At 64.0% G+C, this 225,956-nt stretch carries 211 protein-coding genes, 2 tRNA genes, 3 pseudogenes and 1 riboswitch (2 of these 217 only partly in view); of the genes and pseudogenes, 82 read left to right on the top strand and 134 right to left on the bottom strand.

Annotation, left to right across the window (positions count from 1 at the left end; translation table 11 throughout):
- The 4 genes in view from ACTXGA_RS00560 to ACTXGA_RS00575 are tightly spaced (at most 42 nt apart) and all read right to left on the bottom strand, a layout consistent with a single transcriptional unit that may run on beyond the window.
- Positions 1-528, bottom strand: the 5' end (the start) of a protein-coding gene (locus ACTXGA_RS00560) for a ferredoxin-like domain-containing protein (RefSeq protein WP_443391143.1). The gene continues 621 nt to the left of window position 1, outside the view; the window shows 528 of its 1,149 coding nt (coding positions 1-528); the start codon lies at positions 526-528; the stop codon falls past the left edge of the window.
- Positions 525-3,866: a cobaltochelatase subunit CobN gene (gene cobN, locus ACTXGA_RS00565; RefSeq protein WP_443391144.1), complete on the bottom strand. Its 3,342-nt coding sequence runs from the start codon at positions 3,864-3,866 to the stop codon at positions 525-527. The genes ACTXGA_RS00560 and cobN overlap by 4 nt, the downstream gene beginning before the upstream one ends.
- A 42-nt stretch (positions 3,867-3,908) precedes the next feature.
- Positions 3,909-4,964 (bottom strand): cobalamin biosynthesis protein CobW, encoded by a 1,056-nt coding sequence (cobW, locus tag ACTXGA_RS00570; RefSeq protein WP_443391145.1) that lies wholly within the window; start codon positions 4,962-4,964, stop codon positions 3,909-3,911.
- Positions 4,961-5,353 carry a DUF1636 family protein gene (locus tag ACTXGA_RS00575; protein ID WP_443391146.1) on the bottom strand — a complete coding sequence of 131 codons (393 nt, stop codon included), beginning with the start codon at positions 5,351-5,353 and terminating at the stop codon, positions 4,961-4,963. Before ACTXGA_RS00575 ends, cobW begins: the two co-directional genes overlap by 4 nt.
- Positions 5,354-5,421: 68 nt before the next feature.
- Positions 5,422-5,614, bottom strand: a riboswitch (cobalamin riboswitch).
- 119 nt (positions 5,615-5,733) lie between these two features.
- Here ACTXGA_RS00575 and cobO point away from each other — a divergent pair.
- Genes cobO through ACTXGA_RS00600 form a run of 5 tightly spaced genes read left to right on the top strand, consistent with a single transcriptional unit; the run spans position 5,734 to position 10,080 of the window.
- Positions 5,734-6,342, top strand: coding sequence for a cob(I)yrinic acid a,c-diamide adenosyltransferase (gene cobO / locus ACTXGA_RS00580; RefSeq protein ID WP_443391147.1), 609 nt, complete (start codon positions 5,734-5,736; stop codon positions 6,340-6,342).
- 48 nt (positions 6,343-6,390) lie between these two features.
- On the top strand, positions 6,391-7,149 hold the full coding sequence (locus ACTXGA_RS00585; protein ID WP_443391148.1) for a metallophosphoesterase: 759 nt from the start codon (positions 6,391-6,393) through the stop codon (positions 7,147-7,149).
- Positions 7,146-8,033 (top strand): DUF1289 domain-containing protein, encoded by an 888-nt coding sequence (locus ACTXGA_RS00590; RefSeq protein ID WP_443391149.1) that lies wholly within the window; start codon positions 7,146-7,148, stop codon positions 8,031-8,033. The genes ACTXGA_RS00585 and ACTXGA_RS00590 overlap by 4 nt, the downstream gene beginning before the upstream one ends.
- Positions 8,030-8,638 (top strand): HAD family hydrolase, encoded by a 609-nt coding sequence (locus ACTXGA_RS00595; protein WP_443391150.1) that lies wholly within the window; start codon positions 8,030-8,032, stop codon positions 8,636-8,638. The genes ACTXGA_RS00590 and ACTXGA_RS00595 overlap by 4 nt, the downstream gene beginning before the upstream one ends.
- Positions 8,635-10,080 (top strand): cobyric acid synthase, encoded by a 1,446-nt coding sequence (locus tag ACTXGA_RS00600; RefSeq protein ID WP_443391151.1) that lies wholly within the window; start codon positions 8,635-8,637, stop codon positions 10,078-10,080. The genes ACTXGA_RS00595 and ACTXGA_RS00600 overlap by 4 nt, the downstream gene beginning before the upstream one ends.
- A gap of 6 nt (positions 10,081-10,086) precedes the next feature.
- On the opposite strand, the gene cobD is transcribed toward ACTXGA_RS00600, so the two are convergent.
- From cobD to ACTXGA_RS00620, 4 genes are read right to left on the bottom strand one after another with little or no spacing between them, the layout of a single operon-like run.
- Positions 10,087-11,067, bottom strand: coding sequence for a threonine-phosphate decarboxylase CobD (cobD, locus tag ACTXGA_RS00605; protein ID WP_443391152.1), 981 nt, complete (start codon positions 11,065-11,067; stop codon positions 10,087-10,089).
- An 8-nt stretch (positions 11,068-11,075) separates the two neighbouring features.
- Entirely contained in the window at positions 11,076-12,011 is a 936-nt protein-coding gene (gene cbiB / locus ACTXGA_RS00610; RefSeq protein WP_443391153.1) for an adenosylcobinamide-phosphate synthase CbiB, read from the bottom strand.
- Complete coding sequence (locus tag ACTXGA_RS00615; protein WP_443391154.1) at positions 12,008-12,796, bottom strand: propanediol utilization protein; 789 nt, start codon at positions 12,794-12,796, stop codon at positions 12,008-12,010. Before ACTXGA_RS00615 ends, cbiB begins: the two co-directional genes overlap by 4 nt.
- A gap of 4 nt (positions 12,797-12,800) precedes the next feature.
- Entirely contained in the window at positions 12,801-13,385 is a 585-nt protein-coding gene (locus ACTXGA_RS00620) for a histidine phosphatase family protein (RefSeq protein ID WP_443391155.1), read from the bottom strand.
- A gap of 45 nt (positions 13,386-13,430) precedes the next feature.
- Here ACTXGA_RS00620 and cobU point away from each other — a divergent pair, with 45 nt between their 5' ends.
- Genes cobU through ACTXGA_RS00635 form a run of 3 tightly spaced genes read left to right on the top strand, consistent with a single transcriptional unit; the run spans position 13,431 to position 15,690 of the window.
- A complete protein-coding gene (gene cobU / locus ACTXGA_RS00625) occupies positions 13,431-13,943 on the top strand; it encodes a bifunctional adenosylcobinamide kinase/adenosylcobinamide-phosphate guanylyltransferase (protein WP_443391575.1) in 513 nt (170 codons plus the stop codon).
- Complete coding sequence (gene cobT, locus ACTXGA_RS00630; RefSeq protein ID WP_443391156.1) at positions 13,940-14,947, top strand: nicotinate-nucleotide--dimethylbenzimidazole phosphoribosyltransferase; 1,008 nt, start codon at positions 13,940-13,942, stop codon at positions 14,945-14,947. The genes cobU and cobT overlap by 4 nt, the downstream gene beginning before the upstream one ends.
- Positions 14,944-15,690, top strand: a complete 747-nt coding sequence (locus ACTXGA_RS00635) for an adenosylcobinamide-GDP ribazoletransferase (RefSeq protein ID WP_443391157.1) — start codon at positions 14,944-14,946, stop codon at positions 15,688-15,690. Before cobT ends, ACTXGA_RS00635 begins: the two co-directional genes overlap by 4 nt.
- 2 nt (positions 15,691-15,692) lie before the next feature.
- Here ACTXGA_RS00635 and ACTXGA_RS00640 read toward each other — a convergent pair whose 3' ends face one another.
- Positions 15,693-16,757 (bottom strand): tetratricopeptide repeat protein, encoded by a 1,065-nt coding sequence (locus tag ACTXGA_RS00640; RefSeq protein WP_443391158.1) that lies wholly within the window; start codon positions 16,755-16,757, stop codon positions 15,693-15,695.
- Positions 16,758-17,063: 306 nt separating this feature from the next.
- Between ACTXGA_RS00640 and ACTXGA_RS00645 the strand changes: the two genes are divergently transcribed.
- On the top strand, positions 17,064-18,593 hold the full coding sequence (locus ACTXGA_RS00645; protein ID WP_443391159.1) for a hypothetical protein: 1,530 nt from the start codon (positions 17,064-17,066) through the stop codon (positions 18,591-18,593).
- Here the strand turns inward: ACTXGA_RS00645 and ACTXGA_RS00650 are convergent.
- Positions 18,538-19,674, bottom strand: a complete 1,137-nt coding sequence (locus ACTXGA_RS00650) for an SUMF1/EgtB/PvdO family nonheme iron enzyme (RefSeq protein WP_443391160.1) — start codon at positions 19,672-19,674, stop codon at positions 18,538-18,540. The two genes, ACTXGA_RS00645 and ACTXGA_RS00650, sit on opposite strands and share 56 nt — an antisense overlap.
- Before the next feature lie 11 nt (positions 19,675-19,685).
- Positions 19,686-21,413 carry a hypothetical protein gene (locus tag ACTXGA_RS00655; protein ID WP_443391161.1) on the bottom strand — a complete coding sequence of 576 codons (1,728 nt, stop codon included), beginning with the start codon at positions 21,411-21,413 and terminating at the stop codon, positions 19,686-19,688.
- A gap of 494 nt (positions 21,414-21,907) precedes the next feature.
- Between ACTXGA_RS00655 and ACTXGA_RS00660 the strand changes: the two genes are divergently transcribed.
- From ACTXGA_RS00660 to lhpI, 6 genes are read left to right on the top strand one after another with little or no spacing between them, the layout of a single operon-like run.
- Entirely contained in the window at positions 21,908-22,885 is a 978-nt protein-coding gene (locus tag ACTXGA_RS00660; RefSeq protein ID WP_443391162.1) for a TRAP transporter substrate-binding protein, read from the top strand.
- A 17-nt stretch (positions 22,886-22,902) separates the two neighbouring features.
- Entirely contained in the window at positions 22,903-23,262 is a 360-nt protein-coding gene (locus tag ACTXGA_RS00665) for a cupin domain-containing protein (protein ID WP_443391163.1), read from the top strand.
- The gene (locus ACTXGA_RS00670; RefSeq protein WP_443391164.1) at positions 23,255-23,728 is read left to right on the top strand and encodes a TRAP transporter small permease; all 474 of its coding nucleotides are present in this window, start codon (positions 23,255-23,257) and stop codon (positions 23,726-23,728) included. Before ACTXGA_RS00665 ends, ACTXGA_RS00670 begins: the two co-directional genes overlap by 8 nt.
- The gene (locus ACTXGA_RS00675) at positions 23,725-25,008 is read left to right on the top strand and encodes a TRAP transporter large permease (RefSeq protein WP_443391165.1); all 1,284 of its coding nucleotides are present in this window, start codon (positions 23,725-23,727) and stop codon (positions 25,006-25,008) included. The genes ACTXGA_RS00670 and ACTXGA_RS00675 overlap by 4 nt, the downstream gene beginning before the upstream one ends.
- A gap of 29 nt (positions 25,009-25,037) precedes the next feature.
- Positions 25,038-26,285 carry a Zn-dependent hydrolase gene (locus tag ACTXGA_RS00680; RefSeq protein WP_443391166.1) on the top strand — a complete coding sequence of 416 codons (1,248 nt, stop codon included), beginning with the start codon at positions 25,038-25,040 and terminating at the stop codon, positions 26,283-26,285.
- Positions 26,278-27,246, top strand: a complete 969-nt coding sequence (gene lhpI, locus ACTXGA_RS00685; protein ID WP_443391167.1) for a bifunctional Delta(1)-pyrroline-2-carboxylate/Delta(1)-piperideine-2-carboxylate reductase — start codon at positions 26,278-26,280, stop codon at positions 27,244-27,246. Before ACTXGA_RS00680 ends, lhpI begins: the two co-directional genes overlap by 8 nt.
- Here lhpI and ACTXGA_RS00690 read toward each other — a convergent pair.
- A complete protein-coding gene (locus ACTXGA_RS00690; RefSeq protein ID WP_443391168.1) occupies positions 27,152-28,129 on the bottom strand; it encodes a LysR family transcriptional regulator in 978 nt (325 codons plus the stop codon). The genes lhpI and ACTXGA_RS00690 overlap by 95 nt on opposite strands.
- A gap of 163 nt (positions 28,130-28,292) precedes the next feature.
- Between ACTXGA_RS00690 and ACTXGA_RS00695 the strand changes: the two genes are divergently transcribed.
- From ACTXGA_RS00695 to ACTXGA_RS00720, 6 genes and pseudogenes are all read left to right on the top strand, one after another.
- On the top strand, positions 28,293-28,637 hold the full coding sequence (locus ACTXGA_RS00695) for a RidA family protein (protein WP_443391169.1): 345 nt from the start codon (positions 28,293-28,295) through the stop codon (positions 28,635-28,637).
- A gap of 134 nt (positions 28,638-28,771) precedes the next feature.
- Positions 28,772-30,295: an ABC transporter substrate-binding protein gene (locus ACTXGA_RS00700; protein WP_443391170.1), complete on the top strand. Its 1,524-nt coding sequence runs from the start codon at positions 28,772-28,774 to the stop codon at positions 30,293-30,295.
- A gap of 89 nt (positions 30,296-30,384) precedes the next feature.
- The gene (locus ACTXGA_RS00705; protein ID WP_443391171.1) at positions 30,385-31,308 is read left to right on the top strand and encodes an ABC transporter permease; all 924 of its coding nucleotides are present in this window, start codon (positions 30,385-30,387) and stop codon (positions 31,306-31,308) included.
- Positions 31,305-32,177, top strand: a pseudogene (locus tag ACTXGA_RS00710) (ABC transporter permease). Before ACTXGA_RS00705 ends, ACTXGA_RS00710 begins: the two are co-directional and overlap by 4 nt.
- Positions 32,174-33,196 carry an ABC transporter ATP-binding protein gene (locus ACTXGA_RS00715; RefSeq protein WP_443391172.1) on the top strand — a complete coding sequence of 341 codons (1,023 nt, stop codon included), beginning with the start codon at positions 32,174-32,176 and terminating at the stop codon, positions 33,194-33,196. Before ACTXGA_RS00710 ends, ACTXGA_RS00715 begins: the two are co-directional and overlap by 4 nt.
- On the top strand, positions 33,193-34,170 hold the full coding sequence (locus ACTXGA_RS00720) for an oligopeptide/dipeptide ABC transporter ATP-binding protein (RefSeq protein WP_443391173.1): 978 nt from the start codon (positions 33,193-33,195) through the stop codon (positions 34,168-34,170). The genes ACTXGA_RS00715 and ACTXGA_RS00720 overlap by 4 nt, the downstream gene beginning before the upstream one ends.
- An 81-nt stretch (positions 34,171-34,251) precedes the next feature.
- Here the strand turns inward: ACTXGA_RS00720 and ACTXGA_RS00725 are convergent, their stop codons facing one another.
- The 5 genes from ACTXGA_RS00725 to ACTXGA_RS00745 form a co-directional block, all read right to left on the bottom strand.
- Positions 34,252-34,851: a protein-methionine-sulfoxide reductase heme-binding subunit MsrQ gene (locus ACTXGA_RS00725; protein ID WP_443391174.1), complete on the bottom strand. Its 600-nt coding sequence runs from the start codon at positions 34,849-34,851 to the stop codon at positions 34,252-34,254.
- 224 nt (positions 34,852-35,075) lie between these two features.
- On the bottom strand, positions 35,076-35,915 hold the full coding sequence (locus ACTXGA_RS00730; RefSeq protein ID WP_443391175.1) for an SDR family oxidoreductase: 840 nt from the start codon (positions 35,913-35,915) through the stop codon (positions 35,076-35,078).
- 70 nt (positions 35,916-35,985) lie between these two features.
- Complete coding sequence (locus ACTXGA_RS00735; RefSeq protein WP_443391176.1) at positions 35,986-36,477, bottom strand: nuclear transport factor 2 family protein; 492 nt, start codon at positions 36,475-36,477, stop codon at positions 35,986-35,988.
- A 53-nt stretch (positions 36,478-36,530) separates the two neighbouring features.
- Positions 36,531-37,001, bottom strand: a complete 471-nt coding sequence (locus tag ACTXGA_RS00740) for an ester cyclase (RefSeq protein ID WP_443391177.1) — start codon at positions 36,999-37,001, stop codon at positions 36,531-36,533.
- A gap of 70 nt (positions 37,002-37,071) precedes the next feature.
- A complete protein-coding gene (locus tag ACTXGA_RS00745; RefSeq protein WP_443391178.1) occupies positions 37,072-37,353 on the bottom strand; it encodes a DUF2218 domain-containing protein in 282 nt (93 codons plus the stop codon).
- 96 nt (positions 37,354-37,449) lie between these two features.
- Between ACTXGA_RS00745 and ACTXGA_RS00750 the strand changes: the two genes are divergently transcribed.
- Entirely contained in the window at positions 37,450-38,349 is a 900-nt protein-coding gene (locus ACTXGA_RS00750) for a LysR family transcriptional regulator (protein WP_443391179.1), read from the top strand.
- A gap of 102 nt (positions 38,350-38,451) precedes the next feature.
- Here ACTXGA_RS00750 and ACTXGA_RS00755 read toward each other — a convergent pair whose 3' ends face one another.
- The 5 genes from ACTXGA_RS00755 to ACTXGA_RS00775 form a co-directional block, all read right to left on the bottom strand.
- Positions 38,452-38,703 carry a hypothetical protein gene (locus ACTXGA_RS00755; protein ID WP_443391180.1) on the bottom strand — a complete coding sequence of 84 codons (252 nt, stop codon included), beginning with the start codon at positions 38,701-38,703 and terminating at the stop codon, positions 38,452-38,454.
- A gap of 503 nt (positions 38,704-39,206) precedes the next feature.
- Positions 39,207-39,902 carry a GntR family transcriptional regulator gene (locus ACTXGA_RS00760; protein WP_443391181.1) on the bottom strand — a complete coding sequence of 232 codons (696 nt, stop codon included), beginning with the start codon at positions 39,900-39,902 and terminating at the stop codon, positions 39,207-39,209.
- 70 nt (positions 39,903-39,972) lie between these two features.
- Positions 39,973-41,100 carry a mandelate racemase/muconate lactonizing enzyme family protein gene (locus tag ACTXGA_RS00765; protein ID WP_443391182.1) on the bottom strand — a complete coding sequence of 376 codons (1,128 nt, stop codon included), beginning with the start codon at positions 41,098-41,100 and terminating at the stop codon, positions 39,973-39,975.
- Positions 41,101-41,172: 72 nt separating this feature from the next.
- Positions 41,173-42,720 carry a BCCT family transporter gene (locus ACTXGA_RS00770; protein ID WP_443391183.1) on the bottom strand — a complete coding sequence of 516 codons (1,548 nt, stop codon included), beginning with the start codon at positions 42,718-42,720 and terminating at the stop codon, positions 41,173-41,175.
- A 25-nt stretch (positions 42,721-42,745) separates the two neighbouring features.
- The gene (locus ACTXGA_RS00775; RefSeq protein WP_443391184.1) at positions 42,746-44,080 is read right to left on the bottom strand and encodes an FAD-dependent oxidoreductase; all 1,335 of its coding nucleotides are present in this window, start codon (positions 44,078-44,080) and stop codon (positions 42,746-42,748) included.
- A gap of 293 nt (positions 44,081-44,373) precedes the next feature.
- Between ACTXGA_RS00775 and ACTXGA_RS00780 the strand changes: the two genes are divergently transcribed.
- From ACTXGA_RS00780 to ACTXGA_RS00790, 3 genes are all read left to right on the top strand, one after another.
- Complete coding sequence (locus ACTXGA_RS00780; RefSeq protein ID WP_443391185.1) at positions 44,374-45,261, top strand: LysR family transcriptional regulator; 888 nt, start codon at positions 44,374-44,376, stop codon at positions 45,259-45,261.
- A 108-nt stretch (positions 45,262-45,369) separates the two neighbouring features.
- A complete protein-coding gene (gene wrbA / locus ACTXGA_RS00785; RefSeq protein ID WP_443391186.1) occupies positions 45,370-45,993 on the top strand; it encodes an NAD(P)H:quinone oxidoreductase in 624 nt (207 codons plus the stop codon).
- 249 nt (positions 45,994-46,242) lie between these two features.
- A complete protein-coding gene (locus tag ACTXGA_RS00790) occupies positions 46,243-47,211 on the top strand; it encodes an EamA family transporter (protein WP_443391187.1) in 969 nt (322 codons plus the stop codon).
- On the opposite strand, the gene ACTXGA_RS00795 is transcribed toward ACTXGA_RS00790, so the two are convergent.
- Positions 47,130-48,905 carry an SLC13 family permease gene (locus ACTXGA_RS00795; protein ID WP_443391188.1) on the bottom strand — a complete coding sequence of 592 codons (1,776 nt, stop codon included), beginning with the start codon at positions 48,903-48,905 and terminating at the stop codon, positions 47,130-47,132. The genes ACTXGA_RS00790 and ACTXGA_RS00795 overlap by 82 nt on opposite strands.
- A 369-nt stretch (positions 48,906-49,274) precedes the next feature.
- Here ACTXGA_RS00795 and ACTXGA_RS00800 point away from each other — a divergent pair, with 369 nt between their 5' ends.
- Positions 49,275-54,752, top strand: a complete 5,478-nt coding sequence (locus ACTXGA_RS00800) for a Hint domain-containing protein (RefSeq protein ID WP_443391190.1) — start codon at positions 49,275-49,277, stop codon at positions 54,750-54,752.
- Between the two features lie 629 nt (positions 54,753-55,381).
- Here the strand turns inward: ACTXGA_RS00800 and ACTXGA_RS00805 are convergent.
- Both ACTXGA_RS00805 and soxR read right to left on the bottom strand, forming a co-directional pair.
- A tRNA-Val gene (locus ACTXGA_RS00805) sits at positions 55,382-55,457 on the bottom strand.
- Between the two features lie 28 nt (positions 55,458-55,485).
- Positions 55,486-55,992, bottom strand: coding sequence for a redox-sensitive transcriptional activator SoxR (soxR, locus tag ACTXGA_RS00810; protein WP_443391191.1), 507 nt, complete (start codon positions 55,990-55,992; stop codon positions 55,486-55,488).
- 70 nt (positions 55,993-56,062) lie between these two features.
- On the opposite strand from soxR, the gene ACTXGA_RS00815 reads away from it, so the two are divergent.
- On the top strand, positions 56,063-56,275 hold the full coding sequence (locus ACTXGA_RS00815; RefSeq protein WP_443391192.1) for a hypothetical protein: 213 nt from the start codon (positions 56,063-56,065) through the stop codon (positions 56,273-56,275).
- On the top strand, positions 56,272-56,427 hold the full coding sequence (locus tag ACTXGA_RS00820; RefSeq protein ID WP_443391193.1) for a hypothetical protein: 156 nt from the start codon (positions 56,272-56,274) through the stop codon (positions 56,425-56,427). The genes ACTXGA_RS00815 and ACTXGA_RS00820 overlap by 4 nt, the downstream gene beginning before the upstream one ends.
- A gap of 43 nt (positions 56,428-56,470) precedes the next feature.
- Here the strand turns inward: ACTXGA_RS00820 and ACTXGA_RS00825 are convergent.
- A tRNA-Val gene (locus tag ACTXGA_RS00825) sits at positions 56,471-56,545 on the bottom strand.
- Positions 56,546-56,771: 226 nt separating this feature from the next.
- Here ACTXGA_RS00825 and ACTXGA_RS00830 point away from each other — a divergent pair.
- Positions 56,772-56,963, top strand: a complete 192-nt coding sequence (locus ACTXGA_RS00830; protein WP_443391194.1) for a ferrochelatase — start codon at positions 56,772-56,774, stop codon at positions 56,961-56,963.
- A 209-nt stretch (positions 56,964-57,172) separates the two neighbouring features.
- On the opposite strand, the gene lon is transcribed toward ACTXGA_RS00830, so the two are convergent.
- Together lon and ACTXGA_RS00840 are read right to left on the bottom strand one after the other, a co-directional pair.
- On the bottom strand, positions 57,173-59,581 hold the full coding sequence (gene lon, locus ACTXGA_RS00835; RefSeq protein WP_443391195.1) for an endopeptidase La: 2,409 nt from the start codon (positions 59,579-59,581) through the stop codon (positions 57,173-57,175).
- Between the two features lie 272 nt (positions 59,582-59,853).
- Entirely contained in the window at positions 59,854-60,945 is a 1,092-nt protein-coding gene (locus tag ACTXGA_RS00840; protein WP_443391196.1) for an alkene reductase, read from the bottom strand.
- Positions 60,946-61,282: 337 nt separating this feature from the next.
- On the opposite strand from ACTXGA_RS00840, the gene ACTXGA_RS00845 reads away from it, so the two are divergent.
- The 3 genes from ACTXGA_RS00845 to ACTXGA_RS00855 are packed head-to-tail and all read left to right on the top strand — an operon-like array spanning position 61,283 to position 64,109.
- On the top strand, positions 61,283-62,500 hold the full coding sequence (locus ACTXGA_RS00845) for an NAD-dependent epimerase/dehydratase family protein (RefSeq protein ID WP_443391197.1): 1,218 nt from the start codon (positions 61,283-61,285) through the stop codon (positions 62,498-62,500).
- Positions 62,497-63,291: a glycosyltransferase gene (locus tag ACTXGA_RS00850; protein ID WP_443391198.1), complete on the top strand. Its 795-nt coding sequence runs from the start codon at positions 62,497-62,499 to the stop codon at positions 63,289-63,291. Before ACTXGA_RS00845 ends, ACTXGA_RS00850 begins: the two co-directional genes overlap by 4 nt.
- Complete coding sequence (locus tag ACTXGA_RS00855) at positions 63,288-64,109, top strand: NAD-dependent epimerase/dehydratase family protein (RefSeq protein WP_443391199.1); 822 nt, start codon at positions 63,288-63,290, stop codon at positions 64,107-64,109. Before ACTXGA_RS00850 ends, ACTXGA_RS00855 begins: the two co-directional genes overlap by 4 nt.
- A 349-nt stretch (positions 64,110-64,458) precedes the next feature.
- Here ACTXGA_RS00855 and ACTXGA_RS00860 read toward each other — a convergent pair whose 3' ends face one another.
- Both ACTXGA_RS00860 and tgt read right to left on the bottom strand, forming a co-directional pair.
- Complete coding sequence (locus ACTXGA_RS00860) at positions 64,459-65,217, bottom strand: SdiA-regulated/phytase-like domain-containing protein (RefSeq protein ID WP_443391200.1); 759 nt, start codon at positions 65,215-65,217, stop codon at positions 64,459-64,461.
- 108 nt (positions 65,218-65,325) lie between these two features.
- Positions 65,326-66,453: a tRNA guanosine(34) transglycosylase Tgt gene (gene tgt / locus ACTXGA_RS00865; RefSeq protein WP_443391201.1), complete on the bottom strand. Its 1,128-nt coding sequence runs from the start codon at positions 66,451-66,453 to the stop codon at positions 65,326-65,328.
- Between the two features lie 232 nt (positions 66,454-66,685).
- On the opposite strand from tgt, the gene ACTXGA_RS00870 reads away from it, so the two are divergent.
- The 3 genes from ACTXGA_RS00870 to ACTXGA_RS00880 all read left to right on the top strand — a co-directional run bounded on the left by ACTXGA_RS00870 (position 66,686) and on the right by ACTXGA_RS00880 (position 70,976).
- Positions 66,686-68,419 carry a glycosyltransferase family 2 protein gene (locus ACTXGA_RS00870; RefSeq protein WP_443391202.1) on the top strand — a complete coding sequence of 578 codons (1,734 nt, stop codon included), beginning with the start codon at positions 66,686-66,688 and terminating at the stop codon, positions 68,417-68,419.
- Complete coding sequence (locus tag ACTXGA_RS00875; RefSeq protein ID WP_443391203.1) at positions 68,416-69,366, top strand: glycosyltransferase family 2 protein; 951 nt, start codon at positions 68,416-68,418, stop codon at positions 69,364-69,366. Before ACTXGA_RS00870 ends, ACTXGA_RS00875 begins: the two co-directional genes overlap by 4 nt.
- A gap of 197 nt (positions 69,367-69,563) precedes the next feature.
- The gene (locus ACTXGA_RS00880; RefSeq protein ID WP_443391204.1) at positions 69,564-70,976 is read left to right on the top strand and encodes a DEAD/DEAH box helicase; all 1,413 of its coding nucleotides are present in this window, start codon (positions 69,564-69,566) and stop codon (positions 70,974-70,976) included.
- 76 nt (positions 70,977-71,052) lie between these two features.
- Here ACTXGA_RS00880 and ACTXGA_RS00885 read toward each other — a convergent pair whose 3' ends face one another.
- The 45 genes from ACTXGA_RS00885 to ACTXGA_RS01105 all read right to left on the bottom strand — a co-directional run bounded on the left by ACTXGA_RS00885 (position 71,053) and on the right by ACTXGA_RS01105 (position 108,266).
- A complete protein-coding gene (locus ACTXGA_RS00885) occupies positions 71,053-72,720 on the bottom strand; it encodes a ribonuclease J (RefSeq protein WP_443391205.1) in 1,668 nt (555 codons plus the stop codon).
- A complete protein-coding gene (locus tag ACTXGA_RS00890) occupies positions 72,717-73,499 on the bottom strand; it encodes a type III pantothenate kinase (RefSeq protein WP_443391206.1) in 783 nt (260 codons plus the stop codon). The genes ACTXGA_RS00885 and ACTXGA_RS00890 overlap by 4 nt, the downstream gene beginning before the upstream one ends.
- A 7-nt stretch (positions 73,500-73,506) precedes the next feature.
- Positions 73,507-74,253 carry a biotin--[acetyl-CoA-carboxylase] ligase gene (locus ACTXGA_RS00895; protein WP_443391207.1) on the bottom strand — a complete coding sequence of 249 codons (747 nt, stop codon included), beginning with the start codon at positions 74,251-74,253 and terminating at the stop codon, positions 73,507-73,509.
- Between the two features lie 112 nt (positions 74,254-74,365).
- Positions 74,366-75,808, bottom strand: coding sequence for an NADH-quinone oxidoreductase subunit NuoN (nuoN, locus tag ACTXGA_RS00900; RefSeq protein WP_443391208.1), 1,443 nt, complete (start codon positions 75,806-75,808; stop codon positions 74,366-74,368).
- Positions 75,809-75,819: 11 nt separating this feature from the next.
- Entirely contained in the window at positions 75,820-77,391 is a 1,572-nt protein-coding gene (locus tag ACTXGA_RS00905; RefSeq protein WP_443391209.1) for an NADH-quinone oxidoreductase subunit M, read from the bottom strand.
- Positions 77,391-79,559: an NADH-quinone oxidoreductase subunit L gene (gene nuoL / locus ACTXGA_RS00910; protein ID WP_443391210.1), complete on the bottom strand. Its 2,169-nt coding sequence runs from the start codon at positions 79,557-79,559 to the stop codon at positions 77,391-77,393. Before nuoL ends, ACTXGA_RS00905 begins: the two co-directional genes overlap by 1 nt.
- 5 nt (positions 79,560-79,564) lie before the next feature.
- Positions 79,565-79,870 (bottom strand): NADH-quinone oxidoreductase subunit NuoK, encoded by a 306-nt coding sequence (gene nuoK, locus ACTXGA_RS00915; RefSeq protein ID WP_023849383.1) that lies wholly within the window; start codon positions 79,868-79,870, stop codon positions 79,565-79,567.
- Positions 79,871-80,014: 144 nt separating this feature from the next.
- Positions 80,015-80,206: a hypothetical protein gene (locus tag ACTXGA_RS00920; RefSeq protein ID WP_443391211.1), complete on the bottom strand. Its 192-nt coding sequence runs from the start codon at positions 80,204-80,206 to the stop codon at positions 80,015-80,017.
- Positions 80,206-80,808, bottom strand: a complete 603-nt coding sequence (locus ACTXGA_RS00925; RefSeq protein ID WP_443391212.1) for an NADH-quinone oxidoreductase subunit J — start codon at positions 80,806-80,808, stop codon at positions 80,206-80,208. Before ACTXGA_RS00925 ends, ACTXGA_RS00920 begins: the two co-directional genes overlap by 1 nt.
- Positions 80,805-81,212 (bottom strand): carboxymuconolactone decarboxylase family protein, encoded by a 408-nt coding sequence (locus tag ACTXGA_RS00930; RefSeq protein ID WP_443391213.1) that lies wholly within the window; start codon positions 81,210-81,212, stop codon positions 80,805-80,807. The genes ACTXGA_RS00925 and ACTXGA_RS00930 overlap by 4 nt, the downstream gene beginning before the upstream one ends.
- Positions 81,209-81,376, bottom strand: coding sequence for a hypothetical protein (locus ACTXGA_RS00935; protein WP_443391214.1), 168 nt, complete (start codon positions 81,374-81,376; stop codon positions 81,209-81,211). Before ACTXGA_RS00935 ends, ACTXGA_RS00930 begins: the two co-directional genes overlap by 4 nt.
- Positions 81,373-81,870: a hypothetical protein gene (locus tag ACTXGA_RS00940; protein WP_443391215.1), complete on the bottom strand. Its 498-nt coding sequence runs from the start codon at positions 81,868-81,870 to the stop codon at positions 81,373-81,375. The genes ACTXGA_RS00935 and ACTXGA_RS00940 overlap by 4 nt, the downstream gene beginning before the upstream one ends.
- A gap of 7 nt (positions 81,871-81,877) precedes the next feature.
- Positions 81,878-82,372: an NADH-quinone oxidoreductase subunit NuoI gene (nuoI, locus tag ACTXGA_RS00945; protein WP_443391216.1), complete on the bottom strand. Its 495-nt coding sequence runs from the start codon at positions 82,370-82,372 to the stop codon at positions 81,878-81,880.
- A gap of 1 nt (position 82,373) precedes the next feature.
- Complete coding sequence (locus ACTXGA_RS00950; protein ID WP_443391217.1) at positions 82,374-82,700, bottom strand: hypothetical protein; 327 nt, start codon at positions 82,698-82,700, stop codon at positions 82,374-82,376.
- A gap of 129 nt (positions 82,701-82,829) precedes the next feature.
- A complete protein-coding gene (gene nuoH / locus ACTXGA_RS00955; RefSeq protein WP_443391218.1) occupies positions 82,830-83,867 on the bottom strand; it encodes an NADH-quinone oxidoreductase subunit NuoH in 1,038 nt (345 codons plus the stop codon).
- 7 nt (positions 83,868-83,874) lie between these two features.
- Positions 83,875-84,246 carry a YNQ4 family lipoprotein gene (locus ACTXGA_RS00960; RefSeq protein ID WP_443391219.1) on the bottom strand — a complete coding sequence of 124 codons (372 nt, stop codon included), beginning with the start codon at positions 84,244-84,246 and terminating at the stop codon, positions 83,875-83,877.
- Positions 84,247-84,273: 27 nt separating this feature from the next.
- Positions 84,274-86,292, bottom strand: a complete 2,019-nt coding sequence (nuoG, locus tag ACTXGA_RS00965; protein WP_443391220.1) for an NADH-quinone oxidoreductase subunit NuoG — start codon at positions 86,290-86,292, stop codon at positions 84,274-84,276.
- A gap of 213 nt (positions 86,293-86,505) precedes the next feature.
- Positions 86,506-86,898: a DUF5333 domain-containing protein gene (locus ACTXGA_RS00970; protein WP_443391221.1), complete on the bottom strand. Its 393-nt coding sequence runs from the start codon at positions 86,896-86,898 to the stop codon at positions 86,506-86,508.
- Between the two features lie 143 nt (positions 86,899-87,041).
- On the bottom strand, positions 87,042-87,383 hold the full coding sequence (locus ACTXGA_RS00975) for a hypothetical protein (protein ID WP_443391222.1): 342 nt from the start codon (positions 87,381-87,383) through the stop codon (positions 87,042-87,044).
- Between the two features lie 204 nt (positions 87,384-87,587).
- Complete coding sequence (locus ACTXGA_RS00980; RefSeq protein WP_443391223.1) at positions 87,588-88,070, bottom strand: DUF3291 domain-containing protein; 483 nt, start codon at positions 88,068-88,070, stop codon at positions 87,588-87,590.
- Between the two features lie 37 nt (positions 88,071-88,107).
- Complete coding sequence (locus ACTXGA_RS00985; protein ID WP_443391224.1) at positions 88,108-88,524, bottom strand: MAPEG family protein; 417 nt, start codon at positions 88,522-88,524, stop codon at positions 88,108-88,110.
- Positions 88,525-88,726: 202 nt separating this feature from the next.
- A complete protein-coding gene (locus ACTXGA_RS00990; RefSeq protein WP_443391225.1) occupies positions 88,727-88,957 on the bottom strand; it encodes a hypothetical protein in 231 nt (76 codons plus the stop codon).
- A gap of 4 nt (positions 88,958-88,961) precedes the next feature.
- The gene (gene nuoF, locus ACTXGA_RS00995; RefSeq protein WP_443391226.1) at positions 88,962-90,260 is read right to left on the bottom strand and encodes an NADH-quinone oxidoreductase subunit NuoF; all 1,299 of its coding nucleotides are present in this window, start codon (positions 90,258-90,260) and stop codon (positions 88,962-88,964) included.
- A 3-nt stretch (positions 90,261-90,263) separates the two neighbouring features.
- On the bottom strand, positions 90,264-90,482 hold the full coding sequence (locus tag ACTXGA_RS01000; protein ID WP_443391227.1) for a DUF5337 domain-containing protein: 219 nt from the start codon (positions 90,480-90,482) through the stop codon (positions 90,264-90,266).
- An 11-nt stretch (positions 90,483-90,493) separates the two neighbouring features.
- Positions 90,494-91,540, bottom strand: a complete 1,047-nt coding sequence (locus tag ACTXGA_RS01005; protein WP_443391228.1) for a helix-hairpin-helix domain-containing protein — start codon at positions 91,538-91,540, stop codon at positions 90,494-90,496.
- A 54-nt stretch (positions 91,541-91,594) separates the two neighbouring features.
- Entirely contained in the window at positions 91,595-92,581 is a 987-nt protein-coding gene (locus tag ACTXGA_RS01010) for a helix-hairpin-helix domain-containing protein (RefSeq protein ID WP_443391229.1), read from the bottom strand.
- 107 nt (positions 92,582-92,688) lie between these two features.
- Entirely contained in the window at positions 92,689-93,933 is a 1,245-nt protein-coding gene (locus tag ACTXGA_RS01015) for an NADH-quinone oxidoreductase subunit E (protein WP_443391230.1), read from the bottom strand.
- 95 nt (positions 93,934-94,028) lie between these two features.
- On the bottom strand, positions 94,029-94,343 hold the full coding sequence (locus ACTXGA_RS01020; RefSeq protein WP_443391231.1) for a hypothetical protein: 315 nt from the start codon (positions 94,341-94,343) through the stop codon (positions 94,029-94,031).
- Positions 94,344-94,389: 46 nt separating this feature from the next.
- Positions 94,390-94,953 carry a hypothetical protein gene (locus tag ACTXGA_RS01025; RefSeq protein WP_443391232.1) on the bottom strand — a complete coding sequence of 188 codons (564 nt, stop codon included), beginning with the start codon at positions 94,951-94,953 and terminating at the stop codon, positions 94,390-94,392.
- Entirely contained in the window at positions 94,950-96,170 is a 1,221-nt protein-coding gene (locus ACTXGA_RS01030) for an NADH-quinone oxidoreductase subunit D (protein WP_443391233.1), read from the bottom strand. The genes ACTXGA_RS01025 and ACTXGA_RS01030 overlap by 4 nt, the downstream gene beginning before the upstream one ends.
- A complete protein-coding gene (locus ACTXGA_RS01035; protein WP_443391234.1) occupies positions 96,170-96,778 on the bottom strand; it encodes an NADH-quinone oxidoreductase subunit C in 609 nt (202 codons plus the stop codon). The genes ACTXGA_RS01030 and ACTXGA_RS01035 overlap by 1 nt, the downstream gene beginning before the upstream one ends.
- 10 nt (positions 96,779-96,788) lie before the next feature.
- The gene (locus ACTXGA_RS01040; RefSeq protein ID WP_094035600.1) at positions 96,789-97,322 is read right to left on the bottom strand and encodes a NuoB/complex I 20 kDa subunit family protein; all 534 of its coding nucleotides are present in this window, start codon (positions 97,320-97,322) and stop codon (positions 96,789-96,791) included.
- Complete coding sequence (locus ACTXGA_RS01045; protein ID WP_443391235.1) at positions 97,313-97,678, bottom strand: NADH-quinone oxidoreductase subunit A; 366 nt, start codon at positions 97,676-97,678, stop codon at positions 97,313-97,315. The genes ACTXGA_RS01040 and ACTXGA_RS01045 overlap by 10 nt, the downstream gene beginning before the upstream one ends.
- Before the next feature lie 355 nt (positions 97,679-98,033).
- Positions 98,034-98,273 carry a hypothetical protein gene (locus ACTXGA_RS01050; protein ID WP_443391237.1) on the bottom strand — a complete coding sequence of 80 codons (240 nt, stop codon included), beginning with the start codon at positions 98,271-98,273 and terminating at the stop codon, positions 98,034-98,036.
- Positions 98,274-98,496: 223 nt separating this feature from the next.
- The gene (locus ACTXGA_RS01055) at positions 98,497-98,877 is read right to left on the bottom strand and encodes a hypothetical protein (protein WP_443391238.1); all 381 of its coding nucleotides are present in this window, start codon (positions 98,875-98,877) and stop codon (positions 98,497-98,499) included.
- 12 nt (positions 98,878-98,889) lie between these two features.
- Complete coding sequence (locus tag ACTXGA_RS01060; protein WP_443391239.1) at positions 98,890-99,570, bottom strand: glutathione S-transferase family protein; 681 nt, start codon at positions 99,568-99,570, stop codon at positions 98,890-98,892.
- Entirely contained in the window at positions 99,567-101,510 is a 1,944-nt protein-coding gene (locus tag ACTXGA_RS01065) for an acetyl/propionyl/methylcrotonyl-CoA carboxylase subunit alpha (protein ID WP_443391240.1), read from the bottom strand. The genes ACTXGA_RS01060 and ACTXGA_RS01065 overlap by 4 nt, the downstream gene beginning before the upstream one ends.
- Before the next feature lie 24 nt (positions 101,511-101,534).
- Complete coding sequence (locus ACTXGA_RS01070; protein WP_443391241.1) at positions 101,535-101,954, bottom strand: ASCH domain-containing protein; 420 nt, start codon at positions 101,952-101,954, stop codon at positions 101,535-101,537.
- Between the two features lie 28 nt (positions 101,955-101,982).
- The gene (locus tag ACTXGA_RS01075; RefSeq protein ID WP_443391242.1) at positions 101,983-103,587 is read right to left on the bottom strand and encodes a carboxyl transferase domain-containing protein; all 1,605 of its coding nucleotides are present in this window, start codon (positions 103,585-103,587) and stop codon (positions 101,983-101,985) included.
- A gap of 43 nt (positions 103,588-103,630) precedes the next feature.
- Positions 103,631-104,221 (bottom strand): hypothetical protein, encoded by a 591-nt coding sequence (locus ACTXGA_RS01080; RefSeq protein ID WP_443391243.1) that lies wholly within the window; start codon positions 104,219-104,221, stop codon positions 103,631-103,633.
- Complete coding sequence (locus ACTXGA_RS01085; RefSeq protein ID WP_443391576.1) at positions 104,214-105,770, bottom strand: AMP-binding protein; 1,557 nt, start codon at positions 105,768-105,770, stop codon at positions 104,214-104,216. Before ACTXGA_RS01085 ends, ACTXGA_RS01080 begins: the two co-directional genes overlap by 8 nt.
- The gene (locus ACTXGA_RS01090; RefSeq protein WP_443391244.1) at positions 105,770-106,255 is read right to left on the bottom strand and encodes a lysozyme inhibitor LprI family protein; all 486 of its coding nucleotides are present in this window, start codon (positions 106,253-106,255) and stop codon (positions 105,770-105,772) included. The genes ACTXGA_RS01085 and ACTXGA_RS01090 overlap by 1 nt, the downstream gene beginning before the upstream one ends.
- An 11-nt stretch (positions 106,256-106,266) precedes the next feature.
- Positions 106,267-106,629: a hypothetical protein gene (locus tag ACTXGA_RS01095; protein WP_443391245.1), complete on the bottom strand. Its 363-nt coding sequence runs from the start codon at positions 106,627-106,629 to the stop codon at positions 106,267-106,269.
- Between the two features lie 28 nt (positions 106,630-106,657).
- Positions 106,658-107,053 (bottom strand): DUF1622 domain-containing protein, encoded by a 396-nt coding sequence (locus ACTXGA_RS01100; protein WP_443391246.1) that lies wholly within the window; start codon positions 107,051-107,053, stop codon positions 106,658-106,660.
- Between the two features lie 49 nt (positions 107,054-107,102).
- A complete protein-coding gene (locus tag ACTXGA_RS01105; protein WP_443391247.1) occupies positions 107,103-108,266 on the bottom strand; it encodes an isovaleryl-CoA dehydrogenase in 1,164 nt (387 codons plus the stop codon).
- Positions 108,267-108,498: 232 nt separating this feature from the next.
- On the opposite strand from ACTXGA_RS01105, the gene ACTXGA_RS01110 reads away from it, so the two are divergent.
- Positions 108,499-109,887 (top strand): sensor histidine kinase, encoded by a 1,389-nt coding sequence (locus ACTXGA_RS01110; RefSeq protein ID WP_443391248.1) that lies wholly within the window; start codon positions 108,499-108,501, stop codon positions 109,885-109,887.
- Here the strand turns inward: ACTXGA_RS01110 and ACTXGA_RS01115 are convergent.
- A complete protein-coding gene (locus ACTXGA_RS01115; protein WP_443391249.1) occupies positions 109,875-110,780 on the bottom strand; it encodes an aminotransferase class IV in 906 nt (301 codons plus the stop codon). The two genes, ACTXGA_RS01110 and ACTXGA_RS01115, sit on opposite strands and share 13 nt — an antisense overlap.
- Positions 110,777-111,976 carry a DegT/DnrJ/EryC1/StrS family aminotransferase gene (locus ACTXGA_RS01120; protein ID WP_443391250.1) on the bottom strand — a complete coding sequence of 400 codons (1,200 nt, stop codon included), beginning with the start codon at positions 111,974-111,976 and terminating at the stop codon, positions 110,777-110,779. Before ACTXGA_RS01120 ends, ACTXGA_RS01115 begins: the two co-directional genes overlap by 4 nt.
- Before the next feature lie 114 nt (positions 111,977-112,090).
- Between ACTXGA_RS01120 and ACTXGA_RS01125 the strand changes: the two genes are divergently transcribed.
- Positions 112,091-113,392 carry an MmgE/PrpD family protein gene (locus ACTXGA_RS01125; protein ID WP_443391251.1) on the top strand — a complete coding sequence of 434 codons (1,302 nt, stop codon included), beginning with the start codon at positions 112,091-112,093 and terminating at the stop codon, positions 113,390-113,392.
- Between the two features lie 86 nt (positions 113,393-113,478).
- Here ACTXGA_RS01125 and ACTXGA_RS01130 read toward each other — a convergent pair whose 3' ends face one another.
- The gene (locus ACTXGA_RS01130) at positions 113,479-114,144 is read right to left on the bottom strand and encodes an HAD hydrolase-like protein (RefSeq protein WP_443391252.1); all 666 of its coding nucleotides are present in this window, start codon (positions 114,142-114,144) and stop codon (positions 113,479-113,481) included.
- 111 nt (positions 114,145-114,255) lie between these two features.
- On the opposite strand from ACTXGA_RS01130, the gene glmU reads away from it, so the two are divergent.
- From glmU to ACTXGA_RS01150, 4 genes are read left to right on the top strand one after another with little or no spacing between them, the layout of a single operon-like run.
- Complete coding sequence (glmU, locus tag ACTXGA_RS01135; protein ID WP_443391253.1) at positions 114,256-115,608, top strand: bifunctional UDP-N-acetylglucosamine diphosphorylase/glucosamine-1-phosphate N-acetyltransferase GlmU; 1,353 nt, start codon at positions 114,256-114,258, stop codon at positions 115,606-115,608.
- 36 nt (positions 115,609-115,644) lie between these two features.
- A complete protein-coding gene (glmS, locus tag ACTXGA_RS01140) occupies positions 115,645-117,462 on the top strand; it encodes a glutamine--fructose-6-phosphate transaminase (isomerizing) (RefSeq protein ID WP_443391254.1) in 1,818 nt (605 codons plus the stop codon).
- A 1-nt stretch (position 117,463) separates the two neighbouring features.
- On the top strand, positions 117,464-118,018 hold the full coding sequence (locus ACTXGA_RS01145) for a pyridoxamine 5'-phosphate oxidase family protein (protein WP_443391255.1): 555 nt from the start codon (positions 117,464-117,466) through the stop codon (positions 118,016-118,018).
- The gene (locus ACTXGA_RS01150; protein WP_443391256.1) at positions 118,015-118,692 is read left to right on the top strand and encodes a DNA alkylation repair protein; all 678 of its coding nucleotides are present in this window, start codon (positions 118,015-118,017) and stop codon (positions 118,690-118,692) included. Before ACTXGA_RS01145 ends, ACTXGA_RS01150 begins: the two co-directional genes overlap by 4 nt.
- Here the strand turns inward: ACTXGA_RS01150 and ACTXGA_RS01155 are convergent.
- Positions 118,689-119,189 (bottom strand): hypothetical protein, encoded by a 501-nt coding sequence (locus ACTXGA_RS01155; protein ID WP_443391257.1) that lies wholly within the window; start codon positions 119,187-119,189, stop codon positions 118,689-118,691. The genes ACTXGA_RS01150 and ACTXGA_RS01155 overlap by 4 nt on opposite strands.
- Before the next feature lie 80 nt (positions 119,190-119,269).
- On the opposite strand from ACTXGA_RS01155, the gene moaA reads away from it, so the two are divergent.
- On the top strand, positions 119,270-120,277 hold the full coding sequence (gene moaA / locus ACTXGA_RS01160) for a GTP 3',8-cyclase MoaA (protein WP_443391258.1): 1,008 nt from the start codon (positions 119,270-119,272) through the stop codon (positions 120,275-120,277).
- On the opposite strand, the pseudogene ACTXGA_RS01165 reads toward moaA, so the two are convergent.
- A pseudogene (locus ACTXGA_RS01165) lies at positions 120,267-121,355 on the bottom strand (anhydro-N-acetylmuramic acid kinase); the annotation flags it as partial. The gene moaA and the pseudogene ACTXGA_RS01165 sit on opposite strands and share 11 nt — an antisense overlap.
- A 62-nt stretch (positions 121,356-121,417) precedes the next feature.
- On the opposite strand from ACTXGA_RS01165, the gene tyrS reads away from it, so the two are divergent.
- The gene (tyrS, locus tag ACTXGA_RS01170; RefSeq protein ID WP_443391259.1) at positions 121,418-122,680 is read left to right on the top strand and encodes a tyrosine--tRNA ligase; all 1,263 of its coding nucleotides are present in this window, start codon (positions 121,418-121,420) and stop codon (positions 122,678-122,680) included.
- Between the two features lie 273 nt (positions 122,681-122,953).
- Here tyrS and ACTXGA_RS01175 read toward each other — a convergent pair whose 3' ends face one another.
- Positions 122,954-123,100: a hypothetical protein gene (locus ACTXGA_RS01175; RefSeq protein WP_443391260.1), complete on the bottom strand. Its 147-nt coding sequence runs from the start codon at positions 123,098-123,100 to the stop codon at positions 122,954-122,956.
- A gap of 47 nt (positions 123,101-123,147) precedes the next feature.
- On the opposite strand from ACTXGA_RS01175, the gene ACTXGA_RS01180 reads away from it, so the two are divergent.
- From ACTXGA_RS01180 to ACTXGA_RS01190, 3 genes are all read left to right on the top strand, one after another.
- The gene (locus tag ACTXGA_RS01180) at positions 123,148-124,041 is read left to right on the top strand and encodes a GNAT family N-acetyltransferase (RefSeq protein ID WP_443391261.1); all 894 of its coding nucleotides are present in this window, start codon (positions 123,148-123,150) and stop codon (positions 124,039-124,041) included.
- 137 nt (positions 124,042-124,178) lie between these two features.
- Complete coding sequence (eno, locus tag ACTXGA_RS01185) at positions 124,179-125,453, top strand: phosphopyruvate hydratase (RefSeq protein ID WP_443391262.1); 1,275 nt, start codon at positions 124,179-124,181, stop codon at positions 125,451-125,453.
- A gap of 191 nt (positions 125,454-125,644) precedes the next feature.
- Positions 125,645-127,000, top strand: coding sequence for an ATP-binding protein (locus tag ACTXGA_RS01190; protein ID WP_443391263.1), 1,356 nt, complete (start codon positions 125,645-125,647; stop codon positions 126,998-127,000).
- Here ACTXGA_RS01190 and ccmE read toward each other — a convergent pair.
- Both ccmE and argC read right to left on the bottom strand, forming a co-directional pair.
- Complete coding sequence (gene ccmE, locus ACTXGA_RS01195; RefSeq protein WP_443391264.1) at positions 126,982-127,431, bottom strand: cytochrome c maturation protein CcmE; 450 nt, start codon at positions 127,429-127,431, stop codon at positions 126,982-126,984. The genes ACTXGA_RS01190 and ccmE overlap by 19 nt on opposite strands.
- 206 nt (positions 127,432-127,637) lie before the next feature.
- Complete coding sequence (gene argC, locus ACTXGA_RS01200; protein ID WP_443391265.1) at positions 127,638-128,666, bottom strand: N-acetyl-gamma-glutamyl-phosphate reductase; 1,029 nt, start codon at positions 128,664-128,666, stop codon at positions 127,638-127,640.
- A gap of 238 nt (positions 128,667-128,904) precedes the next feature.
- On the opposite strand from argC, the gene ACTXGA_RS01205 reads away from it, so the two are divergent.
- The gene (locus ACTXGA_RS01205) at positions 128,905-129,648 is read left to right on the top strand and encodes a hypothetical protein (protein ID WP_443391267.1); all 744 of its coding nucleotides are present in this window, start codon (positions 128,905-128,907) and stop codon (positions 129,646-129,648) included.
- 5 nt (positions 129,649-129,653) lie between these two features.
- Positions 129,654-130,295, top strand: a complete 642-nt coding sequence (locus ACTXGA_RS01210) for a hypothetical protein (protein WP_443391268.1) — start codon at positions 129,654-129,656, stop codon at positions 130,293-130,295.
- Positions 130,296-130,422: 127 nt separating this feature from the next.
- Here ACTXGA_RS01210 and murI read toward each other — a convergent pair whose 3' ends face one another.
- The 3 genes from murI to ACTXGA_RS01225 all read right to left on the bottom strand — a co-directional run bounded on the left by murI (position 130,423) and on the right by ACTXGA_RS01225 (position 135,693).
- The gene (gene murI, locus ACTXGA_RS01215) at positions 130,423-131,235 is read right to left on the bottom strand and encodes a glutamate racemase (RefSeq protein WP_443391269.1); all 813 of its coding nucleotides are present in this window, start codon (positions 131,233-131,235) and stop codon (positions 130,423-130,425) included.
- A gap of 37 nt (positions 131,236-131,272) precedes the next feature.
- The gene (locus ACTXGA_RS01220) at positions 131,273-132,169 is read right to left on the bottom strand and encodes a lysophospholipid acyltransferase family protein (RefSeq protein WP_443391270.1); all 897 of its coding nucleotides are present in this window, start codon (positions 132,167-132,169) and stop codon (positions 131,273-131,275) included.
- A 107-nt stretch (positions 132,170-132,276) separates the two neighbouring features.
- Entirely contained in the window at positions 132,277-135,693 is a 3,417-nt protein-coding gene (locus ACTXGA_RS01225) for an indolepyruvate ferredoxin oxidoreductase family protein (protein ID WP_443391271.1), read from the bottom strand.
- 174 nt (positions 135,694-135,867) lie between these two features.
- On the opposite strand from ACTXGA_RS01225, the gene ACTXGA_RS01230 reads away from it, so the two are divergent.
- The 3 genes from ACTXGA_RS01230 (at position 135,868) to ACTXGA_RS01240 (ending at position 140,484) form a co-directional block, all read left to right on the top strand.
- A complete protein-coding gene (locus ACTXGA_RS01230; RefSeq protein ID WP_443391272.1) occupies positions 135,868-136,773 on the top strand; it encodes a LysR family transcriptional regulator in 906 nt (301 codons plus the stop codon).
- 607 nt (positions 136,774-137,380) lie between these two features.
- On the top strand, positions 137,381-139,540 hold the full coding sequence (purL, locus tag ACTXGA_RS01235; protein ID WP_443391273.1) for a phosphoribosylformylglycinamidine synthase subunit PurL: 2,160 nt from the start codon (positions 137,381-137,383) through the stop codon (positions 139,538-139,540).
- A gap of 257 nt (positions 139,541-139,797) precedes the next feature.
- Positions 139,798-140,484 (top strand): M48 family metalloprotease, encoded by a 687-nt coding sequence (locus ACTXGA_RS01240; RefSeq protein WP_443391274.1) that lies wholly within the window; start codon positions 139,798-139,800, stop codon positions 140,482-140,484.
- Between the two features lie 131 nt (positions 140,485-140,615).
- Here ACTXGA_RS01240 and ACTXGA_RS01245 read toward each other — a convergent pair whose 3' ends face one another.
- From ACTXGA_RS01245 to ACTXGA_RS01260, 4 genes are all read right to left on the bottom strand, one after another.
- The gene (locus tag ACTXGA_RS01245) at positions 140,616-141,578 is read right to left on the bottom strand and encodes a DUF3179 domain-containing protein (RefSeq protein WP_443391276.1); all 963 of its coding nucleotides are present in this window, start codon (positions 141,576-141,578) and stop codon (positions 140,616-140,618) included.
- 78 nt (positions 141,579-141,656) lie between these two features.
- Entirely contained in the window at positions 141,657-142,310 is a 654-nt protein-coding gene (locus ACTXGA_RS01250) for a VPLPA-CTERM sorting domain-containing protein (RefSeq protein WP_443391277.1), read from the bottom strand.
- Between the two features lie 162 nt (positions 142,311-142,472).
- Positions 142,473-143,174 (bottom strand): peptidylprolyl isomerase, encoded by a 702-nt coding sequence (locus tag ACTXGA_RS01255; protein ID WP_443391278.1) that lies wholly within the window; start codon positions 143,172-143,174, stop codon positions 142,473-142,475.
- Positions 143,161-143,673: a peptidylprolyl isomerase gene (locus ACTXGA_RS01260; protein WP_443391279.1), complete on the bottom strand. Its 513-nt coding sequence runs from the start codon at positions 143,671-143,673 to the stop codon at positions 143,161-143,163. Before ACTXGA_RS01260 ends, ACTXGA_RS01255 begins: the two co-directional genes overlap by 14 nt.
- Before the next feature lie 125 nt (positions 143,674-143,798).
- Between ACTXGA_RS01260 and ACTXGA_RS01265 the strand changes: the two genes are divergently transcribed.
- Positions 143,799-145,016: a phosphoglycerate kinase gene (locus ACTXGA_RS01265; RefSeq protein ID WP_443391280.1), complete on the top strand. Its 1,218-nt coding sequence runs from the start codon at positions 143,799-143,801 to the stop codon at positions 145,014-145,016.
- A gap of 79 nt (positions 145,017-145,095) precedes the next feature.
- On the opposite strand, the gene ACTXGA_RS01270 is transcribed toward ACTXGA_RS01265, so the two are convergent.
- Positions 145,096-145,473: a MerR family transcriptional regulator gene (locus ACTXGA_RS01270; RefSeq protein ID WP_443391281.1), complete on the bottom strand. Its 378-nt coding sequence runs from the start codon at positions 145,471-145,473 to the stop codon at positions 145,096-145,098.
- Positions 145,474-145,584: 111 nt separating this feature from the next.
- Here ACTXGA_RS01270 and ACTXGA_RS01275 point away from each other — a divergent pair, with 111 nt between their 5' ends.
- Positions 145,585-146,664 (top strand): NAD(P)/FAD-dependent oxidoreductase, encoded by a 1,080-nt coding sequence (locus ACTXGA_RS01275; protein WP_443391282.1) that lies wholly within the window; start codon positions 145,585-145,587, stop codon positions 146,662-146,664.
- A 144-nt stretch (positions 146,665-146,808) separates the two neighbouring features.
- On the opposite strand, the gene ACTXGA_RS01280 is transcribed toward ACTXGA_RS01275, so the two are convergent.
- Together ACTXGA_RS01280 and ACTXGA_RS01285 are read right to left on the bottom strand one after the other, a co-directional pair.
- Positions 146,809-147,840, bottom strand: coding sequence for an alpha/beta hydrolase (locus ACTXGA_RS01280; protein ID WP_443391283.1), 1,032 nt, complete (start codon positions 147,838-147,840; stop codon positions 146,809-146,811).
- A 106-nt stretch (positions 147,841-147,946) separates the two neighbouring features.
- Positions 147,947-148,960, bottom strand: a complete 1,014-nt coding sequence (locus ACTXGA_RS01285) for an alpha/beta hydrolase (protein WP_443391284.1) — start codon at positions 148,958-148,960, stop codon at positions 147,947-147,949.
- A gap of 273 nt (positions 148,961-149,233) precedes the next feature.
- On the opposite strand from ACTXGA_RS01285, the gene ACTXGA_RS01290 reads away from it, so the two are divergent.
- The 6 genes from ACTXGA_RS01290 (at position 149,234) to ACTXGA_RS01315 (ending at position 154,009) form a co-directional block, all read left to right on the top strand.
- Positions 149,234-149,536: an FtsB family cell division protein gene (locus ACTXGA_RS01290; protein WP_443391285.1), complete on the top strand. Its 303-nt coding sequence runs from the start codon at positions 149,234-149,236 to the stop codon at positions 149,534-149,536.
- Between the two features lie 91 nt (positions 149,537-149,627).
- Entirely contained in the window at positions 149,628-150,620 is a 993-nt protein-coding gene (gene pdhA / locus ACTXGA_RS01295; RefSeq protein ID WP_443391286.1) for a pyruvate dehydrogenase (acetyl-transferring) E1 component subunit alpha, read from the top strand.
- A gap of 4 nt (positions 150,621-150,624) precedes the next feature.
- Positions 150,625-151,011, top strand: a complete 387-nt coding sequence (locus ACTXGA_RS01300) for a VOC family protein (RefSeq protein ID WP_443391287.1) — start codon at positions 150,625-150,627, stop codon at positions 151,009-151,011.
- 3 nt (positions 151,012-151,014) lie between these two features.
- The gene (locus ACTXGA_RS01305) at positions 151,015-152,388 is read left to right on the top strand and encodes a pyruvate dehydrogenase complex E1 component subunit beta (RefSeq protein WP_443391288.1); all 1,374 of its coding nucleotides are present in this window, start codon (positions 151,015-151,017) and stop codon (positions 152,386-152,388) included.
- Positions 152,385-152,642 carry a hypothetical protein gene (locus ACTXGA_RS01310; protein WP_443391289.1) on the top strand — a complete coding sequence of 86 codons (258 nt, stop codon included), beginning with the start codon at positions 152,385-152,387 and terminating at the stop codon, positions 152,640-152,642. The genes ACTXGA_RS01305 and ACTXGA_RS01310 overlap by 4 nt, the downstream gene beginning before the upstream one ends.
- 68 nt (positions 152,643-152,710) lie before the next feature.
- Positions 152,711-154,009 (top strand): pyruvate dehydrogenase complex dihydrolipoamide acetyltransferase, encoded by a 1,299-nt coding sequence (locus tag ACTXGA_RS01315; RefSeq protein WP_443391290.1) that lies wholly within the window; start codon positions 152,711-152,713, stop codon positions 154,007-154,009.
- A gap of 124 nt (positions 154,010-154,133) precedes the next feature.
- Here ACTXGA_RS01315 and cysE read toward each other — a convergent pair whose 3' ends face one another.
- On the bottom strand, positions 154,134-154,940 hold the full coding sequence (gene cysE / locus ACTXGA_RS01320) for a serine O-acetyltransferase (protein ID WP_443391291.1): 807 nt from the start codon (positions 154,938-154,940) through the stop codon (positions 154,134-154,136).
- An 83-nt stretch (positions 154,941-155,023) separates the two neighbouring features.
- Between cysE and ACTXGA_RS01325 the strand changes: the two genes are divergently transcribed.
- On the top strand, positions 155,024-155,362 hold the full coding sequence (locus tag ACTXGA_RS01325) for a TraR/DksA family transcriptional regulator (RefSeq protein ID WP_443391292.1): 339 nt from the start codon (positions 155,024-155,026) through the stop codon (positions 155,360-155,362).
- On the opposite strand, the gene ACTXGA_RS01330 is transcribed toward ACTXGA_RS01325, so the two are convergent.
- The 5 genes and pseudogenes from ACTXGA_RS01330 to ACTXGA_RS01350 form a co-directional block, all read right to left on the bottom strand.
- Positions 155,272-155,634: a DUF7742 family protein gene (locus ACTXGA_RS01330; RefSeq protein WP_443391293.1), complete on the bottom strand. Its 363-nt coding sequence runs from the start codon at positions 155,632-155,634 to the stop codon at positions 155,272-155,274. The two genes, ACTXGA_RS01325 and ACTXGA_RS01330, sit on opposite strands and share 91 nt — an antisense overlap.
- Positions 155,631-159,558 (bottom strand): annotated as a pseudogene (locus ACTXGA_RS01335) (baseplate multidomain protein megatron). The gene ACTXGA_RS01330 and the pseudogene ACTXGA_RS01335 overlap by 4 nt, the downstream one beginning before the upstream one ends.
- Positions 159,558-159,992, bottom strand: a complete 435-nt coding sequence (locus tag ACTXGA_RS01340) for an NlpC/P60 family protein (protein WP_443391294.1) — start codon at positions 159,990-159,992, stop codon at positions 159,558-159,560. Before ACTXGA_RS01340 ends, ACTXGA_RS01335 begins: the two are co-directional and overlap by 1 nt.
- Positions 159,989-160,873: a phage/gene transfer agent baseplate hub protein gene (locus tag ACTXGA_RS01345; RefSeq protein WP_443391295.1), complete on the bottom strand. Its 885-nt coding sequence runs from the start codon at positions 160,871-160,873 to the stop codon at positions 159,989-159,991. The genes ACTXGA_RS01340 and ACTXGA_RS01345 overlap by 4 nt, the downstream gene beginning before the upstream one ends.
- The gene (locus ACTXGA_RS01350) at positions 160,873-161,442 is read right to left on the bottom strand and encodes a phage distal tail protein, Rcc01695 family (RefSeq protein WP_443391296.1); all 570 of its coding nucleotides are present in this window, start codon (positions 161,440-161,442) and stop codon (positions 160,873-160,875) included. Before ACTXGA_RS01350 ends, ACTXGA_RS01345 begins: the two co-directional genes overlap by 1 nt.
- 267 nt (positions 161,443-161,709) lie before the next feature.
- Between ACTXGA_RS01350 and ACTXGA_RS01355 the strand changes: the two genes are divergently transcribed.
- The 3 genes from ACTXGA_RS01355 to ACTXGA_RS01365 are packed head-to-tail and all read left to right on the top strand — an operon-like array spanning position 161,710 to position 164,037.
- A complete protein-coding gene (locus tag ACTXGA_RS01355) occupies positions 161,710-162,900 on the top strand; it encodes a pyridoxal phosphate-dependent aminotransferase (RefSeq protein ID WP_443391297.1) in 1,191 nt (396 codons plus the stop codon).
- Complete coding sequence (locus ACTXGA_RS01360; RefSeq protein WP_443391298.1) at positions 162,893-163,693, top strand: isocitrate lyase/PEP mutase family protein; 801 nt, start codon at positions 162,893-162,895, stop codon at positions 163,691-163,693. Before ACTXGA_RS01355 ends, ACTXGA_RS01360 begins: the two co-directional genes overlap by 8 nt.
- Entirely contained in the window at positions 163,690-164,037 is a 348-nt protein-coding gene (locus tag ACTXGA_RS01365) for a TfoX/Sxy family protein (protein ID WP_443391299.1), read from the top strand. The genes ACTXGA_RS01360 and ACTXGA_RS01365 overlap by 4 nt, the downstream gene beginning before the upstream one ends.
- Positions 164,038-164,158: 121 nt before the next feature.
- Here the strand turns inward: ACTXGA_RS01365 and ACTXGA_RS01370 are convergent, their stop codons facing one another.
- Positions 164,159-164,359 carry a hypothetical protein gene (locus ACTXGA_RS01370; protein ID WP_443391300.1) on the bottom strand — a complete coding sequence of 67 codons (201 nt, stop codon included), beginning with the start codon at positions 164,357-164,359 and terminating at the stop codon, positions 164,159-164,161.
- Between the two features lie 95 nt (positions 164,360-164,454).
- A complete protein-coding gene (gene ndk, locus ACTXGA_RS01375; RefSeq protein WP_443391301.1) occupies positions 164,455-164,877 on the bottom strand; it encodes a nucleoside-diphosphate kinase in 423 nt (140 codons plus the stop codon).
- 175 nt (positions 164,878-165,052) lie between these two features.
- On the opposite strand from ndk, the gene ACTXGA_RS01380 reads away from it, so the two are divergent.
- Positions 165,053-166,906, top strand: a complete 1,854-nt coding sequence (locus ACTXGA_RS01380) for an ABC-F family ATP-binding cassette domain-containing protein (RefSeq protein ID WP_443391302.1) — start codon at positions 165,053-165,055, stop codon at positions 166,904-166,906.
- Positions 166,907-166,911: 5 nt separating this feature from the next.
- Here the strand turns inward: ACTXGA_RS01380 and ACTXGA_RS01385 are convergent, their stop codons facing one another.
- Positions 166,912-168,480 carry an oleate hydratase gene (locus ACTXGA_RS01385; RefSeq protein WP_443391303.1) on the bottom strand — a complete coding sequence of 523 codons (1,569 nt, stop codon included), beginning with the start codon at positions 168,478-168,480 and terminating at the stop codon, positions 166,912-166,914.
- A 113-nt stretch (positions 168,481-168,593) separates the two neighbouring features.
- Here ACTXGA_RS01385 and ACTXGA_RS01390 point away from each other — a divergent pair, with 113 nt between their 5' ends.
- Positions 168,594-169,214 (top strand): MarC family protein, encoded by a 621-nt coding sequence (locus ACTXGA_RS01390; RefSeq protein WP_443391304.1) that lies wholly within the window; start codon positions 168,594-168,596, stop codon positions 169,212-169,214.
- Positions 169,215-169,285: 71 nt separating this feature from the next.
- Positions 169,286-169,867, top strand: coding sequence for a retropepsin-like aspartic protease family protein (locus ACTXGA_RS01395; protein WP_443391305.1), 582 nt, complete (start codon positions 169,286-169,288; stop codon positions 169,865-169,867).
- A 48-nt stretch (positions 169,868-169,915) separates the two neighbouring features.
- Here ACTXGA_RS01395 and ACTXGA_RS01400 read toward each other — a convergent pair whose 3' ends face one another.
- Both ACTXGA_RS01400 and ACTXGA_RS01405 read right to left on the bottom strand, forming a co-directional pair.
- Entirely contained in the window at positions 169,916-170,371 is a 456-nt protein-coding gene (locus ACTXGA_RS01400) for a DNA polymerase III subunit chi (protein WP_443391306.1), read from the bottom strand.
- Positions 170,372-170,478: 107 nt separating this feature from the next.
- Positions 170,479-171,945, bottom strand: coding sequence for a leucyl aminopeptidase (locus ACTXGA_RS01405; RefSeq protein WP_443391307.1), 1,467 nt, complete (start codon positions 171,943-171,945; stop codon positions 170,479-170,481).
- Positions 171,946-172,078: 133 nt separating this feature from the next.
- On the opposite strand from ACTXGA_RS01405, the gene lptF reads away from it, so the two are divergent.
- The 6 genes from lptF to rsmA all read left to right on the top strand — a co-directional run bounded on the left by lptF (position 172,079) and on the right by rsmA (position 179,572).
- The gene (lptF, locus tag ACTXGA_RS01410; RefSeq protein WP_443391308.1) at positions 172,079-173,218 is read left to right on the top strand and encodes an LPS export ABC transporter permease LptF; all 1,140 of its coding nucleotides are present in this window, start codon (positions 172,079-172,081) and stop codon (positions 173,216-173,218) included.
- Positions 173,215-174,309, top strand: a complete 1,095-nt coding sequence (gene lptG / locus ACTXGA_RS01415; RefSeq protein WP_443391309.1) for an LPS export ABC transporter permease LptG — start codon at positions 173,215-173,217, stop codon at positions 174,307-174,309. The genes lptF and lptG overlap by 4 nt, the downstream gene beginning before the upstream one ends.
- Positions 174,306-176,474, top strand: a complete 2,169-nt coding sequence (locus ACTXGA_RS01420) for an LPS-assembly protein LptD (RefSeq protein WP_443391310.1) — start codon at positions 174,306-174,308, stop codon at positions 176,472-176,474. The genes lptG and ACTXGA_RS01420 overlap by 4 nt, the downstream gene beginning before the upstream one ends.
- Entirely contained in the window at positions 176,462-177,685 is a 1,224-nt protein-coding gene (locus ACTXGA_RS01425) for a peptidylprolyl isomerase (protein ID WP_443391311.1), read from the top strand. The genes ACTXGA_RS01420 and ACTXGA_RS01425 overlap by 13 nt, the downstream gene beginning before the upstream one ends.
- A complete protein-coding gene (pdxA, locus tag ACTXGA_RS01430; RefSeq protein ID WP_443391312.1) occupies positions 177,682-178,644 on the top strand; it encodes a 4-hydroxythreonine-4-phosphate dehydrogenase PdxA in 963 nt (320 codons plus the stop codon). Before ACTXGA_RS01425 ends, pdxA begins: the two co-directional genes overlap by 4 nt.
- Positions 178,645-178,723: 79 nt before the next feature.
- On the top strand, positions 178,724-179,572 hold the full coding sequence (gene rsmA, locus ACTXGA_RS01435; protein ID WP_443391313.1) for a 16S rRNA (adenine(1518)-N(6)/adenine(1519)-N(6))-dimethyltransferase RsmA: 849 nt from the start codon (positions 178,724-178,726) through the stop codon (positions 179,570-179,572).
- A gap of 83 nt (positions 179,573-179,655) precedes the next feature.
- On the opposite strand, the gene ACTXGA_RS01440 is transcribed toward rsmA, so the two are convergent.
- The 8 genes from ACTXGA_RS01440 to ACTXGA_RS01475 form a co-directional block, all read right to left on the bottom strand.
- The gene (locus ACTXGA_RS01440; protein ID WP_443391314.1) at positions 179,656-180,405 is read right to left on the bottom strand and encodes a DUF4167 domain-containing protein; all 750 of its coding nucleotides are present in this window, start codon (positions 180,403-180,405) and stop codon (positions 179,656-179,658) included.
- Positions 180,406-180,619: 214 nt separating this feature from the next.
- A complete protein-coding gene (gene prmC, locus ACTXGA_RS01445; protein WP_443391315.1) occupies positions 180,620-181,471 on the bottom strand; it encodes a peptide chain release factor N(5)-glutamine methyltransferase in 852 nt (283 codons plus the stop codon).
- Positions 181,468-182,517 (bottom strand): peptide chain release factor 1, encoded by a 1,050-nt coding sequence (gene prfA, locus ACTXGA_RS01450; RefSeq protein ID WP_443391316.1) that lies wholly within the window; start codon positions 182,515-182,517, stop codon positions 181,468-181,470. Before prfA ends, prmC begins: the two co-directional genes overlap by 4 nt.
- A gap of 138 nt (positions 182,518-182,655) precedes the next feature.
- Positions 182,656-183,177: a hypothetical protein gene (locus ACTXGA_RS01455; protein WP_443391317.1), complete on the bottom strand. Its 522-nt coding sequence runs from the start codon at positions 183,175-183,177 to the stop codon at positions 182,656-182,658.
- Between the two features lie 280 nt (positions 183,178-183,457).
- Positions 183,458-184,360 carry a fructose bisphosphate aldolase gene (locus ACTXGA_RS01460; protein WP_443391318.1) on the bottom strand — a complete coding sequence of 301 codons (903 nt, stop codon included), beginning with the start codon at positions 184,358-184,360 and terminating at the stop codon, positions 183,458-183,460.
- Positions 184,361-184,478: 118 nt separating this feature from the next.
- On the bottom strand, positions 184,479-185,828 hold the full coding sequence (locus tag ACTXGA_RS01465) for a cytochrome P450 (RefSeq protein WP_443391319.1): 1,350 nt from the start codon (positions 185,826-185,828) through the stop codon (positions 184,479-184,481).
- Positions 185,825-187,069, bottom strand: coding sequence for a hypothetical protein (locus ACTXGA_RS01470; protein ID WP_443391320.1), 1,245 nt, complete (start codon positions 187,067-187,069; stop codon positions 185,825-185,827). Before ACTXGA_RS01470 ends, ACTXGA_RS01465 begins: the two co-directional genes overlap by 4 nt.
- Before the next feature lie 147 nt (positions 187,070-187,216).
- Entirely contained in the window at positions 187,217-187,960 is a 744-nt protein-coding gene (locus tag ACTXGA_RS01475) for a cytochrome c biogenesis CcdA family protein (protein WP_443391321.1), read from the bottom strand.
- A gap of 111 nt (positions 187,961-188,071) precedes the next feature.
- Between ACTXGA_RS01475 and ACTXGA_RS01480 the strand changes: the two genes are divergently transcribed.
- Positions 188,072-188,293 carry a sulfurtransferase TusA family protein gene (locus tag ACTXGA_RS01480; RefSeq protein WP_443391322.1) on the top strand — a complete coding sequence of 74 codons (222 nt, stop codon included), beginning with the start codon at positions 188,072-188,074 and terminating at the stop codon, positions 188,291-188,293.
- Positions 188,294-188,579: 286 nt separating this feature from the next.
- Here the strand turns inward: ACTXGA_RS01480 and ACTXGA_RS01485 are convergent, their stop codons facing one another.
- The 3 genes from ACTXGA_RS01485 to ACTXGA_RS01495 all read right to left on the bottom strand — a co-directional run bounded on the left by ACTXGA_RS01485 (position 188,580) and on the right by ACTXGA_RS01495 (position 193,973).
- Positions 188,580-188,975: a cupin domain-containing protein gene (locus ACTXGA_RS01485; RefSeq protein WP_443391323.1), complete on the bottom strand. Its 396-nt coding sequence runs from the start codon at positions 188,973-188,975 to the stop codon at positions 188,580-188,582.
- Between the two features lie 379 nt (positions 188,976-189,354).
- Entirely contained in the window at positions 189,355-192,609 is a 3,255-nt protein-coding gene (locus ACTXGA_RS01490; RefSeq protein ID WP_443391324.1) for an Rne/Rng family ribonuclease, read from the bottom strand.
- A 491-nt stretch (positions 192,610-193,100) separates the two neighbouring features.
- Positions 193,101-193,973: an NAD(P)-dependent oxidoreductase gene (locus ACTXGA_RS01495; RefSeq protein WP_443391325.1), complete on the bottom strand. Its 873-nt coding sequence runs from the start codon at positions 193,971-193,973 to the stop codon at positions 193,101-193,103.
- 102 nt (positions 193,974-194,075) lie between these two features.
- Between ACTXGA_RS01495 and ACTXGA_RS01500 the strand changes: the two genes are divergently transcribed.
- Both ACTXGA_RS01500 and ACTXGA_RS01505 read left to right on the top strand, forming a co-directional pair.
- Complete coding sequence (locus ACTXGA_RS01500) at positions 194,076-196,541, top strand: penicillin acylase family protein (protein ID WP_443391326.1); 2,466 nt, start codon at positions 194,076-194,078, stop codon at positions 196,539-196,541.
- Positions 196,538-197,422, top strand: coding sequence for an aminoglycoside phosphotransferase family protein (locus ACTXGA_RS01505; protein WP_443391327.1), 885 nt, complete (start codon positions 196,538-196,540; stop codon positions 197,420-197,422). Before ACTXGA_RS01500 ends, ACTXGA_RS01505 begins: the two co-directional genes overlap by 4 nt.
- Before the next feature lie 3 nt (positions 197,423-197,425).
- Here ACTXGA_RS01505 and hflX read toward each other — a convergent pair whose 3' ends face one another.
- The 10 genes from hflX to dusB form a co-directional block, all read right to left on the bottom strand.
- The gene (gene hflX / locus ACTXGA_RS01510) at positions 197,426-198,682 is read right to left on the bottom strand and encodes a GTPase HflX (RefSeq protein WP_443391577.1); all 1,257 of its coding nucleotides are present in this window, start codon (positions 198,680-198,682) and stop codon (positions 197,426-197,428) included.
- Between the two features lie 17 nt (positions 198,683-198,699).
- Positions 198,700-198,939 carry an RNA chaperone Hfq gene (hfq, locus tag ACTXGA_RS01515; RefSeq protein ID WP_023849333.1) on the bottom strand — a complete coding sequence of 80 codons (240 nt, stop codon included), beginning with the start codon at positions 198,937-198,939 and terminating at the stop codon, positions 198,700-198,702.
- Positions 198,940-199,074: 135 nt separating this feature from the next.
- Entirely contained in the window at positions 199,075-200,583 is a 1,509-nt protein-coding gene (locus ACTXGA_RS01520) for a TrkH family potassium uptake protein (protein ID WP_443391328.1), read from the bottom strand.
- Between the two features lie 69 nt (positions 200,584-200,652).
- Positions 200,653-202,029, bottom strand: coding sequence for a Trk system potassium transporter TrkA (trkA, locus tag ACTXGA_RS01525; RefSeq protein ID WP_443391329.1), 1,377 nt, complete (start codon positions 202,027-202,029; stop codon positions 200,653-200,655).
- 372 nt (positions 202,030-202,401) lie between these two features.
- The gene (locus ACTXGA_RS01530; RefSeq protein ID WP_443391330.1) at positions 202,402-203,001 is read right to left on the bottom strand and encodes a hypothetical protein; all 600 of its coding nucleotides are present in this window, start codon (positions 202,999-203,001) and stop codon (positions 202,402-202,404) included.
- 20 nt (positions 203,002-203,021) lie between these two features.
- Positions 203,022-204,437: a nitrogen assimilation response regulator NtrX gene (gene ntrX, locus ACTXGA_RS01535; protein ID WP_443391331.1), complete on the bottom strand. Its 1,416-nt coding sequence runs from the start codon at positions 204,435-204,437 to the stop codon at positions 203,022-203,024.
- A gap of 33 nt (positions 204,438-204,470) precedes the next feature.
- Positions 204,471-206,753, bottom strand: a complete 2,283-nt coding sequence (locus ACTXGA_RS01540) for a sensor histidine kinase NtrY-like (RefSeq protein WP_443391332.1) — start codon at positions 206,751-206,753, stop codon at positions 204,471-204,473.
- Positions 206,754-206,863: 110 nt separating this feature from the next.
- Positions 206,864-208,234, bottom strand: coding sequence for a response regulator (locus ACTXGA_RS01545; protein ID WP_443391333.1), 1,371 nt, complete (start codon positions 208,232-208,234; stop codon positions 206,864-206,866).
- Entirely contained in the window at positions 208,235-209,302 is a 1,068-nt protein-coding gene (locus ACTXGA_RS01550) for a two-component system sensor histidine kinase NtrB (protein WP_443391334.1), read from the bottom strand.
- Between the two features lie 14 nt (positions 209,303-209,316).
- Positions 209,317-210,297, bottom strand: a complete 981-nt coding sequence (dusB, locus tag ACTXGA_RS01555; protein ID WP_443391335.1) for a tRNA dihydrouridine synthase DusB — start codon at positions 210,295-210,297, stop codon at positions 209,317-209,319.
- A gap of 197 nt (positions 210,298-210,494) precedes the next feature.
- Here dusB and ACTXGA_RS01560 point away from each other — a divergent pair, with 197 nt between their 5' ends.
- The 4 genes from ACTXGA_RS01560 to ACTXGA_RS01575 all read left to right on the top strand — a co-directional run bounded on the left by ACTXGA_RS01560 (position 210,495) and on the right by ACTXGA_RS01575 (position 213,990).
- On the top strand, positions 210,495-211,625 hold the full coding sequence (locus ACTXGA_RS01560) for a bifunctional 2-C-methyl-D-erythritol 4-phosphate cytidylyltransferase/2-C-methyl-D-erythritol 2,4-cyclodiphosphate synthase (protein WP_443391578.1): 1,131 nt from the start codon (positions 210,495-210,497) through the stop codon (positions 211,623-211,625).
- A complete protein-coding gene (locus ACTXGA_RS01565) occupies positions 211,622-212,107 on the top strand; it encodes a phosphatidylglycerophosphatase A family protein (RefSeq protein WP_443391336.1) in 486 nt (161 codons plus the stop codon). Before ACTXGA_RS01560 ends, ACTXGA_RS01565 begins: the two co-directional genes overlap by 4 nt.
- Positions 212,104-212,571 carry a CinA family protein gene (locus ACTXGA_RS01570; RefSeq protein WP_443391337.1) on the top strand — a complete coding sequence of 156 codons (468 nt, stop codon included), beginning with the start codon at positions 212,104-212,106 and terminating at the stop codon, positions 212,569-212,571. Before ACTXGA_RS01565 ends, ACTXGA_RS01570 begins: the two co-directional genes overlap by 4 nt.
- Before the next feature lie 240 nt (positions 212,572-212,811).
- The gene (locus tag ACTXGA_RS01575; protein ID WP_443391338.1) at positions 212,812-213,990 is read left to right on the top strand and encodes an ammonium transporter; all 1,179 of its coding nucleotides are present in this window, start codon (positions 212,812-212,814) and stop codon (positions 213,988-213,990) included.
- A gap of 150 nt (positions 213,991-214,140) precedes the next feature.
- Here ACTXGA_RS01575 and ACTXGA_RS01580 read toward each other — a convergent pair whose 3' ends face one another.
- The 3 genes from ACTXGA_RS01580 to ACTXGA_RS01590 form a co-directional block, all read right to left on the bottom strand.
- A complete protein-coding gene (locus tag ACTXGA_RS01580) occupies positions 214,141-215,418 on the bottom strand; it encodes an MmgE/PrpD family protein (protein ID WP_443391339.1) in 1,278 nt (425 codons plus the stop codon).
- A 53-nt stretch (positions 215,419-215,471) separates the two neighbouring features.
- On the bottom strand, positions 215,472-215,966 hold the full coding sequence (locus tag ACTXGA_RS01585; RefSeq protein ID WP_443391340.1) for a hypothetical protein: 495 nt from the start codon (positions 215,964-215,966) through the stop codon (positions 215,472-215,474).
- Positions 215,967-216,111: 145 nt separating this feature from the next.
- Positions 216,112-216,555: a type II toxin-antitoxin system RatA family toxin gene (locus tag ACTXGA_RS01590; RefSeq protein ID WP_443391341.1), complete on the bottom strand. Its 444-nt coding sequence runs from the start codon at positions 216,553-216,555 to the stop codon at positions 216,112-216,114.
- 70 nt (positions 216,556-216,625) lie between these two features.
- On the opposite strand from ACTXGA_RS01590, the gene hpt reads away from it, so the two are divergent.
- Positions 216,626-217,165 (top strand): hypoxanthine phosphoribosyltransferase, encoded by a 540-nt coding sequence (hpt, locus tag ACTXGA_RS01595; RefSeq protein WP_443391342.1) that lies wholly within the window; start codon positions 216,626-216,628, stop codon positions 217,163-217,165.
- 42 nt (positions 217,166-217,207) lie between these two features.
- On the opposite strand, the gene lpdA is transcribed toward hpt, so the two are convergent.
- A complete protein-coding gene (gene lpdA, locus ACTXGA_RS01600) occupies positions 217,208-218,602 on the bottom strand; it encodes a dihydrolipoyl dehydrogenase (RefSeq protein ID WP_443391343.1) in 1,395 nt (464 codons plus the stop codon).
- A 63-nt stretch (positions 218,603-218,665) separates the two neighbouring features.
- The gene (locus tag ACTXGA_RS01605) at positions 218,666-218,914 is read right to left on the bottom strand and encodes a nickel-binding protein (RefSeq protein WP_443391344.1); all 249 of its coding nucleotides are present in this window, start codon (positions 218,912-218,914) and stop codon (positions 218,666-218,668) included.
- On the opposite strand from ACTXGA_RS01605, the gene ACTXGA_RS01610 reads away from it, so the two are divergent.
- Entirely contained in the window at positions 218,915-219,211 is a 297-nt protein-coding gene (locus ACTXGA_RS01610) for a type 2 periplasmic-binding domain-containing protein (protein ID WP_443391345.1), read from the top strand. It begins immediately after the preceding gene.
- Positions 219,212-219,232: 21 nt separating this feature from the next.
- On the opposite strand, the gene ACTXGA_RS01615 is transcribed toward ACTXGA_RS01610, so the two are convergent.
- The 4 genes from ACTXGA_RS01615 to ACTXGA_RS01630 all read right to left on the bottom strand — a co-directional run bounded on the left by ACTXGA_RS01615 (position 219,233) and on the right by ACTXGA_RS01630 (position 225,817).
- Positions 219,233-219,814, bottom strand: coding sequence for a DUF924 family protein (locus tag ACTXGA_RS01615; RefSeq protein ID WP_443391346.1), 582 nt, complete (start codon positions 219,812-219,814; stop codon positions 219,233-219,235).
- A gap of 101 nt (positions 219,815-219,915) precedes the next feature.
- Entirely contained in the window at positions 219,916-221,181 is a 1,266-nt protein-coding gene (locus ACTXGA_RS01620) for an MFS transporter (protein ID WP_443391347.1), read from the bottom strand.
- Positions 221,182-221,428: 247 nt separating this feature from the next.
- Positions 221,429-222,484: a tRNA preQ1(34) S-adenosylmethionine ribosyltransferase-isomerase QueA gene (gene queA, locus ACTXGA_RS01625; RefSeq protein ID WP_443391348.1), complete on the bottom strand. Its 1,056-nt coding sequence runs from the start codon at positions 222,482-222,484 to the stop codon at positions 221,429-221,431.
- Positions 222,485-222,502: 18 nt separating this feature from the next.
- A complete protein-coding gene (locus tag ACTXGA_RS01630; protein WP_443391349.1) occupies positions 222,503-225,817 on the bottom strand; it encodes a hypothetical protein in 3,315 nt (1,104 codons plus the stop codon).
- Between the two features lie 77 nt (positions 225,818-225,894).
- Between ACTXGA_RS01630 and ACTXGA_RS01635 the strand changes: the two genes are divergently transcribed.
- Positions 225,895-225,956 carry the start of a peroxiredoxin gene (locus ACTXGA_RS01635; protein WP_443391350.1) on the top strand. 394 nt of this gene lie beyond the right edge of the window, so the window shows 62 of its 456 coding nt (coding positions 1-62); the start codon lies at positions 225,895-225,897; the stop codon falls past the right edge of the window.

Consider the following 225,956-nt stretch of genomic DNA (forward strand, 5'->3'; position numbering starts at 1 on the left):
CTCTTCCGGGGTCAAGACCCCGATCCCGGTGGCGCAGCCGTCCGCGCGCACCAGCATACCGTGGCGCGTCGCTTCGATCCGAACGTCGCCGCTTACGCCGGCCAGATGCCTCTGCGGTCCCGGGTCGATGACAAAACCGAACTTGCCCGGCAAGTTCGCGAATTCATCTGTTTCGAGGGCTGAGGCCAATCCTTTGGCAATATCTTCCGCAAATTCATCCTGCCGAAACGGGTCCAAGACGAGGTTGCGCCGCGCCTCGCTGTCCGCCGCGCCCAGCAGGCCAATCGCATGCAGGCCCTGCATCAGCGCCGGATAGGCGGCCTCCGACACGCCACGCAGTTGCAGATTGGCGCGCGCCGTCGCCTCGATCACGCCGCTGCCATGCTGCTCAGCCAGATCGGCCAAACCGCGCAGTTGCACCGCGTCGACCGCGCCTAAGTGAGGACGGACCCGCACCACCAGACCGTCGCCCGATGTCATCGGGCGAAAGGCGCCGGGGCACCAGCCCTTGACCTCTGGCGCCGTCACTGCGCCGCCTCCAGAACCGCGCGAATGGAATTGCGCCGTGTCTTCCACAGGCCCGCCTCGTGCAGCGCGGCGAAGCGCGCGCGCATCGCCTCCAGCGCCTGCGGATTGGCCTCGGCCAGGAACGCTGTCACCGCCTCGTCGCCCAGGGTCGCGTCGAAATAGAGGTCGAACAGGTGCCCGGGCACCACGTCCGCCAATTGCGCAAAGGCCGCCATGTTTTCCAGCGTCGCTGCGATCTCTGCCGCCCCACGGAACCCGTGCCGCTGCATTCCGGCGATCCATGCCGGGTTGGCGGCGCGGGCCTGAACCACGCGGGCGATTTCCTCTGTCAGACCACGGGCGCGGGGCCGCGCCGGATCAGTGTTGTCGAGGTGATAAAGCGCGGAGCTGCCTCCCGTGACCGCTTGCGCGGCGGCAAAGCCGGCCTCGTGGCTGGCGTAGTCCTCGGCCAGCAGCAGATCGGTTTCTGGCAGGTCCTGCAGGTGAACAAAGCTGTCCGCCGCCCGCACCCGCGCCCGCAGACCGGCATCGTCGCGCTGCCCCTCACCCCCGTCATAGGCCCAGTTCGACGCGGCCAGCCAGGCCTCGCCTGCCTTGTGCCGCGCCTCGTCCGAGTAATCGCCGATCTGCGACCCGATGCCGAGGCCAAAGCTGCCCGGTGCAGGACCGAACACCCGCGCCCCCGCCTGCCCGACAAAGGGGTTCCAATCTACCGCCTCGTCGCGCGCAGCCAGTGCCCTGACCGCCTGTCCGAAAAGAACCGGCAAGGTCGGGAAGACGTCGCGGAACAGGCCTGACACGCGCAGCGTGACATCGATCCGGGGACGATCCAGTTCCGCGATAGGCAGCACCTCGATTCCGCTGACCCGCTCCGATCCCTTGTCCCAGACAGGGCGCACCCCCATCAGGTGCAACGCCATGGCAAACTCTTCGCCCGCCGTCCGCATGGTGGCAGACCCCCAGAGATCCACGATCAGGCCACGCGGCCAGTCGCCTTCGTCCTGCAGGTGCCGCCGCACCAGTTCCTCGGCCAGTTTCACCCCCTGCCCATAGGCGCTGCGCGAGGGGACCGCGCGCGGATCGGTGGTGAATAGGTTGCGCCCCGTGGGCAAAACATCCTTGCGGCCGCGATAGGGTGACCCCGAAGGCCCGGCCTCGATCCGACGCCCGTTCAGGGCATCGATCAGGGCGAGCCGTTCAGGCGCGGCGTCATAGCCGCCCGAGCCCCGGCCCCAGACGTGCAGACCATCCCCGAACTGGCTTTCCTTTACGTCGCAGACAAAACGGTCGATCCGAGTTATGGCCTCTGCGGTACAGGTCGCCTCACCGATGCCCAGATCGCCTTCAACCCCCGCCGCGCGCGCCTCTTCGCGGATATCCTGCATCAACCGGTCCCGGCGCCTCGGATCCAGACCGTCGGCGTTGGAAAATTCGTCCAACAGGCTTTCCAGACGCAACAGACGGTCCGGCGTTTCCGACCTCTGCATAGGCGGCGGCACATGGCCCAGGGTCATGGCCCCGATCCGCCGCTTGGCCTGCGCGGCCTCCCCCGGATCATTGACGATGAAGGGGTAGATCACAGGCATGTCGCGGATCAGCGCCTCTGGCCAGCAGGCATCTGACAGGGCAACCGCCTTGCCCGGCAGCCACTCCAACGTACCATGCGCCCCCACATGGATCAGCGCATCCGCCTGCGCCTGTAGCCAGAGGTAAAAGGCGATATACCCGTGCCGGGGCACGCGCGACAGGTCATGATAATCATCCTCGCGTTTTTCCGAGTTGCCGCGTTCCGGCTGCAAGGCGATCAGCGCTGTTCCCCGGCGCAGCCCCTGGAACCGCATCTGGCCATCGACGCAGGCCGGATCGTCCTCGGCCGCGCCCCAGGCGGCGTGAACATCGTCCTGCAAAGGTTGCGGCAGGCGCGCCAAGGCCGCCTTGTACGCCGCAACCGGCCACGACATTGACGCGGCTTGCATGTCTTCGCCGGATAAACCTGTCTCGACGGCATGGCCCGCCTCGGCGAGATCCTCCAATATGGCCTCTGCGGATGCCAGCGCGTCCAATCCCACTGCATGCGCGATGTTCCAGTCGCGCCCCGGATAAGTCGACAGGACCAGCGCCACGCGCCGTTCAGCCGGTGGCAGACTGGCAAGGCGATGCCAGCGCGCCACCCGGTCCGCCACGGCAGTAACGCGCCCAGGGTCCGCCACATGCGCCACGCGGGCAAATTGCAGATCCGGATCGCGCGCGCCCGGCTCCTTGAAAGACACTGCCCCGCCAAACAACCGCCCGTCGACCTCGGGCAGCACGACATGCATGGCCAGATCCGCAGGCGACAGCCCGCGCTCCGCCTCGGCCCAGGCCTCGCGGGTCGAGGTTGCCAGCGCGACCTGAAAGACCGGCACATCCGCTGCATCCAGAGGAGAGGTACCGTGATCCCCGCGACCGGAAAAAGAGGTGGCATTGACAATGGATACAGGCGCCAAATGCCGCACCTGCCGTTGCAGCCAGTCCGCAGCGCCGGGCGCCTTGAGCGACGGCGCAAACAGGCCCATCACCTGAAACCCCCGCGCGCGCAGCGCCTCACAAAGCGCCTCGACCGGCCCCAGATCCGCCGCCACCAGATAAGACCGGTAGAAAACCACAAGCACCAGCGCCCCCGGCTTCTTTGGGCTGGAAATACCTTCAGGGGGGGTCGCGGAACGCGAGCGGGGGACAGAAAGTCCCCCTCCGCTCTCGCCGCCGCGCAGAACCTCAAGGACCGGGCAACACACCCCGTGCTCCGGCAGCCAGCCACCAACCTGTGGCAAGACCTTTGCCCCACGTACCGGCCCCGCATACAAACCCGCCGCCAAGGCCAGCTGCGCCAGCGCCGCCTGCGCAGCCACAGCGCCCCCCGTATCGCAAAGATGCTGTAATCGGCGCAGCGTCGATACCGGCAAGGTCGATACCTCGTCCAGCCGGGTATCCGCGCGCCCGTCGCCCGGAAGGACGGCAAGGGCGATGCCCCGGGCCTGCGCCAGGGCCGCGATCTGCTGCAACCCGTAGGGCCAGTAGGGCACCCCGCCGATCAGCCGGATCAAAATGCCCTTGGCCCCTGCCAGCGTCTGTTCGACATAGGTGTCCACCGACAGCGGATGTTTCAGCGCCGCGATATTGGCCAGCCGCAGAGAGGGCATCCGCCCCTCACGCCCGCCCCCGCGCTCCCATCCGGCAGCGAAAGCGCCAAGATCGGAATCGGACAGAGACAGGACCACCAGTTCCGCCGGGCTCTGCGCCAGGTCGGTTGGGGTTTCGGTCTCTTCGAGGCCGTGGCTTTCGCGAAAGATGACGTGCATGGCGGTTGCGGTGTGTGGTGGGTCGATGACCCACCCTACCCCTTACTCTGCGGGCACCGGTTCCGCGCCGAGGATGGCGCGGATGGCGTCGGGTTTCACATCGTCATGTTCGGCAATGACCACCACGCGGCTGGCCCGCGCCTCCTCCGGTTTCCACGGACGGTCGAACTGGTGCCGCACGCGAGCGCCGACCGCCTGCACCAGCAGGCGCATCGGCTTGCCCTGAACAGCGGCATAGCCCTTGACCCGCAGGATGTTCATCTCTTTGGCCAGACGTTCGATCGCGGCGACCAGCGTCGCGGGGTCGTCAATCTCGGGCAGGTCCACCACGATGGATTCGAAATCATCGTGTTCGTGATCATCGTGGCCATCGTGATGCGACGGACGCGCTTCCATGTCATCCTCTGCAGCCGCCTCCAGACCCAGGATCACGCGCGGGTCAATCGCGCCCTCGGCGACCTCGATCACCGGCAGCGGGCGCGGTGCTTCGGCGGCGATGAGCGCCTTGGCCTTGGCCACACCTTCGGGACCGGCCAGATCAGGTTTGGTCAGCAGGATGATGTCAGCGCAGGAAATCTGGTCCTCGAACACCTCGGACAACGGTGTTTCGTGATCCAGCGAGTCATCCGCCAGACGCTGCGCATCGACCCTTGCCACGTCCGGCGCAAAGCGGCCCGCCGCGACCGCCTCGGCGTCTGCCAGCGCGATCACACCGTCGACGGTGATCTTGGACCGGATATCCGGCCAGTCAAAGGCCTTGAGCAGCGGTTTGGGCAGGGCCAGACCGCTGGTTTCGATCAGGATGTGTTCGGGGCGCGGGTCCAGCGCCATCAGCGCCTCGATCGTCGGGATGAAATCATCGGCCACGGTGCAGCAGATGCAGCCATTGGCGAGTTCCATGATGTTTTCCGCCGGGCAGTCGGGGATGGCGCAGCCCTTGAGGATCTCTCCGTCCACGCCAACATCGCCGAACTCATTGACCACCACGGCCAGCCGCTTGCCGCCCGGGTTCTGGATGAGATGTGAAATCAGCGTGGTTTTGCCCGAGCCCAGAAAGCCGGTGATCACGGTGACGGGAAGCTTGGCGAGATCGGTCATGTCTTGTCCTCTTCGGGCGTATCGGTCTGCTCGGGCGGGATGCGCGCGACGCAGTTGCGTTTGAAGTGTTCGGGCCGCGCGCGCCACGGGATCAGCCCGTCGCTGGTGGCATGATAAAGCGCCGCACCCTCGGCCAGCAGGTCCGGATGCGACGCCTCGTGGAGATTTCCGTAAACGTAGGTCCATCTTTGCGGCCCGCCCCGCAGGGCGACGGAACACCCCTGATCGCAGTTCTGCAGGCATTCCACGGCGCGCAGGCTCACGCCCTCGGGCACACCGCGCGCGGCGATTGCGTCGTGCAGACGCTGACCGGGGCGGATGCCGCCCTCTGGCGCCTCTTCCCCGCGCAGGCATTTGACACAGACAAGCAGTTCGACCGGCGCGCTCATGTGGCGTGCCCCTGAACCGAGTTGCTTTTCATTTCCAGACCTCCTTCCGGGGCACCCCGCCCGGCGTCTTTGTTACACAGGCGATGGCAGGTCTCCTGGCTCGCGGGTCGGTGCGTCCTCGCGCCTTCCCGGCCGGTCTGGCCAGTGGCACGCAGCAAGGACACTCGCCGCTTACAGTTGCGGGGGCAGCCGCGGGTTTGAACCGCGTTCCCTGTTGTCATCCCCGGCGAACCCGGGAAAACCATCGTGACCGGTGTCGTGCGCCAGAGGCGCGCCCTTGTCAATCCGTCAGGTCGTTCCATCACGTCGCGCCACCAGCCGCATTGACGCGGCCTTCGGCCAATGCCATCCATCCCGAGCCCGAGCGACAGGGGGACGCCATGGACGACGCAACGACCCGCCACACCGAAAAGATGCGCCGCATCAAGGCCGCGCGCGACGAAATGATGAAGACCAAGACCGAAGAAAAAGGTCTGATCATGGTCCATACCGGCAAAGGCAAGGGCAAGAGCTCGGCCGGATTCGGGATGATCATGCGCTGCATCGCGCATCAGATGCCCTGCGCCGTGGTGCAGTTTATCAAGGGCAACTGGGACACAGGCGAAAAGACCTTTTTGCGCGAACGTTTCGCGGATGAATGCCGGTTCTTCGTATCCGGCGAAGGATTTACCTGGGAAACGCAGGATCGCGATCGTGACATTGCCGCCGCGCAGAACGGTTGGACAATCGCCAAGGAACAGATCCTCGACCCGAAGATACAGTTCGTCTTGCTGGATGAGATCAACATCGCGCTGCGTTACGATTATCTCGATATCGACGAGGTCGTGGATTTCCTGCTGACGCAGAAACCGCGCATGACCCATGTCTGCCTGACAGGCCGCAACGCCAAGCCCGAACTGATCGAGGCGGCGGACCTCGTGACCGAGATGACGTTGCTGAAGCATCCCTTCCGCGACGGCGTAAAGGCACAGAAAGGTGTGGAGTTCTGAATCCGGATGGGACGCGATGCGAAAGTCCGGACTTACAGGGTGACCGCCTTGCGCGACGTCCCTGTGCCGCGTCTGAGGATCGCGGTCTTTGCGGATCTGCACGCATCGGCGCCCTACATGGGACCGGCGCGCATCAAGGCCTTTGTGGATCAGACAAATGCGCTGAACGCTGATGTGATCCTGTTGCTGGGTGACTATGTCGGTCACCTATTGGGGGGGCGCGACCTTGCGCCGGACACCGTCGCCGCGCATCTGTCCGCCCTCAGGGCCCCGCTTGGCGTGTTTGCCGTGTTCGGCAACCATGACTGGCGTGACGATCCCCAGGCGCAGACCAACGGGACACCGACAAAATGGCACCGGGCGTTTGAGGAAGCAGGGCTTTCGGTTCTCAGCAATGACGCCGTGGTCCTGAGCAAGGATGGGGCGGAACTGACGGTTGCGGGTCTGGAATCCCAGCGCGCCCTTCAAACGGCATGGAAGCGCACGCCGGAAGGGAATGACGATCTGGAGGCCGTCTTGCCGAAACTCGATCCGGGCCGGTTCACGCTTTTGATGGCGCATGAACCTGATATCTTTGAGAATCTGCCCGATACCATCGACCTGACCCTGTCGGGACATACCCATGGCGGTCAGATTGCCCCGTTCGGGTTTCCGCTGGTCGTACCGTCCAGACATGGCCGCCGCTTCGCCTATGGGCATCATCGCGCCGGGTCACGCCAATTGGTGGTCTCCGGCGGGCTGGGATGCTCTGGCCTTCCGATCCGCATCGGCCGCCCGCCGGAACTGGTCATGGTGGACCTGTCATGAGCCGCATCGACCGCCAGCCCCCGGCCAGCCCCTGCGTCGCCCGTTGCGTGATCGACGAGGCCTCGCAACTGTGCACCGGCTGTGCGCGCAAACTGGATGAAATTGCCGTCTGGGGCAGCGCGTCAGAGGATTTTCGGGCGCAGGTCTGGGCCGAATTGCCCGCGCGGGCGGCGGCCCTCGGGCTGGCCACCCGCCGCCTGTCCCTGCGCGGCGAGGCCCTGCTGGCCGATGTAGCGCACAGGCTGACCTCCGGCACCTGTAAGCTGACCGCTGGCGTCTGGGGGGCCTCTGCCGAGTTTACCTGCCCTTCCGGCGATGACCGCCACGCAGTGATTGCGGAGGATCGCCTGACCTTGACCACGGATCACGGCGCGCTGCGGCTGGATGCGCCCAGCTACCTGACCGCCTTCGAGATCGAGCGCCCGGACGACACACCGCTATTGGCGCTCGCCGTACCTCAGGGCCGCGCGTTCCGCGATATGCCGCGCGCGCTGACCCCGCTGGGGTCTGATCCCGATCCACTGTTGCCGCGTGACGCCAAAGGCGCGCGATTTGACCTTGGGCTGGGTCGCCGGGCCGCGCGCTTTATGGTGCGCTGCGACAAAGATCTGGCGCGCGACCTGCACAGTTGCACCGGGGTGCAATGGCCCGATCACCTTCAGCATCTGGGACAACCCTTGGCCATGGCCAGTCCGGTGCGCATCGTGGAAACCCCCTGTCTGAAGGTCGAGATCGACGCGCCGATCCCGGATCCCGACGGAACGTCGCCCGTCGGCCCCCACACCCACCTGCTGCCGGATCACGTCGCTCAGGGGCTGGATTTGCCGCCAACCGTGCCCCTGCCTGCCGGCTATGTGGCGGTTGCCCTGATCTTGTCGTCATGACCGCGGACCTGATCGTCTGGGATTTCGACGGCGTGTTGAATGCCGAACCGCCTGAAGGCCCGTTTGCCTGGGTTGCCACGCTGGACCGTGACCTTGGCCTGTCTCCCTCAGCGTTCCGCGCCTTCCTGAACCAGCCCGATCAGGCGTCGCGAGTGCTGCGCGGTGCCCTGTCACTGGATGTCGCGTTGGCCGACTGGCTGGCCATCCAACCCACCAAGGTGACGGCGGAAACGCTTTTGACCTATTGGCTTCGGGCCGAAGACAGGCCGGATGATGAGGTTCTGCGCTGGCTGCGAAATGCGCCGCAACGTGCCGTGATAGGCACCAACAATCCGAAACCTCGCGCTGATTATATCATGAAAGACATGGGGTTCTCCGCCCACGTTGAAGCAATCTTTGCCTCCGGCGCACTGGGGGTCGCCAAACCGGATCCGGGCTTTTTCGCGCACATCGAACGCTGGGCACGGCTGACGCCGCCGCAGATACTGCTGATCGACGACAACCGGGCCAATATCGCCTCTGCGGCAAAGCGAGGCTGGCAAACCTTCCTGTTCGATGATCACAGCCGGGACCACCTGCCAAGCCGGTTGGGGATCGACGCATGAGCCGCGCAGTGATGATACAGGGCACCGGATCGAACGTGGGCAAGTCCATGCTGGTCGCCGGCCTGTGCCGGGCGGCTCGGCGGCGTGGCCTGTCGGTCGCCCCGTTCAAACCGCAGAACATGTCGAACAACGCGGCCGTGACCTCGGACGGAGGAGAGATCGGACGCGCGCAGGCGTTGCAGGCCCTGGCCTGCGGTTTGCCGCTGCATACCGACATGAACCCGGTTCTGTTGAAACCGGAAACGGATGTGGGCGCTCAGGTCGTCGTTCAGGGCAAGCGACTGACCACGGCCAAGGCCCGAGAATACGCGAAGTTAAAGCCACAACTTCTTGTTTCTGTTCTGGAAAGCTTTGAGCGACTTAAGGCGACCCATGACCTTGTGATCGTCGAAGGCGCGGGCAGCCCTGCAGAGGTCAATCTGCGTAACGGCGACATCGCCAACATGGGTTTTGCGCGCGCTGCAAATGTCCCGGTGATCCTTGCCGGGGATATCGACCGTGGCGGTGTGATTGCCCAGATCGTCGGAACGCAGGCGATCCTTGATCCAGAAGATGCCGAACTGATTTCCGGTTTTCTAATCAACAAGTTTCGCGGCGACCCTCGACTGTTCGACGACGGATATGCGCTGATCGAAGAACGCACGGGATGGCAGGGGTTTGGCGTCGCGCCTTGGTTCCCGGACGCGTGGAAACTGCCCGCCGAGGACGCGCTGGACATTCGCACACAGGCGCATCGTGACGGGCTGCATATCGTCTGCCTGTGCTTGTCCCGGATGGCCAATTTCGACGATCTGGACCCCTTTGCGCAGGAACCCGGCGTGCGGCTGACCATGCTGCGCCGGGGCGAAGCGATCCCCGGCGACGCCGATCTTGTCATTCTCCCCGGCAGCAAATCGACGCGGGGCGACCTTGCGTTTCTGCGCGATCAGGGCTGGGACACAGACCTGGTGGCCCACCACCGGCGCGGGGGACGCATTCTGGGGATATGTGGTGGTTATCAGATGCTTGGCACCGCTATTGACGATCCAGAGGGCATCGAAGGCCCGGCAGGCCGCGATGCCGGATTGGGATTTCTGAAGGTCGAAACCATAATGACGCCAGACAAATCCCTGACGGAAACCCGCGCAATCCATGCTGCGACCGGGGCGCCCTTTCACGGGTATGAAATCCACATCGGACGCAGCGACGGGCCCGATCGCGCGCGTCCCTTTGCCTTTGTCGACGGGCAGCCAGAGGGCGCCGATTCCGCTGATGGTCGCGTGACGGGCAGTTACCTTCACGGCATGTTCCGAGATGACGGGTTTCGGGCGGCTTGGCTGGCGGGGTTTGGTGTTACGGCGACCGGATCCTATAATGCCGGTGTCGAGGCTGCGCTTGACGCATTGGCCGACCATATGGAAACGCATCTGGATGTGGACGGCCTGCTGGCCGCCGCGCGCTGAACCGCCTCAGCTCCCGGCGAGGGTTGCTTCCAACCGTTGCCAGCCTGCTTGGTCCCCCGGCAGGCCGAAGCGCAGCCACCCGGTGGAATAGGGGAATTTCCGAACCCAGATTTGCGCCTTGGCCAGACGCTCCTGCACCGCAGCCGCATCGCCCACATCATAGGTGCGGAACAGGACAGTCCCGCCGACAGACTGCCAGCCTGCACGTTCCGCAATCGCATCAAGCCGTACTGCGTCCCGTGACAGGCGCGCGATCGTCTCTGCCTGCCACGCATCGTCGGCCAGTGCGACGCGGCCACAAGCAATCGCCGGGCCGCTGACCGCCCAGGGGCCTGACAATGCACGCATTTTCTCGATAAGCGCGGGCTTCCCAAGGGCAAATCCCAGCCGCACCCCGGCAAGCCCGTAGAACTTGCCAAAGGACCGGAGGACAAGGATGTTCACCCCCTCCGGCAGTTGATCCATGTAGGGCACCAGCGAGTATTCCGGCACGGGATCCGCAAAGCTTTCGTCGACGACCAACAGGCCGACCCCATGCGCCAGATCGATCAGGCTTTCCGGTGTCCAAAGACGTCCGTCCGGGTTGTTCGGGTTGACCACAACGCCCAGTTCCGCGCCGCGCAGACCGTCGATATCCGGCACCTGCTGGACCGTCCAACCCTGCGACTCCAGCGCGCCGGCGTGTTCGTTATAGGTGGGCGTGACCACGCGCGCCTGTCCCGATGTGGTCAGTCGCGGTACCAGTTGAATGGCCCCCTGCGCCCCTGCCAAGGCCACAGAGTGAACACCATCGCCCGCGCGATAAGAGCGTCTCGCAATATCCTGCAATTCAACGACTTCCTCCCGCGTCGGCAGGGCATTCCACAGGTGTTTCGGGATATCCGGCAACGGATAGGCACAGGGGTTGATGCCAGTCGAAAGGTCGAGCCAGTCAGAGCCGCCAAATAGCGCCTTGGCTCGGTCCAGATCGCCACCGTGATCACGCATGAGAGTTCCTAGAGCAAAGCCAGCACGACAAGGGCCGCGCCGCAGACAAACATCGCCCGCCGATAAAGAGCAAGCCCCCGATCCAATGTCTGGACCTGTGGATCAGGCGCGCCTGCGTTGACCCATGGTTCATCCGCGACGCGGTCGCCGTAGACGCGTGGACCGGACAGACGGACATGCAATGCACCTGCCAGCGCGGCCTCTGGCCAGCCCGCGTTGGGTGATCGGTGGTGGCGGGCATCCCGGAGAAAAACGCGAAGACTGCCCAGCAACCTTTTGGACGATATGGCAAAAAACAGCCCGGTAAGCCGTGCCGGTATCAGGTTGACCAGATCGTCCAATCGAGCAGCCAGCTTGCCAAAGTGTTCATACCGCGCATCGCGATGGCCGATCATGGAATCCATCGTGTTGATGGCCTTGTAGGCCGCAATCCCCGGCAAACCCGCGACAACTCCCCAGAACAGCGGCGCGACAATCCCGTCAGAGGTGTTTTCAGCCAGGCTTTCCAGCGCGGCCCGTGCAACGCCCGCCTCATCCAACTGGCGCGTGTCACGGCCGACAATCATCGACAATGCCTGCCGGGCCCCATCCAGATCGCCGGCCCGTAAAGGATCACGGATTGCAGCCACGTGATCGTACATCGATCGCAACGCAACCAGCGGCCACGCCAGCACCCCCAGGATCAGGAGCGCGCCCCAACCGTCCGGCAAAAAGCTCTGAACCAAAAAAGTCGGCACGAGGACCGCCAACAGGACCACGCCGACCGTGAGCGCCCCCGCCCACAAGCGCCCGGTTTCGCTTCCTTTATTCCAGTGCTTTTCGCACCATGAAATCAGCGCGCCGATCCAGACGACCGGATGCGACAGCCGCTGAAACAGCGCCTTCGGCCAGCCAAACGCGGCATCGAGGGCAAAGGCCACAACCATGATCACGGCACCGGTCATGCCTGTCCTCCGGTCGAAAACCGAAACACCTCGGTCAGTCCGGCCTTGGCAAACTGGGCTTCCGCGCCGACGGGAATGCCCCCCGGCGGAAAGATCAGGACCCGCGCCGGACCGGTATGCGCCCGCGCATGCCCAAGAGCCCCAAGGGTTATTGCCAGCCGGGGCATGGGGTCATCCGATGGTCCGCGTAGTTCCGTGCATCGCTCGGCCGACAGGCTCGCCAGTCGCGCCCGTTCGGCCAGATCCGCACCACACCACGCAGAGACGAGATCGGACACATCGGGAAACGCCGTGTCCTGTGGATCCGTGCGCTGTGGCGGTCCCCAGAATCCGCCAAGCAGATCACAGGGGGGCACGGGGTCAAGCGGGCGGATCACCTCGGCCCGGCGCGGCGCCCAGAGCAGACGGTCGGGATGCGGGTGCATCAGCGGGTCACTTGCCCCTTCAGCAGACAGACAGGCCCGCGCGATCCCGTCTTCATCCGCGCCCGCCAGACGCGCGAGGGCAACAAGGGCGGCCGTGGACATGCCCGCGCCGCCGCCGGGCGGCAGACTGGGGAACAGGTCGAACCGTCCGACCGGCGGCAAGCCCAGCGTTTCCAGACAAATCGCTGCCTGCGCTTGGTTCAGCACCAGGGTAGCGCCGTCAATCCGCAACGGCCCATCATCCAGCCGCCCGCCCGTTACCCCATGCGCGGGACACATCAGCGTCACAAGCGCTAGTGGACCGTCCGGCCCCAGCCGCCCCTGCAGCCATTCCCCAAAGTGCCCGGCCACAAAAACCATGCGCTTACAGCGGACGCCAGTTTGTGGCGATCACGGACAGGCCCGTCTCATGCGCCCGGAACCGCGTCACCGACCATGGTGCAATCTCAAATGCCAGCGCCTCCGGCACCGACCCAAGTGCAAGCGCCAGCGTTGACCGTACCGTTCCCGCATGGGCGACGACGGCAACGGGGCCGTCTTTCCGCGCCTGCCGTGCTAGCGCGTCAAGCGGCTGGCGATGGCGCGCGACCATATCGGCAAAGCTTTCACCCCTCGGCGGGCGGTGATCGGCCAATTCCTGTGCCGTCAGCTGGCCGATGTCCGGGACCTGCGAATAGGGCAGTCCTTCGTGCGCGCCAAAATCCTGCTCCCACAGGCGGTCATCCAAAACCGGTGTTCCATCTGGCCACAGGGCAAACGCGGTCTGGACGCAACGCAGCGCCGGACTGCAGACGTGATGTGTGACGCCCGACACCAGCTCTTTTAACGGGGACCAGACCGCCGGATCGCCAAGGATCGCAGGCACGTCCCGACGCCCGCAAAGCCGCCCGCCGTGGTCGGCGGGGGCGTGTCGAATCAAGAGTAGTTCAGAGGCGTCAGGCGGCGTCATTTCGGGGCTTTTCAAGCAGATCGGAACATGCTTTGTCACGACCGCATGGGAAAGTCGATCCTCATCACCGGCGGGGCGCGCTCTGGCAAAAGCACACTGGCCGAGCGCATGACGCTCGAGCTGGGGCAGCCCGCGATCTACATCGCCACGGCCGAGGCGCATGACGCCGAGATGGAAGCGCGGATCGCCCGGCATCAGGCCCGCCGCGGCCCGGAATGGCAGACCATACACGCGCCGACCGATTTGCTGGGCGCGCTGGAACGCACTGATCGCGGTGCGCCCCGTCTAGTGGATTGCCTCACGCTATGGCTGACCAACCTGATGCTGTCCGGCGCGGACTGGCAAGAGCCGGTAGAACGCCTAGCAAAGGCCCTGCCCGCCCAGACGGCACCGGTGGTTTTTGTGACCAATGAGGTCGGCGCCGGCATCGTACCGGAGAATGCCCTTGCCCGCGCCTTTCGGGACGCGGCGGGACTGACCAACCAACAGATCGCGACCGCGTGCGACGAACTCTGGTTCTGCGTCGCGGGCCATCCACTGAAAGTGAAACCTGCATGACCACCTTGCCGCTCGCGTCATTGGACGCAGTGATCTCTCTGGACCTTCCCGCCTTTGACTTGGCCGCCGCCCAGGCCGCACGAGCCCGTCAGGCACAACTGACCAAGCCGCCGGGATCGCTTGGCCGGATGGAGGAGCTTGCGGAGTTCATGGCAGGCTGGCGCGGCACCGAGCGGCCGCAGATCGACAAGGCGCAGGCGCTGGTCTTTGCGGGCAACCACGGTGTCTGTGCGCAGGGCGTGAACCCCTTTCCGCAGGAAGTCACCGTCCAGATGGTGGCGAATTTCACCGCCGGCGGGGCCGCGATCAACCAGTTGTGCAAGGCCGCGGGGGCCGAGTTGGACGTGATTGCATTGGACCTCGACCGTCCGACCCGGGATATCACAGAGGATGCGGCGATGGATGCGGCGGAGTGTCTAGACGCGATGCAGCGCGGCGCGGCTGCCGTCGACCGGGACGCCGACATCCTGTTGTTGGGTGAGATGGGGATCGGCAATTCCACCGTGGCGGCAGCGCTTGCGCTGGCGGCCTATGGCGGGTCGGCGCAGGACTGGGTCGGCCCCGGCACCGGATCCAACCCCGAAGGCGTCGCGTTGAAGGCGCGGGTGATCGAAACCGCCGTTGCCCGCCACCGCGCGCTGTCGCCCATGATGCGGCTGGCCGCCCTGGGCGGGCGTGAGCAGGCGGCGCTGTGTGGTGCCGTGCTGGCAGCGCGCATGGCGCGGATCCCGGTCCTGCTGGACGGGTTCATCTGCACCGCCGCCGTCACCCCCCTGCATGCCGCCCTGCCGGACCTGCTGTCGCATTGCCTGATCGCCCACCAAAGCCGGGAGCCGGGCCACCGCCGCCTGGCTGAGGCGATGGACAAGGCTCCGCTGCTGGACATGGGCATGGCGCTTGGCGAAGGCTCTGGCGCGGCCCTGGCATTGCCGCTGATCAAGGGCGCGCTGGCCTGTCACAACGGCATGGCGACCTTTGCCGAAGCAGGCGTGTCGGGCGCATGACCCTGCGCCGCCGTATGAACGAGATGCGGCTGGCAATGATGATGATGACGCGCCTGCCCATGGGGCAGCTGCGCGTTCCGGTGCCGACATTGGCAGAGGCGCGGTGGGCCTTTCCGCTGTGCGGTCTGCCTGTCGGGCTCCTGGGCTGGGCCGCATTTGCCCTTGCGCAGAGTATAGGGCTGGCACCACTGGTGGCAGCACTGGCTGGCTTAGCGGCGATGGCCACCGCCACCGGCGGTTTGCATCAGGACGGTCTGGCGGATTTTGTCGACGGCATGGGCGGGCGCGACCGGGCGCACCGGCTGGAGATCATGCGCGACAGCCGGATCGGCAGTTACGGGGTGATCGCGCTGATCTTTGTGACCGCATTGTCGGCGGGGGCCTTTGCCACAATGCCGGTCTCGGCATGGGCGGGTGTTCTGCTGATCGCGGTGAGCAGCCGGTTGGTCATGCTGGTGGTGCTGGACAGCCTGCCTGCGGCCCGCCCGGATGGATTGGGTAAGACGGCGGCAAATGCAGGCGCTTCATGGAGGGCATGGCTGCCCGGACTGCTTGTTGTTTTCGTACTGGGGGCAGTACTGGGCGTGGCCGCCCTGACCCCGATCCTGGCAATCATGACGGCCGCGCTTTTCGTGGCTTGGCGCGCAAAACGACTTCTGGGAGGTCAGACTGGTGATGTCCTTGGCGCGGTGCAATTGACCACTGAATGCGCCGGATGGCTGGCGCTATCCGCGGTACTATAGGCTCACTGCTGCACCAACCGGCTTGCGGCGCGCAGCGTGCCACCGCCGACCACACCATCCAGACCGCCCTCATACAAGCCGCGATCCTGCAGAATGCGCTGGAATTCGACAGCGGTCGGCCTGTCCCAACCGACAACGCGACCGTCAACCCGACCCCGGATCTCGTTGACCGAAATCTTGCCGCTCTCGATGGCCTGCACGTATAGCGAGGCCGCCTGAACGGGGTCGTAGTCGACGCCTTCGCCACGCTCATAGAGAAAGCCAAGTGCATTGATCGCCTCGGGGTCGCCGCTCTGGGCAGACCGACGGATCAACGCCGCGCGCTGCACCGGATCCTTGACCGGCCCGTTTTCGGAATACAGCTGTTTCAGCGCCCGCGACGCGTCCTCATTGCCCTGTGCAGAGGCCAGTTCCAGCATCTCCGCCGCCTTCACCACGTCCGGCAGGCCCAATTCGCTGGCAAGGCTGCGCGGGATGTTGTTGGGCTGCATATAGATCGCGGCCAGCCGCAACTGGGAAAAATGGTAGCCCTCGTTGGCGGACTTTTCCAACAGGTCGATCATCTGGCGGAAATTCCGTGACGTGCCCCGCCCGACACCGGCCATCATCGCCAGAGTGGCCATCGCGGGCAGATCGCCCGCATCCGCCGCCGCGCGATATTCGGCCACGGCCTTCTTGTGATCCTCGGTCACGTCTCCGGTGCCGAAGTTGTAATAATCCCCCAGCTTGGTGCGCGCCGCGACCACCCCGGCCTCTGCGGCAAGGCCAAAGACCTCGAAGGCCAGCGCGTGATCGCCATCGGCCTGCATCAATACCGCGACCTGAAACAGGGCTTCCGGATCCGGGTCCGGCCCGATCACCGCGCGTTCACAGGCCGCCCGCGCGCTGCGCACCGCCCGGAAATAGGTGCTGACCGCGTCCTTGCTGACCGGAACTTCGGCGGTGGCGGGGCCTGCCAGTTCACGGCAGAGCGCGGCGGCATCGGACTGCCCTTCGGCCTGCGCTGCCAACGGCGCAAGCGCGCCAACCAGAATCAATTTCAGAAGATTTCCTTTAGAACGGTACATTCGCGCGTTCCCTTCAACTTTTCGACGTTTTTTCGCCTATGGCTGCTCAGGATGTTGCCCAAGGGCCAGTCTACGCGAAAAACCGCCAATGATTGCCTTGGCAAATTGACTTAAATCAGGACTTACCTTTTCATTCCAATCGGATGAGATCAAACCCTATCGACTGAAGATCTGGTGCATGACCCCTTGTGCGGCCACGCAGCCACAGACGGCTTGCGGCTCGGGCCGGCAGCTTCTCGCGCATGCAGCGTGGGTGCGCGCTTTACGTCATTGTTCCATTAAACCTTCGCGAATAGGAGGCAGGGCATGACGCAGGCACATCACTCCGAGAGCAACATCCCCGCGGATCGCAAGGGCTGGATCTCCACACTTGACCGCATGACCCGCAATCCGCGGATTTTGTCCGTGGCGCTGGGCTTTGCCGCGCTGAATGCCGCGGCAGCCGTTGGCGTTCTTGTCATGGCTCCTCAACCGCAGGCCCCGGCAAACGCTGCCGCGCCACAGGTCACGATGGCACGGCTGGCCCCGGCGCAGCCCCGGCATCGCGTGATCGTCGGTAACGTGGTCCGCCGTCTGCCCCGTGCACAGACATGGTATCCGCCGCACATGCTGCCTTCGGGCGGCAACATGGCCACCGCACCGGATCAGCCGCGCATCGCGCCCGTGGCGCTGATGTCGCCTGGCGCTGACAGCGTCCCCCGGTTCGACAAAGCGCCCGCAACCCCGCTGCCGGAGGCGCTGACCGCCTCCCTGCCGCGCGTGGTCTCACCGCAGCCGGACCCGCAGGTCAAACTGGCGTCTCTGACACCGGAAGAGGCGCTGACATCCACGCCGATCCGTCCGCGTGCCCGCCCCGAACTGGCCGATATCGCCCAGCAGGCGGACCTGAACGAGATCAATCAGCTTGCGGTTTCGCTGCGCCCGCAGGTTCGTCCGGAGGGACTTTTGGTGGCCAAAGCGCCCAGCGAGCCGCGTCAGGCTGATGCAACCGAATTCACCACCCTCGCCGCCCTGCCCCGCGGGATCGACCGTCCGGTCAGCGGCGCGACCTGCAACACCCGCCTGACCCGCGCCATCCCCAAGCGCAAGGGCAGCGCAAAAGGCGGCAAGGCGGTCATGGCGGGCCTCATGGGCTCAGGCGGGACGACACGCGACAGCGCCGTTGTGCGCGAGGTTCTGGCCGGCAACACGCCGTCCTTCCTGCGGGATCTTGTCCCGGTCGAAGTCAATGGACGCGCCCGCGACGGATCGCGGACCAGCATCGTCTTCTGCGTCATGCCCGACTATCTTGCCGTTGGCAGCGATCGTGATTTTATCCGCGTTCCCATGGGGATGCCCGCCGCCTCGCAAATTGCAGCAAGCTTTGACATGCTGCTGCCCACCCGGCAGATGGTCGACCAGATCTATCGTGCCGCCGATGTCCGCGTCGCGCCCAAGCCGATGACACCCGGTCCGCAGATGTCGTCGACCGATTACCTGGTACGCCACAACAAGACCGTCGAGGGCCAGATCCGCGGCGCTTCGGTACAGGGTCAACTGGCCTCCGGCCACAAGAAGGACCTTGTGCTGACCAACCGTCTGAACAGCAACCGGGGCCGCGTGGCGATCTACGGCTGGCACCGTACCAACGGCAAGGCGATCCAGCCGTTGAGCACCGTGCATGGCAAGAACTACGCCGATTACAGCCACGGCGTCCGCCTGATCAGCCAGACCGCCTATCTGAACGGTCGTCCGGTCCGGCTTGCCGATCTTTTTGCGGATCCGACCTATGCGGAACTGATCAGCGATGAAGGTCCGATCCGCGCCGCGCAACTGCAACTGGCCAGCGCGCGCTGATCATTCGCCACTTCTCCACGTCGTGGAAAAGGCCCCCCCCCGGGCCGCCGGCCCCGGTTTCGGCCTCAGGCGCGCGCCAAAACGGCGAGTCCTGGCGGGGGGGGGGTTCGGGGCTGCCGAGGTGATAGTTGTGGTGGCTGTTCTTGGCCAACACCCGCGAGCCATGCCAATACGGGGCGCGCCAACGGCTCCAGTGGGTATGGGCACGCACCTTGTCCCAGATGAACCAGCTGCCCTTCATCTCTGTCACGCCCAGCTTCTTGCTGCCACGGCTTGCCATCTGGTCCGCCGCCAGCGGCAGGTTCATGTGCTCTGCCGCATTGCCGTCGAGGTCATAGACCCCCAAGGGGCTTTTGCAGTTCGGAAAGCTGCCGACCGGATAGGTGTTCGACCCGCAACCATTGAAACTGCCGCCGTTGCAGCTGCCGTTCTTGAAGCTGCCGGTGGCGCAGACGCCGGCTTTCCAAGTCGGGCCGATGCTGTAGCGCGCGCTTGACTGGTACTTGGCGTTATGCGCGGCGCGTGCAGCCTGCACGCTCATGCCAAAGAAGTAGTCCGGCGGCGTCAGCGCCCCGTGAGAGGCCCCTTCCCACTCATGCGCGTCGCCGATGCGCTTGTCCTCGGCCCAGCACAGTTCTGCCGCCTCATTCGCGCGCACCCATGTCACCGGATAGGCCAGCGGCACGTTCGGGTATTCGAATATGTCGGCGCAGACCTTGGCATCCTCCGGCTTTTGGGTCGCCGGATCATAGAGGGGTGCCATGTATTTCTCGCCGCAGATCTTTTCGAACTGCGCGTTGCGGTAGAATTCCAGCGCCGGTGCAGGCAGTCGCGCCTGCGCCTGTTGCGGTGTCAGAGGGTGCTGGGTGATCGCCGGGTTGCCCTGCCCCATCCAAGGCGCGGCGGCAAAGATCCCGCGGATGCGCTGCAGTTCGGCATCCGTGACGCCGCGCGCATCCTGCATCTGGCGGAACATCGCCTCGTTGTTCTGTTTCATCGTCTGGGCCACGGCCCCGGTCGCCGTCATCCCGGCGGCAAGCACCGCCGCCAGGGCTGCGCCACGCATCAAAAGTCGTCTCATCAAATGACCTCTCACTTTCTCAGCAGGTAGATGAAATCACGATTGTCCGGAAAGCCGACGAAACGCGGGATCGGCGTGCCGTCGCGGCGCTTGCTGTCGATATCGGCCATGCCACGTACAATGTGATGCGGGATCACATCGCCGTTTTCCTGCGTGTAGACCGCCATGTAGGTGTGCTCTTGGGAGTTCATGTCCAACAGCATTGCGTAGTCGCAGCCATAGGACTGAAAGGTGCGCGCCATGCCAGAGGGCGTGACGGAAGAGAAATAGGCGTAGATCAGGAAATTGCGATCCGCCGCCCGCTTGAAGCAGGCCCCGCCGCGCAATGTGCGTAGGTCTGCGTCTGCCGAACCGGACCAGTTTCCGCCCAGCCAGCTGCGCACCTGCGCGCCCGGCACACCGTTTTCGATCAGCGGCACACCGTTCTGGCGGGCATATCGGATGCGCGGCAGCAGCTTGGCGTCGGCTTCTGTCCAGGTGCGCATGTGAATTGACCCGTCATCCAGGACAAAGATCGTCGACAGATCCGGCAGCAGCTTGGAAAAGACGACGCCTTCGGAAACGAACCCGTAGTGGTGGCCGCCGTTGGTCGACGCCATGTTGGTCGCGCGAAACGCCCCGTGGCTGCGCTTGAACCCGGATGCAAAGGTCGCCGCCACGCGTTCCGTCTTGGACGGACTCAGCATTCCGGTTCGAACCAGCGGATTGGAATTGTCAAAGCCGTCCGGCCCCGGAATGCGGTAGTTGATGCCCCCGGCCGCCGCCGGGCGCTGCGACCAGTCAAGGCGCGGGTGATCGGTGCCGGGTTCGAACCCAAGGTCGAACTGCTCCAGATCGAAGGCCACGAGATAGACATCGGCACGGCGTTCGACCCCGTCCAGCCCGTGGGTTTCTCCCGGGCGGCCAAGGATGTCGTTCGAGATCATGCCGGGCTGCATCGCGCTGGCGTAGACGCCGGGCACGTCGCGCACGGCGTACCAGCTGCCCGCCTCCACGCGTCCGCCTTCAGCCCCTTCGAGGTCGAAGTTGAAGTAGGTCTGGAAAACCGGCGCGCCTGACAATTGCGCGCGGCCAAGGGCCTTGACCGTTTCACCGGCATCCGCGCCCTCGATCACCGGGCCGGAATTCATGAAGGCGTCTTCGTAGAAGGTGCCCTTGATCAGACCGACGATGCTTTCCCCGAAAACCACGTGGTCGCGCAGGAATTCGGCTACCGCCTCGCGGTTGGTCGAGTTGCCCTTGACCTGGTTGCGCAAGAATACTCGCTCTTCGCAGAGCGGCGCATAGGGCAGCCCGCGATACTGCGCTTCGTCCAGTTCGGGACTGCGCCCGGACCACGGCGCGCAGCGGTACTCCCCCGCCTCTCCCTGCACCACCAGTTCCGGCTCCGGCCCCGACGACAGGCTGAGCGTGGTGTTTTCGGGATCGGCAAGTTCAAGGTGGAACTGGCGCGTCGAGCCCCAGAACCCTTCGGAACTGACGGTCAGCAGGTACCAGGAATTCACGCCCGGATTCAAAGAGATCAGCTCGAACGCGGTGCCATCGGCGCTTTGGGCGGATTGGGTATAACGGAACGGCTGCACCTCAAGGATGCTCTTGCGCCGGACCTCGTTGTACTGCTCCATCTGCAAGGCAAGCGTGACGGCATCCGGTTTACCACCGGCTTCGGCCAGAACGGGTGTGGTTTGAGTTGAAACAGCCAGCAATGCAGCGGCGGATAACGTCCTGAAATTGGTCATGGGTCGCACGATTGTCCTCTCGCGTTGTCCCGGGAAAGCGGTCCCCCGCCCCCAAAGGAAAAGTCATATATCGAAAGTCCGCAAGGTCAGGTATTCCGCCACACGCGGCAGACAGCGGTTGCTAATGAGACAATTGACAACCCGACAGACGTGATGGCAACCCCTCTGTGCCAGCTTGGCTAACGTCAGTGCAGAGAGGTCACAGCAACTCCTGCGGGGCGCTTCAAATCCCGGCGAGACGCCCGGATTGTCGCCAAGGGGCCACCGCCGCCTGTCAACTTGCGCCGCATGCGCGTCGTGGTGAAGGACGATGCGAGAGGGGCCTGACCGACGCCCCCAAAAAGATCACGTTTTTGTCGGCCTCACACGGCGGCAAATGCACGGGATTTCAAACGGTTAAACGCCGCCTCTGCTAACCATAGCCTCCGGCTATTTGCGCTGCTCCACTGTCCGGGCTTTTGTGCGGCAATCGCATCAGCCTGGAGAAACGCGCTATGTCCCCGATCCTCAGAACCACCGGTCTTGCCACGATCTTTGCGGCCACCCTTGGCGCCGCCGCATGGGCAGAGGTGGAAATCCGCCTTGGCCACGTCCTGCCCGAAGGCCACAGCTGGCACATCGCCGCGACAGGCTTTGCCTCCGATGTCGCAGAAGCGACCGAAGGCCGCGTCACCGTCAACGTCTTCCCCTCGGGCCAGCTGGGCTCGGAAAAGGACGTGATCGAAGGGCTGCAGTTCGGATCGGTTCAGGCCGGGATCATCGGCAGCGGTTCGTTCCAGAACATCGAGCCCAAGCTGGGCATCATCGAAATGCCCTATGCCTGGACCTCGCGTGAGCAGGCCTTTACCGCGCTGGACGCCGATCTGGGCGACGCGCTGGAAGACCTGCTGGAAGCGAAGGGAATCGTTGTTCTGTCGTGGTGGGAAACCGGATTCCGCAACATCACCAACAACAGCCGCCCGATCGAGAAACCCGCCGATCTGGCCGGTCTGAAGATCCGCGTGACCCCGGACAAGGTGCGCCTTGCCGCGTTCGAAGGTCTGGGCGCCGAACCCGCGCCGCTGGCCTTTGGTGAGCTGTACTCGGCCCTGCAGCAAGGTCTGTTCGACGCACAGGAAAACCCGCTGTCGATCATCGACGCCGCCTCGTTCTTCGAAGTGCAGAAATACGTCTCGAAAAGCGAACATATCTTTGGCGCGGCCAGCCTTGCGGTTTCCGCCGCGACTTGGGGCAAGATCTCTGACGAGGATCAGGTGATCGTGCAGGATCTGGCGCAGGAATGGGCCGAAAAGCAGCGCATCATGGCCGCTGACGCGGAGTCCGAGCTGGTCGCGGTGCTGGAAGGCAAAGGCATGTCGTTCAACGAGGTCGACAAGGCGGCCTTTGTCGCGGCGGTTGCCCCGGTCTGGGAAACGCAGGCAGAGGTCTTTGGCGAAGAGCTGATGTCCATCCTGAACGCGTATCAGCAATGACGGCAAAGCGTCCGGAAGTGAAGCAAGTTGCATCGGTCGAGCCGGTGCAACTTTACGACTTTAGCCAGAAGGTGCTGTTTTCGCCCGCTGAACGCGGCGAAGGCTTTCTCAAACTCACCGTCACGACGGGCAAGAAAGGCGCACGGTCGCAACCGCACAGCCACCCGCGCGACGAGGTCACGCTGACACTGCGGGGCGAGGCCGTGCTGCGCGCCAGTGGTGAGGAATTCCACATGACCGCGGGAACGGCCCTGCGGCTGCCGCCCGGGCTGGACCATGAGGTCGAGGTGCTTTCCGACGAATGGGAAGTGGTCGCCGTCTATTGCGACGAATGCATGTTGTGCCGCGGCCCGAACGGGAGTTTCGGCCATGACTGAAACAGGAGCCGCCGCGCGCATCGGCGCGGCGATCGACAGGGGCGCGCGCTGGATCGGGGCCGCGATGTTGCTGACCTTTGCGGTCATCGTCGTCTACGTGGTCTTCTCGCGCTATGCGCTCAGCCACACGCCCCGCTGGGCCGAGGAACTGCCGCGGCTCCTGCTTGTCTGGCTGACTTTTGTCGGTGCGATTTCCGGCTTCTGGCGCGGTACGCATTTCCGCGCCGGCCTTGCGGACCTGATCTTTGCCGCGCCAGCGGTCCGCCGCATCGTCACCCTGCTGGCCGCTGCCGCCAGCGCCGCCTTCCTTGCCGTTCTGGGCATCAACGGCTGGCGTCTGGCACAGATCACATGGTCGCACAGCACGACGGCGCTGGACCTGCCCGTTGGCCTGTTCCACATCGCCCTGCCCGTCACCTGCGCGCTGTCGCTGGTCGTTCTCATGCTGGGAGGGTGGCGCAAATGAGCTTGGCTCTTGTCCTTCTCTTGGTCGTTTTCGCGGTTCTGGTGCTGATCGACGCGCCGATTGCAGTCGCGCTTGGCCTGTCGTCGGTCCTGTACCTGCTGATCGCCGATACCGCCCTGATGATCGTCGTCGCCCAACGCGCCGTCGCCGGGATCGACAGCTTTACCCTGCTGGCCATCCCGCTGTTCCTTCTGGCCGGGCTGTTGATGGCCCATGGCGGTCTTGCGCCGCGGATCATCGCGCTCTGCGCCGCCATTGTCGGGCAGCGCACCGGCGGAATGGCGATCGTGATGATCGTGGCCTGCATGTTGTTCGGATCCCTCTCCGGGTCCGGCGTGGCGGACGTTGTCGCCATCGGAACCATGATGATGCCCGCCATGCGCGAGCGGGGTTATGATCCCGGCTTTAGCGCGGCGGCCTTGGGGTGTGCAGGATCGCTGGGCACCGTCATTCCGCCATCTATCGTGCTGATCGTCTATGGCACCGCCACCAATTCTTCGGTCGGGCAATTGTTCATGGGGGGCATTGTGCCCGGCATCCTGCTGGGTTTCGGGCTTATGTTTGTCGCGTGGTTCCAGTCCCGCCGCAACGGCTGGAGCGGGGGCGAGCCCTATGATCCCGCCCGCCTGCGCGCCGCTGCCAAGGATGCGGGCCTGGCCTTGCTGGCCCCCATCATCATCGTAGGTGGCATCCGCACCGGAATCTTTACCCCGACAGAGGCGGCAGGCATCGGTGTTGCCTATGCGCTGTTCATTGGCCTGTTTGTCTATCGCAGTCTGACCCTTGGCAGAATCGCGCGCCTGTTACGCGAAACTGCCGAAGGCACCGGCGCAATCCTCTTGGTGATCGCCGCCGCGTCGGTCTTTGGTTGGATCCTCGCCGCCGAGCAGGTGCCTCAGATGGCCGTCGATGCGATTTCCGGCGCGACCGAAAGCCGGATCGTGGCGTTGCTGTTGATGATGCTGGTGCTGATCGTGCTGGGAACCTTCATGGAAAGCATCGCGATCATTCTGATCCTTGCTCCTGTGTTCCTGCCGATCCTCAGCAAATACGGCATCGACCCGGTCTATTTCGGGATCCTGCTGACTGTGAACCTCGCTATTGGTGCCAACACACCGCCGCTGGGGATCGATCTGATGGCGGCCTGCCGTGTCGCTGAAATTCCGCTCTCGCGCGCGCTTCGGCAATTGATGCCGTTCCTTGCCGTGATGCTTGGCGTGCTGATCCTGCTGATCCTCGTGCCGCAACTCGTGACGGGTCTCTCTGCGCTCCTTTCCTGAGCTTCGGGACCAATTTGAAAGGAAAACTGATGTCCATAACCGCTGATACACGCGCCGATCTGGCGCGGTTCTGGTCCACGATCGAAGCCTCGGCTGAGATCGGCAAGGGACGTCCCGGTGGCCTGTCGCGGCTGACCCTGTCGGACAGCGACAAAGAGATGCGGGACCTGTTCGTGTCGTGGTGCAAGGAAGCGGGGTTAAGCGTCGAGGTCGACGAGTGCGGGTCGATCTTCGGCCGCCGCGAGGGATCGGAGCCCGACCTGCCGCCGATCCTGATCGGCAGCCATCTGGACACGCAGATCAACGGCGGCCGCTTTGACGGGATCGCGGGCGTTCTGGCAGGGTTGGAACTGGTCCGTTGCCTGAACGACGCGGACCATGTCACGCGCCGCCCCATCGTGATCGTGAACTGGACCAACGAGGAAGGCGCGCGGTTCTCCCCGCCGATGGTGGCCTCTGGCTGTTTTGTCGGCAAATACACGGTGGATTGGGTGCATGACCTGATCGGCGACGACGGCGCGCGGTTCGGCGATGAGCTGGAGAGGATCGGCTATAAGGGTGAGAAGCCCTGCAAGGCGGGTGAGATCGACGCCTACTTCGAGCTACACATCGAACAGGGACCGATCCTTGATTCCGAAGGGCGTGAGGTCGGGATCGTCACCGGCGGTTACCCGGTGCGCGGGGCGCGCGCGTCCTTCACCGGCAAGACCGCCCATACCGGGCCGACCCCGATGGACCTGCGCCACAACGCGCTGGTCGCCGGCGCGCGCTGGCTGACGGCGGTGGACGATATCGGCTGGGACTACGCAGTGCATGACGGCAAGGCGACAGCGGCGCGTTTGACAGCATGGCCGAACAAGCCCGGCATCCTGTCCGACACGGCCGAAGCGGTCTGCGACGTGCGCCACCCCGACCCGATCACCACCCGCGTCATGGCCGAAAAGATGCGCCGCGCACTGGGCGAAAGCGCCGCGCGGGCGGGCTGCGAGGCGAAGATCGAGGATGAATGGGAATGGGGCGGCGACATCTTTGACGCCGAATTGGTCGACAGCCTGCGCCGTCAGGCGATCCGGCTGGGCACCAACTGGCGCGACATCGAAAGTCAAGCCGGGCACGACGCCTATTTCATGGCAACGCACTGCCCGACCGCGATGATCTTTGCCCCCTGCCTCAACGGGATCACCCACAACAACGAAGAGTCGTGTGAGCCGAAGGATTTCGAGCCCGCGCTGAACATCCTCCTGCATGCGGTGGTGGAGCGCGCGGACCGTGACTGAACTTCTGGATGCCAAAAGGATCGAGGCGGCGCTGGACTGGGACCGTTTGATCGCGGAACTGCGGCACTGGTACGTCGAAGGCGCGGTACAGGCACCCGAACGGCAGGTGCTGAAGATGCTGCAGCCCGACGGCAGCGAGGCCTCTCTGCTGATCATGCCAGCCTGGGTGCCGGGCAGCGCCATCGGGGTGAAGGTGGTGACCTTCTTGCCCGAAAACGCGCAGGCGGGACGCCCGACAATCAACGCAGGCTACCTGCTGTTCGACGGCGAAACCGGCCAGATGAAGGCGGCGATGGAGGCCGACGCCCTGACCGAACGGCGTACCGCCGCGGCCTCGGCGCTGGCGGCGGGCTATCTGGCGCGAAAAGACGCAAGGCGGTTGGTGATCGCGGGCACCGGGCAATTGTCCCGCGCCATGGCGCGCGCCCATGCCACCGTGCGCAACTACGACTCGATCTGGATCTGGGGCCGCAATGCCGACAGCGCCGAACACGTCGCGCGCGACCTGCGCGCCGATGGTTTGCCTGTCAGCGCTGTCACCGACCTGCAGGCGGCCTGCGAGACGGCGGATGTGATCTCGACCGTGACCGCCTCGACCAAGCCCCTGATCCGCGGCGACTGGCTGCGGCCCGGCACCCATCTGGACCTTGTGGGCGCCTTTCGGGAGGACATGCGGGAAAGCGACGACGCGGCGATTTCTCAGGCGCGGGTTTTTGTCGATACCCGCGAAGGCGCAATGCGCGCTGGCGACCTGTCGCAGCCGTCAGAGGTGGGCCTGTTCGACCCGACCCACATCGAGGCGGATCTGACCGAATTGTGCCGCGCGGAGCATCCGGGGCGTGAAAACGCCGACGACCGCACGGTGTTCAAGTCGGTCGGACAGGCGTTGACGGACCTGGCCGCGGCGCAGCTGGCGACGGCTCCGATGCCTCAAGGTACAGCGGCAAAATCTCCTGCGTGAGATCGATGAAGCGACGGTCGGCGGGGGTCAGGGCCTCCTCCGGCGCATGCACAAGGTAGACATCGGCCCCGATCGGGTGATCGGTCAGCTTTAGCGGCCAGAGGTTGCCCGCCGCGATGTCGGTCTGCACGGCATCGGGTGGCAACAATCCAATTCCCAATCCGGCCACGATCATCCGGCGCACTTCCCGCAGGTTGGAACTGGTGCCAGTGATCCGCCGCCCCAGATCGGCGCTGGCGCGCAGCACGGACATCGGCTCCAGCCCCATGCCCTCGGTCGCGCAGGTGAAAGAGATGAAGGGCTCCTGCTGCAATTCCAGCAGAGACACTTCTTTGCGGCCGAACAGCCTGTGCTCACAGCCGCAAAACAGAGAGAACTCCTCTCGGAACAGGCGGATCGAGGACAGGTTCAGCACCGGCTTGTTCAGCAAACAGATACCAAGGCCAACGTTCCCCTTGAGGATGTTGCGCACAATCTCATGGCTGTTGTGCACCTCCATGTGGAACCGCACGTTGGGATGGCGTTGGTGGTACAGGCGGATCATCTCGTCGATCATCGGCGACACGAGGTTGGAAATGATCTGTAGCCTGACCTCCCCCCGTTCATCATCCAGCGTATCCTCGACCAGCCGCCGGATGCGGCCCGCCCCCACGAACATCTCACGGCATTCGGCATAGACCTTGTCGCCAGCAAGCGTCAGCTCAAAGTTGCGGCTGTCGCGAAAGATAAGCTGGCAGCCAAGCTGCGTTTCCAGCTTTTGCAGGGCCGCGCTGACGGAGGGCTGCGAGATGCCCAGTTTCTTTGACGCCGCCGTGATGCTGCGTTCGCGCGCAATAACGTAAAAAGTACGCAGCAAGTTCCAGTTCAGGTCTTCGTCACTCAAGGGTCCTTGCCTCCGGCGGTTTTGCGGCTCAATACAGGCGTTCACTGGAGACGTCATACAGGATCATAGCCTGACCCTATGAAAGTCGTCAGATTGCCTATCTGGCAGGCAGTGAGGTTCAAGGATAGGCAATTCCTGCACAAATCGCAAAAGGAGCATCACAATGACCATCAAACGCATCGGGGTCGGCCCCCGCATGAGCCAGGCCGTGATTCACGGCGACACCGTCTATTTCGCCGGTCAGGTCGGCACCCCCGGCGCCGATGTCGCCACCCAGACGGCCGACTGCCTCAAGGCGCTCGAAGCCCTTATGGAACAGGCAGGAACCAGCAAGGACAAACTGTTGCAAGTCACTGTCTGGCTTGCCGATATGGCGGATTTCTCTGCCATGAACGAAGTCTACGACGCATGGATCGATCCGGCCAATCCGCCGACCCGGGCCTGCGGCGAATCCAAGCTGGCGACGCCCGAATACCTTGTCGAGGTGATCGCGGTCGCGGCGCTCTGAAAACAGGCATTCTGCCTTGCCCGCCGGGCTGTCTATTGCATGCATAGCCCGGCGCTATTTGACCCAAAGCCGCTTCCGCCGTCTGTATCCCCGCATCGAAACGTCCCGAACCGGACGGACAACAGGAGATGGGAATGCGGACCACATACCTCAAATCGATGGCCAGCGGCCTTGCGCTGCTCGCCGCTATCGGCCTTGCCGATCAGGCCCACGCCGGCAAGGCCGACAACACTCTGAACGTCGCCTTCGCGGCAGAGCCAGAGCCGCTGGACACCTACAAGATCGCCGGTCGTCAGGGGCTGATCCTTGCCCGCCACATCTATGACGGGCTGCTCTACAAGGATCTGGATACGGGCGAGATCAAGCCCGCGCTGGCCGAAAGCTGGGAGTATGTCGACGATCTGACGATGGAATTCACCCTGCGGCAGGGCGTGACATTCCACAACGGCGCGGCCTTCACCGCCGACGACGTGGCGCAGACGCTGAACACCGTCATCAAGCCGGAATATGGCTCCCGCTATTCGATCTCGGTCGACTGGATCGACAACGTCGAAAAGCTGGATGACTACAAAGTCCGCATCAACATGTCCAAGCCCTTTGCCGGCGCGGTCGAGATGCTGACTGACGCGCTGCCGATCTACCCGCATGAATATTTCGCCGAAAACGGCTCCGAGGGCATGGCCCGCGCGCCCGTTGGCACCGGCCCCTATCGCCTGACGGCGCAAGAACCGGGCGTTCGTTATGAATTCGAACGCTTCGAGGATCACTACGAAGGCAGCCCGAAATCTGGCGCCGCCATCGACAAGATCGTCGTGCGCACCATCCCCGAGATGAACACGCAATACGCAGAGCTGATGTCTGGCGGCCTTGACTGGATCTGGCGCATTCCCCCCGATCAGGCGGCCAAGCTGGAAAGCCGGGTGCAGATCATTTCCGCCCCGATCATGCGCATCGCCTATGTCGGTCTTGCCCCGACCGCGAAGGAGGGCGACACCCCCGTCGCCAACCGCGATGTGCGTCAGGCGCTGATCCATGCCGTCAACCGCGAGGCCATCGTAGATGCCTTTGCCGGTGGCGGCTCCAAGGTGCTGAACACGCCCTGCAACCCGGCCCAGTTCGGCTGCGCGCAGGATGTGGCAGCCTATGCCTATGACCCGGAAAAAGCCAAGGCCTTGTTGACCGATGCAGGTTATGCCGACGGCTTTGAGCTGGATATGGTGTTTTCCGCCATGCCGCGCCCTGTGGCCGAGGCGGTCGCCGCCGATCTGGCCAAGGTTGGCGTGACGCTGAAGCTGAACGAACAGCAGTATTCCGCAGGCGTTGGCCAGTGGCGGCAAGGCGAACTGCCGGCCTTCTTCTCGAACTGGGGAAGCTATGGCATCGGTGACGTCGCCTTTATCCTGTCGAACTTCTTCGGCGGCGGTGGCGACGATCTGGTGCAGGACGCTGAACTGGCCGAATGGTTGACCACCGCCGACACCTCGACCGACCGCATGGTGCGCGAAGAGAACTACACCAAGGCCGTGCAGAAGATCGCGGATCAGGCCTATTGGATGCCGATGTACAATTTCAACGTGAACTACGGCCTGTCCCCGGACCTGTCCTTCACGCCGCATCCGGATGAGTTCGCGCGTTGGTGGCAGGCAAGCTGGAAGTAACACTCCCCTTTCTTTCAGCCTGTCACCCGGCCGGGGGCCTGCCTTGCGCGGCCCCCGGCACATTTCGACCCCGCCCCGGGAGGTCCCCCATGTCTGCCTTTCTCCTGCGTCGCCTGATTGTCGCGCTCAGCGTCGCGATCGCGGTTTCCGCGCTCAGTTTCGCGCTGATGTTCCTGACCGGCGATCCCGCCATCGCCATCGCCGGGTCCGGCGGCCGGGCGGAGGACGCCGAAGCGATCCGCATCGCCTACGGTTTTGACCGGCCCTTTCTGGTGCAGTACCTGGACTGGATGTTTAGCGCGCTGACCGGGGATTTCGGCCAGTCGATCTATTTCAACATCCCGGTGTCCGAGATCATCGGCAATCGCCTGCCCGTGACCCTGACACTGGGTCTCATGTCCTTTGCCCTGGCGCTGGCGATTGCCGTGCCGCTGGGCGTTCTAGCGGCCTTGCGGCCCAACGGGGTGCTTGACCGCTTTGCCCTGCTGCTGGCCGTCACCGGGCAGGCGATCCCCAGCTTTTGGCTGGGCCTGATGGCCATCGTCATCTTTGGCGTCACGCTGGGCTGGGTGCCGATTTCTGGCGTGACCACATGGCAGGGCTATCTGCTGCCGATCATCGTTCTTGCCTATTCGGTCATCCCCGCGCTGATGCGCATCACACGGTCGGGCATGATTGACGTGCTGGGCACCGATTATGTGCGCACCGCCTATGCCCGCGGCCTGCCCGTGCGCACGGTTTTACTGCGCCATGCGCTGAAAAATGCGATCCTGCCGCTGATCTCGCTGGCGGCGGTGCAACTGGGCGTATTGTTGTCCGGCTCCATCGTGATCGAAAGCGTCTTCGCCATCAACGGCCTTGGCCGTCTGGCATGGGAGTCGCTCTTGCGCAGCGACCTGCCGGTCGTACAGGCGATCATCCTGATCCTGTCGCTGATCTATGTGCTGCTGACCACCTGCGCCGACATCCTCAATGCCATGCTCGACCCGCGCCTGAGAGGAGCCGCCAAATGAGCCTTGCCGACACAACTCCGCGCCCCACGCCCCTGTGGCGCAAGGCCACCCGCAACTCCGGTATCGCCATCGGTGGCAGCGTGTTGCTGCTGATGCTGCTCATCGCGGTGTTTGCGCCGCTGATCGCGCCGCATGATCCTTACCTGCAGGACCTGTCCAACCGCCTGCTGCCGCCCTTCTGGCATGATCGGTCGGAGCCCGAGCATCTGCTGGGCACCGACCACCTGGGCCGCGATTACCTGTCCCGCCTGATCTATGGCACGCGGGTGTCGTTGGGCGCGGGTGCAGGCGTTGTGTTGGTCTCTGGCATCATCGGCGTCACGCTGGGCCTGCTGGCAGGCTACTTCGGCGGCTGGGTCGATGTGGTCATCAGCTTTGTCATCACCACGCGCCTGTCCCTGCCTATCGTGTTGGTCGCACTTGCGGCGGTTGTTGTCGGGGGCGCGTCGCTGACCACCCTGATCGTGGTGCTGGGACTGCTGCTCTGGGACCGTTTTGCCGTTGTGACCCGTGCGGCCACGCAGAGCCTGCGCAATCAGGAGTTCATTCACGGGCTGCACGCCATTGGTGCCGGATGACCGCGCATCCTGTTTCTCGAAATCCTGCCCAACATGCGCAGCGCCATCCTTGTCGTCACCACGCTGGAGGTCGCCAACGTGATCCTGTTGGAGGCGGCGCTATCCTTTCTTGGCCTTGGTGTGCGCCCGCCAACCCCGTCCTGGGGTCTGATGATCTCCGAAGGGCGCGAAAATATCCTGTTCGACCCGTGGCTGATCAGCCTGCCGGGCAGCGCCCTGTGCCTGCTGGTGCTGGCGGTGAACCTGTTCGGGGACGGGCTGCGTGACCTGACCGGGACGGTCCGGAAATGAAGGACACCGAGATGACATCCGATACGATCCTCGACATCCGCAATCTGCGCGTTTCGATCCCCACCGACCGGAGCCTGCTGAACGCCGTTCGCGGCGTGGACCTGAGCCTGAAAAAGGGTGAGACGCTGTGCGTGGTGGGCGAATCCGGCTGCGGCAAGTCTCTGACCGCCACGGCGATCATGGGGTTGCTGCCCCGCCACGCGCGCCAGACCGCTGACCGGTTTGCGTTGATGGGACAGGACTATGCCGGGAAACCGCCGCGCGCGTGGTCCGGGCTGCGCGGGCGCGAGCTGGGCATGATCTTTCAGGATCCCATGAACTCGCTGAACCCCACGCTGACCATCGGGCGGCAGTTGACCGAGGGCGTAATGAACGCCGAAAGGATCGACCGGAAAACCGCCAACCGCCGCGCGGTCGAACTGTTGGACCGGGTCGGCATTGCCAACGCAGAGGCGCGCCTGTCGCAGTACCCGCACCAGTTTTCCGGCGGTCAGCGTCAGCGGATCATGATCGCCGCCGCGCTGATGGGGCGGCCCAGGCTGCTGATCGCTGATGAACCGACAACCGCACTGGACGTGACCATTCAGGCGCAGATCCTCGAACTGATCCGGGAGTTGCAGGCGGACCTCGACCTCGGGCTGCTGTTGATCACCCATGACCTTGGCGTTGTGGCCGCCGTCGCGACAGAGGTGGCGGTGATGTACGCGGGCCAGATTGTGGAACGCGCCCCGGCGCGCGATCTCTATGGCAATCCCCAGCACCCCTATACGCAGGGCCTTTTGGCAGCGATCCCGGTGCCGGGACGTACGGCGCGCGGCAGCCATCTGGCGGCGATCCCGGGCCGGGTGCCGGGGCTGATCGGCACGCTGGACGGCTGCGCCTTTCGTGACCGTTGTGACCGGGCACTACCCGCCTGTGCCGCAGGGCCAGTGCCGCGTGTCGCGCTGACGCCGGCACATCACACCGCCTGCCATGCCGCCGCGGCGGCGGGCACCCTGACAATAGAGGCCGCGCAATGACCACCCCCGCCATCGACCTGATCGCCCTGCGCAAGACCTTTCGCACGCGCGACGGCATGTTCGGCCCCGCGCGGGATCTGGTTGCCGTCGACGACCTGTCCCTGACAGTCGCCAAGGGCGAAACCCTTGGCCTTGTCGGCGAATCCGGCTGCGGCAAGAGCACAGCGGTCAGCATGATGCTGGGTCTGTCCAAACCGGACGACGGGCGCGTTGTGATCGCCGGCCGCGAAATCGCGCAGATCCGGGCCGCAGACCGCGCCCGGCTGATTCAGCCGGTGTTCCAGAACCCCAACGCGGCGCTGAATCCGGTGCGTCGGATCGGCGATCTGATCGGCCAGCCGCTGCGTCTATTGGGCGGCGGCGATGTCGGCCGTGCGGTGCCTCAGATGATGGACCTTGTCGGCCTGCCCGACCGTCTCGCCGAGGCCTACCCCGGTGAGTTGTCAGGCGGGCAACGCCAGCGCGCCGCCATCGCGCGCGCCCTGATCCTGCGCCCCGAGGTGCTGATCTGTGATGAGCCGACCTCGGCTCTGGACGTCTCGGTTCAGGCGCAGGTGATCAACCTGCTGATCGATCTGAAGGCGGACATGGACCTGACCATGGTCTTTGTCAGCCACAACCTTGCGGTGGTCGAACACCTCGCCGACCGGGTGGCGGTCATGTACCTTGGCCGCAAGGTCGAAGAGGCGCCGGTCGAGGCGCTGTTTGCCCGGCCCCAACATCCCTACAGCCGGGCGTTGCTGGCCTCGACACTGGCACCCGACCCGACGATTGGCCTGCAACCGCCGCAACTGGGCGCGACGCCAGCCGATCCCTTTGCGCAAAACGCGGGCTGCGCATTTGCCCCCCGGTGTCCCAACGCGCAACAGACCTGTCGCGACAAGACGCCCGTGCCCGGACATTCCGGCCGCGCGATGTGGTCCTGCCATTTCCCCGGCGTCCCTGCCCCCGCAGCCGTCCCGCAGGCCGTCTGAAACCCGGGATCGCGACAAAGCCGCAGGATTTGCGTGCTTGGACGGTCACGGACGGCCCGGGGGCCGTCCGATGGTTTCCGGTCACGCGGCCCGCAGCGGGCGCGGACGCAGATACCAGTACCAGACCCGGTATGCCTCCAGCAGTCCAAGGGGCACAAAGTGCACCAGCGCGCCGGGCACCCCACCCCAATCATGCAAGGCGGCCCAATGCAGCAGCGTCAGGACCGCCGCGGCATAGGTCGTGCGCTGCAAGGTCTTCCAGTTGCGCCCCATCTTGCGGACAAAGAAATCCGAAGAAGTCACGGCCAGCGGCACGAAGATCACAAAGGCGATCCAACCGGCCCAGATGTAGAACTTTGGCAGGTCGGCCATGACCTTCTGCACTGTGCCCAGATCGATCAGGTACAGCACCGTGTGCGCCAGCGCATAGACAAAGGCTGCGAGGCCAAGATAGCGGCGGTTCTTCTGCAGCCAGCGCGGTCCGCGCCAGCCCTTGAAGACCAGCGCCAGCGGCGAGGCCATCATGCCGATGATCATGAAACGCGCGGCGAATTCGCCGGTGGGATGCAGCGCTTCGTGGATGGCTTTGGCGTCGGTTGCGTTGATCAGGCTGTTGAGCACAGCCAAACCGGGCAAGGCCAGCAGTACCCAGAACCAGTAGGGAGAGAGTCGGGAAAACATGTCTGTGGTCTTTCTTCAAAAGAGGCGGTGTCATTGGCCCATGCCCGCTTCAGAACCGATCGGGTGCCGAACGCATCCGGGCATGGGGAGACACGTAGAAGACGGTCCCGCGGGCGCAGCACGATCAGCCGCGCCAGCCGGACATTGCTTCCGGTCAGGACGGCGAGGTGTGTCGCTGTCGCTGCGTCGGGTGTCGCTTGATCGAAACCGCCGATGGGCGGAGGTCAGCTTTTCAGGGTTGCGAAATAGGCGTCCCAACCGATGTGCGGACGGCCTGCGGCCTGCTCAAAATGGCTGGGGTTGTCGACGGAGCCGTTGCGGATGCCTTCGTAGATGCCCGCGATCACCGTCCCGATGAAATCCCCCAGCTCAGCCACACGGTCGGCGCGATAGTCATCGACACTCATGGGGCGGAACACCAAGTCGGTGCCAAAGGCGTTGTTCATGAGGTCGGCCAGTTCCGCCTGCGTGATCGGCGTGCCGTGCAGGTTGTAAGTCTGGCCGACGTGCTGAGGCTCGGTCAACATATGGGCATAGGCCGCCGCCAGTTCCCCGCGCGTGGTGTAGCCGCAGCGCCCCTCGCCCGCGCAATTGGCGATCTCGCCTGCCTTGCGATAGCTGTCGATGTATTCGATGTCGGGCTCGATATAGATGCCGTTACGCCCGATGACCCAGTCCATGCCGCTGCTGCGAATGTCGGCCTCGGTCTGGCGGTTGCTGTCGACCACCGGCGAAAAGGCGGTGCCGCTGTCAGGCCCCTGCACGCTGGTATAGACGATCCGTTCGACGCCTGCCGCCTTTGCCGCGGCAATCACGTTGCGGTGCTGATCGACGCGCGCAGCCGGGTCGCCATTGCCCGACACCAGCAACAGGCGGTCCACCCCTTTCAGCGAGGCTTCAAGCTGCGCGCGGTCGGCGTAGTCGCCGGGGCGCACCTCGATATTGAGGCCGGTGACGTTGTCCGGGGAACGCGCCAACCCGATGACGGTTTCGCCCAGTGCGGTCAGCGCACCTGCGATTTTTGCGCCCAGATGGCCGGAAACGGCGGTAACTGCGATGATCATGTCTTGTGCCTCTTGATACCGGCAGGCCGCAGGCGGCCCGCCGTGGGGAATTCTCAGCTATCGGGACAGATCAGCCGTGATAGGCTTGACTGACGGCAAAGCTGTCTTCGAACCAGTGCCACAGGACCACCTGGCCGTCTTTGACCTTGGCCCGCAGGGCAAAGGTGAATTCGCCGATTTCCTTGCCGGAATGGGTGGTGATGCCGTTCATCTTGCCAAAGACCGCAACCGTGTCGCCCGAGGCGAAGGCATCGGTGTTTTCCCATGCGGTGGTCTGGAAATTCTCGGAAAACTTGCCGAGGAAGGCGAAGATGCTTTCCTTGCCTTCCGCGCCGCCGATCCACGGCAGGGTGGTGTCGCCTTCGTTGTGCCAGACCATGTCGTCGGCCATCAGCTTGCCCATGGTCTCCATGTCGCCCGATCCCATCGCGCCCATGAAGGCCATGACAGTGTCAAAGCTTGCCTGTGTCGTGTGGTCCACGTCCTGTGCTCCTGCCTGTTGTCCCAGAATGATCGCCAGCGATGCGCCGAGCGAGGTTTTGAGTAGGGCTCTGCGGTTCATCGGTTCTGTCCTTTGGTGGGGCCGGTGCCGATCAGGCACCGGCCTGTCCGCACTTACTTGCCCGACAGCTGTTGCAGCGCGCCGGCCCAGTCTTCGACGTGCCAGGAACGGGCAATCTTGCCGTCTTCCAGCTGGTGGATGTCGATGGTCATGATGTCAAAGCTGCGGCCCTGACCGTCGACACCAAAGAAGGAGGCAACAGGCGTGCCGGTGGCGCGGCTGCGCACGGTGACGAAATCGCCGTCCTGGTGGATATCCTGCACCGCCCAGTTCAGGTCGGGGATCAGCTGGCCAAAGCCGCCCACCTGCCCGATGAAAGCGTCACGGGTCTTGGAGTTGCCGGAATAGTCGCCGACGCTGACCCAGTTTTCGCTGGTGGCGTCGACAAAGGCCGCAACGTGGTCCTTGGATCCCGGGTTGCTGAGCAGGTCGTAGAAGGCGGTGACAGTTGTCGTGTCATCCGCGAATGCGCCGGTGGCAAAGGCTGCGACGGCCGCGGAGGAAAGGATGGTCTTAAAGGTCATGGGTCGTCTCCAATTGTTGGGATTGGGGGGCGCCGACATCCGGGAACCGGAGGTGTGCGCGGGTCGTGGGTTATTGCTTGGACCACTCCAGCTGCGGGTTCTCGCGAAAGGCAAAACGGTCGAGGTGGTTGGTGATCACCTGGATCAGACGATCCAGCGCGGGGCGGTCTTCGGCGGTGACGGACAGGTCCAGACCATCTGCATCTGCCGCAAGGGTGCAGCGGCCCATGGGCAGGTCGATCCGTCCCTGCGTCTTGTCGAAATCGACCGGCACCTTGTGCCCGAAGTGCTTGCACAGCGTGCCCAGATACCGTTCGGCGTGCTGGGTGGTGAATCTGGTGGTGGCGTTCATGGTGTCGCTCCGTCGTGATGTGACAAACATCTAGCGACGGGCGATTGTTCAGGGTATTCGCTTAATTCAGAAGATATCGTTCCGCAGGGCCGAACAATGATAGAGCATCTCAGGCATATGGCCGTCTTTGCCCGTGTGGTGGATGAAGGATCGTTCCGCGCAGCGGCCAAGGCCATCGGACTGGCCCCGTCACGGGTCAGCGAAACGGTTTCGGAGCTGGAGAATTTCCTTGGCGTGACGCTGCTTTACAGGACCACACGCAAGATTGCCCTGACCAATGAAGGCCGCCTGTTCTATGCCCGCGTGGCAGAGATGTTGCGCAGCGCGGAAAGCGGGCTGAACGAGTTGAACGCCTTGTCACTGGACCCCGTGGGCGCGCTGCGGGTGTCGATGCCCGCCTTCCTGTCGTCTTCGGCGCTGGTGACCTCCATCGCCGAATTTGTGCGCCTGCATCCACAGGTCGCCCTGTCGATGACGTTTACCGATCAGCGGATGGACCTGCTGAACGACGGTTTCGACGTGAACATCCGCGCCGGATGGCTGGATGACAGTTCGATGATGTCGCGCAAGCTGGGTGAAAGTGAGCGGGCGCTGGTCGCGGGGGCCGAGTATGCCGCCACCCGCCCGGCCCCTTCACATCCGTCAGAGATGGAGGACTGGGACTGGATCCGTTACCGCAATCGGTCCGAATACACCAAGATGACTGGCCCAGACGGGGCGGAGGTGAAGATCCTCGGGCAGACCCGGCTGGAGGTCGACAGCATCGACGCGCTCTATCACTTCACCTGCCGGAACCTGGGCGCCACGGTGCTGCCCGAACACCTTGCCGCCCGTGGCGAGGCCACGGGCGAGTTGATCCGTCTCTTCCCGGACTGGCGCCTTGCCCCGATCGGCTATTTCGCCGTCTGGCCGGATACGTCGCGCCGGGAAAACCTGACGCTACTGTTCGTCAGGTTTCTGGCGGACGCAGGCCTTCGAAATCCGGAAGAGGGCTGACATCGAAATCAGAGTGCTCTGCCCTCGGCTATCAGCTTCTTGTTCAGGATCTGGGGCACATTGATCCCTGCCCCGTCCGCGCCCAGCGTGACCTTAAGGAAATCAAGGCCGCGCGTGGAGTGCGTCACGATCCTGCGCCCGCTTGATCGGCTCGTCTCCGGGCGGGCCCATCCCGGCGCAGAACAGCGGCGACAGGGGCGCAGGGTCGAATTTCTGCTCATAGCAGACCGTCTCACCCACCATGTAGGTGTCGGGCGCGGTGATCGAGTCATCCTGTTTGAAGGTGTTCTTGTACAGAACACCCAACGCGCCAACGGTTTGACCGTCACCTCGTTTCGATGCGCTGCGACCCACCACATGGTCCGGGGGATTTTCCTCCAGCATGCCGTTGGGAATACGCTGGCCGTTCGGGTGCTTGGCGTCGTCTTTCGTGGCTTGCCCTCCTCATTCAGAAGGGCCACGAAGCCATTCGCTCTCCTCGGGCTTCATCTTGTAGCTGTGACCGGCGTCCGGAAATCGGCCCCTGCGCAAATCCGCTGCGTAATCGGCAAAGAGATACGTGGCGATCTGGGCCATGTAGGCGTACCGCTTGGCAAACGTCGGCTTGAAGGTGTCAAAGGCCACCCGCAGGCCAAACCCGGTGGAGCGTATTGAAAGTGGATTGCTGTCCTATGGTGGCGACACCGACGATCACACAAACCCGTTCGAGGTCCGCCTTGGCAAAAACGTGCATAAGAACCTCGATGACCAAGTGGTAGGTATCAAGGCGCTGCGGTCGAGGTCCTGCGCGGCGGCGATCGCGACAGCGGCACGGTCTGCGAGCCCCAGTTTTTTTGGGCGGGACCACTCGGTCCCGCTTAAACCAGCGCCTCCATCTGGCGCTTGGTGAAGTCGCGCAGATAGGTCATCAACTCTTCGGACTTGCGGACCGGCACGTCCTCGTCATCGGCCAGCAGGCCCCGCAGCATCGCGCAGTAAAGCTCGGTGCAGAATTTCTGGTCCTCGTCGCTGGCGAAATAGCGCCAGAAGCGACGTGACAGGCCCTGCGTCGTCTTCATGGTCGAGAGGATGAATTCGTTCTTGGAAGCCTCGGCAAGCGCGGAATGGGTTTGCCTCAACAGCTCCATGAATCCCGCCCTGTCCCCGCTTGGCAGCGGTTCCAGCCGGGCGAGGATCTGCGCAAAGCGGTCCGTGTCGGCGCTGTTGTGACGCTGAACGGCCTTCTGGATGCACAGCCGCTCAATCGGTTCTCGCAGTTCCAGCAGCTTCAGCATGGTCATGGCGTTGAGTTCGGGAATGACGATGCCCGCGCGCCCCAGACGCAACAGGTTCTCGCTCGACAGACGCACCAGCGCTTCGCGCACCGGGGTCCGGCCAAGGCCCAGCATCTCCATCAGATCGGCCTCGGCCACCACCGCGCCGGGTTGCAGGTCACAATTGACGATGGCCGCCTCCAGCCGTTCCGCCGCCGTTTCCGCCTTGGTCTTTTTCGCCGAACTGCCCTGCACCTCTGGCCTCACTTCTGCGCTGCTGTCACCGATCCGTTTTGCCACCATCCGCCACCGGGGCGCGAACTGCAATCCGAAGGCCGGGCCGCCTGTATCGAAAGACGGCCCGAAGAGGTCAAACTGGGCGGAAGGATTTGCGCGCATAGACAAACAGGTCGATCGCGTCCCAGTCCATCTCGACGCCCAGTCCCGGCAGGTCGCTGGGTTGCACAAATCCGTCGTCGTCCGGGCGGATCACCTGTTTGGCACCGAATTCGTATTTTTCGAACGGCGCGGCCTGTTCGAAGAAATCGCAATTCTCATTGGCCAGCATCAGGTGAAGGTTGGCGGCCTGCGTCAGGGTGTAGCCCCAGCTCTGCACCTCTGATTTCATGCCATGGGCACGGGTCAGGGCCATCGCCTCGTTGCCGCCGGTAAAGCCGCCGATCCCGGTCACGTCGAACCGGCTGCGGTCCCATGACCGCATTTGCAGGGCCAGTTGGATCAGACGCAGGTCCGGCACAGAGTTGCCGCCGCAGATCACATCGGTGTCCAGCGCATGCGACAGGGCCTGATAGCCAGACAGATCACTGTCGGGGATCGGCGCCTCGAACAACTCCCAGCCCGACTGATCCAGCACACGCCCCATGCGCAGCGCCTGGTTCAGCGTGTAGTTGGCGTCTGCGTCGAGGATCCAGCCGATGCCCTGGCCGTGAAACTCCTCACGCAGGCGCTGCACCAGCCGCAGATCGTCGCGGAAGTGGCAATAGGGGTGGATCTTGATCGCGCGATAGCCCCGGTCGATCATGCGCTGGCAATAGGCGACATAGGCATCGTCATTCGGCAGCAGCGGGCTGGAGGCATAGGCCATGATTTTGTGCCGCACCGCGCCCAGCATCTTGTAGATCGGCAGGCCCAGCGTCTTGCCCTTGCCGTCGTGCAGCGCAATGTCGAACAACGAGGTCGCCAGATGGTTCAGCGGCACATAGCGGCTGCGCATCATGCTGTAGACCATCGGGATGTCGAGGATGTTGCGGCCCAGCACGAAGGGCGCCATCAGCGAAGCCGCTGAAAAGACCGTCATGTCGAACTCGTGTTCGGTGTAGACGGTCATCCCCGAGATCGCCTCGACGCCGTTCGACAGGCGCAGGCGGGCGACGATCATCGCCTCGTACATTTCGCCCAGATGCGAGGACCAGGTGACCCTTTCACCGTCGGGACCGACGGCCAGGAGTTCGATTTCTTCGACCACAGCTGCTGACATGATGCTTCCAAATAGCCGGGGGTTGAGGGGGGCAGCGGCGCCCCCTTGGCGCCGCCGACAGGTATCAGGGGATCAGAGATGATCCTCTTTCAGGAACCGGACGGTGGTGACCATCATGAACACCAGGATCACGATGATCGGAAGCCCGACAAGCACCACCGCCGTCTGCATGGTCTTCAGCCCGCCAAGGAACAGCAGGGACACCGGCAGAACCGCAATCGCCCCGCACCAGAACAGGCGGTTGCCGCGCGACGGTTCCTGCCCTTCGTCCAGTTCCTTTGTCGAAGCGCAGGCCATGACATAGGCGGCGGAGTCAAAGGTTGTGGCCAGCATCACGATGCCGGACAGCGCCACCGCCACAAGGACGATCGAAGAGGCCGGCAGGGTCTTGAACATCTCGATGATGGCGGGGGCCACACCGTTGTCGTTCACAAGGTCCGCCATCGGCAAAAGGCCCTTGATCTGCTGGTCGATGCCATAACCGCCCAGGACGACGTAGAACAACACACAGCCTGCGGTGCCAAAGGTCAGCAGGCCGATGATGACTTCGCTGATCTTGCGCCCCATCGAGATGCGGGTCACGAACAGCCCCATGAACGGTGCATAGGCGACCCACCACGCCCAGTAGAACACGGTCCAGGCCTGCGGAAAGCCGGAGTGGCCGACCGCGTCGGTCCAGAGGCTCATGGTGATGTAGTTGGTCACGGTATAGGCGATGGAGTCCATGCCAAGGGCCACGATGAAGCCGGTCGGCCCGGCGAAGAGTACATAGACGATGATCGCCAGTGTCAGCAGCGAGCCGAAGTAGGACAGCCGCTTGATCCCCTCATCCAGACCCAGCCCGCTGGAGATCGAAAAGACCGCAGTGCAGCACAGGATGATGACCACATCCATCCAGACATTGGGCTCGACGCTCAGCACATTCGCCAGCGCGCCGCCGATCATCGGTGTGCCAAGGCCCAGAGAGGTCGCCGCAGCCCCAAGGATGCCGAAGATGAACAGGTAGTCGATCACCCGGCCAACAGGCCCGTCGACGATCGATCCAAGTGCGCCGCGGCAGGCCTCGCTGACCTTGTAGATATGGGTTTTTCGCACGTAGTAGATATAGGACATCGCCACGGCGGGAATGCAGTACAGCGCCCAGGCGGTCGGCCCCCAGTGAAAGATGCCATAGGCCTGTCCGACGGTGAACATCTGCGGCGTCTTCGCCTCAAGCTCGAACGGGGTCCAGGCGTAGTGATAGGCCCATTCGGTCCCCGCCCAGAGCATCAGGCCAGAGGCGATCCCGGCAAGGAACACCATCGCACCCCAGGCCGTCCATGTGAATTCAGGGGCGGTATCCACGTCACCCAGCTTGACCGCGCCAAACCGCGACGCGGCCAGCCAGAGAACAAACACCAACGCGCAGAAACCGACGCCGAGAAAGGCGAAATCGAAACTGGTGGTCATCCACTTGAACAGGCCGTCCAGCGTGGTCTTGCCCTGTTCGGGGAACAGGGTCAGCAGAACCGCCGATCCAAAGATCAGAGCAAGGCTGATGATCTGCATCCGGCGATCCGTGACCGGACGACCGGCCACGGGTTTTGCGGCGCTGTTCAGCGCCTCTTCTACGATAGCCACGTTTTTCTCCTCCACGTGTGCCGGGTCAACCGGCGGCTTGCATGAGTTGGGAAATCTCGACCCCGTCGATGGACTGGAAATCGACCCCGTCCCGGATCGAAAGGTCGGTCGCCAGGGCGGCGGCCCGACCGTATTCAAAGCACTGCGCGGTGACCCGGCAGCTTGCCAGCGCCTCGTGTTCGGCGCTCAGGCAGCGCCCGGCAACGATCACGCCCCGGCCCTGTTTCGGCACGAGGGTGGCAAAGGGCACGTCGTAATAATCATCCACCAGCCATTCTGTTTTCGGCTTGGCGCCATAGTGCAGTTCGATCGGCCAGCTTGACCGGGCGATGGAGTCGTTCGTCTTGCGGGTGTTGACCACGTCATCGTTCATCAGGCGCTTCATGCCCTCGATGGAACGCGTCTGGCGCACGCCGACTTCCTGCGCGTAATCGATGAAATAGGCGTCCTCACAGCCGGGGATTTCCTCCTTGAGGAAGTCGAAGAAGGCCCGCGCCTGGTAGATCGAAAACTGCTCGGCCTCGGAGTGATCGACCGGGTCGGTCACGTCCAGCGCGCGCCCGTCAAAGCCGGTGATCTTGGTGCCGTTGACAAGGATTTCGCCGGGATTGACCGTCGGGAACAGCCAGACCTTCTTGCGCAGCAGCTCGTCACGCTTTTCCAGCTTATCGACAACCTTGGGCGGCGATATCGTGTTCTCACCCCAGTACGCCATGTACTTGTCACGATCCACGTTGCCGATCTTGAACATCATCGACGGGTTCTGGATCACGCCGTTGTTGCCCTTGGTGGTCGACAGACCCATGCGGAACACCGCGTCGCCGTCGCCGCTGGCGTCGATCACCCGCTTGGCCATCGCCTTGGTAAAGCCGGAACGTGTGTGCAGCACCAGCCCGGTCAGCGTGTCGTCCTCGGCAATCACGTCGACCATTTCGGTGTGATAGAGGATCTGCACCCCTGCCCCGCGCAGCACATCGGTCGAGACCTTCTTGTACTGGGCGCAATCATGCGTTGTGACCCAAGTCTTGCCGTAGATCTGCGGCGCGGTCAGCCCGCCTTCGGCGTCCAACGCGGCGCGGAACCGCTCGGCAAAGCCAAAGATGATCTGCTGGGGTTGCGCGACATGCGGATCGGCGACGGTCAAGTAAAGACCGCAGATCGTGCCGGACATGCCCGACACCGCAGCCCCGCCGCAAAACCCCAGCCGTTCGATCAACAGCGTCGAATGACCGGCCTCTGCGGTTGTGGTAGCCGCCGCGATTCCGGCAGGCCCCCCGCCCAGCACGATCACGTCGAACGTGCCAAACTCCGGGATATCCCTGTACCTGTCCGATCCCTGACTGGGTTGGTAGTTCGGCATGTCGCACCTCCAATATTCTGTAAATATATTTAGAATATCCACTACGCATTTCGAGAATAAAAACGACAATCCGCCACCCAAACGCGACATCCGCAACCCTTTGGTCGCGGCTAACGGTTACCCTCAAACTCTCGTCGGGACGTCTCGATGGTCGAAACAGTTGCCCGCTCACCTCCCATGCCACCGCCTGCCGGGCAAATTCGTGTCCCGAAACGCCCAGGTTGAAATCGCAGCCTGCTGCGTTCCGTGGTATCCAACCGGTATCCGAAAAAACCAATCAGGCGCACACCGACATGGACAAGCTATCCGTCATGCAGGCGTTCCTGCGGATCGTCGAACGCCGCAGTTTTGCGCGCGCCGCAGAGGATCTCGGCGTTTCACCGGCCTTGCTCAGCCGGGAGATCAAGCTGCTTGAGGAAAGCCTTGGCAGCACACTGTTGACGCGCACGACCCGGTCCATGTCCCTCACCGATGCCGGGCGGCTGTACTATGACGAGGCGTCGGGAATCCTTGGGGCCGTGACCGGGCTGGAGGATCGCATCCGCGCTGGAACTGGTACTGTAACGGGCTACCTGCGTGTGAATGCGTCCAATTCCTTTGGGCAAATGGTGATTGCGCCGTTCCTGCCGGACTTTATCGACGCCTATCCGGATCTGCGGCTCACTCTGTCGATGGACGACAGGGTTGTGGACATGATCGAAGGCGGGTTCGACGTTTCGATCCGCATCCGCCCCGCGATGCCGGATTCCGCGCTTGTCGCCCGCAGGATCGGTACCATCCGGCAACGGATCTTTGCCGCGCCCGCCTATCTGGATCGCGCCGGGGTCCCGCAACAGCCGCAGGACATTGCGCATCACAGAGTGATCGGGTTTCTGCTGGCCGAGCACCTGAGCACATGGACGCTGCACGGCCCCGAAGGCACGGTCACGCTCGACATTGATCCCCCGATCCGCGTCGGCAACAGCCTTGTCCTGCGTGACCTGCTGATCTCTGGTCAGGGCATCGGCACGCTGCCGGATTTCGTGTCGAAAGACGCCGAAGCCCGCGGCGACATCGTGAACATTCTGCCCGACTGGGAACTGCCCGCACCGGATATCTTTGCGGTGACGGCCTCGCGGCTGGGCATGGATGCCAAGGTGACGGTATTTCTGGACCATCTCCGGGCCGCCCTGCGCCGCTGACATTCTTCAACCCATGTAAAGAATGAAATGACAGCGGACCGGTTAATCCGCCCCGCCCTTTCCACGATCTTCTCAGGCATCGAAACCCACACCGCCTGAGAGGTTCCCATGACCCGTGTACTCGTCCTCTATTACTCCAGCTATGGCCACGTGCGCGCGCTCGCGCAGGCAGAGGCCGAAGGCGCCCGCCGCGTGCCCGGCACCCATGTCGATCTGCGCCGCGTTCCCGAAACCGTCCCCGAGGAGATCCGCCAAAAGGCCGGGTTCGTTCCTGATGACACGCCTACGGCAACCCCGGCCGAGCTGGAATCCTATGACGCCATCATCATTGGCACACCGACACTGTTCGGCATGATGGCGGGCCAGATGAAATCCTTTCTCGATCAGGCGGGCGGGCTTTGGGCGCGCAATGCGTTGGTGGGCAAGGTCGCCGCCGTCTTTGCCTCCACCGGTTCCCAGCATGGCGGGCATGAGGCGACATTGCTGACGACCCAGATCCCGCTTCAGCATTTTGGCATGCTGATCGCGGGCATGCCCTACACGTTTGCCGGTCAGACCACGGCAGATGGGATCGTCGGCGGTGCGCCCTACGGCGCAGGCACCATCGCGGGCGCAGACGGCAGCCGCACCCCGACCGAAACCGACCTTGCCGGAGCGCGGTTTCAGGGCGCCCATGTGGCCCGGATCGCCGCGCGGCTGGCCGGGGCCAACCTGCAAGAGGAGGCCGCGTGATGCCCGGCCTGACCACCGACTTTTTTCACGGCGTTGTCTGCTGCTGGTGTTTCAACATCGCGGCGCGAATGCGCCGCCTTGCCGCCTGAAAGGAAGCGTCATGATATTCCGCATCTTACGCCATTTGCGCCCGCGTTGCCGGGCCTGTGACCTGCCCTCTCACATGCGACGCGACATCGGGCTGGAGGCCCATGCGCTCTGCCCGCAGGCGCGCTTCGATCCGTTCCAACTCCACACAGGAGGCCGCCCTTGACCCGCACCTCTGACATTATTTTGACGGCGCTTGCCCCGGCGGTCTGGGGCAGCACCTATCTGGTCACGACCGAGGCCCTGCCCGAGGGGTATCCGATCACGCTTGCCGCCCTGCGCGCCCTGCCCGCTGGCCTGCTGCTGCTGGCCGTTACACGGTGCCTGCCGCCCCGGGCGTGGCTTGGCCGGGCTTTCCTGCTGGGCAGTTTCAACTTTGCGCTGTTCTGGGTGTTGTTGTTCGTCGCCGCCTACCGGCTGCCCGGCGGGGTCGCGGCAACGCTGGGCGCGCTTCAGGCGATAATCGTGATCGTCATGGCGCGCGGCTGGCTAGGCACGCCGATCAGGGCCGGTGCCGTCGTCGCGGCGGCGGCCGGGGTTCTGGGCGTGGCGCTGTTGCTGATTGGCCCCGAGGCCGGTCTGGATCCCATCGGCATCGCGGCGGGCCTTGGCGGGGCGGCCTCCATGGCAGCGGGAACAGTGCTCAGCCGGAAATGGCAGCCCCCCGTGAGCGCGCTCAGCTTTAGCGCATGGCAGTTGACGGCGGGCGGGCTGATCCTGTTGCCGCTTGCGCTGTTCACAGAGCCGCCGCTGCCCCCGCTCACGACGACAAACCTTGCCGGTCTGACCTGGCTTGGCCTGATCGGTGCCGCCGCGACCTATGCGATCTGGTTTCGGGGCGTTGCACGTCTTGAACCCGGGGCGGTGTCCATGCTGGGCATGATGAGCCCGGTGACGGCGGTGATCCTTGGCTGGGTCTGGTTGGGCCAATCCCTGTCGCCGCTGCAGGGCATGGGGGCGGTGATCGTCCTAGGCGCGGTCTGGGCAGGTCAACGGGCGAACCGGCCGACGGCCCCATCACACAAGGAGAGCCCGCCATTGGGCCTGTTTCAGATCGGCCAGAAGACCAGCAAGGCCGGGATCGAAACCGCGATCACCAGCAGTTCCAGCGGCAGCCCCATCCGCCAGTAATCCGCGAAACGATAACCACCCGGGCCAAGAATGATCGTGTTGTTCTTGTGCCCGATGGGCGTGAGAAAGGCGCAGGAGGCGGCCACCGCGACCGCCATCAGAAAGGTGTCGGGATTGGCGTCCAGCGATTGCGCGATCGACAGCCCGATGGGCGCCGCGATCAGCGTTGTCGCCACGTTGTTGAGGAAATCCGACATCGTCATGGTGACCACCATCAGCACCGCAAGGCTGACCCACGGGGCGCTGCCTTCGGTCAGGACAAGGATCTGACGGGCCAGCAGTTCTGCACCGCCGGTCCGTTCAAATGCTTCGGCCAGCGGGATCAGGCTCGCCAGCAGCACGATCACCTTCCATTCGATCGAGTTGTAGACCTCGCGCCCGCTGACCAGCCCCAGAACCACAAAGGCGATCACCGCCGCCGCAAGGGCGATCGACAGCGACATCAGCCCGGCCACCGCCAGCCCGACCGCGCCGACAAAGACCCCGATGGACAACCCGGCCTTGCCGCGCTGGACCACTTCGGTATGCCGCCCTTCGATGGGCAGCACCCCCAGCCACTCGATGCTGCTTTCGACGTTGCGCGGCGTTCCCAACAGCAACAGCACATCTCCCGGTCGGATCGGCAACAGGCGCACACGGTCACGAAACGGCCTGCCCTCGCGCGAGATGCCCAGCAGGGTGACGGAATGCCGGTGCAGCAGGTTCAGACTGCGTGCGGTGCGTCCGGCGATCCGCGCATCATCCGGCACTATGGCTTCCTTCAGGGTCAGACCCGGCGCCATCACGCCCCCTTCGTGTTGCTCGGACCCGGCAAATTTCAGCGACGCCTTGCCCATGAAGCTTTCGATTGCCTTGGGCTCACCCTCGACCACAAGATAATCGCCCGGCAGCAATTGCTCGCGGCTGCCCAGACCCGGCCGCCGCTTGCCATGCCGGATCAGGCCAAGAATATGCACATCGGCCTCTTCGGCGGCTGGATACAGCGATCGGACCATCCGTTCCTGCGCCTCCTCCGTGTCGCCGACCTTCAGCTCGGCCACGTAGCGGCCTTTGCGGAATTCAGGTGTCTGTTCCGCAACCGCGGTGCGCGCCGGCAGCAACCGCCACCCCACGGTCGAGACAAAGGCGATCCCGGCCAGTGCAACCGCCAGCCCGACCGGCGTGAAGTCGAACATGCCAAAGGACTCGCCCAGAACGCCCTGACGATACTCGGAAATCACGATGTTGGGCGGAGTGCCGATCAGCGTGACCATCCCGCCGAGGATGGTTGCAAAGGACAGCGGCATCAGGCTTTGCCCCGCCGCGCGCCCCGCCTTTTTGGCCGCCTCCACATCCAGCGGCATCAACAGCGCCAGCGCGGCCACGTTGTTGATGACCGCCGACAGCACCGCCCCCACGGTGCCTATGATGGCAACATGCAGCGGCAGCGGGCGATCCGCGTCGATCATGCGTGCCGCGATTAACTCTACCGCGCCTGATGCGGACAGTGCCCGGCTCACGATCAGGACCAGCGCGATGATGGCCACCGCCGAATGCCCAAAGCCCGAGAACACCTCTTCCGTGGGCACAAGCCCCAGAACCGCCGCAAGGGTCAGCGCGCCAAACGCCACCAGATCATAGCGAATGCGCCCCCAGACCAGCAAAACGAAGATCACAAGGAAAAGGCCGATGATAAGTGTCTGGTCGTCGGGCATCTGGGTTTGCTCTTGCGCGGTTGCAGGGGTTTGACGGACGCGATCCGACCGACGGATACGCCCCCTGCGCCCAAATTCTCGGGCGCCGGGGCCACAGGTTTTGCAGCCCCACCAAATCAGGTCGGATGCCCGCTGTCATGGCGAAAATTGGCAGGCACGGACCGGAGTTTCGAAGACTGCCACAACCACCACCTCGCCCCCGCAGCGGGCCGAGCGAGCGCCGGCCCGCCCCCACGAAAGTCGGCTAACAGACCGTAGAATAAGACAATTGTAAGAAACTTTCCAAAGGTGGAAACCGGATCATAACCGCTCCCCCCTTAGATACCCCGATCCGAAGAACGACCGTAAACTTTGGCGGAGTGAACAATCATGGCCAGCGGCACCAATGGCGACGACAGCCTGGTGGGCACTTCTGGCGCCGACTCGCTCGACGGACTGGACGGCAACGATACCATTGACGGCGGCGGCGGGAATGACACCCTGCTTGGCGGCGGCGGAAACGATTTCTTCCTCGTGTACGGATCCGGCGACGGGCTTGACCAGATCGACGGCGGCGATGGTTACGACGTGGTCAAGGGGTCGTCCGGCAGCGACTACTTCTACGTCAACAGCGATCTGTCGAACCTGAACAACATCGAGGAAATCGATGGCGGCTCTGGCGGGACCGACCGGATCCTGGGCACCTCCGGCGACGATACGCTGGATTTTTCGGGCATCACCCTCACCAACATCGATGAGATCGACGGTGGCTATGGCAACGACTCCATCATCGGCACCGCAGGCGCGGACACCATCGAAGGCAACTCCGGCAATGATACCCTGCACGGCGGCGATGGCGACGACGTGTTCCGGATCTACGGCTGGGATGTCGGGCTGGACGAATTCCACGGCGGGGCCGGATACGATGTGGTGCAGGGCACCAGCAGCAGCGATTATTTCTACGTAACCAGTGGTCTGTCGAACCTGAACGGGATCGAGGAAATCGACGGCGGATCAGGTGGGTATGACCGGATCCTGGGCACCTCCGGCGACGATACACTGGATTTTTCGGGCATCACCCTCACCAACATTGATGAAATCGACGGTGGCTATGGCAACGACTCCATCATCGGCACCGCAGGCGCGGACACCATCGAAGGCAACTCCGGCAATGATACCCTGCACGGCGGCGATGGCGACGACGTGTTCCGGATCTACGGCTGGGATGTCGGGCTGGACGAATTCCACGGCGGGGCCGGATACGACGTGGTGCAGGGCACCAGCAGCAGCGATTATTTCTACGTAACCAGTGGTCTGTCGAACCTGAACGGGATCGAGGAAATCGACGGCGGATCAGGTGGGTATGACCGGATCACCGGAACCTCCGGCGACGATACGCTGGATTTCTCCACGATTACCCTCACCAACATCGATGAAATCGACGGTGGCCGCGGCAACGATTCCATCATCGGCACCGCAGGCGCGGACACCATCGAAGGCAATTCCGGCGACGATACCCTGCACGGCGGCGATGGCGACGATGTGTTCCTGATCTACGGCTGGGATGTGGGTCTGGACCAGTTTTACGGCGGCGCCGGACACGACGTGGTGCAGGGCACCAGCAGCAGCGACTACTTCTACGTCGGCAACGATCTGTCGAACCTGCACGATATCGAAGAGATCGATGGCGGCTCTGGCGGGTATGACCGGATCTTTGGCACCTCCGGCGACGATACGCTGGATTTCACCGGTTACACGCTGACCGCCATTGACGCCATCGAAGCAGGCATCGGCAACGACTCCATCATCGGCAGCCTGGGTGCCGACACCATCATGGGGGACACGGGCGCCGATACCCTTCAGGGCAACGCGGGCAATGACAGTCTTGCGGGTGAGGAAGGAAATGACCTTCTGAGCGGCGGTGCCGGGGATGACTCGCTTCGCGGTGGCGAAGGCAATGATATTCTCGAAGGCGGCGATGGCGTCGACGTGGCGGTGTTTTCCGGCCCGTTGCAGGAAGAGACGTTCAGCCTTCTCGCCGATGGCAGGTTGCAATTCTCCGACACCCGCGCGGGCGGTGAGGGAACCGACACCCTCGACGGGATCGAGCAGGTCCAGTTCGACGGTATCACCTACACGCTCGTCGTCGGAAGTGATGGCACCGACGGGGCCATGCAAATTGCCGACAATGGTGAAAACGCGCTGATCCTCGGCTTTGCGGGCGATGATACCGGCATCGGCCATGCCTCGGATGACGTGATGTTCGGCGGCACCGGGAACGACAGTTTCGACGGTGGCGGCGGACGCGATTACCTCGACGGCCAAACCGGAAACGACACCACGCGCGGCGGCGCGGGTGACGACACCCTGATCGCAGGCGACGGCGACGACCTGCTCGAAGGCGGCGATGACGCCGACAGTATCGTCGTCAGGGACGGGTTTGGTCACGACACGATTGTCGGTGGCGAAGGCGGCGTCGATTCCGATGAAATCGACATGCGCGACCTGAGCGACCCGGTCACCGTCAGCTATTCCGGTGACGCGGTCGGTACCGCCACCAACCTGAGCGGAACACTGACATTCTCCGAGGTCGAACGCCTCAAACTGACCCAGGGTGCGGACAGTGTCGATGCCACGGTCGACGCCCCCGGCGTCGAGGTCGTGGCAGAGAGCGGCGCGGATACCGTGCTCACCGGCAGCGGCGGCGATACGGTCGATGGCGGATCCGGAAATGACTCCATCGTGTCGGGTGCCGGGGCAGACTTTCTTGACGGCGGCGCCGGGGACGACACTGTTCTGGGCGGCGCCGACGAAGACACCATCGCCTATGGTCAGGGCGGCGGCACGGACGTTCTGGAGGGCGGCGAAACCGGCATCGACACCGACACCCTGCAACTGACATCCAACGGTAGCGGACAGGGCGCCACGCTGGTCTTCGGCGGAGAAGAATCCGGAACGGTCACTTTCGACCCCGCAACCGGAACCGCAAGTTTCACCGAATTCGAACGGATTGCAGGCTCCGATCTGGGAGATTCTCTGGACGCCTCGGTCACGACCGCCGGAACCACCCTTTTCGGCGAAGGCGGCGACGACACGCTGACCGGCGGCACCGGCGCGGACGCGCTCGACGGGGGCAGCGGCAACGACAGTTTCCTGGTTCAGGACGGCTATGGCAGCGACACGGTGAGCGGCGGCGATGGCGTGGACCTGCTCGATTCCAGCGCCCTGTCCAATGCCGTGACCGTCGCCTATTCCGGCAACGCCATGGGCACCTCTTCGGACGGGGTGTCCGGTCTGCAGTTCGACGGGATAGACCATCACCGTTTGTCCGAATTCGACGACAGCGCCGACGCCAGCGCAGACAGCCTTGGCACCCGGATCGATGCCCTAGGCGGCAGTGATTCCGTCGTGGGCGGATTCGGCCACGATACAATCGACGGCGGGGACGGCGCCGACACGCTGACAGGCGGTGATGGGGGCGACCTGATCCACCTGGGCGAAGAGGGCGACGTCGGCGACGCCGATCTGGCCGAAGGCGGCGCCGGAAACGACACCCTCTACAGTTACGAAACCGACGCCCTGTCGCAGGATACGGTCTCTGGCGGCGACGGCGATGACATCATCTACATGGTCGGCGGCACCAACCTGCTGTCGGGCGACGCCGGGCGCGACACGATCGTCGGCGGCGAGGGGCTGGACACCATCGACGGCGGTGCAGATGCCGACACCATCTACGGACGCGGCGGCGTCGACAGCATTGTCGGCGGGGACGGCAACGACGAGATTTGGGGCGGCACCGGCGACGACCACATGCAGGGCGGTGCGGATGCCGACACCTTCATGCTGGAGGATGCCTTTGGCAACGACACGATCGTTGGCGGTGAGGCGACGATTTCGGGCGTCGATTTCGACACCGTCGACCTGTCGGAGGTCGGCGTTCCCGTAACGGTCACCTTCACCGGCAACGGCTCCGGAACCATCACGGACGGCACGCACACCATCGTCTTTTCCGAGATCGAGCGGCTGATCCTGACCGAACAGACCGACATCGTCGATCTGACCGGCGATGCAACCGGGATGGAGGTGGTCACGGCCTCGGGCGACGATCATCTTGTCGGTGGCGACGGCGATGACACGCTGCACGGCAACGCGGGCGCCGACACCCTGATTGGCGGCGCGGGCTCTGACCTGATCTATGGCGGCGACGGCGATGACAGCCTTGTCACCGGAACCGGCAATGACACGCTGTACGGCGGCGCCGGCAACGACACGCTGACCAATTCCGCCGGCGATGACAGCCTTGTCGGCGGCAGCGGCGACGACAGCATCGTTGCCAGCCTCGGTAACGATACCCTCGAAGGCGAAGCAGGCGATGACACGCTGATCGGGGGCGAGGATAACGACAGCCTTGTCGGCGGCGACGGTGCGGACCTGCTGGATGCTGGCACCGGCGATGATTTCGCCGATGGCGGCGCGGATGCCGACACCTTTGTCATCCGCGACAACTTTGGCCAGGACACGATCGTCGGCGGTGAAACCACCACCACCGGCATCGACAGCGATACGCTGGACATGTCGGCCCTGACCGGACCCGTGACCGTCACCCTGACCGGCAATGGTCAGGGCACTGTCACCGATGGCACCAATACGATTTCCTTTTCCGGGATCGAGCGTCTGATCCTGACCGACTATGCCGATGTCGTCGATGCCAGCGCGGACGGGACCGGCCTCGAAATCATCGCGCTGGGCGGCGATGACACCGTCACCGGGGGCAGCGGCAACGACACGCTGGACGGCGGCGATGGCAACGACACCGTAACAGGTGCACTTGGCGACGACAGGCTGGACGGCGGGCAAGGCGATGATCTGCTCACCGGCGGTCAGGGCAATGACTATTTTGCCGTGAACGGCGGCAACGACACCATCACCGATTTCGGAACCGGCGAAAGCGGCCCAACCGGGGATGGCGACACCTCCAATAACGACTTCGTCGACCTATCCGGCCATTACGACAGCCTTGACGAATTGCGCGCGGATCAACGCGACGACGGCATCCTGAACCAGTCCAACACATTGGATGAAGAAGGCAAGACCGTCGACTATTCCGACAACACCCAGTTCGGAACCGGCTCGATGACGGTGACGGGCGCAACGGCTGAAAGCTACACCTACGACAATACAGGCGTCGTGTGTTTCACCACCGGCACCCGGATTGCCACGCCGCAGGGTGAAGTCCCCATAGACAGCCTTGGCGTCGGCGACCTTGTCCTCACCAAGGATAATGGCCCGCAGCCGATCATCTGGATCGGACGCCGGGACGTCGGCATGTCAGAGCTCGCACGGCATCCGGGTCTGCGCCCGGTGATGATCCGCAAGGGCGTTCTGGGCGCGCAGCGCGATCTGCTGGTCTCGCGCCAGCATGGCATCCTGATCGGCGATGAGGTCCTCGCACGCGCAGTCCACCTTGCCGATCTGGTCAAAGGGGTGCGGATCGCGCAGGGCAAAAGGCAGGTGACCTATGTTCACCTGCTCTTTGCCTCTCACCAGATCATCTTCGCCGAAGGCGTTCCAAGCGAAAGCCTCTACCCCGGGCCGATCTCGCTGCGGATGCTCACGCAGGAGGCCAGGAAAGAGGTTCTGGCGCTCCTGCCCCGGTCGGAAAATTCAGACGGCCACTGTCCGGCACAATCCGAATACGGCCCTCCAGTCCGCGCATACGCCAGTGGCAGTTCGCTCAGAAGCGGCCTCCCGCTCGTGCCGGAAAGGTTGGTCAAAAAGGCCGCTGCCCGCAAGTCAGGCAAGCCCCGGTACACCCGCCCCTCCGCGTCCGGGCGGAGCGAAGCGTCCTCACAACAGCTTTCAGGATGATCAAAGGAAACCGGCAATGAAAAAGCCCTGGCAATCGAATTCCAATCCGAAAAGACCCGCTTCGGCCTCTGCCGCGATCAAAATGAATCCCCTTCCAAAGAACCGGTATCAAAATCAGGTTCAACGGAAAGTCCCTCCCCCGCGTTTCGAGGCACAGAACCTTGCAGCGGCCCCCGCCAGTCCCCGTCCGAAGAGCGAGCATGGCATTGGCCGGGGATATTCCCCGCAGTCGCATGGAACCCATGCGCCCACGCCCACCGTCGGTCGTCCTGTGGAGGTTATGCCGCGCCAGACGGTCGGGCCGTCGCGAACCTATACGGTTACGCGCCGTGACAAACCCTTTTCGGTTACAGGGTTCCTGCGCGTTCTCAGAGAGTTGCGGCCTTTCTGAAAACCACTGTCAATCAGATCCCGGCAACGGCCAAGCTCACTGCCCGGGCCGGCCTCCTTGATGGGTATCTTTACAGTTACGCCTATATGGATTCCTGATTAAAAGGACCTAAGAACAGACCTTTTGGGGGCCTTTGCCTCAACGCAACGCTCTCGCCCTCGCCCTCGCGACACGAACTTGCCGAGAAGCGAAATAACCGCTTCAAAAGCCGCCAGAAAACTTCTTCGAGGGGATGGGATGGTGGGTGATGAGAGGCTCGAACTCCCGACATCTTCGGTGTAAACGAAGCGCTCTACCAACTGAGCTAATCACCCGACTGCGGGCGATTTAACGAAGGACGGCTCAGTGTGCAAGGGGGTCTGGCGGTGCTTCTCGCTCTGACGGTTCACCTGTCCAGCGTCGCGGGCCAGCGCCGTTCTGCCCCAACTGGTCCTGCGGGTTATAAAGCGGACAGTTTTCGAGGCTGAGGCACCCGCACCCCATGCAGTGATCCAACTGTCCGCGCAACCGCTGCAACAGTTCGATCCGCTGGTCGATCTCGTCCCGCCAGACCGTCGAGGCATCCTGCCAGTCGGCCTTGCGCACCGCGTCCCCGCCCGGCACCCGGTTCAGCACCTGACGGACCCGCGCCAGCGGAATCCCCAATGTCTGCGCAATGCGGATCACGGCGACGCGGCGCAATTCACGCCGGTCATAGCGGCGATGGTTGGCCTCCGTCCGCCAACTCGTGATCAGGCCTTCGGCTTCGTAGTAATGCAGGGTTGAAACGGCCACCCCCGCGCGTTTCGCCATCTCTCCCACCGTCAGATCGTTGCTGCGGATGCGCCGGGGCGGGATTTTCTTCGACATATCGCTTGACCTCAAGTTCACTTGAGGAAGCAGCCTAGGGAAACAAACCGAATCTGCAAGGAGAACCGACATGTCCGCAAAATCGCTGAGGGATCTCGATGACACCCGCCGCCGTAATCAGGGACGCAGCCGCCCTCACCCCACCCGTTTTCGCGACCGGCTCGCCCGCGTCTTTCGCCGCGGGGCCGACCGCCGGCAAGAGGCGCTGTTGCGCGCGAATCCGCATCTGGCCCGGGACGTCGGGCTGGAACTCGATGACCCGATATTGGGGAGACCACGATGACCCGCTTTCTGGAACGCCTCTTTGCCCCTGCCCCGGCCTGCGGACCGCTCTGCCGCGCCGTCGAAGAAGAACTGAGCATCATGCGCAACGCAGACACCCTGACCGCCAGTGCAAGGGCGCAGGTCCGGATCACGCACGATCGCAGGGCCTGAAACGAAGAAAGCGCGCCGGTTTGGGCGCGCTTTCAGCAAAACCTGGTGGGTGATGAGGGATTTGAACCCCCGACATCTTCGATGTGAACGAAGCGCTCTACCACTGAGCTAATCACCCGGTAGCGGGGCTAATACCCCCACCCGCCGCGCTGTGCAAGAGGCCTGCAGCGCAAAATTGGCTCGTGGACAATCCTGCTCTCAGACCGGAATTGGACATGGAATCGCGGCCCCGGCGGCACAGTGCAGAGTGGAAAGCAATAGCAAACTGCCCACTTGCTTGACTCCTGCCGAATCTCCAATGCACGCTTTTTGCATAATTTTTAACCTGGGTTGGAGACTCTAAAATGAAAAAGACTTTTGCTGCCGCAAGTCTTCTGGTTGCTGCCACTGCAACAACCGCAACCGCCGGAAATTACGAACCCTATGTCGATCCGCCGGTGATCGTCGCGGAAACTCAGCAGACCAGCAGCAGCGCCGGTCTTCTTCTGGCTCTCACGACCATCGTGATCTTCGCGGCTGCGGCCTCGGGCAACTGAACCACTGGATCCGGTCACTGGCCGGGTCCGAAGCTGTCGGATCACGGGACTTCAGATCCGGCAAACACGATAAGAGACGCGGGAACGCTTCTCTGACATCATCGGGCCTCACGGGACATCCGTGAGGCCTTTTTTTCATACCCGACAAGCCATAGAAAAACGCGCGGTGAATGCTCACCGCGCGTTCCATCTTTTTCAATCGGTCAGCCTCAGTGCGCCCGAGCGCCCGCCACTGTATCCTCGGCCTGCGCCTTGGCCGCCGCGGCGGCCTCTTCGGCCTCTTCGTCCCATTCCACCGGCTCCGGCTTGGAGATCAGCGCCAGTTCCAGCACCTCGGACACGTGCTTGACGGGGATGATCTTCAGCCCCTGCTTCACGTTGTCCGGCAGTTCAGCCAGATCCTTTTCGTTCTCCTCGGGGATCAGCACCGTGGTGATGCCCCCGCGCAGAGCGGCCAGCAGCTTTTCCTTCAAGCCGCCGATGGCGCTGGCGTTGCCGCGCAGCGTGACCTCGCCGGTCATGGCGATGTCCTTGCGCACCGGGATCCCGGTCAGGACCGAAACAATCGCTGTCACCATGGCCAGACCCGCACTCGGGCCGTCCTTGGGTGTCGCCCCGTCCGGCACGTGGACGTGAATGTCCAGCTTGTCGAACTTGGGCGGCTTGACCCCGATTTCCGGTGCGATCGAACGCACGTAGGAAGACGCCGCATCAATCGACTCCTTCATCACGTCGCCCAGCTTGCCGGTGGTCTTCATCCGGCCCTTGCCCGGCAGGCGCAGCGCTTCGATCTGCAGCAGGTCACCCCCGACCGAGGTATAGGCCAGCCCGGTGACGACACCGACCTGGTTTTCATCCTCGGCCAGACCGTAACGGAACTTCCGCACACCCAGGAAATCGTCGAGGTTTTCCGAGGTGACAGTCACCTGCTCCTCTTCCTTCTTGACGATCTTGGTCACGGCCTTCCGCGCCAGCTTGGCAATCTCACGCTCAAGGTTCCGCACACCGGCCTCGCGGGTGTAGTACCGCACGATATCGGTCAGCGCGCCGTCCTCGACCGCGAACTCGGACTTCTTCAGCCCGTGGTTCTTGACCTGCTTGTCCAGCAGGTGCCGCTTGGCGATCTCGATCTTCTCGTCCTCGGTGTAGCCAGAGAGCGAAATGATCTCCATCCGGTCCAGGAGCGGCCCCGGCATGTTGTAGCTGTTGGCCGTGGTCACGAACATCACGTTCGACAGGTCGTATTCCACCTCAAGATAGTGGTCCACGAATGTCCCGTTCTGTTCGGGGTCCAGCACCTCCAGCATCGCGCTGGCCGGATCGCCACGGAAGTCCTGCCCCATCTTGTCGATCTCGTCGAGCAGGATGAGCGGGTTCGTGGTCTTGGCCTTTTTCAGCGCCTGGATGATCTTGCCCGGCATCGACCCGATATAGGTCCGGCGGTGGCCGCGGATCTCGGATTCGTCACGCACGCCGCCCAGCGAAATGCGGATGAATTCGCGGCCCGTGGCCTTGGCCACCGATTTGCCAAGCGAGGTCTTGCCGACACCCGGAGGGCCGACGAGGCAGAGGATCGGGCCTTTCAGCTTCTTGCTGCGCGCCTGCACCGCCAGATACTCGACGATCCGTTCCTTGACCTTGTCGAGGCTGTAGTGATCCGCATCGAGGATCTCCTGCGCCTTGTACAGGTCTTTCTTGACGCGGGACTTGGTGCCCCACGGGATCGACAGCATCCAGTCAAGGTAGTTGCGGACAACCGTGGCCTCGGCGGACATGGGCGACATGTTCTTGAGCTTCTTCAGCTCGGCGTCGGCCTTTTCGCGGGCTTCCTTGGACAGCTTGGTCTCGGCGATTTTCTCTTCGAGTTCGGCGACTTCGCCCTCGCCGTCCTCACCATCGCCCAGTTCCTTCTGAATGGCCTTCATCTGCTCATTCAGATAGTATTCGCGCTGGGTCTTCTCCATCTGGCTCTTGACGCGGGTCTTGATCTTTTTCTCGACCTGCAGAACCGACAGTTCGCCCTGCATCAGGCCATAGACCTTTTCCAGACGCTCGCTGACGGAAAGCGTCTCAAGCAGTTCCTGCTTCTGCTCGACCTCGATGCCCAGATGCCCGGCGACCAGATCGGCAAGCTGCGCGGCGTCATTGGCCTCGCCCACTGCCGAAAGAGCCTCTTCGGGGACGTTCTTCTTGATCTTGGAGTAACGTTCGAATTCTTCGGCAACCGTATGCACCAGCGCCTCGATGGCGGCGGTATCGCCCGGCATCTCGTCCAGATGCACGGCGCGGGCCTCGAAGAAGCTGTCGTTCTCCAGATATTCTTCGATGCGCACGCGGGTCTGGCCCTCGACCAGCACCTTGACGGTGCCATCGGGCAGTTTCAGCAGTTGCAGCACATTGGCCAGCACACCGGCCTGATAGATGCCATCGGTGCCGGGATCGTCGATCGACGGATCAATTTGCGACGCAAGCAGGATCTGCTTGTCATCGTTCATCACCTCTTCCAGCGCCCGCACCGATTTCTCGCGCCCCACGAAGAGCGGCACGATCATATGCGGGAACACCACGATGTCCCGCAGCGGCAGCACCGGATAAGATGGATTGAGGGGTTGTTTCATGCTCGTGTCCTGTTCTTGGCAAGACTCCCCAGCCCCGCGTCGCGGCAGCTTTTGGGTTGTCTCCGTCATGAGGGCTATATGTGGTGTCCGCGCGTCAGGATTCAAGCGCGCCGACCCCGGCCCGGAATACAGCGCAGCATGACCTCGCCCTTCGCCACGTGCAAGGCGGCAATGCATGCAATCGGGTCTTTTACGATATGAAAATCAGTATCGGACCGGACCCGGCGTATGCCCCGACTGGCGGGGCATACCTTGTTGATGGCGCGGGCCGTTCAGGCGGCCTTGTCTGTCAGGGTCGGATAGTCGGTATAGCCTTCGCGGCCGCCCCCGTAGAAGGTGCTCTGATCCGCGTCATTCAGCTCCGCGCCCAGTTCCAACCGGCGCGGCAGGTCCGGATTGGCGATGAAGGGCACGCCAAAGGCCACCAGATCCGTCGCCCCTTCTGACACGCGCCGGATCGCCATCTTGCGATCATAGCCGTTGTTGCCCATCCACGCGCCGTCGAACCGCGCCTTGAGCGCGCCAAGGTCGGTGCCTTCGGGCAGGTCGCGCGGCCCGCCGGTCTGGCCTTCGATCATGTGCAGATAGGCCAGTCCCCGGCCCGAGACGAAATCGACGAGGAAATTCGCCAGCGCTGCCGGATCACTGTCGACGGCCCCGTTGGCGCCGGAAAACGGCGACAGCCGCACCCCCACCCGCGCCGGTTCCCAGGCACCGGTCACCACGTCCAGAACCTCGCCCAGCAGGCGCGCGCGGTTTTCGAAAGAGCCGCCGTATTCATCGGTGCGGTGGTTCGGCCCGTCCTTCAGGAACTGGTCCAGCAGATAACCATTCGCGGCGTGCACCTCGACCCCGTCGAACCCCGCCGCCTTAGCGTTCAGCGTGGCCCGGCGGAAATCCTCGACGATGCGCGGCAGTTCATCCTGTTCCAACGCGCGCGGCTCGGACACATCGACCATCTGCGTGCCGTCAAAGGTCGGCACACCCTCGGCGCGGATGGCCGAGGGCGCCACCGGCGCCTTGCCGCCCTCCTGCAGGGAGGTATGGCTGACCCGGCCCACATGCCACAGCTGCAGCACGATCCGGCCACCGGCCTCATGCACCGCATCCGTCACCCGCTTCCACGCGGCGACCTGCGCATCGCTGTAGATCCCCGGCGTCCAGGCATAGCCCTTGCCCTCGGGCGAAATCTGCGTGGCCTCGGTGATGATCAACCCGGCCCCGGCGCGCTGGCTGTAATAGTCGACGTGCAAATCGCCGGGCACGTCATCATAGGCGCGGTTGCGGGTCAGCGGGGCCATGACGATGCGGTTCTTGAGGTCCATCGCACCGATGGTCACGGGTTCGAACAGGCTGCTGGGCATGGAAGGCTCCTTTGCTCCGAAGGCATTGACCGTCAGCAGATAAGCACGCCCGCGCCCTGCCCAACCGCCCCGTGCCGCGTTTTCCCGGACAACGGCTGTGCGCCCGCGCGCAGAAGTTTTCCGGAACCAAATCGCGACAGGCAAATCAGGCATGATTGATGTATCAATTCACCCTCCGCCCGCTGAAAACCCGCGACTTTTCGCCCACATCGGGCAGAACCCTTGCATCAATCGTCGCAAAACCTTCATTTTACTTTCACACCGACCGCGCCTAGGCGGAGCCTGACAGCCCCCTCCGGCACGAGGATGGGCAAGAGGAAAAAGAGGAGTTTTAACAATGCGCATTGCGATCCTTGGCGGCGACGGTTTCGTCGGCTGGCCCACCGCCCTGCACCTGTCCAATGCCGGACATGACGTGCATATCCTCGACAACCTTTCGCGCCGCTGGATCGACACCGAACTTGGCGTCCAATCGCTCACCCCGATGGATTCGATCCAGGAACGCTGCCGCATCTGGAAGGAAACCACCGGCCAGACGATCCATTTCCACCTGCTCGACCTCGCCCTGGAATACGAACGGCTGAAACAGTGGCTGGCGGCCCACCGCCCGGACGCCATCATCCATTTCGCCGAACAGCGCGCCGCGCCCTATTCGATGAAAACCGACCGCCACAAGGTCTACACCGTCAACAACAACACCAACGCCACGCACAACCTGCTGGCCGCCATGGTCGAGGCCGCGCCAGAGGCGCATCTGGTCCATCTGGGCACCATGGGCGTCTATGGCTATTCCTCGGTCGGCGCGCCGATCCCAGAGGGCTATCTGGACGTGCAGATCGACACGCCCGCCGGCCCCAAATCGCAGGAAATCCTCTATCCCACGCGCCCCGGCTCGGTCTATCACATGACCAAGAGCCTCGATCAGATCCTGTTCCAGTTCTACGCCCAGAACGATCGCCTGCGCATCACCGACCTGCATCAGGGCATCGTCTGGGGCACCCATACCGATCAGACCCGCCGCCACGAACAGCTGATTAACCGCTTCGATTATGACGGCGACTACGGGACGGTGCTGAACCGCTTTCTCATTCAGGCCGCCATCGGCTATCCGCTGACCGTGCATGGCACCGGCGGCCAGACCCGCGCCTTCATCCACATTCAGGATTCGGTGCGCTGCATCGAACTGGCGCTTGGCGACGCCCCGAAACAGGGTGACCGGGTCCGGATCTTCAACCAGATGACCGAAACGCACCGCGTGCGTGAACTGGCGGAAAAGGTGGCCGGCCTGACCGGGGCAGAGGTGAAATACCTGCCCAACCCGCGCAAGGAAGCCGCCGAAAACGACCTTATCGTCAAGAATGACCAGTTCCTTGCGCTGGGGCTGAACCCGATCACGCTGGCAGAGGGGCTCTTGTCAGAGGTCGTCGATGTGGCGAAGAAATACGCCCACCGGATCGACCGCAACCGCGTCGCCGCCGTATCGGCCTGGACCCGGGACATCGCCGCCAAGGTCGACCATGATCCCGAGGGCAAGGCGCTGCGGTCCGTGTCATGAGACGGGCCTATGTGACACTGGTGACAAACGCGGATTTTGCGCTTGGGGCCAAGGCCTTGCTGCATTCTCTTAACCTGACCGGGACGACGGCGGACCGGGTGGTGCTGCACACCCGCGGGACACCGGCCAAGGCGCTGGAACCACTCTCCGCCCTGGGCGCCACACTGGTCGAGACCGACCTTCTGCCCACCTCAGACGCCTTCAACGCCGCCCATGCACGTGAGGCGCTGCATGGCCGCGCGCCTTTCACCAAGGGCGTTAAACCGGCCTTCCACACCCCGCTCGACAATTTCTGCAAGCTGCGGCTGTGGCAGCTGGACTATGACCGCGTGGTCTTTCTGGATGCCGATACGCTGGTCCTGCGCAACATCGACAGGCTCTTCGACTACCCGGAATTCTGCGCCGCCCCCAATGTCTATGAAAACCTCGAAGACTTTCACCGGATGAATTCCGGTGTCTTCACCGCCCGCCCCTCGGCGCGGACCTATCAGGCCATGCTGCAACGGCTGGACCGGCCCGGCGCCTTTTGGCGGCGCACGGATCAGACCTTTCTGCAAGAGTTCTTCCCGGACTGGAACGGCCTGCCGATCCGCTACAACACGCTGCAATACCTCTGGTTCAACCTGCCGGGGCTGTGGAACTGGGAGGACATCAGCGTGCTGCATTTCCAGTATGAAAAACCGTGGCAGGACCACGCCAAGGCGCATCGCCTGCGCCCGCTGATCGACCTCTGGCGGGTCTATGCCGCCGGTGGCACCCCGGATCTGGCGGCCCTGCCCCGCGCCGCATGATCGCCCTGACCGGCGCCTCCGGCCTTGTTGGCCGGTTTCTGCTCTCGGGCCTGCCCGGCCCGATGGTCACGCTGGGCCGCACCCCCGTTGCGGGCTTTGCGCAAAGGCCGTGGGATCTCACCGGTCCCGCGCCTGACCTGTCAGGCGTCACCACCCTGGTGCATGCCGCCTTTTCCCATGTGTCCGGGCGCTATCGCGGCGGCGAAGGCGACGACCCAGAGCGCTTCCTGCGCGCCAACCTCGACGGCACGCGCCACCTGTTCGACGCCGCCGCTCAGGCGGGCGTGACCCGCATTCTCTTTCTGTCCTCCCGCGCGGTTTTCGACGGCCTGCCCGACGACACCCCGCTGACAGAGGACACTCCCCCGCATCCCGCCTCGCTTTACGGTCGGGTCAAGGCAGAGGCAGAGGCCCATCTCGCCGCCCTGCCCCTGACCGGTCAAAGCCTGCGCGCCACCGGCATTTTCGGCCCCGGCCCAGGTCACAAATGGCAGGGCCTCTTCCGCGACTATCTCGCAGGCCATCCCATTGCGCCCCGGCGCGGCACCGAACTGCATGGCGCCGATCTGGCCGAGGCCTGCCAACTGCTGCTGAACAGCCCGGCAACCGGCGCCTTCCACGCCTCCGACCTCCTGCTGGACCGGCACGACCTGCTGTCAGAGGTTCAGCGCCTCACCGGCACCCCGCATCCACCCCCCGCCCGCAGCACCCGCGCCGTCAATCCGCTGATCTGCCAGCGCCTGCCTGCCATGGGCTGGCGTCCCGGCGGATTGCCCCGCCTGCACCGCAGCCTGCCCGCCCTGCTGGCCGACAGCTGACCGCGCCGCCCCCCGCGCGACCGCGGCACCTCTGTTCGCCGGAGCCATCCCTCGCTTGATGCCGATCAGGGCCAGAGGCCGGTCCCCTGCAAGGGGGCGCAGCCCCGCGCATCGCGCGGCTTGCCCTTGCAGGGGGCGGGGCTCTGGTTCAGGCCATCATAAGCGCGGGATGGCTCCGGCGAACAGAGCCCTGTTCACGGGTGAATCCTGAAGCGACCACCGCGCCCGCAGGGCGCGCGGATCGCCCCACGCAGGCCGGGCGAAATCCCTCCAATTCCTAACAGTCGGTGAATTCGCCCCTGTAACCCATTGATCTGGCATTCCCCCTAAGCTGTCCACGCGTGGACAGCTACATGAAGCTACAGGGCGGCCCCCGCTCCAGAGGCGTGTCGATGCTCACCTCGGACGGCGCCCAGTCAAAGACCGCCAGCGCCTGCCCGCCATCAAACCCGATGAACAGCCGCCCGGTCTCGGGCTGCAGCGCCACCCCCTCGGCGTCATACCCCCAGGCCGACAGCGGGGTGACCGAAATCACCCGCCCATCCGGCGCCAGTTCGAACAGGGCGTTCAGCCCCTCATTGTCATCCACCACAAGGATATTGCCCGAATACGGATCCCGCGCCACACCCTGTGGCTCCACCATGGGCGGGTCGAACGTCTCCCCCCACAACTCCATCAGGACGGTCCCGTCCGGCGCCACCCGCATCAGCCGCGCGGGGTCATCCTCGACCACCAGAAACGTCCCGTCCGCATCCCGATGCATGCCCTCGGTATCGCGGATCGTGGCACTCAGGGCAAAGACCGGCTCCAAAGCCTTTCCCCTCCGGTCGAGCCACTGAAAATCGCCCCAACCGTTGGCCACCAGCACGGCCTCCTCGGTCACCGTGACCGACCGCACATAGCCCATGTCCGTGTCGAACCGCAGGATCTCGCGTCCGCCCGGCGACAGCAGCACCAACTCGCGGCTCTCGCTCGCGACCCAGACGCCACAAACCTGCGCGTCATAGGCCAGGCTGACGGCCCGCACACCGGGAAAGGTCTCCACATGGCGCAACTCGGCCTCAGCCGGGCCTGCCAGCAACAGTGTCGTCAGGATCAGGTTCCGCATCGCTTCCTCCATCACCGATGGAAAAGACTATGTGCCGAACCGCAATCGGATCAATCCCGTGGGGCACCGCGCCGCTTGAAATCGCCGCGCCAAGGTTCCCTCCGCCCGTCAGACAGGCGGAATGTCCCCCTCGGCCCGCTGCGCGTGAAACTCCGCCTCGAAGGCATCAAAACGCCCTTCGGAAATCGCCGCGCGCATCCCGGCCATCAATTCCTGATAGTAGTGCAGGTTGTGCCAGGTCAGCAGCATACCGGAAATCATCTCGCCCGCGCGGAACACGTGATGCAGATAGGCGCGCGAATAGCCCCGGCAGGCGGGACAGCCGCAATGCTCATCCAGGGGACGCGGATCATCCGCATGACGGGCGTTCTTGATGTTCACCTGCCCGCGACGTGTCCAGGCCTGCCCGGTCCGGCCCGATCGTGAGGGCAGGACACAATCCATCATGTCGATACCGCGCTTGACCGCACCTACGATGTCATCGGGTTTGCCGACGCCCATCAGGTAACGCGGCTTGTCCTCGGGCAGCATCCCGGGTGCATAGTCCAGACAGCCGAACATGTCCTCCTGGCCCTCGCCCACGGCCAATCCGCCAACCGCATATCCATCGAAGCCGATGGCGCGCAGGGCTTCGGCGCTTTCACCGCGCAGATCCTCCTCCAGCCCGCCCTGCTGGATGCCGAACAACATATGGCCCGGGCGGTCGCCAAAGGCCTCGCGCGAACGGGCGGCCCAACGCATCGACAGGCGCATCGACTCCGCGATCCGGTCCCGGTCGGCGGGCAAGGCCGGGCACTCGTCAAAGGCCATCACGATGTCCGAACCCAGCAGTTTCTGGATCTCCATCGACCGTTCCGGCGACAGCATGTGCTTGGACCCGTCGATGTGGCTGCGAAAGGTCACCCCCTCTTCGGTCAGTTTGCGCAACTCGGCAAGGCTCATGACCTGGAACCCGCCCGAATCCGTGAGGATGGGTTTCGACCAGTTCATGAACCGGTGCAGCCCGCCCATCCGGGCGACCCGCTCGGCCCCGGGCCGCAGCATCAGGTGATAGGTGTTGCCCAACAGGATGTCGGCCCCGGTCTCGGCAACGCTTTCGGGCATCATGCCTTTTACCGTGGCGGCGGTGCCGACCGGCATGAAGGCGGGGGTGCGGATTTCGCCGCGCGGGGTGCGGATCACGCCCCGCCGCGCGCGCCCGTCGCGGGCCAGCAGTTCAAAGGATGTCTCAGCCATGATCTCCGCTCTACACGCATCCCCCCCCCGAACAAAAGCCCAAACTCCGCCTCCCGCACCAACCCGAGGCACGGCCCGGAACGGGCCACAGCCGAAACACCCTGCGCGCGCGCCAGCGCGCTCAATTTGATAGGAGCGCGGGGCAAGGCGCGCCTTGAAAATTGTGCGCCGGGACACCCGACCGGATCACGGACCCCTTGCCCATGCGCGCCGCCCCGGCCAGTGTAGCGCCATGAGCAGACCCCCCACCTACAAGGGCGGCATCTCGGCCGTCCTCGCCATATATGAGGCACGCCGCGACCCCCTGCCAGCAGCCGAGGGCGCGCTCTTGCCGCCCGCGGACATCGACCTTGTCCCTCTGACGCAGGCCGTGGTCCCGGACCCCACAGATGGCCCCCATGCGCCGCCCTTCCTCAACAACGGCCAACGCAAGATCTTTCAGTTGCGGCAGGAGTTGCAGGGATCATCGGAACTCACCGTCCTGCACGGGCTGGTCGTTTCGCACCTGCGCAAGCGCAGCTTTCCCGACCATGCTCCGCAGCTTTTTCAGCGCCTCTGGGCGGAACAGGGCGTGCATCTGTTGCAGCATCTCGACGCTCGCTGGATGGTCTCTGCCGTGACCACCTTTGGGGACCACGGGCTGACGCCGGTCCAGCGCGCCACCGGCCTCGCCATGTCGACGCTCTTCGGCATGATGAAGCTCTACGAATCCGAACGGCTCTACAGTGGGCGCGCACCGGATCAACCCTTTGCGCTGGCGAACAAGACCCGCGCCAAGCTGCCGCTGCAGATGGACGCCTATTCGCTGACCTCCGGCGGGCTGGACGCAAACCTGATTGCCCGCCTCTGGCAAGAGGCAGAGGGCGACGCGGTCATCCGCCCGCTGGCCCATCACCTTCTGGACTTGCTGATCCACGATCCCGGTGGCGTCTTCCGCAGGCTGTCGGTCATGAGCGCCCGAAAGACACGGCGCGACAAGGCCGAAGCCGTCACGGCTCAGTCGGCGCCGGTGGCCGCCCGCCCGGTCAGGTCAGCCGACAGGCTGCGTTGGGGCCTTGTCAGCACGATCAAGGCCCCGCTGTCACAGATCGCCCGATTTGCCGCTCACCACATCGATCTCGGGGCTGAGGCCCTGCATATTCATCTGGATGAACCGGATGCCGAGGCGGAGGCATTTCTCAGCCGCCACCCGCGTATCCATGTGACCCAATGTGACCACGCCTATTGGGAACACGCGGGCCGGGCGCGGATGTCGGCGCATCAATTGCGGCAGGCCTTCAATGCCACCCGCTGCCTGCGCGCCACCGCTGACAGCCTCGACTGGCTGGGCCATATCGACGTGGATGAATTCATCATCGCGCAACGCCCCGTCAAGGACGTCCTGTTCCACGCCGATCCGCAGGCGGCCATCGCCAAGATGCCCCCGGCAGAGGCCCTGGCCCCCGTCACTGGCGACCCAACCCATTTCAAGCTGTCCCACGCGCAAGCGGGCGTGAAAAAGGCCCTGCTGCAGGAAATCTACCCCACGTTCGGACTGCATCTTTACGGCGGTTTTCTCAGTCACACGGGCGGCAAGGTCTTTGCCCGCCCGGGCATTCCCGATACCCGGCTGGGCATCCATACGCTGAAATACAAGGGCGAGGACGTCACCAACAAGACCCGCGCCGAGGGGCTGTTCCTTGCCCATTTCCACGCCCCAAGCTGGGAGCATTTCCGCAGCCATCTGGATTTCCGACGCGACCACGGCTCCTACCGCCGTCCTGCGGACCGCAGCGAAATGGGTCAGGCGGAACTCTTCGATTTCCTGATGCAAGAGGAGGGCGATGCAGGCCTGCGCGCCTTTTTCGAAGAAGTCTGCGCCGACACCCCCGCGTTGCGCGACCGGCTGGCGCGCCACGACATGCTGCTGACCCATGACTTCGACTTCGACGCCACCACGCGCCGTGTCTTTGGGGACTTGCCATGATCCGCTGGGGCACTGTTTCCACCATGAAGGCCCCGAAGGAGGCGATCCTGAACTTCGCCGCCTGGCATCTGGAACTGGGGGCGCACCGCCTGTACATCTACCTTGACGACAACGTGCCGGACACAGAGGCCGTACTGTCCGCACATCCAAAGATCCGCGTCAAACACACCGACGCCGCCTATTGGGCCAAACGCAAGGGACGGCCAGAGGTCAGCCGGAACCGGCAGACCGCAAATGTCCGCCATGCCAACAACCGCAAGGTTGAATGCGACTGGCTGTGCCACATCGACGTGGACGAATTCCTGCTGCCGCAACACCCCGTTGCGGATCAACTGGCGGAATTGCCTGCAGATTGCCTCTGCGCCCGCGTCCGCCCAGTTGAGGCGCTGGCCCCCGGCGAGGCCGCCGCGCCGGGGGAAACCCTGTTCAAGGCCTTTCATCTGGAACAGGACGCGCGCCGACAGGCGGCAGAGGCCTGCTTTCCCACATGGGGCCGCCACCTGTCGGGCGGGTTTCTCAGCCATGTGGCGGGCAAGCTGTTCTTTCGCACCGGGATCAAGGGCCTGCAGGTCAAGATCCACAACATGTTTCTCAAGGATGAGATGAACATCGGCGAGCGCGCCCTTACCGGGACCGAATTGGGCCACTTCCATGCCGCCGACTGGGACCATTTCCGCGAGCAGATGCGTTGGCGGCTGGCGACGGGATCCTATCGGCCCGAGCTCAAGGCGCAGACCCGCGCGCCCGGCGCGCTGAACCTGCATGCGCTCTTGGGCATGATAAACGACACCGGCGGCGAGGCCGCGCTGCGCCTGTTCTTTGACGAGGTCTGCACCGCCACGCCAGAGCTTGTCAGCCGGCTTGAGGCACAGGGTCTGCTGCGGCGGCATGAAATGCAGCTGGACCAACTGCGCGCGCGCCATTTCCCCAACGTCAAAACCGGTTAATTCGGCCTAAACCCGCAGATTGGGTGAGAAATTCGCCTGTTAACGCGCATAACCGCAGGCTCTGATTGACGTTTGCCCGAGTTTTCCGTATGGCAGGCGGCATCTGGGGTAAGCGTATTAAGAGTTCAGGCCATCCGGGCCCGCCCCCCTATCAGACGCGCGGGCCAGGTAACAGTGTCCGCACAACATGGACACACATGACAAAATTCAGCGACCTGAACCTCAGCCCCAAAGTGCTCAAAGCCGTCGAAGAAGCTGGCTATGAGACCCCCACCCCCATTCAGGCGGGCGCCATTCCCTCTGCCCTGGAAGGCAAGGACGTGCTGGGCATCGCCCAGACCGGCACCGGCAAGACCGCCAGCTTTACGCTGCCAATGATCTGCAAACTGGCCCGTGGACGCGCCCGCGCGCGGATGCCGCGCAGCCTTGTGCTGTGCCCGACGCGCGAACTGGCCGCGCAGGTGGCCGAGAACTTCGACACCTATTCCAAACATGTCAAACTGACCAAGGCGCTGCTGATCGGCGGCGTTTCCTTCAAGGAACAGGATGCGCTGATCGACAAGGGCGTCGACGTCCTGATCGCCACACCGGGCCGCCTTCTGGACCATTTCGAACGCGGCAAACTGCTGTTGACGGGCATCGAGATCATGGTCGTCGATGAGGCCGACCGGATGCTGGACATGGGCTTTATCCCCGATATCGAACGCATCTTCTCTCTGACGCCGTTCACCCGCCAGACGCTGTTTTTCTCCGCCACCATGGCGCCCGAGATTGAGCGCATCACCAACACCTTCCTCTCCGCACCCGTGCGGGTCGAGGTTGCCCGTCAGGCCTCGGCCTCGGAAACCATCGAACAGGGGGCCGTTGTCTTTCGCCCGTCCCGCAAGGATCGCGAAGCGAGTGAGAAGCGCCGCGTGCTGCGTGCCCTGATCGATTCCGAGGGCGAAAGCTGCACCAACGCCATCATCTTCTGCAACCGCAAGGTGGACGTGGATGTGGTGGCCAAGTCGCTGAAGAAATACGGCTATAACGCCGCCCCGATCCACGGCGATCTTGATCAGTCGCAGCGCACGAAAACGCTGGACGGGTTCCGGGACGGCTCTTTGCGTCTGCTGATCGCCTCGGACGTGGCGGCGCGCGGGCTGGATATCCCGGCCGTGAGCCATGTGTTCAACTTTGACGTGCCCAGCCATGCCGAAGACTATGTGCACCGCATCGGCCGCACCGGTCGAGCCGGTCGCTCCGGCAAGGCCTACACGATCTGCGTTCCGCGCGATGAAAAATACTTCGACGCGGTCGAAAAGCTGCTTCAGACGAAGATCCCGCGCCTCGACAACCCTGTCGCAGCGGTCGAGGAGCCCAAACAGGCAGAGCCCGTCGCGGAGACCCGCAAAGCCGACGACGCCCCCAAGGCCGAAGAGCGTCGCAACAGCGACAATCGGCGGTCCGCCAACAAGCCCGATACCCGCGCGCCCAGCAGCAAGCCGGAAAACCGCGGATCGCGTGGGTCGTCCGACCGTCGTGGCGGGCGCGACAAGACGGTTGTCGGCATGGGAGACCATATGCCCGAGTTCATCGCGCTGAGCTTTGACGAGCGTCGCGCCGGCTGAACCGGCACCCGCCCGTCAGAATCGAAAAGGCCGGTCCATTGGACCGGCCTTTTGCGTCTGGCATGGCAGGCGGCTGTCAGGACAACCGGCTGACCACCACCGTCACCTCGGGCTTCTTGCCGATCTCGTTCAGGGAGGTGTTGCGCACCACACGCCGCAATCCCTCCTCCAGCTTATCGTCGTCGGTCAGGGTCTTGCCCCCCGCACGCCCAAGGAACTGCGACAGATCCTCTTCGAGAATATCGACCAGCGGCGCGTGGCTGCGCCCCTGTTCCGGCAGACCCTTCAGGTCACACCACGGATCGCCCAGCGGATCATCCTGCTCGTCAAGGATCACCGTCACCAGCACATGCCCGTTCAGCGCCATGCGGATGCGGTCGCGAACGATCCCATCCAAGGCGCCGATCTGAACGGAGCCATCCAGATAGGTGCGCCCGGTGTCGACATATTCGACCACGCGCGGCTCATTGCCGGAAAGATCGATCATCATGCCGTTGACCGCCAGAACGCCGGCCCGCCCCTTGGCCGAGGCCAGACGCGCGTGTTCCCGCAGGTGACGGTGTTCGCCATGCATCGGCACAACGATCTGCGGCTGCACGATGTCATGGACGGTCTCTAGATCCGGGCGGTTGGCATGGCCGGACACGTGATAATCCCCCATCCCGTCATCCACCACGTCCACGCCCTTTTCCGAAAGCTGGTTCATGATGCTGATCACGCCACGTTCATTGCCCGGAATGACCTTGGACGAAAACAGGAAGAGGTCCCCCTCTTTCAACTCCAGCCCGTTGTATTTGCCCCGGGCCAGTTGGGCGCTGGCTGCGCGGCGCTCACCCTGACTGCCCGTGACCAGCAGCATGACGTTTTCACGCGGCAGGCGGGCGGCATCCTCGGGGCCGATCACCTTGGGAAAGCCGGTCAGCACGCCGGTTTCCACCGCCGCCTCGATCATCCGACGCATGGCGCGGCCCAGCAGGCAGATCGACCGCCCTGCCCGCTCGCCCGCCTCGGCCAGCGTTTTCACCCGCGCGACGTTCGAGGCAAAGGTCGTCGCCACCACCATGTTGCGCGCCTCGGACACCAGCTTTTCGACCGCCGGGCCGACCGTGACCTCCGACCGGCCCGCGTGCTGCGAAAACACGTTGGTGGAATCGCAGATCAGCGCCTTCACCCCCGGCTTCGCAACCTCTGCCCAGAGCTCCGGGTCCCAAGGTTCCCCGACCAGCGGTGTCCGGTCCAGTTTGAAATCACCTGTGTGAATCACACGCCCCGCGGGGGTGTCGATCACCAGGGCGCTCGATTCGGGAATGGAGTGCGAAATCGGCAGAAAGCCCACCTTGAACGGCCCCACCTCTTTCGTCTCGGGCCAGGCGGAACAGGTCCGCACGGCCTTGCCCTCTACCCCATATTCGGCCAGCTTGCCGCGCGCAATATTGGCCGTGAAGGCGCGCGCGTAGATCGGCACCCCCAGCGCGTCGAAGGTATGGCCCACCGCGCCCACGTGATCCTCATGCGCATGGGTGATGAACAGCGCCTCGATCCGGTGCTTGTTCTGCTTCAGCCATGTGATGTCGGGCAGGATCAAGTCCACGCCCGGCGTCGAGTCCATGTCCGGGAAGGTGACGCCGATATCCACGACGATCAGCCGTTCCTCGCCCGGCTTGCCGTATCCATAGACATAGCAGTTCATGCCGATCTCGCCGGCGCCGCCCAGCGGCAAATAGATCAACCGGTTCTCGCTCATGTGACTGCCTCGTTCTTCATGTTGTGTTTGTATATCTCGACCAGTCCGTTCATCGTCAGGAACTCGTCAAACTCATCGAACAGCGGCACCGCCTGCTGAAACAGCGGCGCCAGTCCGCCGGTCGAAATGACCTGCATGGGCCGCTCGCGCTCCGCCTTGATCCGGTCGCAGATCTCGCTCACCAGTCCGACGTAGCCCCAGAAGACGCCGGACTGCATGCAGGCCACCGTATTTGTGCCGACCACGCGCTGCGGCTTGGTAATGTCCACATGCGGCAGGGCCGCCGCTGCCATGTGCAGCGCCTCGAGGCTCAGGTTCACCCCGGGCGCGATCACACCGCCGACGTAGGCGCCGTCGCTGGCCACCACGTCAAAGGTCGTGGCGGTGCCGAAATCGACGATGATCAGATCCCCGCCGAATTGCTTGAACCCCGCAACCGTGTTCACCAGCCGGTCCGGCCCCACCGCCGTCCCGGCGTCCACCCGCACATCCACGGGCAGCGCACAGTCGGGCTTGCCCACCACCAGCGGCCGCGTATTGAAATAACGATCCGACAGGACACGCAGGTTGAACACCACGCGCGGCACCGTCGAAGAGACGATCACATCGGTGATCTGCGCCTCGATCTTCTGGAACTCCATCAGGGTCGATAACCAGACGTAATACTGGTCGGCCGTGCGCTGGTGCTCGGTCGAGGTTCGCCAGGTGGCGATAAAGTGGTCGCCATCCCAGATGGAGAAAACCGTATTGGTATTGCCACAATCGATGGCGAGGAGCATGCGCGGCCTATTCGAAGAAAACATCCGCCGCGGCAATGGTGACGCGGCCTTTAGGGGTCTTTAGGACAAGTTGCCCGGTGGCGTCCACCGTCTCGAACACGCCGGTGATCTCCTCGCGTGCGGTGCGCGCTGTGATCGTCTCTCCCAGACGCGCCGCACGGCTCAGCCAGAGGCTGCGGATCGGATCGACCCCGTAGGTACCGAAACTGGCCTCATACCGGGCATAGGCGGCGGCGAGCGCATCCAGAAAGGTCTCTGGCGTGACGCGCACCCCGGTCTCGGACAAGAGCGCAACCGGAGGGACCGCCCCCTCTTCGACCTGTGTTGGATCCGGCGCGACCAGCAGATTGACCCCGATCCCGATGGCCAGATGGCCACCGGGACCACCGATGCTTTCAAGCAGGATGCCCGCCAGCTTTCCGCCATTCAGCAGCACATCGTTAGGCCATTTCAGCGACAGGCCAACCGCCGTCCCGGTGACCGTCTCCAGTGCATCATACAGCGCCAGCGAAGCCACAAAGCTGCGTAGCGCGACCTTGTCCGGCGTCTCTGTCGGGCGCATCACCAATGTCGCCGCGAAGTTTCCCTCGGAGTTGACCCAGGCCCGGCCCCGTCGTCCGCGCGCTGCAGTCTGGCGCAGTCCAAGGATCCATTCCGGCCCGGACAAACCAGACGCAATCCGCGCCGCCTCGGCATTGGTGCTGTCCACCTCCGCCAGCACTCGTCGGGCATAACCTTCCGGCCAATTCGTCAATTCGCAAACCCCGTGTTTCTTTGGGCTAAAAATACCTCGGGGGAGTCGACCGCAGGAAGACGGGGGCAGAGCCCCCACCGCAGCGCGCCCGCAGGGCGCGCTGCCACAGGGATCAATTCACCAGCGTCGCTGCAGCGGCCTGTGCCGCACCTTCGATCCCGAACAGGTTGACCACGCCGACGACCATGATCACCGCCGAGGCCATCAGGAAGCCCCAAAGCACCGGCGACTTGCCACCGTCCAGCGCATCCTCGCGGTCCTCGCCAAAGTACATGTAGTAGACGATCCGCAGGTAGTAGAAGGCACCGATGACCGAGGCCACCACACCAGCCACAGCCAGCCATGCAAACCCTGCCTCATAGGCCGCGCGCAGCACGTAGAACTTGCCGAAGAACCCGACCAGCGGCGGTACCCCGGCAAGGCTGAACAGCAGCACCAGCATGGCCAGTGCCTTGCCCGGCTCACGCGCGGAATACATGCCCAGCGACTCGATGTCCGTGACCGGCTGGCCATCGCGTTCCATCGACAGGATGAAGGCAAAGGTGCCAACATTCATGGTGACGTAGATCGCCATGTAGATCAGCATCGCCTGCACGCCCAGCTCGGTTCCGGCGGCCAGACCCATCAGGGCATAGCCCATGTGGGCGATCGAGGAATAGGCCATCAGGCGCTTGATGTCGCGCTGGCCGATGGCGGCAATCGCGCCAAGGAACATCGACAGCACCGACAGGAGCGCAATGACCTGCCCCCAGTCCGCGGTCGCCTGACCAAAGGCGTCGAACATCACGCGGGCGAACAGGCCCATCGCCGCCACCTTGGGCGCGGTGGCAAAGAAGGCGGTGACCGGCGTGGGAGAGCCTTCATACACATCCGGCGTCCACATGTGGAACGGCACCGCCGAGACCTTGAACGCCAGACCGGAGATCAGCATGACCAGACCGATCAGCAGACCAACCGACAGGTCGCCCTCTGTCGCCGTCTGGATGATGCCCGAGAACAGCGTCGTGCCCGCATAGCCATAGGTCAGCGACGCACCGTAAAGCAGCAGACCCGACGACAGCGCGCCCAGCACGAAGTATTTCAGACCGGCCTCGGTCGACTTCACACTGTCGCGGCGCAATGAGGCCACCACGTAGAGCGACAGCGACTGCAGTTCGAGCCCCATGTAAAGCGCCATCAGGTCGCCTGCGGAGACCATCATCATCATGCCGACGACCGCCAGCGAGATCAGCAGCGGGTATTCGAACCGCAGCAGACCGCGACGCTCCATGTACCCTTCGCTCATCAGCAGGACACAAGCGGCAGAGACAAGGATCACCACCTTGGCAAAGCGCGAAAAGGCATCGTTCACGAACATGCCGTTGAAAGCCACCTGCGTGCCTTCACCGGTTGTTCCGATCCAGAAGGCCAGCACAAAGAACAGCGCCGAGGTCGCCCAGACCAGCATCGGGGCCAGCTTGTCCTTGCCGGTGTAGACCGCGCCTACAAGTGCCACCATCGCAAAGACCGACAGCAGGATTTCCGGCAGGATGATGTTCAGATCAGCCGAGATCATGTCCCGCCTCCTTAGTGTTCAGCCGCCACAGCAACCTGCGTGTCGGCCTCAGAGCGGCCGGCACTGGCAAGCGCCGTGTCGTATTTCGAAACCAGGGCCTCGACCGCCGGACCGGTCCGGTCAAGGATCGGGGCCGGATAGACGCCCATCCAGATCGTCATGACCACCAGCGGCGCAAAGATCGCTTTTTCGCGCGTGGTCATGTCCTTGATGGTCTTGAGGCTTTCCTTGATCAGGTCGCCCATCACCACGCGGCGGTACAGCCAGAGCGCGTAGCAGGCCGACAGGATCACGCCCGTAGTCGCCCCTGCCGCCACCCAGGTGTTGACCTGGAAGACACCCATCAGGGTCAGGAATTCCCCGATGAATCCCGAGGTGCCCGGCAGGCCAACGTTGGCCATGGTGAACAGCATGAAGATCATCGCATAGGCCGGCATCCGGTTCACCAGACCGCCGTAGGCGTCGATCTCACGCGTGTGCATCCGGTCATAGATCACGCCGACGCAAAGGAAGAGCGCGCCAGAGATGAAGCCGTGGCTGATCATCTGGAAGATCGCCCCATCGACCCCCTGCTGGTTCGCCGCGAAGATGCCCATGGTCACATAGCCCATGTGTGCGACCGACGAATAGGCGATCAGCTTTTTCATGTCTTCCTGCACCAGCGCGACCAGCGAGGTGTAGATGATCGCGATGACACTCAACGTGAAGACAAAGTTCTGCATCACGTCCGCCCCCACCGGGAACATCGGCAGGCTGAACCGCAGGAAGCCGTAGCCCCCCATCTTCAGCAGGATCGCCGCCAGCACGACCGAACCTGCAGTCGGGGCTTGAACGTGGGCCTCGGGCAACCATGTGTGCACCGGCCACATCGGCATCTTGACGGCGAAGCTGGCAAAGAAGGCGAGGAAGAGCATGGTCTGCAACCCGCCCACCACATGCACGCCAAGAATGCTGAAGTCGTCGGACGCAAAGTTGTGTTTCAGCAGCGAGATATCACAGCCGCCGATACAGGTGGTGCCCGCATCCGAATACATCGCCACCATCGCCACCAGCATCAGGACAGAGCCGAGGAAAGTGTAGAGGAAGAACTTGAACGAGGCGTAGATGCGGTCCTTGCCGCCCCAGATGCCGATGATCAGGAACATAGGGATCAGGCCCGCCTCGAAGAAGAGGTAGAACAGCACCAGGTCCAGTGCCATGAACACGCCCAGCATGAGCGTTTCCAAGAGCAGGAAGGCGATCATGTATTCCTTGACCCGGTGGCTGACGTCCCAGCTGGCCGCGATAACCAGCGGCATCATGAAGGTGGTCAGCAGGACGAACAGCACGGAAATGCCGTCCACGCCCATCCGGTATTTCAGGCCCATCAGCCAGTCGCGCTCTTCCAGCATCTGGAAGCCGGTGTTCTCGGCATCGAACTGCGCGAGAATGAACAGCGAGATGACAAAGGTCGCCGTCGTCGCGATCAGCGCCAGCCACTTGGCATTGCGCTGCGCCGCCGCGTCCTCGCCCCGCAGGAACAGCGCAAGGATCAGCGCCGCCAGAGCAGGCAGGAAGGTGACGATGGAAAGAAGGTTGCCCATTAGTGTGCCCCTCCGCTGAGCGTCATCCAGGTGATGAAGATCGCGATCCCGATCACCATGGCGAAGGCATAGGTAAAGATGTAACCGGACTGGGCCCGGCCGGCGAGCCGGGTAAAGAAGGGCACGATGCCCATGGCAAGACCATTGATCCCGCCCTTGATGATCGCCTCGTCACCGCCCTTCCACAGAATGCGTCCCAGCGCCTTGGCCGGCTGCACGAAGAGGAAATCGTAGATTTCATCCACGTACCACTTGTTCAGCAGGAACAGGTAGAGCGGGCGCTGGTTTTCAGCCAGTTTGACCGGCAGCGTCGGGTTCACGATGTAGAACCAGTAAGCCGTGGCAAAACCGATCAGCATCGCGATGAAGGGCGAGAGCTTGACCCATTTGGGCACATAGTGCGCGTCATGCAGGACATGGTTGTCTGCGCCCATGTAGATGGCCCCTGCCCCCGGTGCCGCCACTGCCGCGTGATCACCCGCCGGTGCGGCGTGATCGTCGGCCTTGTCGCCTGCCGGTGCGGCGTGGTCGTCGCCTTGGCCTGCATCGGCGGTGTCCGCGTGAGCAGCATCGGCAGGATCGTCACCGTGCGTCGCATCTGCGGGCGCACCATGTTCCGACGCCTCGGCATGGGCTGCCGGGATGCCGAAGAACTTGTTCACATAGTCTTCCTTGCCGAAGAAGCTGTTGTACCAGAGCATCCCCGAGAAGACCGCGCCAAGCGCCAGCACACCCAAGGGCACCAGCATGACGGTAGGGCTTTCATGTGCGTGTTCATGCGTGTGCTTGTCGCCGCGCGGCTTGCCGTAGAAGGTCATGAACATCAGGCGCCAGCTGTAGAAGCTGGTGAACAGCGCCGCGATGACCAGTGCCCAGAAGGCGAAGCCGCCGTTGGTGCCGGCATAGGCGCTTTCGATCACCGCGTCCTTGGACAGGAACCCGGCAAAACCGATGGTGGTCAGCGGGATGCCGACGCCGGTGATGGCCAGCGTACCAATCATCATCGCCCAGAAGGTATAGGGCAGCTTTTTCCGCAGACCGCCGTAATTCCGCATGTCCTGTTCGTGGTGCATGCCGTGGATCACGGAGCCCGCGCCAAGGAACAGCATCGCCTTGAAGAAGGCGTGCGTGAACAGGTGAAACATCGCGACCGAGTAGACGCCCACACCTGCGGCCACGAACATGTAGCCCAACTGCGAACAGGTCGAATAGGCAATCACGCGCTTGATGTCGTTCTGCACCAGACCCACGGTCGCGGCGAAGAAGGCCGTCGTCGCACCAAGGAAGGTGATGAAGGCTGTCGCATGCGGCGCGAATTCCATGATCGGCGACATGCGGCAGACCAGAAAGACACCGGCGGTAACCATGGTTGCGGCGTGGATCAGCGCCGAAACCGGGGTCGGGCCTTCCATCGCGTCGGGCAGCCAGGTGTGCAGGATGAACTGCGCCGATTTACCCATCGCGCCGATGAACAGCAGGATCGCCACCACCTCGGCCGCGTTCCAGCTGCGCCAGAGGAAGGTCAGCTGCGTTTCTGCCAGCGTCGGGGCGGCGGCAAAGATGTCATCGAAGCGCACGCTGTCCGTCAGGAAGAACAGCGCAAAGATCCCCAGCGCAAAGCCGAAGTCACCCACCCGGTTGACCACGAAGGCCTTGATCGCGGCGGCGTTGGCAGACGGCTTGCGATAGTAGAAGCCAATCAGCAGGTAGGACGCGACGCCCACGCCTTCCCAGCCGAAGAACATCTGCACAAGGTTGTCCGAGGTCACCAGCATCAGCATCGCGAAGGTGAAGAAGGACAGGTAGGCAAAGAAGCGCGGCTTATAGCTCTCTTCGCCTTCCTTGAAATTGTCGTCATGCGCCATGTAGCCGAAGGAATACAGGTGCACGAGCGAGGACACGGTGGTGACCACGATCAGCATGATCGAAGTCAGCCGGTCCAGACGGATCGACCAGTCGGTGGACAGCGTACCGCTTTCGATCCAGCGCAGCACCTGGATGTGTTCCGCGTCCGGCCCATGCTGGAAAAAGGTGATCCAGGAAAAGGCACAGGCAAGGAATAGCAGCCCGGTGCTGATCCACTGGGCCCCGCGGATGCCGGTCAGCTTCCAGCCGAACCCCGCGATGAGCGCGCCCACCAGCGGGGCAAAGAGAATGATGCTCTCCATGTGGGTCAGCCTTTCATCACGTTGACGTCTTCCACGGCGATGGTGCCGCGGTTCCGGAAGAAACAGACCAGGATCGCCAGGCCGATCGCGGCCTCGGCAGCGGCGACGGTCAGCACGAACAGCGTGAAGACCTGGCCGACAAGGTCACCCAGATGGGTCGAAAAGGCGACGAGGTTGATGTTCACCGCCAGCAGCATGAGTTCGATGCTCATGAGCAGGATGATCACGTTCTTGCGGTTCAGGAATAGCCCGAAGATGCCGATGACGAAGAGCACCGCCGCCACCGTCAGGTAATGTTCCAATCCGATCATGTGCGTCCCTCCGGGCTTGGTGCCCGTTTCAGTTCCATCGTTTTGTCCGGCTTTCGCCGATCCGGCCCCGGGTTTGATCCGCGGCCTCTTGTTCCGTGTTCCGCCCCGGTCGGGCAGAGCTCCCGGGACGCTCCCGGGACAGAATTATCCCAGCCGTCGCGGGCGTTTCAGTTTCAGGCGCGTCAGCTTGTCGTCAGTCCAGTCCTGCGCGCGAACCGGCAAGAGCAGCATCGCCTTGCGCAGCACCCAGGCCCCGAACATGATCTTCAAAATCCAGAATCCCACGTAGAGCGCGACGCCATATGGCGACAGGACAACGTCCCAGACCCCCTGCATCACAGCCCCTGCCCCGGTTTGACGTCCTTGAGTTCCATCGCCTTGGCCGGGTCGCGGTACATCTGCGCAAGGATATCCTGACGCTTGATGTCTGTCCGGTGGCGCAGGGTCAGAACGATGGCCCCGATCATCGCGACCAGCAGGATCAGACCGGCCAGTTGGAACAGCAGGAAATACTGATCGTAGAGGATCAGGCCAAGCGCCTCTGTATTGTGGCGATCCGCCGTCACCGGCTGCGCCAGTTGAGACGCGGCCATATCGGACGACTGCCATGCGCCAAAGGCCATCGCGAGTTGCATCAGGATCACCAACCCTATCAGCAAGGCCAGCGGCATGTACTTGGCCATCTCCGCCTTCAACTCGGCGAAATCGACGTCCAGCATCATGACCACGAAGAGGAACAGCACCGCGACCGCGCCAACGTAGACGATCACCAGCAGCATGGCGACGAATTCCGCCCCCATCAGCACGAAGAGACCGGCAGAGGACAGGAACGCGAGGATCAGCCAGAGCACCGAATGGACCGGGTTGCGGCTGACCACCGTGAACAGACCGCCCGCGATCACGCCAATCGCAAAGAGGTAGAAGGCAAAGACCATCATGTCTCGTCATCCTTGTTTTCATCGATGATCTCGCGCGCCAGATCCATGGCGCGGGTCATCGCGGGAATGCCTGCGAACATCGACATATGACCGATGGTTTCGGCGATTTCTTCCGGGGTGGCCCCGGCTTCCATGGCATGACGCACAGTCAGGCGGAACGGCGTTTCCGCCTGTGCGCCCTGCATGGTCAGGCCGGAGATTGTCAGCAAAAGCCGCGTCTTTGCGTCAAGGCCGCTCTTCGACATGCCCTTGCCGAACCACATCTCCATGGCGTCCTTGGTCATGGTCGGCCAGAGCTTTTCAAAGCCCTTGGGGTCGAAGCTGCTGAGCGAGGGGTTGAAGGCCTTCGCCATCTCCTGCGCCTGCTGCATCATCAACTCGAACGGGGTCTTGGAGTCGCTCATTTCCGCTCCTCCCTGGAGTCCAGCAAGGCCTCGACCTTGGCGTCGATCCGCTGGCTGAGAGCATCCAGCGCCGCGCCCGCCTGTTCGGACTTGCGGCTTAGCGCCTGAACGCCGTCCTCTGCCCGCTGCAGCGCGTCATTCATCGTTCCGGGTTTGACCGTCATTGGCTGCCCTCCGCGTCCGGGCAGGCGCCATAGACAGAAAGACGCGCCTCCAGCCAGTTCTGGCCGTTCAGGGTTCGTGGCTCAAGGATCGAAACCACCTCGACACCCGCGCGCTGAAACGGGGCCACGTTGGCAAGTCCGTCGGCCTTGCCGGTGAAATCCGTTCCCCAATCCTGCATCAGCCTGTCAAAGATCGTCGTGACCATCGCCTTTTGATCCGGCGCGCCAACCGACATGAGGCAGGTGCAAAACCCGTCATGGGATACCAGTGACACCACGGTTTCGGGCGCCATGTGCCACCCCCCGTCGATCACCTTCAGGCCAGCACCGGCCGCCTTGTCCTCGAACCTCGAGAAATCCGGCGCGGCCGCCATGCAGACGGTCGAAAACACCTCGGCACGCTTGTCCATCCGCTCTGGCCCGCCCTCGACAAGAGGCTGGGCGGCGGTGGCCTGCGCGGCAAGGATCATGGATATGACGGGGGTGCGGATCATCGTGCGTTCAGCGGTACGGAGCGTCCAGTTCGAGATTGCGGGCGATTTCGGCCTCCCAGCGGTCGCCGTTTTCCAGCAACTTGGCCTTGTCGTAGTAGAGTTCCTCGCGCGTTTCGGTCGCGAACTCGAAGTTCGGACCCTCGACAATGGCATCGACCGGGCAGGCCTCCTGGCAGAAGCCGCAGTAGATGCACTTGGTCATGTCGATGTCATAGCGCGTTGTGCGGCGGCTGCCGTCGTCGCGCGGTTCCGCGTCGATGGTGATGGCCTGCGCCGGGCAGATCGCCTCACACAGCTTGCAGGCGATGCAGCGTTCTTCGCCGTTGGGATACCGGCGCAGCGCGTGTTCGCCGCGGAACCGGGGCGACAGAGGCCCCTTTTCATGCGGATAGTTCAGCGTGGCCTTGGGCGCGAAGAAATACTTCAGGCCCAGTTGAAAGCCCTTTATGAAATCCGCGAGCAGAAAATACTTTGCGGCCCGGCCGTAGTCGATGGTCGCCATTCTATCCTTGCTCCTGTGCCAGTTTCTGCAGTTCGGCGTCCAGCGCCTCTGCGTTGCGCGCATCCGCCAGCGGATCGCCCGGTTTGATATCTGCGCCCACATCCGGAACGCTTTGTGTCGGCGGTTTGCCAGCGGCGGCGCGCTTGGCCTCTGCGGTCCGCATATCGGCGGCCCAGCGGAACACGGCGGCCGCGATTTCCGTCGCCTGCGGCATCAGGTTGCCGTCACTGTCCACGTCCGGCAGGCCGGTGTCGCGGACAACGAAGTCACCCAGATCGATCATGTCGATGTACTTGGCGTCGAGGATGGCGGTTTTCAGATCAGACATGGCGGTCTCCCTTGGCAAGGGCGCACGGAATGCGCGCCTCTGCCGTCAGGGCACCACCGGCGGACCGCCTGCCCCTGCGCCCTGCCATCCGGGTATCCGAAACGATATGTTTCCGAACCGTGAACAATGTCAGCCCCCGGTGACCCAGCGGGCATAGCCGTCGAAGAACCAGCCGAACTTGGCCGCGAAGGATACGAAGACCACCCAGACAAGGCTGAACGGCAGGAAGACCTTCCATCCAAGGCGCATCAGCTGGTCATAGCGGTAACGCGGCGTGATCGCCTTCACCATCGCGAAGATGAAGAAGAAGAAGGCCATCTTGGCGACCATCCACAGCGCGCCGTCAGGCAGGCCCGGGATCGGCGACAGCCAGCCACCGAAGAACAGCAGCGTCGTCAGCGCACACATCAGGAAGATCGCGATGTATTCACCGGCCATGAACAACAGAAACGGGGTCGAGGAGTATTCCACCTGATACCCCGCGACCAGTTCCGATTCCGCTTCGGGAAGGTCGAACGGCGGGCGGTTCGTCTCTGCGAGGCAGGAGATGAAGAACAGGAAGACCATCGGGAAATGCGGCAGCCAGTACCAGCTGAAGAAGCCGAAAGAGCCGTCCTGCGCATCAACGATGTCGCCAAAGTTCATCGACCCGGTCGAGATGATCACGCCGATGATGATCAGGCCGATCGAGACCTCGTAGGAAATCATCTGCGCGGCAGAGCGCAGCGAGCCAAGGAACGGATATTTGGAGTTCGACGCCCAGCCGCCCATGATCACGCCGTAAACCTCAAGCGAGGATACCGCCATGACGTACAGGATCGCCACGTTGATGTCCGACAGCACCCAGTTGTCGCTGAAGGGAATCACCGCCCAGGCGATCATCGCCAACACGAAACTGGCCATCGGGGCGAGCATGAATACCGTCCGGTCCGCCCCCGCCGGGATGACCACTTCCTTGACGACGTATTTCAGCGCGTCGGCCACGGTTTGCAGCAGGCCATAGACGCCCACCACGTTCGGACCGCGCCGCATTTGGACCGCAGCCCAGATCTTGCGGTCGCCGTAGACAAGAAAGAGCAGCGAAATCATCACAAAGCCCAGCACCGCAAGGCATTGCGCAAAGATGATGACAAAGGTGCCCAGAGGCGTGGCGAAGAAGTTTTCCATCAGGTCCTCACACCATCGGTATTCCGTTCTCGGCACAGGCCAACGCCGCCACTTCAGCGTCGATGGTCTTGAGCCCGCGGGGCAGCGCCGCCGAGATGGTGTAAACCGCATCTCCGCGCCAGAGGCCACCCTTTTCGTTGACTGTCGTGCGTATATGCCGCGCAAATCCATAGCCGCGGATCAGCGCGTATTGCGCCGCCGCGCATTCTGCATAGTCCTCTACGTCGCCCGCATCGCGCGCGCCCCGCATCGCCACCGCGAACTGCACAAGGTCCTCATCCAGCAGGCGCGTTTCCACACCGGCATAAACCGGGGTGAACGGCGCGTCCTGCGACGGCTCCGGGGCCGTGCAGCCCGATAGTCCGGAGGCGAGGGCCATCAGGGGTATCACCACGCGTCCTCGCACTTATTCCGCAGCCAAGGGGGCGGCGGCGCGGTCGCGGGCCTGCTTGGACAGCTCGGCCATCAGCGCGCTGGCGCGTGCGATCGGGTTGGTCAGGTAGAAGTCGCGCACGGCGTAACGGAAATCCGCACCGCCCAGCTTGCCCGCCTCCAGAGGCTGCCAGTCGTTTTCCGGCACCTCGTCGATCTGCTGCAGGTGCGGCACGTCGGCGACCAGCGCCTGACGCAGCTGCGCAAGGTTGTCCCAAGGCAGTTTTGTACCCACCTCCGCGCTAAGTGCGCGCAGAATGGCCCAGTTTTCCTTGGCCTCACCGGGCGCAAAGCCCGAGCGCAGCGCCAGTTGCGGGCGGCCCTCGGTGTTGACGAAGAGCCCCTGCTCCTCTGTATAGGCTGCGCCGGGCAGGATCACGTCGGCGCGGTGGGCGCCACGGTCCCCGTGCGACCCCTGGTAGATGACAAAGGCGCCATCGCCAATCTCGACCTCATCCGCGCCGAGGTTGTAGATCACGTCCGCGTTCTGAACGGCTTCCATGCCGTTGTCATTGACCGCACCAACGTCCATCGCGCCGACGCGGCTGGCCGCCGTGTGCAGGACCATGAATTTCGACTGGCCTGCGGCGGCGGTCTGCATGGCGGTGCCCAGTACGGCGGCGCCATCGGCCTCGTTCAGCGCGCCTTGGCCAATGATCATGACGCCCGGCGTGCCGTGTTTGTCCGAATGGTCCATCTCGGCCAACTTGGCCAGCGCCTCGCGGCCCGTACCCAGTTCGATCACGTCATAGGTCAAGTCGACGGGCTTGCCGATGCGCGCCACCTTGGCGCCTGCGGCCCATGCCTTGCGGATACGGGCGTTCAGCACCGGCGCCTCATCGCGCGGGTTGGTGCCGATCAGCAGGATCATTTCCGCGTCTTCGATATCTTCGATCGAGGCGTTGCCGACATAGCCGGACCGGTTGCCCGCAGGCAGTTTCGCACCATCGGTGCGGCATTCGACAACACCGCCCTGCCCTTCAACCAGTTGCTTGAGGCTGTAGATCGCCTCGACCGGGGCCAGATCGCCGACGATGCCAGCAAGCTTGTCCGCGCCTTTGATCGCCTTGGCTGCAACGCCAAGCGCCTCGCCCCAGCTTGCCGGGCGCAGCTTGCCGTTTTCACGGATGTAGGGCCGATCCAGACGCTGGCGGCGCAGACCGTCCCAGACAAAGCGCGTCTTGTCGGAAATCCACTCCTCGTTCACGCCGTCATGGTTACGCGGCAGGATCCGCATCACTTCGCGGCCCTTGGTGTCCACGCGGATGTTCGACCCAAGCGCATCCATCACGTCGATGGTTTCGGTCTTGGTCAATTCCCAGGGACGGGCGGTAAAGGCGTAGGGCTTCGACACCAGTGCGCCCACCGGGCACAGGTCGATGATGTTGCCCTGCAGGTTCGAATCGAGCGTCTCGTTCAGATAGCTGGTGATTTCCGCGTCTTCGCCCCGGCCCGTCTGGCCCATCTGGGTGATGCCCGCGACCTCTGTCGTGAATCGCACGCAGCGGGTGCAGGAGATGCAGCGGGTCATGTGTGTTTCGACCAGCGGACCAAGATCCAGATCGTCCACCGCGCGCTTGGCCTCGCGGAAGCGGCTGAAATCGACGCCATAGGCCATGGCCTGATCCTGCAGATCGCATTCGCCACCCTGATCGCAGATCGGGCAATCCAGCGGGTGGTTGATGAGCAGGAACTCCATCACCCCTTCACGGGCCTTCTTGACCATGGGCGAATTGGTCTTGATTTCCGGCAATTCGCCGTTGCGACCGCCGCGCACATCGCGGACCTGCATCGCGCAGGAGGCGGCGGGCTTGGGCGGACCGCCCACAACCTCGACAAGGCACATGCGGCAGTTGCCGGCGATCGACAGACGCTCGTGATAGCAGAAGCGCGGAACCTCGACCCCGGCCTCTTCACAGGCCTGAATCAGGGTCATCGCCCCATCCACCTCGATCTCTTGCCCGTCGATGATGATCTTGCGCGTATCGGACATGCCTGTGCCTCTCCCGTTCCTCGGCTGGCAGCGCCCAACCCGAAGATGGGCCGCAGTCCTCGCGGTTCTATCGTGCTACGTCCGGCGTGACCAGATGTGCAGATGCGGAAATGACAGGAAAAAACGACGCGGCGCCGCAGATCGCGGCGCCGGACAAGCCCTTGGGAACATATATTCGAATGTGATCATGCCGCACTGCGGCTACGACGCGACTCAGCGCAGGAAATATCCGATGGCTCCGCCCCGCGCGATCTCGTCCCGGCCGAACTGGCACAGGGCCCCGCGATCATTGGGGTTGACCCCCTTGGAGACCAGCCAGCTTTCGGCCTTTTTGCGCATCCTTGCCTTTTCCGACTTCGAGGTCACGTAGTCGTCGATCTCATCCTTGGAATAGCCCAGATCGCGCGCCTTTTGTTCGAGCGCGTTGATCTGGGTGATCGCCCGGATCATCCGCGGCTGGATGTCGTCGCAGGACTTGCGGATCTCATCGGCGATGGCGATGGCCATCAGGCCATTGTCGATCTCGGCCACTTCGCGCAGAGGCGGTTTTGCCGCAACCGGGGCGGCAAGGGCAATCAAAAGGATCGAAGCGGGAATCAGGCGCATGGGCAGCCTCCTTGAAGTCAGTCTGCCCATGAAGTGGGGATGGAGAGGCCAGATATGCAATAACCGCGCCCGTTATTCCGGGCTATCGGCGGATTTCCACGGGTTTGGCGCGGCTTCTGGCGCGCCTTTTGCCGCTCTCGGGATCAGACGTCGCGGCAACTGCCACGCAGGGTGAGCGTATCGTTCGACACTGGCAGGGGCGTGGTCTGGGGGCCAACCTGCCAGTCAACGTCCGACGTCCCGAAATACTCGATGCAATGCTGGGTCGCTTTGTACTCGGCGGCGGCAATCGCACCCTCGGGCGATTTCGATACGCCATTGATCGTCACGACAAAGGACTGGCGATCGCTGCGCGCGGCCTTGACGCTGCCGCCAAAGCGCTGGCCATCAAAGAGCGGGGAATCGCGATGGAACAGGCCCTTGCCGCCACCGCCGCAGCCCGCAAGGACAACGGAGATCATCATCAGGCAAATTGCACGCTTCATCTCTGTTCTCTCCCCGGCACCAGTGCAACGCCGAGCATCGCAATCCCCAAGTTACGTTTCATGTGCCTGCCCCGTTATTGGTTGCGCATCGCATGCCGGGTCTGGCCCGGTTCCGGTGCGACGTCAATGTCCCCGTTGCACCGCAAGAGGTCAAGCCGCGCCGAAACCCGCAGCCGGATCAGGCCTGCGCTTGCCTTTCCGTGATCAACCGGCCTGCGCGGCGCACTGGCGATCCCGCCACATCCGGGCCTCTGGCAGATAGGACCAGCCAAAGGCCGCGTCGCTGTCGCCCTCGCGCTTGCGCTGGTCCAGCCGCGCCAGCCCTTCGTCCAGCGTCGGACGATGCCCGACCGGCACCCACCACATGACGAAATGCTGCTCACCAAGCACCTCGAACCATTCGGCCCGCCGGTCATAGAACTGTTCGTGGATCGTGCCCCAGACAAACCGTTCAAGGCTTTCCGCGTCTTGCCAGACCGTGAGGTTGGAGACGAATTGCGGGTCGCCACCGACTTTGGCCTCTGTGTTGCCGGTGCCCGGCTCACCCGAGCCTTCCATCATCCAGACGAATCCCGGCATCCTCTTGCCCAGCCCGTTGACCCGGTCGAGGTTGTCCATGAACTCCGCCACGCGCGGATCATCCGTGGGCGCCAGCAGCCGCCCGATGTTGAGTTCTGCCAGATGCATCGTGATTGTCCCCTTTCAACGCCCTGTCGCGGTCCCGTCAAAGCACGGTATAGACAGCAATCACCGCAAGCCCGAGGGTACAGGCCCAGCCCACGACAAAGACGAACGTGCGCGGGCCAAAGTTGGCCGGACCGATCCCGGCGTAATGCACAAAGAAATGCAGCACCCGGCTGACGAAAAACAAGGCTGCCAGCCAATTGACGGAGGTCGGGTTGGCCCCCGACAGGATCGCAGCCGCCGTGACAGCGGCGAAAAAGCCCATGTTCTCGGTCAGGTTCAGATAGGCCCGGTTGAACCGATAGGTCCGGTTGCCATAGTCCTCTGCCGGCGTGCCGCCCGGCGCATGTCCTGCGCTCATCTTGGCCAATGCGGTGAAAGGTGACAGCAACAGACCGAAGACCACTGTCAGCCCCAGCGCGGCAATCGCATGACCGTATTCTGCAAACTGTTCCATTGTTCCCCCCTGTGATCATTCACGCTGGATCAGCCTAGGGGGGCGCTTCCCTTGGGGCAACAACGGAACGGGTGCGTTACCCGTCCGGCTTCCGATGCAAGGAAGATGCGCCATAAAGAAAAGAGGATGCGGCAGGCGGTCGAATCGCCCGACCAGATCGTTTGCAGACCCCGGGCCCGCACCTGCGCGCCCGGATCATCCCTCAGTCCCCCATGGGCCGGTGCCCGTGCCATGCCTTTTCCAGAAAGGACAGCACCACCCCTGCCCCCACGAACACCAGCCCCGCCACCGCCGCGTAGACCCAGACCGGGGCAAGCCGCGCGTCGATGGCGACATGGGCGAACCATGCCGGGACAAAACAGAAAGCGGCGGTCAAGACCGCCGCCACCAGGTTCTGCACAGTTCTCAGCATACGCCGAAGAACGAATTTCACGGGATCACTCCGCTGCGACGGCGCTCATCCGGCCGCTCTTTTGCGCCTTGATGCGATCCTCGATCTCATCGCGGAAATTGCGAATCAGACCCTGGATCGGCCAGGCAGCCGCATCGCCAAGCGCGCAGATGGTGTGGCCTTCGACCTGCTTAGTCACGTCCCAGAGCATGTCGATTTCTTCTTCATCCGCCTCGCCTTTGACCAGACGTTCCATGACCCGCATCATCCAGCCGGTGCCTTCGCGGCAGGGCGTGCACTGACCACAGCTTTCGTGCTTGTAGAACTTGGCCAGACGCCAGATCGCCTTGATGATGTCGGTATCCTTGTCCATCACGATCACCGCCGCCGTGCCAAGGCCAGAGCCCAGCTCGCCGCGCAGATAGTCGAAATCCATGATGGCATCGCGCATCTTTTCGCCGCGCACACATGGCACGGAGGATCCGCCGGGGATCACCGCCTTGAGGTTGTCCCAACCGCCGCGAATGCCGCCGCAATGCTTTTCGATCAGTTCCTCGAAGGAAATCGACATGGCCTCTTCGACAACGCAGGGGTTGTTGACGTGGCCAGAGATGGCGAACAGCTTGGTGCCCTTGTTGTTGTCGCGGCCAAAGCCCGAGAACCATTCCGCACCGCGGCGCAGGATGGTCGGCACAACGGCGATGGATTCGACGTTGTTCACCGTGGTCGGGCAGCCATAGAGGCCCGCGCCCGCCGGGAACGGCGGCTTCATCCGGGGCATGCCTTTTTTGCCTTCGAGCGATTCCAGCAGCGCGGTTTCCTCGCCGCAGATGTAGGCACCGGCCCCATGCGCGACGAACAGTTCGAAATCCCACCCCGATCCGGCGGCGTTCTTACCCAAGAGGCCCGCGTCATAAGCCTCATCAATTGCGGCCTGCAGGGCCTCACGCTCACGGATGTATTCGCCGCGAATGTAGATGTAGCAGGCGTGCGCCTGCATCGCGAAGGAGGCGATCAGGCAGCCCTCGATCAGCGTGTGCGGATCGTGGCGCATGATCTCGCGGTCCTTGCAGGTGCCGGGCTCCGATTCGTCAGCATTCACCACAAGGTAGGCCGGACGACCGTCCGATTCCTTGGGCATGAAGGACCACTTCAGACCGGTCGGGAAACCGGCGCCACCGCGCCCGCGCAGGCCAGAGGCCTTCATTTCCTCGATGATCCAGTCGCGCCCCTTGGCGATGATGTCCTTGGTGCCGTCCCAATGACCGCGCTTTTTCGCGCCATCGAGCGTCCGGTCATGCATGCCGTAGAGGTTTGTAAAGATCCGGTCCTGATCCTGCAGCATCTCTCAATCCTTGTCTTTCTGGCGGTCCCGCCAGAGCCCGTATAACATCCACAGCGCCCAGACAAAGCCCCCGAGTGCGGCAAGGTCGAAAAGCGCAAGCCAGCGCTGGCCCAATTCCAGCGCCGACCCGATTGCAATGGCCGCGATCCAGCCAACACCGGTTCCGGCGATGACCAACGCTATCACGCGGCCCCGCCGGTTAAAATCGCTGCCTGTCGCCATTACGCCCGCGTTCAGCCTGCCAGGTCGGCAGCCTGAGCCACCCAACCGTTGCGCGAGACGCGGCCTTTGACGCCGGGCAGATTCTCATCCATCCAGGCGACGTTGGCTTCGGTCCATTCGGCGATCTGCGCGTAGGTGTAAATTCCTTCGGCGTTCAGCGCCTCGGCCAGTTTCGGCCCGACACCGTTCAGCACGGTCAGATCGTCCGCCTTGCCCTTGGGCGCGGAGACCGACTTGGGCTTGACCATCTTGGCGGTTTCTTCGACCGGCGTCTCTGCGGACACGGGTTTGGCCGCCGGTGCTTTTGAGGCTTCGGCCGTCTTTTCGGCCTTGGGGGCCTCGACCTTCTTTTCAGCTGTCGGCGCGGCGGCTTTTTCAACTTTCGGCGCGGCAGCTTCCTCAGCCTTCGGGGCTGCGGCCGGTTCGACCTTGGGCGTTTCGGCCTTCTCGGCTTTGGGCGCTTCAGTCTTTTTCTCAACCTTCGGCGCTTCGGTCTTTTTCTCAACTTTCGGCGCTTCGGTCTTCTTCACAACCTTCGGCGCTTCGGCCTTCGGTTTTTCCGCAACGGTCTTTACGGCGGCGACCTTCTCGGCCTTCGGTGCCTTTGTCGCGACAGCTTTGGCAACGGGTTCGACCGGCGCCTTTACGGGCACTTCGACAGCGGTTGCTTCGACGGTCTCGACCTTCGGCGCCGCTGCCTTCTTCGGAGCCGCAGCCTTTTTCGGCGCGGGTGCCTTTTTCGGCTCGGCCTTGGCCACAGCCGTCGCCACTGTCACGCTGCCCATCGGCGAGCAGATCGAGCCGAAACCCGTTGGCAGGCCCGTCCACGGCATCATCGCCAGTTTCATCAGGCCCTGGCTGGTTTCAATCGCAAAACGGGTCTGCATCGCCATCATGCGGACAACCGGCGTGTAATCCGGTGTCAAAAAAAAGTTCGGAGTTTTCATGGTCACGTTTCTCGCTCCACCATTACGGCGCAGGTCACCTGCGCCCGTCAAGGCGCCGTTCCTCCCCAACAGTGCCGAGCCACGCCTGACATACTGCGGCGCGGCGTGCAAGTCATGCCGTTGTCGCAGCGCGGGATCCCTCCGACAGACCCCGTTTTTGCTGCCTCAGTAGACGCCGCCGTCCTGAACACGGGCGGAAAAGGAGGTCTGCCCTCCCTCGGCAAGCACCTTGGCCTGCGCCACCCATTCGTCCCGGCTGACCCGCCCCTTGAAACCTTCGAGGTTGGCGTCAACCCATGCGATTTCCTGATCCGTCCACGCGGCAATCTGGTCGAAATGGTAGATACCAAGGCTGTTGCACAGCTTCTCCATTTTCGGTCCGATTCCCTTGATCTGCTTGAGATCATCCGCCCCACCGTCCCGAGGACCGTCCAGCAGCGCTGGTTTTTCGCCTTCATCGATGCCTTCGATGATGCCGTCGCCATCGTAGTCAACGCCATCCTCTGCGATCGGCGGCGTGTAGCGCCACGTTCCCTTGCGACTGCCCAGATCTGCCTCACCGGCCAGCGGCGTCGTCGGTCGAACCAGCGGGGTTTCAGGCTGCGGTGCGGTAGCCGCTACAGGCGCGGTTGGTGTTCCGGCATCCTGAGCTTCGGCCGATGTGACCGGGTCGGGCTCTGCGGCAGCTGTTGGTTCCGGGGCACTCTCCGCTGCCTCCGGGCTTTCCGGCGCGGAATAGGACCAGTCACCCTTGCGTTCCGCCAGTTCAGCTTCCCCGGCCAGTTGCGCGGTGGGTTTAACGACATCCGCGGTTTCCGCCGCGGCGCTCTCATTCACCGGATTGGCGACCGGCGCGGGCTCGGCTTCTGCGATCGGCTCCGGTGCTGCAGCAGGTGCTGCCACGGGTGCCGCCGCTGCCGGAGCACTGCGTGCCACCTGAGCGGAGTGCGTGCCCACCGCATCGTCGTCAGAGCAGAGGAAACGACTAAACAGAAAGCCAAGAATGGCAAACAGCAGAAGCCCGGCGATCAAGGCCGCAAAAAATCCCCAGCCTGCCCCCGCCAAAAGCAGAAGAAAGGTTATCGCCCCCACTACTGCGGCGACGATCCAGCTTGTTCGGGCGCAGCCGCCCGAGCCATTCATTCCAGTCATTTTCAGTCCCCTCCCAGTCCTTTTCTGCGGACGTGTTGTTCACCAACTATCGCCGCAATCAGGCTGTGAGGACATTAGACTTTGGGATTGACCCGGTCAGGGGAATTTCAGTTATTTTTTTCCGCTGCCAGATCCTTGGCCTGCGCGACCCACTCATCGCGGGAGGCACGGCCCTTGAACCCTTCGAGGTTATCATCGACCCAAGCCAGTTCCCGATCCGTCCAGATCGCGATCTGGTCAAAGTGGAAAACGCCCATGCCGTGCAGCATCTGTTCCAGCTTGGGACCGATGCCCTTGATGATTTTCAGGTCGTCAGGTTGACCGTCACGCGGGCCGTCCAGACCGGCGGGCTTGTCCTCTTCGGTGGACGCGGCCTCGTCTTGCGGTTTGGCCTTGGCCGCCGGAGCCTTGTCATCCTTCGGCGCTTCGTAACGCCAGCTGCCCTTGCGCTCGGACAGTTCCGCCTGCCCGGCCAGCGCCGGGGTCGGTTTGACCAGTTCCGCCTGAACGGCGGCGGGCGCTTCTGCGATGGGCTCGGGCACGGGCTCGACCTTGGGCGCGTCTTTGGTCGCCTCCGAAGGCGCAGGCGCGGCTGCGGCAGGGCCGGAATCCGCGGGCGCTTCAAAGCTGCCACGGCGTCCGGACTGATCGTTCCACGGTGCCTGCAGCGGCACTTCGGTGCCGTCGATACGCTTGACCGTGTCGCCGATGTCATGCGCAAGTTGCGCGCTGGCGTTCAGCTTGATCGAGCCGTTCACAAATTCGGTCAGCGAGGTGAGCCCCGATTTCGGCTCCGCCGCGAACCGGCCGTTCTGCGGCCCGACCTGCGGCACCTCTCCGCGCGCCAGCGCATCCAGCAGCGACGCGAGCGACTCTTCGGTCAAGTCCTCGTAGTAATCCTTGCCGATCTGGGCCATGGGCGCGTTGGCGCAGCTGCCGAGGCATTCGACCTCTTCCCACGAAAACTTGCCATCCGCGGACAGCTTGTGCGGCTTGTCGGCGATCTTTTCGCGGCAGACCGCCATCAGGTCCTCTGCCCCGCAGATCATGCAGGACGTGGTGCCGCAAATCTGGATATGCGCAACGGAACCAACAGGTTGCAGCTGAAACATGAAGTAGAAGCTGGCCACTTCAAGCGCGCGGATATAGGCCAACTCCAGCATATCGGCGACATATTCGATTGCCGGACGCGTCAGCCAGCCTTCCTGTTCCTGCGCGCGCCAGAGCAAGGGAATGATGGCGCTGGCCTGACGGCCTGCGGGATACTTAGTGATCTGCTCCTGCGCCCATGCGAGGTTGGCGGGCGTGAAGGCAAAGCTTTGGGGCTGTTCGGGGTGCAGTCGGCGCAGCATGGGCTTTCGGCTTTCCGTCTCTCAGGCGGGCGCCACGTCCGGGCGCCCCATTGGTTTCAATCTTGCATCCGTTCCGGCGCTGCCGGAGCGGTCGTTCAGGTGGCGGCAGCAGGCGTGGCTGCCGGATCGACCTTGGGCGCGCAGGCACCGGTCACCAGACGCACACCGCCGTTCGACAGCGAAACCGCTTCTTTCTGTGCGACCTTGTACTGCGATACCGTGATCAGCTTTTCACGCGGCATCCCGGTCTGCAGTTCCACGGGAAGATAATCGCTCTCGTCCACCAGATCACAGCCGATCGAGGTTACGGCCGCGTCGAAGGCGCTCAGATCCTCATCGGTCACGCCTTCGGGCAGGACGCAACCCGCGATCAGGCCAGCGGCGACAAGGGCAAAAGCGTTTCTCTTCATACTCACGTTCCTTACCTCTGACCGCGAACCAGCGGCACACATACTCTCAGGGACAGCCGACCAGACGCACACGGCGCTTGTCTGCAGGGTCGATCTCGATCTGCCCGTTGTCGATCATCAATTCCAGCGCTTTTTCGCCCCGGTCACCGACCGCATCCAGCACATCCTCTGTCAGCGGGCCGGTATATCCCGCGTCCTTGGCCGCCTCGCGCGCAAGCACGGTCTGGATTTCGGTCTGGTCGTCATCTTTTGACAGGGTGCAGTCAAAGGCGCGCAGGGTACGTCCGACCGCGCCCATCAGGGCCACGGGTGGCAATTTCGAAACCGAGGTTGCAAAAGCCTCAGCGCTGGCGGCGGCACCGGCAGCCGCGCGTTCGACGTCTTTGGCCTCTTTCGGGCCAAGGATCGGCAGACACTGGGTCATCACCAAATAGCGATCACCCGGCCCCTCATCCACCTCACAATAAAACAGTGTGCCGCCATTGGTCAGCAGCAGGCCGTCATCGACGGTGCCGTGCACGTCATATCCCAGCGTCTCGTCAAAGGCCGGCAGTTCCTGCGCGGCCAGAGGCGCTGCGGTCAGGACAAGTGCAGCGGCAAGCGCCTTCACCTGTCGATCTCCCCGAACACCACGTCCATGGTCCCGATGATCGCCGCAACGTCCGCCAGTTGGTGGCCCTTGGCGATATGGTCCATCGCCTGCAGGTGCGGATAGCCCGGCGCGCGCAGCTTAGCGCGATAGGGTTTGTTGGTTCCGTCAGCCACCAGGTACACGCCAAATTCACCCTTGGGTGCCTCGACGGCGGCATAGACCTCACCGGCGGGGACGTGGAACCCTTCGGTATACAGCTTGAAGTGATGGATCAGCGCTTCCATCGACCGCTTCATCTCACCGCGTTTCGGCGGGGTGATCTTGCCGCGGGCCATGATGTCGCCCTGCCCTTCGGGCGCGCGCAGCTTTTCGATGGCCTGATGGATGATCTTCAGCGACTGGCGCATCTCTTCCATGCGCACAAGATAGCGGTCGTAGCAGTCGCCGTTCTTGCCCACCGGGATCTGGAAATCGAACTCGTCATAGCATTCATAGGGCTGCGCGCGGCGCAGGTCCCAAGCAAGGCCAGAGCCACGCACCATGACGCCCGAAAACGCCCATTCGTTGATCTCTTCTTCGGACACCACGCCGATATCGGCGTTGCGCTGCTTGAAGATGCGGTTTTCAGTCAGCAGCCCGTCGATATCATCCAGAACGCGCGGGAATTCCTTCGCCCATTCCTTGATATCGTCGATAAGCGCGGGAGGCAGGTCCTGATGGACGCCGCCGGGACGGAAATAGGCCGAGTGCAGACGCGCGCCGCAGGCGCGTTCGTAGAACACCATCAGCTTTTCGCGCTCTTCAAAGCCCCAGAGTGGCGGCGTCAGCGCACCCACGTCCATGGCCTGCGTTGTCACGTTCAGAAGGTGGTTCAGGATGCGGCCGATTTCCGAATAGAGAACCCGGATCAGCGAGGCACGGCGCGGCACCTCGACCCCGGTCAGCTTTTCGATGGCCAGACACCAGGCATGTTCCTGGTTCATCGGGGCCACGTAATCCAGCCGGTCGAAATACGGCAGGTTTTGCAGGTAGGTCCGGCTTTCCATCAGCTTTTCGGTGCCACGGTGCAGCAGGCCGATATGCGGGTCGCAGCGTTCGACGATCTCGCCGTCCAGCTCCAGAACTAGACGCAAAACGCCATGTGCCGCAGGGTGTTGCGGGCCGAAGTTGATGTTGAAGTTGCGGATCTTCTGCTCGCCCGTCAGGGCGTCTTCGAAACCTTTGGAGCCGTCCATCACTTCGCCTCTTCCGTCTTCTCGTCGCCGGGCAGCACGTATTGCGCGCCTTCCCACGGGGACATGAAATCAAACTGGCGATATTCCTGCACAAGGCTCACCGGTTCGTAGACAACGCGTTTCTGCTCTTCGTCGTAACGCACTTCGGTATAGCCCGTGGTCGGGAAATCCTTGCGCAGCGGATACCCGCGGAAGCCATAGTCCGTCAGGATGCGGCGCAGATCCGGATGGCCGGAAAACAGGATACCGAACATGTCGAACACTTCGCGTTCGAACCAGTTGGCGCTGGGATGCACGGTCACGATCGACGGCACCATCTCATCCTCGCGGATGCTCACCCGCAGGCGGATGCGGTGGTTCTGGTACATCGACAGGAAATGATAGACCACGTCGAACCGCTTGGGCCGCGCCGGGTAATCCACGCCGGTGATGTCGATCAACGTCGAGAACTTGCAGTTGGCGTCGGTCTTCAGGAACTCCACGAACCCGCGGATGTTCGAAGGTGCCACGTCCACGTTCAGCTCGTCATGGGTCACGTCCCAGCCGATCACGCAGTCCGGGCGCTTCATCTCGATATGCGCGCCCAGTTCTTTCAAGGCTTCAGTCATCCCTACCCCCTTAGCGGACCAGCGTGCCGGTGCGGCGGATCTTTTTCTGCAGCGCCAGGATGCCGTAGACCAGCGCCTCTGCCGTCGGCGGGCAGCCGGGCACATAGATGTCAACGGGCACAACGCGGTCGCACCCGCGCACAACGCTGTAGGAATAATGGTAATAGCCGCCGCCGTTGGCGCAGGATCCCATCGAGATCACGTAGCGCGGTTCCGGCATCTGGTCATAAACCTTGCGCAGCGCCGGGGCCATCTTGTTGGTCAACGTGCCAGCGACGATCATCACGTCCGACTGGCGCGGGCTGGCGCGCGGGGCAAAGCCGAAACGCTCGACGTCATAGCGCGGCATGGCGGTGTGCATCATTTCGACCGCACAGCAGGCCAGACCGAAGGTCATCCAGTGCAGCGAGCCGGTGCGCGCCCAGTTGATGATGTCCTCGGTCGAGGTCAGCAGGAACCCCTTGTCCTGCAGGTCGCGGTTCAGGGCCTGGGTGGCCACTTCGCGGTCAGGCCCCGCCGTGTTGGCTCCGGTCATCACTCCCATTCGAGCGCCCCTTTCTTCCATTCGTAGGCAAAGCCGATGGTCAGCACGCCAAGGAACACCATCATCGACCAGAAGCCCAGCATCGAAACGTCCTTGAACGCCACAGCCCATGGGAACAGGAAGGCGATTTCAAGGTCGAAGATGATGAACAGGATCGAGACAAGGTAGAACCGGACATCGAATTTCATCCGGGCATCGTCGAAGGCGTTGAACCCGCATTCATAGGCCGAGACCTTTTCCGGATCCGGGTTGCGCACGGCGATCACCACCGCGGCGAGGATCAGAACGAGGCCGAGACCGATGGCGATGGCCAGAAAGACGAGGATGGGAAGGTATTCCCGCAGCATCTCTTCCAAGACGTGGCTCCTTCAGGGATCGGGCGCGTTGGCGCTTGGCTTTCAGACCCTTATCGCTCGCTCTGGGCGGGGTCAACAAGGGGCAAAAGGATTCAACCGCCTGCAAACAACCGCTTTTGCCCGATCCGCATGCTTTTCCGTTACACGACAACAAGATGTGCCGATTCCGGCAGAGAAAAGCCCCGAACAGACGCGCCCAAGCGCCGCAGTCCCGCCTCAACGACAAGGACGGCACCCGCTTTTCGCAGATACCGTCCTTCGGAGAGTTGCTCGATTTTTCTTGTGTGGGTGAGAGCGCCCACGCCTGTTAAACTCTGTTCGTCACGTAGTCTCGTCTAGTCGCTTGCCCGTCCCGTCAGGCCACCTGCAGAACCAGGCAAAGCCCCGCATCCGCACCCCGACCACGGATCGAGGTAAGCGGCTCAAGCTCCGCCTTGTAGTCGCGCAGCATTTTCATGACGTCGATGTAGACGCGCTGTTCAGTCTTCATTTCCTCTCCGGGACGCAGTTTGGTAATCCCCTTGTTCCGACGGCGCTTCAACTCGTTCAGTGCCTTCGTCCGATTGTTGCGCGCCGTCAGCAGCAGGTTTTCCATCGTCCCGTCTCCCTTGTTGGTCCTATCCCCAGCACCTTGGTTAATGGATAACCCCTTACAGACGCAGCGTCATTGGGGCGTCCGGGGGAAAAGATGCGCAACGGGATCACCACCCTATCCGTTGGGATGGGCGGGGTGTCGGATTGGCTGTTGGTTGGTTGGGCGATGGCCCCTGCAGGGGGCCGAGTTCCATCCCGCCGCCCCCCCTCCGTCCCGGCCAATGTCACGACGCGGTCGAGATCATCACGTATCCGGCCATACCCGCCATCACGAACATGACCGGGAACCAGACCGCCCGCTCCCGTGGCGACGGCGTGATCCCGTTTAGCACGGCGCTCAGCACACTCACCCCCAGCGCCAACCAGCCGGTCCAGCGCGGCCAGTCCAGTCCCGGGAAACCGGCAGCCGCCAGTACCGCCAACGCCTGAAAGATCACCACCGGCACGGACAAAGCCGCCAATAGGCGCCCGGTAACCGGCAGTGCCCCCGGATGCTGCCCGCCTTGCGTCCACGGCCCCAGAGGCGCGCCGCCAATCAATGCCATCTGGAAAAACACGATCCCCAGACAGACCGTGGCGTAAAGATGTGCAATCTGGATCAGCATACCCGTCCCGGCTCAGTCCTTCGGCACGGGATAGAAGACCTGTGTATAGAACCGCTGCGGTCCTTCGCGATCCACGGCGCGCTGATAGGCTGCGCGCGCTTCGATCCGCGCCTTGTAGGCCAAGAGGCGCGGAAACTCTTCCAGATGCACGTAATAGGGCGCCGCGAACAGGTTGAACCCCATCATCACGTCCGCCGCAGAAAACCCGCCGGGCAAGAGCCACTCCTGCTCCCCAAGCCGCTGCTCCATCCCCCGCAGGGTCTGGCGCAGCCGCGCGACGGTCAGCTTGACCACCACCGGAGAGGGTTTGGCCGGTGGCCGCAGAAAGACCAGCATCAGGTTCAGGTTCTCGATCAGGCTCGCCTGCGTTTCGGCGTAATGGATCCATTGCAGGTAGGCGGGCCGCTCGGCGTCCCCCGGCGCGCGGCCAAGGTCCGGCGCATAGGTTTCCACCATGTATTCGACGATGGCGCCGGATTCGCTCATCTCCAGATCGCCGATCCGGATCGCCGGGATGCGAACGGCGGGCGACAGCCGCCCCAGATCGCTCTCGCGCATTTCCTTGCTGCCGATCCGGTGTTCCACGATCTCGAACGCGCCGAACCGGTCCAGCCCGATCTCTTCCAAAAGCCAGAGCACCCGGAAAGAGCGCCCGTATTGCACATGATGCAGCGTCAGATCCGGTCCGCTCATGCTGCTGCCTCCTCTTCAAGAATGACCAGCGCTGTTCCGGCCTCGACCTGATCGCCGGCCCGCACCAGAACCTCGGCGACCTTGCCGGCATGGCTGGCGGTCAGCGTGTGTTCCATCTTCATCGCCTCCAGCACGGCCAGCCGGTCCCCGGCCTCCACCGCCTGCCCGACAGAGACGTGAACGGACACGACGCGCCCCGGCATAGGCGCCAGCGCCCCGCCTGCCGCGCCCTCGGCCCCGGTTCCGCGCGCCAGCGGATCCGGCAGATCGAACGCCACGCCATAATCGGTAAAGACCGTCACCCGTCCACCCGACACATGCACGCCGCCCCCCGGTGTGCCGTCAAAGGTCCAGCCGCCCGCGCCGCGCAGGGCCTCGACCACGGTGCCCTCCACGTCGACCAGCGCCGATCCCGGACCGCGCTGCATCACCCGCACGCCGCACGCCTCTTCGCCATGCGCCAACATCACCATCCGCCATGCTGGTTCCCATAGGGTGAACCCCTGTTCCCAGCCATCACCATCCAGCAGCCCCAGCGCACCAAGCGCGGCCTCGGCCCAGACGGCGGGACGCACCTCGGGCGCGGCGGCCAGACTGTCGATGTCCCGCGCGATCAGGCCGGTATCCACCTCGCCGCGGCCAAAGCCTTCGTGGTCTGCAAGCGCGCCCAGAAAGGCCAGGTTCGTCACCGTGCCCGCCACCTGTGTCTGCCGCAATCCACGCGACAGCTTGCGCAGGGCCACGGCGCGCGACGGCCCGTGCACCACCACCTTGGCGATCATCGGATCGTAATGCGGGCTGATGGTATCGCCTGTCCGCACACCGGTCTCCGCCCGCACGCCGTCCGGAAATGTCAGTTGCGCCAGCGTTCCAGTCGCGGGCAGGAACCCGGCCGGCACATCCTCTGCATAAAGGCGCGCCTCGAATGCATGGCCGGTGATCTTCAGTTCCTCCTGCCTTGCGGGCAGTGTCTCTCCCCCCGCCACACGGATCTGCCATTCTACCAGATCGACGCCGCAGATTTCCTCGGTCACGGGATGTTCCACCTGCAGGCGGGTGTTCATCTCCATGAACCAGAACCCATCGGTGCGTAGCCCGTCAAAGCCGTCTACGATGAATTCCACCGTGCCCGCGCCCTTGTAGCCAATGGCCTCTGCCGCGCGCACAGCCGCAGCCCCCATGGCTTCGCGCATCTCTGCGGTCATGCCCGGCGCCGGGGCCTCTTCGATCACCTTCTGGTGGCGGCGCTGCAGCGAACAGTCCCGTTCGAACAGATGCACCGCGCGCTCTCCGTCGCCAAAGACCTGCACCTCGATGTGGCGCGGACGCTGGATGTATTTCTCTATCAACACCGCATCGTTGCCAAAGGCGGTGCGCGCCTCGGCCTTGGCCCGTTCCAGCGCGTCGATGAAATCCTCGGGCTCCTCGACCAAACGCATCCCCTTGCCGCCGCCACCGGCAACCGCCTTGATCAGCACCGGATAGCCGACGCGGTGCGCCTCGACCTCCAGGTGACCGGGATCCTGATCTTCGCCCATGTAGCCGGGCACGACCGGCACGCCCGCCTCATCCATCAGACGCTTGGCCGCATCCTTGAGCCCCATCTTGCGGATCGCGTCGGCCGAAGGGCCGATGAAGACCAGCCCCGCCTTCTCGACTTCGGTCACGAAATCCGGGTTCTCGGAGAGAAACCCGTATCCGGGGTGAATCGCCTGTGCGCCGGTGGCCTTGGCGGCCGCGATGATCTTGTCGCCGCGCAGATAGCTCTGCGCCGGTGCGGCGCCGCCGATGTGCACGGCCTCATCGGCAAGGGCCACGTGCATCGCCTGCGCGTCGGCCTCGGAATAGACCGCCACGGTGCGCAGCCCCATGGCCCGCGCCGTGCGGATCACCCTGCAGGCGATCTCGCCCCGGTTGGCAATCAGAATGGTGTCAAACATGGTGTTTCCTCTCCGAAAGCGCCGTCACGAATAATCCTCCACCACGCGAAACCTCTCGCAGATGATTTCCATGTCCTCGGACACGCCGCCATTTCGCGAAAAATACGCGCGGTAGCTTTTGCGCCAATGAGCGAGGTCGCGGAACTCTCCCTGAAGCGCGACGAACTCCTCATCCATCTCATCAAAGCGCCGGGTCGTGACCTCCACCGTCTCGACCATCAGGGCGGGCGTGCCGTCCCAGTTCAGCGCCACGTCGCGCCGCCCCGCGACCGGCATGACATCGCCCCCCTTGCCGAAGACGCGCTTTGCCTCGACGGTCGCGGTCTTCTTGCCAGAGCGCACCTGTGCAAGGATTTGGGCACATAACTGCGGTGAATCCCCATAGCGAAAGGTCTCTGCCTCGGGGTTATCGTCGATGATCTGCTGCAGGGTTTTGGCGGTCAACGTGCGTTCTCCTTCATGGCAACAGACCTTACATCCGGAACACGCCGAAACGTGTCTCTTCAATCGGCGCGTTCAGGGCGGCACGCAGCGACAGCGCCAGCACGGCGCGGGTTTTGCGCGGGTCGATCACCCCGTCATCCCAAAGCCGCGCACTTGCGTAAAGCGGATGCGACTGCCTCTCGAACATCTCCAGCGTGGGGCGTTTGAACTCGGCCTCTTCGTCCTCGGACCACGTGCCGCCTGCGCGTTCGATGGCGTCGCGTTTGACCGTGGCCAAAACGCCCGCCGCCTGCGGGCCACCCATGACCGAAATCCGGCTATTGGGCCACGTCCACAGGAACCGCGGCTGATAGGCCCGGCCCGCCATGCCATAGTTGCCTGCCCCGAACGATCCGCCCACCAGCAGCGTGATCTTTGGGACAGAGGTGCTGGCCACTGCCGTCACCATCTTGGCCCCGTGGCGCGCGATGCCTTCGTTCTCGTATTTCCGCCCCACCATGAAGCCGGTGATGTTCTGCAGGAAGACCAAGGGGATCTTGCGCTGTGAACACAGTTCAACGAAATGCGCGCCCTTCTGCGCGCTTTCCGAAAACAGAACGCCGTTGTTGGCGACGATCCCCACCGGCATCCCCTCCACCTCGGCAAAGCCGCAGACCAACGTCTCGCCAAAGCGCGGCTTGAACTCGTCGAAGTAGGATCCGTCCACCACCCGCGCGATCACCTCGCGGATGTCATAGGGCGTGCGTAGATCAGCGGGCACCACGCCCAGCAATTCATCCGGATCATAGGCGGGCGCTTTCCCCGAGCGTAGGGCGGGGTTTACCCCGCCGCTGCCGCCAAGCGAGCCAACGGCCCGCCGCGCCAGCGCAAGCGCATGCGCGTCATCCTCGGCCAGATAATCCGCCACACCAGACAGCCGGGTGTGCACATCGCCGCCGCCCAGATCCTCGGCGGTGACCACCTCACCCGTCGCCGCCTTGACCAGCGGCGGCCCGGCAAGGAAGATCGTCCCCTGCTCTTTCACGATGATGGACACGTCCGACATGGCCGGCACATAGGCCCCGCCCGCAGTACAACTGCCCATGACAACGGCGATCTGCGCGATGCCCTTGGCGCTCATCCGCGCCTGATTGTAGAAGATGCGGCCAAAGTGGTCGCGGTCCGGAAAGACCTCATCCTGATTGGGCAGGTTCGCGCCGCCAGAGTCCACGAGGTAGATGCAGGGCAGCCGGTTTTCCTCGGCAATCTCCTGCGCGCGCAGGTGCTTCTTGACGGTCATCGGGTAGTAGGTGCCGCCCTTCACCGTGGCGTCATTGCAGACCACCATGACCTGCCGCCCCTTGACCAGACCGATCCCGGCAATCGCCCCTGCGCAGGGGGCTGCACCGCCATACATGCCATGCGCCGCCGTTGCGCCCACCTCCAGAAAGGGAGAGCCTGGGTCCAGCAGGTTGGCCACCCGTTCGCGCGGCAGCATCTTGCCGCGCGACAGATGCCGTTCGCGCGCCTTTTCCCCGCCGCCTGCCGCCGCAAGGGCCGCCGCCTCGGAAATCTCGGCCAGGGCATCCAGATGCGCGCGGCGGTTGGTCTCATAGGCTTCGCCAGAGGTCATCACCTGAGATTGCAACTTCATTTGCCTGCTCCCCTCGTTGTCTCTTTGCCGGTGCGGTGGCGGATCATGGTTTCAATCCCTCGGGACGGGCGCGTGGCCGAACCGGCGGTGGCGGGCTGGCCCACCCCGCCGCGATGGCCGGCTCTGCGGCGTCGAGATACCGGGCCACCTGCCAGGCCAGCACGGTGCTGCGCAGACGGCTGTTGGCTTCGCGCGCCTCGCACCATGTATGCATTGCGGCCTCCTGCCCCGCGCAGTCGGGCCCGGAGGAACTGCCCTGCGCCAACAGCCAGACCTGCGGATAGAGCGCGTGGGCAAAGCCTTCGCCGGTCACGGTTGCGGGATCCGGCAAGAGCGCCAGAATGGTGTCTTTCAGCGCATCCTGTTCCACTGTCAGCGCGCGCTGGCAGGCCAGCGGCTCCTCTGAGCGGTCGCAGCGGACAATGCCGACGGTGCCGCAGAAATCGACGCCACGCACATCGCCAATGTCGAAATCGCGCGCATCCTCGGGGCGTTCGCGCAACCGGCGCAGGTCCTGTTCATAACGATCCACAGCAATGTCCATGCAGGTCGAAAACTCCGGCAGCGGTTCGGGCTGTGCCCAGACAGCGCCTGTCGACAGACAGATCGCACAGTAGGCCAATGCACTACGCATTTCCCGCCTCCCGCGCAGCACGCGCCTTCAACTCCTTGCGGATCACCTTGCCTGTAACCGTCATCGGCAATTCAGTGACGAAGGAAATTTCCCTTGGGTAGGAGTAACTTGCCAGCCGATCCTTGACCCATGACTGCAATTCCGGTGCCCGCACCTCGATGCCGGGGCGGAGCACGACATAGGCCTTGACGATCTCCGTCCGCAGGGGATCCGGCTTGCCCACCACGCCCGCCGTTGCGACACCGGGATGGGTCAGCAGGCAATCTTCGATCTCGGCGGGGCCGATCCGGTATCCGGCGCTGGTAATCACGTCGTCCTCGCGCCCGACAAAGCGGATGAACCCGTCCTCCAATTTGCCACGATCGCCGGTGATCAGCCACGGGCCGCGGAATTTCGCAGCCGTGGCTTCGGGCCGCCGCCAGTATTCCAGCATCATCGAGGCGCAGCCGCGCCGCACCGCGATATCCCCTTCACCCGTCACCGGCTGCCCCTGTTGATCGACCACCGAAATCTCGAACCCCGGCACGGCGCGGCCCAGACTGCCGGGCCTTGGGTCGAACAGCGAACCGCAGGAGCTGGCCACCATGTTGCATTCGGTCTGGCCGTAGAATTCGTTGATCGTACAGCCAAGCGCCTCACGCCCCCAGGCCAGCATCTCCGCACCCAATGGCTCACCTCCACTGGCGACAGAGCGCAGCCCGGTCATCTGCGCATTTCCCGCCTTTAGCATCCGCAGGGCGGTTGGCGGGAAAAACACATTCTTTACAGCGTGATCCGAGACGATCCTCAAGCACTTCTCAACATCGAACCGCCGCATCCGGGCGGCCACCACCGGCACCCCAAGCGCAAGCCCCGGCATCAACACGTCGAACAGCCCGCCGATCCAGGCCCAGTCCGCAGGCGTCCACAGGACATCGCCGCGACGGCCAAGGAAATCGTGGCTCATCTCGACCCCGGGCAGATGGCCGGTCAAAATCCGGTGTCCATGCAACGCGCCCTTGGGCTTGCCCGTGGTGCCGGAAGTGTAGATCAGCACCGCCGGATCCTCTGGTCCGGTCTGCAGGACCGCGCGGGAAGCGTAGGTTGACGGCGGCAGGTCCTCGCCGCGCAAGATGGCACAGTCAAAGGGGCGCATCATGCCAGCGCCCTCTTCGTCCGTGACCACCACCTTGCAGCCGGAATCCTGCAAACGCGCGCGCAGCGCATCTTCGCGGAACAACATGAACAGCGGCACGGAAATCGCCCCGATCCGCCAGGCCGCGATGTGCGCCGCCGCGCACAATGGCGATTGTGACAACAGGACCCCCACCCGGTCGCCACGCATCACGCCGCGCGCGATCAGCCCCGCCTCCACCCGGCGTGACAGGGCGTATAGCGCGGCATAGGTCACGTTGCGCCGCCCACCGCGTGACAGGTCGATGATGGCAAGGCGGTCCGGCTCGACCGCCGCCCAGCCGTCGCAGGCCTGATGCGCCATGTTCAGATCGGACGGCAGGTCCCAGCGGAACCGGGCGCAGAGCGCCTCATATGTGGGTGCAGCGCGCAGCATCAGCCCGGTGTCACCACGCTTTCGATGTACCAGGTCTGATCCGACGTTTCCCGCATCAGACATTCAATCGCCGCCGGTCCTCCGCCGGTTCCGCCGCCCCATTGGCTGCGCGCCCAGTCGCATTTCGCATCGCGAAAGGGAATCCACGCGCGCTGCATCCCGCGCAGCGCGTCCACCTGCGACGGGCCGAAACCGTCGTTTTCAGCATCCGTCTTGCGGGCATGCGCCATAGCAAACCGGTAAGAGGTGTTGAGCCGGGCATCCCACCACTGCAACTCGCGGTCGAGGCAACCGCCCATCCCCACCGTGGACCAGCCGCCGGGGGTGTCCTCCATGCAGGCCTCTGCGGACCGACCAACGCAACTGCGGTAATCGGCACCGGAGGCAAGGCAGCTTTCGGTGGCGTGGGGAGAGAACACCAGTTCCTGCGCCGCAACGGGGGGCGCAGCCAACAGGGACAGGGCAAGGATAGAAAAGGCGCGCATCGCAAATCTCCTCAGGTTTCGGGCAGTCGCGGGCCAGTGCCCGGCGAGGTGCCATTGCTATGCGGGGACAAGCCTCTCACGAACTGTCCCAAACGGTCGACCTCGTATTCGTATTGCCGCGACGGATCACCGGGCGGGCCACACAGAACATGCAGCCAGATTCCTGCGTCCTCTCCGGGATAAGCGACACAATCACTACGCCGCGCGCCCTCTGCAGTGCCATCGCGGGCGCGGTCCTTCAGGTACTGCTGCGCGTAGGCTTCGATCACATCCGTCTCCGTCAGGTTGGCAGCGATCCAGCCAAGCCGAAAGAAATGCAGCGCCATCAGCGTGACGATCCCCACCAAGGGCATCCACCACAACCAGCGCGGCATCACTGCACCATCGCGGGCCAGCACCCGCTCAATCCAATGTATGCCGCAACTCGGCCAGTTCGCGGTCCAGAAAATAGGAGATGATCGCCCGGATCACGACCAGCATCAGCAGGAACAGGAGACTGGCGAATTCGAGGCTGAGCGCCGTGTGGATCACGTCCGAAACGATGAACAGTTCCAACCCGGCAAGGATGTAGCCGCCCAGTTCCAGCCGCGCACGGTTCGTGCGCCGCTGACGTCCCTCTTCCGCGCCGCCCAGTTCGGCCCCGACCACCCGGATCATGAACCGCAGTGCGCCAATCACCAGCAGCAGGATGGCGAACAGGCTGATCGCCGCCGCCACCCAATCCAGCACCTCCACCACATGCGGCAGATACCTGTGCAACGCGGTTTCGTTCGCAACGTGGTTGAATACAGAGTCCATCAGCGCCCCGTCCCGGCCTGTCGCCCCGACTGTAGCGCGCGTCCGCCATTCACGCCATGGCCGCCATCAGTTCGCGCCCGACCAGCATCCGGCGGATTTCGGAGGTGCCGGCGCCGATCTCCATCAGCTTGGCATCGCGGAACAGCCGCGCCACCGGTGCATCGGCAAGGAAACCCGCGCCGCCCAGCGCCTGCACCGCCTGATGCGACTGCACCATGGCCTGCTCAGACGCGTAAAGACAGCAGGCCGCCGCGTCCTGACGCGTGACCTCGCCCCTGTCGCAGGCCTTGGCGACCTCGTAGACATAGGCACGGGCCGAGTTCATCGCCGTGTACATGTCCGCGATCTTGCCCTGCATCAGTTGGAAATTCCCGATCGGCTGGCCGAACTGCTTGCGCTCCGCGAGGTAAGGCATGACCTCGTCCAGACAGGCCGCCATGATGCCAAGGCCGATGCCCGCCAGCACGACGCGTTCGTAATCGAGACCGGACATCAGGACGCGTACACCCTTGCCCTCTTCGCCCAGGATGTTCTCGAAAGGCACTTCGACGTTTTCAAAGATCAACTCGGCGGTGTTCGACCCGCGCATCCCCAGCTTGTCGAAATGTTTCGAGGTCGAAAAACCGGTCATGGATTTCTCGATCAGGAAGGCGGTGATGCCCTTGGCCCCGGCCTCCGGATCCGTCTTGGCATAGACAACCAGCGTGTCGGCGTCGGGACCGTTGGTGATCCAGTACTTGTTGCCATTCAGCACGAAACGGTCGTTCCGCTTTTCGGCGCGCAGTTTCATGCTGACGACGTCGGACCCAGCCGAGGGTTCGGACATGGCCAGCGCGCCGACATGTTCGCCCGAAATCAGGCCAGGCAGGTATTTCCGCCGCTGTTCATCGGTGCCGTTCAACTTTATCTGGTTCACGCAGAGGTTGGAATGCGCGCCGTAGGACAGAGACACGCTGGCCGAGGCCCGCGCCACCTCTTCGACGGCAACGGTATGCGCAAGGTATCCCATGCCCGCGCCGCCCAGTTCCTCGGGCACCGTGATGCCCAACAGGCCAAGCTCTCCCATCTCGCGCCACAGCGGGGCGGGGAATTCATTGCTACTGTCAATCTCGGCGGCCATGGGCTTGACGCGCTCCTGCGCCCATTTGTGCACCATTTCCTGCAGGGCCAGCACGTCCTCGCCCAAATCGAACTTCATCGTCGCCAGAAACACGCCCCACCTCCCCATTATTGAACGCACGTTCATTTAACGCCACCAACCGAGTCGCGTCAATCCCGTCGACGGGCTGTGTCACCAGTCCGAGCTTTGGCGACCGGTCGCAGCCTCACATTGCGTTAAATACTTTCGTATAGGTCCGCACTGTACCCGGCCGAATTATCGACCGGTGTTTTAAGTGTGAACTAAGCCGGACCAGACCATGCCAGGCAAATCGGAACTCACGACCATGCGCAGATTTTTTGCGATTTGGTGGGCAATCGGGGTCGTTGCCATCGTGGCAACCGGATGGATCTGGTTGCGGATCGGGGCGCAGGAAGAACGCGCGCGCAGCCTGACAGGCGCTATCCTGCAACTGGAACGCTCCATCGGTTACGTCGGCTTCATTCACAACTTCAAGAATTACGTCCTCCGCCCCGAAGAAGACATCTACCGCTTGGCCGCCGAGGAGGATTATCTGGCCGCGACCCGTGCCGTTGCCCAGATCCGGGAGGCTGCCAGACAGGCAGGCAGTGACGTACGCCTGACCGACCTGACCGCCACGATCGACGGCTACCGCATGCATCTCGATGCCGCGTCAGAGGCCTATGCCCGCGGGGCCACGGTCCGCGAGGTGGATCAGCTTGTGCGTATCCCCGACAAGGTCGCCGCCGAGGAAATCGCCGACAGTCACCGCAAGATTCAGGGCTTTATCGAAAGCCAGCAGCAGGTTCTGTGGCTGGGTCAGGCGGCCGGGCTGGTCCTGTTGGTGGGGATCATGTTCAGCGGCACCAGCGTTCTGCTGCGTCTGCGCAGCACCCATGCCGCTGCGGAAACGGAAAGACAGCAGGAAAACCTGCAGGTGGAAAAGGCGAATGCCCGGAACCTGCAAAAGGTGATCGACCAGTTGCAGCTGACGAATCGCCAACAGGCAGAATTTGCCTATTCCATCTCGCATGATCTGAAGGCCCCGGCCAACACCGCCCACATGCTGATCGACGCCATCAGGACTGAGGACGGCACGCTTGACCCGGCGCGCACCGAACATGTCGAGGATCTCGACAAGGTCATCCGGCGGATGCTGGAACTGATCGATGGCGTGCTCACCTACTCGCGGACACTGGATTGCAAGGCGCCGGTGTCCAAGATCCGGCTGGATGATGCCCTGGATGAGGTGCTTAGCGACCTGCGCGCGGATATCATGTCCAGTGGCGCCATCATTGAACGCACGCCCCTGCCGGAAATCCCCGCGAACCGTCAGCAGATGCGGCAACTGCTCCAGAACCTTGTCAGCAACGCGCTGAAATACCGCGAACCGGGCAAGCGGCCACGGCTGCGGATCAGCTCATCCGGTCCGGATCAAGACGGGATGGTGGCCATCGAAGTACAGGACAACGGTATCGGCATCGCGCCAGAGGATCACGACCGGATCTTTGCGCTCTTCGGTCGGCTGCACGGCTCCGAGACCTATGAGGGCACCGGCCTTGGACTGCCCATCAGCCAGCGCATCGCGGCTGCCCACGGTGGCGGCATCGCCCTGAAATCGACACCCGGCGAAGGCACCTGTTTCACGGTACGGCTCAGCGCCCATGCGCAGCCCGAACCCAGCCTTGACGCCCCTGTCGCTCAGGCCGGGTAGGCAATCTCGGTGCGCAAATCCGCGCGCTGTGTCCATTCCCAGTAGAGCGCATTCAGCCGCGTGGCGACCGGCCCGGATTTGCCGTTGCCAAAAATCCGGTCATCCACGCGGGTGATGGGCAGCACGCCGCCACCCGAAGAGGTCAGAAAGACCTCATCCGCCTCAAGGAATTCCTCAAGCGGCAGCGCCCGCACTTCTGTCTTCAGCCCGATCTCGCGCGCCATTTCCAGACCGGTGCGCCGGGTGATGCCCTGCAACACGCCAAGGTCCGCCGTCACCACCCTGTCCCCTTTCAGTGCAAAGGCATTGAAGCCCGGCCCCTCGGTCACGTTGCCCGCATGATCGCAAAGCAGCACCGTCTCGAACCCGGCATCCTTGGCCTCGAAAAGACCGGCAGTGAAATCGCCCCAATGATAGTTCTTGGCGCGTGGATTTACGCTGTCCGCCGGAATGCGCCGCACGGTTTTGGCGATCCAGACAGAGGCGCCGGTATCCAGCACCTCGGGCCTGATCACATGCACATAGGGAACCACCCAGGCGTAGAAATGGTTCAGGCAGTCGCGCGGATCACGGCTGCCATGCACCCTTGGCACGCCACGCGCCACAACCATGGCGCAATAGGCGTCTCGCAGGCCAGAGGCGGCAACCATCCGCGTCAGCGCCTCGCGGATCTGCTCCGGCCCCTCGGGGATCCGGTAGCGCCCCGCCGCGACAGAGGCCATGAACCGCGCCACATAGTCATCCAGCCGGAAAAAGCCGCCGTCGACCACGGGCACCACGTCATAGACGATGTCGGAATGGGTCAGCCCCCAATCCGTAACGCCAATCTTCGCTTCGGCGATGGGAATCACTGCGCCGCCCATCCAGGCCGCGCCCTGCGACAGGTCACTCATGCTTTCAGATTTTGAAAGACGGCACCCACCTCGGCCCGGATGATACGGGCGATCAGCGCGCAATCCTCCAGCGAAAAGGTCAATGGCAGGCGCATGTCGACGATACCCTGCAGGATCCGGTCACTGGCAGGCATCGGTTCCGACGGCGCGTAGCGCCAGCTGTCATAGCGCGAGGTAAAACCCGCTGGCTCCGCCCCGCCGAACCACTTCAGTTCAACCCCGCGCGCCGCGCAGCGCGACAGCACCTCCTGCACCGTCTCGCGTGGCCAATCCAGCAGCAGGAACTGGATCGAAGACCCGACGTAGGACTCGGCCTCGGGCCGCTGCGGCAGGCGCAAGCCGGGTGTATCACGCAGGCCTTCCTCGACAACGTTGTAACGGTCATTCCAGCGGCGAACCTGTTCGTCCAGTGCGCGCAGTTGCGGCCGCAGGACCGCCGCGCGCAGGTTGTCCATCCGGCCAGAGACGTTCGGCGTGGTGTATTTCACCCGCTCGAAGACCTTCGGCGGCGGCCCCGCAAGGTGACGCTCATACAGCATGTAGGACCCCGACAACATGATCGCGCGCGCCGCGATCTCTTCGTCATCGGTGATCAGGAACCCGCCTTCGCCCGAATTGACGTGTTTGTAGGTCTGCATCGAATAGCAGCCCACGGCCCCATGCCGTCCTGAGGGCACCCCGCGCCAGCTTGCGCCCATGGTATGCGCGCAATCCTCGATCACCAGAACGCCTGCGTCGTCGCAGATCTGCATCAGGCGATCCATGTCGCACAGATGCCCGCGCATGTGGCTGAGCATCAGGATGCGCGCATCTTCCACCTTGGCCGCAAGGTCATCGAGATCGATCACCAGATCCTCGGTCACGCCGACAAAGACCGGCACCGCCCCTGCCCCGGCGATCGCCCCGGGCACGGGGGCGAGGGTAAAGGCGTTGGTCAGCACCTTGTCGCCCGGCTGCACGCCCACGGCGCGCAAGGCACAGCCCATCGCATAGCCGCCCGAGGCCACCGCAAGGCAGTACCGCGCGCCGGTCATGGCGGCGAATTCCTGTTCCAGCAGTGCCGTCGGCGCGGTCTCTCCGGCGACGGTGTTGTATCGATGCAGGCGTCCGCCGCGCAGGACGGCGACCGCATCGGCGATCGCCTCCTCGGGAATCGGTTCCTGCTGGGTGAAGCTTCCGGTGAATGTCTCGGTCATGCGCCCGTTTTGACGCAGGCACGGCAAGGCGGTCAATCCATTCGCGACCGGCCGCGCAACACATCTGTCGCTTTCGGCGCCATACCGGCTGCCACTGTGGATTAGGCTTTGCCAATGACACCCCTGCATTTCATCCACGCGCTGTCGTGGCAGACCTTGCCGGAGGCCGTGCAACGGCAGGCAAAGCGCTGCCTACTGGACCTGCTGGGCGTTGCAGCGGGCGGTTTGGGCACCGATCTGTCGCGGATCATCCGCGATCACGCGTCCGAGGATTTCCCCGGCGCGACGCCGATACTGTTCGATGACCGCCGCGCCGCGTTCGCCGCCGCCGCGATGGCGATGGGTATGACCATCGACAGCCTTGACGGTCATGACGGCTATAACCCGGCCAAGGGCCATATCGGCTGCCCACTGTTGCCTGCCTTGCTGGTCTTCGGAACGGCCCGCAAGATAAGCGGAGAGGCGTTCCTCTCCGCGCTGGTCATGGGCTACGAATTTGGCGCGCGGGCGGCAGAGGCGCTGCATGGCACCTGCCCCGATTATCACACCTCTGGCAGTTGGGGCGCGGTGACGGCTGCGGCAGGGGGCGCGCGGCTGCTGCAACTGGATCCGGAGCAGACACGGCATGCGCTGGGGGTGGCGGAATATCACGGGCCGCGCAGCCAGATGATGCGCTGCATCGATTTTCCCACCATGGTCAAGGACGGCTCTGGTTGCGGGGCGATGGCGGGCGTGTCGGCGGTGCAACTGGCGCGGCGGGGATTTACCGGCGGGCCGGCCATCACCGTCGAACAGGCACCCGCGTTCTGGACCGGTTTGGGTGAGGACTGGCGCATCCTGCGGCAGTATTTCAAACCCTACCCGGTCTGCCGCTGGGCGCAGGCGCCGGTCGAAGGGGTGCTGGCGCTGCGCCGGGCGCATGGTCTGACCGCGGCCGACGTCGCGCGGATCGAGGTCATCAGCTTTCACGAAGCGACCCGCCTTGCCACTGCCCGCCCCCGGACCACCGAAGAGGCGCAATATTCCACCTCCTTCCCCTGCGCGGTGGCGATGGTGCGCGGCGATCTGCGGCCCGAGGATCTGGATGGGGAGAGCCTGACAGACCCGGACATCCTGCGCCTGTCCGAAGGGCTGATCATGTCAGAAGACGAGGTGGCCAACCGGGCCTTTCCGGGCACGCGGCTGGCGCGGGTCCGGTTGGTCCTGCGGGATGGGCGGGTTCTGGAAAGCGACTGGATACAGCCGCGATGGGATCATGACGCGCCGCCGACGGATGAGGAGATCAGGGCCAAGTTCCATCGCCTGGCCGATCCGGTGCTGGGGCGGGCGCGGGCCGAGGCGATTGCAGAGGCTATTGACGGGCTGGAAAAGACGCCGCTGGCGCGGCTGACGGACCTGCTTTTTCGCGCGCCCTGAGGGATGTCCACGCGTGGACACGAAGTTGACGCAACGTCTTCAATAGCTTGCAGAGACGTTTTTACCTTTTGTTAGGGTTCCCCCCCTCATCCGATCAGCCGCGCAACCGCACCGGCCAGTTCGTCGAAGTGGTCGATCACGGCCTCTGGCGCCAGCGCGTGCACGTCCTCCGCCCCCGGCGGAAAGGTGACGAGGATGCAGGGCACACCGGCGGCGGCAGCGGTGCGCCTGTCGGTGGTGCTGTCGCCCACCAACAGTGACTTGTCGCGCGCCCCGCCGCAGGCATCGACCGCCGCCCAATAGGGGGCGACATCGGGTTTGCGCGTCGGCAGCGTGTCCGCGCCGATCAGGGAATCGAACAGGTCGGACACCCCCAGCCGGGTGATCAGGTCGACGGCCAGCGCCTCCGGCTTGTTGGTGCAGATGCCCACCGCATAACCCGCCTGACGCAGCCCCCGGATCGAGGCCACTGCGCCGGGATACATGTAGGTGCTCCGGTCGATGTCCCTTGCATAAAGCTCCAGAAACCGCGGAAACCACTCTTCGACCCGGTCGGGGGAAAAGCGCCCGGCGCGCGTCAGCCCCTCTGTCAGCATCCGCCGCGCCCCGTGCAGGGCGACCCCGCCATCCTGCTGCGGATCCAGCCGCACGGCCTCTCCCATGCCTTCGAAACAGGCGTTGGCGGCGGCGATCAGATCCTCGCTCGTGTTGGCCAGGGTTCCGTCGAGGTCAAATATTACGCATCTACTCAAGGCTTCCGTCTCCTGTCACATGCCGAAATCCGGCGTGATCGCCGCGACCTTGCAGTGTTACAGGAACCCGATAAAAGGAGCACGCAAAAGAGGCAATTCCGGAGCAGCCCAATGAGCACAGCGCTGATCATCCTCGCCGCAGGCAAGGGCACCCGCATGAAATCCGACCTGCCGAAGGTCCTGCACCGGATCGCGGGGGCACCGATGCTGTGGCACGCGATGCGCGCGGGCGGCACATTGGAGCCGGAGCGCAGCGTTGTTGTGGCCGGGCATGGCTATGCCGAGGTCGAGCGCGCGGCGCAGGAATACGACCCCGAGGTGCGGATCGCCGAACAGGCCGAGCAACTGGGCACCGGTCATGCGGTGCAACAGGCCCTGCCTGCGCTGGAGGGGTTCGAGGGCGACGCCTATGTGCTGTATGGCGACACGCCGTTTATCTCCGAGGACACGCTGGCGCGGATGCGCGAGGCGCGCGGCCGGGCGGATGTGGTTGTGCTGGGCTTTGAGGCCGCCGATCCGGGCCGTTACGGGCGGCTGGTGATGGACGGACAGACCCTGACCCGCATCGTCGAGTTCAAGGACGCCAGCGAGGATGAACGCAGGATCACGCTGTGCAATTCCGGTGTCATGGCAATGAACGTGCAGGTGCTGCGCGATCTGCTGGACAAGCTGGGCAACGACAACGCCTCTGGCGAATATTACTTGACGGATGTGGTCGAACTGGCCCGCGATGCCGGGCTGACCGCTACCGCCGTTGCCTGCGCCGAGGCAGAGACCATGGGCATCAATTCGCGCGCCGAACTGGCCGCCGCCGAGGCGGCGTTTCAGGTGCGCGCGCGGGCGGAGCTGCTGGACCTTGGTGTGACGATGATGGCCCCGGACACGGTTTACCTGTCGTGGGACACGGTGATCGGGCGCGACACAGAGGTGGAGCCGAATGTCATCTTCGCCCCCGGCGTCACGGTGGAATCCGGCGCGCGGCTGCGAGCGTTTTCGCATCTCGAAGGCTGTCACGTCAGCCGGGGCGCCGTGGTTGGCCCCTATGCCCGCCTGCGGCCCGGTGCAGAGCTGTCCGAGAACGTGCATGTGGGCAACTTTGTCGAGGTCAAGAACGCACTGCTGCACGAAGGGGTCAAGGCCAATCACCTGACCTATATCGGCGACGCGGAAATCGGCGAAAAGACCAACATCGGCGCGGGCACCATCACCTGCAACTATGACGGCGTGTTCAAACACCGCACGGTGATCGGCAAAAACGCCTTTATCGGGTCGGACACGATGTTGGTGGCGCCGGTGACGGTGGGCGACGGGGCGATGACCGGATCCGGGTCCACCATCACATCCGACGTGCCGGCGGGCGCGTTGGCCATCGCGCGCGGCAAGCAGGAAACCAAACCGGGTCTGGCGACCAAGCTGATGAAGATGCTGCGCGCCCGGAAAGCCAAGCAAAAAGCCGACGCCTGACGGGCATTTGGTCGAGAGTTACAGGGATTTCTGAAAATGTGTGGAATTGTCGGGATTCTGGGGACACACGAAGTGGCCCCGCAATTGGTCGAGGCGCTGCGCCGTCTGGAATATCGCGGCTATGACAGTGCGGGCATTGCCACCGTGCATAATGGTCATCTGGATCGCCGCCGCGCGATGGGCAAGCTGGTCAACCTGTCGGACCTTCTGGTGCATCAGCCCTTGGCGGGGCGGTCGGGCATCGGGCACACCCGCTGGGCCACGCATGGCCAGCCGTCCACCGACAACGCCCACCCGCATCGGTCCGGTCCGGTGGCCGTGGTCCACAATGGAATCATCGAGAATTACAAGGAGTTGCGCGAAGAGGTGAAGGCCTCTGGCCGCGTACCGCAGACGGAAACCGACACCGAAACCATCGCCCTGCTGACCGACAGCCTGATCGAACAGGGCCTGTCGCCGGTGGACGCGGCGATGGCCTGCATCGACAAGCTGGACGGCGCCTTTGCGCTGGCCTTCCTCTTCGATGGCGAAGACGATCTGATGGTGGCGGCGCGCAAGGGTTCCCCCTTGGCGATCGGCCATGGCGAGGGGGAGATGTACGTGGGTTCCGACGCCATCGCGCTGGCCCCCCTGTCGCCGCATATCACCTATCTGGAAGAGGGCGACCGCGCCGTCCTGACCCGCAACAGCGTCGAGATCCGGGATGAGGCGGGCCGTCTGGTCAACCGCGAGATGCGCACCGTGCAGATGGATGCAGCCCGGGTCGACAAGGCGGGTTACAAGCATTTCATGGCCAAGGAGATCGCCGAACAGCCGACGGTCCTGTCCAATGCGCTGACCGCCTACCTGACCGAATCCGGCATCGCCCTGCCCGACCCCGGCATCGATTTTACCAAGATCGACCGCCTGACCATGGTGGCCTGCGGCACCGCCTTTTACGCCTGTTTCACCGCGAAATACTGGTTCGAGCAATTGGCCGGGATGCCGGTCGAGGTCGATATCGCGTCCGAATTCCGCTATCGCGAACCGCCGATCATGCCGCGCACGGCGGCGCTGTTCGTGTCGCAATCCGGTGAGACGGCGGATACGCTGGCGGCGCTGCGCTATTGCCGGGACAAGGCGGAGAAGATCTATTCGGTCGTGAACGTGCCCAACAGTTCCATCGCCCGCGAAAGCGATCTGGCCCTGCCGATCCACGCCGGGGTGGAGATCGGCGTCGCCTCGACCAAGGCATTCACCTGTCAGTTGAACGTGCTGCTGCTGCTGGCGCTGAAGGCGGCAGAGGATCGCGGACGGCTGAGCGCCGAGGAGCGCGACGAGATCCTGAAATCGCTGCGCGCGCTTCCGGGCACCTTCAACGCGGCGCTGGACCGGGACGAGAGCATCGCCAATGTCGCCCGGCGGCTGGCCGAGGCGCGGGACATCCTGTTCCTGGGGCGTGGGCTGATGTATCCCCTTGCGCTGGAAGGCGCGTTGAAACTCAAGGAAATCAGCTATATCCATGCCGAGGCTTATGCGTCTGGAGAGCTGAAGCACGGCCCCATCGCGCTGATCGACAAACATGTGCCGGTGGTCATCATGGCGCCCAAGGACGCGCTGTTCGAAAAGACCGTGTCGAACATGCAGGAGGTCATGGCGCGCGGCGGCAAGGTCTGCCTGATCACCGATGCCGAGGGCGCGGCAGCCGCCGGTCAGGATGTCTGGCGGCTGATTCAGATGCCCAAGGTGCCGGATATCCTTGCCCCGATCCTATATGCTCTGCCCGCGCAGTTGCTGGCCTATCACACCGCCATCGCCAAGGGCACGGACGTGGACCAGCCGCGTAACCTTGCGAAATCCGTGACGGTGGAGTGACATGGGCACCCAGTACCCCGCATTGACCGATGCCCTGACAGGATTCATTGCAGCCCAGCACATCTTCTTTGTTGCCACGGCAGCAGAGGACGGGCGCGTGAACCTGTCGCCAAAGGGCATGGACAGCCTGCGGGTGATGGGCCCCAACCGCATCGTCTGGCGCAACCTGACCGGCAGCGGGAATGAGACGGCGGGCCATCTGGCCCGCGTCAACCGCATGACGCTGATGTGGTGCGGGTTCGAGAAACAGCCGATGATCCTGCGCGCCTATGGCTCTGCCCGGACACTGCATCCGCGCGATGCGGAATTTGCGGAGTTGAATGCGGACTTCCCGCCTTCTGTCGGCGCGCGGCAGATCTATGACGTGACGCTGGACCTTGTGCAGTCCTCCTGCGGCTATGCCGTGCCCTTCTACGATTACGCGGGCGAGCGCGAGGTGCTGAAGGACTGGGCCGACCGCAAGGGGGAAGACGGCGTGCGGGACTATTGGGCAACCAGAAATCTGACCACCATCGACGGCATGCCCACCGGGATCACCGCGGAGCCGGAAACATGACCGTCGAAGAGGCGCTGGCCGCGCTGCGCGCCCATGGCGATGCCGAACGGGCGGCAGGGTCAGCCGCCTACCACAAGGCGCCGCGCGTCTATCTGGGCGTGCCGAACCCGGTGCTGAACGACATGTCCCGCGACTGGCGCAAGGAACTGGACCTGCCGGGGCGCATCGCCCTGGCCGATGCGCTTTGGCAGAGCGACATCCACGAGGCCCGCGTTCTGGCCGCCAAGCTGCTGACACAGGCGCGCATCCGCCCGGACGACGAAGCGGTCTGGCGGCTGATCAGTTCCTGGGTGCCGACATTTGACGCATGGGCCGTGGCGGATCACGCCTGCGCCGCAGGTCAGCGCCGGGTCATGGCCGATCTGTCGCGGCTGGACGAGGTCGAAGGCTGGACAACGCGGGACCACATGTGGTCGCGGCGCGCGGCGCTTGTGATTACCCTGCCGCTGACCAAGCTGAACTTTCCCAAACCGCAGGAAACCGAGGCCCGGGAACGGGTGCTGGACTGGGCGGCGGGCTATGTCCCGGACCGCGACTGGTTCATCCAGAAGGCCATTGCCTGGTGGATCCGCGAGCTTTCGAAACACGCGCCCGATGCCTCGCGCGCCTTTCTGGACGCGCATGGCGCAGGGATGAAGGGTTTTGCCCGCAAAGAGGCGGGCAAGTACCTTTAGCCGCCTGCGAAAACCTGCACCTTGGGCAAACCGGTCAATGGCGCATCGATCAGGCGCATGGCGGCCAGCGACAGGCGGCTGCCGCCGTCCTTTGGCCCGTCGATCGGGATCAGGTCCACCTGCACGGTCTTGCCGGTAGCGAGGTAGAGCACCCTGCCCGTTTGCGCGGTGCTGACCAGCGGCGTTTCCAACCAGAAGCCCGGCTTGGCCGGATCGCCAAGGCTGGCCACTGTTTCCCCCAGCGCCTTTTCACCACCGGTCTGCACCGGTGCTGCGGCTTTCTTGCGTTCCTCTGCCGTGGTGGTGTCGAATTGCTCTGCCGTCCGGGCATTGGCCGCCGGTTTGGGCGCGCTGGCCCCTTCGGGCCGGGCCTGCGGACGTACCGTACCGGCGGGCGGCGTGGCGTCCTGTGCCGGGCGTTGCTTGAACAGCGGCGTCTGGCCGCACGCGGACAGCGCCAGCGTGGCGCATATCATTCCTGTCGTCACGAGGCGCACTGCGCGTCTCCCTCTCGCTCTTGTGACCCATACCTTGGTCACTCTTGCCCAAATCCGGACCGGGGACTAGTGTCACCCCCATGACACAGCCGCTCATCGATCCGTTCCTTCGCCCGATCTCCTACCTGCGGGTATCCGTCACCGACCGCTGCGATTTCCGCTGCGTGTACTGCATGTCGGAAAACATGACCTTTCTGCCCAAGAAGGAGCTTCTGACGCTCGAAGAACTGGATCGCATGTGTTCGACCTTTGTGCGACTGGGTGTCGAGAAACTGCGCATCACCGGCGGTGAGCCGCTGGTCCGGCGCGATATCATGACGTTTTTCCGCCGCATGACCCGACATCTGGATGCGGGCGCGCTGAAGGAACTGACGCTGACCACGAACGGATCGCAGCTAGAGCGGTTCTCGGCGGATCTGTACGACGCCGGTGTGCGGCGGGTGAATGTCTCTCTCGATACGCTGGACGAGAAGAAATTTGCTGACATCACGCGCTGGGGCCGTCTGCCGCAGGTGATGCGGGGGCTGGATGCGGCGCAAAAGGCCGGTCTGCGGGTCAAGATCAACGCCGTGGCGCTGAAGGGCTTCAACGAGGACGAGTTGATCGCCATGACCGAATGGTGCGCGAGCCGTGACATGGACTTGACGTGGATCGAGGTCATGCCGATGGGCGACATCGGCAACGAGGACCGGCTGGACCAGTACTGGAAACTGTCGGACCTGCGCACGCGACTGGCAGAGCATTACACGCTGACCGACCTGCCCGAACGCACCGGCGGCCCGGCGCGGTACGTGCGGCTGGAGGAAACCGGCCAGAAGATCGGCTTCATCACACCGCTCACGCATAACTTCTGCGAAAGCTGCAACCGGGTGCGGCTGACGTGCACTGGTGAATTGTTCATGTGCCTTGGGCAGGAAGACAATGCCGATCTGCGCGCGGCGCTGCGGAATCACCCCGAAGAGGACGGGCCGCTGGAAGATGCCATCCGGGCGGCGATTGCCCTGAAACCAAAGGGCCATGATTTCGACTATTCCCGCCAGACCGTCGATGGACGCGTGTCCCGTCACATGAGCCACACGGGCGGCTGATCTGACCGCCGCCGACCGGGGTCGCGACACCGGTTGTCGACGGGGACGAGGTTGGCAGGCCCCGCGCCACGCGGACGGCAAGATAGGCGAAGGCCTGCGCTTCGAGCATGTCCCCATCGAGTCCGACCTCTTCGACCGGTTGCACCGGGCAGTCCAGACCCACCGCCAGCATCCGCATCATCACCGGGTTCTTGCGGCCGCCCCCGGTGACCAGCACCCGGTCCGGCGGGCTTGGGCAATGTTCCATCCCCTGCATAACCGCGGCGGCGGCCATGGCGGTCATGGTGGCGGCGGCATCCGCGTCCGACAGTTCCCGCACGAGGTCCATCATCAGGGAGAAATCGTCGCGATCCAAGGACTTGGGCGGCATCTTGCGGAAATAGGTTTCTTCGAGGAAAAGCTCCAGCGCGCCGTCCTCAACCCGGCCCTTGCGGGCGATGGCGCCGTCCCGGTCACAGTCGAGCCCGAGGCGCTCTGCCACGAGATCGTTGAGCGGCGCATTGGCCGGGCCGGTGTCGAAGGCCAGCAGCGCACCGTCGGCCTCCGGTTTGTCCTTGCGCGGGTCGACCCATGTGAGGTTGCCGACACCGCCCAGATTGAGGAAGCACAGCGGCTTTTTGGCCCCGATCCAGCGGGCGCAGGCCCAGTGGTAGAAGGGGGCGAGCGGAGCGCCCTCTCCCCCCAGGGCCACGTCGGCCGAGCGGAAATCCCAGACCACGGGCCGCCCCAAAGCCTGCGCCAGTGCCGTGCCGTCGCCCAGTTGGTGTGTGCCTCGACCCTTCGGTTCATGCGCGAGGGTCTGGCCGTGAAAGCCCACGATCTGCGCGCCCGGGAAATCGGCGAGCAGTTCGGCGTGGGCGTCCTGCACCACGTCCAGCGCCGCCGCCAGATCGTCCCCGGGCCAGCGGCCCAGGGCGGCGCGCAGCACCGCGCGCTCTTCTTTTGTGTATTCGCGGTACCCGCAGGTGCCGAAGTCGAGAATACGTTCGCCATCCGTGTGCAGCATCGCCGCGTCCACGCCATCCAGCGAGGTGCCCGACATGGCCCCCAGTGCCCAGAGGGCCTGCCCCTTCAACATCCGCTTTCCCTCAGCGCTGCCCGTGCTATTACCTGCGGCGCGCAGTATACAGAGGCTCCGACATGACCTACCATCCCAAATCGGATTTCATGGCCGTCATGATGCAACGCGGCTACCTTGCCGATTGCACCGATTACCAGGCGCTGGACGACGCGCTGTCAAACGGGGTGGTGACCGCCTATATCGGCTATGACGCCACGGCGCAGTCGCTGCACGTGGGTCACCTGCTGAACATCATGATGCTGCGCTGGCTGCAGAAGACCGGGCACAAGCCGATCACCCTGATGGGCGGCGGCACGACCAAGGTGGGCGATCCGTCCTTCCGGTCGGATGAGCGTCCGCTGTTGGGACCGGAGCAGATCGACGCCAACATCGAGGGCATGAAGCAGGTCTTTGCCAAGTACCTGTCCTATGGCGATGCGCCGACCGACGCGCTGATGCTGAACAATGCCGAGTGGCTGGACGAGTTGAACTATCTCGATTTCCTGCGGGACATTGGGCGGCATTTTTCGGTCAACCGGATGCTGTCGTTTGAATCAGTGAAATCGCGGCTGGACCGTGAGCAATCGCTATCCTTCCTCGAATTCAACTACATGATCCTGCAGGCCTATGACTTTCTGGAGTTGTTCCGCCGCTACGGCTGTACGCTGCAGATGGGCGGGTCCGACCAGTGGGGCAATATCGTCAACGGCATCGACCTGACGCGCCGGGTGCTGGACAGCGAGATCTATGGCCTGACCTCGCCGCTCTTGACCACCTCGGACGGGCGCAAGATGGGCAAGAGCCAGGGCGGCGCGATCTGGCTGAACGCCGACATGCTGTCGCCATACGAGTTCTGGCAGTTCTGGCGCAACACGACGGATGCGGACGTGGGCCGGTTCATGAAGCTGTATACGGAACTGCCGGTCGAGGAATGTGAGCGCTATGGCGCGCTGGCGGGAGCCGAGATCAACGAGGCCAAGATCGTGCTGGCCAATGCCGTGACGGCCCTGTGCCACGGGGCAGAGGCTGCGGCAGCGGCAGAAGCGACGGCGCGCGAGGTGTTCGAGAAGGGCGGCGTGGGCGATGACCTGCCAACGCTGGCGCTGAGCGCGGATGAGATCGGCGACGGCATTTCCGTGGTGCAATTGATCGTGCGGGCCGGGCTGGCGAAATCCGGCAAGGAGGCCAAGCGCCTCATCGCGGAGAACGGTGCCCGGATCGACGACGCGCCGCTGACCGACGCGGGGCTGATGCTGGACGCGGGTGCCTTTGCCGCGCCGGTCAAGCTGTCCGCAGGCAAGAAGCGACACGCGCTTGTCACCCTGACCGGTGCCAAGGGGTAATCATTGGCTAACTGACGGTCCCTTTCCATCAGGACGTGAACGCCAGCAAGATCACAACCCGCCGCGCACCACAAACGCGCGGCGCGGCTGGCGGTCAGCCGCAAGAAGGGCAACGACCGTTATCATTGGTCGCCGTTGGCCCCCAAGATAGCGGCCTGTCTGCTGGCCGATCCGATAGCGGTGTCGAAGTTCGTCGTGCGAAAACCCACCGACGCATACTCACCGGGATGAATGCGGTCTGGGACATGATTAAGCGAAAGGGCGGGACCTGAGTTAGAACAGGACCGCGCCGATCGCGAGCAGCCAGAACGGCAGCGACAGGACCACCGAAACCAACAGGGCCGCTGCGGCGGTGGGCCTTGGCCGGGCGGCCGTGGCGACGCGGGTTCGGGGCGCGGAGCGCGGGACAAGCTGTGTCATGCGCACAGTTAACCTCATGACAACTTTCCATCCCGTTAACATGGCCCATGAGCGACTCCCTGAGCCTGCCCCTGCCGCAGTCCGAAGAATTTGCCGCCGCCTGTCAGGCGCTTGGCCGACCGTTGCGCCGGTGCAAAAGGGAATCTGGGCGGCGGGTGCGGCTGTGGTGGCAGATCCAGTCGCGCCACTTCGGGCCCTTGGGGCGAATCGATCTGGTCTCTCGGGGTCCCGTGGCGGCAGAGGCCGATGACCTGCAGGACTGGACGGCACGATGGCAGAGCTGGCACGATGGGCGGCCCCTGTTGCTGAACGCCGAAGGGGTGACCGCAGAGACGTTGCGCGCCGCCGGTTTCTGGCCCCTGATGACGCCCGCCTCTGTCGCACTGCTGCCGCTGGGCGACGAGGCCGACATGCGCGCCGCGATGCACCAGAAATGGCGAAACCGGCTGAACCGCGCCGAACGTAACGGGTTGGACGTGGTGGTCCGGCCCTTGCAGCCGGATCACTGGATGCTGCGGGCAGAGGCCGAACAGGCCCGGCAACGCCGGTATCGTGGGCTGCCGCCCGATTTTTCGCTGGCTTTTGCCGCGGCCAACCCCGGTCAGGCCCTTGTGTACGAGGCGCGCCAGAACAACGCGCCGGTCGCCGCCGGGCTGATGCTGCGTCATGGCCGTATGGCCACATGGCAGATCGGCGTCAGCACAGAGGCCGGCCGGGACGCATCGGCCATGAACCTGATCCTTTGGCGCGCGATGCAGGATCTGGCCGCGCGCGGGCATGATTGCCTCGACCTCGGGATCCTCAATTCACAGGATGCCGCCGGACTTGCCCATTTCAAACAGGGCACCGGTGCCCTGTCGCACCAACTGGGCGGCACATGGCTGCACCTTGGCGCGCTGGCCCCGTTTGCCCGAAATCTGCCGCGCTGCCTGCAGCGGTAACGCTACGGAAGGTCGCAACCTGGGGTGTCAGGGCCTCCCCCCTGCGGCAAAGGATCGTTAGCGCTATCAGCTGCGTTTACATTCGCCGCGCGCCTGTTATGAAAGTGCCGTACGGACAGCCTGGAGGAACAGGACCCATGAGCACCATCATCGACATTCACGCCCGCGAAATCCTTGATAGCCGCGGAAACCCGACCGTCGAGGTCGACGTCACACTCGAAGACGGCTCGATGGGCCGCGCCGCCGTGCCTTCGGGCGCCTCGACCGGCGTGCACGAAGCCGTGGAAAAGCGCGACGGCGACAAGGCCCGCTACATGGGCAAGGGCGTGCTGGACGCGGTGGCTAACGTGAATGGCGAACTGGCCGAAGCGATCCTTGGCTTTGACGCCACCGAACAGGTCGCCATCGACCTTGCCATGTGCGAACTCGACGGGACCGAGAACAAGGGCCGTCTGGGCGCCAATGCCATCCTCGGCGTGTCGCTGGCCGTGGCCAAGGCGGCAGCGGACTTCACAGGCCAGCCGCTGTTCCGTTACATCGGCGGCACCTCGGCCCGCACCCTGCCCGTGCCGATGATGAACATCATCAACGGCGGCGAACACGCCGACAACCCGATCGACATCCAGGAATTCATGATCATGCCGGTCGCGGCGGAAAACATCCGCGACGCCGTCCGCATGGGATCCGAGGTGTTCCACACCCTGAAGAAAGAGCTGTCGGCGGCAGGCATGTCCACCGGCCTTGGCGACGAGGGCGGCTTTGCCCCCGAACTCAAGGGCACCCGCGACGCGCTGGATTTCATCCTGAAGTCGATCGAAAAGGCGGGCTACAAGCCCGGCGAGGACATGTACCTGGCGCTCGACGCCGCCTCGACCGAGTATTTCAAGGACGGCAAGTACGAGATGAAGGGCGAAGGCCTCTCGCTGACCTCCGCCGAAAACGTCGACTACCTTGCCAAGCTCTGCGCCGAATATCCGATCATCTCGATCGAGGACGGCTGCGCCGAGGATGACTGGGACGGCTGGAAGATGTTAACCGACGCGCTGGGGGACAAGGTCCAGCTGGTCGGCGACGATCTCTTTGTCACCAACCCCAAGCGTCTGGCCATGGGCATCGAACGCGGCAGCGCGAACTCGATGCTGGTCAAGGTCAACCAGATCGGCACCCTGACCGAAACGCTGCAGGCGGTGGACATGGCGCATCGCGCGCGCATGACCAACGTGATGTCGCACCGTTCGGGTGAAACCGAGGACAGCACCATCGCCGATCTGGCGGTCGCAACCAACTGCGGCCAGATCAAGACCGGCTCTCTGGCGCGCTCTGACCGGTTGGCGAAGTACAACCAGCTGATCCGCATCGAAGAGATGCTGGAAGACACCGCAACCTACGCGGGTCGCAGCATCCTGCGCTAACAACCCCTTGATGTAAAACGGCTTTACGGCCCGCCTCCTGCCGGAGGCGGGCCTATTCTTTGGGTCAGAACAGTGCATCGGCAGGTGACGCGCGGGTTGGTTTACGTTAACCGTATCGATCAATGAAACATTTGATAAACCAACAGGCCAGGGCATCGGCAAACGGCTTATCGACACGACGGTAACCGGGGATGGCACGGCTCTTCGAAGACCAACGACTGGACGGATTGCGCCGGGCCGAATACGGCTCGCGGCGCAAAACCCTTGTCGGGTACGGCCTGGTCGCGACCGGGGCGGTCCTTCTTGCCACGATTCTGGATTGGCCTCTGGTTCTGGTCTGGTCGCTGTCCTATTTCCTGGCCGAGGTCTGCACCGCCGCCCTGATCTACGGCTATTTCCCGGGCAGCCCGGTTCTGCGCTACCGCGCCGCATTGGTCAGCTACACGGTGGCCGGGCTGGCGTTCATGAGCCTGCCGCTCTACCTGATCGCCTCGCCGGGTGCGCCAGCCATGGCATTCGCGGCCAGCTGCGGACTGGCGGGCATGCTGCTTTTCACGCTGCAGCGGACCTATTACGTCATCGAACTGGTGATCGCCGACTGCCTGCGGGTCACGGTCCTCACCCTCGGCCTTGCCGTGCCAATGCTGGTCCAACTGGACCAGTTGGCCGATCGGTTGCTTGTGCTGTTCAGCGCCGTGGGCGTTGCCGGATTCTACATAGGCTCCTTGATATCGAGCTGGCAAAACCAGCGCGATCTGCGTGACGCACAAAAGAGTTACGCCATCTCGCAAAAGGCACGTGCGCTTGGACAGTTCGCCGGGGGCGTGGCGCATGACTTCAACAATCAGCTGACGGCGATTCTCGGGAATCTCGACCTGCACGATGCACTGGACGACGAGGCGGAGCGCCAGGCCGCGCTGCAGGATTGCCGGTCCGCGGCGGAACGGGCCGCCATTACGGTCCAGCAGCTTCTGGCCTCCACCGGGCGCACCCGCCTGTCCTCGCAACCGCTGGAAATGGAAGGTTTCCTCTTTGCACTGGCCGATCTGCTCGGGGATCTGCTCGAGCCGGAGATGGACATCGAGGTGCAGCCGCCCGCAGAGTATCTTGTGGCCCATGCGGATCGGGACATGCTGGAAACCTGCGCCATTCAGCTGTGCCTCAACGCGCAGGATGCGACCCGTGGCGCGGGCCGCGTGCACATCCGCGCCGAACGGCGCAGGACTGCGCCGCCGCTCACCCCGCCGCCCGACGCGCCGCCGCCCTATGTGGTGCTGATCATCGAGGATAACGGCCCCGGCGTTCCGTCCGAGGCGCTGCCGCTGCTTGCGGAGCCCTTCTACACCACCAAGGGCCCGGCCGAAGGAACCGGCTTGGGGCTGGCCGCCGTGGCCGGGTTCGCCCGCCAATCCGGGGGCGGTCTGATGCTGGAAAAATCGCCGCGTGGCGGGCTCATGGCGCAGATCTACCTGCGCGAATTCACGCCGGATGACAGATCACACCAACCGCAAAAAGACCTGAGCGCGGCTCAGCTTTCGGGTTCCTGATAGACGCCCTGCTCTTTCAGCGCATCCACCACTTCCTTGGGCATGTAGGTCTCGTCGTGCTTGGCAAGGATTTCGGTCGCCTCGAAAACACCGCCCACATAGCGGCCCGTGCCCACCATGCCCTGATTTTCTTCGAACAGGTCCGGCAGCACGCCGGTATAGACCACCGGCACCACCGCACCACCATCGGTCACTGAAAAGCGCACCTGCTCTCCGTCACCGCGCACCAGCGATCCTTCCTCGACCAGCCCGCCGATCCGGAACACCTCGTTCGGCGCCGGGGGCTCTGCCATCACCTGGCTGGGAGAGCGGAAGAAATTGATCCCGTCCTTCATCGCATAGCCGATCAGCACGGTCGACACGGTCAGCGCGACCGCCGCCAGGGCGATGATCTGGATCCGCCTTTGCTTCTTGAGGGATTTCAGAGCCATATGGCACCTCGTTTGCCGCAGTTGGGGAAAATATAGAGACTGCGCCGCCGCTTGGGGAGGGGCCTGCGCAATTTGCCGCGCCTGCCTCCCCCGGTCTTAGGTTTTTGGAATACCTCGGGAGGAGTTTGAGGAGGGCCGCGCCCTCCTCAGGGCCTGCGTGGCCTGAACGCAAACCAACCTGTGCGCGCACCGCGCGCGCCGCCGGATTACGGGAAGCAGGGTGCCAGCATCAAGCCGGCGGTTTCCTCTTCGCCCAGCATCAGGTTGGCGTTCTGCAGGGCCTGGCCAGAGCTGCCCTTGGTCAGGTTGTCCAGTGTGGCCACAACGATGGCCCGCCCGGGACGCCGGTCGCCGGTCATGCCGATATGACAGAAGTTCGAGCCGCGCACGTGATGCGTTGACGGGGTTTCGCCAAAGGGCAGAACCTCGACAAAGGGCTCATCGGCATAGGCCGCCTGCAGCGCGGCGTAGATCGCCTGCGGGTCGCCTTTCAGATAAGAGGTCGCCAGAATGCCCCGGTTGAACGGTCCAAGGTGCGGTGTGAACTGGACCTGCACCTCGCGCCCCGCCAGAAGGCTGAATTCCTGATCGAATTCGCCAAGGTGCCGGTGCGTGCCGCCAACGGCATAGGCGTTGGTGCCCTCGCTCAGTTCGGCATGCAGCAGGTTTTCCTTCAGCGACCGCCCTGCCCCGCTGACCCCGCATTGCAGGTCGAGGATGATCTCGTCGAGGTCGATGACGCCCGCCGTGATCAGCGGGCGCAGGATGTATTGTCCCGTCGCCGCATTGCAGCCGGTCCCGGCCACCACCCGCGCGCCTTTGATCTCTTCACGGTAGAATTCTGTCAGGCCATAGACGGCCTCTTTTTGGACCTCCAGCGCGGCATGGGTGTTGCCGTACCACGTCTTGTAGGCCTCGGGATCGCGCAGCCGGAAATCGGCGGACAGATCGACGATCTTCAGGTGCTTGGGCAGTTTCGCGATCACCTCTTGCGAGGTTTTGTGCGGCAGAGCGCAGAAACACAGGTCGATGCCGGAAAAGTCGATCTCTTCCCAGGTCACCAGATCCGGCAGGTCAAGGTGGCGCAGATGCGGAAAGACCTGCGCCATGCTTTGTCCCGCCTTGGAATTGGCGGCGAGCGCCTTGATTTCAAAGGAGGGATGCGTGGCGATCAGCCGGATGAGTTCGGCCCCGGTATAACCGGAGGCGCCGATGATGGCGATGGAATGGGTCATGAGGTCACCTGAGATGGTCGTGCACGCGATATCAGCGCGTCGCGGAAAAGAGGATGGCAGACAGGACCGCCCGTCACGGGACGGCGGAGGGATTTCATCGTCGCAGGCGCGGGGCGGTGAAAACGTGCATGTCTGTCTCCTATTGCAACGCGCTATAGCCGCCCGCCGCCCCGCAATCAACGGATTATTCCCCGCAGTTGCGCTTGAACGCCGCGCCCTGCCCGGCCATCATGCCCTCATGGCGACGATTGCAGACGACAAACCGGTTCCCCTGTGGCGGCTCTTCTGGCGGATGGGCGGCTGGATCACCTTGATTTTTCTGGTGGTCCTGCTGGTCCTGACCATTATCAGCCAGAGCACCCTCAGCCTTGCCAACCGGTTCGATGCAGAAGGCCGCGAGACCGCCGCCGATCTGGTGGACAAGCGGCGCGAGGTGACGACGGACAGCGACGGCGATGAGGAAATCACCTATTACTTCGACCTGCGGTTCGAAACGTTGGAGGGCGATCTTGTCGTGGTCAGCCGTTCTGTCGGCAGTTCCGAATACCACAAGCGCGAGATCGGCGACCGCATCCCGATCTGGTACTTGCAGAGCCAGCCCGGGACGACCGAACTGACGCGCGGCGAAAACCGCAGCACTTCGACCGTGACCCGCTGGATCGCGCTGATTTTCGGGATCGGCGCCCTGATCGCCATTTGGATTCCCGGCCGCAAGGCCGTCGCTGCCGTGCGGGCGCGGCGCTATGGCGCGCGCGAAGCGGCCGAGATTCTCGGCACCAAATGCACGAATATCAAGGTGAACAACCGGTATCGCTATCGCCTGACGTGGAAAGAACAAAGCGGGCGCGTGGGGGAAAGCCTCGCCTACAAGGAAGAGCAGCTCGAAGGCTTTCGCCCCGGCGAAACGATCACCGTCTATCAGGGCATCCAGCGCGCGTGGTGGTCCGGTGATGTGGGCGAACGCCCCGACAGCAGGGGCTGATCCGCGTGACATGGCTGCAATCGCTGTTCGATGGGGACACCAAGACCGTCGCCGGTGCGCTGGTCCTGCTGGCGATCACCTCGCTGGTGGGGGTGATGGGCTGGCTGGGCAAGCAGTTCATGCAAACCATCGGCGACTGGCGGCTGCGCCGTCGCGACCGTGAGGACCGGCAGGACCACCTGGAAGAGGTGTTGGTCGATATCCTGATCCACGCGGATTTCGATGACCGCAGCGTTGCGGGCATCATCGATCCCCGGAGGATCACGGCCCTGAAGGACCAGATCGACTCCGGTCCCTCCGACTACCGCCCCTTTGTCCCGCCAGAGGCCCCCGACCCGACCTTTGCCGATTATCGCGGCGTGCGGCGGCGACTGGATATCGAATTGATGGTGGCCTGCGACCGGTTCTTTGACAATTCGCAGCTGTTCCACGGCTATTACGCCCATCTGGCCAGCGATGCCTTTGCCGCGCTCAGTTCAGAGCGCAAGAAGCAGGCGCTGGATACGCTGGTGTCGCTTGGGGAAAAGGTGCAGGCCGACTATCAGCGTCTGTCACGGGCCATGAAGGCCGCGCCAGAGGCGCAGGCCATTCATCACACGGTCATGGAAGCATTGCCGGCACGTCAGGACAACTGGCCCGACACGTAAGGCGGCGCCGGGTCAGACGATGGGCGGAAGCGGTCCGTTGATTGACATGGTCTGATCTCCTTCTGGTGGCTCATATATAGGCACAAAAGGCGAAAACATCAATCGGGGCGATGGATGCCACCCCGGGTCAGGCGGCCTCGAACGTGATCTTTCGGCGCAGGAATTGCGTGGCATTCTGCGAAACCTTGACCGGGTTGCCGGTGGTCAGAAAACCGCTTTCCGTTCCCTTGCCCAGCATGTCCGGATGCCGCCCAAGGTAATCGGCCAGCGATTCTGCCACCAGATCGGCCTGCGAATAGACCCGCACCTCTGGTCCCAGCGCATCCTGAAACACCTCCTGCATCAGGGGGTAGTGGGTGCAGCCAAGGATCGCGGCCTCCGGATCCGGCATCTTGCGCTTCAGCGCGTCGACGTGGCTGCGCACGAGGGCCTCGGCCAGGATCATGTCGCCTTCTTCGATGGCATCCACCAGACCGCCGCAGGCCTGCGCCTCGACGTCCACGCCGATGGCGCGAAAGGCCAGTTCGCGCTGAAAGGCGCGGCTGCGCACGGTGGCGGGTGTGGCGAACAGGGCGACATGTTTCACCGCGACCTCACGCGGGGGGCTGTTGTCACCCCACTGCCGTTCGGTCAGCGCCTCGATCAGCGGCACAAAAACCCCCAGCACCCGCTTGTCACGCGGGATCCAGCTTTCCTGCATCCGCCGCAAAGCCGCCGCAGAGGCGGTGTTGCAGGCCAGGATCACCAGATCACAGCCCGCCTCCCACAGCCGTTCAACGGCGGCAGTCGTCAGGTTGTAGACATCATCCGCATCCCGCACCCCGTAAGGCGCGTGCTTGTTGTCGCCGAAATAGACAAACGGCACATCGGGCAGACGCTTGGACACTGCGTCCAGCACCGTCAGCCCGCCAAGACCGCTGTCAAAAACCCCTACTGCCATGTTGCCCGCGCCCCGCTCTGGCCTTGGCGCGCGTCTTTCAATGGCGCGCCTTCGGCTTTTCCTTATGTCTCTCTTCGAACTCGAACCCGTAGTCATAAGACGTCAGGGGAGTCGGAGACAGGTCATACGTCGCTTTGCGCAGGAAATCCATCATCGCCCGCGCGTCCTTGGCCCGTGCGTCGATTTCCGCACGGTCGATGGGCGTGCCAATGCCAATACGCACCGGCGTGTCCACCCGCTTGCGGAATTCCTTGATCAACAGTCCCATGCGCAGGGTCACGTGCAGGTGGCTGGCCAGTTGGAACAGCCGGGAAGTATGGCCGTCAAAGTAGATCGGCACCACGGTCGCGTTGGATTTCGCAATCAGCCGCGCGGTAAAGGTGCGCCAGCCCGGGTCCATCGGCTTGCCGAAAGGTTTTTCCGCGGTGGCCACCGTGCCGCCGGGAAAGATGCCGATACAGCCGCCACTCCCGAGGTAATCCAGCGCCTCCCTGCGGGTGGCGATGTTCTGCTGCATCGCCTCTTTTGTCTCGTCAAAGTTCACCGGCAGGATGATCTTGTTCAGTTCTTCGGCCTTGCGGAAGACGCTGTTGGCCAGAATCCGGAAATCACCGCGCACGACGGACAGGATGTGCCCCATGATCAACCCGTCGAGGATGCCATAGGGGTGATTGGCGATGACGATCAGCGGCCCGTCCTTGGGCAGATTGTCGAGGCTGCCCCCGATCACATCGAGCCCAAGGCCATAGCGTTCCACCATGACTTCCCAAAAGTCGCGGCCTTGCGCGACTTCGGTTTCATACCCTTCGGCACGGCGGATCAGGCCCAGCCGTCCGGTGGCGTTCTCCATCAGCCGAATCATGGCGCGGCCGCCGCGCGTGCTGGCCGAATAACTGTACGAAATGTCACGGGCGACGTGACGCCGGTTGGGCATCTGCTGCGCATCCTCCTTGCATGTCGGCCCCATTCTAGGGCCGACGCGCCGTTTGCACCAGATTCTGTGACGCCTTCATGAAAGTTTCATGAAACACCTTGGCAGGATCACTCTGCGGCGGCTTTCAGCGGCGCACCGCCCTGCCGCAACACGGTCAGCAGTTCCTCGCGCCGCTTGGCGGCCTTGGCCTCATTCGCCAGCTTGACCGGGCCGAAACCGCGGATCTGCAGCGGCAGTTCCGCAAGGGCCACCAGCGCATCCATGGTTTCCGGCTTGGCCTTTGGCAGCCATTCGGCCATGTCGGCCTCATATTGCGCGATCAGCGCGCGTTCCATGCGGCGTTCCTCCGTCCGGCCGAACAGATCCAGCGGCGTGCCGCGCAGTCCTTTCAGACGCGCCAGCAGGCGGAACCAGCGCAGCATGCCCTCGCCGAAGGTTTTCTTGACCGGGCGACCGTCGCTGCCTTCTTTCGACAGGATCGGCGGGGCAAGGTGGAAACGCATCTCGAAATCGCCGTCAAAGGTGTCCCTGGCCTTTTCGCGGGTGTCCAGCAGCAGGCGCGCGACCTCATATTCGTCCTTGTAGGCCAAGAGCTTGTGATAGCCCTTTGCCACGGCTTCTTTCAGGCGGGTGTCCTCGATCCCGTCGACCAGTTTGCGATAGCGTTTGGACAGAGCCTTGCCCTGATACTGCACAAGGTGATCGGCGCGAAAGGCGATCTTGTCCTCTAGGCTCTTGGGCAGATCGACCACCTTGTCCTCCGTCAGGCGCGCCGCCTCTTGCGGATGCAGAACGGCCCAGCGGCCGATTTCAAAGGCGCGCAGGTTGCGCTCCACCGCCGCTCCGTTCAGGTCGACGGCCTGCGCGATGGCCTCATGCGACAGAGGGATCAGCCCCTGCTGCCAGGCCGCGCCAAGGATCATCATGTTGGAAAAGATCGAGTCGCCCAACGTCACCCGCGCCAGAACGGAAGCGTCGAAAAACGCCACGCGATCCTGAAGCCGCGCTTCAAGTGCAAGCCGCAACTGGTCTGTCGGCAAGGAAAATTCGGTGTTTCGGGTAAAGTCTCCGGTGATGATCTCATGGCTGTTCACCACCGCGCCCGTCTGCCCCGTGCGGGTCAGGCCCAGCGTCTTGGCCCCGGCGGACACCACCAGATCGCCGCCGATCAGCGCATGCGCCTCTCCGGTGGCGACGCGAACCGCAGAGATGTCCGAAGGCTGCTCGGCCAGACGCAGGTGGATGTGTACCGCGCCGCCCTTCTGCGCGAGGCCGGCCATTTCCATCATCGCGGCCCCCTTGCCGTCGATCTGCGCGGCCTGTGCCAGCACCGCGCCGATGGTCACGACACCGGTGCCGCCGACGCCGGTGATGACGACGTTATGCGTGCCGGTGATCTGCGGCAGGCTCGGTGCGGGCAGGTCCGGCAGGTCCAGCGAGGTGGTCGGCGCCTTTTTCACCTGCGCACCTTTCAAGGTGACAAACGACGGGCAAAACCCTTTCAGACAAGAGAAATCCTTGTTGCAGGCGCTCTGGTCGATGGCCCGTTTGCGGCCCAGTTCGGTTTCCTCGGGCACGATGGCCACGCAGTTGGATTGTACGCCGCAATCGCCGCAGCCTTCGCAGACATCGGTGTTGATGAACACGCGCTGATCAGGATCGGGGAACTTGCCCCGCTTGCGGCGGCGGCGTTTCTCGGCGGCGCAGGTCTGCACGTAGATGATGGCCGAAACGCCCTCGACCTTGGCCATTCTTTTCTGAACGCTGTCCAGTTCGGCGCGCTCAAAGGTCTGCACGCCAGCGGGGAACGCGGCCAGGTTCACGTCCTCCTTTTCGTCGTAGACCACGGCCAGCGCCTCGACCCCCATCGCCTTGACCTCGGCGGCGATGCGCTGCGGGGTCAGTCCGCCCTCGTTGGGCTGCCCACCGGTCATGGCGACCGCGTCGTTGAAGAGGATCTTGTAGGTGATGTTGGTGCCCGCGGCGAGCGCGGCGCGGATCGCCTGAACACCGGAATGGTTGTAGGTGCCGTCGCCAAGGTTCTGGAACACATGGGGACGCTTGGAAAACGGCGCCTCACCGATCCAGTTCGCGCCTTCGGCCCCCATATGGGTAAAGCCGGTGGTTTCACGGTCCATCCACTGGACCATGTAGTGACAGCCGATCCCGGCATAGGCGCGGCTGCCCTCGGGCACCTTGGTCGAGGAGTTGTGCGGGCATCCGGCGCAGAAATACGGCAGGCGGGCTGCGATTTCCGGCAGGTTGTCGGCGCGGGCGGCCTCTTCGATCTTGGCCAGTCCGGCCTTGACCGCATCGGTGCCGCGCCCTTCCTCGATCAGGATCTCACCCAGCTTTTGCGCAATCCACGTGGGATCCAGCGCGCCGCGGGTGGGGAACAGTTCCTCGCGGTGCAGGCCACCTGCCCCGCCCTTGTACCAGCCATAGACGCGGTAACGGTTGTCGTCGAACAGCGCCTCCTTGACCTGGATCTCGATCAGCTTGCGCTTTTCCTCGACGATCACGATCAGGTCCAGCCCGTCTGCCCAGTCGTGGAACCCCTGCATGTCCAGCGGAAAGACCTGCCCGACCTTGTAGGTGGTGATGCCCAGACGCTCTGCTTCGTCCTCGGTCACACCCAGCAAGGACAGCGCGTGTTGCAGGTCCAGCCAGTTCTTGCCCGCCGCGACAAAGCCGATCTTGGCCCCCGGTTTGCCCCAGACCCGCTTGTCCATGCCATTGGCGCGGCTGAACGCCTCGGCGGCAAAGCGTTTGTAGTCGATCATGCGCGTTTCCTGCGCGTGCGGCGTGTCGCCAAGGCGGATGTTCAGCCCGCCTTCGGGCATGTCGAATTCCGGCAGCACCAATTGCATCCGGTCGACGCGGCCGTCCACAACGGCCGTCGCCTCGATCGTGTCCTTCATGGTCTTCAGGCCCACCCAGAGCCCGGAAAACCGCGACAGCGCATAGCCGTAGATGCCGTAGTCCAGAACCTCTTGCACGCCCGCAGGTGACACCACCGGCATATAGGCATCCACCAACGCCCATTCCGATTGGTGCAGTACGGTCGAGGATTCGCCGGTATGGTCGTCGCCCATGGCCATCAGCACGCCGCCATGTTTCGACGTGCCCGCCATGTTGGCATGGCGCATGGCGTCACCAGAGCGGTCCACGCCCGGCCCCTTGCCGTACCATAGGCCGAAGACCCCGTCGAACTTGCCTTCGCCGCGCAGTTCGGCCTGTTGTGCGCCCCAGAGCGCCGTCGCAGCCAGATCTTCGTTCAGCCCTTCCTGAAAGGTGATGTCAGAGGCTCGCAGCAGTTTCTCGGCCCGGCGCATCTGCTGATCGACCGCGCCCAGCGGCGAGCCGCGATAGCCGGTGACATATCCCGCAGTGTTCAGCCCCGCGGCAGTGTCGCGCGCCTTTTGCGTCAGCATCAGTCGGACAAGAGCCTGCGTGCCGTTCAGCAAGACACTCGGCTTGTTCAGGTCGAAACGGTCGTTCAGGGATATCTGATGCTTGCTCATGGCGCGCCTCCCAACGCTGATAGTCTCATGCCTGCGCATTTATAAGCGAATATAGGTCACAATTGCTGACCTGAACAGGGGAATTTTCACACAATTGAGGTGTCAATCGCATAGGTCCCCTTACCCAGTATAATATTGTTGTATAGGGAACTGACGAGAAACAGGCGTGGTTCTATGGACTGGGACAAACTCAGAATATTTCACGCGGTTGCCGATGCGGGCAGCCTGACGCACGCCGGCGATGCCCTGCATCTGTCGCAATCCGCCGTGTCACGGCAGATTCGCGCGCTCGAAGAATCGCTGAACACCACCCTGTTCCATCGCCACGCGCGCGGCCTGATCCTGACCGAGCAGGGAGAGCTGCTGTTCGACGCGACCAGTTCCATGATCAAGCGGATCGATGCGGCCACCGCCCGGATCCGCGATTCAGAGGAAGAGGTCTTTGGCGAACTGCGTGTGACCACCACAAATGGCTTTGGCGCACTGTGGCTCGCCCCGCGTCTGGCCAAGTTGTATGAGAAATACCCCGACCTCAACATCGACCTGATGCTGGAAGAACGGGTGCTGGACCTGCCCATGCGGGAGGCGGACGTCGCCATCCGCATGAAAGAACCCAGCCAGGCGGACCTGATCCGCAAGCGCCTGATGAGCATCCGGATGCGTCTGTACGCGTCGCCGGAATACCTTGCCGCGCGCGGAGAACCTACCATCCCCGAAGACCTGAGCGATCACCGTTTGATCTGTCAGAACACCAACGCGGCACAGGTCAGTGCGGGCAAATCACTGGTTCAGCAGCTTCTGGCCTACGACGTTCCGGCCACACTGACCGTAAACAACTATTTCGGTGTGTTGCAGGCGGTGATCTCGAACCTCGGCATCGGCGTCCTGCCTGATTACATCATTGAGGACTTTCCGAACGTGGTCCGCGTGCTACCAGAGATCGAGTCCGTCGAGGTGCCGGTCTTCCTTGCCTACCCCGAAGAACTGAGACAATCCAAGCGTGTAGCGGCCTTTCGAGATTTCGTTCAAGAGGAAATCATCGCCCACCGGCGTCAGCGCCGGGCCATGGGCGCAGACTGAAACCTTCCAAAAATTGGGCATTCGGGGCTGTGGTATGCGCATCACGCATATCGGAAATGCTGCACGTGCGGCGTAAAAGTGCTTGATCGACTCCGTAGTGATAACTTATTCAGCAATAGAACGATGAAACGTGCAACACCGGTTCATCTTCAACCTCCCTGTTGGACTACGGCCGAGCTTCGTGCTCGGCCTTTTTTTTGCCCAGGGGATCCGGCGGCTCGCTTCACCCTAGATGTAGACCCACTCGTGAAAGTTGACTCAGCATCTGCCTCCTGCTGGCAGGCGCGCGTCGTTTCCAGATCGGGGCGTCCCGCGGCCTTTCGATAGGATCGGCTGCGAAGACTGTCGAGAGGAATTTCCCGATGGGGGAAACGCCGAGGTCCACCCGCACGGGTTTTCAATCAGTGGGTGATTCCCCTTCTCGGCGTTCGCGGAATGGGGCGAGAATGCGGCCGGCCTGACGCTGCAACACTCTGCTGATTTTGCACATGCAGCATTCCACATCTGCGGCGGAGCTACCGCAAGACTCCCGTCACGCCAACACGCCCCCTTTTCCTGCCCCGGACCATGGCGTAAAGACCGCACGACACGCCAGACGGGGGACAGAATGCAGGAACCGGCCATCACCGAGGAACTGATCGAGGCACACGGCATCAAGCCCGATGAATACGCCGAGATCCTGCGTATCCTGAACCGCGAGCCAAGCTTCACGGAACTGGGCATCTTCTCGGCCATGTGGAACGAACACTGTTCCTACAAGTCGTCGAAGATCCACCTCAAGAAACTGCCGACCACCGGCCCGCAGGTGATCTGTGGTCCCGGCGAAAACGCGGGTGTGGTTGATATCGGTGACGGTCAGGCCGTGGTCTTCAAGATGGAAAGCCACAACCACCCCTCATACATCGAGCCCTATCAGGGTGCAGCAACGGGCGTCGGTGGCATCCTGCGCGACGTCTTTACCATGGGCGCCCGCCCCATCGCAGCGATGAACGCGCTCAGCTTTGGTGAAAAGGACCACCCCAAGACCCGCCAGTTGGTACACGGCGTGGTCGAGGGCGTCGGCGGTTACGGCAATGCCTTTGGCGTGCCCACGGTCGGCGGCGAGGTGCGCTTTCACCCCGCCTACAACGGCAACTGCCTTGTGAACGCCTTTGCCGCCGGTCTGGCGGACGCGGACAAGATTTTCTATTCGGCAGCCAGCGGCGTCGGCCGCCCGGTCGTCTACCTTGGCGCCAAGACCGGCCGGGACGGTGTCGGCGGCGCGACAATGGCCAGCGCCGAGTTCGACGAAAGCATCGAGGAAAAGCGTCCCACCGTTCAGGTCGGTGACCCCTTCACCGAAAAACGCCTGATGGAGGCGACGCTGGAGCTGATGCAGACCGGCGCGGTGATCTCCATTCAGGACATGGGCGCGGCGGGTCTGACCTGTTCGGCGGTGGAAATGGGCGACAAGGGGCAGCTGGGCATCCGGCTCGACCTTGAAAAAGTGCCCCAGCGCGAAACCAACATGACCGCCTACGAGATGATGCTGTCGGAATCGCAGGAACGCATGTTGATGGTGTTGGACCCGTCGAAAGAGGCCGAGGCCAAGGCCGTCTTCGACAAGTGGGACCTCGATTTCGCCATCGTGGGCGAAACCATCCCCGAGGACCGCTTCCTCATCATGCTGAACGGAGAATGCAAGGCGGACATGCCGTTGTCGCGTCTCGCCTCTTCCGCTCCGGAATATGATCGCCCGTGGGAGCCGACCGCCCCCGCCGCCCCGCTGGAAGATGTGCCGCAGATCGATCCCATCGACGCGCTGCGCGCCCTTGTGGCCAGCCCCAACTACTGCTCGCGCGCCTGGATCTATGAGCAATACGACAGCCAGGTCATGGCCGACACTGTACGTATTCCGGGCTTTGGCGCGGGCGTGATCCGCGTGCATGGCACCGACAAGAAACTGGCCTTCACCAGCGATGTGACACCCCGCTACGTGCGCGCCAACCCGGTCGAGGGCGGCAAGCAGGCGGTGGCAGAGGCCTATCGCAACCTGATCGCCGTGGGTGCGCTGCCGCTAGCCACCACGGACAACCTCAACTTTGGCAACCCCGAAAAGCCCGAGATCATGGGCCAGTTCGTGGGCGCGCTGGAGGGGATCGGTCAAGCCTGTCTCGCGCTGGACATGCCGATCGTGTCGGGCAACGTCTCGCTCTACAACGAAACCGACGGTCAGGGCATCCTGCCGACGCCGACCATCGGCGCGGTGGGCCTGATCGCGGCGGACGAGGAGCCGATCCTGGGCTTTGCCCGCGACGGCCACGTGCTGCTGTTGCTGGGCGAAACCGAGGGCCATCTGGGCCAATCCGCCCTACTCTACGAGGTGTTCAACCGCGAAGACGGCGACGCGCCCAAGGTGAACCTTGCCGCCGAGAAAACCGCCGGTGAGTTCATCCGCGCCAACCGCGACTGGATCAACTGCTGCACGGACCTGTCCGACGGCGGCCTTGCGCTGGCCGCCTTCGAGATGGCCGCCGCCTCTGGCGTGGGGGTGCAGATCGACAGCGACGACACTGCAACGCTGTTCGGTGAGGATCAGGGCCGCTACCTGATCGCCTGCAACTTCGATTCAGCCGAGGCACTGATGATCGCCGCCGGAAAGGCGGGCGTGCCGCTGACCTCTGTCGGCCGCTTTACCGGCGACACTGTCAGCTTCGGTGGATCCGAAGCCCCGCTGGAGGATCTCAAGACCCTGTCCGAAGAGGCGCTGGCCGGGCATTTCGCCTGATCGCCGCCCGGGGCTTTGCTTCGGAGCCGCCGTCGTCTGAGACCCAAGGGACCGGGACGGGACGCGGAGACAAGCGGAATTGCCGAGGGGCCCCGGTTTACCGGGGAGACGGTCCATTCCGCTTGGCGCCGTGGCGCGGCCCTGTCACACAGGGATCAGAGGGGGGCGGCTTCGGGGCTTTGCTTTGGTGAGCCAGAGTTGCCCTTACCCTGGCTTGCCCCCTTTCCCAAACCCGCCGCGGGCCCCATATTCCCTTCATGCTCAAGCTGACGCCCATCCTGCTCGCCGTGGCCTATGGCCTCATCATGTACCGCTTCTCCGCGTGGCGGACGGCGAAGGAATTGGACGCGCGGTCGACCGAGCTGGCCGATGCGCGGCTGAAGGTACTGACGGACCGCATGGCCAGCGCGCTGGACCTGCCGCGCATCCGGGTGAACATCTATGAGATCGACCCGATCAACGGGCTGGCGGCGCCGGACGGGCGGATCTTCATCACGCGGGGGTTCTATCAGAAATACCGCGCGGGTGAGGTCAGCGCCGAGGAACTGGCCAGCGTGATCGCGCATGAGCTGGGTCATGTGGCGCTGGGGCACACGCGGCGGCGGATGATTGATTTCTCCGGGCAGAACGCCCTGCGGACGGCGCTGGCGCTGGTGCTGGGCCGGTTCCTGCCGGGCATCGGGGTCTATATTGCCAACACCGTGGCCTCCTTGCTGGCGGCAAGGCTGTCGCGGACGGATGAGTATGAGGCCGATGCCTATGCAGCCGCCCTGCTGGTCAAGGCGGGCATCGGGGTCGGCCCGCAGAAGACCCTGTTCGGCAAGCTGGAGGAGCTGACGCAGGCGCGGCACGGGACGGTTCCGGCGTGGTTGATGTCGCACCCGAAAACGGGCGAGCGGATCAAGGCTCTGGAGGCCCTGGAGGCGCGCTGGGACAAGGCGTGAGCCGGGGGCTGTCCACGCGTGGACAGCTTAGGGGGAATGCCAGATCAAGGGGTTACGAGGCCGTTTTAACCCGGCGTTTACTTTCGCCCCGCGCAGAACGGCCCGGCAGACCGGCCCCGCAGTATGGCCTGTCACCGCCCCAGCATCCATTTTCCATCCGGCCAGAAGGCGTGAAAGGCGAAGGCGAACATGACGTCATGGGCCACGTCCCTGCCCTGCGCGTCGCGCACCCGGACGGACCCCACATCACGGCCCCCCGCCACGGTGCCCGCGTCCAGCGCCGAGGCCTGACCCGGTTTCCAGCTGATCACGACGCCCGCCTCTGACAGCTCTTCGTCCCGCGCCAGCCGGTCCATCGGCCATGCGCGGTCCCCGACCCGCACCACACGCATCAGCGCCGGGATGCCATGCGGCGGCGGATCGCCCGAATAGAGAAAGGGACGTTTCGAGCGGTCGTAACCAACGTATGGATTGCGGCCATAGGGGCGGCTCCATGCCGGTTCGGCCATGACAACGCCATCGGGATTGCGGGCGCGGAACTGATCGAAACTTTCCATCCAGCTGGGCACGGCGTCCAATTCGATCCCCGTCATTTCGCCGACAATGCCGGTGCCGATGGCCTGCTGCCACCAGCTATGGGTTTCGCGGTCGTACATGACCATGTCGGAATTGCGCAGCTTTCCCGAGACACCGAAGGTCAGCACCCGCCCGGCCACCCGGCGGTCGAAGGTCAGCGCAGAGTTGCACAGCGGGCAATAGGTGACCGCCACCGGCACGCCGCCGACCACATCGTTCACGATCTCATGCCAGGTCAGGTAGCGAATGGGATAGGCGCGCGGACGATCACCCGCAATCTCGACCGTGATGACCGGCTCATTGCCGCGAACGCGGGTTTCCTGATCGGCCTCGATGAACTGCGGATCAGAAAGTGCGGGAATGCCGTCCTTGCCCGGTCCGCCGGACATGATCTCTGTCCAGTTGGTGATGGTGGTGATGTCGAAATTGGTCTGCGGCCATTCGTGCCGCCAGAAATCGGGGCTGGCCTGAGCCACCCCGGATACAAAGACCAGAACGCTCAATAGACGAAAAAACATGGCCGCATCCTCCCGGGTAGGAGGGTGCGGCAGGCTGGGCCATGTGCCCAGCCCCCTTCACGAAGCTTTGATCCGGTGTCAGGCGGTCCGCTTGCGGCGCCATGCCGCCAGACCACCAAAGGCGCCCAGCAGCAGCAAGCCGGATGCCGGGAGCGGCACCGCAGAAACCTCGGCGTCGAAGGTGACCTCGCTCAGGAAGAGCCAGCTTGTCCGGTGGAAGATTTGCACGGTCAATTCATCCGTGGCCCCGAGCGCGGCAAGCGACCCGGTAAAGGCGAAGGGCGCAGACCCGGCCGGATCGGCAACGCCGAACCCCAGACCGTTCACATCGACAGCCCGGGGCGCCGACACACCGCCGCCGCCGTTGGCGTCATCGAAATGGAAGGTAATGCTGTTGAAGTCGTAGGCTTTGTCGAACCGGAAAGTGATTACCGGATTGGTTGTCTGCGGCAAGGCGGTCGACCATCCGACATAGGGGCCGTTCGGACCGCGCGGGCTTTCGACGGAGTACCAATTCGCCGTTGCGATCACGCCATCGGTCAACTGACCGGTGCCACCGGACAGCGCGGCACCGTCCACTGTACGGTTTCCTGTACCGGTGTAGGTATCGTCCCAGTAATTGTAGCTGCCCGAGTTGCCGTTCGGCATGTCATAGCTGACGGGCGTGACGGTCGCGGCATTGGCGGCCATGGCACCAAGGGACAAGGCCGTGGCAAGAGCAAGTATTTTCACTGATTAAATCTCCGAATGTGGTTGACGCACTGTTTAAGGCACTCGCGCCGGAACCCTTACAGCATATCTGGAAAAGGACAATTTCACTTTTGACAACATTGAATAAAAAATGCGCCGCGCCCCTATCCGGGACACGGCGCAGTATTTGCAGATCAGGTTGGATCAGTCGGTCACCCGAACTGTCGTCATCCGATCCGGTTCGCCCACCACAGAGCCGTTGGCCCGTTCGTCGCCGCGTTTGATGGCGTCCACGACCTCCATGCCGTCGGTCACTTCGCCGACGACGGTATATTGGCCGTTCAGGAAGGGACCGGGCGCGAACATGATGAAGAACTGCGAATTGGCGCTGTCCGGGCTTTGCGACCGGGCCATGCCAAGGACGCCGCGTTCGAACGGCAGGTCCGAAAACTCTGCCTTGAGGTCCGGCAGGGGGGATCCGCCCATGCCCGCGCGGCGCATGTCGAAGTCTTCGGAGCTGGTGCGCCCATACTGAACGTCACCGGTCTGCGCCATGAAGCCGTCGATGACGCGGTGAAACACCACGCCGTCATAGTGCCCGCTGCGCGCCAGCGCCACGATCTGTGCGACATGGCCGGGGGCCGTGTCCTCATAGAGATCGACGGTGATGGTGCCCTTGGCCTCTCCGTCCACCTCGATTGTCAGGCCGTAGTCCTTGTCCCCCAGGGGGACCAGTTCCGGCTCTGGCAGCGTTGTCCGGACGGTGTCTGCCGGTTCGGTCACCTCTGGCGTCACGGCGACGGGCGCACCGCTGTCCGGTGCCCCCCCGCTGCGCAGGACCGCGTAGAACCCGGCCCCGACCAGCAGGACCGCCAGCGCGAGGATGACGGATTTAGTCGGCGACATCGGCGGCAACCTTGACCGAAATCATGCGGTCGGGGTTTGCGGGCGGCTCGCCCTTGGTGATGGCGTCGACATGTTCCATGCCGGAAATCACGCGGCCATAGACCGTGTACTGACCGTTCAGGAAGTGGTTGTCCTTGAAGTTGATGAAGAACTGCGAGTTGGCGCTGTTGGGGTTCTGCGAACGCGCCGCGCCCAGCGTGCCACGGTCATGCGGCAGCTTGGAGAACTCGGCCTTGAGGTCCGGCAGGTCAGAGCCGCCGGTGCCCGCGCGGCGCAGGTTGAAGTCCTGTTCCATGTTGCCGTGGGCCACATCGCCGGTCTGCGCCATGAAGCCGTCGATCACGCGGTGAAAGCAGACATTGTCATAGGCGCCGGAGCGGGCCAGTTCCTTCATCCGGTCGGCGTGTCCCGGCGCGACGTCGGGCAGCAGTTCGATGGTGACGGTGCCGTCCTTGAGTTCCATCAGGATGGTGTTTTCGGGGTCCTTGATCTCGGCCATTGGTCTTCCTCCGTTTCCGATTTGCGACGAGAGGTAGCCTGCAAGAGCAGCAAAGCCAAGACGCCGTTGACCTGCGACGTGGATCGGGCTTAGTGGATCGGGAAAATCGGATCAGAGGGATCGAGATGGCCTGGAACACGCTTGACGACATGGATCTTGAGGGAAAGCGCGTGCTGACCCGCGTGGATATCAACGTTCCGATGGAGGATGGGCGGGTCACTGACGCCACCCGGATCGAGCGGATCGCGGCCACCGTGCAGACCATTCTGGACAAGGGCGGCAAGCCCGCCCTGCTGGCCCATTTCGGCCGACCCAAGGGCGAGCGCCGCGACGACATGAGCCTGCGCCACCTGATCCCCACGATGGAAGAGGTGCTGGGCGTGAACGTGGTCTTCGCGGCCGATTGCGTGGGGCCTGCGGCGGCGGCGGTGATCGATTCGCTGGGCGAAAACCAGGTCGCGCTGCTGGAAAACACGCGTTTCCACGCCGGTGAGGAAAAGAACGACCCCGAGCTGGTGGCGCAGATGGCGGAACTGGGCGATGTGTTCTGTTCGGATGCCTTTTCGGCGGCGCACCGGGCGCATGCCTCGACCACCGGGCTGGCCCATGCCCTGCCCTCTTGTGCGGGCCGGTTGATGCAGGCCGAGCTTGAGGCGCTGGAGAATGCGCTGGGGACGCCGGCGCGCCCGGTTCTGGCGGTGGTTGGCGGGGCCAAGGTGTCGACCAAGCTGGAACTGCTGAGCAACCTTGTGGAAAAGGTCGACATGCTGGTGATCGGTGGCGGCATGGCCAACACCTTTCTGGCCGCGCAGGGCATCGACGTGGGCAAATCGCTGGCCGAGCACGAGATGACCGGCACCGCCAAGGAGATCATGGCCAAGGCCGAGGATACCGGTTGCCGGATCATCCTGCCGGTGGACGTGGTCGTGGCGCGCGAATTCAAGGAAGGCGCCGCGAACGAGACCGTGGCGGCCAATGCCTGCCCGGCGGATGCGATGATCCTGGATGCCGGGCCGGAGTCGGTCGACATCGTCAAGGAGGCCATCGACGAGGCCGAGACGCTGATCTGGAACGGCCCCTTGGGCGCCTTCGAGATCGCGCCCTTTGACACTGCGACCAACGCGGCGGCGCTGCACGCGGCGGAACGCAGCGGGCTGGGCAAGCTGGTGTCGGTCGCGGGCGGCGGTGACACGGTGGCGGCACTGAACAAGGCCGGTGCGGCGGCGGATTTCTCCTACATCTCGACCGCGGGCGGCGCGTTCCTGGAATGGATGGAAGGCAAGGTGCTGCCCGGCGTCGCGGCGCTGGAAGTGGCCGAGGAACCGTCTGACGACGAAGAGTGATCAGGGCCTGGCAGGGGCGGTCTGCGCCTCTGCCCCCCTGTCAGTGCAAGAACGAACCCACAGCGCCTATTGGCTTTGGTCAGGGTATAGGCGTCTGACCCGGATCGGGGGCATCGCCCTCCCCCTCCAGACCACGTTCCAGAAACGCGATCACGCGCTGGATCTGGCTGGCCCGGTCCTTCAGTTCGGCAACCTTTGATGCAACCACCTGTCTGGCCACGGCTGCATCACACCGCCCATCCATCGCTTCGATGATATCGCGCATGTCAGCGATCGACATGCCTGCGGTGCGGGCGCGCGTAAAGAAATCCAGACGTATCAGATTGTCTTCCGGGTAGTCCCGGTAGTTGTTGGTGTCGCTCTGGCCCGCAACCGATGTGATCAGCCCGTTGCGTTCGTAGAAACGGACGGTATCCCGGCTGACCCCGGAACGCTTTGCTAGTTCGCCTATGCGCATTTTACACCCATAACCATGAACAATGGTCTATTGTTTTAGGATCACCTGTATATTATATGGCGGTGAACCCGGCTACGTGCAACCGCCGTCGATCAAGCAGGAAACGCCATCATGTCCAAACGCATCGCGATCATCGGGGGCGGCTATATCGGAGCCACACTCGCCAAGTCCCTTGAGAACAAAGCGGATGTCACGCTGATTGAACCACGCAGTCACTTTGTTCATGCGCCTGCGATGATCCGGGCGGTGGTTGATCCATCCCTGCTCGACCGGGCGCTGATCCCCTATGACACGCTTCTGACGCAGGGGAAATTGGTGCAGGCACGCGCGACCAGCGTGGATGGGAGCAGCGTGACGCTGGAGGACGGCAGCCAGATCGAGGCCGACTATTTCGTGATCGCCACAGGTTCGGACAATGCCACCCCGTTCAAGGCTGTGGGGGACGACATCGAAGGCCTGCGCGCTGACACTGCACGCATCCATGCGATGCTGAACGATGCCGATACGATCGCCATCGTCGGTGCCGGTGCGGTCGGGACGGAACTGGCAGGCGAGATCGCCCATGCCATGCCCGGCAAGAAGGTCACATTGATCTCTGCCCAGCCCCGTTTGTTCCCCGACAAGCCTGCGAAACTGGGTGACGAGCTGACGAAAAAGCTGCGCTCCGCTGGGGTCGAGATTGTCTTTGGCGAGCGGGCGCAAGACCTGGAGAGCCTGACGGCCCCCTATTCCGGGACACTGGTGCTGTCCGGCGGAACGCAGATATCTGCCGATCTGATTTTCCCAGTGCTCGGCTCGCGGGCGTGCTCTGCCGTGCTTGATGGCCTGCCCGGTGTGGTCAAGGGCAGCGCCAATCGCATCAAGGTTGACCAGTGGATGCGCCCCTCTTCGCTGCCCAATGTTTTTGCCGCCGGAGATCTGGCTGAAATGGGGGATGCCATGACCATCGTCGCGGCAAGCCGGCAAGGGCCATGGCTGACCAAGGCGCTGTCTGCATTGGCCGCTGGCGCAACTGTCGAGGATCTGAAGCCTTACAAACCCTGGGGCAAGGCACCGATCCTTGTTCCGATTGGCCCCGAAAAAGGCAATTCCTACCTGATCGCCTTTACAGCGGGTGATCTGGTGACCCGCTTGATGAAGGGCAAAGACCTGTTCCTGACGAAGTACAACAAACTGCTGGGGCGGCGCTGAACGCTGGGGCGGCGCTGAACGCTGGGCCGGCGCTGAACGCTGACCCGGTGCTGATTCCGCCTTGGCTGGCCTACGGGACGTTTCCGGACCGGGGATTCATCTATGCTGCCGCCCCTCAACAGGGCCAAAATAGCAAGCGCCGCCTCAGCGGCGGTTTTTGCGTTTGTCGACCTCACGCTCCAGCTTGTAGAGCATCTTGATCGCGGCGGGGGCGGTGAAGGCTGTGATGTGCTTGCGCCGGTCGCCGCCGTGGAATTCGCTGAGGTCCACCACGTCGATCGGCAGACCGGCGATCCGCGTCTTGTCGTTGATCGAGCCAAGCCGCCAGCGTTTACCTGTGAGCCAGGCAGAGACGCTGAGGGCGGAGTCGAAGGTGGAGATCACCACAAGGAAGGGTTCGGGCAGCGGTTTGATCCGCAGCGCCTGCTGGACAAAGACGTCCTCATCGATGTCGGGGCTGATCAGGGCCACGCCGCGCAGCGCCTTCAGCGCCCGCGTCTTGCCCGCGATGGACAGCTGCCGCAGGGATTCCATGGTCAACTGCGTGCCCATCGAATGCGCCACCAGCGTCACGCGCCAGCCCTCGCTGGAGAGGTCGGTGAGCACCTGTTCCAGACCGTCGCGTGAGAACATGACGCTGTCGCGGTCATAGACATAGCCGCGCAGTTTGCCCGCCGAGGCCCAGGAATAGAGCACGATGGGGATCTGCGCGTCGAAGTCATGCGCCACCTGCGCGACGCGATAGACCGCCTCTGCGTTGTTGACGTTGTAGCCGTGCACGAACAGCACCACGTCCTTGCGGCCCGGCTGTGACCCGGCGGTCAGGCCATCCAGAAACTCACGCTTGCCGGTGTAGGGCGCGCCGTTGCGGGTGACGAAATGGCGCTGCGGATCCGGCGCCTGCGCGCCCGGCCATTCGATCTCTCCCTCGCGGTGGTTGGGCGGGATCGAGATGTCGGCCCAGCCATAGCGCAGGATGCGCGAGCGCGACGCGCCGAAGGTCTGGCTGACAAGGTTGATGTCGCCGGCCTTGGCCAGATTGCGGTTGGTGGCGACATAGACGCGTCGGATCTGCGCCGCCTCCCCTTCGCGCAGCGGAACGTGATGGATTTCGCCGCGGCTGGAACAGGAGACCAGCAGCAACAGCAATCCTATGAACACCAGGCCTCTTTTCATGAGGCAAAACCTTATCCAGCTTGCGATTCTTTTCCAGCATTATGCGCCCGCCCCCGCGCCTTGGCGGCAAAGACGTGCAGTCCTGCCACGCGCCGGGACAGCGGTGTCAGCCCCCGGCCAACCGCCGCAGCAGGCGGATGGCATCCGGGGCGGTGAAGGCGGTGGAATGGCCCGCCCGGTCGCCGCCATCGATATCGCTGAGGTCGATGATATCGACCGGCAGGCTGGCAAGGCGCGAGGGATCCTGAATGGAGCCCAGCCGTTCCTGTTTGCCGGTCAGGAGGGCGGCGAGGGTCAGCGCCCTGTCGCGGGTCGAGACCATGATGTTGAAAGGCTGCGGAAAGGGCTCGATCCGTTTGGCCTGCCGCAGAAAGACGTCCTCGTCGATGTCGGGGCTGATCAGGGAGACGCCGACCACGCTGTCGATCACGTGGCCCTTGCCCGAGATCGACAGTTGCCGCAGCGTTTCCATCACCAGTTGCCCGCCCATCGAATGCGCCACGATCATCACGCGGCGGTTGTCGCGGGCCAGCCCGGTCATCAGGGTTTCAAGATCGTCCCGGGCAAAGATCACGCTGTCGCGGTCATAGACATAGCCGCGCGCATCCCCCGCCGAGGGCCATGAGAAAGAGATCACCGGGACATCGGCCTCATAGTCATGAGCGATCTGGGCAAGGCGATAGACCGCTTCGGCGTTGTTCACGTTGAAGCCGTGCACAAACATCACGACTTCGGACCTGCTGTTGCGCGGCAGGGCGCGCAGAAAGCCGCGCTGCTGGGCGTAGCGGTCCCCCGACAGCGCCACGAAGTGTTTTGCCGGATCGGGATGCTGGTTGCGCGGCCATTCGATCTGTCCCGGCACATGCGTTGGCGGGATCGATATGTCGATATGTCCGTAGTTCAGCGCCGGATAGCGCGTTTCCCCGAAACGCTGTTCGACCAGTTGACCGTCTTCGGCGTTGTCGGCCACCGTCCGGTCGGTGGCGATGAACACGCGCTGCACGGTGGCGCCCTCGGGGAGCGTGGTCAGGCCGGTCAGGGCCGTGATGGCCCCGCGCGGCGCGCAGCCGGTCAGGGCCACGCTGAGACAGAAAAAGACGATGATGAACCGGCGCGCCATGGGCTGCACAATCCTTCAAAGGGGCGCGTAGGTCGAGGGGTTTTGCGCGCTTCTTTCACGGGTTTTTCGCAAGCGGCGCATCACCTTGGCGTGACAGGTGCCCGGGGACCGCACCGTGCTGCCCCGCGCCGCGCCGTGCAATTCTGCAACGCTGCACGGCTGATTCGCATGATCGTGCTTTTGTGTTCGCGCAGGTGATTCCCTTTTGCACAAGCCTGTGCCAGTGTCGCCCCTACGCACCCGATCAAGAGGTGCGGCACCAGAGGCAGAGCCATGACCAGTCGCCGACCCCGCCCTTCGCTGGGCGTTCTCGTCTTTTTCACAGTGACGCTGAGCCTGACGGCCTATTTCACCTTTGCCGCGGTGCAGGGGAACTTTGGCCTGTTCCGCCGCGCGGAAATCGCCGTCGAGGGGCAAAAGTTGTCGCGAGAGCTGGACGGACTGCGGGACGAGGTGGCGCGGATGGAGAACCTGACACACCGCCTGTCCGACGACTATCTTGATCTGGACCTTCTGGATCAGCAGGCGCGCGACGTTCTGGGCCTGATCCGCTCTGACGAGGTGGTGGTGCAGTAACGCCGCTTCGGCCTTTACCTGCCGCCCTTCCGGGGCTACGATTTCTCCAAAAGACGTTTAATATTAAACGATCTGATCGGGAGGATCAGCCATGGCCCGCAAACCGGCGGCGAAACCCAATGTCGCGCCCGAAGAACTGACGCAATATTACCGGGACATGCTGATGATCCGGCGGTTCGAGGAAAAGGCCGGCCAGTTGTACGGCATGGGTCTGATCGGCGGGTTCTGCCACCTCTACATCGGACAGGAGGCGGTTGTGGTCGGTCTGGAGGCCGCCGCACAAGAGGGTGACAAGCGCATCACCTCTTACCGCGATCACGGGCACATGCTGGCCTGCGGGATGGAGCCTGCGGGCGTGATGGCCGAACTGACCGGGCGTGAGGGCGGCTATTCCAAGGGCAAGGGCGGCAGCATGCACATGTTCAGCCGCGAAAAACACTTTTACGGCGGCCACGGCATCGTGGGCGCGCAGGTGCCGCTGGGCGCGGGTCTGGCCTTTGCCGACAAATACAAGGGCAATGGCGGCGTCACATTTACCTATTTCGGTGATGGTGCTGCGAACCAGGGCCAGGTCTATGAGACCTTCAACATGGCGGCGCTATGGGAGTTGCCGGTGATTTTTGTCATCGAAAACAATCAGTACGCCATGGGCACGGCCATGAAACGCTCGACCTCGACGCCGGATATCTACCACCGGGGCGCGGCCTTTGGCATCCCCGGAGAGATGGTCGACGGGATGGATGTGATCGCGGTGCGCGACGCCGGGCTGAAGGCGGTGAAACACTGCCGCTCCGGCAAGGGGCCGTATATCCTTGAGGTCAAGACCTACCGCTATCGCGGGCATTCCATGTCCGACCCGGCCAAATACCGCACCCGTGAAGAGGTGTCGAAAATGCGCGAGGAGCGTGATCCCATCGACCACGTGCGGGACATGCTGCTGCAGGGCGGGCATGCGACGGAGGAGGATCTCAAGGCGATCGACAAGGAGATCAAGGCCGAAGTCAGCGCCGCCGCCGATTTCGCCCGCGAAAGCCCCGAGCCGTCGCTGGACGAGCTCTGGACAGACATCTACGCGGAGGCCTGACGCCATGTCGACGCTGCATTTCGAAATCCACGCCGAAGACCCGGATCGGGCGGTGGCCTTTTACACCGGCCTCTTCGGCTGGACCATCGAGAAGGTCCCGGCGGACTGGGATTACTGGATGATCAAGGGCAAGGGGATCGGCGGGATCAGCCCGGTCACCGGCGGTCTGTTGCCCCGCAACAATACGACGCCCGCGGCGGGGTCCGGCCCGCGCGGTGCGATCGCGGTGTTCCATGTCGAGGATGTGGACGGCCGCTATGACTGGGCGCTGGCCCATGGCGGGGCCGAGGCGCTGCCGCCCTTCGACGTGCCCGGCATCGGCCGGGTGGCCTATGTCGAGGATGGCGAAGGCAATATCGTAGGGCTGCTGAAGGCGGCGGAGGGAATCTGAGAGATGGCAATTGAAATCCTGATGCCCGCGCTGTCGCCCACGATGGAGGAAGGCACGCTGGCCAAATGGCTGGTCAAGGAGGGCGATACCGTGTCCTCCGGTGACGTGATCGCGGAGATCGAAACCGACAAGGCGACGATGGAATTCGAAGCCGTGGACGAAGGGATCATGGGAAAGATCCTGATCCCCGAGGGCACGGCAGACGTCAAGGTGAACACGCCCATCGCGGTGCTGGTCGAAGAAGGCGAAGAGGTTGACGCCAGCGCCGTTGCCACCGCGCCCCCGGCGCAGGCAACCGCGGCCGTCGAGGAGGCCCCGGCACGGGGCCCCGAGCAGGCCGCCGCCCCGGCAGCGGTGCAGACCGCCCCTGAGCCGGACTGGCCCGAGGGCACCAAGACAAAGAAACAGACCGTGCGCGAGGCCCTGCGCGACGCCATGGCCGAGGAAATGCGCGCCGACGGCGATGTCTTCCTGATGGGCGAAGAGGTGGCCGAATACCAGGGCGCCTACAAGATCAGCCAGGGCCTGCTGGAAGAATTCGGCTCGAAACGGGTGATCGACACGCCGATCACCGAACACGGCTTTACCGGCATCGGCGTCGGCGCGGCCTTTGGCGGGCTGAAACCCATCGTCGAATTCATGACCTTCAACTTCGCCATGCAGGCGATGGACCAGATCATCAACTCCGCCGCCAAGACGCTGTATATGTCCGGCGGCCAGATGGGCTGCCCGATCACCTTTCGCGGCCCCAACGGCGCTGCCGCCCGCGTGGGCGCGCAGCACTCTCAGGATTACGCCGCATGGTACGCGCATATCCCGGGCCTGAAGGTGGCGATGCCCTATTCTGCCTCGGACGCCAAGGGCCTGCTGAAATCCGCCATCCGGGATCCCAATCCGGTGATCTTCCTCGAAAACGAGATCCTCTATGGCCGCAGTTTCGAGGTGCCGGTGCTTGACGATTTCACCGTCCCCTTCGGCAAGGCACGCATCTGGCAAAGCGGCACGGATGTCACCCTCGTCAGCTTTGGCATCGGCATGACCTACGCGCTGGAAGCAGCCGAAAAACTGGCCGCGGAGGGCATCAGCGCCGAGGTCATCGACCTGCGCACCCTGCGCCCCATGGACACCGCCACGGTCATCGCCTCCGTGCAGAAGACCAACCGATGCGTCACCATCGAAGAGGGTTTTCCCGTGGGCGCCATCGGCAACCACATCTCTGCGGTGCTGATGGAACAGGCATTCGACTATCTTGACGCGCCGGTGATCAACTGCACGGGCAAGGACGTGCCCATGCCCTATGCCGCCAACCTCGAACGCCACGCGCTTGTGACAACCGCAGAGGTGGTCGAGGCCGCGAAAAAGGTCTGTTACCGATGACCGCCCGGGTCGAGGTTCAGGGCCGCGACGTGGCGCGCGAGGCCTATCGCATCGCCACCGATGCGGGCCGCGCCTATGTCCCCGAAAGCCTGATGCAGACCGGCTGGCGCCCCGGTGCGCGTCCCAGCCATCAGGAAGCCTATGAATGGATCGCGGCGCATCGCGGTGCCCTTTCCACCGCGGTTCAGTCCCTGGCCCGTGGCCAGAGACCGCGCGCGCCTTTCGATATCGTCACCCTGATCGAGGCGCCCTGACATGCCCCGCCAGAGTGACACAGCCTCTTACTTTCCCCACCGGCCTATGCGCTGAGAGGAGGACCCGGATGCCTACAGAAATCCTCATGCCCGCCCTGTCCCCCACGATGGAGGAAGGCACGCTTGCGAAATGGCTGGTCAAGGAGGGTGACACTGTCACCTCCGGCGACGTGATCGCCGAGATCGAGACAGACAAGGCAACGATGGAATTCGAAGCCGTCGACGAAGGCACGATGGGCAAGATCCTGATCGCCGAGGGCACCGAAGGCGTCAAGGTCAACACCCCCATCGCCGTCCTGCTGGAAGAGGGCGAAACGGCGGATGACCTCGCGACGCCCGTTGCCACCGCGCCAAAGGCGCCGGCAACAGCGGCTGCCGAGGCGGCCCCGGCACGGGGCCCCGAGACAGCCGCCGCCCCTGCCCCGCGTCACAATGGCACCCGGGTTTTCGCCTCGCCGCTGGCTCGCCGCATCGCCGATCAGAAAGGCCTCGACCTGTCGCAGATCACCGGCTCCGGCCCGCGTGGCCGCATCGTCAACGCCGATGTGGAGGCGGCAACCGCCAGTCCGCAGCCCGCAGCGGCCCGCGCAACACCGGCCAGCGCCACAACTCCGGCCCCCGCTGCCCCCCAGCCGACTGCCAGCGCCGAGGCCGTACTCAAGACCTACGCCGACCGCCCGCATCAGGAAATCCAGCTGGATGGCATGCGCCGAACCATCGCCGCGCGCCTGACCGAGGCGAAACAGACCATCCCGCATTTCTACCTGCGCCGCGACATCCGGCTGGATGCGCTGCTGTCCTTCCGCAAGCAGTTGAACGATCAGCTGGCCGCACGCGGCGTGAAACTCTCGGTCAACGATTTCATCATCAAGGCCTGCGCCCTCGCCCTGCAAGAGGTGCCCGCCGCCAATGCGGTCTGGGCGGGCGACCGGGTCCTGCAACTTACCCCGTCCGATGTGGCCGTCGCGGTCGCCATCGAAGGCGGGCTGTTCACCCCGGTCCTGCAGGACGCGCATCAAAAGACGCTCTCTGCCCTCTCGGCGGAGATGAAGGACCTCGCCGCCCGCGCCCGCACCCGCAAGCTTGCGCCCCACGAATACCAGGGCGGCAGCTTTGCCATCTCAAACCTCGGCATGTTCGGGATCGAGAATTTCGACGCGGTCATCAACCCGCCGCACGCGGCCATCCTCGCCGTCGGCGCAGGCGTCCGGAAACCAGTTGTGGCCGAGGATGGCGCGCTGGCCGCGGCCACGGTCATGTCGGTCACGCTCAGCGTCGATCACCGGGTCATCGACGGTGCGCTGGGGGCCGAACTGCTGCAGGCCATCGTCAGCAATCTTGAGAACCCGATGGCGATGCTGGCCTGAAAGCCGGTCATGCGCCGGATCAACCTGTGCAACGCCTGATCAAAAGATACGTTTCAATCCGCCCATCGAAAAAGGCGCGCCCGGATGGCGCGCCTTTTTCGATAGATCCTGTCTTAGGCCCGTCTCAGCCCTGCCGCAGCAACTGGTCCATGCTGATCGCCGGTTGTGAGCAACCCGCTTCCCCGACGACCTTCGCCGGAACACCCGCCACCGTCTTGCAGGGCGGCACTTCTTGCAGCACGACCGACCCGGCGGCGATCCGAGAACAATCGCCGACCTTGATATTGCCCAGAACCTTGGCGCCCGCGCCGATCAGCACGCCATCGCCGATCTTGGGATGCCGGTCCTCTTCTTCCTTGCCGGTTCCGCCCAGCGTCACGGAATGCAGCATCGAGACGTTGTCCCCCACAACGGCTGTTTCACCGATGACGATGGAATGCGCGTGGTCGATCATGATGCCCTTGCCGATCCGGGCCGCCGGGTGAATGTCGATCCCGAAGACCTCGGAGCAGCGCATCTGGAAGAAATAAGACAGGTCCTTGCGGCCCTGATTCCACAGCCAGTTCGCCACGCGATACGCCTGAACCGCCTGAAATCCCTTGAAGAATAGAAGCGGCTGCAGAAACCGGTGGCAAGCCGGATCCCGTTCGTATGTCGCCACGATATCCGCCCTTGCGGCCAAAGCCAGCTTTGGCTCGGCGCCATAGGCTTCATCACAGATCTCACGCAGAATCTGTTCCGACATCTCTCCATTGGCCAGTTTCAGCGAGGTCCGATAGCTCAACGCCCGTTCCAGAGAGGGATGGTGCAGGATCGAATAATGAATCAGCCCGCCCAAAAGGGGCTCGTCCAATACCGCTGTTTCGGCCTCTCCCCTGATCCGGGCCCAGACCGGATCAACCTCGGCTAGATGTGCGCGTGTTTCAGCCATGGCTGTCCTCCTTTGACGCCGTGAGCCTATCAGATAGGCTGTGGGGAGCGAAACGCAAATCCGTGATGGGGGTTATCTGAAGATTGGATGGGTCCGAAACAAACCGGTTCTACGCCCTGATCCGGAACCGGATTACCGAACTGGATCAAGAGGATCGTCTGGGCCGACAAGGGCAGTCCACGGTCGAACTGGATCAGCAGGCGGTCGGACGGCTGTCGCGGCAGGATGCGCTGCTGCACCAGTCGATGGCCAAGGCGACGCAAGCGCGCCGAGACGGTCTGCGCAGGGCCCTTTTGGCGGCCCTTTATAGGCTTGACGCCGGAGAGTTCGGCTACTGCGAAGACTGCGGCGAAAGCATTGCGCCGCGTCGGCTGGAACTGGATCCGACGGCGATGCGCTGCGTCGCCTGCGCTTCCGGGTGACGCGACAGCAGCGCCCTGATCACCCGCGCCTGACAGTCGAGAAAATCACGATCCCCGAAGCCCTTCTCGTGTCCCATGTCATGCGCGAATGCCGCCGCTGAAAGCGTGCCGTTTCCCCAGCGGGGATGCGCTTTGTTGTGCTCTCGACAGTATCGATCAGCGGCGCTGGCCTCCGTCAACAGACGCAGTGCCAACTCATCTCTTGCGTGTGCCGGAACAGCCAACAGAACCCGCGCTGCCGCGCAAACGTCTCCGGGAAGCAGCGGCCTCATGCAATCAGCTCCAGCTCCGCGTAGGGGCCCGTGCCAAACCGGTCGGAGACCTGAGCCACCGCGATGGAATAGACGCCATTTACGCCATCCGACGTTCTGTCAGCTGCGCCATAAGTCCAGGTCGGGCTGTCAACCGAGGTTTCGCGAAGTACCGCGCCTCCCTGGCGCACTTGCACATGGTACAGTTCGGCACTTTCGCCCAACGGAACCTCCGCCGTGCCCCAGTGATCCCCATCAATCCGGGTACGTCTGACCCAATTCAACCGGACGTCCCCCGCATCCTGAAGTGCACGCAGGTGGGCCGGACGGTAGGGACGCAGGCCATTGCCTTCAAAGGCGTGAACCTGATGCACGTAGGATGCGTGGTCGTAGGAATGCCGCGCCGGACCGATCCGGAAATGCCGTTCCAGCCCACGTTGCGCCGAGGACAAGGCAATCTGCTGCGGTGCCCCGTTCAACAACACGACCCAAGACCCGGCAGGCCAGACCCCTGGCATGATCCCGTCGCTGCCCGATTGTCCGCGCAGTCTATGCGACACCATCCAGCGCCCGTCCGAGATCAACTCTGCGACGCGGAACTGGAACACTTCCCAAGCGTCCTTGCCGCCATCACCGATCACCATGGCATTTGCGCCGGACAACAACGCCGCGTCCCCGACCGATTGCAGGGCCCCATTGGCCAGTCGCAATTGCAACGGCGCGCCATGATCGATGCATCCGGCCCGCGCGGCCAGAAGATCCGTCTCTGTCACGCCCATGACAGCCTGTGCTGCATGTACGGCATTGAGCGCGTAGCCAGCATCTTCGACGGCGTCATATACCGCAACCGATCCCGGCCAAGGCTCTGCCGCCAGCGCCAGATACGGCGCATGTGGCGCTTCATCGCCAGTCAACAGGGGCAGGTCCAGAAACAGCGGTGTCACCGGAACTGCCGGGGTAAAGGGACGCAAGGCCGACGCGTCTTCGGGAAACTCGACAGGTTGGAAAACGTCTGGCTCGATCCGCACTGCATCGACGACCTGATGCTCAAGCACCTCGACCTTGTCGATCCGCGCCAGTGTCGTGCCGTCTGCTGCCGGTAGCCTGACGATATCGCCTGCGCCCAGCGCGAGTTTCGAAGGTGGCAAGGCGAACCGCAGGCTGTCGCGGGCCACGCGCGCCTCCGCCAGCCAGCGCTCGGCTGTTTGGCGACCTTCGCTGCGCGTCATGGCAAGCGGAAGCTCGGTTTCGGACACGGCGTGCGTCGCTTCATCCGGCAGGACAGCCTCTTCCGAGCCGACCTGATGGTCCGCGTCGGCCAACACGAACTGGAGCCTGACCCGACCCGCCATTTCGGCCTCGGCGGCCCGCGTTTCGACCAGATCGCCCTCGATCTCCGCACTGACTGCAAGATCGGCCTTTGTCAGATCGATCGGCTGGCAGCCGTTGCGCTCTCGGAACACCAGCGTTCCGTCGCGCTCGATTGCATCGAACCCGTAACGCAGCATGAGCGGCTGCAAAGCGCGCCGTGCGTCGGCGACCTGATCCAAGACGTACCCGCGAACGAATCCGTGTAACGCGCTTGTGTCGATGTCGCTCAGACCGGCCCGGTTACAGAGTTCATTCACAACCGAGGCCAAGCTGCGGCCGGAAACCCGACCATTCAACCAGTGCCCGGAGCGGTAGTTGGCCCCATCCGACCAAAGCTCTTCATTCCCCGGAAACCATGGGTACGGGCGCGCGTCCCAAGCCCACACAAACGTGCGGGACAGATCCAACATAGGCCCCGAATAGACCGACGAGACGGGGTTGTTTTCCGCAGCTCCCCAATACCCCAATTGCGCCCGGAGGTATTGCTGCTGGATGGTCTCGTCCCGCAATCCGTTGGAGTTATGCGGGAGGCTCGATTCCGAAGACTTGGGATCAAGGAATTTGTTCGGCTGGTTCGTGCCTTTGTCCACTGCCGCGCAGCCCAGTTCAGTAAACCAGATGGGCTTGGACTCGGGCTGCCAATCTGTGGACTGCGCCAGACGCGTACCGCCTACGCGATCGTGATGCGCGCTGCTCCACCAGTTACGAATGTCCTTGTATCGCCAGACCCAAGGTTCTGCGTATTGGTCGTCGCTGATTACGGTTCGCACCTGCGCGTCGCGATCCGCATCAGAGGCGTAAAACCAGTCAGATCCTTCCCCCCCCTTCGACTTTCGAACGAAGGTATTCCAGATCGTGTACGCTTTCCCACTGCGCATCCGCGTGTGTGTCACCATCGCGCCAATCGGAAAGCGGCATGTAATTGTCGATCCCGACGAAATCGATGTTGGGATCGGCCCAAAGCGGGTCAAGGTGGAAGTATACATCACCCGAACCATCCTGCGGATGATAGCCGAAATACTCAGACCAATCCGCAGCATAGCCGATCTTGACCGCTGGCCCCAGCAGTTCTCGGCATTGCGCGGCCAGACTTTTCAGGTGGGCAATTGCCGAAAAGCCAGCAGCGCCACGGATCTGTGTCAGCCCGCGCATCTCTGATCCGATGCAGAACGCATCGACACCACCCGCAGCCGCGCAAAGCGCCGCCTGATGCAGTACAAAGCGCCGATATCCCCAATCTTCCGGCCCACTGTAGGCAACCGAGCCACCGGCCACGTCAAAGTCACTGGCCGCAGTTACCCCGAAGAAGGCGGCCACCTCGGCATCCGCTGCCGCTGTCTGATCCGGTGATCCGGGTCGTCCCGGGGCGATGCTCAAGGTAATCCGCCCCCGCCAGGGCAAAACCGGCTGGTCCGCGTCCTCGGTCCAGGGATCGGTCAGCCCGTTGCCTGCCATCTGGTCCATCAGGACGAAGGGATAATACATCACGTCCATTCCATCGGCCTTGAGCCTCAGGATAGCCTGAATGACGGCGTCATCCGCGGCGGTCCCACCATACACGGGGCGCCCATCTGCAGTTGGCACGGATTCAGCGGCGCCCCGCGATAGTCCCGATACGGACCACGGCATCGCCTTGGCATCGTAGTCCCCTTGCTCAACCTTGGGCCGGATCGAACAGTGACCGCAGCGCAGATCATCGCCGAACCAACTCACAATCAGAGACGTTGCATTACAGTTCGGAACTTCATCACGGAGCTGACGCAGTGACGTCGTAAAGTCCGGCTCTTCGGAGGGAGAATTGACATTGGCGACGCGCCCCCCACCGAACAGGTCGCCGCCAGCGGCAGTATTCCCAGACAGATAAACCGGGCTGGTCGCCAAGGCATATTCCCCGGTGCCGGGGATCATTGCGACGCCCTTTATCAACGAAGGCACCTCATCCTCGGCCAGATCGGGACGCGTCACTTCAAAGCTGAATTGCGGTACCCGGTTCCCAAATTGTTCGAGGTCGAGATCCTCGAACACAACGTAAGCTGTTCCCCGATATGCGGGCACATTGCCAACGCCTTCGACCGCCTCGATCTTGGGATCGGGCAATTGATCGCCCGCACCAGTGTAGACACGTATGTTCAGTCGGCTCAACGATATCTCGGCGCCGTCGGCCCAAACGCGGTTGACCCCCGTGATCACCCCTTCGCAAAGCGCCACGGCAAGGCTGACAGAGTAGCTGTATTGGCGGACTTTCGGTTGTGCGGGCGCCCCTTTCCCGCCACCGTTCCCGGTCTCCTGAACATGCTCGTTGAACTCGGTGGCCCAGATGACTTGCCCGCCGACTCGCATCCGGCCAAATACCTGCGGAATAGCAGCGCCTTCTCCGGCACCGGTCAGACGAAAACGCTCGATCCTGCCGGTTTCGATGGCTTCGGAGCCGGCACCCATCAGGCGCTGATCCAGAACGCGACCCAGACTTGCGCCGACAAAACGACCAACCGCCGTCATCGACAAGCCCAGAACAGAGCCGCCGATAGAGCTGCCAATCGCAGCACCTGCTGCGGAAAGTAGGATCGTCGCCATCACTCTGTCTCCATTGGAAAGGCAAATCGGGCCACCACGCGCCGCGCCCACGGCGCGCTAAAGGCACTCTCGATCACGCCATGGCAGTCGTAAGCGTGGATGAAACTCCCGACCGGACCGACTTCGGCTTGCAGACCGACATGTTTCGCAACCGCCCCGTCGCGCATACGGAACAATAAAACGTCTCCTGGGGCGGGCTCTGTCAGCTTCTTCGCTCTCAGATGCGCCAAAGCTGCCCGCCACAAGCGCTCGTCGCCCTGAGGTTCTGACCAGTCCCTGCTATAGGCCGGCACGGCCTCAGGTTCGGGCCCAATCACTTCTCGCCAGATGCCGCGCAACAACCCGAGGCAGTCGCAACCTGATCCCTTTGTCGATGCTTGGTGCACGTATGGCGTTCCCAGCCAGCCCCGCGCCGCCCGAACGACTTCCGTCATCGTCTGCTACCGCCCGAATGGACCTTGGCCTGGCCAGGATGAACCGTGATCCAGTCTTCTTCGGGAAGATCCGGAAAGCCGCGAAAGTTCAGGTGATTGCCGAATTTCAGCCGACAGGTTGAAAAGCGCTTGTCGCACCCCGAAATAATCCGGACCAAATCGCCAGCCAGCGGAGTGGCGCGGAGAGGTTCCCAGACTTCGATCGTCCGCACCCCGTCATCACCAATCCGGTCGCGTTTGATCCCTGCTCTGAGCCCCATAGCAGCCCCGCTCAGGACTTCCAGTTTTCCCCGCTGGAACCAGCCCACGGCAAAGTCAGAAAGATCGCCCAGCCCGAACACGCGGTTTTCTTTCACTTCGACCAAGGCTCCGTCATAGGAGTACCCAGTGGCGGATACGTCGAAGCCGCAATCAGAATCTCCCAACGCCGCTGCGCAAGGTTTCTGATAAACTCGTCCCAAAGGCCGGTTCAGCAATTCGGTCAAACCGCGCAACTCAGCCTGAAAGGCACCGTTTCCGCGCCGGATTTCTCCGATGCTTCCGCGAAACATGATCCGGCGCGCGTCGACATCCGCCCAATTGACCATCCAGCAGATCACCTCGGCACCGTCATACCGACCGGCATCGATGTCCGCGTCTGTAAGAGCCGTCGAACTGAGCGCTCCCATCGCTTCGGAGTTATCCACCGACAGCCCGGTTGCTTGGCTCAGTGCCCGCGCGGTCAGGCCACTGTCCGCACGAAAGGTCAAACCATCAAAACTCAGATCCCGGTCATGGTCGGTAAAGCCCAACCGCTCACCATCCGAACGGATGACCTCCCAGGCTCGCGCAACGGTTGTCAACCCGCTGGCTAGGTGTTCATGGAATTCGTCCACTCCCATCAGACACGCACCTCCACAACCGGCACGTCCGGGATCTGCCCGGCGTTGAAACTGTCGGCACTGACAAGAATTCGGTCAGTGTCGAACCGCACCGGAACATCGAACTCGAATCCTGCGCGCACAACTACCCCAACGCTTGGCGCAACGGTCAGCGTGACTTCCCCTGTCCCTACATTGACCGAAAACCCAGCGCCTTCGACCGACTGCGCGCCATCAACTTCGACCATCACGGAACCGGTCACCGGTTTGGTGACTGGACGGATGTAGGACACACCGCCAGAGGCATAGGTTTTGCACAACTGAAAGCTTGTAGTACTGCCGTCACCTGTTCCGATGATCTGATCGGCGGCGGCCGCCGATTGCGACGGCGCGCAGGACTTGAAGTCCGCCCAGTCTTTCCAGCGGAAACCGTACAACTGTCCCTGCCGTGCCTCGAAGAAAGCGATCAGATCGAGAAGGTCCGTGATCGTTTCCGTCGCCCGGTCACGCTGCTTTTGCAGTCTGTCACACCGCGCATCGGCGGTCAGGACGATCGGCTGGTCTTCGGTCTTCTGTTTTGCACTGCTCATGCTCGACACCTTACTTGCCTGTAGGTTGCCCCTCCGTCAGGGTGCATGGCACGAAAAACGGCCCCATAGGGTCACCCCCGGGGCCGCCTGCCGTACCTCGTCCAGCATGTCACAAACACTATCTACGACCGTGCGTTGGGTCAATCGGGGTACCGAACGCAACAGACTGATTTCGTTCACACTTCCGGATTCGCCTTCGGCGCGGACACGAACCGGCTTGCCGCCCTCGCGCCCCTCTGGCAGGTATTTCCCCGAAAGGACAATGACATGCCCCAACTCTCTACCCGCATCACCACACTTAACGAAGGCGGCTCCGACGGTTGGGAGGTGTTCTACCGCGCCCGCAGGATGATCGCAGACGGCACCCCGGTGACCGAACTGACCATTGGCGAACACGACATCGGCACCGATGCCTCGATTCTCGCCGCGATCGACGCCGCCGCCCGTGGTGGCCACACAGGCTATGCGATGGTTCCCGGCGTGGACGCCCTGCGCCAAACCGTGGCTGCGCGGGTCGCCGCACAAAGCGGCGTGCCGACCGGGCCGGAAAACATTCTGATCACGCCCGGTGGTCAGGCCGCGCTCTTTGCCGCCCACATGGCCGTACTCACCCCCGGTGATGCCGCGCTCTACATTGATCCCTATTATGCCACCTACCCCGGCACCATTCGCGGCGCATCCGGCCGCGCAGTCCCGATCCGGACTGAGGCCCGGAACAACTTCCTGCCCAGCGCAGAGGCCATCACCGCCGCCGCCCGCGGAACCGGCGCCAAGAGCCTGCTGATCAACACGCCCAATAACCCCACCGGCATGGTCTACCCGGACGAAACCCTGCACGAGATCGCCCGGGCCTGCATCGAAAACGATCTCTGGCTGATCTCGGACGAGGTCTACGACACGCAGGTCTGGCACGGCACACACCTCAGCCCCCGCGCCCTGCCCGGCATGGCAGAGCGTACGCTGCAAATCGGCTCCATGTCGAAAAGCCACGCCATGACCGGATCCCGCGTGGGTTGGATTGTCGGGCCTGAAAAACCTGTGGAAACGCTGATCGACCTCGCTACCGCTACCACCTACGGCGTTCCCGGCTACATTCAGGACGGCGCGCTTTTTGCCCTTCAACAGGGCGCGGACCTCGAAGAGAAAATCGCCGCCCCCTTTCGCCGCCGCCGTGACCTCGCCCTGTCGATCCTGTCCGAGCAGAACACCGTCACCGCGATTCCGGCAGAAGGCGCGATGTACGTCATGCTCGATATCCGCGCCACCGGTCTGTCCGGCCGGGAATTCGCAGAGGCGCTGCTGGATGCGCATCACATCGCGGTCATGCCAGGTGAGAGCTTTGGCAAATCTGCCGCCGGTCACATCCGCGTCGCGCTAACCGTCGATGACAACCGCTTGGCCGAGGCGCTTCGCACGCTCTGCGCCTTTGCCGCTGAGGGGAGCCACGCCGATGCCTGACAGCTTCCGCGCTCTGCATCGCCCCGGCGATCCCTTCATCCTCGCCAACGCATGGGACGCGGGGTCCGCCAAGATGCTCGCGGCTCTTGGCGCGCAGGCCATCGCCACTTCCTCTGCCGCGCAGGCCTTCACCCTTGGCCGCCCGGACATGGGCACCCTGACCCGGGATGAGGCCCTGACCCACGCGCAAAGCCTTGTGGAGGCTGTCAATCTGCCCGTCTCCGGCGACTTCGAAAACGGCTTTGGCGAGTCCCCCGAGACCTGCGCCGAAACCGTCCGCCTTGCCGCCGAAGTAGGCCTTGCCGGGATCTGTATCGAAGACACCGCTCTGCCGGACGACAGCCCCTATGACGCGGCCCTTGCCGCCGAACGCATCCGCGCTGCTGCCGCTGCCGCCCGCGCCCTGCCGCGCGATTTCATGCTGGTCGCCCGTGCTGACGGCATCCTGACCGGCCATTATGACACGACAGAAGCGATTGCCCGCATCCGCGCATTTGAGGCCGCCGGAGCCGACGCCGTCTATGTCCCGGGTCCACCGTCGATGGAGGCGCTTGGCCAATTGGTGAAGGCGACCAAACTGCCGTTCAACGCCCTCGTCGCCGGTCCTTTCGCACAGTACAGCCGCGCCGATTACGCTGCACTTGGTGTCGCGCGTCTCTCGCTTGGCTCGGCGCTGGCCCGTGCCACATGGCGCACGATCCACGACGCCGGGCAGCAAATGTTCGGCGACGGCCGCTTTGACGCGCTGTCAAACGCCCTGCCCTTCGCCACCGTCAACCCGATGCTGAAATGAGCGGCACGCCTGTCAGCAGCATCCGTAACCTCGGCCCTGCATTCGAAAAATCCTGCACCGCTGCTGGCATCCCGGATGCCGAAACCCTGCGCGGCCTTGGTGCGCATGAGGCTTATCGAAAGCTTCTGCAAAACGGCGAACGCCCCCATTTCATCGGCTACTACGTCCTGCACATGGCCTTGCAGGGCCGCCCTTGGAACGATTGCAAAGGGGCAGAGAAAACCGCCCTTCGGACGCAGTTCGACGCCCTCAAGGCGCAGACCACCACCGCCCCCCGCAGCGCGCTGGACAAGATCCTGAACGAGATCGGCGTGATAGAGCCCGACAGGCGCCGCGCGCCGTAGGGCGGGGTTAACCCCGCCACCGGTCACCGCAACCGGATCAGCGCCGCCTTGTCCAACTCCGTCTGCCGATCCGAAATCACCCAGATGTCCCGGGCCGCCGCCTTTTCGACCGTGTCGATCTCTAGGCACTCCTCCCCCGATGCACCAGCATCTCTGCCAGCAGGGAACGCGGAAACCGGTTGATCGAAGAGGTCAGATAAGTCTGGTCAAGATCGCCCGCGATCCGCGCAATCGCATCCACTGCAATGTCAAAGGCGCGCCGGGCAAAGCCACTGTCATAGTTTCCTTCGGAAATATCCGCGGGTTTAAAAACCCCAAGCATCCTCCACGCACAGTCTTTTGCGTCAATGCCCCGCGCCAAACGAAAAAGGGCCGCCCCGCAGGGCGACCCTTTGCCGGAAATCGAATGGAAGCGGCTTAGCCGACCAGTTCGAGACCCGAGAAATAGAATGCGATTTCCTGCGCGGCGGTGTCCGGCGCGTCGGAACCGTGGACAGAGTTCTCGCCAACCGATTCGGCGAACTCGGCGCGGATCGTGCCCGGTGCCGCGTCGGCCGGGTTGGTTGCGCCCATGACTTCGCGGTTCTTCAGGATGGCGCCTTCGCCTTCCAGAACCTGCACGACAACCGGCTCGGAGGCCATGAATTCGCACAGTTCGTCGTAGAACGGACGCTCGGCGTGCACGGCGTAGAACTGGCCGGCCTGCGCCTTGGTCAAGTGAATGCGCTTCTGCGCGATGATGCGCAGGCCTGCTTCTTCGAACTTGGCGTTGATCTTGCCGGTGAGGTTGCGGCGGGTGGCGTCGGGCTTGATGATCGACAGGGTGCGTTCGGTGGCCATGCTGTGCTCCATAGTGAAAGGGCCGAACCCGTCGTCCGGCCTGAAATCCCGCGCGAGCGCCTAGCACGGGCCTTTCGCCTTGAAAACCCCTCGCTGCAATCGCCCCTGATACCGGTGCGCCCTGCGGCGTTCGCAACCGCTGGCCCCTTGCCGCGCCCTCTGCTACAGCGCGCTCATGCTCAGGATCGAAAACATCTCCTATTCAGTCGAAGGCCGCCCGCTGTTCGACGGTGCCTCCGCCACCATCCCCGACGGCCACAAGGTTGGCCTTGTCGGCCCGAATGGCGCGGGCAAGACAACGCTGTTCCGCCTCATCCGGGGGGAATTGACGCTGGACGGCGGCGACATCTCTTTGCCCAGCCGTGCCCGCATCGGCGGCGTCAGCCAAGAGGTGCCCTCGTCCGAAACCTCGCTGATCGACACAGTGCTGGAGGCGGACACAGAACGCGCCGCCCTGATGGCCGAGGCAGAGACGGCAACCGACTCGCACCGCATCGCCGAGATCCAGACCCGCCTTGCCGACATCGACGCATGGAGCGCCGAGGCCCGCGCCTCGACCATCCTGCGGGGACTTGGCTTTGACGACGCGCAACAGAAACAGCCCTGCTCCGCCTTTTCCGGCGGCTGGCGGATGCGCGTCGCGCTTGCCGGTGTGCTCTTTGCTCAGCCCGATGTGCTGCTGCTGGACGAACCGACCAACTACCTCGATCTCGAAGGGGCGCTCTGGCTCGAATCCTATCTGGTGAAATACCCGCATACGGTTATCGTCATCAGCCATGACCGCGGCCTGTTGAACCGCGCCGTGAACTGCATCCTGCACCTCGAAGATCGCGCCTTGACCTACTACGGCACGCCTTATGACGGATTTGTCAAATTGCGCGCCGAGAAGCGCGCCCAGCAGACCGCCACCGCCAAGAAACAACAGGATCGTCGCGCCCATCTGCAAAGCTTTGTCGACCGCTTCCGCGCCAAGGCGTCCAAGGCCAAACAGGCGCAGGCCCGCCTGAAGATGATCGAACGGATGGACATGATCACCGCGCCCGAAGAGGCCGCCAAGCGGGTGTTCACCTTCCCGCAACCGGATGAGCTGTCGCCGCCGATCATCAACATCGAAGGCGGTGCCACGGGCTACGGCGACACTGTCGTTCTGCGTCGGTTGAACCTGCGCATCGATCAGGACGACCGCATCGCTCTGCTGGGCAAGAACGGTCAGGGCAAATCCACCCTGTCCAAGCTGCTCTCGGGTCGGCTTGCGCTGATGGAAGGCAAGATGAGCCGCTCGTCCAAGCTGCGGATCGGTTATTTCGCCCAGCATCAGGTGGATGAGCTGCATCTGGACGAGAACCCGATCCAGCACCTGCAACGCGAACGCCCCGCCACGCCGCCTTCGAAACTGCGCGCGCTGCTGGCCGGATTCGGCCTTATGGCCGCACAGGCGGAGACGGAGGTCGGACGCCTGTCCGGTGGGCAAAAGGCGCGCCTGTCGCTGCTGCTGGCCACGCTGGACGCGCCGCACCTGCTCATCCTCGATGAACCGACAAACCACCTCGACATCGAAAGCCGTGAGGCGCTGGTAGAGGCGCTGACCGCCTATTCAGGTGCGGTGATCCTCGTCAGCCACGACATGCATCTGCTGTCGATGGTCGCAGATCGCCTTTGGCTCGTGGGCGATGGCACCGTGCAACCCTATGAGGAAGACCTCGACGCCTACCGCACCATGCTGCTGTCGCGCGACGCCGGTCCGAAGCCCAACAAACCTGCCCCCGCAAAGCCCAAACGCCCCTCCCGCGACACCATCCTTGAACTGCGCGCGGAGGTCCGCAAATGCGAGGACCGCGTCGCCAAGATCGAGGAGATGCGCGAAAAACTGGCGAAAAAGCTCGCCGACCCAACACTTTACGAAGATGGTCGCGTCGGTGAGTTGGAAACCTGGAACAAGAAATACGCCGAGGTCATGAACGGCCTTCACCGCGCCGAGGCCATGTGGGAAGCCGCCGCAGAGAAGTTGGACTCGGCCGAAAGCGCCTGACCTTTCTATTGCCCCATCAACACCCGCGCCGCGCGGATCAGCACCATCGGGTCCATATCCGTGCGCGCGACGGGTGGCGGCGGGTCGACCCGTCCCGTCAGTGCCGCCACGGCCACCCGGGCCGAGCGCACTGAATATTCCACGGTGAACACGCAGTCCCGGGGCAATTCGCAGAACTGTCCCAGCACCGCGAAATTGCGTGCGCCAGCGGGCCGAACGTCTGGCCGATCCCCGGGATGGCGCGGCATGAAATGGCTGGTGATGAAGGGCATCCGGCAAACCCGGATCCGTGCCTTGTCAAACCACGCGCGCTGATTGTCGGTCAGGCGCAACTGGCCGAACATCTCCTGCAGAATCTCCTCGCCGGTCGCCCGCCACATGGGTTTCTTGACAAAATCTCCCTCGCGGTCGCCGCGCAACCCGTAGCCCCACAGCGTATAGGTGCCATGTTTCTGGCCCCGAAAATGCGGCTGATGAAACAGCACGATGGACAGGGTCCAGCCTGAGTCGGCAAATGTTATCAAACCGCCGGTCCCGGTCCGGTTGTTGGTGTAATCCTCCATGAATTCAAAGAAATCCGGACCATCCAGCGTCACGGTAAAGCTATGCCAGGCGGTTTTGCCGGTATCGGTGCAGAACGCCTCGGGGCGGCCCAGCCCTTCGTGCTTGGCCGCCAAACGCCGCCACAGCGCCCATGCCCCGCCTTCGGCATCCTCCAGCACCGGCGCAGTATCGCGGTCTCCCAGAACCGAGCCGTCGGTCATCGACCCCAATGTCATGTAAACCCGGTCCTTGGCGGAAACGTCCACGCGGCTTCCGTCTTGCAGGATCAGCGCGGTCACCGCCCGGTCCTGCCGGGTGCCCGCGATCTCCACGTCCGCGACCTGTACGCCAGTCAGCGGCACAACATCCCTATCCCGCAGCCAATTCAGGATGGGCGCAATCAGCGAATCGTACTGGTTGTAACGGGTGCGCAGGATGCCTTCGATCCGGGTGAACCCGGGAAAGAGATGGATGAACCGGCGTAGGTATCGGCGCATTTCCATCAGCGAGTGCCATTGCTGAAAGGAAAACATGGTCGACCACATCATCCAGAAATTGCTGGCAAAAAAGCTCTCGCCGAACCAGTCGTCGATGCGCCGCCCCTCCAGCCCGCGTTCCGGGTGCAGGATCAACTGATTGATGTTGACGATGTCCTGCGCGGACAGGGTCAGGTGCAGCCGGTCTTCCGCAGGTTTGCCCTGTTTCACCAGTCGGCAATTCGATGATCCCGGTACCATCCGGTTGAAATCCATGATGTCCTGCCGCACCGACACGGACGGATCGTCGGCCGAAGGGATCGCGTCCAGCAGATCAAAGGTGCAGGCGAAATGCTCTTCGAACATGCGCCCGCCCCGGATTAGGTATCCCTCTGAGGCATCTCCCGACCCGTCCAGCGATCCGCCCGCCACGCCCAGTTGTTCATAGATGCGGATCCGTTCGCCCGGCACGCCTGCATCCCGGACCAGAAAGACCGCCGCCGCCAGCCCGGCGATGCCGCCCCCGATGATGTGATGTGTTCCAGCTTTGCTCATGATCTTGCCCTCCCCTGCAAGGTTTCGATTCTATGCTCCGCGACGGCGCGTCGCCTTGAGCCGGATCAACCGCGGCGCTGGACAGCGCAGACCTCAGGCATTAGCCCGGCGCCATGGATACCGTCTTTCTCATCAGCGCCTTCACGACCCTTTTCGTGGTCATCGACCCGATCGGGCTGACGCCCATCTTCGTTGCCCTGACCCAAGGCATGTCCCAGAAACAGCGCCGCGCCATTGCCCTGCGGGCCAGCGTGATCGCGCTTTTGCTGCTGACCCTTTTTGCCTTTTTCGGCGAGGCGGTTCTGGGTTTTGTCGGCATCTCCATGCCCGCCTTCCGCATTGCGGGCGGAATCCTGCTGTTCCTCACCGCTCTGGACATGCTGTTCGAACGCCGCACCAAGCGGCGCGAAGATCAGGCCGAGGAAGATGACGGCCCCGACCCGTCGGTGTTTCCACTGGCCATCCCGCTGATCGCCGGTCCGGGGGCCATCGCCAGCATGATCCTGCTGGCGGGCCAGACAGATGGCGCGCTGGAAATGGCGTCGGTGCTGCTGGTGATGCTGGCCGTCCTGCTGCTGGCGCTGCTGCTGTTCCTGACCGCCAGCCCTATCGAACACGCGCTTGGACGGACCGGCATCAACGTGGTGACACGCTTGCTGGGCATGCTGCTGGCGGCCCTGTCGGTGCAATTCGTATTGGACGGGTTGCGTGCCTTTGGCCTGGCACCTGCCTGACCGGCGCAAAACCTGCCGTGTAAACCGCCGCAAAAACCCCTATCTTTAACGCATCAACCGTGGGGGTCCGCATGGACGGCGACCAGATAGCCAATCTGCTTTATCTCATGCTGCTTGGCTCTGCCATTGCGGCGGGCCTTTTCGTGCAAAGCCGCCGTAACATCGGCAAGACGCTGCAGCACATGGTGGTCTGGGCCCTGCTGTTTATCGGGGTCGTGGCGGTCTACGGGCTGTGGCAGGACATTTCGAATACGGTGATGCCGAAACAGATGGTGTTTGAGGACCGCGGCCAGATCGAACTGCCCCGCGCCCCGGACGGGCATTATTATGTGACGCTGGACATCAACGGCGCGCCGACACTGTTCGTGGTCGACACCGGCGCCAGTTCGATAGTGCTGACGCGAGAGGCGGCCCAAAGGGCGGGCATCGACGACACCAATCTGCATTTCCTGACCGAGGCCATGACCGCAAATGGCGTGGTCCGCACCGCGCGCGTGGTTCTGGACGAGGTTGAGCTTGGCCCCTACACGGATCGCCGTGTCGCCGCCTACGTGAATGCGGGAGAGATGGAAAATTCCCTGCTGGGAATGAGTTACCTCGACCGCTATGCCAAGCTGGAAATCTCCGGCGGTAAGCTGGTCCTGCACCGCTAATACCGAGCGCCTGAAGAACCAGACAGCCGACGAAAACGCGCCCGGTCCTCAGGCCTCGGCCTTTTTCTCCCACCGTCCCGATTCCTCGGACCAGTATTGGGCCTTCACGCCTGCCCCGGTGAGCCGTTTCCACTGCCCCCGCGCGGCTTGCACGGCCTCTGCATCATGTCCGTCAAACAGGATGCAGGCCCGTTCCAGCGTCTGAACCTCTTCCGCCATCACCTCGGCCCCGTCGACCGCCATCACGCAGGACGGATCATTGCCCGCCTTGCCGGTGGTCAGAAGGATCGGCTGATCGGCGTCATGCGGTCCATCCGCCAGCCCATGCGGCAGAAAAGCTTCTTCGGGACCGAGCCAGAGTTTCTGGTCCAGCCAGTCCAGCCGCCCCGGGTCTGTGCCCCGCACCGCCACACGCCATCCCGCCGCCAGGGACTTTTCCAGAAGCACCGGCAGGGTCGCCTCCAATGGGCGGCGTGTCAGGTGGTAGAAGTAGACGTCTCCCATGTGGCGCTCCGCCTGTCGGACCCCGGGGAGGGGGGCGCTGCCCCCCGGCTCTGCGAGCCTCCCCCCGAGGTATTTTTCAAACCAAAGAATGCCGGCCGGATTGCCGGTCAGCCCTTCTCGAACCGGTCACGCACCAGACGGTCCAGCGCCATCACGCCCCAGCCGGTCGCCCCCTTGGGCGCAAGGTCCGTGTCCTTGGTCACCTGCGCCACGCCCGCGATATCGAGGTGGATCCAGGGCGTACCCTCCTTGACGAAGCGCTGCAGGAACTGCGCGGCCGTGATAGCGCCCGCCGGGCGACCGCCGACGTTCTTCATGTCAGCCTTCTGGCTTTTCAGCTGTTCGTCATAGGATTTGCCCAGCGGCAGGCGCCAGGCGCCCTCGCCTTCGACCTCGGCGGCCTTGAGGAAATCATCGGCCAGCCCGTCGTCGTTGGAAAAGACGCCAGCGTTGTCATGGCCCAGCGCGATGATGCAGGCGCCGGTCAGCGTTGCGAGGTCGATCATGGCGGCGGGCTGTTCGCTTTCCTGCGCGTGCCACATGACATCGGCCAGCACCAGACGGCCTTCGGCGTCGGTGTTGATCACCTCGATGGTGTCGCCCTTCATCGAGGTGACGATGTCGCCCGGGCGTTGCGCCATATGCGAGGGCATGTTCTCGACCAGACCGACCATGGCAACCACATGCGCGGGTGCCTTGCGCAGGGCCAGCGCCTTCATCACGCCGGCCACGGTGCCCGCGCCTCCCATGTCCATGGTCATGTCCTCCATGCCCTGCGCGGGCTTCAGGCTGATCCCGCCGGTGTCAAAGACGACCCCCTTGCCGATCAGCGCCAGCGGCGCGCCTTCGGCGCCTTTCCAGCGCATGGTGACAACCTTGGAAGGCATCGCCGATCCCATGCCAACGCCCAGCAGCGCACCCATGCCCAGCTTTTCCAGCTCCGGTTCGTCCAGCACCTCGACCTCCAGCCCGGTTTCGCGCAGGGCTTCCAGCCGGGCAGCAAATTCGACGGTCGTCAGCACGTTGGCCGGTTCGCTGACCAGATCGCGGGTAAAGGTCACGCCTTCGGCCACGGCGCGACCGCCGACGAAGGCCGTCTGGGCCTCTGCGGGTTCTTTCACCATCAGCGTGGCGGCGCCCAGCGGATCGGTCTCTTCGGACTTGCGTGCGGTAAAGGCATAGCCACGCAGCGCGATGCCCAGCGCGATCTCCTCGGGCAGGCGTGTCGCCTCGATCAGCACGGTCATTGCCGATTTGCCCGCCAGCCGCGCCAGAGTGGCCCCGGCCTTGCGCGCCTCTGCCGTCGCCGGGCGGCGCGCCAGTTTGACGATGTCCAGCCCTTCGGCTGTCAGGCCCGTGGGCCAGGCAAGGCTGAGTGCCTCCCCGGCAGAGAGTTTCTCCCAAGCCTCGCTTTCCACTGCCCGGCCCAGCGCCCCGCGCGTCAGCTTGTTCAGACGCCGCGCGCCCTGGCTCAGCGTTCCGTCTCCGGTCACCACCACGGCCACCCGGCCCGGGGCCCCGGCAAGTCCGTCAAGGTCGGTTTCGGCAAAGCTGATCGCGCGCAGATCGGTCATGTGGAGTCTCCGTGATGGGGTTTCTTGCTTGAGAGGTAACTCTCCGCCGCGCGCTTGACCAGTGCCACCTTTCCCATTCTCACGCGATACATTAGGGTGCGTCCACCGTGGCCGGTCTGGGGGGACCAAGCGCTTGCAGAGATTCGACAGATATGTGCTGTCGCAACTGATGGTGGTGTTCGGCTTTTTCGCCCTAGTCCTTGTATCGGTCTATTGGGTGAACAAGGCCGTTCAGATCTTTGACCGGTTGATTGCAGACGGCCATTCCGCCGGCGTCGTGATGGAGTTCACCTTTCTCTCTTTGCCTGCGGTGGTGGCGATTGTGCTGCCGATGGCCGCCTTTGCGGCGGCCGTCTATGTCACCAACCGGATGACCTCGGACAGCGAGCTGACCGTGGTGCAGGCGACCGGTTATTCGCCCTGGCGGCTGGCCCGTCCGGTCCTGATGTTCGGGGTCGTGGTGGCGCTGATGTTGTCGGTGCTGACGCATTTCCTTGTGCCCAAATCGCTGGAACAACTGCGCATTCGCGAACGCGAACTTTCAGGCTCGCTCAGCGCGCGGCTGCTGCGGGACGGTGTCTTTCTGCACCCCGTGCGCGGAGTCACCTTTTACATCCGCGACATTACCGCCGAAGGAGAGCTGCGCGACGTGGTCCTGTCCGACCGGCGGAACGAAAATCGCGAGGTCACCTATACCTCGGAAACCGCCTATCTGCTGCGCGACGAGGAAGGGCCGAAACTGGTGATGGTATCGGGCATGGCGCAGGATCTGAACTACGAGACGCGCCGCCTGTCGACGACGAACTTCAGCGACCTCGTCTACGATATCTCAAGCCTCGTCAGCGCCGCGCAGCCCGGCCGACGCAAGCTGAACTTCATGTCCACCTGGGAATTGCTGACCCGCACAGAGGCCTCCGCCGTCGAGGCGGGCGATACTCCGGGCGAGGCGCTGGAAGAGGCGCATTTGCGGTTCCAACTGCCCCTGCTGGCGCTGGTGGCTTCGCTGATCGGCTATTCGGCGCTTATGGTGGGCGGGTTTTCACGGCTTGGTGTCACGCGGCAGATCGTGTTCGCCATCGGCCTTCTGGTGGTGGTGAAACTGGTGGAAAGCGCGGTGACCGACCCGGTGCGGGGCAATGCCGCGCTCTGGCCACTGGTCTATTTGCCAAGCGTCACCGGGTTGGGCATGTCCACGCTGCTGCTCTGGCAGGCTGCTCGGCCCTACCGTCCCCGCCGATCCAGGCGGGGTGACCCCGGGGGAGCGCCTGCATGACGCTGCATCTCTATTTTGCGCGCCGCTTTCTGGTTCTTTTCCTTGCGGTCTTTGGTGTTTTCGCGCTGTTCCAGGGGCTGCTGGACCTGATCGAGGAAATGCGTCGCTTTGACGACTCCGTCAGCTTTGGTCAGGTGGTGCAGGTTGTCCTGCTCAAGATGCCCTCGGGCCTCTATGAAATCGTGCCGCTGGTGATGATCCTTGCCTCTATAGCAATGTTTGTCGGGCTGGCCCGGTCGTCCGAACTGGTGGTTGTGCGGGCGGCGGGGCGGTCCGGGATCACCACGTTGCTGGCACCGGTTCTGGTCGCTTTCGTGATCGGCGCCTTGGTGGTCGGACTGATGAATCCGATCGTATCCGCCACCTCCAAACGCTACGTGGAAATGCTCGAATTCTATGAAGGCGGGGTCACTTCGGCTGTGTCCATCGGGCCAGAGGGGCTATGGCTGCGGCAAGGCGGCGACAAGGGACAGGCGGTGATCCACGCCAGCCGAGCGAACGCCGAGGCGACGGAACTCTTTGATGTGTCCATCGTGGTTTACGCGAAAGACAGCGGTCCGGTGACACGCATCCTTGCGCAGAGCGCCCGTTTGGAAGATGGCAATTGGCTGTTGAGCCAGGCCAAGGCATGGCCGCTCAGCGCCGGGCTGAACCCGGAACTGGGGGCCAAGGAACACGACCTGCTGCGCCTGCCATCGAACCTGACCCAGGACAGCATCCGCGACCGGTTCGGCAAACCCTCTGCCGTGGCGATCTGGGACCTGCCGAGCTTTATCACCGGACTGGAAACCGCAGGGTTTTCCGCGCGCCGTCATGCGGTCTGGTTGCATATGGAACTGTCGCGCCCCTTGTTCTTTGTGGCGATGGCTCTGGTAGGTGCGGCCTTTACCATGCGGCCAACGCGCCTTGGTCGGACGGGGATCGCGATCCTCTCTGCGGTCCTACTTGGCTTCGGTCTGTATTACGTGCGAAGCTTTGTTCAGATTCTGGGGGATAGTGGTCAGTTGCCACCGCTCGTCGCCGCTTGGGTGCCACCGGTGGCCTCTGTCCTCCTTGCGCTTGGTTTGGTGTTGCAGATGGAGGACGGATGACACGCGCGCTGACTTGTCTCTTCCGTCTTTGCATCGCTCTGATCTGGCTGGCCCTGCCCGCCGTCGCGCAGCAAACCTCGCAAGCCTCGACGCTTCCGGCGGTTCTGGTCGCCGATCAGGTCTTTGTCGAGAATGAGGAACGGCTGATCGCCACCGGCAATGTCGAGGCGTTTCACGACGGCATCCGTATGACGGCCACGCGCATCCTGTACGATGGCGCGACGGACCAGTTGCAGATCGAAGGACCCATCCGCATCATCGACGCCGATGGCAACATCATCACCGCCGATTATGCCGAGATGGATCAGGAGTTGCGCAATGGCCTGCTGGTGGGCGCGCGGATGGTGCTGGACCAGCAGTTGCAACTGGCCTCGGTCGAGGCGCGCCGTGTAAATGGCCAGTATACGCAACTATCGCGCGTCGCCGTCACCTCCTGCCTGGTCTGCGGCAAACGGCAGGTGCCGCTCTGGCAGATCCGCGCGTCGCGCGTTGTCCACGATCAGGAAGAGCGGCAACTCTATTTCGACGGCGCGCAGTTCCGCGTGCTGGACGTGCCGATCGCCTACATTCCGCGCCTGCGGATGCCCGACCCCACGTTGAAACGCGCCCGCGGCTTTCTGTATCCGTCCTTTCACAGCTCGACGCTGTTGGGGTTCGGCGTCAAGGTGCCCTACTTCATTCCGATCGGCAAACATCAGGACGTTACCCTGACGCCCTTTCTGTCGCCCAAAACACGAACCATGGAGGTTCGCTATCGCCGCGCCTTCCGGACCGGGGACCTGACGCTGACCGGGGCATTGACGTCCGACACGCTCAAGGCGGATAGCGCGCGCGGATACCTCTTTGCGGAGGGCAGCTTTGTCATCGGCGGCGAGTATGAGCTGGACTTCGGGCTGAAGTCGGTCAGCGACGAATCCTACCTGAACGACTATGACGTGACCGGCGCCGACCGCCTTGAAAGCTCGATTTCGCTGACACGGATCCGCGGCACCAGCTTCATGCAGGCCAGCGTGCTGAACTATCAGACCCTGCGCGATTTCGAATCCAATGCCACGCAGCCCCGTTTCATGGCGGATTACGTGGTCGAGCGGCGGTTTTTCCCCAGCTTCGGGGGAGAGATCCGGCTGGACGCCGAAACCCACGGTCACCTGCGCCAATCCAAGACCCCCACCGATGGCTCTGACGACGATGACGAAATCGACGGTCGAGACGTCGCGCGGGTCAACGCCGAACTCAGCTGGCGCAATCGCTGGACGCTGGTGGGCGGGCTGCGCGCGGGGGTGTCGACGCATCTCTGGCTCGACACCTACCTGACCGAACAGGACGTGACCTCTGACAGCCGGGTTTCGCGCGCCATTCCGGGGATCGCCGCAGAACTGCGCTATCCCATGCAACGGCAGGGCGCGCGCGGCGGGCGAACCATGATCGAACCGGTGGTGCAACTGGGCTGGTCCGGGGGAGAGCGTCTGCGCAATCCCAACGATGAAAGCACCCAAGTCGAGTTTGACGAGGCCAACCTGCTGACCCTGTCGCGCTTTCCCGCCGCCGACAGACGCGAACATGGCGGCACCGTGGCGGCGGGTTTCCGCTGGCTGCATCAGGCCCCGGCCGGATGGTCGGCCGCGCTGACGCTGGGCAAGGTCTGGCGCGATACCGAAGATACGGAGTTCTCACGCTCCTCCGGTCTGACCGGCACGCAGTCCGATCTGCTGATCGCCGGACGGTTCGCCAATGCCCTGGGGTTGACCCTGTCGGCGCGTGGCCTGCTGGACGAAACCGGCGATTTTTCCAAGGCCGAGGCGCGCGCGGGCTGGTCCAATACACGGATGGATCTTGGCGCATCCTACCTGATGCTCAAGGCCGATCCTGATGAGAACCGCGATGCGTCCCAGTCGGAATGGACATTTGATGGCCGCTATCAGCTGACCCGCAACTGGGCGACCTCCGGAGAGGCCAGCTATGACCTTGCCGACCGTCGGCTTGACCGCGTCAGTCTGGGCCTGCAATACACGACCGAATGCATACAAGTGGATTTCGAGGCATCGAGAACCTACGCCTCGGCAACGAATCTGGAGCCGTCCACCGATTTCGATCTTACCGTCGCGCTGAAAGGCTTCGGCGCCGGCAGCAGTGGCAAGGAGTACCGCCCCACATGTTCGTACTGACCCGTGTTCTCTCGCCGGTTCTGGTCGCACTCGGCCTTGCTCTGGCCTCTGTCCCCGCGGCGGCGCAGAACCTGTTCGGCCCGGCGATCACCGTCAATGACAGCGTCATTACCGGGTACGAGCTGCAGCAACGCCAGCGCATGCTGACCGTCCTGCGCGCCCCCGGCGACGTCAGAAAGGTCGCGCGGGAACAGCTGATCGACGATCGCCTGCGCGTTCAAGCCGCCAAGGACATGGGCATCGCCGTGTCCGAAGAAGACCTGCTGGACGGCATGGCTGAATTTGCCACCCGCGCCAACATGAGCCGCGAACAGTTTGTCGCCGCGCTGGCGTCCGAAGGCGTGGAAGAAGAAACCTTTCGCGACTTCGTGAAGGCCGGTATCGCTTGGCGTTTTGTCGTTCGGCAGCGGTTCGGCTCGCGGGCGACGGTCTCCGAGGATGAAATCGACCGGGCGCTGTCGCGTCAGGGTTCCGGCAGCTCGGTGCGGGTCCTGCTGTCCGAGATCATCATGCCGATGCCCCCGCAGGAAGAGGCCGCCGTCCGCGCCCGCGCCGCGCGCATCGCGGAACTGCGCTCGACCGGCGCCTTCTCGGCCGAGGCACGGCGCTATTCGGCAACCGCCACGCGCGGAAACGGTGGCCGCCTGCCCTGGCAGGATCTGAACGATCTGCCGCCGCAGCTACGCCCCCTGATTCTGGGCCTTGCGCCTGGGCAAGTGACACAGCCGATCCCGCTGCAGGGCGCCATTGCGTTGTTCCAGCTGCGCGATATAGAGGAAACCGCCTATACCGCGCCCAAGCCCAGCACGCTGGAATATGCCGCCTATTACATGCCCGGTGGCCGTTCTGCCGACACACTGGCCAAGGCGCGCGGGATCGCCGCGCGGGTGGACCGCTGTGACGACCTGTACGGCATAGCCAAAGGGCAGCCGGAAGAGGTTCTGGAACGCGGCACCCTGCCGATGGACCAGATCCCGACCGATATTGCGCTGGAACTGTCCAAGCTGGACCCGGGCGAGGTCTCCACGGCGCTGACCCGCTCCGGGGGGCAGACATTGGTCTTTCTCATGCTCTGCGGCCGCACTGGCGAAATCGCCGAAGATATCGACCGGCAAGAAGTGACCGTGGGTCTGCGCAACCAGCGGCTGGCCACGCTTGCCGAGGGTTATCTGGCACAGCTTCGCGCTGACGCCCGCATCATCACCCGATGACGCCGCAGAAACCGGTTGCGCTGAGCTGCGGAGAGCCTGCCGGTATCGGTCCCGAACTGGCAGAGGCCGCGTGGACGGCCCTGCGTGAGGAATTGCCGTTTTTCTGGATTGGCGACCCGGCGCATCTGCCGGGTACGGTGCCGCATGTGGTGTTGAACAGCCCAGGTGATGCCTCTGCCCGGATGGCCGAGGGGTTGCCGGTCTGGCCGTTGGACATGCCCGGTGCCCGCACGCCGGGCCGCCCGCAGGCGTCACAGGCCGCCGGTGTGATCGCCGCCATCGAGGAAGGGGTGAGACTGACCCTTTCCGGTGTGGCGTCGGCCTTGTGCACGCTGCCGATCCACAAGCAGGCATTGGCCGAAGGAGCCGGGTTTGCCTTTCCCGGCCATACCGAATTCCTCGCCCATCTGGCCGGGGTGGACGAGGTGGTGATGATGCTGGCCTCTGACCGGCTGCGCGTGGTGCCCGTGACCATCCATATCGCGCTGTCGGAAGTGCCCGCCGCCCTGACGGCAGACCTGTTGGAGCGGCGCATCCGCATCACACGTGAGGCGCTGATCACCCAGTTCGGCATCGCCGCGCCGCGTATGGCAGTGGCCGGGCTGAACCCGCATGCGGGCGAAGGCGGGCGCATGGGGCACGAGGACATGGATCTGATCGCGCCGGTGCTGGACCGCCTGCGCGGCGAAGGCATGGACCTGCGCGGCCCCCTGCCCGCCGACACCATGTTCCACGAACGGGCCCGCGCGGGCTATGACGTGGCGATCTGCATGTATCACGATCAGGCGCTGATCCCGATCAAGACGCTGGATTTCGACGAGGGTGTGAATGTGACGCTGGGTTTGCCCTTCGTGCGCACCTCGCCCGATCACGGCACCGCCTTTGACATTGCGGGCAAGGCGCTAGCCAACCCGTCGTCGATGCTGGCGGCGCTGCGCATGGCGGCGCGGGTGTCGTGACGGAGGCTTTGCCCCCTACTGGCCCCGGCACAGGTCCAGGACCGGTTCACCCCCGAGGTATTTTTCAATCCAAAGAACCATGAGCCAGATCGACACCCTGCCCCCCCTGCGCGAAGTCATCGCCACACATCAGCTCTCGGCCCGCAAATCGCTGGGCCAGAACTTTCTGCTGGACCTGAACCTGACCTCGCGCATCGCGCGGGTGGCGGGCGACCTGTCGGAGACCGATGTGCTGGAGGTCGGCCCCGGCCCCGGCGGATTGACGCGCGGTCTGCTGGCCGAAGGCGCGCGCAAGGTGCTGGCGGTGGAAAAGGATCGCCGCTGCCTGCCCGCGCTGGCCGAGATTGCCGAGGCCTATCCCGGACGGCTGGAGGTGATCGAGGGCGATGCGCTGGAGGTCGATCCGCTGGCGTATCTGACGCCGCCTTTCGCGATCTGCGCCAACCTGCCGTACAACGTGGGCACCGAGCTTCTGGTGCGCTGGCTGACGCCACCGCAGTGGCCGCCCGCATGGCGATCGCTGACTTTGATGTTCCAGAAAGAAGTGGCCGAACGGATCGTAGCGCAGCCGGGATCAAAGGCCTATGGGCGCCTGGCGTTGCTGGCGCAGTGGCGCTGCGACGCGCGGATTGCGCTGAGTTTGCCGCCGGAGGCCTTTACACCGCCGCCCAAGGTCAGCTCTGCCGTGGTACACCTGACGGCCCTCCCCGCGCCGCGGTTCGAGGCGGATGCCAAGGTTCTGGAACGGGTTGTTGCGACCGCTTTCAACCAGCGCCGCAAGATGCTGCGCGCAGCGCTGAAAGGCCTGTCGCCTCGGATCGAGGACCATTTGCAGGCGGCTGGCATCCCGCCGACGGAACGCGCCGAGCGCGTCTCGCTGGAGGCGTTCTGCGCACTGGCGCGCAGTTTGGCCGCCGCGTCCGAATAGGAAAAGGCGCCGCTCTTAAGCGGCGCCCTGTTCTACGCGCGATATCGCCTTTTCATAGGCACGCCTACCAAGCCTGACGCCGCTTATTCGGCGGCGTCGGGGGCCGGCGTGTCGTCAGAGGGGGCCGGCTGTGCCGGGGCCTCGGCCTCTGCCTGAACGGCTTTCTTGCCGTCGGCTTTGGGCGCGCGGGGTTTACGCGGCGCGCGCGGTTTTCTGGGCTTTTCGTCGGCCTTGGGTTTTTCGTCGGCCTCGGGCGCTGTCCCGGCCTCTGCCGCGTCAGCCTCTGCCTTGTCCTCGGGCGCCTTGCCCTTGCGGCCCGGTTTGATTTCGGCCCGCGATTCCGGTGTGTCCACCAGCCCGGGCCCGTCGTCCTCTGCGCTCAGGTCCAGAACGTCCGGCTGCGGCGCATCGGGGGCATAGCTCTCGGCCACAGGCTCGGGGCGCGGCTGTTCGTTGCGCTGCGGTTTGTCCTGCCGTTCCGGCTTGTCCGAGCCGTCAGTGCCGTCACGCTGGGCGCGCTCACGGTCGCGCTGAGCCTGGCGTTCGCGGTTTTCGCGCTCTTGCTGCTCGCGCCGCTGATCCTGCTCACGCTGCGCCTCCCCCAGCATGCGCAGGTAGTGTTCAGCGTGCTGCTGGAAGTTTTCTGTCGCCACGCGGTCGTTGCCAAGGGCGGAATCGCGGGCCAGCTGATTGTACTTGTCAATGATTTGCTGCGGAGTGCCGCGCACCTTGCCCTCGGGGCCATTGCTGTCGAACACACGGTTGACAACGTTGCCCAGCGAGTTGCGGTTGCGGTTGTTCTTGTTCCGCGAACGGGATTTGGAAGAACGCATATTTTCTGGTATCCAGCCTTTTTTTGACGGCTGGGTGACGGGGTATAGCGCATCATGCGCCAAACTTGCTCGGGTCACCCTCATGTTGGCTTGTCATTGCGCGGGATCGGCGCGGCGGCCGTTCGACTGCACAATTGAATATGAATATGCACATGGCCCCGGCAGAGACAAGTAAAAATGCCGGAAAACGACCAGTAATCGGTGGAATTTGGCATCAAATCGCGGCTTTTGTGGCCACAACGACGCGATCCCGGCCATCAAGGTCCGGAATGACCCGCACTCCGCGCAGACCGGCTGCGGCAAAGAGGCGCGAAACCGCCATTCCCTGGCTTGCGCCGATCTCGACCGCCAGCCGCCCACCCGGGGCGAGGAACGCGTTGAACCCCGACAGAATCGCGCGGTAGGCGCTCAGCCCGTCGGCCTCATCGGTCAAGGCAAGGCGCGGCTCGTGCCCGCGCACCTCTGGCGACAGGAACGGCATTTCCGACACCGCGATATAGGGCGGATTGGAGACGATCAGGTCAAAACCGTCCTCGCCCGGCTTCAGCGCATCGAACCAGCTGCCGCGCCGCAGGGCCGCCCGCTGTTCCAGTTGCAGCGCGTTGCGATTCCAGAACGCCACCTCCAGCGCCTCGGCGCTCAGGTCGGTCCCGATGCCCACCCCGCCCTCACGCTCTGCCAGAAGGGTCAGAAGGATGCAGCCAGTGCCGGTGCCGAGGTCCAGCACCGTGGCAAAGGGTTCGCTCAATGCCACTTCGATCAGCGTCTCGGTCTCGGGGCGCGGGTCCAGCACGTCCGGGGTGACGATGAATTCGCGGCCGTAGAACTGCCGCCGCCCGGTCAGGTGGCTGACCGGCTCTCGTGCGGCGCGCCGGCAGATCAGCGTCAGGAAATCCTCGGCCTGCGCCGGGTCCACCGGTTCCGGCAGGAACAGCGTCAGCCGCCCCGCCGGAACCTTCAGCACATGGGCCAGCAGGCGGCGCGCGTCTCGGCCCGGGTCCGGCACCTCGGCCTCGACCAATTGCGCGGTGGCCCGCGACAGCAGATCCGATCCGCGCGCGCTCACGTTTGCATCTCGGCCAGTTGCGCGGCCTGCAGATCGGCGGTCAGCGCGTCGATGATCTCATCCAGATCGCCCTGCAGGATCTGGTCCAGCCGGTACAGCGTCAACCCGATGCGGTGGTCCGTCATGCGGCCCTGTGGGAAATTGTAAGTGCGGATGCGTTCCGACCGGTCACCGGAACCGACCTGCGCCTTGCGCGCCCCGGCCCGTTCGGCATCGGCCTTGGATCGTTCCATGTCGAACAGCCGCGCGCGCAGCACCTGCATGGCGATCTCGCGGTTGCGGTGCTGGCTCTTTTCGGAACTCGTCACCACGATCCCGGAGGGGATATGCGTGATCCGCACCGCAGAATCGGTGGTGTTGACGTGCTGTCCCCCCGCCCCGGAAGAGCGCATGGTATCGATGCGGATGTCGTTCGGGTCGATGCGAATGTCGACCTCTTCGGCTTCGGGCAAGACTGCGACCGTGGCGGCGGAGGTATGTATGCGGCCGCCGCTTTCGGTTTCCGGAACCCGCTGCACCCGGTGGACACCGGATTCGAACTTGAGCCGCGCAAAGACGTTGTCGCCAGCGATCCTGACCACCAGTTCCCGCACGCCGCCCAGCTCCGATAGCTGTTCCTCGATCACTTCCCAACGCCAGCCACGTGCCTCGGCGTAACGCTGATACATGCGCGCCAGATCCCCGGCGAACAGCGCCGCCTCATCGCCGCCCGTGCCGGGGCGGATTTCCAGCATGGCAGGTTTTGCATCGGCGGCGTCGCGCGGCAGAAGCGCCAGCTGCATCGCATGTTCCGCCTCTGGCAGACGGGCGCGCAATTCGGGCAGTTCTTCTTCGGCCAGCTCTTTCATTTCCGGGTCGGACAGCATGGCCTCGGCCTCTGCAATGTCCTGTTGCAGGCGTTCCCATTCCGCGATCTGGGTCACCACCGGCTTCAACTCGGCATATTCACGGCCCAGCGCGGCAATGTCGCCATCGCCCGCGGACATGCGCGCCTCGACAAATTCGAGCCGCTCCTTGATCTGTTGCAATCGTTCTGTCGGGATCATGTGGCTGCATTGCCCATCCCGAAGGCACCGTCAAGATGCAGCTGACCCCGGCGCCCTGTGGGAGCACCGAGGTCATTCGGGAGAGACGCGAACTGTCGGGTGTGACAGGGGGCAAGTCGCGCCGGGATCAACCCGAATTCAGTATTTGTAGGTCGACCCGCCGGTATGGGCGTTGCCGGTGTATCCACCCGAGTACCCGTCGGTGTATCCGCCAGAGTACCCGTTACCCTTGTAGGCGTTGCCGGTGTAACCGCCGCTGTGGGTCGGGGTGAAACCACCGTCATGGCCGCCGTAGTGATCGGGCTGCTTGTAGGTGCCGTCGTAGGTTGTCTTCACGTCCTGAAAGCCGCTCACGATGCAGGACCACGGTGCGGTCTGGTCGCCGCCCGTCTTGATGATCTCACGCGACAGGGTCGAATACTTGTTCGAGGCATAGGCCGGGTTCTGGATGCACTCCATGTGGCCGATATAGGCAGTGTTCCAATCCGCATAGCCGTAGGCATCATGCGCCGCATTGGTCCATGTCTGGATGGTCACGATCTTGGCTTGCTGCTGCGTGTGGCCATAGCCCAATGCGGTGATCTTGTCGCCCTGTGCCGCGGCGGCGGCAGTGGCGGACAGCGCGAGGGCGGCGAGGGTCATCTTGGCGAGAATTTTCATCGGTCGGTTCCTTGGGATCAAAGTGGGGTCAAAGTGTTTCGTCATTCAACTTGTCTGCTCGTCAGCCCGGTCTGCCGGTGTCCTTGCACCTTGGGGGCCTAGCATCTGGGACAGACCCTACGCCGAGTTGCCCAGCCTCCGCAGGTGAGGAATTCCGCCGTTTCCTTGTAATACCCTGATCCAAAAATGGATTTTGAATCCGACCCAAACGCCAGACAGCAAAAAGCCCCGCCTTCGAACCGAAGACGGGGCCTCTCACAAGGTTGTGACGCGGCAGACCTCAGGCGGAGGCGCGATAGATCTTGTCGATGTTGGCGCCAAGGGCCGCGTTGAATTCCTCATCCGACTGCTGCTTGGACAGTCCCTCGGCCAGCGCACGGCTGAAAGAGGCGATCATCTTGGGCTGGCGCGCCAGACGTTCGCAGGCCTCATCGGTGGAATACCCCCCCGACAGCGCCACCACGCGGATCACGCGCGGGTGGTCGGCAAGGTCGTCATACAGGCCGTCCTCGGTCGGGATGGTCAGCTTCAGCATCACGTCCTGTCCCTCGGCCAGTTGATCCAGATGCGTCTGGATCGCGGCTTTCAGCATCGTCTCTGCTTCTGCCTTGGTGGGCGAATTGATATCGACCTCGGGTTCGAGGATCGGGACCAGACCCGCCGCCAGAACTGTCATGCCAAGCTCGAACTGCTGCGCGACGATGGCCTTGATGCCAGTCTCATTCGCCTCGTGGATGACGGATCGCTCCTTGGTCCCGAAGATTCCGAACTCCGCCGCCTCTTTCAGCGTCTCTTCGACGCCCGGGATCGGCTTCATCAGTTGCACGCCGTCGGCCTTTTCCTCCAGCCCCTTGTCGATCTTGAGGAAGGGCACGATACCGCGATCTTCCCACAGGGCCTGCGCGGTCGGCTTGCCCTCGACCTTTGCGCGCATGGTCCGGTCGAACAGGATGGCGCCGATCACCTTTGCATTGGTGAAATCCGGTGCGGTGATGATCCGGCTGCGCATCTCGTGGATCTGGCCGAACATGGCCTCTTCGCCATCGTACATGTCCTCTGTGACACCGTAGAGACGCAGCGCCTTCGGGGTCGATCCCCCCGATTGATCGAGCGCGGCGATAAAGCCTGCTCCGGTGCGCATCTGTTCGGCCTGCTTGGCAAAGGTGGCGGCGTCCTGTCCCATGAAATCCTCGTCTGATGAGAAGAAAGGCATTTGACCAAAGCGTTACCGCAGGGCGCAGGGGCGGTATAGTAGGCCGCGCGGCTGATAACGCTAACTGCGACGCAGTAACGGACGGGAGTCACCTGTGGGACACGCGGAGCCAGATCCCATCTCGCGCCCGCACGGTCAGATGCGCCTCCGGCACGGGTATTCGCCCCTCTACCGGCGCCACCCGCAGGTCCCGCAGAATGAGCGAGAGCAAGAGGACACCCTCGACCATCGCAAACCCCGCCCCGGTGCAGACCCGCGGCCCGGCAGAGAACGGCAGATAGGCGTCACGCGCGCAGGTCTTGCCGTTCTCGGTCTGCCAGCGGTCCGGATCGCACCCGTCGGGGTTGTCCCATAGCCTTTCATGCCGGTGCAGATGCCATGGGCTGAGCACCATCTGCGCGCCCTTGGGGATGTCACGGTCACGGAACCGCTCCGGGCAGGTGGTTTCGCGCACCATCATGGGCACGGGCGGATAGAGGCGCAGCGCCTCGCGGAACACATCCCGGCTGACCCTGAGTTTGGAGATATCTGCGAATTCGCAGCCTTGCAGCACCTGCGCCTCTTCGGCCACCCTGTCTTGCCAGTCAGGATGCGTCGCCATCAGATACAGTGCCCAGCCAAGCGCCGAGGCGCTGGTTTCATGGCCCGCCAGAAAGAAGATCGCGACCTGATCGACCATTTCCTCTGCGGTAAAGGTCTGCCCGGTTTCCGGATCGCGCGTCGTCATGATCTTGGTCGCCAGATCGTCCGGCGCGGTGCCTGCCGCGATGGCCGCCTGCCGATCCTTTGTCAGACGGGTGATCAGCGCGCGTATCCGCTGCGCCGCCGCCTTGGTATCGCGGCGGAAGAATCGCGGCATCCAGCGCGGCACCGGGATGAAAGCCGCAAGGTTCAGGATCGGCTGCGTGCGCTGATAGGCACGGAATTCGTGGAACACCTCCTGCGCGATCTCGTCCTCGATCGGGATGGAAAACAGCGTGCGAAAGATCACATCGGCGGCGGCATGGCTGGCCACTTCTTCGATCTCGATCTCTTGGCCCGCCCTCTCTTTCAACCGGGACAGCGCTGATTGCGCCGCCGCCCACATGGCCGGATAGGTCTCGCGCAGGCGTCCGCCCTCGAACGCCGGGTCGATGATGCGCCGCTGCCGCTGCCACTCTGCCCCGTTGGTCAGAAAGACAGAGCGTCCCAGCAGCGGGCGCAGACCTTCGCTGATGCGGTCGGACTTGGGAAAGTCCATCGGGCGGTCCTTCAGCACCGTCTTTACCAGATCGGGCTGGTTCAGCAGGTAAGAGCGAAAGAACGGCGTGCGAAATTCGGCCATCTTGGCCCGGTACAGCCGCGCGGGCTGGGCCGAGAGGATGTCCTGCCGGAACAGTTTCACATAGCGCAAGAGAGAGACGCGATCCGGCCGGGCCGCCGGTTTCGGCGGCATCATGCGGCGATGCTCGTGTATTTCGACACCGGCACGTCGATCCGGCTGGCCGACGGCGGCCGACCCGCATAGCGCCTGGCCAAGGACAGCGGCCCGGCGGTGATCTGGAAATAATCGTAGTCCAGCGGTCGGTCAAAGGCGCAGAGGTACTGGAAATGCAGGCGGAAGAACTTCCACCGCAGGTCCTTCCAGCGCTCCGGGCTGAGCGATTTCGTGAATTGGGCCGAAAACACCAGCGGCCAGCGCTTGTCCTCGGGCGCGACGCCGGAAACGCTGACCGGATCACAAAGCGCAAAGGCGCAGCCGTCGCCGGGGGCGGTCACGTCGACCCAGGTCAGTTCTTTCCGCGCGCTGAGGTACCTCAGATCCGCGCGCAACCGATGCGCCTCTCGCAGAAAGGACACCATCGGCACCACCTGCCCAAGGCTCAGAAAGGCCAGTTTCGGCCCGTTGGCCGGCACCCTGCCCGCGCGGATCAGGTCCGCGAGGATCGACACCGCCAGATGCGCGCCCGAGGAATGGCCGACCACCAGCACCTCATCCACGTCATCGCGCAGCGCCTCGGCGATGATGTCGCCGAACTCTGCCAACCGCGCCTCCAGCTCGGGCGGATTGGCGCCGCGGTATCGCGCCGCAAAGGCGTAGTCATGCATCAGGTAATAGGCGAACAGCTTGCCGTCCTTCTTCTTGAACCAGTGCAGGATCAGGATCAGCACGGCGATTGCCGCCAGATCCCCGATCAATTCTCCGACCCAGCCGAGGGTCGGAACCAGCCAGATTTCGCCCTGCGTGGCGACGACAGACGCGGGAATAAAGGCCAACAAGAGCTGCAACAGCAGCATTCCGATAGGGTACAGGGCGGCGATCACCGGCCCCTTGCGCAGCCGCATCAGCCGCCAGAGCGCGCCGGTGGCGATGTATTCCCACGCGGTGCGGACCAACTGCCCATAGGTGGCGGCGATGGTGCCGGACATGCTGTCGCGCACGATGTCGGACCAGACCAGCACCTCGACGTCTGCGGCCACCTGCCGTCCGTCGATCTCGCTTTCGACCTGCCAGCCATAGAGACCGCCCCTGCGCTTTGGTTTCAGCCCGATCTCGTAGCCTGAGATCTGCGCCTGCGCCGCGCCTTCCTTGCGGTAGAGTTCGCGGTAGCGGCGGGGGTGAATCGGATCGTAGCCGGGAATGTAAAAGACCCGGCGTCTGGAAACGTCCTGCGCGATTGCGGCCTGATCCGTGCCCATCCTCTGCACCCCTTTGTTGCGCGGATGGTAACGCGGGTTTTCGACAAGAGTAAGGCGTGACAGGTGGCAGGCCGGGTGTGGGGGGCGCTGCGCGACTCCCCACGAGGTGTTTTTCAGCTCAAAGAAGCCCGGGGGCCTATCCGCCCCTTATCCGACAGTGGCGAGGATCGGGAAGGTGTCGAGCAGCCAGAAGGAAAAGGCGGAAAAGCCGCCGGTCAGCATCAACAGGCCGATGGTCCAGAGCAGCAGGCCCATGGCGCGTTCGATCTGTTCCATGTGGCGCTTCATCCAGGCCATCGTTCCGGTGAGCCGCGGCAGGAAGGCGGCGACCAGCAGGAAGGGGATCCCAAGCCCCGCCGCGTAGACGCCCAGCAGCAGCGTGCCGCGCGGCAGCGACGCCTCGGAGGCGGCGAGCGAGAGGATCGCGCCCAGTTGCGGGCCGATGCAGGGGGTCCAGCCGAAGGCGAAGGCAAGACCGAGGACATAGGCCCCGAAGGCGCTGCCGCCCCGGTCGCCTGCGTCCAGCCGCGCTTCGCGGTTCAGAAAGCCGATGCGGAAGACACCCACGAAATGTGCGCCAAAGACCATCACGATGATCCCGGCAGCGGTGTTGAACCAGTCCTGATACTGCAACAGCGCCCGTCCGGCAGCGGAGGCGGCGGCGCCGAGCAGAAGGAAAACGGTGGACAGGCCGAGGACGAAGAACAGCGCCGAGATCAGCGCCTTGCGGCTGGAATTGCCCAGTTCGGTCATCGAGACGCCGCTCATGTAGGCGAGGTAGGGCGGCACCACGGGCAGGACGCAGGGGCTCAGGAAGGAAATGAAGCCGGCCACCAGCGCCACGAACATGGCGGGCAGCAGCGATGCGTCTATGATCTCGATTCCGAACATGAACCGGTCTTAGGCCATCCGCGCGGCGGCGTCACCTCGCGATGCGGTCACATCATCGCGTGCGGAGGTGGGTGGCTTTTCAAGGCGGGCCGTCCGCGTTAGATCACGGGTATGACACATGAACTCGACGCGCTTGGCCTGCTGTGCCCCCTGCCCGTTCTGAAGGCCCGCAAGCGGCTGCAGGCGCTGGCCTCGGGGGAGCTGTTGATCCTGATGACGGACGATCCGGCGGCGGTGGTGGATGTACCCCATTTCTGCGCCGAGTCGGGCCATGTTCTGGAAGGCCATGCCGAGGACGGCAAGGCGATCACCTGGACGATCCGCAAGGGGTGAGCCTGCGGCCCTTGGGGAGGTGTCCACGCGTGGACAACAAGTTGACGCAACGACTTCAATGGCTTCCAGAGGGAAATTAACCCTTTGTTTGGAAAGGGCCCCTCCACGGGACCGAAAAATCACACGCGCAGGAGCGCCCCTTTGCGGGCTTTGCGCGGGGCGGGATCAAGGACTGATCGGCACGAAATCCCAAGGGCCACGACGCGCCCGCGTTGGCCTGCGGGGCGTCGTGAAGGATTGGTCGGATGTGCGGAGGCCGCTGCCGTCCGAAGCCGTCCGGGCGAGATTACTCTGTTGTCTTCCCGTCAAAATGTTCGTGGGACGCGTCGGCCTCTGCCTTGGTCTTGTGCACGGTGCCGTCCAGATGCTCGGGCGGGCCGTAGATCGTATACAGCCGCAGCGGCTCGGAGCCGGTGTTGACCACGTTGTGCTTGGCCCCGGCGGGGACAATCACGCCGTCATCGGCCTTGACCCTGTTGGCTGTGCCGTCAATCAGCACCTCTCCGACACCGGCCTCAAAGCGGAAAAACTGATCGCGGTCATCGTGGATCTCTTCTCCGATCTCTTCGCCGGGTTGAAGCGTCATCAGCACCAGCTGCAGGTTCTGGCCCGTATACAGCACCTGCCGGAAGTCAGCGTTGTCCAGCGTCAGTTTTTCGATGTTGTCTGCAAAGCCCTTCATGGCGAAACCCCTTGTGAACAGTGTGGCGGCGCCCAAATGCGCCGTGTCTGGAATTCCCGCAGTCCTACCGCACTGGTGAAACGGGTCGTTGACCTTGATCAAGACCTGCGCGGCGTTCGTCTTCTATCGGCACTTCAGAGCGATTTTTTGCATCTCAGAACTGCCTTTTGTTCAGGGCACCGCACTACTGTCACCAAGATCCCCGAGGCCGAAGGAGCGCGCGACAGTTTCAGAGTCCTGCAAACGCCCTTAAAAATCTGCGGATGTTGGCCGGTTTGAACTTAACCTTCCTGGTCCGGCACCCTGCCCTGCGAAACGAAAAAGCCCCGCTGGAGAGCGGGGCTTTTCAAGGATTTGTCTGTGCTTTGTCGGGGCTGGATCAGCGCCCGAGTGACCACCAACCGCGGCGCTTGGGCTTGTCCTCTTCGGCGGCGGCCTCCGGTTCCGGTGCCGGGTCCTGGGCCGCCTCTGCTGCCACCGTATCGACCTTGGCCTCAGCGGCTTCGGCGGGTTCGGCCTCGACGGCGTCAGCCTGCCCGTTTGCGGCTTCGGCGACCGGGGTTGCCGCCACTGCGGCGATGATGTCCGCGGCCTTGCGGCGGGTGCGCTTGGGCTTGGCGTCTTCGGCCTGCGGCTCTGGCGCGGGTTCCGGTTCCGGCTTGGGCGCCTCTGCCACTTCGGGTTCCGGCTTGGGCTCTGGCGCCGGTGCGGGCTCTGCCGCGACGGGTTCGGCTGTCGGGGCCTCGGCGATCTCCAGCTCTGGCTGCGGTGCCTCGGGGGCCGGTTCGGCCTTGGCTGCCTCTGCCGCGACGGGTTCCGCCGGGGTCTCTGCCGCATCGGTTTCGGGCTTCGACGAAGACCGCGACCGGCTGCGCGAGCGCGAGCGCGTCCGTTTGGGCTTGGGCTTGTCGTCCGCTTCCGCCGCTTCGGCCTCTTCGGCGTCGGGCGCGGTGGCTTGGTCGCCTTCGGCGGCCTCTGTCACCTTGTCCGCATCGGCAGAATTGTCGTCATCGTCCTGACCGTCATCCTGCGAATCGCCGTTTTCACCCTCTTTGGAGCCTTTGGACCGGCGACGCCGACGGCGGCGGCGCTTCTTGGGTTTGCCATCTTCGCCGTTTTCCGGGGTCTTTGCCTCGGACTCGGCCACGGCCTCTTCGGCCTCCGGCTCTTCCTCTTCGGCCTCAAGTTCGGCGTCCTCGTCCACCTGATCCATCAGCGAGGTGTCGACGGAGACCACCGGCGCGGTCGCCTCTGGCACCACGCGGGTCGCGGTCTTGAACTTCTCGATGGAGAAGTCGGGCGCAACCAGATGCGGATCGCCTTCGATGCGGACGGACATGCCGTAGCGCGCCTCGATCATGGCGACGTGTTCGCGTTTCTGGTTCATCAGGTAGTTGGCGATGCCCACCGGGCATTTCACCAGCACCTCGCGCGAGCGGCGGCGCACGCCTTCTTCCTCGATCTGGCGCAGGATCTGCAGCGCCATGTTGTCGTCCGAGCGGATCAACCCGGTGCCGTGGCAGGCCGCGCAGGGCTGAGTCGTCGCCTCGATCATGCCGGGGCGCAGACGCTGGCGCGACATTTCGAGCAGGCCGAAGCCCGAGATGCGGCCCACCTGGATGCGCGCGCGGTCGGTTTTCAGCTTGTCTTTCAGCTTCTTCTCGACGGCGGCGTTGTTCTTGCGCTCATCCATGTCGATGAAGTCGATGACGATCAGGCCGGCGAGGTCGCGCAGACGCAGCTGGCGCGCCACCTCTTCGGCGGCCTCCAGGTTGGTCTTGGTCGCGGTCTCTTCGATCGAGCCCTCTTTGGTGGCGCGGCCGGAGTTGACGTCGATCGCCACCAGCGCCTCTGTCACGCCGATCACGATGTAACCGCCGGATTTCAACTGCACGGTCGGGTTGAACATGCCGCCAAGGTAGGATTCGACCTGATAGCGCGCGAAGAGCGGCATCTGGTCGGTGTAATGTTTCACGTTCTTGGCGTGGGACGGCATGATCATCTTCATGAAGTCCTTGGCCGTGCGGTATCCCCGCTCGCCCTCGACCCAGACCTCGTCGATCTCACGGCTGTAGAGATCGCGGATCGAGCGTTTGATGAGGTCGCCCTCTTCGTAGATCTTGGCGGGTGCGATGCTTTGCAGGGTCAGGGCGCGGATCTGCTCCCACAGGCGCTGCAGGTATTCGTAGTCGCGCTTGATCTCTGTCTTGGTGCGCTTGGCCCCGGCGGTGCGGATGATCAGGCCCGCGCCCTTGGGCACGTCGATCTCATTCGCGATTGTCTTGAGCTTGGAGCGGTCGGCGGCGTTGGTGATCTTGCGGCTGATGCCGCCACCGCGCGCGGTGTTGGGCATCAGGACGCAGTAGCGACCGGCCAGCGACAGGTAGGTGGTCAGCGCGGCGCCCTTGTTGCCGCGCTCTTCCTTGACGACCTGCACCAGCATGATCTGGCGGACCTTGATGACTTCCTGGATCTTGTAGCGGCGCGGGCGCGGCTTGCGGACCGGACGGATGTCTTCTTCGGTGTCGTCGTCGGCCACGGACTCGATGGAGGCGTCGCGGGAGGCCGCGTCGTCGTTGTCCCCGTCGTTGTCGTCGTCTTCGTCCTCATCGTCCGAATCGTCGGCGTCATCCTCGGAGGTTTCGGCCTCGTCGCTCACGTCTTTCGCGGCGGCCTCTGCGGTTTCGGCCTGCGGTTCGGGGGCTTCCGGCTCGGGCGTTTCGGCCTGTTCCGGGGCGGGATCCTCGGAGGGTTCCGCGCCTTCGGGCTCTTGGGTGACGATCTCGTCCTCACCCTTGGTGCCTTCGGCGATGGGGCGCGGCGGGGTGTCGGTCTCGACGGCGTCGTCGGACGCGTCGAGTTCGGCTGTTTCGACCGGTTCGGCGCTGGTCATCGGCTCCAGCGGCGACAGATCCTCTGGCGCGGCGCTGGCGATGGTGTCGGTTTCCGGTGTCGTGTCGGGTGCAGGCACCTCTGCCGGGGCAGGATCTGCGACTTCCGGCGTGGAAACAGGCTCTTCGACGGGTGTGGAAACGGGCTCTTCGACAGGCGCGGGCTCTGCCTGCGGCTCGGGATCAACGGGTTCCTCGACCGGCGTTTCGTGCACGGTTTCCATGGGCGACAAGCCCTCACCGGGCTCACCGCTTTCCAGATCGTCGTCCAGATCGATGGTTTCCATGCCGCTGGGTTCGCGCGCCACCTTGGCCGCGGGTTCCTCGAGCTTGTCCGCCTTCGGCTGATCGGATTTCGCCTGTTCCGATTTCTCAGAGGCCGGTTTCGAAGATTTCTTGCGCGAGCGAGAGCGCGATTTCTTCGGCTTGTCCTCTTCCTCGGCGGCGGCCTTGGCGGCCTCTTCCTCTTCGGCCATCAGCGCCTGACGGTCCGCGATGGGGATTTGGTAGTAGTCGGGATGGATTTCCGAGAAGGCAAGGAAACCGTGGCGGTTGCCGCCGTAATCCACAAAAGCCGCCTGCAGCGAGGGTTCGACCCGCGTGACCTTGGCTAGATAGATATTGCCGGCAAGCTGCCGCTTGTTTTCGGATTCAAAATCGAACTCCTCGACCTTGTTTCCGTCCACCACCACGACGCGGGTCTCTTCCGCGTGGGTGGCGTCGATAAGCATTTTCTTAGGCATTGTGTCCGTTTGCACGCGAAACTGCGCCTGGGCCCCGGTGGGACCCCTGCGGGTGTGGCGTGTCTTGTCAGGGCGAGATGGTGCGCGACGACACGGCGGGAACATCTGTTCCCTGCCTCGTGCCTCAAATGGTTCGCGCGCTTCATCGCGGTTCTTCTCCGACGCATGTCACCGGCCGTTTGCCGTGCTGCGCCCATTCATTGAGCCCGTCGCTTGTGGCGTTCCGGGCGGGTCTTGTGGCCTTTCGGCCCGATCGGTCTGAACGTGTCCAGTGGTGTTGGCGCTGGTTCAGCGAAACTGTCTGGCGCGGCACATCAGCGTGCGCACGGCCTGCCCGCTAACATAAGGGCAGGCATGGGGAAATGACAATAGGCGTTTATAGGCTGTCGAGGCCATGGCACGGGACGGGGTCGCAAGGCCCGCGCAGGCCCGGAAATACGGTAGTTTGCAGGCCGATTGGACGGCACCCCGGGCGGGTGCCGTCCAAGATCTCAGCTAAGCGCGCGCAGGCGCTTGATCAGGGAGGAAGTGTCCCAGCGGCCGCCGCCCATGTTCTGCACGTCCTTGTAGAACTGATCCACAAGCGCCGTGACCGGCAACGAAGCGCCGGTTTCATTGGCGGTGCGCAGGCAGATGTCCAGATCCTTGCGCATCCAGTCGACGGCAAAACCATGTTCGAATTCATCGGCGATCATCGTCTTGTAGCGGTTGACCATCTGCCATGATCCGGCCGCGCCGCCGCCGATCACGTCCACGACCGCAGCGCCGTCCAGCCCGGCCTTTTCAGCAAAGTGCAGCCCTTCGGACAGGCCTTGCACCAGACCGGCGATGCAGATCTGGTTGACCATCTTGCACAACTGGCCCGCGCCGCTTTCGCCCAGCCGCTTGCACAGCTTGGCGTAGCCCATCATCACCGGCTCTGCCGCGTCATAGCGCGCCTGATCGCCGCCGCACATGATGACAAGCTGGCCGTTTTCGGCCCCCGCCTGCCCGCCCGAGACCGGCGCATCCACAAAGGCCAGCCCGCGTTCGGCGGCCACGGCGGCCAGTTCCAGCGTCACCTGCTGCGACACGGTGGTGTGATCGACAAATGTGGCCCCCTCAGTCATCCCGGCAAAGGCCCCGTCAGCGCCGGAACAGACACCGCGCAGATCGTCGTCATTGCCGACACAGGCCATGACGAAATCGGCGCCGGCTGCCGCCTCTCTGGGCGTGGGAGCCGCCGTGCCGCCATGTTCTGCAACCCATTTTTCGGCTTTGGCAAAGGTGCGGTTGTAAACCGTGACCTCATGCCCGGCCTTGGCCAGATGCCCGGCCATCGGATAGCCCATCACGCCGAGCCCCAGAAATGCAACTTTTGCCATGTGAAAACCTCCTGTCGCCGTCTCCGGCCCGCCCCTTGGCATTGCAGGCCCGGCAGTTTAATGCGTCCCGGATTGACCTACCCCAAGTGAACGGAGAGGGAAATGCCGGTTCTGTTCCGATGGCTCCTGCGGATCGCCACCGCTGCGGTCGCTCTGGTGGTTCTGGGGACCTTGCTGGTCTACTACCTCGCCTCGCGATCGCTGCCCGAATACGACAAGACCCGCGCCGTGGCCGGGATCACCGCCGATATCGAGATCGTGCGCGATAATTCCGCCGTGCCGCATATCATGGCGCTGTCGGACCGGGATGCGTTTTTCGGTCTGGGCTATGCCCATGCGCAGGACCGGCTGTGGCAGATGATGGTCATGCGGCGCACCGCGCAGGGCCGCCTGTCGGAGATTTTCGGCCGCCGCAGCGTGCGCACCGATACGCTGTTGCGCCGGCTGGACCTCTATACCGCCGCCAAGGCCTCGGTCGAGGTGCAGGACGCGCGCACGCTGGACGCGCTGGAGGCCTATGCCGCAGGCGTCAACGCCCGCATCACCGAGATCAACGAGCAGAGCCTTGGCCGCGGCGCGCCGGAATATTTCCTGTTCAATGCCGCCATCGCGCCGTGGCAACCGGCGGATTCGCTGGCGATCATGAAACTGATGGCGCTGCAACTGTCGGGACACATTCCCGAAGAGGTGCTGCGCGCGCGGACCTCCCTGCTGTTGGGCGACGAGGACCGCCTGAAGGATATTCTGCCCGACATCCCCGGCGAAGGCGTGGCCGCCCTGCCCGAGTTCGCCTCTATCCTGCCGGGGCCCCTGCCCCAATACGCGCAGGCCACGCCGAAAGGCGGCGATTTCCTGACGCCGGTTGCGCCGCGCGGGCTTGCCGGGGCATCGAACGTCTGGGCAGCAGCGCCGGACCGCTCCGCCTCTCGCGGGACGTTGTTGGCCAATGATCCGCATCATGGCTTTACCGCGCCGTCGATCTGGTATCTGGCGCGGCTGCAACTGTCCTCCGGCGGGGTGATCGGCGGCACGGTTCCGGGCATCCCGGCGATCATGGCGGGCCGGTCGGAAAAGCTGGCCTGGGGGATCACCTCTTCCTATCTCGACGATCAGGACCTCTATTTCGAAGAGATCGACCCGAACACGCCGGGACAGTACCGCACGCCGGACGGGTTCAAACCCTTCAAGACACGCCAGTCCATCATCCGGATCAAGGATGAGGCGCCGGTCACGCTGAACCTGTTGTGGACGGACAACGGGCCGGTGCTGCCCGGCTCTCAGTACAATCTCGACAAGATCACTCCGCAGGGGCATGTCGTCTCATTGGCCTGGACGGCGCTGTCGGATCAGGACACCTCGGCCAGTGCTGCGATCGGGCTGATGATGGCGGGTTCTGTCGAAGAGGCGCTGGAGGTGTCGCGGCTTTACGTGGCGCCCTCGCAGAACCTTGCGCTGGTGGATACGGATACCGTGGCGCTGAAACTGGTGGGCGCGATGCCGCGCCGGGATGAGGGCCACGAAAGCCTTGGCCGCCTGCCCTCTCGCGGCTGGATCGAAGCCAACCGATGGCAGGGGCTGCTGCCCTATTCGGCCAATCCTGAATTCCTTGCCCCGCGAGGCGGGATCGTCGGCAACACCAACAACAAGATCACCGATCGCCCGTTTCCGAACCACGTCAGTTTCGACTGGGGCGACAGTCAGCGCATCCAGCGCTGGGAAACCATGATGCAGGGCCGCAAGGTCCACACCCGGGACAGTTTCATCGAGGCGCAGCTGGACACCGTGTCCCCCGCCGCGCGCACCCTGCTGCCGCTGATGGGGCGCGACCTGTGGTTCACCGGAGAGGCCGCCGCCGCTGGCACCCCCGAACGACAGCGCCAGCGCGCGCTGGACCTGCTGGCCGACTGGACCGGCGAGATGAACGAACACCTGCCTGAACCGCTGATCTATGCCGCCTGGCTGCGCGCCCTGCAGGACCGGCTGATCCGCGACGATCTTGGCCCGCTGGCGGATGAGTTCGACCATGTGGAGCCGCTGTTCATCGAACGGGTGTTCCGCGATGTGGACGGGGCGTCCAAGTGGTGCGACGTGATCCGGTCGGTCGCGGTGGAAACCTGTTCCGACATTTCGCGGATGGCGCTGGACGACGCGCTGATCTGGATCGGTGAGGAATTCGGCACCTCGCTGGAATCGCTGCGCTGGGGCGATGCGCATTCCGCCACGCACCGCCATCCGGTGCTGGGGGATATCCCGGTGCTGCGCTATTTCGTGAACATCAAGCAAAGCACATCCGGCGGCGATCACACGCTGATGCGGGGGCGGACATCCGGCACGGACCCCGATCCCTTTGCCAACGTGCACGGCGCGGGCTATCGCGGGGTTTATGACTTTGCCGATCCCGACAGTTCGGTCTTTGTCTCCGCCACGGGCCAGTCCGGACATCCGCTGTCGCGCCATTATGACGATCTGGGACAGCTCTGGCGGCGGGGAGAGTTCATCCCCATGTCGCTGGACATCGATCTGGCGAGGGCGGCCTCGGTCGGGATCACCCGGCTGATCAAACCGTGACCCCCGCAGAGGCCGAGGCGCGCGCCGTCGAGGCCCTGCGCAGGCATTGGGACGGGGCGCTGCCCGAGGCGTTGTCGGGCGGCGGCGGCGATGCTTTCCTGTTTTCCGCCAAAGGGCCGTGCGGCGCGGTGGTGGTCAAGGTCTGGACGGATGGCGCGCGGGCACAGCGGCAGGCGCGGCAGCAGCGGCAGGCGGCGCGGGCCATGTCCCAGGGGCGGTTTCGCGTGCCGCGCATCCGCTTTGTGGATCAGGAGTTGCAGGCGCTGGGGATGGTGCGGGTCAATGGGCGCAGCCTTGCCGCGCTATGGCCCGAAGGCTCGGCCGGCCTGGCCGAGGCGGCGGGCGGCTGGCTGGCGGTGTTTCACGGGCTGACGCGGCGCGATTGCGTCTTTGACCCGACAGGTCAGGTGAACTGGCTGGACCGGCTGATGGCGGAGGGCGCCGCCGGAGGGCGCCCCATTGCGGATTTCACGGGCTTTCAGGCGGCGGCGGTATCGGCGCGGGACATGGCCCCGGCCCTGAATGGCCTGCCGTCCACGCGCGCGGTCACGCATCGGGACATGACCCTGTCCAACCTGATGCTCAGCGGCGATGACCGCGTCTGGGGCATCGATTTCGAAAACCGGCGCGAGGACGAACCGCTGCGCGATCTGTTCACGCTGGCGCTGGATGTGCTGACACTGGGCGGCGATGAGGAACAGGTTGCGGCGCTTGTCGCCGGTTACGGCGACGCGAACACGGACCCGCAGGTGCGGCTGTTCCTGCAACGGTGTTTCTGTCTCTGGGTACAGGCGAACACGCCGCCTGCCCCCTCGACCCGGCAGGCGCTGCGGCTGAAGGTGGCGCAAAGGCTGCTGGCGTCGGATCGACCGTTTATCTGACGGTCAGCCCATCGATTCGAACCGCGCGCGGTCCTGCGCCGACCACACCACCGTCAGGTGAAAGCCGTCTTCTTCCTGACGCTCCTGCTCGACCAAGCCCTTGTCGAACAGCCACGCGCGCTGGCGCCCCTCGGAAAAGCCGAGGATCAGTTCCTCTTGCCGCCGCTCGGCGCCAAGCGCCTGTGTGACCGCCTCAAGGAAATCGGGCAGACCCTCACCGGTGATGGCAGAGACAAGAAAGACCGCGTCGTCGCGCCCTGCCCTGATCCGCGCTGCTTCCAGCGCCTCTGGGTCCAACTGGTCCAGCTTGTTCCACAGTTCGATTTGCGCGGTGTCCTCATCCACGCCAAGGCTGTCGAGAATCGTGCGCACGTCCCGTGCCTGCGCCTCGGTCTCCGGGTGAGAAATGTCACGCACATGCACGACCACATCCGCCGCCAGCACCTCTTCGAGCGTGGCGCGGAAGGCCGCGACCAGTTCGGTCGGCAAGTCGGAGATGAAACCAACGGTGTCGGACAGGATCACGTCCGCCCCGGTGGGCAGGCGCACCGCCCGCATGGTCGGGTCCAGCGTTGCAAAAAGCATGTCCTTGGCCATGACCTCTGCCCCGGTCAGCCGGTTGAACAGCGTCGACTTGCCCGCGTTGGTATAGCCCACAAGGGCGACAATCGGATACGGCACCTTGGCGCGCGCCTTGCGGTGCAGCTCACGCGTCTTGACCACCTTGTCCAACTGGCGGCGCAGGCGCACCAGCTGTTCGTCGATCGCGCGCCTGTCGGCCTCGATCTGGGTTTCACCCGGACCGCCGACAAACCCCAATCCGCCCCGCTGCCGTTCCAGGTGGGTCCAGGCCCGCACCAGCCGCGTACGCTGATAGCTGAGATGCGCCATCTCGACCTGCAGCACGCCTTCGCGTGTGGCGGCCCGGTCCGAGAAAATCTCGAGAATCAGCCCGGTCCGGTCGAGCAGTTTGACCTTCCACTCTTTTTCCAGATTGCGCTGCTGCACGGGCGTCACCGGCCCGTCGACCAACACCAGTTCCACCTCTGCGTCATGCAGACGGTCACGCAGTTCGGCGATCTTGCCAGAGCCGAACAGCGCACCGGCCTGCGGGTCGCGCAGCGGCACAACCTCGGCCCCCGCGATTTCCAGTCCCGGAAGGGCATGCGCCAGCGACACGGCCTCTTCCAAGGCCCTGTTCGCATCGCGACGGTCCGGATCGTTCTTGATGTCAGGATGCAGGACCCAGGCGCGGGTCACTGGTTCGGCGTGTTCTTTCACGCGTCCCCTTCGCCGTCATACAGATTGATCGGCTGGCTGGGCATGATGGTCGAAATCGCATGCTTGTAAACAAGCTGCGACTGGCCATCGCGCCGCAAAAGCACGCAGAAATTATCGAACCAGGTGATGACCCCCTGCAGCTTGACCCCGTTGATCAGGAAGACGGTCACCGGGACCTTGGTCTTGCGGACGTGATTGAGAAACGCGTCCTGCAGGTTCTGTCTGTCAGAAGCCATTGAATTGCCTTTGTTCTTGCGTTGCCCGCGCGCCGGGCGGCCCTCGTCTGGCTGAGTATGTCTTGCCCGGACGGGAGTTTCCAGCCGAAAAACGGAACAAGACCTGCCCAAAGGGCAACTGTGCCACAGGGGTCGTCAATCGCGCCACAGATCCGGGCTGATCATCACGATCACCGCCAAGAGTTCCAGCCGCCCCAGCACCATCGCGCCGCAGAGGATCAGGCGCAGGTCCCAAGAGGTCGACAACAGGTCGATGGCGGTCTCGGACCCCACCCCCACCAGCGGCCCGGTGTTGGACAGGGTGGCGATGGTCAGCACGTTGGCGCGTTCGAAATCAATCCCGTAAAGCCCCAGAATCAGGACCAAAGCCGCCAGCGTCAGCGCGAAGAACATGAAGAAGACCCAGGCGATAAAGGCCCCTTCGCGCCGGATGCGCCGCCCCATCGGCCCGGCCCGGCCAACGGAATGCGGATGCACCAGCCGCTCGATTTCCCGCGCTCCGTTCAGGTACAGCACATAGACCCGCAACAGCTTGACCCCACCGGCGGTGGTGGCAACGCCGCCCCCGACCAGCGCCAGCCCCATCAGGATGATTCCCGGCGTGGGCAGCCCGGACCAATCCTGCGCCGTGGCCCAGTCCCCGCTGACGAACCCCGTGGTGCTGAGGAACGACAGGGCGGTGAACAGCCCGCCCCAGAGCGCGCGCAGCCCGGCAATCCAGTTCTGTTCTTCTCCCACGTCGAAGGCCGCCAGCCAGTGCCGCAGGAACATCAAGAGCGGTACCGCGATGACGATGATGACGCCAAGGCGGAACTCCGGATCATAGGCCAGCCCGCTGCCATGCCGCGTGTCGGTCGAGAAGGTCAGCCGCGACAGGGCGAAGAAGAAAAAGACGAAAAGGATCATCTCGCCGCCCAGACCACTGGGCGCCGCGCCCAGCGAGGCCAGCGGCGAAATCCCCGAGGTCGCCATCACCGCCATCGCGTGGCTGAGCGCCACAAGGGGCGGATCCCCCGCCACCAGCAACATGACCGTCAGCGCCAGTGTCAGCCCGCTGTAGATCGGCAATAGCACGTATGCGCTGCGCATCAGCCGCTGGTCGGGGCTGGAGGGGCCGGTGTTGTTGGCGCCCTCGGCACTCAACTGCCCCGGCTCCCCCACCGCCGTCACCTCGAACCCGCCCAGCGCCAGCGGCGCCAGGATGGCAGAGGCGGCGATCCACATCAGCAGACCGCCCAACCAGCCGACCTCGGCCCGCCACAGGTGTTCCGGCCCCGACAGGCGGGTGGGATCGAACAGGGTGATCCCGGTGGTGGTGAAACAGGACACCATTTCGAAATAGGCGCTGACAAAGCCGGTGGTCCGCACGGCTTCGTAGAACGGGATTGCAAAGATCACCGGCAAGAAGACAAAGCCCGCCGCCAGCGCCACCAACTGCCGCAGGGCGCTGCGATTGTGCCTTCGGTTGCCCAGCGCCAGCGCCACCAGCGCCGATACGATCAGGCCAAGAATGGCGCCGTAGAAAAAGCTGCGCGCGTCGTGGAATTGCTCGATCGCAAGCGCATAGGCCGCGGGCACCAGCATCGCCAGCGATCCCAGCCCCGTCATCAACAGGAAAAACGGCAGGCGGGCGATCAATACCATCGGTCAGGGCCCCGGCTTGTTCCCTGCGCCGCGCCCGCGTGGCCTATGTCCCGACGGCGTGTCATGCGCTCAGAAGAAATCGATCGAGACCTGCAACAGGCGCTCGACCTCGGGCACGTCCTTGGCAAGCGCAAAGATCACGATCTTGTCGCCCTCTTCGATCCGAAGGGTGCCGGTGGGCTTGAGCACCTTGTCGCCCTTGCGCACGGCCCCGACCAAAACGCCTTCGGGGAAATCCACCTCGCGGATCAGGTTGCCCGCAATCGGCGAGGTCGACAGCACCTCTGCCTCGATCACCTCGGCCTCGGCATCGCCGATGGAATAGACAGCACTGACCCGCCCATGGCGGATGTGGCGCAGGATCGAACTGACGGTGGTGGCGCGCGGGTTGATGTAGGCGTCGATGCCCAAGGGATCCATCAGGGGCACCATCGTGGGATCGTTGATCAGCGCGATCACATAGGGACAGCCCTCGGCCTTGGCGCGCACGGCGGTCAGCATGTTGACCTTGTCGTCATCGGTCACGCAGAGCGCCGCATCGGCGCGGGCCACGCCCGCCTCCGCCAGCAGCGCCGCATCCAGACCATCGCCATGCAGCACGATGGTGCGTTCCAGCTCCTCCGCCGCGCGTTCCGCGTTCTTGCGGTTGCGTTCGATCACCTTGGCGCGGATACGCGTCTTGGCCGTCTCCAGCGCGCGCGCCACCGACAGGCCGACATTGCCACCGCCGACGATCACCACCCGCTCCTGCTTGCGATGCGCCTTGCCGAAAATCTCCATGGTGCGCTGCACATCCTCGGCATGGACCATGATGTAACAGCTGTCGCCCTCGAACAGCTGGTCGCCCGCCTCGGGCGCAAAGAGCTGCCCCTCGCGGCGCACGCCCACCACGACGGTGCGCAGGGTCGAAAACAGGTCCGTCAACTGGCGCAGCGGCGTGTTGACGATGGGACAGCCCACGTCAATCGTCAGCCCCATTAGCTGCGCCTCTCCGCCGAGAAAGTTCTCGGTGTCGAAGGCCGACGGAACGGCCAGCCGCTGCAGGGCGGCCTCAGCCACCTCACGCTCGGGAGAGATCACCACGTCGATGGGCATGTGATCGCGGCGGTAGAGGTCGGAATAGATGGCGGTCAGATAGCTCTGCGCGCGCAGCCGGGCGATCTTGCGCGGCACCGAAAAGACCGAATGCGCCACCTGGCAGGTCACCATGTTGACCTCATCCGAATAGGTGGCGGCGATCACCATGTCGGCATCGCGCGCACCGGCCTTGTCCAGCACATCGGGATATGAGGCAAAGCCCGAAATGCCCTGCACGTCCAGCGTGTCCGTTGCACGGCGCACGAGATCGGGGTTGTTGTCCACCACCGTCACATCGTTGCGTTCTCCGGCCAGATGGCGGGCAATCTGCCAGCCCACCTGCCCTGCCCCGCAAATGATCACTTTCATGCGCCCTGCGCCCCGATCAAGTGCCGTCCTGCGGCGGTTGAACACAACCCCTGCCACGGGCGCGCGCCGCCGTCAACGGCCCGGCACGCCCCCGCCCGCGGACTGTTTCCCGGAGCCGCCTCTCGCTGATGCCGGAAAGAGGCGGCGCAGTCGCCCCTGCAAGGGGGCACAGCCCCGTGCGCAGCACGGCTTGCCCTTGCGGGGGCGGCAGCGCTGCCTCAGGCATCAATCGGCGAGAGGCGGGTTCGGGACACTGTCCGGGGTTTGTTTGCTGGTGAGCCTTGAAGCGAAACCTGCGGGCGGGCTGGCGGGCGGGCGATGGTCCCGCAAGGGGCCGAGTCCCGTCCCGCGCCCGGCCAATGCCACGGGCAGTTACCGTCCCTGACGCGCCCGCCGTTCACGCTTCATGGCAAACACTTCCGCACGTTCGACCCAGTGGTATTTCGGATCCTGCGTCACGCGACCGAACCACAGCCGCCCCTGTCCCAGCCGCCAGGGATCCAGCACCAGCCCTTCCTGCATGCTGCCTCCCTTCGGCGAAACGATCACCGTGGAATGTTCGATCCGCAGGTTGTCGGCATTGGCGATGGCGCGGTGCAGGTCAAGGCTGACCAACCCCTCCTGCCGCAGACGCGCCTCCAGATCGTCGGCCCAGTCCTTGCACAGGCCGCGCGGCTTACGGCCCGTGTTCACCATGATGTTGTGGATCAGCGGCGGGTCTACCGCATCCCAGCGGCGCGCCCAGACCAGCGGTTCTTCCACCGCGATCCGCGCCACCCTCGCCGCCTCGACCGGCAGCACGCCCGGACCAAGCGCAAGGATGTCGCGTTCCAGCGTCGCGATCTTGTCCGCCCCGCCGGAGGTGGCCGCAAAGGCATTGCCCGCTCCGCTGCGAATATCCCGTGACGGCGCCGCGCAGCCCGCCACAAGTGCCGCAGCACCCAGCAGCGCCGCCCGTCGTGTCAGCATCATCTGCGCCCCCATGCCGTCGCTCAGGAGGCTTCCGAGACCTGTTCGTCCACCCGCGCCACCCGCGCGCCGGACTTGGCCGAGGTCACGACGCCCAGCGACTTCAGCTTGCGGTGCAGGGCCGAGCGTTCCATTCCGACAAAGGAGGCGGTGCGCGAGATATTGCCGCCAAATCGGTTGATCTGGGTTAGCAGGTACTCCCGCTCAAAGGCTTCGCGCGCCTCGCGTAGAGGCAGCGTGGCCAGCGTGCCCGATAGCACAACGCGGCCCTCGGCCTCTTCGCTGGGTCCGCTTTCCTGCGGCAGTTCGCGGGCCTCGATCGGGCCGGTGCCGTCGCCGAGAATCAGAACCCGTTCCACGAGGTTCTTCAGCTGCCGCACGTTGCCCGGCCAGGTCATGGTCTGCATCAGCGCCACCGCCTCTTCGGTCAGTTCGCGCAGCGGCAGGCCCTGCGCCTTGTTGAAGAGGTCGATGAAATGCCCCGCCAGAACCGGGATATCCTCGCGCCGTTCCGCCAGCGAGGGCACGTCGATCGGAACCACGTTCAGCCGGTGATACAGTTCTTCGCGGAACCGCCCGGCGGCGATTTCCGTCTTCAGATCCCGGTTGGTCGAGGAAATCACACGCAGATCCACGCGCACCTTGTCGTTGCCGCCGACGCGGGTGAATTGCTGATCCACCAACACGCGCAGGATCTTGGACTGGGTGCCGTGCGGCATGTCGGCGACCTCGTCGAAATAGATCACCCCACCGTGCGCCTGTTCCAGAAGCCCGGGTTCAACCCCGCGCTTGGAGGTTTCGCGCCCGAACAGCATGGCCTCCATCATGTCCGGTTCGACACCAGCGCAGTTCACCGTGACAAAGGGGGCCTTGGCGCGATTGGACTGCGCGTGGATATAGCGCGCCGCCACTTCCTTGCCCGATCCCGCGGGCCCGGTCAGCATCACCCGCCCATTGGATTTGGTCACCTTGTCCAGCTGGCCCAGCAGCGCACGATAGGCGGCGCTGTCACCGATCATTTCGGCGGCCTTGACCTCGCCCCGCTTCAGCTGCTGGTTCTCGCGCCGCAACTGCGAGGCCTCCATCGCACGGCGGATCACCACCAGAAGCTGGTCGATGTTGAACGGCTTCTCGATGAAGTCATAGGCCCCTTGCCGGATCGCGGCGACGGCGATCTCGATATTGCCGTGGCCCGAGATGATCACCACCGGGATATCCGGGTTGTCGCGTTTGACGGTCTTGAGGATGTCGATCCCGTCCATCTTGCTGTCTTTCAGCCAGATATCGAGGATCAGCAGCGCCGGCGGTTCGGCGTTGATTTCGTTCATCGCGTCCTGGCTGTTTCCGGCCAGCCGGGTCTGAAAACCTTCGTCTTCGAGAATATCCCCGATCAATTCACGGATATCGCGTTCGTCATCGACGATCAGGATGTCGCTCATTTTCTCTGCCCTCTCACTCTCGTTCCATCGTACTCAAACATCTTCCAACTCAGGGGCGCGCGGCGCCTCTACCATGCGGTTCAGAGGCAGCCGCACCACCGCCATGGCGCCGTGATGGGCGCCTTCGGCGAAGGCGGGCGCATCTTCCAGCGCCAGCGTGCCGCCGTGTTCCTCAATGATCTTCTTGACGATGGGCAGGCCAAGGCCGGTGCCTTCGTCCCGCGTCGTCACGTAGGGTTCGAACAGACGCGCCCGGTCTTCGGGCAGGCCGATGCCGTTGTCCATGATGCGGATCTCGGCGCGGCCATCCTCTGCCACATGCGCGCTGACGCGGATTTCCGGTTTGAAATCGTCGGGCGCGCCCTTCTGGCGCAGGCTTTCGATCGCCTCGCCCGCGTTCTTGATCAGGTTCAGCAGGGCCTGCCCGCCGATCATGCCCGCATCCAGATCCGCCCACATGGGCTCTTGGGGTATGTCGATCACGAAATGCACGCCCGGCTGCCCGGTTTCCTGCAACAGCGCCGCCTCGCGCAGCAGCGCGCCCAGATCTTCGGCCTTGCGGTCCGGCTCCGGCATCCGGGCAAAGCGCGAAAACTCGTCGACGATCCGTTTCAGGATCTCGGTCTGGCGCACGATCCGTTCGGTCAGGTTCACCACCTTTTCGGACTGGCGTTCGTCCTCCAGCTTGCCCGCGAAAGTGCGCTGGATGCGTTCCGCCGACAGTTTGATCGGCGTCAGCGGGTTCTTGATCTCATGCGCGATGCGGCGGGCCACGTCGCCCCAGGCCGCCATCCGCTGCGCGCTGACAAGGTTGGTCACATCGTCAAAGGCCACAACGAACCCTTCGAGCGAGCGGTCCTCCCGTCGGCGCGTCGACATGCGCACGAGCAGGTGTTCCAGCCGGCCCTCGCGGCTGACCTTGACCTCTTCCTGCGCGGTTTCCAGCAATTCGTCGCGCAGCCGGTCGAACAGCGCCGCGAATTCGGGCACCGCCACGCCCAACGGCACCGAGCGGTGAGTCTCGTGCCAGGCCAGCAGCCGTTCGGCGGATCGGTTCACGAAGGTCACCTTGCCCTCGGCATCCAGCCCGACAACACCCGAGGTGACAGAGGACAGCACGGAATCGAACAGCCGCTGTCGGCGTTCGATCTGGCGCGTGTTTTCCAGCAGCGTTTCGCGCTGCGCCTTCAACTGGCGGGTCATCTGGTTGAAGTAGCGCCCGAGCATGGAAATCTCGTCGTCGCCTTCCTCTTCCTTGACCTGCACATCCAGATCGCCGCCGCCGACGCGCTGCGCCGCGCCGGTCAGGCGGCCCACCGGGCGGCTGAGACGTTCGGCGAACCACAGACCCGCCCATGTGGCGGCAAGGATCAGCAGCATGGCAAAGCCAAGGTAGAGCAACGCAAAGTCAAACAGCCGCCTGCCCCGCTCGCTTTCCTGTTGCTGGTAGAACCGCGCGGTTTCCTGCGTCTCGTCCAGCAGGTCCAGGATTTGGCCGTCGACCTCCCGGCTGATGTACAGGTAACGGTCCGCATAGGCCGAGAGCGGCAAGAGCGCGCGCATCTCGTTGTTGTCCCAGTCGGGAATGACCACAACGCCTTCGGCATCGGCCCGCAGGAAATCCGCCTCAGTGGGTTGTTCGAAATCGAACAGGTAAGAGCGTTCACCGCGCGCACGGATCTCTCCGGCGCCATTGACCACATAGGCCTCACGCAATCCGCGCTGAATTTGCGCCTGCCCCTGGCTAAGCACCTGCCGCAGTTCCCCGTCATCCATGACAAAGTTGCGGCGGCGGTTGGCATCCAGAAATCCGGCCAATGCGCGGGCGTCCTGAATCAGGCCAGCGCGGCTGTCTTCCTCATAGGCTTCGGCCGCGGCCAGAGAGGCGCCGACCACGTTCTGCACCCGGCTGGAAAACCATGTCTCCAACCCGATGTTGATGGTCAACACGGCAAAGACCGCCACGGTCACGGTGGGCAAAAGCGCCATCATCGCAAAGGCGGCGGTCAGTCTCAGGTGCAGGCGGGAACCCGCCGATTGCGCCCGCCGGTCGGCCACCATGCGCGCCACACGGGCCAGAACCAGCGCCGCCAGCAACAGCACGTAGACCAAATCAGCCAGCAGGACGAGCCGCAGGCTGAGCGCCCCGGCACCCTGGTCCAGCGGGCCCAGCACCATGAAGGTCGCAAAGGCCAGCACGGGCCCCAGCGCGACCAGCAACAGCGCAGCAACGTTTTGAAATAGCCGGGTTCGACGAAAGCGCGTGATCTGCGCCCAAGTCGGGAACTGAAACGTAGAGCGTGCCCGCGTGGCCACAGCCAACCCTCACAGATGTGCCGCGCCCGGACTCTCCGGGTCACGACGACCGCCATTATCGTGGCCTTCTCACCACGCAGAGGCGGCGGGGCCACAGTTATGTGGCTCTTTTACATCAACTTCCGGCGGCGTGTCACGCGAATATCCAGATCCGTGATCTTCTTGCGCAAAGTATTGCGATTGATCCCGAGCAGGTCGGCACATTTTGCCTGATTGCCGCCTGTCGCCTCCAGCGCGATCTCGATCAGCGGGGCCTCGACCTCGCGGATGATGCGCCCGTACAGACCCGGCGGCGGCAGCATCGCGCCATGCAGGTCAAAGTAGCGGCGCAGGTGGCGATGCACGCTTTCGCCCAGCTTGTCGCTGTCGCCGCCGCGCAGGACCGGGCCGGTCTCTGGCTGGTTGCCCAGCACCGCCTCGACCTCGGACCTCGTGATTTCCTCGGCCCGGCTGGTCAGGGACAGGCGGCGCACTGCGTTTTCAAGCTGCCGCACGTTGCCGGGCCAGGAATAGACGCGGAACAGGTCCGCCGCCCCTTCCGACAACCAGCGTTTCGGCGAGCCTTCCCGTTCGGCGCGGCCAAGGAAATGTTCGGCCAGCAGCGGAATGTCCTCCACCCGCTCGCGCAGGGAGGGCACCGCAATCGCCGCCCCGTCCAGACGATAGAACAGGTCCTGCCGCACATCGCCGTCCTCGATCAGCGACTGTGGATCGCGCTGGGACGAGGCCAGAAAGCGCGGGACATGATCGCCCGGCACATCCATCATGCGCACGATTCGCGCCTGCAGTTCGTCGGGAATATCGGCGATCTCATCAATCAGCAGCGTTCCGCCCTTGACCCGCGCAAGTACACGCGCTGGCCCATCCAGATCGGACAGATCCGCCGCCGTCACCGTGATGAAGGGCAAGGTGCGCCGGTCACTGAAATCATGCAGCGCACGGGCGATCAGGGATTTGCCCGTGCCGCTTTCGCCGGTGATCAGCACCGGCAGATCGGTGTTCATCACCTTGGCCACGAGGCGGTACAGCCCCTGCATGGCGGGCGTCTTGCCCACCAGAGGCAGTTCATCCGGTTCATCCGCGCCCACCACCGGCTCATCCCGTTTTGGCGCGCGGTTGCGCGATTCCAGCGCCCGCGCTGTGCGCTTCATCAGGTCCGGCAGGTCAAAGGGCTTTGGCAGGTAATCATAGGCCTCTGCCTCGGCCGCCTGGATCGCCGTCATGATCGTGTTCTGCGCAGAGATCACGATCACCGGCAGACCGGGCCGGTCCTCGGCGATTTTCGGAAGCATTTCCAGACCGTTGCCATCAGGCATGACAACATCGGAAATCACCACGTCGCCCTTGCCCTCACCGACCCAGCGCATCAGCGTGGTCAGGCTGGAGGTCGCGTGAACCTTGCAGCCCGCCCGCGTGAGCGCCTGCGTCAGAACCGTGCGGATCGTGCGGTCGTCATCTGCGACCAGAACTGTGCCATCCATTTACGTGCTCTCCTTTGGCGCCGCCGGTGCCCGCGGCAGCGAAATGCGAAAAACGGTTTTGCCCGGAACGCTGTCGACGGAAATCCACCCGTCGTGGTCCGAGATGATCTTGCTCACCAGCGCCAGGCCCAGCCCGGTGCCATTCTCCTTGCCCGAGACGAAGGGATCGAAAATGTCTCCCTTGATGTCGTCGGGCAGACCGGGGCCATCATCGATGATCTCGATCTGCAGCGGCAGAGAATGGCCCGAACCGTCGGCGCGGCGCAGGCGGAAGCTGTGTTCATAGAAAGTGTGCAGCCGGATCGTGCCGCCCTCCTTGGGGTCAGCGGCCTCCGAAGCGTTCTTGATCAGGTTCAGAACCACCTGCAACAACTGGTCCGGATCCCCCAGCGCCATCGGCAGCGAGGGATCGTAATCCTCGATGATCTTCATATGCGCGCCGTAGCCCAGCAGCGAAGAGCGCCGCGCGCGGTCCAGAACGTCGTGGATATTCACCTCGCGCAGCTCTGGTGCGGACAGGTTTCCGAACTGTTCGACCTGCTCCAGAAGCTTTACGATCCGGCGGGTTTCGGCGACGATAAGATCCGTGAATTCAAGATCTTCCGGGCCAAGACTCATGCTGAGCAGCTGCGCCGCCCCGGCAATCCCCGCCAGCGGGTTCTTGATCTCATGCGCCAGCATCTCGGCCATGCCGATGGCGGATTTGGCCGCCGATTTGACCGAATGGCTCTGCGTCATGCGCCCGGCCAGTTCGCGCGGAGAGATCAGCATCACCATCCAGCCCGGCCGCCCCGAAACCGGCGCGATCTGCAGGTTGCAGACCAGCGGCGCGCGGCTGCCGGTGCCCACGTCCACATCGTTCACGAACAGCGGCGTGCCATGCTCGCGCGCCCGGGCAAGGCTTTCTTCCAGCGGTGCATCAACTGCCAAACGGTCCCAGATTGGTTGACCTTTCAACCACTTGGCCGAATTGTTCAGGAATCCTTCGGCGGCCGGGTTGAGGTCACCGATGTTCTCATCCGCGTCGATCAGGATCGCCGGAACCGGCAGCGATGACCAAATCTGCATTTCATCCTCCCCCATCACGCGGCCTCCGTCTCTGCGGTCAGCGCCTCGGGGATCAGATGCAGGACCGCGCGGGTATCGCGCTCTGTCAGCAGGCGCTTGCGCAATGCGGCGGGGGTGCCGGCAGCGTCCATGTACCAGCCCAGATGCTTGCGCGCGACGCGGTTGCCCAGCGTTTCGCCGTAGAACCCCAGCATCGCCTCATAATGTTCGGAGACCATATCGGTCAGCGCCTGGCCCTGCGGGATGTCCGGCGCCGGTGTTCCATAAAGCGTGTGGGCCACCTCGGCGAGCTTCCATGGCGCGCCCTGAGCGCCGCGCCCGATCATGACGCCATCGGCCCCCGACCGGTCCAGCGCGCTCCGCGCCGCCTCCGGTCCAACCACATCACCATTTGCAATAACAGGCACTTGCACCGCGTCTTTCACCCTGCGTATGGCGTGCCAATCGGCGCGCCCCTTGTAAAACTGACAGCGCGTGCGACCGTGGATGACGATCATCCGCACACCTGCCCCCTCGGCCCGTCGCGCCAGATCCGGCGCGTTCAGGCAATCCTCATCCCAGCCCAGACGCGTCTTCAGCGTCAGCGGAACCTTGACCGCGCCGACGACCGCCTCGATCAGCCGCAGCGCGTGATCGGGCGCCCGCATCAGGGCCGACCCTGACCAGCCGCCCGTCACCTTCTTGGCCGGGCAGCCCATGTTGATGTCGATCACCCGCGCGCCCATGTCCTCGACCATGCGGGCGGCCTCTGCCATCGGTTCCGGTTCCCGCCCCGCGATCTGGACAGAGGTATTTTCGATCTGCGCGCCCAGTTCCGCCTTTTCGCGTGTGCCGGGCCGCGCGGTCAGGAATTCACCGCTGGCGATCATCTCGGACACGACGAGGCCCGCGCCGAAACGCGAGACTAAGGTGCGGAATGGCAGATCGGTGATTCCCGCAAGCGGCGCCAGCAAAACGGGAACGGTGATCCGCCGATCTCCAAGATCAAAGCCCAAATGCCCAGTCCTTGTGCGATGGCGAGGGATGCTCAGTTGCAAGTCAGACCTAGGCGAATCCTTGGTTTCCTTCAATGTTTTGCGCCGCAATCATCGGCGGCACATCCGCACATGCACATTTTTTGGGCAACCACCCCGATGATTGCGCCGCCGCCTCTCAGCGCCTATGAACAGGCAAACGAAGGGTTTTCTTGGCTATGCGGACAGGGATCGTTGTGGTTGCGGCCGGGCGCGGAACACGCGCCGGGGGCGAAATGCCCAAGCAATGGCAGCAGGTTGCCGGGCGCGCCGTGGCGCGCTGGACGGTCGAGGCGCTGCTGCCATTCGGGACCGTTGTGCTGGTCGTGAACCCGGCAGATCGAGAGATCGCAGCACAGGTCTGCGACGGGTTGGACATCACCATCGTATATGGCGGGGCGGAACGCGCGGCCTCGGTCTGCGCGGGGCTTGAGGCGCTGGAAGGCGTCCGGCCCGACCGTGTCCTGATTCACGACGTCGCCCGCCCCTGTGTCAGCGACAAGGTTGTGCGCTCTGTGCTGGACGCGTTGGACCACTTTCCCGGGGCCGCCCCGGCACTGGCCGTTACGGACGCGCTGTGGACCGGATCAGGGGATCGTGTCACCGGCACGCAGGACCGCGACGGGCTGTTCCGGGCGCAGACGCCGCAGGGGTTCCATTACAAACCCATCTTCGCGGCGCATCGCATACATCCCGGCGGGGCCGCCGATGACGTGGCTGTGGCGCGGGCGGCGGGGCTGGACGTGGCCATCGTCCCCGGTGAGGAAAGCAATCTGAAGATCACGACGCCGGGCGACTTTGCCCGCGCGGCACATTACCTGCGAGGACAGATGGACATTCGCCTTGGCAACGGCTTTGACGTGCACGCCTTTGAAGAGGGAGACGCGGTGATCCTCTGCGGGGTCTCGGTGCCACATACCCACAAGCTGCAGGGTCATTCCGATGCGGATGTGGGGATGCACGCCGTGACCGACGCCATTTATGGCGCCCTGGCCGAAGGCGACATCGGGCGGCATTTCCCGCCCTCGGATCCACAATGGAAAGGCGCCGCCAGCGAGATTTTCCTGCGCCACGCGGTGGATCTGGCCACGTCCAAGGGCTTTGCCATAGGCAATATCGACCTGACCCTGATCTGCGAACGCCCCAAGATTGGCCCACATGCCCCTGAAATGACGTTGAAAATGTCCGAAATCATGGGGCTGGACAGTGATCGCCTGTCGATCAAGGCCACCACCTCCGAACGGCTGGGCTTTACCGGGCGCGAAGAAGGGATCGCGGCGCTGGCCACCGCGACGCTGGTGAAATCATGAGGTGGATCGCATCCGTCGGCGGCGTCGGCTACCTGCGCCCGGCCCCCGGGACATGGGGATCTCTGGCGGCGCTGCCGCTGGCCTATGTCGTGCATCTGCTGGGCGGCTTCTGGCTGCTGCTGGTGCTGACCGTAGTCGCTTTTGGGATCGGCTGGTACGCCACGATCAAGGTGACAGAGGGCGGCGCGGACGAAGACCCCTCCTGGGTGGTGATCGACGAACTCGTCGGCCAATGGATTGCCATCTTTCCAGTCAGTTACGGCGCGATCCTTATGTCGACTGAGGTCTGGCGACTATGGCCCGGCTGGGTCGCCGGGTTCATCTTCTTCCGCCTGTTCGATATTTGGAAGCCCTGGCTGGTGGGCAAAGCCGACCGGCTGGGCACCCCCTTGGGCGTGATGCTGGACGACGTGATTGCAGGGGTCTTTGCGGCCGTGGTCTCTATCCTTCTGGCCGGGCTTTCCCATGGGGTGTTGATGTGAGCCTTGCAGAGCAAATCCTTGAAACGGCAATGGAACGCGGAATGACCGTGACCTGCGGCGAAAGCTGCACAGGCGGCAAGGTGGCAGCGGCGATCACCGATGTGGCAGGCTCCTCCAACATTTTCGAACGCGGCTTTGTCACCTATTCCAACGCCGCCAAGTCGGACATGCTGGGCGTGTTGCCAGAGACACTGCAGGCACATGGCGCGGTCTCTGAAGAGGTCGCACGCGAGATGGCACTGGGCGCGCGCAAGGCGGCGGGCGCGGATGTGGCGGTCGCCATCAGCGGCATCGCCGGTCCCGGCGGATCCGAGTTCAAGCCCGAGGGCCGCGTTTGTTACGGACTGGCGGATGCCCGTGGCGTGCGGACAGAGACCGTTGAACACGGCGCGCTTGGACGGGCGCAGGTGCGCACCGCGGCAACGGAACACGCCCTGAGGCTGATCCTTTCGGCCCTGTCGTAGCCTATAGCAGCCCCCAGAGCCTTACTCACCAGGGCAAGACGTGCCTTGGCGTAAGATCGTGCAAACGGAATCTTCAAGTTCCTGTTAAGCACAAATTGCGGTCATTTTTGACATTTTGAGCGTATTTTTTGTGCAGTTCGCAAAGAGCCGTGTTTTTAGCCTCCCTCGCAACCCGGTTGCTGTTTTTCTTCGCATCCGAATCCGTCTTTGTCCCCGCCAATCAACGGAGGGACATCAAAAATGAACGGAGCGGATACCGCCTGGATCATCGTAGCGACGGCACTTGTGCTGTTCATGACGCTGCCGGGACTGGCGCTGTTTTACGGCGGCCTCGTGCGGGCACGGAACGTGCTCAGCGTCTTCATGCATTGTTATGCCATCGCCTGCCTGATGAGCGTGCTGTGGTTCGCCCTTGGGTATTCCATCGCCTTCGGCGACGGCGGCGCGCTGTGGGGCGGGTTTGGCAAGGCCTTCCTGAACGGCATCGACGCCGACACCCTGTCGGGCAGCCTGCCCGAGGTGCTGTTCTTTGCCTTCCAGATGACCTTTGCCATCATCACCCCGGCACTGATCGTCGGCGCCTATGTCGAACGGGTCGGATTTGGCTTTGTGCTGGTGTTTTCCGGCCTGTGGATGCTGCTGTGCTATGCGCCGGTGACCCATTGGGTCTGGGGTGGCGGTTTGCTGGCGGGGGATGATCCTCTGTTTGGCGTGGCCGTGATGGATTTCGCGGGCGGCATCGTGGTGCATGAGACCGCCGGTCTGGCGGCGCTGATCATCGCGGTCTTCCTTGGCCCGCGCCGGAACCAGACCACGCCGCCGCACAACCCCGGTTTCGTGATGATCGGCGCGGCGATGCTGTGGGTCGGCTGGTTCGGGTTCAACGGCGGCTCGCAACTGGCGGCGGATGGGGGTGCTGCGATGGCACTGACCGTCACGCACCTGTCGGCGGCGGCGGCCTCTCTGACATGGGCGCTGTGGGAAAAGGTGAAGTTCGGCAAGGCGTCCATGGTGGGCATGGTGACCGGTACGATTGCGGGCTTGGCGTCAATCACCCCGGCGTCGGGCTTTGTCGGCCCCGTTCAGGCGCTGATCATTGGTGCTGTGGCAGGTATCCTGTGTCAGGAGGCGGTCAACCTGATCCGCAACAAGTTCAAGATCGACGACACGCTGGACGTCTTTGCGGTGCACGGTGTCGGCGGCATCTTTGGCACCATCATGATCGCGGCCTTCGGCATCGGGTCCTGGGCGGCGCAGCTGGGATCGCTGGTGGTGGTCGGGGTCTTCACGACCGTGGTGACTGTGGTGCTGATCATCCTGGTCAAGGCGGTGTTCCCGCTGCGGGTGGATGAGGAGACCGAGGTCAACGGGCTGGACATCAGCGTGCATGGCGAGCGGGCCTATGACCACGCCAGCTGAGAGCTGATGAGATGAGGTGAAAAACGGGCCCTGCGGGGCCCGTTTTTGTGTCTGGCCCTCGGGGGTGTCCACGCGTGGACAGCTTAGGGGGAATGCAGGATCAAGGGGTTACAGGCGCGAATTTACGGCGCCTTAAGGTTTGACCCGAATTCAAAGGCCCGCCTGACCGCCCAATTCGGCGCAGAATGCCGCGCGGTCCCCGTCCTCGATCGCCTGCCAGATCGCCTGCGCGCGCCCCTCTCCGACCAGTGCTGCGGCCTTGGCCATCAGCCGCGCGCGCCGGGTGTCCAGCGGGATCGGCGCGGCGAGGTCGTGGTGGGCCTCATAGGTGCCGCCATCGGCGTCCAGCGTCACCAGCGCCTCTGTCTCTGCCAAAGTCTCATCCGTTTCCACCGTGACGCGGTCGCGCAGGGCGATGACCTGCGGATTGGCGCAGAGCGCGTCGGTGTAGGTGGTCAGCGCGGCGGTGTCATGGCCCAAGAGCGCCAGCGCCGCGATCAGACGATAGGAAAACTTAGCCTCCAGCCCGGTGCGCGGCTGGGGGATGTTGCAGACGGTCAGCCAGCGCGGATGGGTGGTGATGGTGATGTGGCTGACCTGAGCCGGGCGCGGCAGGAGGGCCAGCGCCTCCAGCGTGGCGTGCAGCCCGTGACAGCAGGCGTGGAACTTGTGGCTGAGGCTGTCCAGCAGCGCGCCGGGCGGCTGCGCGGGATCGCCGTCGCAGAGATGCGTCTGGACAAAGCCGTTGGTGGTATCCAGCGCATCGGGATTGGAGACAAAGCCCTGCGCGGCCAGAAACGCCGCCTCTACCCCGTTGGCGGCGGCAATCCCGGCATTGAAGGGTTTGCCCATGGTGCCGAACTGCGATTTCAGGCCAGAGGCGCGGGTGCAGGTCAGGCCCAGCGCGTGGCGCGTCTGATCCGGGGTCAGGTCCATCAGGTCCGCAGCGGCAAGGCAGGCCCCGAAGGCCCCCGCCGTCGCCGTCTGATGATAGCCCGCCTGATAATGCGCGCGGCCAAAGCGCAGGCCGAAGCGCACGCTGGCCTCTGCCCCCAGCCGCGCGGCGGAGAGGATGCGGGTCAACGGCAGATCATACCGTTCGCCCACGGCCAATGCGGCGGGCAGCACGGCGACGGAGGGGTGGCCGATATGTGCGAAATGCGTGTCGTCGTAATCCAGCGCGTGAGAGACCGCGCCGTTCAGCAGCGCCGCCGCCCGCATCGGCGCCCGGCCCCCGCCAAAGAGCGTCGCCTGCCCTGCCCCGCCTTCGTCCATGATCAGCGCGCGGGTCTTGACGCTGACCGGCTCTGCCTGTCCGGCGATGCCGCAGGCCATCCAGTCCAGCGCGGAAAGCGCCATGATGGCGCGCGCCCCGGCGGTGTCGGCGGATTGCGCGGCGGTCAGGATCGGATCGAAGGCATTGGTCATCTGCTGGGGTCCCCTTTGGGGCGCAGATTAGGGCCTGACGCGGCGAGGTAAAGTCAGAGCGCGAAGAGCGTTCCGAGGTAACCGGCGCGTGCGGTTTCGAAATCGCCGCCCTTGGCTGCGGGGGCCGGACCGCCGGGGATACCGCGCGGCGGCGTGGCCTCTCCGCGAGCGCCAAGGGATGGACGGGTGCGGCGCGGATCGCTGTCGGTGCTCTGGCGCGGCACCTGCTGTTGCTGCTGGTCGCGCGGACGCTGATCCGGTTGCCGGTCCAGCCCGTTGATGGCGGCGGCGGCAAGGCGGCCCGTCTGGCTGGTGGAGACCACGGGCGGCGGGGCCGGTGTGGGCAGGAGGCCCGAAGGCGGCAGGGCCGCAGCGGTGGCCATGGGCGCGCCCGCGCCAAAAGGGGCGGCGCCGCTGGGCGTGGTCGAGGCGCCCTGCGAAGATTGTCCGGGAGGGGTGAATTGCGCCGTGGATTTCGCGGCCTGCGGCAGGCTCAGCATCTGGGCCTGAGGTTGCAGCAGAGCGGCGAGGTTGAAGACGGCGGGCATGACAAAATCCGGAGCGGCGGCGGTAACGGTTTGTCAGGGTTTACGCCGCAATTCGGGCGAAACCGCGGCAGCCGGCCGGATCGGAGGGGGGAATCGTCAGGCGTGGTTAACGCGCGGGGAGCGCGCAGTGCGGTATTCCCCCGACCTAACCGTAGAGTTCCGCCGCGCGCCGCTCGAACGCGCGGACGATGCGCTGCATGGCGTCATAGAAGAACATGCCCGCCGCCCCCTGCAGGATGCGGTTGCGGAATTCGAAATCGACGAAGAAATCCACCTCGACCCCGTCCTCGACATCCCGGAAGGCCCATTTGGACACCATGTGTTTGAACGGGCCATCAAGGTATTCGGTGTCGATCCTGTGCTGACCGGGCCAGAGCGTGACGCGGCTGCCGAACTTTTCGCGGAAGACCTTGAAGGAGATCACAAGGTCCGCAAGCATCACCTCATGATCGCCCATATCGGTGCGCGAACCGATGCGCGCCGCCGCCGTCCAGGGCAGGAATTTCGGATAGGACGCCACGTCGGCCACCAGATCGTACATCTGTTGGGCGGTATAGGGCAGTGTTCGGGTCTCGTGGTGGGTCGGCATGTCGCTCTTTTCGGGGACTGACAATGGGGCGGGATGTCGTATTGTGCGCGCGAAATTTCAAGGGAAAGCCATGACAAAGCGTCCTTATGTCGTAGATGAGATGATCTCGGCCAAGTCCATCGCCGCGCGGATCGAGGCGCTGGCGCGCGAGATCGACCGCGAATTCGCGGATACCGACAAGCTGGTGGTGGTGGGCCTGCTGCGCGGCTCCTTCGTGTTCATCGCGGACCTTGTGCGCGAGCTGAACCTGCCGGTGGAGGTCGATTTCCTGGAGGCGTCGTCCTACGGCGACAAGATGGAAACCTCACGCGAGGTGCGCATCCTGAAGGACCTGCGCGGCGGGATCGAGGGGCGCGACGTGCTGGTGGTGGAGGATATCATCGACACCGGGTTTACCATGCATCACGTGGTGCACCTGCTGGAGGCGCGCCAGCCGCGCAAGCTGAAGGTGATCGCGCTGCTGGACAAGCCGTCGCGCCGCGAGGTGGACGTGAAGGCGGATTGGACCGGGTTCGAGATCCCGGACGAGTTCGTGGTGGGCTATGGCATCGACTTTGCGCAGCGCAACCGCAACCTGCCCTATATCGGGAAGGTGCGGTTTACCGGCTGACGCCCGCCAAGGTATTTTGGAGCCCAAAGAAACGGGGGCCGGTCAGAAGTGGATCGCCCGGCCCCAGGCGTCGAGCACGGATTCGTGCATCATCTCGCTGAGGGTGGGATGCGGGAAGACCGTGTTCATCAGGTCGGCCTCTGTGGTTTCCAGCTGGCGGCCGACGACATAGCCCTGGATTAGTTCGGTCACCTCTGCGCCGACCATATGCGCGCCGAGGAGCGCGCCGGTTTTGGCATCGAAGACGGTCTTGACCATGCCCTCGGGTTCGCCCAGCGCGATGGCCTTGCCGTTGCCGATGAAGGGGAAGCGCCCGACCTTGATGTCATAACCCTGCTCCTTGGCCTGCGCTTCGGTCAGGCCGACGCTGGCGATCTGGGGATGGCAATAGGTGCAGCCCGCGATGCTGTCGGGGTCGACCGCGTGGGGGTGCTGACCGGCGATCAGTTCGGCCACCATGACGCCCTCATGGCTGGCCTTGTGCGCCAGCCAGGGCGCGCCGGCTAGGTCACCGATGGCATATAGGCCGGGCACGCCGGTGCGGCACATGGGGTCGGTCACCACATGGGTGCGGTCGACCTTTACGCCCAGGGTTTCGAGGCCGAGGCCCTCCGTGTTGCCGACGATGCCGACGGCCGAGATCACCGTGTCGACGGTGAGCTTTGACGTCTCGCCGCCGGTGTCCACATGGGCGGTGACGCTGTCCTTGGCGCGCTCCAGTTTCTGGACCTTGGCCCCTTCGAGGATGGTCATACCCTGTTTGACGAACTGCTTTTTCGCGAAGGCGGCGATTTCCGCGTCTTCAACCGGCAGGATGCGGTCCATGACCTCGATCACCGTGACCTCTGCCCCGAGCGTCCGGTAGAAGCTGGCGAATTCGATGCCGATGGCGCCGGAGCCGATGACCAGCAGCTTTTTCGGCATATGCGGCGGGACAAGCGCGTGTTTGTAGGTCCAGACGCGTTTGCCGTCCGCCTCCAGCCCCGGCAGTTCGCGGGCGCGGGCGCCGGTGGCCAGCACGATATTGGCGGCCTCAAGGGTCTGTTCGCCCTTGTCGGTCTTGACCGAAACCTTGCCGGGGGCGGTCAGAGTGGCGATGCCCATGATCGCCGTGACCTTGTTCTTTTTCAGCAGATGGCCGACGCCGGAGTTGAGCTGTTTGGCGACCCCGCGCGAACGTTTCACCACGGCGTCGAGATCGTAGGAGATGCCTTCGGCCTTCAGCCCGAACTCCTGCGCGCGGTGCATCAGGTGAAAAACCTCGGCCGAGCGCAGCATGGCCTTGGTCGGGATGCAGCCCCAGTTGAGGCAGATGCCGCCCATATGCTCACGCTCGACAATGGCGACCTTGAGGCCCAGTTGCGCGCCGCGGATCGCCGCGACGTAGCCGCCCGGACCGGCCCCGATCACCACCATGTCGAATGTCTGTACGGCCATGCGCCCCTCCCTGTTTTGGCCGAGGTTAGGCCAAGGGGAGAGGCGCGACAATGGCGAGGGCGGTCAGTTGTTGGCGGTCAGCGGGTCGATGATCTGCGGAACCTCGGTGATCTTGGAAAAGGGGATGCCGCTCAGTTCAGCGTGCTTGCGGATCTCTGCCTCGCTTTCGGCAAGATAGACACAGAACGTCTTGTCGCCCGCGACATGGGAATGCTGCCACTGGATGGCGGGGCCGATGGTGGCCAGCGCCGGGTTCGAGGCGCGTCGAGGGTAACGGACACGCTTGATGTCCAGCGCACAACCGAAATTCACATGGTGGCGGACCCGGATCGGGCCGAGTTGTGGCTGGCCCCGCGCCTGTCGGGATTTCGCCCCGCCCATCCCAATATCCTGTTCTGCATCAACGGCGCGGGCGATGTGCCGTTGCGCATCGGGACACCCGACATCCGCGTGGAATACGGCGACGGGCCCGGAGAGGCGCTGTTCACCGACCGGCTGGTGCCGTTGACCAGCCCCGACAATCCGCGCCGCATCGCCGGACGACGGTCAGAACTGGCGATGGAGGGCATGCCACTGTTGCACCTTGAGGCGCAGCGCGACCGAAGGTGAGCTGCGCCGCCTGACCGCCCTTTAGGCCGCGAGACCTGCCTGCAACTGGCGCAGGGTTGCGCCGTAGCCGCCGTTTTCGAGGAACGTCTGCTCTGCCTCTGTCGTTTTGCGCGACAGTGCGGCGTTGCGGAAGGGAAAGCGGCCGAAATCGCGGATGACCTCACGATGGGCGCGGGCGTGCAAAAGGTTGCCCTCTGCCTCTGGCATCCGTTCCTTGATCAGCCGCACGCAGCGGTCCTGATCGCAGAGGTTCTCCGAATGCGACAGCGGCAGGTAGAAGAACTGCCGCCCCGGCGGGTCGATCTTCACGTCCCAGCCGCGATGGATCGCCTGTTTCGCCGCGGCGCGCGCCACGTGATCGGAGGAAAAAGCCCGACCATCATCGCGGAACATGTTGCGCGGGAACTGGTCCGCCAGGATGATATAGGCCAGCGCGCCCGAGGGATAGGTCAGCCACAGGCCGTAGCGCCCCGCCATCAGGCCCTCCCAATCCGCCATGAACCGCTGGCGGATCGTCTCGTCCAGCGCCTCATCCTTTTCGTACCAGCCCTTGGGGCCAACTTCATCCAGCCAGAAAGCCAGGACTTCGTCGGGTGTCGACATGCTCTTCTCCTTTTCACCCGTCTCACAAACCACCACACCTGATACTGCGCATATATTCGAATATGTCCTAGTCACGATTTCTGTCAGGTTCTTTCAGGCGGTTAGTTGCGCGGATCATCGCTCACTTCATCCTCTTGCTGGTCGATGAAGTATTCCTGCGCCACCTCGACAAAGACCGGTGAGGCCGAGGGCATGACGGCGGCATAGGCGCCGGTGTCCTCGATCGAGGGGGCGGCCCGCTGGGTCATCCGGTAGAGCGCGTAGGCCGACAGGACCGCCAGAAGGCCGGTGATGATCATGAAGAAGCCCGGCGGGCCCGCGACCTCCATCACCCAGCCGATGACCAGCGGACCGGCGATGGCGCCGCAGCCGTTGACAAAGAGCAGACCGGCCGAAGAGGCGGCCATGTCCTCGGGTTCCAGAAAGTCGTTGGTGTAGGCGATCAGCAGCGAATAGAGCGGGTTGGAACAGCCGCCGATGACAAAGGCCGAGGCGACCAGCAGTTCGAAGGTGCCGCCGAACAGGGTGGCAAGGACAGCCGCCGCCGAGCCCACGGCGGCGACCAGCATGATCAGCCAGCGCCGGTCCATCCGATCGGAGAACCAGCCAAGCGGATATTGCAGCACCAGCGCGCCGACATAGAAGGAGGCGACAAAGACCGAGATCTGTTTCAGGGTCATCCCGGCCTCGGTGCCATAGACCGCCGCCATGCCGAACTGCGCGGCAAAGATCCCGCCCAAGAGGAACATCCCCACCATGCCAAGCGGCGAGACGCCGTAGAGTTCCTTGAGCGTCATGGGCTTGGACGATTCGAACGCCGGTGTCGGCGAGATCGACAGCAGGATCGGCGCAAAGGAGATCGAGACCAGCACCGAGGGGATGACGAACAGCAGAAAGCCCGAGGCATCCGGCACCACCAGCAGCGCCTGGCTGGCGATGATGCCCGCCATCTGGACGATCATGTAGGCCGAGAGCGTCTGGCCGCGGGTTTCATTGTCGGCGGCGTTGTTGAGCCAGCTTTCCGCCGTCACGTAGACACCGCAAAAGCAGAAGCCCAGAACCACCCGCCCCAGCGTCCATGCAATCGGGTCCTGCACCGCCGGGAAGAGGATCAGCACCGCCGAGACAAACGACCCGAGCGCGGCAAAGACCCGGACGTGGCCGACCCTGCGGATCATGCCGGGCACCGTGCGCGACGCGATCAGGAAACCGGCGAAATAGCCCGACATGACGATCGACATGGTGCCTGCGGAAAAGCCCGCCCCGGCGCCCCGGACCCCCAGCAGAGAGCCCTGCAGACCGTTCCCGATCATCAAAAGCAACATGCCCAGGAGCAGCGCCCAGGAATTTTTCAGAACGTTCAGCACCGGTTTGTCCTTTCCTTGCCCTCAACCTGAAGGCGGCGGGGTGTTCGCGCGTGACCCTGAGCGACGCCCTGCCTGATTCGATGTCGCGTTGAAACCACCCCGATATCAAAGCCGGTAAAAAAATCCGTGTTCCGGTTCTGGGGATGGGTGGTGCGGGGTGCGGTCGTGCAGGGGGGCGCTGCCCCTCGGCCTTCGGCCTTACCCCCGAGGTATTTGAAGGCCCAAAGAAGGGAGGGGTCCGCGCGCCTCAGGGATCAGGGATCAGCAGCGAGGCGTCGCCGTAGGAGAAGAAGCGGTAGTTTTCATCGACCGCATGGGCATAGAGGCGGCGGATGCGGTCGGGGCCCATCAGGGCCGAGACCAGCATCATCAGGGTCGATTTCGGCAGGTGGAAATTGGTCATCAGCGCGTCGGTGACGCGGAAGGTGAAGCCGGGGTAGATAAAGATTTCGGTCACGCCGCGAAACGGTGCGATCTGTCCGGTGGCCTGCGCGGCGGTCTCGATCAGGCGCAGGGCGGTGGTGCCGACCGGGATGATCCGTCCGCCCGCGGCGCGGGTTTCGGCGATCTGGGCGGCGGCCTCTTCGCTGACTTCGCCCCATTCGCCGTGCATCTTGTGGGTGGTCACATCCTCGACCTTGACCGGCAGGAAGGTGCCCGCGCCCACGTGCAGGGTGACATGGGTGAACTCAACGCCCCTGTCGCGCAGGGTCTGCAGCAGCGCATCGTCGAAATGCAGCGAGGCGGTGGGCGCGGCGACGGCGCCCGAGTTGCGCGCCCAGACTGTCTGGTAATCGTCGCGGTCCCGGTCGTCGGCGGGACGCTTGGCGGCGATATAGGGCGGCAGCGGCATGGCCCCGGCGGCATTCAGCGCCGCGTCGAAATCCGTGCCGGTCAGGTTGAAGCGCAACAGGCCCTGCCCGTCTTCGCGCGCCTCCAGCGTGGCGCTCAGGTCGTCGGAGAAGCGGATGGTTTCGCCGTCGCGCACCTTTTTCAGCGGCTTCAGCATGGCGGACCACAGCCCGTCAGCGCGCGGCTCCAGCAGGGTGACTTCGATCCTGGCTTCGGTCTCTCCGGCGTCGGAGTTGCGCTTGCGCAGCCCTTGCAGGCGCGCCGGGATCACCTTGGTGTCGTTGAGGATCAGCCGGTCGCCGGCACGCAGCCACTGCGGCAGGTCAAAGACATGCGCATCGGTCAGCGCGTCGCCCTCGGCCACCAGCAGGCGGGCCGAGGTGCGCGGGCGCGCGGGGCGCGTGGCGATCAGCCGGTCGGGCAGATCGAAGTCGAAGTCACTGAGTTTCATGGCGGTCAGGCTACAGGCTTATTGTGACAGGTCCGGCGGTTTGCGGCGGAAGATGTCTCTGAACATCCCCGGCGTGAAGACCGACAGCGGATTGACCGCCACGCGCGGATTGTCAACCGCTCCGCGCAGGTTGAAGTTGAATCCGATCAGCCCCTCACCCTGCCGCGAGATGATCCGTCCGATGCCATTGACAAGGTAGATCGGCGACAGCACGCCCTGCATGTCCATCTCTCCCCGGTCGAGATCGTAATAGCCGTCCAGCGAAATCCCCATCGACGGGCCCACCGCGCTGGACCGGCTGACGATCACCCGGTTGGGGGTCAGACGGAACCGCGCCTCCACATCGGTAAAGTAGATGCCCGGTCCGTTCAGCTGATCGATCAGGCCGACGATGCTGACCGCGTCCAGAAGGGCCGCGATGCCGGGCGTGTCGCGCAGGCGGGTGCCTTCGATCTTCATGAAGCCGTCATAGCTGCCGCGCTGACCGGCGACCGGGGCCAGGTCCAGCCGGAAGGTGCCGTCGCGCACGGATTTCAGCAGGCCCGCGCCGCGCAGGACGTCGCCGGCGTCCTCTCCGGTGATGCGAAAGGCGGTGCCTGCGGCCTGCGGCACAGCAAAGCCCTGTATCGGGGTGATGCCGCCCAACTGGCCGGAAAAGCGCCCGTTCATGCCGCGCGCCATGTCGAAATTGGCGCGGAAGTTCTGCACCACGATGCGGTCCGTCACGCGCAGGCTGTCCAGCGTCAGGGCCAGGGGCGCCGCGCCGCCGCCGCCCGCGCCGCTGGCGACGCTGGCCGCCCCCGTGCCGGAGGAGGACATGAAAGGCGCGGTCCGCATGTCGACGCGGCCCTTGTCGACCTCGATCGCCGGGGCAACCTGTGCGCCGCGCGCGCGCAGGCGGCCGCTGACGTCCAGCCAGTCGCCGACGCTCAACCGGGAAAACTCCAGCCGGTCCAGCCCGCCTGACGTGTTCAGAACGATCCTGCCATCCGCCTCCAGCCCGGCGCCGGAGAGGGTCATCCGTTCGATGTCCGGCACCTTGCCCAGCGTGCCGGACACCGCAAAGCTGCCGCGCTGGCCGGGCGAGAGATCCCAGCCCAGTTGCGGGATCGACAGGCCCAGACCGGCCAGATCGCTTTCCAGAGAGAACCGCGTGGGCGCGCCGCGCGGCAGGTCGATGCGCAACTTGCCCGCCCCCTTGCCGCGCAACATCCCGTCCGGCAGCCGGATCCCCAGCGCCGCAACGCTGGCCGGGGTCAGGTCCACCGTGGCATCCACGCGCCCGCCAGAGCCCTGCATGGGGCGTTCCCACTTGCCCCTTGCGGGGACGCCATCGACGCGCACCGCGCCTTCGATCGAGACCACCTCACTGGTCACGCGCAGGGTCAGGGCATCGGCGGTCAGGGGCTTGGCCGGGATCGCCTTGGGCGCATCCACCTGTGTCAGCTTGCCGGTCAGGTCCAGCGCGATCTGCGGCAGGGTCAGCCCCCGTTTCAGCGGCATCGCGATGCGCCCGGTGACGCGGGCCTTGCCGGTGGCCACGTCCAGCCCGCGCTCTGCCTTGCGCACCACCTGCCATGCGTCGTTGTCGAGATAGCCAAGCGCCGCCGTGATGGTGGAGGCCGCGTTCAGCCGCACCTCTCCCACCGCCGGTTTGGCCTTGAGGTCGGCGATCACGAATTCGGTGCCGCCAATGTCGATGGGGCCATGCCCGGCATCGACAAACCCGCCGTCCAGCCGCAGACCCAGCCGCCCGCCAAAGATCGTCAGCCGCCCGGAGCCGTCGAAGATCCCCGGCAGGTTCGGGTTGTAGGTCGCCTCTCCTTCGGTAAAACCGAAGTCGATATAGGTGGTCGGCTCGGCTGCCCCGGCCTCGGCCCGCAGGGCGAAATGGATATCCTCCAGCGCGCCGCTCTTGACGTTGCGCAGGACCCAGTCGCGGCTGCCCGGGTTCAGATCCGCAGGCCAGAAGCTGAGCACCTGTTCCGGGTCGCTCTTGTCGGCATGGGCGTCGAAACCCAGTTCCCAGCCGTCCGGCTGCGCCGACAGGCTGCCGGTCACGCGCACGGGATATTCCGGATCGGTGACGCGCAATTCGCCCAGCGTCACCTGAAACGGCCGGAGCTGCATCTTGAAGGCCATCTCGGCCCCCTTGACCGCGACGGCGCGTTCAAGCGGCGCGCCTTCGGCGAGCGAGAGGTCGGAGACGGTGAACTGCGCGGTCAGCCCGTCCGGCCAGCCGGTTTCGATGCCGTTCAGCCGGGCGCTGCCCGAGGCGCTGACCTTGACCTGCGGGGATTCCACGCGGATCAGGTCAAACCGCAGGACACCTTCGGCGGGATCATAGGTAAAGGCGGTTTCGGCAGCATCGAAAGGCAGCGCCCGCGTCGCGCGGGTGGGCTGCAGGACGCCCTTGCCGATCTGCAGGCGGGCGTCCAGCGGCTGCAAATAGCCCTCTTCATCGACGCGCGAACGCAGGGCGCCGGAAATTGGTGCCTCCAACTCTTCGAGCCAGGCCAGCGCCGGGCTTTGCGTGGCGATATCGCGGGAGGCGAGGCCATCCAGCGTGATGCCGAAATCCACGTCCGACCGGCCGATGGGGCTGGAGGCGTCGATCTCGACCGTGGCGACACCGTCGCCGCCGGCCAGCAGCGCCACATCGGCGCTCAGCCGCAGGATGCCGTCCTCGCGCGCCAGCCGCAGACGCCCGCCATCGGCGGTCCAGCCGCGCCGCGCGCGCTGATCCTCATAGCGCAGGGTCAGGGCGTCGGCCTCGAAAAGATCCAGCTGCGCCAGCCGGGGATCGACCAGCAGCTTGTCGACGGTGGTGATGATCTGGCCAACGCCGGGCGCCGCCGTCCCCGCAGCAAAGGCATCGCCAAGCGCCAGCGCCAGCCGCCCCTGCCCGTCCCGGGTCAGCGTGACAAAGGCGCCGGAGACCTGCGCCTCGCGCAGTTCGATCCGGCCCGATAGCAGCGGACCCGGGGCAATGCCCGCCTCGATGTCCGACAGCTGGGCGATCATTTCGCCGCGCGCGTTGCGGATATCCACGTCCCACAGGATGATGCGGGCCAGACCGCTGCGCTGCACCAGCAGGCTCATGCGGCCGAAATCGACGTCGATGCCCGGCAGGCTTTCGGCGATGCGGGCCTCGATCCGTTCGCGCACCCAGGGCGGCGCATCGACGGGGCGCCCCACCATCAGGAAGGCGCTGAGCCCCGCCGCCGCGATCAAGAGCAGCAGGAGGCCACCGACGATACGGCCACGGCGCCGCCTGCGCCGCGGGCGCGGCGACGGGGCCGTGATTTCCGAGTTTTCCTGCTGCTCGCTCACTGGAAGCCTGCGCTTTCTGATTTACTCTCCTGCCGGAGCCGAAGACACCATAGCGCATCACTGACAAGGAGACACCTATGACCGACGCCGCACTGGCCCCCGACTTTACCCTGCCTTCGACCTCTGGCGAGGTCACGCT

The sequence above is a fragment of the Antarctobacter jejuensis genome (genome assembly GCF_052266595.1).
Lineage (GTDB): Bacteria > Pseudomonadota > Alphaproteobacteria > Rhodobacterales > Rhodobacteraceae > Antarctobacter > Antarctobacter jejuensis.

What these genes read in the sequence shown, in the direction of transcription:
- cobN (WP_443391144.1), bottom strand. Translation starts at nt 3,866, where the DNA reads ATGCACGTCATCTTTCGCGAAAGCCACGGCCTCGAAGAGACCGAAACC.
- cobW (WP_443391145.1), bottom strand. Translation starts at nt 4,964, where the DNA reads ATGACCGATCTCGCCAAGCTTCCCGTCACCGTGATCACCGGCTTTCTG.
- ACTXGA_RS00575 (WP_443391146.1), bottom strand. Translation starts at nt 5,353, where the DNA reads ATGAGCGCGCCGGTCGAACTGCTTGTCTGTGTCAAATGCCTGCGCGGG.
- cobO (WP_443391147.1), top strand. Translation starts at nt 5,734, where the DNA reads ATGGACGACGCAACGACCCGCCACACCGAAAAGATGCGCCGCATCAAG.
- ACTXGA_RS00590 (WP_443391149.1), top strand. Translation starts at nt 7,146, where the DNA reads ATGAGCCGCATCGACCGCCAGCCCCCGGCCAGCCCCTGCGTCGCCCGT.
- ACTXGA_RS00595 (WP_443391150.1), top strand. Translation starts at nt 8,030, where the DNA reads ATGACCGCGGACCTGATCGTCTGGGATTTCGACGGCGTGTTGAATGCC.
- ACTXGA_RS00600 (WP_443391151.1), top strand. Translation starts at nt 8,635, where the DNA reads ATGAGCCGCGCAGTGATGATACAGGGCACCGGATCGAACGTGGGCAAG.
- cobD (WP_443391152.1), bottom strand. Translation starts at nt 11,067, where the DNA reads ATGCGTGATCACGGTGGCGATCTGGACCGAGCCAAGGCGCTATTTGGC.
- cbiB (WP_443391153.1), bottom strand. Translation starts at nt 12,011, where the DNA reads ATGACCGGTGCCGTGATCATGGTTGTGGCCTTTGCCCTCGATGCCGCG.
- ACTXGA_RS00615 (WP_443391154.1), bottom strand. Translation starts at nt 12,796, where the DNA reads ATGGTTTTTGTGGCCGGGCACTTTGGGGAATGGCTGCAGGGGCGGCTG.
- ACTXGA_RS00620 (WP_443391155.1), bottom strand. Translation starts at nt 13,385, where the DNA reads ATGACGCCGCCTGACGCCTCTGAACTACTCTTGATTCGACACGCCCCC.
- cobU (WP_443391575.1), top strand. Translation starts at nt 13,431, where the DNA reads ATGGGAAAGTCGATCCTCATCACCGGCGGGGCGCGCTCTGGCAAAAGC.
- cobT (WP_443391156.1), top strand. Translation starts at nt 13,940, where the DNA reads ATGACCACCTTGCCGCTCGCGTCATTGGACGCAGTGATCTCTCTGGAC.
- ACTXGA_RS00635 (WP_443391157.1), top strand. Translation starts at nt 14,944, where the DNA reads ATGACCCTGCGCCGCCGTATGAACGAGATGCGGCTGGCAATGATGATG.
- ACTXGA_RS00640 (WP_443391158.1), bottom strand. Translation starts at nt 16,757, where the DNA reads ATGTACCGTTCTAAAGGAAATCTTCTGAAATTGATTCTGGTTGGCGCG.
- ACTXGA_RS00645 (WP_443391159.1), top strand. Translation starts at nt 17,064, where the DNA reads ATGACGCAGGCACATCACTCCGAGAGCAACATCCCCGCGGATCGCAAG.
- ACTXGA_RS00650 (WP_443391160.1), bottom strand. Translation starts at nt 19,674, where the DNA reads ATGAGACGACTTTTGATGCGTGGCGCAGCCCTGGCGGCGGTGCTTGCC.
- ACTXGA_RS00655 (WP_443391161.1), bottom strand. Translation starts at nt 21,413, where the DNA reads ATGACCAATTTCAGGACGTTATCCGCCGCTGCATTGCTGGCTGTTTCA.
- ACTXGA_RS00660 (WP_443391162.1), top strand. Translation starts at nt 21,908, where the DNA reads ATGTCCCCGATCCTCAGAACCACCGGTCTTGCCACGATCTTTGCGGCC.
- ACTXGA_RS00670 (WP_443391164.1), top strand. Translation starts at nt 23,255, where the DNA reads ATGACTGAAACAGGAGCCGCCGCGCGCATCGGCGCGGCGATCGACAGG.
- ACTXGA_RS00675 (WP_443391165.1), top strand. Translation starts at nt 23,725, where the DNA reads ATGAGCTTGGCTCTTGTCCTTCTCTTGGTCGTTTTCGCGGTTCTGGTG.
- ACTXGA_RS00680 (WP_443391166.1), top strand. Translation starts at nt 25,038, where the DNA reads ATGTCCATAACCGCTGATACACGCGCCGATCTGGCGCGGTTCTGGTCC.
- ACTXGA_RS00695 (WP_443391169.1), top strand. Translation starts at nt 28,293, where the DNA reads ATGACCATCAAACGCATCGGGGTCGGCCCCCGCATGAGCCAGGCCGTG.
- ACTXGA_RS00700 (WP_443391170.1), top strand. Translation starts at nt 28,772, where the DNA reads ATGCGGACCACATACCTCAAATCGATGGCCAGCGGCCTTGCGCTGCTC.
- ACTXGA_RS00705 (WP_443391171.1), top strand. Translation starts at nt 30,385, where the DNA reads ATGTCTGCCTTTCTCCTGCGTCGCCTGATTGTCGCGCTCAGCGTCGCG.
- ACTXGA_RS00715 (WP_443391172.1), top strand. Translation starts at nt 32,174, where the DNA reads ATGAAGGACACCGAGATGACATCCGATACGATCCTCGACATCCGCAAT.
- ACTXGA_RS00720 (WP_443391173.1), top strand. Translation starts at nt 33,193, where the DNA reads ATGACCACCCCCGCCATCGACCTGATCGCCCTGCGCAAGACCTTTCGC.
- ACTXGA_RS00725 (WP_443391174.1), bottom strand. Translation starts at nt 34,851, where the DNA reads ATGTTTTCCCGACTCTCTCCCTACTGGTTCTGGGTACTGCTGGCCTTG.
- ACTXGA_RS00730 (WP_443391175.1), bottom strand. Translation starts at nt 35,915, where the DNA reads ATGATCATCGCAGTTACCGCCGTTTCCGGCCATCTGGGCGCAAAAATC.
- ACTXGA_RS00735 (WP_443391176.1), bottom strand. Translation starts at nt 36,477, where the DNA reads ATGAACCGCAGAGCCCTACTCAAAACCTCGCTCGGCGCATCGCTGGCG.
- ACTXGA_RS00740 (WP_443391177.1), bottom strand. Translation starts at nt 37,001, where the DNA reads ATGACCTTTAAGACCATCCTTTCCTCCGCGGCCGTCGCAGCCTTTGCC.
- ACTXGA_RS00745 (WP_443391178.1), bottom strand. Translation starts at nt 37,353, where the DNA reads ATGAACGCCACCACCAGATTCACCACCCAGCACGCCGAACGGTATCTG.
- ACTXGA_RS00750 (WP_443391179.1), top strand. Translation starts at nt 37,450, where the DNA reads ATGATAGAGCATCTCAGGCATATGGCCGTCTTTGCCCGTGTGGTGGAT.
- ACTXGA_RS00765 (WP_443391182.1), bottom strand. Translation starts at nt 41,100, where the DNA reads ATGTCAGCAGCTGTGGTCGAAGAAATCGAACTCCTGGCCGTCGGTCCC.
- ACTXGA_RS00775 (WP_443391184.1), bottom strand. Translation starts at nt 44,080, where the DNA reads ATGCCGAACTACCAACCCAGTCAGGGATCGGACAGGTACAGGGATATC.
- ACTXGA_RS00780 (WP_443391185.1), top strand. Translation starts at nt 44,374, where the DNA reads ATGGACAAGCTATCCGTCATGCAGGCGTTCCTGCGGATCGTCGAACGC.
- wrbA (WP_443391186.1), top strand. Translation starts at nt 45,370, where the DNA reads ATGACCCGTGTACTCGTCCTCTATTACTCCAGCTATGGCCACGTGCGC.
- ACTXGA_RS00795 (WP_443391188.1), bottom strand. Translation starts at nt 48,905, where the DNA reads ATGCCCGACGACCAGACACTTATCATCGGCCTTTTCCTTGTGATCTTC.
- ACTXGA_RS00800 (WP_443391190.1), top strand. Translation starts at nt 49,275, where the DNA reads ATGGCCAGCGGCACCAATGGCGACGACAGCCTGGTGGGCACTTCTGGC.
- soxR (WP_443391191.1), bottom strand. Translation starts at nt 55,992, where the DNA reads ATGTCGAAGAAAATCCCGCCCCGGCGCATCCGCAGCAACGATCTGACG.
- ACTXGA_RS00815 (WP_443391192.1), top strand. Translation starts at nt 56,063, where the DNA reads ATGTCCGCAAAATCGCTGAGGGATCTCGATGACACCCGCCGCCGTAAT.
- ACTXGA_RS00820 (WP_443391193.1), top strand. Translation starts at nt 56,272, where the DNA reads ATGACCCGCTTTCTGGAACGCCTCTTTGCCCCTGCCCCGGCCTGCGGA.
- ACTXGA_RS00830 (WP_443391194.1), top strand. Translation starts at nt 56,772, where the DNA reads ATGAAAAAGACTTTTGCTGCCGCAAGTCTTCTGGTTGCTGCCACTGCA.
- lon (WP_443391195.1), bottom strand. Translation starts at nt 59,581, where the DNA reads ATGAAACAACCCCTCAATCCATCTTATCCGGTGCTGCCGCTGCGGGAC.
- ACTXGA_RS00840 (WP_443391196.1), bottom strand. Translation starts at nt 60,945, where the DNA reads ATGCCCAGCAGCCTGTTCGAACCCGTGACCATCGGTGCGATGGACCTC.
- ACTXGA_RS00845 (WP_443391197.1), top strand. Translation starts at nt 61,283, where the DNA reads ATGCGCATTGCGATCCTTGGCGGCGACGGTTTCGTCGGCTGGCCCACC.
- ACTXGA_RS00850 (WP_443391198.1), top strand. Translation starts at nt 62,497, where the DNA reads ATGAGACGGGCCTATGTGACACTGGTGACAAACGCGGATTTTGCGCTT.
- ACTXGA_RS00855 (WP_443391199.1), top strand. Translation starts at nt 63,288, where the DNA reads ATGATCGCCCTGACCGGCGCCTCCGGCCTTGTTGGCCGGTTTCTGCTC.
- ACTXGA_RS00860 (WP_443391200.1), bottom strand. Translation starts at nt 65,217, where the DNA reads ATGCGGAACCTGATCCTGACGACACTGTTGCTGGCAGGCCCGGCTGAG.
- tgt (WP_443391201.1), bottom strand. Translation starts at nt 66,453, where the DNA reads ATGGCTGAGACATCCTTTGAACTGCTGGCCCGCGACGGGCGCGCGCGG.
- ACTXGA_RS00870 (WP_443391202.1), top strand. Translation starts at nt 66,686, where the DNA reads ATGAGCAGACCCCCCACCTACAAGGGCGGCATCTCGGCCGTCCTCGCC.
- ACTXGA_RS00875 (WP_443391203.1), top strand. Translation starts at nt 68,416, where the DNA reads ATGATCCGCTGGGGCACTGTTTCCACCATGAAGGCCCCGAAGGAGGCG.
- ACTXGA_RS00880 (WP_443391204.1), top strand. Translation starts at nt 69,564, where the DNA reads ATGACAAAATTCAGCGACCTGAACCTCAGCCCCAAAGTGCTCAAAGCC.
- ACTXGA_RS00885 (WP_443391205.1), bottom strand. Translation starts at nt 72,720, where the DNA reads ATGAGCGAGAACCGGTTGATCTATTTGCCGCTGGGCGGCGCCGGCGAG.
- ACTXGA_RS00890 (WP_443391206.1), bottom strand. Translation starts at nt 73,499, where the DNA reads ATGCTCCTCGCCATCGATTGTGGCAATACCAATACGGTTTTCTCCATC.
- nuoN (WP_443391208.1), bottom strand. Translation starts at nt 75,808, where the DNA reads ATGATCTCGGCTGATCTGAACATCATCCTGCCGGAAATCCTGCTGTCG.
- ACTXGA_RS00905 (WP_443391209.1), bottom strand. Translation starts at nt 77,391, where the DNA reads ATGGGCAACCTTCTTTCCATCGTCACCTTCCTGCCTGCTCTGGCGGCG.
- nuoL (WP_443391210.1), bottom strand. Translation starts at nt 79,559, where the DNA reads ATGGAGAGCATCATTCTCTTTGCCCCGCTGGTGGGCGCGCTCATCGCG.
- nuoK (WP_023849383.1), bottom strand. Translation starts at nt 79,870, where the DNA reads ATGATCGGATTGGAACATTACCTGACGGTGGCGGCGGTGCTCTTCGTC.
- ACTXGA_RS00920 (WP_443391211.1), bottom strand. Translation starts at nt 80,206, where the DNA reads ATGCAGGGGGTCTGGGACGTTGTCCTGTCGCCATATGGCGTCGCGCTC.
- ACTXGA_RS00925 (WP_443391212.1), bottom strand. Translation starts at nt 80,808, where the DNA reads ATGATGGTCTTTGCCTTCTACCTCTTTGCGATTGGCGTGATCGCGGGC.
- ACTXGA_RS00930 (WP_443391213.1), bottom strand. Translation starts at nt 81,212, where the DNA reads ATGAGCGACTCCAAGACCCCGTTCGAGTTGATGATGCAGCAGGCGCAG.
- ACTXGA_RS00935 (WP_443391214.1), bottom strand. Translation starts at nt 81,376, where the DNA reads ATGACGGTCAAACCCGGAACGATGAATGACGCGCTGCAGCGGGCAGAG.
- ACTXGA_RS00940 (WP_443391215.1), bottom strand. Translation starts at nt 81,870, where the DNA reads ATGATCCGCACCCCCGTCATATCCATGATCCTTGCCGCGCAGGCCACC.
- nuoI (WP_443391216.1), bottom strand. Translation starts at nt 82,372, where the DNA reads ATGGCGACCATCGACTACGGCCGGGCCGCAAAGTATTTTCTGCTCGCG.
- ACTXGA_RS00950 (WP_443391217.1), bottom strand. Translation starts at nt 82,700, where the DNA reads ATGTCTGATCTGAAAACCGCCATCCTCGACGCCAAGTACATCGACATG.
- nuoH (WP_443391218.1), bottom strand. Translation starts at nt 83,867, where the DNA reads ATGGAAAACTTCTTCGCCACGCCTCTGGGCACCTTTGTCATCATCTTT.
- ACTXGA_RS00960 (WP_443391219.1), bottom strand. Translation starts at nt 84,246, where the DNA reads ATGGCCCTCGCCTCCGGACTATCGGGCTGCACGGCCCCGGAGCCGTCG.
- nuoG (WP_443391220.1), bottom strand. Translation starts at nt 86,292, where the DNA reads ATGTCCGATACGCGCAAGATCATCATCGACGGGCAAGAGATCGAGGTG.
- ACTXGA_RS00970 (WP_443391221.1), bottom strand. Translation starts at nt 86,898, where the DNA reads ATGCGCCTGATTCCCGCTTCGATCCTTTTGATTGCCCTTGCCGCCCCG.
- ACTXGA_RS00975 (WP_443391222.1), bottom strand. Translation starts at nt 87,383, where the DNA reads ATGAAGCGTGCAATTTGCCTGATGATGATCTCCGTTGTCCTTGCGGGC.
- ACTXGA_RS00980 (WP_443391223.1), bottom strand. Translation starts at nt 88,070, where the DNA reads ATGCATCTGGCAGAACTCAACATCGGGCGGCTGCTGGCGCCCACGGAT.
- ACTXGA_RS00985 (WP_443391224.1), bottom strand. Translation starts at nt 88,524, where the DNA reads ATGGAACAGTTTGCAGAATACGGTCATGCGATTGCCGCGCTGGGGCTG.
- nuoF (WP_443391226.1), bottom strand. Translation starts at nt 90,260, where the DNA reads ATGCTGCAGGATCAGGACCGGATCTTTACAAACCTCTACGGCATGCAT.
- ACTXGA_RS01000 (WP_443391227.1), bottom strand. Translation starts at nt 90,482, where the DNA reads ATGGCGACAGGCAGCGATTTTAACCGGCGGGGCCGCGTGATAGCGTTG.
- ACTXGA_RS01010 (WP_443391229.1), bottom strand. Translation starts at nt 92,581, where the DNA reads ATGACTGGAATGAATGGCTCGGGCGGCTGCGCCCGAACAAGCTGGATC.
- ACTXGA_RS01015 (WP_443391230.1), bottom strand. Translation starts at nt 93,933, where the DNA reads ATGCTGCGCCGACTGCACCCCGAACAGCCCCAAAGCTTTGCCTTCACG.
- ACTXGA_RS01020 (WP_443391231.1), bottom strand. Translation starts at nt 94,343, where the DNA reads ATGAAGAGAAACGCTTTTGCCCTTGTCGCCGCTGGCCTGATCGCGGGT.
- ACTXGA_RS01030 (WP_443391233.1), bottom strand. Translation starts at nt 96,170, where the DNA reads ATGGACGGCTCCAAAGGTTTCGAAGACGCCCTGACGGGCGAGCAGAAG.
- ACTXGA_RS01035 (WP_443391234.1), bottom strand. Translation starts at nt 96,778, where the DNA reads ATGACTGAAGCCTTGAAAGAACTGGGCGCGCATATCGAGATGAAGCGC.
- ACTXGA_RS01040 (WP_094035600.1), bottom strand. Translation starts at nt 97,322, where the DNA reads ATGGGAGTGATGACCGGAGCCAACACGGCGGGGCCTGACCGCGAAGTG.
- ACTXGA_RS01050 (WP_443391237.1), bottom strand. Translation starts at nt 98,273, where the DNA reads ATGGAAAACCTGCTGCTGACGGCGCGCAACAATCGGACGAAGGCACTG.
- ACTXGA_RS01055 (WP_443391238.1), bottom strand. Translation starts at nt 98,877, where the DNA reads ATGCTGATCCAGATTGCACATCTTTACGCCACGGTCTGTCTGGGGATC.
- ACTXGA_RS01060 (WP_443391239.1), bottom strand. Translation starts at nt 99,570, where the DNA reads ATGAGCGGACCGGATCTGACGCTGCATCATGTGCAATACGGGCGCTCT.
- ACTXGA_RS01065 (WP_443391240.1), bottom strand. Translation starts at nt 101,510, where the DNA reads ATGTTTGACACCATTCTGATTGCCAACCGGGGCGAGATCGCCTGCAGG.
- ACTXGA_RS01075 (WP_443391242.1), bottom strand. Translation starts at nt 103,587, where the DNA reads ATGAAGTTGCAATCTCAGGTGATGACCTCTGGCGAAGCCTATGAGACC.
- ACTXGA_RS01080 (WP_443391243.1), bottom strand. Translation starts at nt 104,221, where the DNA reads ATGCGTAGTGCATTGGCCTACTGTGCGATCTGTCTGTCGACAGGCGCT.
- ACTXGA_RS01085 (WP_443391576.1), bottom strand. Translation starts at nt 105,770, where the DNA reads ATGCTGCGCGCTGCACCCACATATGAGGCGCTCTGCGCCCGGTTCCGC.
- ACTXGA_RS01090 (WP_443391244.1), bottom strand. Translation starts at nt 106,255, where the DNA reads ATGCGCGCCTTTTCTATCCTTGCCCTGTCCCTGTTGGCTGCGCCCCCC.
- ACTXGA_RS01095 (WP_443391245.1), bottom strand. Translation starts at nt 106,629, where the DNA reads ATGCCGCGCTGGTTGTGGTGGATGCCCTTGGTGGGGATCGTCACGCTG.
- ACTXGA_RS01100 (WP_443391246.1), bottom strand. Translation starts at nt 107,053, where the DNA reads ATGGACTCTGTATTCAACCACGTTGCGAACGAAACCGCGTTGCACAGG.
- ACTXGA_RS01110 (WP_443391248.1), top strand. Translation starts at nt 108,499, where the DNA reads ATGCGCAGATTTTTTGCGATTTGGTGGGCAATCGGGGTCGTTGCCATC.
- ACTXGA_RS01115 (WP_443391249.1), bottom strand. Translation starts at nt 110,780, where the DNA reads ATGAGTGACCTGTCGCAGGGCGCGGCCTGGATGGGCGGCGCAGTGATT.
- ACTXGA_RS01120 (WP_443391250.1), bottom strand. Translation starts at nt 111,976, where the DNA reads ATGACCGAGACATTCACCGGAAGCTTCACCCAGCAGGAACCGATTCCC.
- ACTXGA_RS01125 (WP_443391251.1), top strand. Translation starts at nt 112,091, where the DNA reads ATGACACCCCTGCATTTCATCCACGCGCTGTCGTGGCAGACCTTGCCG.
- glmU (WP_443391253.1), top strand. Translation starts at nt 114,256, where the DNA reads ATGAGCACAGCGCTGATCATCCTCGCCGCAGGCAAGGGCACCCGCATG.
- glmS (WP_443391254.1), top strand. Translation starts at nt 115,645, where the DNA reads ATGTGTGGAATTGTCGGGATTCTGGGGACACACGAAGTGGCCCCGCAA.
- ACTXGA_RS01145 (WP_443391255.1), top strand. Translation starts at nt 117,464, where the DNA reads ATGGGCACCCAGTACCCCGCATTGACCGATGCCCTGACAGGATTCATT.
- ACTXGA_RS01150 (WP_443391256.1), top strand. Translation starts at nt 118,015, where the DNA reads ATGACCGTCGAAGAGGCGCTGGCCGCGCTGCGCGCCCATGGCGATGCC.
- moaA (WP_443391258.1), top strand. Translation starts at nt 119,270, where the DNA reads ATGACACAGCCGCTCATCGATCCGTTCCTTCGCCCGATCTCCTACCTG.
- tyrS (WP_443391259.1), top strand. Translation starts at nt 121,418, where the DNA reads ATGACCTACCATCCCAAATCGGATTTCATGGCCGTCATGATGCAACGC.
- ACTXGA_RS01175 (WP_443391260.1), bottom strand. Translation starts at nt 123,100, where the DNA reads ATGACACAGCTTGTCCCGCGCTCCGCGCCCCGAACCCGCGTCGCCACG.
- ACTXGA_RS01180 (WP_443391261.1), top strand. Translation starts at nt 123,148, where the DNA reads ATGAGCGACTCCCTGAGCCTGCCCCTGCCGCAGTCCGAAGAATTTGCC.
- eno (WP_443391262.1), top strand. Translation starts at nt 124,179, where the DNA reads ATGAGCACCATCATCGACATTCACGCCCGCGAAATCCTTGATAGCCGC.
- ACTXGA_RS01190 (WP_443391263.1), top strand. Translation starts at nt 125,645, where the DNA reads ATGGCACGGCTCTTCGAAGACCAACGACTGGACGGATTGCGCCGGGCC.
- ccmE (WP_443391264.1), bottom strand. Translation starts at nt 127,431, where the DNA reads ATGGCTCTGAAATCCCTCAAGAAGCAAAGGCGGATCCAGATCATCGCC.
- argC (WP_443391265.1), bottom strand. Translation starts at nt 128,666, where the DNA reads ATGACCCATTCCATCGCCATCATCGGCGCCTCCGGTTATACCGGGGCC.
- ACTXGA_RS01205 (WP_443391267.1), top strand. Translation starts at nt 128,905, where the DNA reads ATGGCGACGATTGCAGACGACAAACCGGTTCCCCTGTGGCGGCTCTTC.
- murI (WP_443391269.1), bottom strand. Translation starts at nt 131,235, where the DNA reads ATGGCAGTAGGGGTTTTTGACAGCGGTCTTGGCGGGCTGACGGTGCTG.
- ACTXGA_RS01220 (WP_443391270.1), bottom strand. Translation starts at nt 132,169, where the DNA reads ATGCCCAACCGGCGTCACGTCGCCCGTGACATTTCGTACAGTTATTCG.
- ACTXGA_RS01225 (WP_443391271.1), bottom strand. Translation starts at nt 135,693, where the DNA reads ATGAGCAAGCATCAGATATCCCTGAACGACCGTTTCGACCTGAACAAG.
- ACTXGA_RS01230 (WP_443391272.1), top strand. Translation starts at nt 135,868, where the DNA reads ATGGACTGGGACAAACTCAGAATATTTCACGCGGTTGCCGATGCGGGC.
- purL (WP_443391273.1), top strand. Translation starts at nt 137,381, where the DNA reads ATGCAGGAACCGGCCATCACCGAGGAACTGATCGAGGCACACGGCATC.
- ACTXGA_RS01240 (WP_443391274.1), top strand. Translation starts at nt 139,798, where the DNA reads ATGCTCAAGCTGACGCCCATCCTGCTCGCCGTGGCCTATGGCCTCATC.
- ACTXGA_RS01245 (WP_443391276.1), bottom strand. Translation starts at nt 141,578, where the DNA reads ATGTTTTTTCGTCTATTGAGCGTTCTGGTCTTTGTATCCGGGGTGGCT.
- ACTXGA_RS01255 (WP_443391278.1), bottom strand. Translation starts at nt 143,174, where the DNA reads ATGTCGCCGACTAAATCCGTCATCCTCGCGCTGGCGGTCCTGCTGGTC.
- ACTXGA_RS01260 (WP_443391279.1), bottom strand. Translation starts at nt 143,673, where the DNA reads ATGGCCGAGATCAAGGACCCCGAAAACACCATCCTGATGGAACTCAAG.
- ACTXGA_RS01265 (WP_443391280.1), top strand. Translation starts at nt 143,799, where the DNA reads ATGGCCTGGAACACGCTTGACGACATGGATCTTGAGGGAAAGCGCGTG.
- ACTXGA_RS01270 (WP_443391281.1), bottom strand. Translation starts at nt 145,473, where the DNA reads ATGCGCATAGGCGAACTAGCAAAGCGTTCCGGGGTCAGCCGGGATACC.
- ACTXGA_RS01275 (WP_443391282.1), top strand. Translation starts at nt 145,585, where the DNA reads ATGTCCAAACGCATCGCGATCATCGGGGGCGGCTATATCGGAGCCACA.
- ACTXGA_RS01280 (WP_443391283.1), bottom strand. Translation starts at nt 147,840, where the DNA reads ATGAAAAGAGGCCTGGTGTTCATAGGATTGCTGTTGCTGCTGGTCTCC.
- ACTXGA_RS01285 (WP_443391284.1), bottom strand. Translation starts at nt 148,960, where the DNA reads ATGGCGCGCCGGTTCATCATCGTCTTTTTCTGTCTCAGCGTGGCCCTG.
- ACTXGA_RS01290 (WP_443391285.1), top strand. Translation starts at nt 149,234, where the DNA reads ATGACCAGTCGCCGACCCCGCCCTTCGCTGGGCGTTCTCGTCTTTTTC.
- pdhA (WP_443391286.1), top strand. Translation starts at nt 149,628, where the DNA reads ATGGCCCGCAAACCGGCGGCGAAACCCAATGTCGCGCCCGAAGAACTG.
- ACTXGA_RS01300 (WP_443391287.1), top strand. Translation starts at nt 150,625, where the DNA reads ATGTCGACGCTGCATTTCGAAATCCACGCCGAAGACCCGGATCGGGCG.
- ACTXGA_RS01305 (WP_443391288.1), top strand. Translation starts at nt 151,015, where the DNA reads ATGGCAATTGAAATCCTGATGCCCGCGCTGTCGCCCACGATGGAGGAA.
- ACTXGA_RS01310 (WP_443391289.1), top strand. Translation starts at nt 152,385, where the DNA reads ATGACCGCCCGGGTCGAGGTTCAGGGCCGCGACGTGGCGCGCGAGGCC.
- ACTXGA_RS01315 (WP_443391290.1), top strand. Translation starts at nt 152,711, where the DNA reads ATGCCTACAGAAATCCTCATGCCCGCCCTGTCCCCCACGATGGAGGAA.
- cysE (WP_443391291.1), bottom strand. Translation starts at nt 154,940, where the DNA reads ATGGCTGAAACACGCGCACATCTAGCCGAGGTTGATCCGGTCTGGGCC.
- ACTXGA_RS01330 (WP_443391293.1), bottom strand. Translation starts at nt 155,634, where the DNA reads ATGAGGCCGCTGCTTCCCGGAGACGTTTGCGCGGCAGCGCGGGTTCTG.
- ACTXGA_RS01340 (WP_443391294.1), bottom strand. Translation starts at nt 159,992, where the DNA reads ATGACGGAAGTCGTTCGGGCGGCGCGGGGCTGGCTGGGAACGCCATAC.
- ACTXGA_RS01345 (WP_443391295.1), bottom strand. Translation starts at nt 160,873, where the DNA reads ATGGGAGTGGACGAATTCCATGAACACCTAGCCAGCGGGTTGACAACC.
- ACTXGA_RS01350 (WP_443391296.1), bottom strand. Translation starts at nt 161,442, where the DNA reads ATGAGCAGTGCAAAACAGAAGACCGAAGACCAGCCGATCGTCCTGACC.
- ACTXGA_RS01355 (WP_443391297.1), top strand. Translation starts at nt 161,710, where the DNA reads ATGCCCCAACTCTCTACCCGCATCACCACACTTAACGAAGGCGGCTCC.
- ACTXGA_RS01360 (WP_443391298.1), top strand. Translation starts at nt 162,893, where the DNA reads ATGCCTGACAGCTTCCGCGCTCTGCATCGCCCCGGCGATCCCTTCATC.
- ACTXGA_RS01365 (WP_443391299.1), top strand. Translation starts at nt 163,690, where the DNA reads ATGAGCGGCACGCCTGTCAGCAGCATCCGTAACCTCGGCCCTGCATTC.
- ACTXGA_RS01370 (WP_443391300.1), bottom strand. Translation starts at nt 164,359, where the DNA reads ATGCTTGGGGTTTTTAAACCCGCGGATATTTCCGAAGGAAACTATGAC.
- ndk (WP_443391301.1), bottom strand. Translation starts at nt 164,877, where the DNA reads ATGGCCACCGAACGCACCCTGTCGATCATCAAGCCCGACGCCACCCGC.
- ACTXGA_RS01380 (WP_443391302.1), top strand. Translation starts at nt 165,053, where the DNA reads ATGCTCAGGATCGAAAACATCTCCTATTCAGTCGAAGGCCGCCCGCTG.
- ACTXGA_RS01385 (WP_443391303.1), bottom strand. Translation starts at nt 168,480, where the DNA reads ATGAGCAAAGCTGGAACACATCACATCATCGGGGGCGGCATCGCCGGG.
- ACTXGA_RS01390 (WP_443391304.1), top strand. Translation starts at nt 168,594, where the DNA reads ATGGATACCGTCTTTCTCATCAGCGCCTTCACGACCCTTTTCGTGGTC.
- ACTXGA_RS01395 (WP_443391305.1), top strand. Translation starts at nt 169,286, where the DNA reads ATGGACGGCGACCAGATAGCCAATCTGCTTTATCTCATGCTGCTTGGC.
- ACTXGA_RS01400 (WP_443391306.1), bottom strand. Translation starts at nt 170,371, where the DNA reads ATGGGAGACGTCTACTTCTACCACCTGACACGCCGCCCATTGGAGGCG.
- ACTXGA_RS01405 (WP_443391307.1), bottom strand. Translation starts at nt 171,945, where the DNA reads ATGACCGATCTGCGCGCGATCAGCTTTGCCGAAACCGACCTTGACGGA.
- lptG (WP_443391309.1), top strand. Translation starts at nt 173,215, where the DNA reads ATGACGCTGCATCTCTATTTTGCGCGCCGCTTTCTGGTTCTTTTCCTT.
- ACTXGA_RS01420 (WP_443391310.1), top strand. Translation starts at nt 174,306, where the DNA reads ATGACACGCGCGCTGACTTGTCTCTTCCGTCTTTGCATCGCTCTGATC.
- ACTXGA_RS01425 (WP_443391311.1), top strand. Translation starts at nt 176,462, where the DNA reads ATGTTCGTACTGACCCGTGTTCTCTCGCCGGTTCTGGTCGCACTCGGC.
- pdxA (WP_443391312.1), top strand. Translation starts at nt 177,682, where the DNA reads ATGACGCCGCAGAAACCGGTTGCGCTGAGCTGCGGAGAGCCTGCCGGT.
- rsmA (WP_443391313.1), top strand. Translation starts at nt 178,724, where the DNA reads ATGAGCCAGATCGACACCCTGCCCCCCCTGCGCGAAGTCATCGCCACA.
- ACTXGA_RS01440 (WP_443391314.1), bottom strand. Translation starts at nt 180,405, where the DNA reads ATGCGTTCTTCCAAATCCCGTTCGCGGAACAAGAACAACCGCAACCGC.
- prfA (WP_443391316.1), bottom strand. Translation starts at nt 182,517, where the DNA reads ATGATCCCGACAGAACGATTGCAACAGATCAAGGAGCGGCTCGAATTT.
- ACTXGA_RS01455 (WP_443391317.1), bottom strand. Translation starts at nt 183,177, where the DNA reads ATGAAAATTCTCGCCAAGATGACCCTCGCCGCCCTCGCGCTGTCCGCC.
- ACTXGA_RS01460 (WP_443391318.1), bottom strand. Translation starts at nt 184,360, where the DNA reads ATGGGACAGGACGCCGCCACCTTTGCCAAGCAGGCCGAACAGATGCGC.
- ACTXGA_RS01465 (WP_443391319.1), bottom strand. Translation starts at nt 185,828, where the DNA reads ATGATGCCGCCGAAACCGGCGGCCCGGCCGGATCGCGTCTCTCTCTTG.
- ACTXGA_RS01470 (WP_443391320.1), bottom strand. Translation starts at nt 187,069, where the DNA reads ATGGGCACGGATCAGGCCGCAATCGCGCAGGACGTTTCCAGACGCCGG.
- ACTXGA_RS01475 (WP_443391321.1), bottom strand. Translation starts at nt 187,960, where the DNA reads ATGTTCGGAATCGAGATCATAGACGCATCGCTGCTGCCCGCCATGTTC.
- ACTXGA_RS01480 (WP_443391322.1), top strand. Translation starts at nt 188,072, where the DNA reads ATGACACATGAACTCGACGCGCTTGGCCTGCTGTGCCCCCTGCCCGTT.
- ACTXGA_RS01485 (WP_443391323.1), bottom strand. Translation starts at nt 188,975, where the DNA reads ATGAAGGGCTTTGCAGACAACATCGAAAAACTGACGCTGGACAACGCT.
- ACTXGA_RS01490 (WP_443391324.1), bottom strand. Translation starts at nt 192,609, where the DNA reads ATGCCTAAGAAAATGCTTATCGACGCCACCCACGCGGAAGAGACCCGC.
- ACTXGA_RS01495 (WP_443391325.1), bottom strand. Translation starts at nt 193,973, where the DNA reads ATGGCAAAAGTTGCATTTCTGGGGCTCGGCGTGATGGGCTATCCGATG.
- ACTXGA_RS01500 (WP_443391326.1), top strand. Translation starts at nt 194,076, where the DNA reads ATGCCGGTTCTGTTCCGATGGCTCCTGCGGATCGCCACCGCTGCGGTC.
- hfq (WP_023849333.1), bottom strand. Translation starts at nt 198,939, where the DNA reads ATGGCTTCTGACAGACAGAACCTGCAGGACGCGTTTCTCAATCACGTC.
- ACTXGA_RS01520 (WP_443391328.1), bottom strand. Translation starts at nt 200,583, where the DNA reads ATGGTATTGATCGCCCGCCTGCCGTTTTTCCTGTTGATGACGGGGCTG.
- trkA (WP_443391329.1), bottom strand. Translation starts at nt 202,029, where the DNA reads ATGAAAGTGATCATTTGCGGGGCAGGGCAGGTGGGCTGGCAGATTGCC.
- ACTXGA_RS01530 (WP_443391330.1), bottom strand. Translation starts at nt 203,001, where the DNA reads ATGATGCTGACACGACGGGCGGCGCTGCTGGGTGCTGCGGCACTTGTG.
- ntrX (WP_443391331.1), bottom strand. Translation starts at nt 204,437, where the DNA reads ATGAGCGACATCCTGATCGTCGATGACGAACGCGATATCCGTGAATTG.
- ACTXGA_RS01545 (WP_443391333.1), bottom strand. Translation starts at nt 208,234, where the DNA reads ATGGATGGCACAGTTCTGGTCGCAGATGACGACCGCACGATCCGCACG.
- ACTXGA_RS01550 (WP_443391334.1), bottom strand. Translation starts at nt 209,302, where the DNA reads ATGCAGATTTGGTCATCGCTGCCGGTTCCGGCGATCCTGATCGACGCG.
- ACTXGA_RS01560 (WP_443391578.1), top strand. Translation starts at nt 210,495, where the DNA reads ATGCGGACAGGGATCGTTGTGGTTGCGGCCGGGCGCGGAACACGCGCC.
- ACTXGA_RS01565 (WP_443391336.1), top strand. Translation starts at nt 211,622, where the DNA reads ATGAGGTGGATCGCATCCGTCGGCGGCGTCGGCTACCTGCGCCCGGCC.
- ACTXGA_RS01575 (WP_443391338.1), top strand. Translation starts at nt 212,812, where the DNA reads ATGAACGGAGCGGATACCGCCTGGATCATCGTAGCGACGGCACTTGTG.
- ACTXGA_RS01580 (WP_443391339.1), bottom strand. Translation starts at nt 215,418, where the DNA reads ATGACCAATGCCTTCGATCCGATCCTGACCGCCGCGCAATCCGCCGAC.
- ACTXGA_RS01585 (WP_443391340.1), bottom strand. Translation starts at nt 215,966, where the DNA reads ATGCCCGCCGTCTTCAACCTCGCCGCTCTGCTGCAACCTCAGGCCCAG.
- ACTXGA_RS01590 (WP_443391341.1), bottom strand. Translation starts at nt 216,555, where the DNA reads ATGCCGACCCACCACGAGACCCGAACACTGCCCTATACCGCCCAACAG.
- hpt (WP_443391342.1), top strand. Translation starts at nt 216,626, where the DNA reads ATGACAAAGCGTCCTTATGTCGTAGATGAGATGATCTCGGCCAAGTCC.
- lpdA (WP_443391343.1), bottom strand. Translation starts at nt 218,602, where the DNA reads ATGGCCGTACAGACATTCGACATGGTGGTGATCGGGGCCGGTCCGGGC.
- ACTXGA_RS01610 (WP_443391345.1), top strand. Translation starts at nt 218,915, where the DNA reads ATGGTGGCGGACCCGGATCGGGCCGAGTTGTGGCTGGCCCCGCGCCTG.
- ACTXGA_RS01615 (WP_443391346.1), bottom strand. Translation starts at nt 219,814, where the DNA reads ATGTCGACACCCGACGAAGTCCTGGCTTTCTGGCTGGATGAAGTTGGC.
- queA (WP_443391348.1), bottom strand. Translation starts at nt 222,484, where the DNA reads ATGAAACTCAGTGACTTCGACTTCGATCTGCCCGACCGGCTGATCGCC.